Source organism: Brevundimonas naejangsanensis DSM 23858, assembly GCF_000421705.1.
GTDB lineage: Bacteria > Pseudomonadota > Alphaproteobacteria > Caulobacterales > Caulobacteraceae > Brevundimonas > Brevundimonas naejangsanensis.
The window spans coordinates 167,043-389,751 of sequence record NZ_ATXN01000002.1; the positions used below are offsets into that span (position 1 = coordinate 167,043).

A 222,709-nucleotide genomic window follows, 5' to 3' on the forward strand; every position below is an offset into this window, starting at 1 on the left:
CACGTCGACCTATCCGACCGCGCGCTTTGAGGCGACGGCGTTCAAGGCGCTGGGCGGAAACCGCTATGAGGCGACGGGAACCCTGCGGATCAAGACGACGACGGTTCCGGTCGTCCTGCCCTTCACCTTCGACGAGGCGAACGGGACGGCCACGGTCGCTGGCAAGCTGGAGCTGGACCGCACGGCGCTGAACATGGGCATGTTGTCCGATGCGGGCGGCGACTGGGTGTCCAAGGCCATCGGCGTCGAGATCAAGGTGAAGGCGACGCAGGCGGGGTAGGCCTCTTTGACGTTCAGCCTACCTGCGCCCGGTGCCGCAGCATGGCGTCGGCCAGGACGATTGCGGCCATCGCCTCGACCACCGGCACGCCGCGCAAAGCGACGCACGGGTCGTGACGGCCCTTGGTGCGCAGATCGACTTCGGCGCCGTCGCGGTTGATCGACTGGCGCAGGGTCAGGATGGAGGAGGTCGGCTTGAACGCCACCCGCGCGGTAAGGGGCTGGCCCGAAGAAATGCCGCCCAGTACGCCGCCCGCCTTGTTCGACAGGAAAACCGGCCGGCCGTCCGCGCCCAGGCGCATTTCGTCGGCGTTGTCCTCGCCCGACAGCTCGGCTGCGCCGAAACCGGCGCCGATCTCGACGCCCTTGACCGCGTTGATGGACATCAGGCCCGCAGCCAGTTCAGCGTCCAGCTTGCCGTAGAGGGGCGCGCCCCATCCGGCAGGCGCGCCCGTGACCTCCAGCGCCACGACGGCGCCGATGGACGAGCCGGCCTTGCGCACGCCGTCCAGATACTCTTCCCAGGCGGGCACGACCTCGGCCGAGGCAGCGAACAGGGGGTTGTCGTAGACGGCGCCAAAGTCGATGGCGTCGTCGGCGATGCGGTGCGGGCCGAGCTGGACCACGCCCGCGCGGATGCCGATGCTCTCTCCCAGCACCTTGCGGGCGACGGCGCCGGCCGCCACGCGGCTGGCCGTTTCGCGCGCCGAGGACCGGCCGCCGCCGCGATGATCGCGCACGCCGTATTTGCTTTGATAAACGTAGTCGGCGTGGCCGGGGCGGAAGGCGCGGGCGATCTCGCCATAGTCCTTGGACCGCTGATCGGTGTTCTCGATCATCAGGCTGATCGGCGTGCCGGTCGTGACTGGACCGTTTCCGTCATCAAAGACGCCGGACAGGATGCGGACCTGGTCGGCCTCCTGCCTCTGGGTGACGAAGCGGCTGCCGCCCGGCTTTCTCAGGTCCAGCCAGGGCTGAACGTCGGCTTCGGTCAGCGGGATCAGCGGCGGGCAGCCGTCGACGACGCAGCCGATGGCCGGGCCGTGGCTTTCGCCCCAGGTGGTGATGCGGAACAGATGGCCGAAGGTGTTGTGCGACATGACGGCGAGGCTTAAGCCGCCATGCGCTGCGGCGTCCAGACCCGAGTGAAACGAAGCAGCATATCCTCGGCCGCTGAGGGCAGTTCGTCAGACGGAATCAGCTTCACGAACAGGTCGCCTACGGGACGCCGGCCACGCGCGGGCAGGCCCAGGCCCGGCATGCGCAGGCGAACCGGCGCGGTCATGTCCGGCACCAGCCATGCCGGTTGCGGCCCGGCGTGGGTGTCGATCTCGATTCGTCCGCCGTCTCGCATCAGCCGCGAGGCGATCGGCCAGTCCATGAACAGGTCCGCGCCCAGCACCGACAGGCCATCGGCAGGGCGGATCAGGACCGGGATCAGTCCCTTGACGCCTTTCAGGCGAATACGATCCGCCGTTCGTACGCCGGGCGGGACATGCACTAGCAACCGGCGGCCCGACGCCCTGACGCAGACGGTTCCGCCGCTCAGCGCCTGCATGGGGGTCAGCACGATCAGTGGCGGGACGACCTGGCGCGCCGGAGGGGGCGTCTCGGCTCGGCTTTCGACGCGGACAGGCGCGGGCAGGGCGGGGGGTTGCGCCTGCAGCAGGCGGTAGGCGGCGACTGTTCTTCTGAACCGCTCGGCGTCGCCATCGGGATGGTCGGGGTGAACGGCCTTCACAGCGGCGCGAAACGCCGCCGTCAGCCCATCGGCGTCCGCGGGGCCGCGCAGCCGCAACAGCATCCGTGCCTCGGCCATGGAAAGAAACGGCTGCGCGTTCATGGCGACACCGTGCGGGACTATGGTCAAGACGAGGTTAACCGTCTTTCGATGCGCCGGCGCGGAACAGGGTGCGCGGCGACGCTTTGGGCTATTGACACAGGAGCCGTGTCAGCCAGGGATGGCCCGCGCCTTTATGCGGCCTCAGGAAGCCTTGTTAGTGACTATGTCGGTTATCCCGCCCAGCCCATCCGCAGACGATTACGCCGCCCAGTTGGCGGCCAACGCCGATGACACGATCTTTGATCGTGATGAGCCGATCGGCCTGTTCGTCGAATGGCTGGAAGAGGCCAAGCGCAGCGAGCCGAACGACGCCAACGCCATGGCGCTGGCCACTGTCGATGCAGAGGGCATGCCTGACGTCCGCATGGTGTTGTTGAAGGACGTCGATGTGCGGGGCTTCACCTTCTTCTCCAACCAGGAGAGCGCCAAGGGAGAGCAGCTTTGGGCCCATCCGGCGGCCGCCCTGCTGTTTCACTGGAAGAGCCTGCGACGCCAGGTCCGCGTACGCGGCGCGGTCGAGCGCGTCAGCGCCGAGGAGGCCAGCGCCTATTTCGCCAGTCGGGCGCGGGAAAGCCGCATCGGCGCCTGGGCCTCAGACCAGTCTCGCCCTCTCAGCAGCCGCGATGCGCTGGAGGCGAGGGTCGCCGAACAGACGGCGAGGTTCGAAGGCGAGGAGGTGCCGCGTCCGGACCGCTGGACCGGCTGGCGCGTCCTTCCCGAACAGATCGAGTTCTGGCGGGACCGTCCGTTCCGCCTGCATGATCGGCTGCGGTTCGATCGCGTGGCGGAGACCTGGTCGACCAGCCGCCTGTGGCCGTAAAACCGGCCTCTCAGGTCTGATAGCGTGACAGGAAGGTCCGCACTGCGTCGGCGGCGATCTCGGCCGTTGCGCGTTGGGCGCGGACCTGGCCGCCCGTGACCATGGGCACGAAAAAGACGGGATGCTCGATCATTCCCATCAGTTGCCCTGCCGCCCAGGAGGCCTTTTCCAGCTTCAGATCGCCGCTGGCCTCCATCTCGTTCAGCGCGACGATCAGCGGCCCGCCGAAATCGTTCTTCGCCTTGTCGAAAAAGGCGATGGCCAAGGCTTCAAATCGCGACCGTTCCGTGATGACCAGGCGGAAAATGGCCTGGACGAAGGCGTCGCTCATGAAGTCGGCATAGGTTGTGAGGAAGCCCAGCAGACGCTCTTGCGGCGACCCGGTGCAGTTCTGGACCGCTGACATTCTGACCGTGAAGTCGGCCGCCGCCTCTTCTATCACCGCGGCAAAGAGGGCGGCCTTGTTCTCGAACATCGCATAAAGGGTGGCGGTCGAGACGCCGGCCTCTCGTGCGATCGGCTCCATCCGCGTGCCGACATAGCCTTCGGTGATAAAATGCTGCCGCGCCTGCCGGACCAGCGCCGTGCGCCGAGGGTCGTCGATAGCGTTGATAGGGGCCGTCATGGCGTTCACCAGCCTTTCGCCGGAGATTGCCTTTAAGTCGCCGCAATTGCAACGGGATCGTAAAACGTCACGCCGGACCGTCGTTACGCCAGCCAGGCCTCGAGCAGGGGGTGGGCGAGGACGGGCGCGGCCAGCCGCACGACGGCCTGGGGGTCTTCCAGACGCACGGCCGCCGTGGCGTCGGCGACGATGAAGTCAGCGTGGACTCGCGACGGCTCGGTCAGCCGTTCATGGCCGGGCCGGACGGTGCCGAGGTACTGTTGAATGACTGATTCCGCCGTGCGGCCGCGTTCTGTCTGATCACGCAGCAGCCGTCGGATGAAGCGGATGTCTGCAGGCGTATCGACGAACACCTTGATATCGAACAGCGCCGCCAGGGCGGGTGTGCATAGCAGATGCGTGCCTTCGACCACGATCACGTCGGTGGCGCTGACCGGTTCGCCCTGCGCCTCTCGCCCGTGATGGATGAAGGAATAGACGGGCGCCGTTATGGCCTGTCCGCTCTTGAGCGCCGCCAGGTCGGCGATCAGCAGATTGTGATCGCGCGCCGTCACGTCGTCGAAATCATGCGTCGCGGCGTCGAATCCGGGAACGGACGCGGCGTCCAGATAGTAGGAATCTTCCCGCAACAGCGTGGCTATGCCGTCGGGCAGGGAGGAAACAAGGGCTTCGGCCAGGGTGCTCTTGCCCGAGCCCGAACCGCCGGTGATTGCGATCAAGATGGTCATGGGCGCTCTACTTCCTCCGGACGCATTGTAAGGCAAGCCCGGCGTGGGCGGTTTTAAGGCGATCTGTCGCGGGCAGGCTTCCCTTGCGTCACGTTGCCTGTGGCGGTTCACCTGTCTTAGCGTGGCGACAAGCGCTGCTTTCAATCAGGCGCACATACGAGGGAAATGCCGAATGCTGGGTATGATGCAGGACTGGCCGTTGACGGTCGACAAGATCCTGGACCACGCGAAGAACTGGCACGGGGGACGCGAGGTCGTGACCCGCTCGGTCGAAGGGCCGATCGTCCGCACCACCTACGCCGCCATCCATGATCGCGCGCGCCGGGTCTCGAACGCCTTGCTGGCCTGGGGGATCAAGCCGGGAGACCGTGTGGCCACCCTGGCCTGGAACACCGGCAACCACATGGAGACCTGGTACGGGATCATGGGGATCGGCGCCGTCTGCCACACCCTGAACCCCCGCCTGTTTCCCGAGCAACTGGCCTACATCATCAACCACGCCGAAGACCGGGTCATCTTCACCGACCTGACCTTCGTGCCGCTGCTCGAAGCCGTCCTGCCGCACTGTCCGACGGTCGAACGGGTCATCATCATGACCGACGCCGCTCACATGCCTCAGGCCAAGGTGCCGAAAGCCGAGGCCTATGAGACCGTTCAGGAGCAGGTCAGCAGCGACGTGGTCTGGGGCGGCTTTGACGAGCAGACCGCCTGCGGCCTCTGCTACACCTCGGGCACGACCGGCAATCCGAAGGGCGTGCTGTATTCGCACCGTTCGAACTTCATCCATACCCTGCTGGGACTGCAGTCGACGGTCATGGGGGCGACGCCGAACGAGGTCATCCTGCCCATCGTGCCGATGTTTCACGCCAATGCCTGGGGGATAGCCTTCGGCGGGCCGGCGGCCGGATCCAAGCTGGTCATGCCGGGCGCCAAGATGGACGGCGCTTCTGTCTATGAACTGATCGAGACCGAAAGCGTGACTTTCTCGGCCGCCGTGCCGACGGTTTGGCAGGGGCTGTATGGTCATATGGTCGAGAACGGGCTGAAGTTCTCGACCCTGCGCAAGGTTCTGATCGGCGGGTCCGCCTGTCCCGAGGCCCTGATCCGAGGCTTTCAGGACCAGTTCGGCGTCGAGGTGGTTCACGCCTGGGGCATGACCGAGACGTCGCCGATCGGCACCATCGCCAATCTGACGCGCGAGCTGAAGGCCAAGACCTATGACGAGCAGATGGCCTGGCGCCTGAAGCAGGGCACGCCGCCGCTGGGCGTCGAGCTGAAGATCAAGAATTACGGCGGGCAGGAAATGCCCCATGACGGCAAGACATTCGGCCGGGTCATGGTCAAGGGACCGACCATCGCCGGCGCCTATTTCAAGGGCGAGGGCGGGGACATCCTGGACCACGAGGGCTTCTTCGACACGGGCGACATCGCCAGCGTGGACGCCTACGGCTTCATGCAGATCACCGACCGCGCCAAGGATGTGATCAAGTCCGGCGGCGAATGGATCAGCTCTATCGACATCGAAAACATCGCCGTGGGCCACCCGAAGGTCGCCCTGGCCGCCGTCATCGGCGCGGCGCACCCGAAGTGGGACGAGCGGCCCGTGCTGTTAATCAAGCTCAAGGAGGGCGAGGCCGAGGACAAGCAGGAGCATCTGGACTTCCTGCAGGGCAAGATCGCCAAATGGTGGATGCCTGACGATGTCGTCTTCGTGGACGACATTCCGCTGGGCGCCACGGGCAAGATTGATAAGAAGACCCTGAGAGAGCGGATGAAGGACTATCAATTGCCCGCCGCTGGCTGACTGCTAGGGAGGACCCCATGTCGACGCCCCGCCCCAAGGGAAACACGCTCGCCAAGCTGCTTCTTGCAACGACGCTGCTGGCGCCGGGCCTGCTGTTGGTTGCGTCCGCAGGAACCCGAGGCGAGCTGTGGAGCACGGACTTCGGCATGGGTGTCCTGGCGCTCACGGTCGGACGCATTCTGGCCTACCTCGGTCTGGCGGCGGCTCTGGTCGCCTGCCTGCTGGCGTTTCGCGAGCGTCGTCTCATGGGCATCGCCGGCGCCGCCCTGCTGATCGCGGGCGCGACGATCGCAGGCTATGTGCTTCAGGAGCGTCGTTTCACCGACGCGCCGCGCGATGTAACCACGGATGTGAATGAGCCGCCCGCGTTCGCTCGGGGCCTTGCGGCTGAAAGGCGCCTCGCCGGCACAGACGACAGCCATCCTCGGGCCTGTGCGGGACTTGAGCCTGCATCGACGCAGGTTGCGCCTGAAACGGCCGCCTGGGCGCTTGAAAAGGCAGGCTTCACCGTGTTCGGCACGTCGCCGTTCCGGGTTGATGGGCGTAAGCAGAGCGCTTGGTTCGGCGTCACCCACGACGTCACCGTTCGCATCCGCCCTGGCCGGACAGATGTGCGCGTCGCCGGACGAGACAGGCTGAAAATTGGTGATGAAGCCTGCCGCCTCGCCAAGGCGGTGGCGGCTGAACTGACGCCCTAAACGCCCTCGGTCAGTCGCCAGTCGGCGCCAAGCTGGGCTTCAGGCTCGGCATGAACGCGTCCCTCCTTCAGCAGCTTGATCAGGTGGCCCAGCACCGACAGGCTGGCGGCGGGCCAAAGGCGTGCATCCACGGCGGCGTAGAGGATCGGCACCATTTGCGCGATGGTCCGGTCGCCTGCCGCCAGTCGGGCCATGATCTGGGCTTCCCGCTCCAATCGGTGCGCGCGATAGGCCTTCAGGAAGGGCGCGACCTGGGTTATCGCTGGGCCATGTGTGGGCCAGATGGTCGAAAAGCCGCGCGCCAGCACGGCGTCAAGGCTTTGCATATAGGCCGTCATGTCACCGTCAGGCGGCGCCACGACGCTCGTCGACCAACCCATGATATGGTCGCCGCTGAACAGAGCGTTCTCCTCTCTCAGGACGAAGGCCATGTGGTTCGAGGCATGGCCGGGCGTCGCCATCGCCTCAAGGGTCCAGCCGTCGCCCTCGATCCGTTCTGCGCCGGTCAGGACGATATCGGGACGGAAATCCTCGTCGTCATCCTCATCCAGACCGCTGTCCGAGGCGTGAATGGTGCGCGCGGGCGGCTGCATGGCCAGGATCGGCGCGTCGCCGACCGCTTCTGCGAACGGGCGGGCGAGGGGGGCGTGGTCGCGGTGCGTATGAGTGACCAGCACATGACTGACCGTGCGTCCGGCCACCGCGCGCAGCAGGGCGTCCAAGTGAACGTCATCCAGCGGGCCAGGGTCAATGACCGCCACGCCCGCGCCGGGCCTATCCCGGCCGATGATATAGGTCCCCGTGCCTGTGAAGGTGAAAGGCCCGGGGTTGTCCGCAATGACGCGCTGGATCAACGGCGAGACCTGATCGCGCCGTCCATAGGCGAAGTCGAACTGGCGAACGTAAGGGATCATGGCCAGCTTCTCTGCGCGCCGTCAGCCTTAAGTTCAACCTACTGCCGCTTCACCCGTACGGCGCGGCTCTTTCCCGCAGTCAGCAGAAAGCTGCCCAGAGCGGCGCGACGGACGCGCACTTCTGTGCCGTTTCGATTCTGGAAACGAACCGGGGCGGAATCGATTTGTCGCCATTCGCTGCCATCGGCCAACCGGAAGGTCCATTTCCCTTCATGATCCTGGCCCGCGCCCAGCAAGGTCGTTTCCACCGAATCGAGATCGGATTCGCCCTGCTCTCCATCGCTGCCTCTGCTGAAAAGAGCGGGCAGAGCCGGAGCGCTGAAGCCGAATAGCTGACGACGCGCTTCGCGAATCTGCTGGCGCTCCATCACCACCAGTTCGCCCTGGCGTTCAGCCGTATCCAAAGCGTCCGCCGTTCGATCAAAGCAGGCCAAGCGCGCTGCTGCATCCGGCATCGCCCGGCACTCCGACAGCGCACTCAGCATGGCGGAGCGTTCAGTGGTGTGAACTTGCGCCACGGCGTCGCTGCTGAGGCCGAACGCGCTGATTGTGGCGGCGCAAAGGGTCAATATTAGTCGCATTTTAGCCCCATTCGAAATTTCAGTTTTGACAAGGAAATGTCCGTTATGCCCGAAGCGCGTTCAAATTCATGCTCGTCATAGCGTGGCGAAATTACGACATATGAGAGGCGCAATCGTAACTGTCATGTAATTTGCGTGGCCTATATTCGATCAGCATGCCTAACCTGCTGTCTGGATATCGGCGGAACGTCCAGTCAGGATGCCGTCCGAGGTTATCCGTGGTCGACGGGTGGAGGGGGACTTCACCGGAGTCGATCACCACTTAGGAGGATGAACCTTGAAGCTTCAGATCAAACGCGAGCGTCTGTTGGCGTCGACGATGATCGCGGGTCTCGCCTTGGCCGGCTTCGCCGCGCCGGCGATGGCTCAGACCACGGCGGCTGCTCAGGCCGATCAACCCAGCCAAGTCAGCGACATCGTGGTCACGGGGTCGCGCCTGCGTCAACCAAACCTCACCACCACCAGCCCGGTGACGCAGGTGACGGGCGAGGATATCGACGTTCAAGGCGTGACGCGCGTCGAGGACCTGGTGTCGCAACTACCGCAGGCCTTCGCCGCGCAGAACTCGACCGTCGCTAACGGCGCCTCGGGCACGGCGACCGTCTCGCTACGGAACCTGGGCTCGTCGCGCACCCTGGTGCTGATCGACGGCAAGCGCATGGGCTATGGCTCGCCTCAGGACGATGCCGCCGACTTGAACCAGATTCCTGGTCAGATGGTCGAGCGAGTTGAAGTTCTGACCGGCGGGGCTTCAGCCGTCTATGGCTCGGACGCCGTCGCTGGCGTGGTGAACTTCATCATGCGCCGTAATTTCGAAGGTATCGAAATCGACGCGCAGTACGGTTTCAATCAGCATAATAATAATTATGACGGCGTAGGTAACGTTCGAGACGTTTTAGCCGATAGAGCTGCTGGAAATCCGTCACAATACATGATGCCAGACGATAACGTCTATACAGGCTTCAGCCGCGAGATAAATATCTTGATGGGCGTCAATGCCCCTGATGATCGCGGCAACATCACGCTGTATGCGGGCTACCGGAAGAACAATAAGGTTCTTGGGCGGGATTACGATTATTCGGCCTGCTCCCTTGGCGCCCCCGCAGCAGGTACGCCAGACTCTTTCCAGTGCGCGGGTTCAGGCACGTCTTATCCAGGTTTGTTCTCCGATTTTGGGAGCAATGAGTTCAAGATTGGCGGCGTTGATGTAAACCCGATGCCTAGCTTCGACTTGACGCTTGGTAACGGTGGATTCCGAGACTACTCGGGTGCGGATGCCTATAACTTCGGGCCGTTGAACTATTTTCAGCGACCAGATGAGCGCTACACCTTGGGTGCGTTCGGACATTATGACGTTACTGACAAGATTGAAGTTTATACGCAATTGATGTTCAGCGACTATTCTACAGTCGCCCAGATTGCGCCGTCCGGGAATTTCTTTGGCGAATTTAAAGGTGGATTCCGCACTACGGATGGATCTTCATATGTGAACTGCGATAATCCGCTTCTGAATGCTGTCCAGGCGGCGGCTATCGGTTGTGGTGCGGCGGCTCAAGCCGCCTACGATACCTTCGTCTGGATCAATCCGGCGACTGATCTGCCCGAGTTGTCGGACGCAACAAACCCTGATGCTTTCCGTCTGCTCGACGATCCGAACTATGTGCCGATGTTTATCGGTCGTCGTAACGTTGAGGGCGGCGGGCGCCAGTCTGATATTCGCTATCAAGCCTATCGAGGTGTGGTGGGCGCTCGCGGTGATCTCAATGATGCGTGGAGTTACGATGTTGCAATTCAGTATTCTCGCTCGCAGTTTACCAACATCTATCGCAACGAGTTCTCAAATACGCGCCTAGCACGGGCTCTGGATGTTGTAGCAGATCCGGTTACCGGTAATCCGGTGTGTTCGTCTGTGTTGGCCGGCATCGATGCCGAGTGCGTCCCGTATAACATCTTCCAAGAAGGTGGCGTGACCCAAGAGGCGTTGAACTATCTGCAGGTCCCCTTGGTTGCGACGGGGTGGACCACCCAGCAGGTTGTGACGGGTTCTATGACGGCGGATCTCGGTGCTTACGGTTTGAAGACGCCGTGGGCCTCGCGAGGCGTCCAGGCGGCGTTTGGTGCTGAGTATCGCCGTGACGCCCTGGATCTGACCCCTGACGTTTCGTTCACGTCGGGTGATGGGGCTGGCCAAGGCGGCCCGACCTTGGGTCTAAACGGCGCCAATCAGGTGTATGACGTCTTTGTCGAAGCCCAGGTGCCGATCGCGGAAGGGATGGCTTTTGCTGATCAGTTGTCGGTCGACTTGGCGTATCGTCACTCAGAGTATGAGCTAGGCGGCGGTACTGATTCCTGGAAGTTCGGCGCGGATTGGGCGCCGGTTTCGTCGGTCCGCTTCCGTGCCAGCATGCAGCGTGCTGTTCGGGCGCCAAATGTCATTGAGTTGTTCACCGCGCAGGGCTTCAACCTGTTCGATATGGACAACGACCCTTGTGATGACCTGAATGACGATGCAGGCGGCGTTAATGGAAGTATTCCCGCATCTTGTATCGGTAACAATCCTTGGCAGGTCTCAGACTCTCAGTCGCAAAGTGGTGCGTTGAGCAGCCCTGCGGGTCAGTATAATGTTCTTCAAGGTGGGTCGGCTGATCTGAATCCGGAGGAGTCGGATACTCTGACCCTAGGCGTTGTTTTTACGCCTGTATTCCTGCCAGGGTTCAATCTGACTGTTGATTATTTCAACATTAAGGTCGATAACCTGATCTCCTCTATCGGCGAGCAAAACTCGCTTGATGCGTGCTATACGGCTGGTCTACAGGCCGCTTGCGATAACATTCAAAGAAACGCAAATGGTCAGTTGTGGATCGGGTCGGGTAATGTGCGCGACCTCAATACCAACATTGGCGGCTTGAAGACGTCTGGCGTCGATATCGCAGCCAACTATAATGTCGATCTGGCCGACTTCGGTTGGGAGCGGGCAGGTACGCTTGGCTTCTCCATGGTCGGCACCTGGATCGAGAAGCTCGAAACCGATACTGGCTTAGGCTTCGACAACTCGGTGTATGATTGTGCGGGCTTCTACGCCAACCAGTGCGGCGTGCCGAACCCGGAATGGCGCCATCGTATGCGCGTTGACTGGGGAACTCCGATCGATGGCCTGAATATCAACGGCACCTGGCGTTATTATGGCCCGGCTGAAATTGCTGTTCTGGGTGCAGACGGGAGCTTGAACAACGCTGCTGCAGGCCGCCTGGATCGAGAACTGGATGCTCAGAACTATTTCGATCTGGCTGGAACCTGGCAGATGCGGGATAATATCTCGGTGCGCATGGGCGTGAATAACGTCTTTGACTCCGATCCGCCGCTGTCTTACTCGGTTGGCACGACGGGTAACAACAACACTTATCCGCAACTCTACAACGCCATGGGCCGTTACTTCTTCTTCGGCGTTACGGCTAACTTCTAAGTCTCCACGGAGATTTGAAGCGAGGCGGCGAGCTTTCGGGCTCGCCGCCTTTTTTCTTTGAGCGTTGAAAACCGGGAAGAGCCTAGGAACTGGCGCTCATGGACGAGGAACAGGGAGAATGCCGCACACGAAATCGCCAAGCGGCCGTTATGCGCGCCTCCGGTGTACCGTTTCGATTTTCAGGAGAAGAGGGAAGGGCGGTGCGCCACTCCCTCAAAGCCTTTGAGAGGAGTGGCGCGAGTGACGGGGCTCGAACCCGCGACCTCCGGCGTGACAGGCCGGCACTCTAACCAACTGAGCTACACCCGCGTTGCTCTCCCCGCGAGGAGGAGAGGAAGGAGCGGATACGGGGCGTCATCGCTTCGGTCAAGCGCATTGTCGCGCTTTTTGATAAAAATCTGCGAATTCAGTTGTTAGCGACGTTTTTCCGAGGCTCGCTGCTTTGGTGGAGGCGGGGGCGTCGCGCGCGCCGACGTCCCCCGCATTGATGCAGCGCGCCTGCCTGGCTCAGGCCTTCTCCCAGCCCTTTTCGACAGCCCAGACGGCGAAGGCGTAATCGTGGGCGATGTCCTTCAGGTAGTCGAACCGGCCTGACGAGGCGAAGTGGCCCGCTTCCATGTTGATCTTCAGCAGCACCGGCTTGCCGGAAGTCGAGGCGGGACGCAGTTTCGCCACCCACTTCTCAGGCTCCCAATAGGTCACGCGCGGATCGGACAGGCCGCCCGTCGCCAGCAGGGCGGGGTAGGGCTTGGCATCGATCTGGTCGTAGGGGCTGTAGGACAGGATGTAGTCATAGGCCGCTGCGTCCTCCAGCGGGTTGCCCCATTCAGGCCATTCCGGCGGCGTCAGAGGCAGGCTGGTGTCGCTCATGGTGTTGATGACGTCGACGAAGGGCACGCCGCCGATCACGCCGGCCCAGAGTTCGGGCCGCATATTAGTGATGGCGCCCATCAGCAGCCCCCCCGCAGAGCGGCCCTCGGCGACGATGTTTCCGGCCCTGGTGTAGTTCTGCGCGATCAGGTGCTCGGCGGCGGCGATGAAGTCGGTGAAGGTGTTCTTCTTGGTGAAGCGGCGCGCTGTCAGGAACCAGTTCCAGCCCTTGTCCGAGCCGCCGCGAATATGGGCGATGGCGTAGATGAAGCCGCGATCCACTAGCGACAGACGGTTGGTCGAGAAGCTCGCCGCCATCGGAATGCCGTAGGAGCCGTACCCGTAGAGCAGCAGCGGCGCCGACCCGTCGACCGGAGTGTCCTTGCGACGCAGCACCGTCACCGGCACCAGTTCGCCGTCCGAGGCCGGGGCGTTCAGCCGTTCGACCACATAGTCGGCCGGGTTGTGGCCCGAGGGGATTTCCTGAACCTTGCGCAGGGTGCGCTCGCGCGTCTTCAGATCGTAGTCATAGGTCGAGGTCGGCGTCGACGGTGAGTTGTAGCCATAGCGCATGACCGTGGTGTCGAACTCCGAGGCCCCGCCCAGCGACAGGGCGTAGGCGGGCTCGTCCACGGCGATCTCATGTTCGGCGCTGCTGCGGTCGCGGATGACGATCTTCGTATTGGCGTCGGCGCGTTCCTGGCGGGCCAGATAGTCCTTCACCAGGGCCACGCCCTCGATGAAGCGGCCGGGCGTGTGCGGGATCAGATCCTTCCAGTTGGCTTTTCCGGGCGAGGCGGTCGGGGCCTCCATGACCTTGAAGTCGATGGCGTCGTCGGCGTTGGTGCGGATGACCCAGCGGTCGCTCCAGTGGTCCAGGTCATACAGGCGGCCGACGTGGCGCGGCTCGGCCACCACAGGCGTCGCCGTGGGGTTGGCGGCCGGGATGATGCGGCTTTCCGAGGTCTCCTGGTTGCCGATGGTGATGACGATAAAGGCGTCGTCGGCGGTGCGGCCGATGCCCTGGAACATGCCCTCGTCGGTTTCCTCGTTGACCAGGGCGGTCTCGCCGCCGCGCGCCGGGCGCCGGAAGATCTTGTCCGGGCGACCGTTATCGTCGCGGTTGGTCCAGAAGATCCACTGGCTGTCGGGCGAGAAGGTGAAGTTGGCGCTGGCCGATTCGATCGGGTCGGGCAGCACTTCGCCGGTGGCCAGATCCTTCACATAGATCTTGTAGACTTCGGACCCCTGCGCGTCCTCGGCATAGCCGAACAAAGCGTGGTCGGGGCTGTGCTCGGTCGCCGAGACTTCGGAATAGGCCTTGCCCTCGGCCAGCTTGTTGCAGTCGAGCAGGATGATCTCGCCATCCTTCTGGCCGCGCGGGCGGCGGCAATAAAGAGGGTGCTGGTCGCCGGTGTTGTAGCGGACATAGTACTCCCAGGCGCCGTCGGCGGCGGGGACGGAACTGTCGTCCTCCTTGATGCGGCCCTTCATCTCTTCGAACATCGTGGCCTGCAGCGGCAGGGTCGAGGCCATCATGGCTTCGCGATAAGCGTTCTCGGCGGTCAGGTGCTCCTTGACGTCGGCCTTGATCAGCGACGGGTCGCGCAGCACGGCCTGCCAGTTGTCGTCCTTCATCCACTGATAGTCATCGACGCGGACGCGGCCCAGCTGCTCGATGCGGACAGGGACCTTCTTGGCGACGGGCGGCGTGGGTTTGGACATCGAGGCTCCGGTACTCTGGCGGGCAAGGGCGGGGGAGGCGGCGACCAAGCCGACGGCGGCGGTCGAGGCGATCAGTTCACGGCGGTTCATGGCGTGGGCTTCCCCCTGAATATGATTTGAGCCGGACCTTGTGCCCGGCGAAGCTCGGCGTCAAATGGCGTCATGGTCATTCAGGATCTTCCGCCCGAACAACCGGCCGTCGTCGCCGCTGCGCCGCCCGAATGGGATCTGACCGTCGGGGTCATCAACGCCACCGTGCAACTGGATCAGTCCATCGACGGCGGGCAGCGAAAGGTCGGCACGGGCTTCCTGATTTCGGCGCCGCGCCCGGATGGGACGCCGCGCGTCCTGTTGGTCACCGCGCGCCATGTGCTGGACGTCATGCCGGGGCGTGAGGCGCGGATAGGCTGGCGGACGGCCGAGGCGGACGGCGTCTGGAAATTCACGCCGGAAACCCTGACCATCCGCGATACGGCGGGCGAACCAGTCTGGACCTCTCATCCCGAACGGGACGTGGCGGTGATGCAGATCTCGGCGCCGCCCGCCTTTGCGCAGGCGGCGATCCCGTCGGGCTGGCTGGCCGATGCGGGGGCGTTTGACCGCTGGCGCATGGGGCCTGGGGATGAGCTGATGGCGTTGGGCTATCCGCATGGGCTGTCGGCCAACCGGGCTGGTTTCCCGATCCTGCGGCTGGGACGGATCAGTTCATGGCCGTTGACGCCGATCCGGCATTTCCCGACCTTCCTGCTCGATTTCGTTGTGGCGCAGGGCAATTCCGGCGGACCCGTCTTCTGGACTCCGGCGGCGCGGCGCGTGCCGGGCGCGCTGGCTCCCGACCACCCCTTCATCGCCGGAGTGCTGGTGCAGGAGGTCCAGAGCGGCGGCCAGGGCATCGACCTGGGCGTTGTGGTCCATGCCGACTATGTGCGCGAGACGATCGCCCTTCTGGATCAGTCGGGGGATTGAGGCGGCGTGAATGGCGCGTCGTCGCGTAGCCGCCAATGATCGGGGGCTGCAGGTTCTTCAGGGTATTCCACAGAGCAGTCGAAACGTTCGCAGTATGCCGTTCGGATGCGCCAGGTCGATGCGAGAACGCCTTCGCCGGCTTCGGCATCACGCATCATTTCCTGTATCTCCGGCTCGTCAGAATAATAAGCAAACTCGATAGGCCTTGGCGTTTCGGTCAGGGCGATCATCCGAGCCATCATGCGGATGTTCAGGGCATGGGCCTCTCGCGAGGAGAGGCCATAACGTTGATAGAGGCTGCGGATGAAGGCGGCCTGTTCGGGCGCCACTTCCGTTCTGAGCGCCTCGTCCAGCGCTAAGGGAATGATGTCGTCGCTCAACGGCTCATTATGTATCGCGCGAATCTCGTCGGAGGTTCGGGTCGCCAGTTCGATTTGTTCCGAGGTTGGGGAAGGTCCTGTCCAGCGATCTGTCGGAGGTAGAGGCGGCGGCATGTCCGAGCCGAAAGGCAGCCTCACCGAGAAACTCAGGTTCTCAGGCGTATCACCGGGCCAATTGGCTTTGATGCGGCCGCGCTTGACGACCTCGACCGCGTGTTGTTCCAGACCAAGGCCGGACGGGCGGGCGTTCACAACGCATTCGCGCGCATAGCCGTCGGCATCAGCTACGCACATCACCACCGCTTTTCCTGCCAGATTAAGGGCCAGCAGAGCTTCGGGGAAATCCTCTTCGGTCGGCGCTGGAGGAATAGACCAGGCCACACGGGGCGTTTCGGGCTGCTCCGCTTTGTCGGGAGACTGAGCAAGAGCAAGGCCGGATGCGAGTGCTATAGTTGGCAAGATCATCTGTAAAAAAGCCTCCTGCGCAGCACGATGCAGGAGGCTTTGCCGTTTGAACAGTCTTCGACGATCGGATCAGCCCGCGAGCGCGTCCACCGTCATCCGTTGCAGTAGTTCCCCGCCTTGGCCGACTGCGGCCAGACGGCTGGAGACGTGGCCCAGGACGTTGGCGGCATAGACTTCGTAGAGGTCCAGCTTGCCCTGCAGCCAGGCGGCGTCGCCGTCATTGGCGTCCAGTTTCGCCTTGGCGACACGCGCGCCCTTGGCCAGCATCCAGCCACCGACCACATCGCCCATCAGCTTCAGATAGGCGTCGGCGCCCGCCAGCACGTCGGCAGCGCGGGCTGCGTCCGACTTGGCGTCAAGCAGCCACAAGGTGGCGTCCTCGACCGCCTCGATGGCGGTGGCGAAGCGTTCGACTGGCTTGCCGGTATAGAGGCGGTCGATCTGGGCCAGCGTCGTCTTCATCTCGGCGATCAGAGCCTTGGCGGATTCGCCGCCGTCCATCGACAGCTTGCGGCCGACCAGATCCATCGCCTGGATCCCGTTGGTGCCTTCGTAGATCGGGGTGATGCGGGCGTCGCGATAGTATTGGGCCGCGCCGGTTTCCTCGATGAAGCCCATGCCGCCGTGGACCTGAACGCCCATGGAGGCGACCTCGCAGCCGATGTCGGTGGACCAGGCCTTGGCGATGGGTGTGAACAGGTCCTCGCGTCCCTTCCAGGCCTTGCGCTCTTCCTCGGTGCTGGCGTGGCGGGCCAGGTCGGCGGCGACGCCGGTCGACAGGCAGATGGCGCGGGCGGCGGCGACCTTGGCCTTCATCACCGACAGCATCCGACGCACGTCAGGGTGGTCGAAGATCGGCGCGTCCTTTTCGCCGGTCCAGACGCTGCGGCCCTGACGGCGCTCCAGCGCATAGGCCAGGGCGTGCTGATAGGCGCGCTCGGCGATGCCGACGCCTTCGACGCCGACGGCCAGACGGGCCGCGTTCATCATGACGAACATATGGGCCAGACCCTGGTTCGGCTGACCGACCAGTTCAGCGCGGGCGCCTTCATAGCTCATGACGCAGGTGGGCGAGGCGTGGATGCCCAGCTTGTGCTCGACGCCGACCGGGCGGAAGGCGTTGCGCTCGCCCAGCGAACCGTCGGCGTTGACGGCGAACTTGGGCGTCAGGAACAGGCTGATGCCCTTCGGTCCGGCAGGCGCGTCGGGCAGGCGGGCCAGCACCAGGTGGACGATGTTGTCCGTGGCGTCGTGGTCGCCCCAGGTGATGAAAATCTTCTGGCCGGTCAGGACGTAGGTGCCGTCGCCGTTGGGGACCGCCGTCGCCGTCAGGGCGCCCAGGTCCGAGCCCGCGTGCGGCTCGGTCAGCACCATGGCGCCGGTCCATTCGCCGCTGACCAGCTTGGGCAGATAGGTCGTCTTCTGATGCTCGTTGCCGACCTGCTCCAGCGCTTCGATGGACGCTAGCGACAGCATGGGGCACAGGCCGAAGGCCATGTTGGCGGCGTGGACCGTCTCATAGGCCGCCAGTTCCAGCGCCTTGGGCAGGGCCTGTCCGCCGGCCTCGACCGAGGCGGTCAGGCTGGTCCAGCCGCCCGCAGCGAACTGCTGATAGGCGTCGGCGAAGCCGGGGGCGGCCGTGACGGCGCCGTTGGCGTATTTGGCGCCCGCCAGGTCGCCGGGGCGGTTCAGCGGAGCCAGAACCTCTTCGGAAAACTGACCGGCGGCGTCCAGCACGGCCGAGGCGACATCGGCGTCGTAATCGGGAAAGGCGCCGGTCGCCGCCACCTGGCCGATCCCGGCCACGGCGTCGAGGGCGAAGGCGATGTCACGGACGGGGGCGCGGTAGCTCATCGGTTATCCTCAGAAAGACGTAGCGCTTCTGTCGGCCCCTGCGCTGTTGGGCGCAAGCCTGCTTGGACTTTGGTCGAGTTTCCGCGCACTGTACGCGCCTGTTTGAACGGCTGACGCCGCGTAAGGAAAGAGCGACCGTGCCCGCCGACCGACCCGCCAGGGGCGACAGCCCAGAAATCGCCGCTGAGGCGCTGAAGACGGGACGTCTGGTGATCCTGCCGACCGAGACGGTCTATGGGCTGGCGGCCGACGCCTCCAACCCTCAGGCGGTGGCGCGTATCTTCGAGGCCAAGGGGCGGCCGCGCTTTAATCCCCTGATCGCCCATGTCGCCAACGCCGTGGACGCCGAAGACATCGCCGTGTTCGACGCCAAGGCGCGGGCGCTGGCCGAAGCCTTCTGGCCGGGGCCGCTGACGATCGTCGCGCCCGTGCGGGACCGTGATCGGGTGTGCGATCTGGCGCGGGCCGGGCTGGACAGCGTCGCGGTGCGCGTGCCGGCTCATCCGCGCGCCCGCGCGGTCATCGGCGCCTTCGGCGGGCCGGTTGTCGCGCCCTCGGCCAACCGTTCCGGGCGGCCCAGCCCGACGACTTTTGCTGACGCCTTGGAGGAGACGGGTCAGGCCGTGGGCGCCGCTGTCGATGGGGGCGCTTGCGCCGTGGGGGTGGAAAGCACCGTCGTCTCTGTGCTGGACGGCAAGGTGTCCCTGTTGCGTCCGGGCTCTGTCACCCGCGAAGAACTTCAGGCCGTGGTCGGGCCTCTGGATGAAGGCGGGCAGGGGCATCGCTCGCCCGGTCGGCTGACTCTGCATTACGCGCCCGACGCCCCGGTGCGGATCGAGGCGGAAGGCGTCGAGGACGGCGAAATCCTTCTGGGGTTCGGTCCAGACGTCGGCGATCCGCGTTGGAACCTCAGCCCGACTGGCGACCTGCGTGAGGCAGCCGCCAATCTGTTCCGCCTGCTGCGGGAGGCGGATCGCATGAAGCCTTCAGGGATCGCGGTGTCGCCCATTCCGGCCAAGGGACTGGGCGAGGCGATCAATGATCGCCTGCGTCGCGCGGCGGGTTTCGTCGGCTAGAGAAAGCGCGCCTTAACATCCACGCTGGAGGCCTTGCCGACCTTAGGCAGACAGTTGTCGAGCCAGGCTTCGGCCGCCGTCCGGCCGTGCTGCTTCAGCTTGTTCAGATAGGTCCACTCGGTGTCGAATTTGGAATGCAGGGACTCGCCGCCCAGCCATTCGTCCGCCTCGATGACGTGGATGCGGATGCCGCGCCGACGGTCTTCTCCAGGCTTCAGCTTGCCCTCGGCGATCAGGTCCTGAACGAAGGCGACGGCGCGCAGTTCGGCGACCAGCGGGGCGTTGAAGACGATCTCGTTCAGCCGGTCGTTGATCTCGCCCGCCTCGCGCGGCGCCTCGTCGCGTTGGAACGGATTGAGCGGCAGCAGCAGCAGATCGTCCGGCGTGTCGGTGTAGAACAGCGGCCACAGCGCCGGATTGGCCAGATAGCCGCCGTCCCAATAGGGTTCGCCTTCGATCTCGACCGCCTGAAACAGTTGCGGCAGGCAGGCTGAGGCCAGCAGCACCTCAGGCGCCATTTCATCGGACTTGAAGATGCGCGAGCGGCCCGCGCGCACCGCTGTCGTCGACACGAACATCTGGATGGAGGAGGCGCGCAGGGCCTCGAAGTCCACCGCCGTCTCCAGCACCCGGCGTAGCGGGTTCAGGTTGAAGGGGTTGAAGGAGTAGGGGCTCATCGACAGGGCCAGCGTCTGTCCCGCCTGCCACATCGGCGTGCCCTTCAGCCAGTCGGGCGTCAGGGCCTTGGACCAGACAGAGCTGTCGCCGAAGACGTTGCGGCCGCCGGACTGGTTCACCTCACGCCACAGCAGGTCCAGCGCCTCACGTCCGCCCTCGGCGCCGCCGCGTTCCAGTCCGGTGATCAGGGCGGCGGCGTTCATCGCCCCTGCCGAGGCCGCGGTGACGGCGCGCACGTCCAGCGCATCGGCCTCAAGCAGCCGGTCCAGCACGCCCCATTGAAAGGCGCCGTGAGCGCCGCCGCCCTGCAGGGCCAGACAGACGGGTTTGCGCTTGGTCGCCATCAAACTCTCCGCCTTGCGGCCCTTGTGGCCGAACGAAACCTATTGGGCCGTCCAGCCGCCGTCGACGGAGAAGTGGGCGCCGTTGGCCGAAGCGCCGAGGTCCGACGCCAGATAGAGGAAGATTCCGGCCAGTTCGTCGGTCGTGACGAACCGCTTGGTCGGCTGCGAGCCCAGGATGACGTTCTTCATCACGTCTTCTTCGCTCATGTTGCGGGTGCGGGCCTGATCCTGGATCTGCTTGGCGACGATCGGCGTCTCGACGAAGCCGGGGCAGATGGCGTTGCAGGTGATGTTGTCCCGCGCCAGCTCCAGCGCCACTGTCTTGGTGAAGCCGATCACGCCGTGCTTGGCGGCGACATAGGCGGACTTGAACGGGCTGGCTACCAGGCCGTGAGCCGAGGCGACGTTGATGATCCGGCCGCGGCCCTGCGCCTTCATGATCGGGATCGCCGCCTTGGTGGCGTAGAAGGCCGAGGACAGGTTGATGGCGATGATCTTCTCCCATGCATCGGCGGGGAAGTTCTCCACGGCCTCGACGTGCTGGATGCCGGCGTTGTTGACCAGGATGTCGAGGCTGCCCAGTTCGCGATGGGCCGTGGCGATCATGTCCTCGATCTGATCCGGCTGGGTCATGTCCGCGGGGTGATAGAGGACGCGCACGCCGGTCTCGGCGGCCAGATCGGCGCGGGTCTTCTCAATGGCGTCGGCGTCGCCCAGGCCGTTCAGCATCACGTCGCCGCCGCACTGGGCGACAGCCCGCGCAAACGCCAGCCCGATGCCCGAGGTCGAGCCGGTGACGACCGCGACGCGGCCTTTGAGATCGTTCATCGCGAACATGACAGAAGGAACCCGTGGAAGATGATGCTGCAACGCAACCTAACCGCAGTCGTTCAATCTGGCGATCAGGAATTTCCTTCCCTGATGAATATCCAGTCCGTGTCCGTCGATAGAGTCTTGTCGAAGCGATAGCCGTCGCGGTCGAAGGCTTTCAGGTCCTCGACCTTCTCGAGCCGGTTCTCGATGGCGAAGCGGGCCATGCCGCCGCGCGCCTTCTTAGCGTAGAAGGAGATGATGCGGGCCTCGCCGTCCTTCTTCTCCTTGAAGTGGGGCGTCACGACCGGAAGCTTCAGCGCCCGCGCATCGACTGCGCCGAAATATTCGTGACTGGCCAGGTTCACCAGCGTCTGCTCGGGCAGTTTTCCGGCGTCTTCGTTGAGGCGCAGAGAAATCCGCTCGCCCCAGAAATCATAGAGGGTGGCGCCGCGCTTGGTCTTCAGCCGTACGCCCATCTCCAGCCGATAGGGCTGGATCGCGTCCAGCGGCCGCAACAGGCCATAGAACCCCGACAGGATGCGCAGATGATCCTGCGCCCAGTTCAGATCCTCGACCGACAATGTGCGGGCCGACAGCCCGTCATAGACATCGCCCGCAAAGGCGAAAACGGCCTGAAGCGCGCCCTCGGACGTCTCATTGTCGAAGGTCTGAAAGCGTTGATAGTTCAACTCGGCCAGGGCATCGGAAATGGACATCAGGCGGCGCAGGTCCGCGCGGCTGAGTTCGCGCGTCACCTTGGCCAGTTCGGCCGTCTCATCGGCGCATCGCCTTGGCGTCACGGGGGCGTCGATGGCGGGCGGGTTGAAGTCCAGCTTTTTGGCTGGGGACAGGACGATCAGCAAGACGATCGACTCCGTATGCGTCTCAAGAGCGGGCCTCATAGGCCGCTTCCATGAGGTTTTGAACCGCCTGAAACGTCACATACGGTCGCAACTCATCAGAAGAGGACCGCCGGATTCATGATCCGCTGGGGGTCGATGGCTTGCCGGATCGCCTGCATGGTCGCGATTTCGAGCGGCGATTTGTAACGTCGCGCCTCGTCGGTTTTCAGCCGCCCCAGGCCGTGTTCAGCCGAAATGGAGCCGTCGTAACGGGCCACGACATCGTGCACGACCTGCGATCCCTCCATCCAGCGGGCGATGAAGGCGGCGACGTCCTCGCCCACGCCGGGGATCACGTCATAGTGAAGATTGCCGTCGCCGACGTGGCCGAAGACCGACACGCGGCAACCCGCATGGAACTGCTCGACCGCCGCCGTGGCCTCGTCGATGAAATCCGCGATTCGGGAGACGGGAACCGAGACGTCGTGTTTCCAGCCGCCGCCTTCGGGCTTGAGGGCGGCCGAATGCTCTTCGCGCAGACGCCAGAACTCGGCTTTCTGAGCGTCGTTCTGGGCGATGGCGGCGTCGACGATCAGCCCTTCTTCGAAGGCGGCGGTCAGCAGGCGCTCCATCGCAGCCTCGGCGCCGTTCGGTTCGCCTGAGGCCAGTTCGATCAGCACATACCAGGGCGGCGTCGATTCCAGCGGTTCGCGCGTGTCGGGAATGTTCTTGAGCACCAGGCTCATGCCCAGCCGCTTCATCAGCTCGAAGGCCTCGACGCCGCCGCCGGTCTCGGCCTTGGCGCGGGCCAGCAGTTCGACGGCGTCGTGGTGGCTCTCCAGCCCGACGATGGCCGTGGCGCGGCTGCGCATGATGGGGAACAGCTTCAGCGTGGCCGCCGTGATGACGCCCAGCGTGCCCTCGGCGCCGATGAACATCTGCTTCAGGTCATAGCCGGTGTTGTCCTTGCGCAGGCGCTTCAGGCCGTTGAACACCTGACCGTCGGGCATGACGGCCTCGATGCCGAGCACCAGATCGCGCATCATGCCGTAGCGCAGGACCGCCGTGCCGCCCGCATTGGTCGAGATCACGCCGCCGATGGTGGCCGAACCCTCGGCCGCGAGGCTGAGGGGGAAGAAGCGGTCCTTCTCCTTGGCCAGTTCCTGCGCCTCCAGCAGGGTCACGCCCGCCTCGAGCGTCATGGCGTCGTCCAGCGGGGTCACGTCGCGCACCGTCCGCAGCTTGCGCGTGGACAGCAGCACCTCGCCATAGGGAATCTGACCGCCGACCAGTCCGGTGCCGCCGCCCTGGGTCACAATGGCGGTGCCATGACGGGCGCAGATCTCGACGGCGCGGGCGACGTCCTCGGTCGTGCGCGGCTGCAGCAGCAGCGGCGTCTCGCCGGTCCAGCGGCCGCGCCATTCGGTCAGCCACGGCGCCATCTCGGCGGCGTCCTGCGTCCAGGCGCCGGGCAGGGCGGCCTTGAGTTCAGCGAGGGATTCTGGCGTGGGGAGGGTCATATCGGCCTTGTGGCAAAAGGCGCGACGTGGTGGAAGCGCAAAACCATGCCTTCTGGCGGTCAATTTGGGGGCAAAACATGATTCCGACGCCGGCTGTGGGCGTGGTGTGCCTGAAAGGCGACGAAGTCCTGCTGATCCGGCGCGGCACGCCGCCGCGCGTGGGCGAGTGGAGCCTGCCGGGCGGACGGCTGGAGCCGGGCGAGCGCCTGGCAGACGCCGCCCTGCGCGAACTGCATGAGGAAACCGGCGTCGACGCCGAGCTGATCGGTCTGGTCGACGTGGTGGACGGCCTGTTTCCAGAGGCAGGGCGTCATTATGTCCTGATCGACTACGCCGCGCGCTGGATCGCGGGCGAGCCCGTGGCGGCCGATGACGCGGCTGAAGCGGCCTTTTTCCCGTTCGAGGCCGCGCTGGCCAAGGTGGATTGGGACGAAACGCGGCGGATCATTCGCATGGCGCGCCGGATGGCTGACGGTGATGTCATGTTGAGGGAACCGGATTCGATGGCGCAGCAGGCGTCTGGCGGATAAGCTGGTCTCCACATCGGAGGGCCTAATGAATTTTTCGCTGATTTTCTTCGTGATGTTCGCGATCTTCGCGCTCATCTTCCTGTTCAGCGTGATCAAGATCGTGCCCCAGGGCCGTGAGTTCACGGTGGAGCGGTTCGGCAAGTACACGAAGACCCTGACGCCGGGCATCCACATCCTGACCCCGTTCGTAGAACGCATCGGCCGCCGCATGAACATGATGGAGCAGGTGCTGGACGTCCCGACGCAGGAGGTCATCACCAAGGACAACGCCATGGTGAAGGTCGACGCCATCGTCTTCATTCAGGTCATGGACGCTTCGGCCGCCGCCTATCGCGTCGAGAATCTGCCATACGCCATCACCCAGTTGTGCTCGACCAATCTGCGGACCGTGGTCGGCTCCATGGATCTGGACGAAGTCCTGTTCCAGCGCGACAACATCAATTCACGCCTGCTGACCGTCATCGATGCGGCGACCGAGCCGTGGGGCGTCAAGGTCAATCGGATCGAGATCAAGGATCTGACCCCGCCCGTCGACATCACCAACGCCATGGCCCGCCAGATGAAGGCGGAGCGAGAGCGCCGCGCCATCATCACCGAGGCGGAAGGCGAAAAGCAGGCCGCCATCGCCCGCGCCGAGGGCGCCAAACAGTCCGCCATCCTGCAGTCGGAGGGCCGCAAGGAAGCTGCGTTCCGCGATGCTGAAGCCCGTGAACGTGAGGCGGAAGCAGAGGCCAAGGCGACGGCCATGGTGTCGGAAGCCATCGCGCGCGGCGACGTCAACGCCATCAACTACTTCGTGGCCCAGAAATATGTCGAGGCGTTCGGTGAATTGGCCCGCAACCCGACGGCCAAGACGGTCATCGTACCCGCCGAAATGGGCGGCCTGGTAGGCACCATCGCGGGCCTGGGCGAACTGGTAGGCTTGGCCAAGGAACAGCAACAGAGTCGGTCGGACATCCGTCGCGAACCGTCTCGCGCCGCGGCGGCTTCCTCGGCTTCGACGCCCCCCAGCCGCACTGTTTCGCCGCGTCGATCCGGCGGCGCCGTGCCGACGACGGAGTAGGTCATGGACTGGATCGTTTCGCTTCATGCGTCGCAGCCGTTCTGGCTATGGCTGGCGATCGGGGTCGTCCTGCTGGGGATCGAGGCGACGGCCTCGACCGAGTGGCTGTTGTGGCCGGCGGTCTCGGCGGGGCTGACCGCCTTGCTGACCGCCCTGGCGCCTCAGTTGGGACTCCCGATCGAAATCGGCGTCTTTGCGGCGTTGACGGTCGCATCGACGGTGATGTCGCGCCGCTTGATCAAGCGCGTGAATCCCAAGGATCAGCCGGACATCAACGACCGCAACGTGCGTCTGATCGGCGAGCGCGCTCGGGTCGTCGAAGCCTTTGTCGATGGACGCGGGCGCGTATTCGTGTCGGGGTCGGAATGGCCGGCTGAGATCGAGGGCGCCGCGCCTCTGGCAGGCGAGAGCGTCATCGTCGAATCGGTGTCCGGTCCGCGTTTGAAGGTGCGGACGGCCTAACGCCCCCGCAACTCGTCTACGCCGCGATTGGCCAGTCCGTCGGCCCGCTCATTCAGGGCGTGGCCGGCGTGGCCCTTGACCCAGTGCCATTTGACCTCGTGGCGGTTGCGGGCCTCGTCCAGGCGCCGCCACAGGTCTTCATTCTTGACCGGCTTCTTATCGGCGGTCTTCCAGCCCCGAGCCTTCCAGCCGCGAATCCATTCGGTCACGCCCTGCATGACGTATTTGCTGTCCGTGTGCAGATCGACGCGGCAGGGGCGCTTCAGCGCCTCCAGCGCCATGATGGCCGCCATCAACTCCATGCGGTTGTTGGTGGTCAGGGCCTCGCCGCCCCAGAGTTCCTTTTCATGGCCGCCGCCGGTTTGCAGAATGGCGCCCCAGCCGCCGGGGCCGGGGTTGCCCTTGCAGGCGCCGTCGGTGTGGATGATGACGTGATCGTTAGGATTCATGGTCGCGATGCCTACAGCCTCCCTTGGCGCATCGCCATCACTCAGCCTATATGACGCACAACAATCAGTCGGTGGGGCGCGTGTGGGCGCGGCCGCCCCTTGAGGAGGTATCGCCATGGGCTCCATGAGCATCTGGCACTGGGCCATTGTCGTCGTTGTCGTGCTGGTCCTGTTCGGCGGACGCGGCAAGCTGTCCGGCATCATGGGCGACGCGGCCAAGGGCATCCGGGCCTTCAAGGACGGCCTGAAGGACGACACGGACGCCAAGGGCAAGGACGCCCCGGGCGCCTTGCCGCGCACCGAGGCCGAAAAAGAAGAACTGAACCGCTGATTTTCGCCGAAAGACGCTGAACCATGGGTGGTCTTGGCCCCGGAATCGGCGGGTTCGAAATCCTTGTCATCGGTCTGGTGGCCCTGCTTGTCGTGGGGCCAAAGGACCTGCCTGTGCTGATGCGCAAGGTCGGCCAGTTCGTCGGCAAGGCGCGGGGTATGGCCAATGAGTTCCGCGCCAGCTTCGATGAAATGGCGCGTCAGTCCGAACTTGACGACCTGCGCAAGGAGGTCGAGGCGCTTCGGTCGGGGCAGGGCATGTACGCCCTCGGCGCCGATGCGGACGAGGCCTTCAAGGACATCCGCAAGGAGCTTGAAGCGCCGCTTGAGACCTCGGCGGCCGCTGAAACTTTCATGCAGGAAGAGGCTCAGATTGAAGCCACGGGCGTCGACGAATGGCCTGATAGCGCCACGCCGGTCGCGGCTTCCCAGACTGTAGCCAAGGCACCAGCGAAGCCCAGAGCGAAGAAGGCCGCCTCTGCCGGGGCCGCGCCCAAGGCCAAGGCTCGCAAGCCGGCGCCGAAATCTGGCGCCCCGTCGCCATCGCTGAAACCGCCTGCCTCGCGCCCCAAGGTCAAGCGTACCAAGAAGGTCGATCTATGAGCCGCGCCGAACACGACGAAGCTGATATCGAGGCTTCGCGCGCGCCTCTGATGGATCACCTGATCGAGCTGCGGTCGCGGCTGATGATCTGCGTGGTCGCTTTCATCATCGCCTTCATCGGCTGTTTCGCTTTTTCAGAGACGCTCTATCTGTTCCTGGTGAAACCCTATGTGGTCTCGGCCGCCTTCCACCAGACGGTGGGCGCGCATGGCCATGTGTCGCCGTTCAACCTGATTCTTGGTACGGCTGGATTGATCCCGGTGCCCGAGGTTGATCAGCACAGCGTGCGGCTGATCTATACGGCGCCGCTGGAAATCCTGTTCACCAAGATGAAGCTGGCGGGCCTGGGCGCGGTCATCGTCGCCTTCCCGATCCTAGCTTGGCAACTGTACCGCTTCGTCGCGCCGGGCCTGTACCGCAATGAGAAGGGCGCCTTCCTGCCGTTCCTGATCGCGGCTCCGGTGCTGTTCCTGCTGGGTGCGGCGCTGGTCTATTATGTCATGCTGCCCTTCGTGATGTGGTTCTCGCTGAGTCAGCAGATCATCGGGGAGAATGTGGCGGCGGAACTGCTGCCCAAGGTGTCAGATTACCTCAATCTCGTGACGGCGCTGATCCTCGCCTTCGGCCTGTGCTTCCAGTTGCCGGTCGTGATGACCCTGCTGGGCCTTGCGGGCCTGATCAACAGCCAGATGATGGCCAAGGGCCGTCGCTACGCCATCGTCGCCGTGGTCGTGGTCGCCGCCGTGGTGACGCCGCCCGATCCGATCAGCCAACTGATGCTGGCCGTGCCGATGGTCCTGCTCTACGAGGTGTCCATCTGGTGCGTCCGGATCATCGAGCTGCGCCGCAAGAAGGCCGATCAGGCCGAGGGACTGGTGGCCTGATCCGTGGGGCGGTGAGGCGATTCAGACGCTGACAAGCATCTTGAGGTCGCTTCATGTCCCATACCGCGCCGGACCGGCACTGGTCCAAGGTTGAACTGCTCCACGAGACAGTCGCCAACCCGAACATCCATATCAGGGGCCGGCGCAGTTATTACAGCAACGCCTGGACCGGTTCGTTCGAGGAAAGCGTCGTCCGCTATCTCTATGGCGACGCGTACAGCCTGAAGACGTGGACTCCGCAGTGGCCGATCGACCAACTGTTCATCGGGGATTGCGTCTGCATCGGCGCAGAGGCGGTAATCCTGCTGGGCGGCAACCATACGCATCGAACGGACTGGTTCAGCCTTTATCCCTTCGCCGAGGTCATTGTGGACGCCTATCAGGGCAAGGGCGACACGGTCATTAAGGACGGCGTCTGGATTGGTATGCGCGCCATGATCATGCCCGGCCTGACGGTCGGCGAGGGCGCAGTGATCGCCTCTGGCGCCATCGTCACCAAGGATGTGGCGCCTTATTCCATCGTGGCGGGCAATCCGGCGACGCTGATCCGCAAGCGGTTTCCGGACGCTGTGATCGAGGCCGTGATCGCACTCGACATCTACGGCTGGCCTGAGGAGAAGTTCGAGGCGCTCCGGCCGCTATTGTGCGCGGACGACACTGATGCGTTGATCCGAGCGGTCGAACGCTACGATCGCGCGTGAACAAGAAAAGCCCCGGACGATGCTCCGCCCGGGGCTTTCCGTATCAAGCCGATCCCGTGATCAGCAGCTGTAGTACATGTCGAACTCGACCGGGTGCGGGTGCAATTGCAGCCGGGCGACTTCTTCCTGCTTCAGGGTGATGTAGCTGTCGATGAAGTCGTCATCCATGACGCCGCCCTTCTTGAGGAAGGCGCGGTCGGCGTCCAGCGCATCCAGAGCCTCGCGCAGCGAACCGGCGACCTCGGGGATCGAGTGACGCTCTTCAGGCGGCAGGTCGTACAGGTTCTTGTCGGCAGCCGCGCCCGGGTCGATGCGGTTCTCGATCCCGTCCAGCCCCGCCATCAGCAGGGCCACGAACGTCAGATAGGGGTTGCCCATCGGGTCGGGGAAACGCGCTTCCAGACGCTTGGCCTTGGCCGAGGTGACGTGCGGGATGCGGATGGAGGCCGAGCGGTTGCTGGCCGAATAGGCCAGCTTCACCGGCGCCTCATAGCCCGGCACCAGGCGCTTGTAGGAGTTGGTGGTCGAGTTGGCGAAGGCGTTGATGGCCTTGGCGTGTTTGATGATGCCGCCGATATACCACAGGCATTCCTGCGACAGGCCGGCGTATTTGTCGCCCGCGAACTGAGGCTTGCCGTCCTTCCAGATCGACATGTGGACGTGCATGCCCGAGCCGTTGTCGCCGAACATCGGCTTGGCCATGAAGGTGGCCGACTTGCCGTAGGCGTGCGCCACGTTGTGGATCACGTACTTATACAGCTGCAGCCGGTCGGCCATGGTCAGCAGGTCGCTGAACTTCAGGCCCAGTTCGTGCTGCGCGGGGGCCACTTCGTGGTGGTGCTTTTCAGGATTGAGCCCCAGATCCTTCATGACCGCCAGCATTTCGCCACGCAGGTCCTGACCTGAGTCGACCGGATTGACCGGGAAGTAGCCGCCCTTGGGCCCCGGGCGGTGGCCCAGGTTGCCCTCGGCGTATTCGGCGCCGGTGTTGGCGGGCAGTTCGGTAGAGTCGAAGCTGTAGCGGGTGTCGTGCGGCGCGGTGTTCCAGCGCACGTCGTCGAACACGAAGAACTCGGCTTCAGGACCGAAGAAGACGGTGTCGCCCACGCCCGACGACTGGACATAGGCCAGCGCTTTCTTGGCCATCGAGCGGCTGTCGCGATTATAGGGCTCGGCCGTGTCCGGGTTCAGCACGTCGCAGAACATGAACAGGGTGGTCTGCTGGTAGAAGGGGTCGATGAAGGCGCTCGACAGGTCCGGCTTCAGCAGCATGTCGGACTCGTTGATGGTCTTCCATCCGGCGATCGAGGAGCCGTCGAACATGGTGCCGTCTTCGAGGAATTCCTCGTCGACCATGCCGATGTCGAAGGTGACGTGATGGACGCGCCCGCGCGTGTCGGTGAAACGGAGATCGACGTACTGGACGTCCTTATCCTTGATCTCCTGCAGGATCTTTTCGGCGGCGCTCATGGGGGAGGAGGTCCTGTACTGGGAATTGAAATCGGCCGCCCCGAGAGGCGGCCGTTGGTCTAGATGGCCTGGGCGCCGGTTTCGCCCGTGCGGATACGGATCACGTCTTCGAGGTTGGTGATGAAGATTTTGCCGTCCCCGATCTTGCCGGTGCGGGCCGCGTTTTGAATCGTCTCAACCACGGCCGGGGCCAGGTCATCGGCCACAACCACCTCGATCTTGATCTTGGGCAGGAAGTCGATGACGTACTCGGCGCCGCGATAGAGTTCCGAATGACCCTTCTGGCGACCATATCCCTTGGCCTCCAGCACAGTCATGCCCTGCACCCCGATGTCCTGGAGCGCATCCTTCACTTCATCCAGCTTGAATGGCTTGATGACGGCTTCGATCTTCTTCATGGCAAGTCCCGAGCCGGCTCCTTGTTTGGTCCGACGCTCGGGCGGTAAAGGGACATTGCATCGCACAATTTGGCAAGTGTTTTTCGTGCTCAAAGGCCATCCGTGAACGGAAATCCACATGAAGTTCGGTAACAGTCCCTCTGAGTGGCGCCATCTGCTGCCCCGACCGGGCGCTGACAGCCACAAACACATGCGCGGCAGACTGGGCGTGGTGTCGGGCGGAGCCTTGTCCACCGGGGCGGCGCGGCTGGCGGCGCGCGCCGGTCTCAGGATCGGCGCGGGGCTGGTCAAGGTCTTCTGCCCGCCGGACGCGGCGCCGGTTCTGGCCCCGTCGCTGGAGGCGGTCATGCTGGCCAGCTTCGCGACGCCCGAGCAGCTTCAGGCCCTGGCCGATCCGATGGACGCGATCGTGATCGGCCCCGCCGCCGGATTGATCGAAAGCACGGCGCTGAACCTGGCGGCTCTGGCCCGCACGGGCGCGGCGCTGGTGGTCGATGCGGACGCCCTGACCCTGTTCCGCGATCGACCTGAGCAGTTGTTCGCCTGGCTGGACCGTGACGACGTCCTGACCCCGCACGAAGGCGAGTTCGAGCGGCTGTTTCCCGGCCTGCTGGAGGCTCAGGGCCGAGAGGGCGCGGCGCAGGAGGCTGCGCGCCTGGCCGGAGCTATCGTCGTGCTGAAGGGCGCGGCGACGGTCATAGCGGCGCCGGACGGGCGCCTGGCGGTCAACGGCGACGGTTCACCCTGGCTGGCGACGGCGGGCACTGGGGACGTGCTGGCGGGCCTGATCGGCGGCCTGATCGCCCAACACATGGACAGCTTCGATGCGGCGCGCGCAGCGGTGTGGATGCATTCGGAAGCCGCGCGGCGCTTCGGGCCGGGCCTGATCTCAGAGGATCTGCCGCAACAGCTGCCGGCGGTGCTGGCTGATTTGCTGAACGGCTGAAAGCCTGGTGCGGATGAGAGGACTCGAACCTCCACGCCTCTCGGCGCCAGAACCTAAATCTGGTGCGTCTACCAGTTCCGCCACATCCGCATAGGTTCGCTCGAGGCTGTAGGCGAGGGCGGCCGTTTCGGCAATCCCATCCGAACATGAAAAAGGCCCCGGATCGCTCCGGGGCCTTTCTGTTTTTTTGGCCTACCGCGCTTCGCGCTGCTTGAGGCCGTTTGGCCGCCGCAACTTGTAGACGCGGTGTGCGGAACGACTGATCGGGATCAGTCGTCCTTCTTGTTGTCGACGCCGTGACCGAAGGCGTCAACCGCCGATTCCAGTTTGACGTCTTCGGTGATGTCGATGCCCTTGGCCAGCTTCGAGTGGGCGAAGCCGTACAGGCCGTAGATCAGGGCGCCGACCACGGCGTAGACGCCCAGGATGGTCAGCGGCAGCGGGTTGTCGTTCATGGCGTGCTGAACCATCGGCACGAAGTTGAACGACGCCAGCGTCAGACAGGCCAGGATGCCCAGCACGGCCGTGACCATGCCGCCCGGAACGCGGAACGGACGTTCCATCTCCGGGTGTTTGATGCGCAGCACGATGACCGACAGGCAGACGATGGCGAAGGCCGTCGCCGTGCCCAGCGACACCAGGTCGCCCAGGATCGAGATGGGCAGGAAGGACGCCGCGATGGCGATGACGATGCCCAGCAGGATGGTGCCGATCCACGGGGTGCGGAACTTCGGGTGCACCACGGCGAACGCCTTGGGCAGCAGGCCGTCGCGCGCCATCGTATAGAAGATGCGCGTCTGGCCGTAGCACAGCACCAGCATGACCGAGGACAGGCCGGTGATAGCGCCGATCTTGATCAGGAAGGCGATCATGTTCAGCTTGCCGCCCGGCGCGCCGGCCAGCGGAATATCAGCCCAGGTCAGCGCCATGCGGTCGATAGCGACGGCGATCGGGGCGGGCGAGGCCAACTCCAGGTAGGGAACGACGCCGGTCATGACGGCGGCCACGACCATGTAGATCAGGGTGCAGACGAACAGTGCGCCCAGGATGCCGATCGGCACGTCCTTCGACGGGTTCTTGGCCTCGGCTGCGGCGGTCGAAACCGCTTCAAAACCGACATAGGCGAAGAAGATGATCGAGGCGCCGCGGAAGATGCCGCCCACGCCGAACTGGTCCCAGGTTTCGCCTTGCGGCGGGATGAAGGGGTCCCAGTTGGCCGGGTTGATGTACTGCAGGCCGACGGCGATGAAGGTCAGCAGGACGATGATCTTGATGACGACGATGGCGTTGTTGATGTTCGCCGATTCCGACACGCCCAGCACCAGCAGGCCGCAGACGGCGGCGATGCCGACGGCCGCCACAAGGTTGAAGGTGCCCGTCAGCGGGAAGCCCGCGTCAGCGCCCGAGGCGACGTATTGGATCAGTGGGGTGGCCCACTGGGGTCCTTCGCCGCCTGGGTAACTTATTGTCGGGAACAGACTGGCGCTGATCCCGAAGTCATTCAGGATCGACACCACATAGCCGGACCAGCCGACGGCGACGGTTGAGGCCGCGACGCCGTATTCCAGCACCAGCAGCCAGCCCATGATCCAGGCGAAGATCTCGCCCAGAGTGCCATAGGCATAGGTGTAGGCCGAGCCCGAGACCGGCATGGTCGACGCCAGTTCGGCGTAGCACAGACCCGCGAGGCCGCAGGCGATGCCGGCGATGACGAAGGAGAACATGATGGCCGGACCGGCGTGGGCCGAAGCCACCTGACCGGTCAGCACGAAGATGCCCGCGCCGATGATGGCGCCGATGCCCAGACTCATCAGGTTCAGCGGGCCAAGCGTCCGCTTCAGCTCGCTCTTGGCGGCTTCCTTCTGAATTTGGGCGATGGATTTTTTAAGGAATAGCCGATTACCGGCAGGCTTTACGCCGTCTGCAGACATGCAGTTGCGCCCCCAACATATGCGACGACCCCTCCCGGGTCGCCTTCTTGGGCGGGGACGCTAGCCATCTGAGGCCGTGCGCGCAACGCGGTTTACGAGGGATGACGCGCCGACGACGCTTTCGTGAACCCCTTCGAAGGCGCTACAGGCGCTTTATGTTGCCGATTCACGCCGTTCTGGAGCCGCTGAAGGCCGCCCTGGCCCAGACCTCTGCGGTGGTCCTTGCGGCCCCGCCGGGCGCGGGCAAGACCACGGTCGTGCCTCTGGTCCTGCTGGATCAGCCGTGGCTGGCGGGCGGCAGGATTCTGGTCCTGGAGCCACGACGACTGGCCGCGCGCGCCGCCGCCGATCGCATGGCCGCCAGTCTTGGCCAAAAGGCCGGAGAAACCGTCGGTTATCGCACGCGCCTGCAGAGTCGGATCGGTCCGGACACCCGAATCGAGGTCGTGACCGAGGGCGTCTTCACCCGGATGATTCTCGACGACCCGGGACTGGAGGGCGTCGGCGCCGTCCTGTTCGATGAATTCCACGAACGCAGTCTGGACGCTGATCTGGGCCTGGCGCTGGCGCGAGACAGTCAGGCGGTGCTGCGCGACGACCTGCGCCTGCTGGTCATGTCTGCGACGCTCGATATCGCGGGGGTGTCGCGCCTGCTGGATGGCGCGCCGGTGATTGAGGCCGAGGGAAGAATGTTCCCGGTCGAGACCCGCTATCTGGGCCGCAACCCGGTGGAGCGGTTCGAGGACGCCATGGCCAAGGCCGTGGTTCAGGCCCTGCACGACCAGACCGGTTCGATCCTGGCCTTCCTGCCGGGGCAGGGCGAGATTCACCGCACCGTCCAACGCCTGAACGAGCGGTTGCGTGATCCGTCGGTCGATGTCGTCGCCCTCTATGGCGCGCTGGACAAGGCCGAGCAGGACCGCGCCATCGAGCCCGCCGCGCCGGGTCGCCGCAAGGTCGTGCTGGCGACCTCCGTGGCCGAAACAAGCCTGACCATCGAGGGGGTGCGCGTGGTCATCGACGGCGGCCTGTCGCGCGTGCCGCGCTTCGAGCCGTCCAGCGGCCTGACCCGGCTGGCGACAGTCAAGGTCAGCCGCTCTTCGGCCGAACAGAGGCGAGGCCGCGCGGGCCGTGTGGAGCCGGGCGTCTGTTACCGTCTGTGGGACGAGGAACAGACCCGCGGTCTGGTCGCGCATCAACGGCCCGAGATTCAGGAGGCGGACCTGACCGCCTTCGCCCTCGATCTGGCGCGCTGGGGGGCGAAGTCGGTCGAGGGGCTGGCTCTGCTCGACCCGCCGCCGGCCGGAGCGATGACGGAGGCGCGCAAAGTGTTGACCCGACTGGGCGCGCTGGACGCCAAGGGCGATCTGACGCCGCATGGGCGGAGGCTGACCCGCATCCCACTAGCGCCGCGCCTGGCGCACATGGTGGCCGTGGCATCGGATCAGGGCGATGCGCTCGGCGGGGCGAAGATCGCGGCGGTGCTCAGCGAGCCGGGCCTCGGCGGAAACGGCGTCGACCTGCACGACCGGCTGAAGGGGCTGGCGCGGGACCGTTCGCCGCGTGGCCGCGACGCCATGAAGCTGGCCGAGCGCTGGGCGCGGGCGGCGGGCGGCGGCCGGGACGGCGAGGCGGACGCGGGCCTGTTGCTGGCCGAAGCCTTTCCCGAACGCATCGCGCGCGCCAAGGGCAAGCCGGGCGAGGTGCTGCTGGCCTCCGGGCGCGGCGCCTTCATCGAGCCGACGGAGCATCTGGCGCGCGAGCCGTGGCTGGCCGTGGCGGAACTGGGCGGCGGCGACGCCCGCGACCGCATCCGTCTGGCGGCGGCTTTGGATGCGACGACGCTGGAGGCTGATCTGGCGCATCTGATTGAGGTCGAGGACCGGCTGGCGCGTGAGCCTTCCGGCAAGCCGGTGATTCGCCGCATCCGACGGATCGGGGCGCTGGTGCTGGATGAAAAGGTGGTCGGTGCGCCGGACCGAACCACAATGACGGCGGCGCTGAAGTCCGAGATCATGGCGGGCGGCCTCAGCGCCCTCAAATGGGGCGAGCAGGCGGGCGCGTTGCGGGCGCGGCTGGCCTTCCTGCACGGGCTGGATGCGACGTGGCCGGATGTTTCGGATGAGGGGCTGCTGGCGGAGCGCGAGAATTGGCTGTGGCCGTTGCTCGACGGAGCGCGATCACTGGCCGACATCAGCGACGGCAGGCTGGCCGAAGGCCTGCGCGGCCTGATCCCCTGGGATTTGCAGCGCAAACTGGATGAACTGGCGCAGACGCGCCTGACCACGCCGCTGGGCAGCGCGGGCATCGACTACGGGGCCGAGGGCGGACCGCGTGTCGAAATCCGGGTGCAGGAACTGTTCGGGGTGACGACCCATCCGACAGTCGGCGGCGGGCGCGTTCCCCTGACGCTCAGCCTGCTGTCGCCCGCGCGACGGCCGGTTCAGGTGACGAAGGATCTGCCGGGTTTCTGGGCTGGGTCATGGGCGGCGGTCCGCAGCGAGATGCGCGGTCGATATCCACGCCATCCCTGGCCTGAAGACCCGGCCAATGCGACTGCGACCACCCGCGCCAAGCCGCGCGGAACCTGATCGCGTCCGCTTGACGCCTGACGGCGGCGCGCCGCAATGATCGTGCGTCAACCGTAAGGATTTCGCGTGACCGACGCCGCTGTTTCACCGCCGTCCGCCTCCAAGCGACGCGTTCTGTTCGCCAGCCTGATCGGCACGACGATCGAATTCTACGACTTCTACATCTACGCCACGGCGGCGGTGCTGGTCTTTCCCGACCTGTTCTTCCCCGGCGGCGACCGGATGACCGCCATGCTGGCCTCGTTCGCCACCTTCTCAATCGCCTTCTTCGCCCGACCGATCGGAGCGGTCATCTTCGGCCATTTCGGCGACCGCGTAGGGCGCAAGGCGACGCTGGTGGCGGCCCTGATGACCATGGGGCTGTCGACCATCGCCATCGGGCTGTTGCCGACCTGGCATTCGGTCGGCGTGATCGCGCCCCTGCTGCTGGCGCTGTGCCGGTTCGGGCAGGGGCTGGGCCTGGGCGGCGAGTGGGGCGGGGCTGTGCTGCTGGCGACCGAGAACGCCCCACCGGGCAAGAAGGCCTGGTTCGGCATGTTCCCGCAGCTAGGCGCGCCGATCGGCTTCATCCTGTCGACCCTGAGCTTCATCGTTCTGGGCCAGGTGATGAGCGAGGGCCAGTTCATGACCTGGGGTTGGCGCATTCCCTTCATCGCCAGCGCCTTGCTGGTCATCGTCGGCCTGTGGATGCGGCTGAAGATCACCGAGACGCCCGAGTTCAAGCGGGCCATCGACCGGGCCGAACGGGTCCAGGCGCCGGCTTTGACGCTCGTGGCGCACCACAAGTTCGCCTTGCTGACCGGGACGCTGGCGGGACTGGCGACCTTTGTCCTCTTTTATCTGATGACCGTCTTCGCTTTGGGCTGGGGCACGACCAGCATGGGCTATACGCGTGATCAGTTCCTGCCGATCCAGCTTCTGGGCGTCTGCTTCTTCGGCCTGTTCATTCCGCTGGCGGCCTTGGCGGCGGATAGATGGGGGCAGGGGCGGACGCTGCTGGCGACGTCCGTCGCGATCGCCCTGTTCGGTCTTGTGCTGGCGCGTCTGTTCGGCAGCGGCGGCATGGTCGGTGTTGTCGCCTTCTTCATCATCGGCTTCAGCCTGATGGGCTGCACCTATGGGCCGCTGGGCGCGGCGCTGGCGCGACCGTTCCCGACGACGGTGCGTTATACGGGCGCGTCCATGACCTTCAACCTGGCGGGCATCCTGGGCGCATCGCTGGCGCCCTATGCCGCAACCTGGCTGGCGGGCCATTACGGGCTTCAGGCCGTCGGCGTCTATCTGACGGTCGCCGCTCTGCTGACGGTTCTGGCCCTGATCGGCATGGGCCGGATCAGGACCGAAGGCGAGGCCTAGAGGCTGGAGCCGTAGGCCGCATCCGTCACCGCATAGACCATGATGCCCGTGGCGATGGCCAGGTTCAGGCTGTCGGCGCGGCCGCGCATGGGGATCTTGACGTTCAGGTCGCAGGCGGCGGCCAGTTCGTCGGTCAGACCCGCCTGTTCGTTACCCATCATGATCAGAGCCGGGTGGCGCACCGGGCTGTCGCGATAGCCGTGCGTGGCGTCCAGCCGGGTGCCGATGACGCTGCCGGGCCAAGAGGCGCGCCAGGCCAGGAATTCCTCGCGCGAGGCCCTGCTGATGCTGACCGCGAAGACCGAGCCCATGGTCGCGCGCACGGCCTCGACCGAGAAGGGATCGACGCAGTCCCCGATCAGGATGACCCCGCCGCACCCGGCCGAATCCGCCGTGCGGATGATGGTGCCCAGATTGCCGGGATCGCGCACCTGCTCCAGCGCCACCCAGCAGGGCCTGGCGTCGGGCCGGATGGCGTCCAGCGGCGTATAGACCTGTTCGAACACGCCCAGCACCGTCTGCGGATTGTCGCGACGACTGATCTTTTCGAGGATGGCGTGGGTGACGACGATGATCTGGCCCCCGGCTTTGATCGTCTCGGCCTTGGCGCGGTCCAGCAGGGGGTGGGGCCGGGCGTCCTGGCCGACCAGCAGCATGACCGGGGCGCGGCCCTGGTCCAGCGCCTCGCCGATGAATTTCAGCCCCTCGGCCAGAAAGCGGCCCGTCGCCTCGCGCTCCTTGCGCATGTGCAGGGCGCGCACAGCCTTGATCGTGTCGTTGGTCAGGGAAGTGATGAGGCGTTCGGACATCAGGCGCGACCCCCGTCGTTGCTCCACCGCGCGAAGAAGGACAGGCCGATGGCGCGGGCGCGCTCGCCGTCCTCCGACAGAGCCAGTTCGCCCCAATCGATGCGGCCTCCGCGATCGTGCGTCGCCTCAGCCATCATATGCGCCAGCGACAGGCCGGAAATCCGCGCCGCATAGGCGTTCAGCAGCAGGAAGGAGGCGTCGTCGGACAGCAGGGCGGCGCAGTCTTTCAACAGTTCCGGCATGTCCTCGAACAGACGCCAGACCTCGCCATTGGCGCCGCGTCCGTATTTCGGAGGGTCGAGGATGATGCCGTCATATTTGCTGCCGCGACGGACCTCGCGCGCCACGAATTTGCGGGCGTCCTCGACGATCCAGCGAATCGGGCGGTCGGCCAGGCCCGACAGTTCGGCGTTCTCGCGGGCGTAGGTCACGGACTTCTTGGAGGCGTCGACGTGGGTGACGTGCGCGCCCGCCGCCGAACAGGCCAGGCTGGCCACGCCGGTATAGCCGAACAGGTTGAGGATTTTCGGCTGGTTCAGTGTGCGGACGCGGGCGTCCAGCCATTCCCAGTTGGCCGCCTGTTCGGGGAAGAAGGCCAGGTGCCGGAATGGGGTGAACCGCCCCATGAAACGCACGTCGCGCCACTTTAGCGGAAAGGCGTCGATCGGGCCGTGGGCGTCGAAGCGCCAGCGGCCGGAATCCTCTTCTTCCTGCTGGGGGTCGAACATGGCGTTGGCCCGCTCGAATGCGGCCTCGTCATGAGCTTTCCAGAAGCATTGGGGTTCCGGACGCACGACGGTGTAGCGGCCGTAACGCTCCAGCTTGCGGCCATCGCCGCTGTCCAGAAGGGCGTAGTCCGACCACCCGTGCGTGACGAGGGTTTCGGGCGAGGAGGAAAGAACCGGAGCCATGCGCGCTGATAGTCGTTCAGGCCGCTGCTCGTCCAGCGTCGGGATAGGGGTCAGGAACGCTGATCGGCTCGACATCGTCCTGATGCGGGGTCTTGTCCCAGCGGTGCGGTTCCAGCGCTAACCGGACGGCGGCGTGCATGAAGGCGAGGCTCAGCAGGAACCAATAGGGCAGCGAAGCCGCCATATCGAGCGGGCCATAGGGCGTCCCGGCGATCCGTGCGCCGCGGTGTTTGGTGATCCAGGCGGCGGCCACTCCAACGATCAGCACCGTCCACCCCATAACTGAAAGGGACGGCAATTGCCGGTCCATCGCCGACATCAGGCAGACCACGGCGACCCAGGCCATGCAGCCGGCGTGAACCGCCGCCGACCCCAGTCCGGCGCCGATGGTCAGGATCAGCGCCGTCCACCCGCGCCAGCCCATGCCCTCGGTCCAGCGCGTATGCACCGCCAGCGTCTGCAGATAGCCTTTCAGCCAGCGCGTACGCTGCGGCAGCCATAGACGCACCGGACCGGGCGGCGTCTCATAGGTGGGGCGGCTGATGACGCTCAGCCGAAGCCCCGAGCGCCAGATCCTGAAGCCCAAATCGGCGTCTTCAGTCACGTTCCAGGCGTCCCATCCGCCCAGCGCTTTCAGCACCGAAACGCGGAAATGATTGCTTGTGCCGCCCAGCGGAAAGGGCAGGCCGAGTTGGACCATGGCGGGCAGGGTGATCTCGAACAGGGCGGCGTATTCGGCGGCGAACTGGCGATCGAGCAGGGGGTGAGGGCTGTTCTTCTGGCGACTGCGGATGCGTAAGGGAGCCTGAACGCAGGCCAGGCCTTCGCCCTCGGCGCGAAACTTCATCGCCGCTTCTTTCAACTGCAGCGGATCGGGGTCGTCCTCGGCGTCGTAGATCGTCAGGAAGTCGCCGGTTGCGCGCGCCAGGGCGTAGTTCAGGGCGCGCGGTTTGGTTTTCGGCGCGCCGGGCGGAACCACCAGCACGCTCAACCAGTCGGGCAGGCTCAACTGCGACGCCGCTGCGATAGTGGCGTGATCGTCGGCTTCCAGCGCGAGGAAGCCTTGTAGACGGTCTCTGGGATAATCGATCTCATCAAGTCGCTCGACCAGATGGGGCAGTATCTGCGCCTCGTGATAGAGGGCGGCCACTATGGTGTAATGCGGCCATTCATCATGCGACCAACTGCCGGGCGGATTTGGACGGGGCGCCTCGGCCTGAACCACGATCAAACTGAGGCGCCATATCGCGAGCGCTAGAAAGCCGACCTGGACCGATATCAGGTAGAAGGAGGCGAGGCGTGGAAGAAGACATGCGCCCGCCAAGCTTAAAGTCGAGAAGACGCCGATGGCTATAGCCTGTGAACGCGTCAGGGTGATGCGCGCCGTCCCAGCCAATCGCTGTTCAGAACCCGCCACGCACGCCCCCTAGTTTTACCAATGTTAATATCATTGATATCCCAAAGCTTGGGTTTGGCTAGAGGGGCCGGTCGAGTTAACCTCGCGTCGGGACTCAGGTCCCTCGTTCAGGGAGCCAGTTGATTGTCGGTTTCTACGACTTCCGCGTCGCGATCCAACCGCAAGGCCAAGGGAGACGGGCACGAGCGTCGCGCCGAGATCCTGACGGCGGCCGAGCGCATTTTTGTCGAAAGTGGTTATGACGGCGCCACCATCCGCAAGATCGCTGATGAGGTCGGGCTGTCGTCGACCGCGCTTTACATGCATTTCTCCGACAAGGGCGAGATCCTCAACGAGATCTGCCGCAATACCTTTGAGAGGTTGGCGGAACGCAATCGGGGCATTCTGGCGGATACGGCCCCGGCGCTGACGCGTCTGCGGCGTATTGCGGAAGGCTATGTGGCCTTCGGCTTTGAACACCCCAACGCCTATCGTCTGGCCTATCTGACCCCGGCGATTGAGACGCGCCACGGCGTCGAGACCATCGCGCAGAAGGCGGGAGGCGAACTGTTCGCCGCTGTCGTGGAGGTGGTCGAGGATGCTGTGGCGCAGGGCGTGCTTCGCGGGGATGCGCGGGTCCTGGCCCAGGTGATTTGGGCCAGCGTTCACGGACTGGTCTCCCTGATGATCACCAAGCCCTATTTCGACTGGGCCGAGCGGGACGTGTTGATCCGCACCCAGCTGGACGTGCTGTTCAACGGATTGACCGCCCTGTGAGGCGGCGTCTGTGCGGGCTGGTCCTCCTGATCACAGCCGCCTTGGCTACCGCCGCACAGGCGCGGCCGCTGCGGGTGATGGCGTTGGATCAGTGCGCCGATCAGTTCGTCCTGGCCCTCGCGCCTGACGCGGAGCTCGCCCTGTCGCCGCGCGCCGACGATCCCGACGCCTGGATGCGACAGGCGACGAAAGGGCGACGGATGGTTCGTCCGACGCTGGAGGCCGCGACAGGTTTCCAGCCCGATGTGGCGGTTCGGTACTGGGGCGGCGACGCCCGGCTTTTGAACGCGCTCGACCGGCGCGGGGTCCGCACGGTCGGCATCGACGATGCGTCGGACATGGAGGGGATCAAGGCCAATATCCGCAAGGTGGCGGCGGCCCTGGATCGCCGCGCGCGCGGCGAGGCCCTGATCCGCCAAATGGAGGCGCGGCTGGAACAGGCGTCGGGCGCCGGGCGAGGGCGGTCGGCTGTCTATGTGACGGCCAGCGGCTTCACCAGCGGGCCCGGCTCATTGATGGACGCCATCCTGCGCGCGGCCGGGTTCCGCAACGGGGTGATACAGCCCGGCTATCAGCCGCTGGGGCTTGAGCGGGTGCTGCTGACGCCGCCGGCGCTCTATGTGAAGGGGTTCTTCGACCTGGCGCGGTCGGACTGGCGCGGCGCAGGGCGCCATCCGGTCATGCGCCGGGCGACGGCGCAGCGCACGGCGGCCAGCCTGCCCGGCGCGGCGCTGACCTGTCCCGCCTGGTTCGCGGCGGATGCGGCGGTTCTGCTGGCGGAGCAGGCGAAATGACCGGCGCGACGAGACTGAATATCGCTCTGGGGCTGGCCCTTGCGGCTGCGCTTGGAGTGGCGACGACCCTGGGAGAAACAGCTTTCAGCGCGGCGCAGTACGCCCAGGCGCTGTCTGACCCCGCTTCGGGGCCGGGCGAGGTGCTGTGGCTGGTGCGCGCCCCGCGTGCGGTCTGCGCCCTGCTGGTCGGCGCGGCGCTCGGCCTGGCCGGGGCGGTGATGCAGGGACTGCTGCGTAATCCGCTGGCCGAGCCGGGGGTGCTGGGGGTGCTGGGGGTGTCTGCGACATCGGCCCTGGCCGCCGCGACCGCCATTGTGCTGGGGCTGGCGGCGATCCCCGGCGCTGTGGAAAGCGCGGCTCTGTTCGGCGCGGCGGTCGGGGGAGGCCTGCTGATCGTCCTGGCTGCGCGGGTGCGGGCGCCCGAGGCGCTGATCCTGTTCGGCGTGGCCCTGTCCAGTTTCGCAGGCGCGCTCACGGCCTTGATCTTCAACCTGTCGCCGTCGCCGATCGCCTCGGCCGAGGTGATGAACTGGCTGCTGGGATCGGTCGAGAACCGCAGTTGGAACGATGTCGCCTGGGTGGCGCCTGCGCTTCTGATCGCAGCCTTTCTAGCGCGCGAGGCGTCGCCGGGGCTGAGGATGCTGACGCTGGGCGAGGAGGCGGCGCGGGCGTCCGGCCTGTCGATGGGGCGGATGCGGGTGCTGGCCCTGGCGGCATCGGCGCTGGCGGCGGGCTCCGCAGTAGCCGTGGCGGGCGTCATTGGTTTTGTCGGACTGGCCGCGCCGCATCTGGTGCGAGCGGCGGTGCGCGGCGATCCAGGGCGGCTGCTGGCGCCCTCGGCCCTGGCGGGCGGACTGATGCTGGTGGTGGCCGATCTTATGGCGCGGATGCTGCCGACGGATCAGGAACTGAAGCTGGGGGTCTTCACCGCTCTTGTGGGCGCGCCGCTATTCGCCCTGATCGCCTGGCGCGCGGCGCGGGAGTGGCGGCTGTGACTGTTTTGCTTGAGCTTGAAAACGCCCACGCCCGCATCGGCGGCGCCGAGGTGCTGAACGGCGCGTTCTTCTCTGTGCGGGCAGGCGAACTCGTGGCCCTTTGCGGTCCCAACGGGGCGGGCAAGTCGACGGCCTTGCGCGCCGCCCTCGGGCTGGCGCCGCTGACGCAAGGGGTGGCCCGGCTGGGCGGCGATGAGGCCCGGCGCCTGTCGGAACGCCAGCGGGGCGAACGCGCGGCCTATCTGCCGCAGGACCGCTCTATCGCCTGGAATCTCCCGGCGGTGGAGGTGGCGGCGTTGGGCGCGCCCTTCCTGACGGGACAGGCGGCTGTGGAGCGCGCCCGCGCCGCGCTGGACGAGGTCGGCGTCGGCCATCTGGCCGATCGCGGCGTGGCCGAGATGTCGGGCGGCGAGCGGGCGCGCGTGCTTTTGGCGCGCGCCCTGACGGTTCCCGCGCCTTTGCTGGCGGCTGATGAGCCGATCGCCGGTCTGGACCCGGACGCCCAGCTTCTGGTGCTGGAGCGGTTGCGCGCGCGCGCCGACGCAGGGCGCGCGGTCCTGGTCAGCCTGCACGACCTCAGTCTGGCGGCGCGTTTCGCCGACCGTGTCGTGGTGCTGGATCAGGGGCGCACGGCGGCGGAAGGCGCGCCGACCGCGGCCCTGTCGCCGCGCATTCTGAAAACCGTCTTCAACCTCGACGCCGTCTGGCTGGAGGCGTTGGACGGGCCGTGGCTGGCGGCCCGTCGTCTGTCACCTCACGGCTGATAGGGGCGCGGTCCGGCGTTCGGCGGGGTGCCGCGCGCCAGGTCCGCCGACGGCGTCAGAGGGGCCGAGCCGCCGTTCAGCCGGGCGCGATAGACCTGCATGTTCTCCATCACCCGCATCATGTAGTTGCGCGTCTCCGTGAAAGGGGCGCATTCGATGAAGTCGATGGGATCGACCTGGGCCTGACGCGGGTCGCCGCAACGGGCGGTCCATTGCGGCGGCCGCGCCGGTCCCGCGTTGTAGCCGACGGCCGCCAGCAGCGGCGATCCGCCGAAGTTGTTCATCAGTTCGCCGAGGTGATAGCTGCCCAGCGTCATGTTGATCTCCGGGTCCCACAGCTGTTCAGCGCTGAACGAGCGGCCCATGCGGCGCGCCACGCCCTGCGCCGTCGCGGGCAGAAGCTGCATCATGCCGCGCGCGTCCGCGTGGGAGCGGACCAAGGGGTCGAAGCTGGATTCCTGACGGGTGATGGCCAGGGCGAACTCGTTCGGCGCCATGCCCGCGACCTGTTGCGGCAGCTGGATCGGATACATTCGCTCGGGCATGACGAAGCCGCGCTGGCTGGCCGCTCGCCCGACCATCATCGAGCCGAACTGGTCGCCATAGCCCTGCATCAGGTCGAACAGCTGCGACAGATCGTAGGGGGAAGGGAGCTCGTCATCCAGATGATAGGCGAAGACCCGCATCAGGGTCTTTTCACCGATCTGGCCCAGGATGCGGGTCGCCCGCACCACCTCATTGCCCTCGAAGCGGTTGACGTCTTCCGGCGACGGCGCCGGCTCGCCAGGCAGGGTCAGGGTCGTCGCCCCGGCCTTTTCCGCCGCCAGTTGGCCGTAGAAGGTCTGCCAGTGCTCGGCGCCGGCCTGATACCAGCGCTGGGCGCCTTCGCGGTCGCCGCGCGCCTCGGCCGCCCGACCCAGCCAGTACAGGGCGCGGCCTTGGGTGATCGGGGTGGAGGAAGCGTTGCGCAGAGCCTCGAAATGCTGGGCCGCCGTGGCCGGATCGTTGAGTTTGGTCAGGGCAACCCAACCGGCGAAGAACTCGGCGTCGACCTTGCGCTCGCCCGAGGGGAAGCCGTGGCCGTTCATGGCGGCGTAGGCGGCGCGCGCATTGCCCTGTTGCAGGGCGTCCAGGAAGTAGTTGCGGCGTTCGCTCCACAGGGTGTTCTGACCGTCCGTATGCGACGGCGCGGCGGGCAGGGCGGATAGCAGCGGGAAGGCCTCCGACTGGCGCCCGGCCGAGCGCAGCAGGCGCACGCGCTCCAGCACCACGGCCGGATCGTTGGCCTGCGAGGGCAACAGACCGCCGACGATCGCGTCGGGAGCGTAGGCGGTGCGCAGCGCCATCACCGTATTGGCGATGGTCTGACGGTCGGCCGGAACCAGAGCGACCATCGCTCGCGTCGCCGGGCCGTGCGGGCCCAGCAGAAGCATGTTCAGCCGCGCTGTATGATCGTCGCTGGTCAGCCAGCCGCTCCAGCGCGAATAGATTCGGCTTTGCTGGGCCTCTTCAAAGCTCTGTGTGCGCCACCAGTCGCGAATCAGCGCCTGGGCTTCCTGGCGGCGACCCGTCTGTTCCAGCGCGCCAGCCAGGGCGATGGCGCCCTGGGCCGTGGTCGGGGCGGTTCCGTTGAAGAAGGCGATGACGGCGTCCGGCGACTGGCCGGCCATGTCCAGCGCCCGTTCGCCCGCCGCCCTGCGCGATCCGCCGCGCGGCCAGTTCGCCAGGTCGGTCTGCGCCAGCGCCAGATCGCTGTAGGACATCTGCCGGTCTGAGGTGTCGACCAGCGCCCATTCGACCAGTTTGCGCGCCGAGGGGTCGGAAATCCGGGCCATGATGGCCTGCGTGCCGACCACGTCGCGCGCCCGCGCGGCCGTCAGCCCCTGCTGAACCAGGGCGGCGTCCTGACTGCTGATGATTCCGCCCTGGCTGGCGGAGTAGGGGACCGGCGTGCTGTTCAGGACGTCCTGAGCTGGTGGAGTCAGTATCGCCAGGGCGGCGGCCACGGTCGTCGCGATCATTAGATATCTGATCCTCATTCATCTTTGGTTGCGGCCAGGCGGCGGGCAACCTACCCTTTGCCGATTAGTGACGGGCGGACCGCCGCCCATTCTCCGCGCAGGTATGTTGTTCCCATGACCGTCCCCTTGTTCAAGGGCGTGATCACCGCCCTGATCACACCTCTTCGTGACGGAAACGTGGACGAGGCCGCTTTCGAGCGCCTGTTGGAACGCCAGATCGCCGCTGGGGTTCACGGCGTCGTGCCGATGGGCACCACAGGTGAGAGCGCCACCCTGCATCTGGATGAGCACAAGCGCGTGGTCGAACAGTGCATCAGGATCGCCGCCGGGCGCATCCGCGTCATCGCTGGCGCAGGCTCTCCTGCCACGGACAAGGCGATCGAACTGACCCGTTTCGCCAAGACGGTGGGCGCCGACGGCGCCCTGGTCGTGACCCCCTATTACAACCGTCCGTCGCAGGCCGGGATGCAGGCGCATTTCGAGGCGGTGGCCGACGCCGTTCAACTGCCGATCCTGCTCTATAACGTGCCGGGTCGCACCGGAGTGGACCTGGCCAATGAGACGGTGGCGGCCCTGGCGGCGCACCCAAACATCGTCGGCATCAAGGACGCCAGCGCCGATGTGGCGCGGGCCAGCTGGATGCGCGCCAATATCGACGGCGCCTTCGACCTGATCTCGGGTGATGATTCCAGCTATCTGGGCTATGCCGCGCACGGCGGCGTCGGCGTCATCTCCGTGACCTCGAACGTGGCGCCTGAGGCGATGGTCGCCCTGCATGACGCCATTCAGGCCGGCGACTTCGCCGCCGCACGGTCGTGGCAGGATCGGCTGATCGGCCTGCACAAGGCGCTGTTCCTCGACAACTCGCCGTCCCCCGCCAAATACGCCTTGGCCAGGATGGGCCTGTGCACGGAAGAGGTCCGCCTGCCGCTGTCGCAGACGGCTGAGGCCGTCAAGCCCGCCATCGACAAGGCGCTGGCCGCCGCCGGAGTCGCCTGATGGCCGCCGACGCGCCCAAACAGAAGACGATCGCCGAGAACCGCCGCGCGCGCTTCGATTATTTCCTCGAAGATCATATCGAGGCCGGGCTCCAGCTGCGGGGCACCGAGATCAAGGCCCTGCGCGACGGCCGGGCCAATATCGCCGAGAGCTATGTCTCGCCCGAGGGGCGCGAGATGGTGCTGATCAACGCCGACATCCCGCCCTATAAGATGGCGAACCGCTTCAACCATGAACCGCGCCGTCACCGTAAGCTGCTGCTGCACCGCAAGCAGATCGACAGGCTGATCGGCGCCGTTCAGCGCGAGGGGCGCACCATCGTCCCTGTGCGCCTCTATCTGAATGAGGCGGGCAAGGCGAAGCTGGAGATCGCCCTGGCCAAAGGCAAGAAACTGCACGACAAACGCGAGACGGCGGCCGAGCGCGACTGGCAGCGCGACAAGGCGCGTCTGCTGCGCGACAAGGGATAAGTGCGGTTCCGCTTTGCGCGCCGCGCGACGCGCGATAAACGAGCGATGATGGGGTGCGTCTTGCGGAGTTCGTGGTGAAGATAGCCGAACGCTGGTTCGTCATGGCGGGCGTGGCCCTGCTGGGCGCCATCGCCCTGGCCGGGGTGGTGGTGGCCATCTACGCCGCCTGGGTCCTGCACGACATGCCGGACGCGTCTGAACTGGCGGACTATCGCCCCGCGACGGCGACGCGCGTTTATGCCGGCGACGGGACCCTGATCGGCGAGTTCTCGGACCAGCGGCGCATCTATGTCACCTATGACCAGGTGCCGCAGACGGTCGTTCACGCCTTCCTGGCGGCCGAGGATCAGAATTTCTTCAATCACGGCGGCATCGACGTGTCCGGCATCGGCCGGGCGATGTTCAAGAACGTGTTTAACGTCATGTCGGGCAAGCGGCTGGAGGGCGGCTCGACCATCACCCAGCAGGTGGCCAAGAACGTCCTGCTGACCAGCGAGACCAGCCTGAACCGCAAGCTTAAGGAGGCCGTCCTCTCCAGCCGTCTGGAAGCGACGCTGACCAAGGAGCAGATCCTCGAACTGTATCTGAACGAGATCTACCTGGGCTATCGCTCCTATGGCGTGGCCTCGGCCGCCTATAACTATTTCGGCAAGTCGCTGGATCAGCTGACGCCGGACGAGGCGGCCTTCCTGGCGGCCCTGCCCAAGGGGCCGACCAACTACCACCCGAAACGCTATCCGGCGGCTGCGTTGGGTCGACGGAACTGGGTGCTGGGCGAGATGGCCGACAACAAATGGCTGTCGGAAGAGCAGTTGAAGACGGCGCTGGCCCGACCGCTGAACACCCGCTCTGCGCCGCGTCGGGCGGAATACGCCGACGCCGACTTCTTTGTGGAAGAGGCGCGTCGTCGCGCCATCGCCCTGTTCGGTCAGGAAGAGGTCAATCGCGGCGGCTATTACCTGCGCACGACGCTTGATCCGCAGCTGCAGTCGGCGGCGCGCGACGCCCTGATGCGGGGTCTTGAGGATTACGACCGTCGTCACGGCTGGCGAGGCGCCTGGGGCACGACCGACTTCGCCGAGGGCTGGCAGGCCGAGGCCCAGAAGCGCACGACCCCGCCCGAGCGCCGCTCGTGGCAGGCGGCCGCCGTCGAAAGCGTCAGCGGAGGCTCAATCCGCGTCCGCACGGCCAAGGACGATCAGGCGGGCGCGCTTCGCGCCGCCGATGTCAGCTGGTCCAACGCCGGGCGTCGTCCGCTGAAGCGCGGCGACCTGATCTTCGTCGAACGCCAGAACGGCCAGTTCGCCCTGAAGCAGGTTCCGGCCGTCAACGGCGCCCTGGTCGCGATCGAGCCGCAGTCGGGCCGCGTCCTGGCGATGGTCGGCGGCTATTCCTACGCCCTGTCCAGCTTCAACCGCGCCACCCAGGCGCGTCGACAGCCGGGGTCGGCCTACAAGCCCTTCGTCTATGCGGCCGCGCTGGAAGGCGACTTCACCCCGGCTTCGATCGTGCTGGATGCGCCGATCAGCTTCCCCGGCGGCCCCGGCGGCCGCGCCTGGACGCCCCAGAACTACAGCCGCCAGTTCTATGGCCCGCAGACGCTGCGGCGCGGGCTGGAGCTGTCGCGCAACGTCATGACTGTGCGTCTGGCGCAGGCGGTGGGCATGAAGAACGTCGTCGATCTGTCCAAGAAGATGGGCGTCGTGGACGACATGTCGCCGAACCTGGCCATGTCGCTGGGGGCAGGGGAAACCACGCCTTACCGCATCACCGCCGCCTATGCCGCCTTCGTCAACGGCGGTCGCCGGATCGACCCCTATCTGATCGAACTGGCGCAGGACCGGAACGGCCAGACCATCCACCGCGCCGACCGTCGCCAGTGCCGGGACTGCGGCCGTGGCTTCAGCGGCCAGGAATCGCCCCGCCTTCAGGATCGCGGAACCCAGGTGATTGACCCCATCACCGCCTATCAGATGACTTCCATGCTGGAAGGCGTGATCCAGCGCGGCACCGGCGCCCGTGCTCGCAGCCTGGGCCCGTGGGTCGGCGGTAAGACGGGCACCACCAATGAATATCGTTCGGCCTGGTTTGTCGGATTCTCGGCGGACATCGTGGTCGGCGTCTTCGTCGGCTTTGACGACAACCGTTCGCTGGGCGGCGGTGAAGCCGGGGCCTCGACGGCCGTGCCGATCTTCATCGACTTCATGGAAGACGCTCTGAAAGAGCGGCCTGCGCGGCCGTTCGTGAAGCCGAAAAACGCCATCTTCCGCACCGTCAACGGCATCGAAGAGGCCTTCCGCCCCGGCACCGAGCGTCAGCTGCGCGAAGAAGCGCCGCCGCCGGCCCAGCCCGAAGGGCCGCAGAACTACTACGACGTCATCCGTCGCGAGCAGGAGGTTCGCTCCCAGACCCCGACACCGACCGCGCCGCCTCCGGTTGCGCCGCCGCCGCCGAAGAAGGAGCCGGCCGAGGACTTGAGCGGCCTTTACTGACGCTTTAGGTAAGCCCACCACCCGGCGCGCCTGCTTTCAGGCGCGCCGTTTCACCTGTCCTTCCCCCATCGGACGCGCGCTGCGCGGTCCTGTTTGCGGGGGGACTTCCGTTCGCAGGAGTTTGCGATGAGATCGGATGTCGAGGCCATGAAGGCCGACATCGAGCAGAGCGTCGCTCTGCTCAGGAGGCGACTTTGACTGGGATGTCGCTCTAAGAAAGCTCGATGAGCTGAACGCGCGGGTCGAGGATCCGACGCTGTGGGACAATCCCGAACAGGCCCAGGCCGTCAGCCGTGAACGCTCGCGGCTGGAAGTGCAGGTCAACGCCGTCAAGGAAATGGAGCAGGGTCTCGAAGACGGGATCATGCTGGCCGAAATGGCGGACGAAGAGGGCGACGAAGGCACCCTCGAAGAAGCGCGTGAACAGCTGAAGTCCATCAAGGACCGGGCCGCCCGCGCCGAACTGGAAGCCCTGCTGTCCGGCGAGGCGGACGGCAACGATGCCTATCTGGAGGTCAACTCCGGCGCCGGCGGCACCGAGTCCAACGACTGGGCGGGCATTCTGCTGCGGATGTACAGCCGCTGGGCGCGCTCGCACGGCTATGAGGTCGAGCTTCAGGAAGAAGAGTCCGGCGAACAGGTCGGCATCAAATCGGCGACCCTGCTGATCACCGGCCCCAACGCCTATGGCTGGCTGAAGTCGGAATCGGGCGTCCACCGTCTGGTGCGCATCAGCCCCTATGATGCGGCGGCCAAGCGGCACACGTCGTTCGCCTCGGTCGGGGTCTCGCCCGTCGTGGATGACAGCATCGAGATCGAGATCAACCCGTCGGACGTGCGCACGGACACCTATCGCGCTTCGGGCGCAGGCGGTCAGCACGTCAACAAGACGGACTCGGCCGTGCGCCTGACCCACATTCCGACCAACACCGTGGTCGCCTGTCAGGCGGGCCGTTCGCAGCACCAGAACCGCGACCAGGCCTGGAAGATGCTGCGCGCGCGTCTGTATGAGCTGGAACTTCAGAAGCGTGAGGCTGCGGCCCAGGCTCTGGCTGACGCCAAGACGGACATCGGCTGGGGCCACCAGATCCGATCCTACGTCCTGCAGCCGTATCAGATGGTGAAGGACCTGCGGACCGAGGTCGAAACCTCGGACACGCAAGGCGTTCTGGACGGCGACCTGGACGCCTTCATGGGCGCGGCTCTGGCGGCGCGCGTGGGCGAAACCCGCGAGGGCTGACCCGCCTGACCGGTGCATAAAAAAAGGGCGGCCTTTGCGGGCCGCCCTTTCTCGTTGTCAGCACTCGCGCCGATCAGGCTGCGGGCTTGGCCTCGACCTTGGCGTCCGTCTTGGCGGGCGCAGGCTTTTCGGCCGGAGCAGGGGTCTCCAGCATATTGGCGCCCGGCGTGTCGCGCTTGGCCTGGGTGCAGCGGCCCTGGAACCAGGCGCCCTGTTCGATCGACAACTGCTCCTGGGTGATGTCGCCCTCGACGCGCGAGGTGGCGAACAGCTTGACCTGCTTGGCGACGATGGCGCCCGAGACGCGGCCGCGCACCTCAAGGATGTCGGCGTGAACCGTGCCCTCGACCGCGCCGCCTTCGCCGATCACCACGCGCACCACGCGGATGTCGCCTTTCAGCGAGCCGTCGACCTGAAGTTCGCCTGCGCCGGAGATGTTGCCCTCATACTTCACGCCCGCCGACAGAGTCGAAAGGCTGGAGGAACGGGCGGCGGGACGCGCCGCCTCCGGCGCGCGCGCAGGCGCAGCGGCGATCGGCGCTGCGGGCTCCGGCTTGGGCTGGACCGGCTCTGGCGGCTTGGGAATGCCCATTCCGCTAGAGGGGTTGTTGTCGAACGGTTTGTTCTTATTGAACATTCATGCTCTCCGCGTCACGCCGCGATTATCGGCGTCTGGTCAATGTCAGCCCCTGAGGATGCAATCCCTGGCGACACTTAGTGCGGGCTGAGGCGGAGAGGTCAAGCGGGGCCTTCCGAACCCCGCTCGCCGATCAAAGCGCTTCGACGGCGGCCAGAACCTCTTCGGCGTGGCCCTTGACCTTGACGTTGCGCCAGGCGCGGCGGACCACGCCCTGGCCGTCGATCAGGAAGGTGGCGCGCTCAATGCCCATATATTCGCGGCCGTAGAGCTTCTTCAGCACCCAGACGCCCCAGCTTTCCGTGACCGCGCCGTCCTCGTCCGAGCCGAGCGCGACCTTGAGATCATGCTTGGCCTTGAAGCGGTCCAGCTTCTTCACCGTGTCGCGCGATACGCCGATCACTACCGCGTTCGCCGCCGCGAACCGGTCGATCAGGGCCGAGAAGTCCTGTCCCTCGGTCGTGCAGCCCGGCGTGTCGGCCTTGGGGTAGAAGTAGAGCACGATATTCTTGCCCTTCAGCCCGTCCAGCGACACCCGTCCGTCGCCGTCTGTCGCCAGATCGAATGCGGGGGCGGGGGTGTTTTCGGTGATGTCGACCATCAATCTCTCCGTTCATGCCGGCGGACGCCGGGATCCAGTAAGGACCCCCGCCTAGCCGGTTGAAAGTTGCAGCAACAAAATCTCGCTGCGCTTGAAGCCAAAGCACTGGGTCCCGGCGTCCGCCGGGATGAGCGGTTCAGGTTTAAACCGGCCGCACCAGCACCAGCTTTTTCTTGCCGGCGCCGAGCTTCAGCACGCCGTCAGCGTTCAGGTCGGCTTCTTTGATCAGACGGGCGCCGTCGTTGACGACCTCGTCGTTCAGGCGCAGGCCGCCGCCCTGGGCCAGACGGCGCGCCTCGCCGTTGGAGGCGCTGAGACCCGCCTTGGTCGTGACGGCGGCGATCATGGCGCCGATCACCTCGTCACGCGGCAGTTCGACGGTTGGCAGGTCGGCCGACATCTGGCCCTTCTCGAAGGCGGCCTCGGCGGCGGCGCGGGCGGCCTGTGCGGCCTCGGCGCCGTGCAGCATGGAGGTGGTGGCGTCGGCCAGCGCCTTCTTGGCGTCGTTGATCTCGGCGCCTTGAAGCGCCTCATAGCGCTCGATCTGATCCAGCGGCAGGTCGGTGAACAGACGCATGAAGCGGCCTACGTCGCCGTCTTCGGTGTTGCGCCAGTACTGCCAGTAGTCGAACGGCGACAGGGCGTCGGCGTTCAGCCACACGGCGCCGCCGACCGTCTTGCCCATCTTCTGGCCCGAGGCGGTGGACAGCAGCGGCGTGGTCAGGCCGAACGCGGCCTTGTGGTCCACCTTACGGGTCAGTTCGACGCCGTTGATGATGTTGCCCCACTGGTCCGACCCGCCCATCTGCAGTGAACAGCCATAGCGACGGTTCAACTCCAGGAAGTCGGTCGCCTGCATCAGCATGTAGTTGAACTCGAGGAAGGTCAGCGGCTGCTCGCGATCCAGGCGCAGCTTGACCGAGTCGAAGCTCAGCATCCGATTGATGGTGAAGTGGGTCCCGTAATCGCGCAGGAACTGCAGGTAGCCCAGCTGCGACAGCCACTCGTCGTTATCCAGCATGATGGCGTCGGTCGGGCCGTCGCCGAAGGTCAGGAATTTCTCGAACACGCCTTTGATGCCAGCGATGTTCTCGGCGATCTTTTCCTCGGTCAGCAGGGGGCGTTGGGTGTCCTTGAACGACGGGTCGCCGACCTTGGTCGTGCCGCCGCCCATCAGGACGATCGGCTTGTGTCCGGCCTGCTGCAGACGGCGCAGCAGCATGATCTGGATCAGGTGGCCGACGTGCAAGCTGGGCGCCGTCGCGTCGAAGCCGATATAGCCGGTGACCACGCCAGACGCCGCCGCCTCGTCCAGTTCGACCGGGTGGGTGATCTGGTGGATATAGCCGCGCGCTTTCATCAGGCGCAGGAAGTCCGACTTGAAGGCGGTTTCGGAAACGGTTTGGGTCGTGGGCTCGGTCATGGTCGGGTCCGTAGCATCAGAACCGGCGGCCGTCTTCCGAGGAATAATGCCGCCGAGGGAAGGGCGGCAAGGATCGCGGCCGCTCTCTAGTAGAGGCCGTAGTAATAGGCGGCGAAAAGGGCCGGTTGCGCGATCATGGGCGCTAGCTACGTCGCCCCTGACGTGGCAGTCAAGCCGCCATGACGACCTCCCCGAAAAAGACCCTGCGCGTGCTCGGCTTCATGACCGGCACCTCGCTCGACGCCGTGGACATGGCGGTGATCGAAACGGACGGCCACGACATCCTGTCCTTCGGCCCCGCCGGCGAAATGAAGCTCGACAGCGAAACACGCGCCGTCATTGAGGACGCCATCGAGGACGCCTTCGACTGGGAACGCGACGAGGAAGAGCCTGACAGCTTTGAGGACGCCCGCATGGCGGTGGCCGACGCGCATCTGGCTGCCGCGCTCGGTTTCATGGCGGTGAACGGAGTCAAGTCCAGCGCGCTGGATCTGGTCGGCGTCCACGGCCAGACAGTGCTGCACGAGGCGCCGACGCCGGATCTGCCGGGTCGCACCGTCCAGCTTATCGACGCCGCCAGCGTGGCCGAGGGGCTGGGAGCGCCCGTCGCCTTTGACTTCCGCAGCGCCGACGTGGCGGCGGGCGGGCAGGGCGCGCCGCTGGCGCCTGTCTATCACGCAGCGCTGGTCCGCAAGGCGGGGATGGAGGGGCCGGTCGCCGTGCTGAACCTCGGCGGGGTCGGTAACATCACCCTGATCCGCGCCGACGGCGAGTTGGAGGCCTTCGACACCGGCCCGGCCAACGGCATGGTCGATCTGCTGGTCCAGTCGCGCATGAAGAAGCGGATGGACGAGGGCGGTCGTCTGGCGGCGGCGGGAACGGTCGATCAGGCCATGCTGGGCGCCTATCTGGCCCACCCCTATTTCGCGGCGAGCGGCCCGAAGTCGCTGGACCGTTTCGACTTCTCGCTGGACCCGGTGGCGGATCTGTCGCTGGAAGACGCCGCCGCCACCCTGACCGCCTTTGCCGCTCAGGCTGTGGCGCTGGGCGTCGCCCGCTGCTCCGAGCAGCCGAAGGAGATCGTCGTCTGCGGCGGCGGTCGTCACAACCCCGTGCTGCTGGCCGCCATTCGCGAGCGTGTCGGCCTCCCCGTCTCGACGGCGGAGGACAAGGGCTGGCGCGGCGACTCCATCGAAGCCGAGGCCTTCGCCTTTCTGGCCGCCCGCTGTCGTCTGGGCCTGCCGATCAGCTTCCCTGGTACGACAGGCGTTTCGGCGCCCATGACCGGCGGTCGGATCGTCGAGCCGGGAGCGGAATAATGGCGGCGTCATCGCGTTTCTGGGGCGTCGCCAGCGGTCTGGCGGCGGGCGCTCTGTGGGGGCTGGTCTTTCTGGCCCCCAAGGTCGTGCCCGAGGCCTCGCCTCTGCTGCTGACGGCGGGACGTTACCTCGCCTATGGCCTGATCGCGGTCATGCTGATCGCGCCGCGCTGGCGGCGGGTGACGGCAGCCCTGACGCGCAAGGCGTGGGGCGCGCTGGTCTGGCTCAGTCTGGCGGGCAATCTGGTCTATTTCGCCTTTCTGGTGGTCGGCGTGCATTACGCTGGCGTCGCGGCCTCGGCCCTGATCGTCGGCATGGTGCCCGTGGTGGTGGCCCTGTGGGGGCTGCGGGACAAGGATTCGCCGCCGCTGTCGCGCGTCGCGCCGCCCATCGCTGTGGCGGCGCTCGCGGTCGGTCTGATCGGGTGGCAGTCGCTCAGTCAGGGCGGTGGCGCGGCGGCGCAGAGCGGCGCGGCCACGCTGATCGGTCTGGGATGCGCCCTCGCGGCCCTGCTGTCCTGGACTGCCTTCGCCGTCGGCAACAGCCGCTGGATGGGCCGCCTGCCCGACGTCACCCCGCATGAGTGGTCGCTGCTGACCGGCGTGGTCACCGGCGCGCTTGCGCTGGTGCTGGTGATCCCGTCCCTGTTCATGCTGGGCGGCATGACGGACGACGCCTGGCTGCGTCTGATCGGCGTCAGCGCGGGCGTGGCGATCTTCGCCTCCGTCATCGGCAACGCGTTCTGGAATCAGGCCAGCCGCCTGCTGCCCCTGACCATGCTGGGCCAGATGATCGTGTCCGAGACCCTGTTCGCCTTCATCTACGGCTTCATCTGGGAACAGCGCGGCCCGACCGTGATCGAGATAGTCGCCATGATCCTGATGATCGTCAGCGTCGTCTGGTGCGTTCGCGCCCATCGCCCTGCCGCCGTGGTCGCTGCGGAAGGCGATCACTGACGATCGGCGCAATTAGAAACGGCGCCCCGAAGATCAGGGCGCCGCTTCAATCAGGATATCGCTATGCGGATCAGGCGGGCTTTTCTTCCAGCCGCTTGTCCAGGTAGGCGCCGACGCGGCGCTCGACCGCGCCGATGTGGTCCTGCCAGAAGTGGGTCGCGCCTTCTTCCAACTCGTAGTCGATGACGATGCCCTTCTGGGTGCGCAGCTTGTTCACCACGCGCTCGACATCGGCGGGCGGCACCACGGTGTCGGCCGTGCCGTGCAGGAACAGGCCCGAGGCCGGGCAGGGGGCCAGGAAGCTGAAATCATAGATGTTCGACGGCGGCGACACGGAGATGAAGCCGTCGGTCTCGGGGCGACGCATCAGCAGTTGCATCCCGATATAGGCGCCGAACTGATAGCCGGCGACCCAGGTCTGGGTGGCGGCGGGATTGTTGGCCTGAAGCCAGTCCAGGGCCGTCGCTGCGTCGGCCAGTTCGCCGATGCCGCTGTCGAACTCGCCCTGCGACTTGCCCACGCCGCGGCTGTTGTAGCGCAGGGTGGCGAAGCCGCGCTGGACGAACAACTGGTGCATCGTCAGGGCGACGGGGTTGTTCATGTGCCCGCCCGCCTTGGGGTGGGGGTGCAGGATCAGGGCGATCGGCGCGTCGGGACGCTTGCCAGGAGAATAACGGCCTTCGATGCGGCCGGAGGCGCCAGGCAGGATAACTTCAGGCATGGATGGCGGTCCCTACGATCAACAGTGGTTTCGCGAGCGGATAATACTTGACCACACAGGTAGGACTTTCTAAGTCCCCCCTGCACGATGCGCTCGCCAGCAAGGCCGGGGGTCTTAGCACAGCGAGCCTGAAAAGCGGTAGAATTTTGAGGTATTGGGATGCGTCTGTCGACCAAGGGACGTTACGCCGTCATGGCGATGGCCGATCTGGCGAAAAACGGGACCGATCGGGCCGTCTCCCTGGCTGAAATCGCGGCGCGTCAGGAAATCTCGCTCAGCTATCTGGAGCAGCTTTTCGCGCGCCTGCGCAAGGGCGGTCTGGTCAAGAGCGTGCGTGGACCGGGCGGCGGCTATCGGCTGGCCCGAGAGGCGGACGAGATGGTCGTGGCGGACATTGTCCTGGCGGTCGATGAGCCGATCCGCGCCACGCGCTGCGCCGCCCATGGCACGCCGCGGGGCTGTATGACGGGCGGCGCCCGCTGCATCACCCATGACCTGTGGGAAGATCTGGGCGCCGAGATCCATCGCTATCTGGCGGGGGTCAGCCTCGCGGACGTGATCGAGAAGCGGACAGGGCGGGCTCGCATGGGCTCGGGTTCGATGGAGGCCGCAGCGTGAGCATTTATCTCGACTACAACGCCTCGGGTCTGGTTCGTCCTGAGGTTCAGGAGATCATGGCCAAGGCTCTGGCCGATAACGGCAATCCATCGGCCGTGCATGCCGCCGGGCGGCGGGCGCGGGCGCGCGTCGAGACCGCTCGCGCTCAGGTGGCCGATCTGGTCGGGGCTGATCCGACGGCGATCATCTTCTCTTCGGGCGGCACTGAGTCCAACGCTCAGGCGATCCACAGCGCTCTGGCGGCAGGCTGCAAGCGGCTGATCGTCGGCGCGACCGAGCACCCGTGCGTGGCCGAAGCCGCCGCCGTCAGCGGCGTTCCGGTCGAGGTGCTGCCCGTGGATACGGACGGCGTGGTTGATCTGAACTGGCTGGCCGAGGCGCTGGCTCGTCCGGGGCGCGCGGTCGTCGCCATCCATCACGCCAACAACGAAAGCGGCGTGATTCAGCCGATCGCCGAGGCGGCGAAGCTGGTCCATGCAGCGGGCGGCTGGCTGCACGTCGACGCCATTCAGTCGGCGGGCAAGGTCCCGGTGACCATGAAGGCGCTGGGCGCCGATAGCCTGACCCTCTCGGCGCACAAGCTGGGCGGGCCGCAGGGCGTGGGCGCACTGGTGCTCAAGGACGGCGTATCGGCCGTCCGCATCCTGCACGGCGCCGGTCAGGAACGCGGCCTGCGCGCCGGCACCGAGAACGTGCCGGGCATCGCCGGTTTCGGCCTCGCCGCTGATTGCGCCGCGCGCGATCTGGACGCCGCCATGGCGCACGTCGGCTGGCGCGATGCGGCTGAAGCCAAGGTCAAGGCTGCGGGCGCAACGATCATCGGCGGCGCGGTCGAGCGTCTGCCCAACACCCTGTTCATGGCGGTTGAGGGCTGGGACAGCCCGCAGCAGCTGATCACCCTCGATTTGGTCGGGGTCATGGTCTCGGCCGGTTCCGCCTGTTCGTCGGGCAAGGTCAAGCCGTCCAAGGCGATCAGCGCCATGGGCCTGCATCATCTGGCGACCGGGGGCGTGCGCGTCTCCGGCGGCTGGGGCACGACCGAGGCCGACTGGACCCGCTTCGCGGACGCCTGGGTCGCAGCCTGGGACAAGCATAAGGCACGCCTGCAAGAACGCGTGAAGGAAGTCGCGTAAACTATGGCTATCGTTCAGGAAACAATCGATACGGTCGCGGAACTGGAGCGGTACAAATACGGCTTCACCACCGACGTTGAGCAGGAGTTCGCCCCCAAGGGTCTGAACGCCGACATCGTCCGCTTCATCTCCGAAAAGAAGGGTGAGCCGGAGTGGATGCTGGAATGGCGCCTCGCCGCCTATGAGCGCTGGCTGGCGATGGAAGAGCCGACCTGGGCGGCGGTGAAATACGAACCCGTCGACTATCAGGACCTCTACTACTACGCCGCGCCGGTGAAGAAGGAAGGGCCCAAGTCGCTGGACGAGGTCGATCCCGAACTGCTCGCGGTCTATGAAAAGCTGGGCATTCCGCTGAAGGAGCAGGAGGTCCTGGCCGGGGTCGAAGGCGCGCCGCGCTACGCCGTGGACGCCGTGTTCGACAGCGTCAGCGTGGTCACCACCTTCAAGGAGGAACTGGCCAAGCACGGCGTGATTTTCATGCCGATTTCTGAGGCCTTGCGCGAATATCCTGATCTGGTGCGTCAGTACCTCGGCACCGTCGTGCCGGTCAGCGACAACTATTTCGCGGCCCTGAACAGCGCGGTCTTTTCCGACGGCTCTTTCGTCTACATCCCGCCGGGCGTGCGCTGCCCGATGGAGCTGTCGACCTATTTCCGCATCAACGCCAGCCAGACCGGCCAGTTCGAGCGCACCCTGATCATCGCCGACAAGGGCAGCTACGTCTCCTATCTGGAGGGCTGTACCGCGCCGATGCGCGATGAAAACCAGCTCCACGCAGCGGTCGTGGAGATCATCGCTCTGGACGACGCCGAGGTGAAATACTCGACCGTCCAGAACTGGTACCCCGGCGACGCCGAGGGCAAGGGCGGCATCTACAACTTCGTGACCAAGCGCGCCGACTGCCGCGGCGACCGCTCCAAGGTCAGCTGGACGCAGGTTGAAACGGGCTCGGCCATCACCTGGAAATATCCGTCCTGCATCCTGAAGGGTGAGGAAAGCTCGGGCGAATTCTATTCCATCGCCATCACCAACGGCCATCAGCAGGCCGACACCGGCACAAAGATGATGCACCTGGGCAAGAACAGCCGCAGCCGCATCATCGCCAAGACGGTCTCGGCGGGTAAGTCGGACTCCACCTATCGCGGCCTGGTGTCGATCCACCCCAAGGCGACCGGGGTGCGCAACTTCACCCAGTGCGACAGCCTGCTGATCGGCAAGGAATGCGGCGCCCACACCATCCCCTACATCGAGGTCCGCAACGGCTCGGCCCAACTTGAGCACGAGGCGACCACGACCCGCCTGTCGGAGGCCCAGCTCTTCTACGCCCAGCAGCGCGGCCTGTCGGAAGAAGAAGCGGTGGCGCTGCTGGTCAACGGCTTCGTTCGCGACGTCCTGCAGGAACTGCCGATGGAGTTCGCCGTCGAGGCCCAGAAGCTGGTGGCGATCAGCCTTGAGGGGAGCGTGGGGTGAGGACGTTTCGTCAGTTCGCTCCAATCTTGGCGATCGGTATGATGTCGGCCTGCTCTGAGGTCGGTTCGGTTCCTAAAAGTTCGCAGCCCGAGCCTGCCGGTCGTGATCTCTTCATGGGCTCTTTGCTTAAGATCAGCGGCACGCCCGTTCGGGCAGAGGGATCATCTTCTGAGCCCCGTGATGCGCAGCTAGCGGGTCGGATCAGTATTTGGGTGACGACGGGTGGCGTCGAAGTTCAGTCGGGTTGTGGTTTTTGGGCCGTTCAGACTGATGGCGTGATCAAGCAAATTGCCGACGCATCACCCTCGAGCCGAACGTGTTCAATTAAAGACATAGAATACTTGGCCCAGCTCCGTGCGATGGTTGCCGATGGCGGCAAGTTGACCGGGCTTGATGGCCCTATCCTCACGCTAACAAGCGCTTCCGGGCAAACAGCTACGTTTGAACGGGATCCATTTGCAATCGTTGATTGATGAATATGCTCTCCATTGACAATCTCCACGTCTCCGTCGCCGAAAAGCCGATCCTCAAGGGTCTGACGCTCGATGTGCCTGCGGGCGAAGTTCATGCGATTATGGGGCCGAACGGGGCGGGCAAGTCGACGCTGGGCTACAGCCTGTCCGGGCGTCCCGGCTATGAGGTGACGGACGGTTCCGCCTCGTGGAACGGCCAGGACCTGTTGGACCTTGATCCGGCCGAGCGCGCGGCGGCGGGCCTGTTCCTGTCGTTCCAGTATCCGATCGAGATTCCCGGCGTTCCGGCAATGACCTTCATCCGCACGGCGCTGAACGCCCAGAAGCGCGCGCGCGGCGAGGATGAAGTTTCGGCCCCGGCCTTCCTGAAGCTGGTCAAGGCGGCGTCGCAGTCGCTGAAGATGGACTTCGACATGCTGAAGCGGCCGCTGAACGTCGGCTTCTCCGGCGGTGAGAAGAAGCGGATGGAGATCCTGCAGATGGCCCTGCTGGAGCCGTCGCTGCTGATCCTCGACGAAACGGACTCCGGCCTCGACATCGACGCCCTGCGCATTGTCGCCGACGGCGTGAACGCCATGCGCAGCCCGGAACGGTCGATGCTGGTGATCACCCACTATCAGCGCCTGCTGGACTATATCAAACCGGACCGCGTGCACGTTCTGGCGGGCGGCCGCATCGTCGCCTCGGGCGGGCCTGAGCTGGCGCATGAGCTGGAGGCGGAAGGCTACGACAAGTTCCTGCCGGAGGCGGCATGAAGGCGCTCGCCCGGCTGGACCTGACCGACGCCGCGACCTTTCCCTCGCGGCGGGTCGAGGAATGGAAATACAGTGATCTGAAGCGCTTTCTTCGTGAAGCGCCCGAACCGTCTGGCACGGCCGTCGTCGGCGCGCCGGGACCCTTCTATGATCTGGGCGGCGACGCCATCGTCTTCGCCAACGGCCGCCCGGTCGGGGTGAAGGACTACATCGCCTCGGGCGATCAGACGCTGCGCCTGCGCTTCATCTCGGATGCGACGGGCACCGGTCATACGGCGGCGGCGCGCATCGTCGCCCGCCCCGGCGCGCGCCTGCTGCTTCTGGAGACGCATGAGGGCAAGGGCTCGACCTATGTCGCCCACAACAAGGTCGAGATCGACGTCGCCGCCGACGCCGAGGTGACCCGCATCGTCCTGACCGACGAACCGGATGACGCCATTTCGGTGGCCGAGGCTGAGGTCAAGCTGGAGGCCGGCGGCCGCTATCGCCAGACCGTCGTCGCCACGGGCGCCAAGCTGCAACGTCATGAGACCCGCCTGCGTCACGGCGCCGAGGGCGCCGATGCTCGTGTGGACGGCCTCTATTTGCTCGGCGGCGCACGTCATTCCGACCTGACCACGGTGATCGACCACATCGCGCCGAACGGCACGACCAGCCAGCTGATCAAGGGCGTCGTCCGCGACGAGGCGCGTGGCGTCTTCCAGGGCAAGATTCTGGTCCAGAAGGGCGCTGACGACACCGACGCCCGCATGGGGCACCACGGCCTGATCACATCCGAGCGCGGCGAGATCGACGTGAAGCCCGAGCTGATCATCTACGCCGACGAGGTTCAGTGCGCCCACGGCGCCACCGTCGGGACGCTGGATGAAAGCGCCCTGTTCTATATGCAGCAGCGCGGCATTTCGGCTGACGAGGCCCGCGCCCTGCTGACCCAGGCCTTCCTGATCGAGGTCGTCGACCGCATCGAGCATGAAGGCGCCAGAGAGGTGGTGCGGGAATGGCTGACGGCTCGCCTGTGATCAACGCATCTGTGACGGGGTTCGACCCCTATGCCGCCCGTGCGCAATTCCCCATCCTGTCGCGTCAGGTGAACGGCAAGCCGCTGGTCTATCTGGACAGCGCCGCCTCGGCTCAGAAGCCGCGCGCAGTGATCGACGCCCTGGTCGCGTCGATGGAGGGCAGCTACGCCAACGTTCACCGGGGTCTGCACACCCTGTCGAACGAAGCGACGGAAGCCTATGAGCACGCGCGCGAGATCGTCGCCCGTTTCCTGAACGCGCCTTCGGCCGAGACCATCGTCTGGACCAAGGGCGGCACCGAGGCGATCAACCTGGTCGCCAATGGCGTCGGCCTGTCGATCCAGCCGGGCGACGAGATCATCATCACCGAGATGGAGCACCACTCCAATATCGTGCCCTGGCACATCCTGCGCGAGCGGCGCGGGGCGGTGCTGAAATGGGCGCCGATCAAGGACGACGGCTCGCTGGACATGGAAGCCTTCGCCGCCCTGCTGGGGCCGAAGACCAGGCTGGTCGCCGTCACCCACATGTCTAACGTGCTGGGCACCATCAACCCGGTCGCCGAGATCACCCGTCTGGCCCATGCGGCCGGGGCGCGGGTGCTGATCGACGGCTGCCAGGGCGCGGTTCACGCGGCGTCGGACGTTCAGGCCATCGGCTGCGACTACTACGTCCTGACCGGCCACAAGCTGTTCGGTCCCACCGGCATCGGCGTCCTGTACGGCACGGCCGAGGCGCTGGATGCCCTGCCGCCGTATCAGGGCGGCGGCGAGATGATCGAAACGGTCGAGAAGGACCGGGTGACCTACGCCAAACCGCCGCATCGGTTCGAAGCCGGGACGCCGCCGATCCTGGAAGCCATTGGCCTGGGGGCGGCGATCGATTGGCTGTCGCAGTATGACCCGGCCGCTGTTCAGGCGCACGAGGAAGCCCTGTATCGCCACGCGGTCGAGCGTCTGGCCGATCATGACTGGTTGCGGATTCTGGGGCAGGCGGAAGGGAAGGGCGCTTTGCTGACCTTCGCCGTTGAGGGCGCCCATGCTCATGACGTGGCTCAGATCATGGACCGCTACGGCGTCGCCGTCCGGGCCGGACTGCACTGCGCCGAGCCGCTGGCGAAAAGACTGGGCGTGAGCGCAAGCACGCGCGCCTCCTTCGCCCTATATAACACCATGGAGGATACAGACGCCTTCGTGGACGCGCTGATCAAGGCGCGCAATTTCTTCGTGTGACGAGTATGGACGACGCCAAGACCGACAACGCGATCAGCGACAGCGACGCCTTCGCCGCCAGCTGGGACGAGCCGCAGAAAAGCGCCCTGTCTCAGGCCGAGCTGGACCGGCTGACGGACGACCTGATCGAGGCGCTGAAGAGCGTCTATGACCCGGAAATCCCGGTCGACATCTATGAACTGGGCCTGATCTACAAGGTCGACGTCTCCGACGACCGCGACGTGCTGGTCGAGATGACGCTGACGGCGCCGGGCTGCCCGGTCGCCGGCGAAATGCCCGGCTGGGTCGAGGATGCGGTGAAGAAGGTCGATGGCGTGCGCAGCGCCAAGGCCAATCTGGTGTTCGATCCGCCGTGGGACGCCTCCAAGATGAGCGACGAGGCCAAGCTGGCCCTGAACATGTTCTGAGGAGTCCCTGATGACCGAGCTTCAGACCACGACCCGGCCCCGACGCCCCCGGCCCAAGGCGGTTACCCTGACGGACGCCGCCGCCGCGCGCGTGCGCGAGATCATGGACAACGCTGAGAAAGACTATGTCGGCCTTCGCGTCGGCGTGAAGAACAGCGGCTGCGCGGGGCAGGAATACACCTTCGCCTATGCCGAAGAGATCCAGCCGCTGGACGAGGTGATCGAGGATAAGGGCGTCACCATCCTGATCGAGCCCAAGGCCGTTCTGTTCCTGATCGGCACCGAGATCGATTATGAGGTGACGAAGCTGGCCTCGAAATTCATCTTCCGCAATCCGAACGAGACGGATGCCTGCGGCTGCGGCGAGAGCGTCACCATCATCCCCGCCGCAACTCTGGACGCCGACTGATATGATCCGACTGGAGGGGGTGACCCGGCGCTATCGCAGCGTGGCGGGCGACCGCACGGCGCTGGACGCCGTCGACCTGCACGTCGCGCGCGGCGAGGTGTTCGGCGTCGTGGGGCGTTCGGGGGCTGGCAAGTCCACCCTTATCCGCGCCATCAACCGACTGGAGACGCCGGACGCCGGCAAGGTCTTCGTTGACGGGCAGGAGATCACCGCCCTGAACCCGACCGAACTGCGCGCAGCGCGGCGCGGCATCGGCATGATCTTCCAGCACTTCAACCTGCTGAACGCCAAGACGATCGAGGACAACGTCGCCTTCCCCTTGCGGCTGGAAGGGCGGCCCGAAACCGAGGTGAAGGCGCGCACGGCGCAGCTGCTGGCCCAACTGGGTCTGGCCGATCATGCGAAGAAGCATCCGGCCCAGCTTTCAGGCGGCCAGAAGCAGCGCGTCGGCATCGCCCGCGCCCTGGCCTGCGGCCCCAGCGTCCTGCTGTGCGACGAGGCGACCAGCGCGCTGGACCCAGAAACGACCGAGGACATCCTGACCCTGCTGGACGGGCTGAACCGCGACCTTGGCCTTACCATCGTCCTGATCACACACCAGATGGAGGTGGTGCGCCGCGTCTGCGACCGGGTGGCGGTGCTGAAGGACGGCAGGATCGTGGAGCAGGGCGCGACGGCCGACGTCTTCCTGCATCCCCAGCACGCCGTGACCCGCGCCATGCTGGCCGAGGGCGAGGAGGCGGTCGACGCCTCGGTCGCGCCCGCAGGGGCGCGCATGGCCCGCCTGACCTTCCGCGGCCCCTCGACCTATGAGCCGGAATTGAGCTGCGTCGCGCGCACGGCGGGCGTGGACTATTCGATCCTGTCGGGCCGCATCAGCCGCATCCGGGGCGAGCCCTATGGCCAGATGACGGTGGCCTTTACCGGCGGCGACGCCGAGGCGGCCCTGGCGCAACTGGCCGCGCGCGGCGTCGTGGTGGAGGCGGTCTGATGTTCGCCAATGTGGACTGGGCCGATATCGGCAAGGCGACGATCGACACCCTGCTGATGCTGGGCGGATCAATGGTCCTGACCGTGATCCTGGGCGTCCCGCTGGGCGTGCTGCTCTATCTGTCGGGCAAGGGGCGGCTGGCGGCCAATCCGGTGCTGAACGCCGTCCTGTCTTTCGTCGTCAATGTGCTGCGTTCGGTGCCCTTCATCATCCTGCTGATCGTCATGCTGCCGGTGACGGTGCTGCTGGTCGGCACCTCGCTGGGCGTGGCGGGGGCCATTCCGCCGCTGGTGGTCGGGGCCGCGCCCTTCTATGCGCGTCTGGTCGAGACGGCGCTGCGCGAGGTGGACAAAGGCGTGGTCGAGGCGACCCAGGCCATGGGCGGTTCGACCTTCCAGATCGTGACGCGCGCCCTGTTGCCTGAGGCGATGCCGGGCATCATCGCCGGCGCGACCGTCACTGCCATCGCCCTGGTCAGCTATACGGCCATGGCCGGCGTGGTAGGGGCGGGCGGTCTGGGCGACCTGGCCATCCGCTTCGGCTACCAGCGCTTCCAGACCGACGTCATGGCCGTGACCGTAGTTCTGCTGCTGATCCTCGTACAAATTCTGCAGATGATCGGCGACCGTCTGGTCGCTAAGGTCTCGCACCGCTGATTTTACGAAAGCCTGCCCCATGACCCGCCGTTCGCTGCTGCTGTCCGCCGCTGCTGTCCTGACGCTCGCCGCCTGCGGTCAGGGCGCGGGCAAGAAGGCGGGGGCCGAGGGCGTCCCCCTGCTGGTCGGCGCCACCGCCGTGCCGCACGCTGAAATCCTGGAGCAGGTGAAGCCGATCCTCGCCGCCGAGGGCGTGCCGATCGAGATCAAGGTCTTCAACGACTACGTTCAGCCCAACGTGCAACTGGCTGAAAAACGGCTGGATGTGAACTATTTCCAGACCAAGCCTTATCTGGACGAGTTCAACACCGCGCGCGGCACCACCCTGATCACCGTGGCGGGCGTTCACGTCGAGCCGCTGGGCCTCTATTCGCGCAAGCACAAGGCGTTGACCGATCTGCCCAACGGCGCCCAGGTGGTGCTTCCCAACGATGCGTCGAACACCGGTCGCGCCCTGCTGCTGTTGCAGGCGGCGGGCCTGATCACGCTCAAGCATCCGCAGAACCCGCTGCAGACAGTGCGCGACATCGCGACCAATCCGAAGGGGTTGAAGTTCCAGGAGGTCGAGGCCGCGACCATTCCACGCATCCTGCCTCAAGTGGACGGCGCGGTGATCAACACCAACTACGCCCTCGACGCCGGTCTGAAGCCCAAGACCGACGCGCTGCAACTGGAAGGCGCCGACAGTCCCTATGTGAACTATCTGGTCGCCCGCACGGACAATCAGGACGACCCGCGCATCCAGGCCCTGGCCAACGCCCTGCGCGGTCAGGCGATCAAGGACTTCATCGCCACGAAATATGAAGGCGCAGTGATCCCGGCGGCCTAGGCTGCAGCGCTGACCGCCTTGGCCGCTACGGCGGCCTTGGCGGATTCTTCCTTGGATTCGATCAGCACGGCGGCGGTGACCGGCTGACCCGTCGCCTCGGCGATAAGTTCGGCCGTCTTGCCTTCCACGGCGGCTTCCAGCCGTTCCAGAAACTCGGCCTTCGGCAAGCCGGTCGGGATGGGTCCGAGGAATTCAAGCGTCGCCGTGCCGGGGTTCTTGCGGAACTCCTCCAGCGGCCAGAACAAGCCCAGATTGGTCGCCAGCGGCACGACCGGCATGTCGAAATCGCGGTACATGTGCCAGACGCCCGAGCGGTAACGGAACTTCTCGCCGACCTTCGCCAGATGGCCTTCCGGATAGATCAGTATCTTGCGGCCTTCGCGATTGGCGTCGGCGGCCCGCTCCTTCAGGGCGGCGCGGGCGGCGTGGCCGCCGCAGTTGTTCACGACGATGGCGCCCAGCTTCTTGAGCACCGTTCCCAGCAGAGGGAACTTCTCCAGATGGTCGCCGGTGACGAAGGCCACGTCGTCGAACTGGTCATAGGTGGCGAAGCCGTCGCCCCAGCTCTGGTGTTTTGAAGCGATGATGAAGGCGCCCTGCGGCAGGCGTTCTTTGCCACGCGTCTCGATGCGAATGCCCGCAAACAGGCTCATGGCCTGCACCATGCGCCGGACATAACGGCGGATGATCCAACTGGTGGCCTTTCGGCCCGGAGCCAGAGCCGCAAAGGCGGCGGCCAGGCCATAGGTGATGGAAAGCGCCCAATAGGCGATGTTGAACAGCAGGCTTCGCATCAGGCGACTATGCCAGCCTGCCGTTCAGAGGCGAGCTTAAAGTGAAGCCTCAGGCGGCGTCGGATACGGCCTCGACGGCGGCGGTCACCTTGTTGCGCCCGCTGCGCTTGGAGGCATAGAGCGCCTCGTCCGCCCGCGTCAGCAGTTGGCTAGCGGTTTCGCCAGGGCGGCGCAGACCAAAGCCGACGGAGATGGTCACGGCGCCCAGATCGTCGTTGGTCGAGCGACGGCGCAGGGCGCGGGAGGCGATTTCCTCACGAATGGCGTTCAGCGCGGCCTCGATGGCGCCTGCCGTTTCGCCGGGGAAGATCAGGGCGAACTCCTCGCCCCCATAGCGGGCGGCGATGCGCGGCGCTCGCGACACCCGGCCCAGGACGCTGGCGACATAGCGCAGCACCTGATCGCCCGTCTGGTGCCCCCAGGTATCGTTGAAGCGCTTGAAATGGTCGATGTCGATGATCGCGAGCCCGATCGAGCCGCCCACGCTTTCAGCTTCATCGCACATCCGCAGCAGGTGTTCGTCGAACGCCTTGCGGTTGGCCAGATTGGTCAAGGCGTCCGTCATCGCGTCGCGTCGCACCTGCTCCATGTGATCGCGCAGCTTGGTCACTTCGCGGTTTGAGGATTCCAGGCGTCGTTCCAGCGCGGCCGTATGGCGTCGGATGCGGCGGGTCGCATCCGCTAGTGAGGACACGATGTCTCCAAGGCTGTTGGCGTCGCCTGCGCTGGCCATCCGATCGACGGCGTCAGCCAAGGTGTGCCCGTAGCTGGCCTGACTTTCGCGCGCCTTGTCGATGGCGCCTGCCACGGCTGCCAGTTCCCTGTTCAGCATGGCCCCGGCGTCGCGGATTTCTTCGGACAGACGGCCACGCGGCAGGAATTCGGCGGCCAGCATTTCCGCCGTCGAATCGGTGAAGGGCGCCCCTGTCGCCAGAAGGCGCGAAATTTCCTGCCCCAGCGTTCCGTCCGGGTCGCCCAGGTAGTGCAGCCACAGTTCGAAGTTCAACGGCGTCGGCCACACGGCGGCGGCTTGCATGGCGTCCACGGCGCGGTGCGCCAGAGCATAGGCTTCCGGACTGCGAACCGTGGTTTCCACCTGGGTGGTCATGCCTGAACTGCCCCTGCGCTGCGTGATCCGGAAAGCTATACCGGTCTTCTGTAACGCAGGGTTAAGTTCGCAGACCGGCCTTATCCGGCCAGGACCACCGGGCGACGCAGGAAGGCCGGGACGTCATCGCCGAAAGGATTTCCGGCGAGAGACGCGGGCTGGCGGCCTTCAGCCTGGTTAGCCTTCTGAGGCGTTTTCTGGGCTGCTGGCGTCGTTTTGGCTTCGGTTTTATTGCGGCTGCGTGCGCGTTGAGGCGCCGCTTCGGCTTCGGGCGCGGGCGTCGGCGCTGTTTCGATCAGGGCTTCGGCTTCGACGGGCGCTTCTTCGACCGAACGGCGCGAACGGCTGCCGCGCTCGCTGCGTTCGCCGCGTCCACGGCCGCGGCTTGAGCGGCTGTCGTCGCGCGGGCGGTCCTTGATGGAGGCGAAGTCGATGCCGTCCAGCGGCAGTTCGACCGGCTCCTTCTTGATCAGCTTCAGCACCTTGTCCAACGACTTGTCGTCGGCGGGCGTCACGATCATGAAGGCCTCGCCCAGACGCCCGGCGCGGCCGGTGCGGCCGATGCGGTGGACGTAGTCGTCGGCGTGGTGCGGAACGTCATAGTTGAAGACGTGGCTGACGGCCGGGATGTCCAGGCCGCGCGCGGCGACGTCCGAGGCGACCAGCAGCTTGAGTGCGCCGCTGCGGAAATCGGCCAGGGTCTTCATCCGCAGCGACTGGTCTAGATCGCCGTGAATCGGCGCGGCGTCGAAGCCGTGGACCTGCAGAGACTTGGCGACGATGTCGACTTCCGACTTGCGGTTGCAGAAGACGATGCCGTTCTGCACGTCGCCGCGCTCGACCAGGGCGCGCAGGGCGGTGCGCTTGGCCTTGGGGTCCGAGGTCGGCAGGCGGGTGATGTGCTGGGTGATGGTGTCGGCGGTTGTGGCCGGGCGCGACGCCTCGATCCGGGTCGGATCCTTGAGGAACTGCTGCGTCAGGCGGGTGATCTCCGGCGGCATGGTGGCCGAGAAGAACAGGGTCTGGCGACGCGGCGGCGTCAGCTTGAAGATGCGCTCGATGTCCGGGATGAAGCCCATGTCCAGCATCCGGTCGGCCTCGTCGACCACCATCAGCTCGACGCCGGTCAGCAGCATCTTGCCGCGGTCGAACAGGTCCAGCAGGCGCCCCGGCGTGGCGATCAGCACGTCCACGCCCTTGTTCAGGGCGGCGACCTGGTCGCCCATGGAGACGCCGCCGATCAGCAGCACCCAGTTCAACTTGGTGCCTTTGGCGTATTTGGCGAAGCTTTCGGCGACCTGATCGGCCAGTTCGCGGGTCGGCGCCAGCACCAGGGCGCGCGGCATCCGGGCGCGGGCGCGGCCCGAGGCCAGGCGGTCGACCATAGGCAGGGTGAAGGCGGCCGTCTTGCCAGTGCCGGTTTGGGCGATGCCGAGGACATCGCGTCCGGCCAGGGCCACTGGAATGGCCTGTTCCTGAATGGGGGTGGCGGTCGTGTAGCCGGTATCGGCGACCGCTTGTAGGGTCGTGGGCGAAAGGCCCAGCTTGGAAAACTCAGTCATGCAGTCCTGAAGGGACGGAGGATAACGTTCGCAAACGCCGTTAGCTGACGGAACCGCCCCTCGTGGGCGAGCGGGCGGCGCGCATCGCCAGTCCTGTTCCGAGCTTGGGGCGGTATATGGAAAGCCCTACGCCTCAGTCAAGTATTTCCGTTCTAACGGCCTCGCTTGGCAACGGCGCCGCGGGCTGTATGGTCGCCTCGGGGACCGGGAGAAGGATGTCGAATGCGCGCTGCCGTATTGATCGCGCTGATGCTTGCCGCGCCGCTTGGCGCCCAGGCGTCGGATCGCGGACGGGGTGTCGACGCCATGCAGGCGGCCTTTGGAAATACTGTCGTTTCCCACTATCCCGACGGCGATTGGGTCAAGCACTGGTTCGACCGCGACGGCGCCTATCGCGCCCTGTTTTCTGACGGACGCCGCCTGACCGCCCGGTGGGCGCGCGAAGGCGACAAGGTCTGCCTGAACGAGATTCGCCCGCGCATGATCATCTCGCGCTTCTGCACCCCCTATATCGAAGCCTCAGTGGGCGAGAGCTGGCCGGGTCGCGACCCTTTGGGGCGCCGCGTCCGTAATGAACTAGTCGCGGGGCGCTGAGCCGGAAAACCGCTCAGAATGTTCGGCGGCATGAGAGGTATTGGGGCGGCATCAAGAAAAACGCCCCCGTTCATGAGAACGAGGGCGCTTGATCTTAATCGGCGTCCGCAGCCTTGGCCTTCTTGGCGGGGGCCTTTTTAGCGGCCGGTTTCTTGGCCGCGGGCTCCTTCTTCGCAGCAGGCTTTTTCGCCGCCGCCTTCTTGGCGGGCGCCTTCTTCTTGGGCGCGGCGCCGGCCTTGGCGGCCAGCAGGGGCAGGGCGGCCTCCATCGTCATGTCTTCGGGCGCCGTGCCCTTGGGCAGGGTGGCGTTGATCTTGCCCGACTTGACGTAGGGGCCGTAGCGACCGGCCATGACCTGAACGGCCTCGCCCGTTTCCGGGTGGGCGCCCAGTTCCTTCAGCGGCGCGGCGGCCGAGGCGCGGCCTGCACGACCTGCGCGCTTTTCAGCCAGCAGGGCCACGGCGCGGTTCAGACCGACGTCGAACACTTCCTCGATGTCCGCGACGTTGGCGTAGGTGCCGGCGTGCGCCACGAACGGGCCATAGCGGCCCAGGCTGGCGGTGATCATCTTGCCGTCTTCGGGGTGCGGGCCCACGTCGCGCGGCAGGCTGAGCAGACGCAAAGCCTTCTCAAGATCCATCGACGTAGGGGTCCAGCCCTTGGGCAGGGACGAGCGCTTGGGCTTTTCCGCATCCGGCGGCGTGGTTTCGACATAGGGGCCGAAACGGCCGATCTTCAGGTGCACGGGCTGGCCGGTCGCCGGATCGACGCCCAGTTCGCGATCGCCGCTCTCGGCGCCGCCGTCGGCTGCGTCGGGCGAAGCCACGGGGCGGGTGTATTTGCACTCCGGATAGCGCGAGCAGCCGATGAAGGCGCCGAAGCGGCTGGTCTTCAGGCTTAGTTGGCCTTCATGGCAGACCGGGCACTGGCGCGGGTCGGAGCCATCGCCCTTGTCGGGGAAGATGTGCGGGCCCAACGCTTCGTTCAGGTGATCAAGAATCGCCGTGGTGCGCAGCTCGCCTGCGGCCTGGGTCGCGGCGTGGAAATCCTGCCAGAAGCGGCGCAGCAGGGTTTTCCAGTCCAGATCGCCCGCCGACACCTCGTCCAGCTGGGTCTCCAGCGCGGCGGTGAAGTCGTACTCGACCCACTTGGCGAAGAACTGCTCAAGGAAGGCTGTGACCAGCCGTCCCTTGTCCTCGGGATAGAAGCGGTTCTTGTCCATGCGGACGTATTCGCGGTCCCGCAGCGTCGTCAAGATCGAGGCGTAGGTCGACGGACGGCCGATCCCCAGCTCTTCCAGCTTCTTGACCAGGGTGGCTTCGGAGAAGCGCGGCGGCGGCTCGGTGAAGTGTTGATCGGTGCGGATAGCCTCGACCTTGGCCTTGGCGCCTTCCTTCAGCGCAGGCAGGCGGCCGCCTTCGTCCTCGTCTTCCTCGGCGCCTTTCTGCTTTTCGTCGCGGCCTTCTTCATAGGCGGCGATAAAGCCGTCGAAGACCACGACCTGGCCGGTGGCGCGCAGGCCCGTCTGGCCGTCCGGCGTCTCGATCTCGACCGTGGTGCGGTCCAGACGCGCCGATTCCATCTGCGACGCGATCATCCGCTTCCAGATCAGCTCATACAACCGCTGCAGATCGCTATCGAGCCGCAGGGTGTCGGGGCTGCGCAGGATGTTGGTCGGACGAATGGCTTCGTGCGCTTCCTGGGCGTTCTTGGCCTTGGTCTTGTAGTAGCGCGGCTCGGCCGGGACGTAGGCGGGGCCGAAGCGCTGGCCGATGGCCTCGCGGGCCTGGGCGATGCCTTCGGGCGTCACATAGACGCCGTCCGTACGCATATAGGTGATCAGGCCGCCGGTGTCGTCGACGCCTTCATACAGCTTCTGCGCCGCCTGCATGGTGCGCTGGGCGGTGAAGCCCAGCTTGCGCGCGGCTTCCTGTTGCAGGGTCGAGGTGGTGAAGGGCGGGGCGGGGGACCGCTTGGCCGGCTTCTTCTCGACCGATCTGATGGTGAAGTCGCCGCTGTGGACGGCCTCACGCGCGGCCATGGCCATGGCCTCGGACACGATGTCCAGACGCTGGATCCGCTTGCCTTCGTGCTTGACCAGGCGGGCGGTGAAGGGCGGGCTGTCCGCGATCAGGTCGGCCTCGACCGACCAGTATTCCTGCGCCTTGAACCGCTCGATCTCCATCTCGCGGTCGACGACGATGCGCAGGGCGACCGACTGGACGCGCCCGGCCGAGCGAGCGCCTGGCAGCTTGCGCCACAGCACCGGCGACAGGTTGAAGCCCACCAGATAGTCCAGCGCCCGGCGCGCCAGATAGGCGTCCACCAGCTCCATATCCAGCTGGCGCGGGTTGGCCATCGCCTCGAGCACCGCCGACTTGGTGATGGCGTTGAAGGTGACGCGCTGGACGTCCGTGTCCTTCAGCGCCTTCTTCTTGTTCAGGATTTCCAGAACGTGCCAGCTGATCGCCTCTCCCTCGCGGTCGGGGTCGGTGGCCAGGATGACGCGGTCGGCGGCCTTGGCGGCCTCGGCGATCTCGGACAGGCGCTTGGAGGCCTTGGCGTCGACTTCCCAATGCATGGCGAAGTCATCGTCAGGCAGAACCGAGCCGTCCTTCGACGGCAGGTCGCGGACGTGGCCGTATGAAGCCAGAACCTTATAGTCCGAGCCCAGGTACTTATTGATGGTCTTGGCCTTGGCGGGGCTCTCGACGATGACGAGATTCATGGCGCTCTATCGGGGAAAAGGGGGCGCGAACGTGGTTGCGGCGCGGCCGGAAGTCAATCGGCGCATTTCAAGTGAGCAACCTTTCCGGGTAACGCGAGTTTGCAAACTATTGTAAGTTGTGTTCCTCTGAGGCGTTCTCGGGAGGGTTGACGATGAGCAAGACAGCACAGCGACGCCGCCAGGCGCCAAGCCCTGATCTTACGGACTATCCGGTTCGTGAATATGTGGCCGCCATGGCTATGGAACTGGCCGGAATGGCCCGCTGGGACGGGGATGAGAGGTTGGCCGGCATTCTTGAGAATGCGGCGGATATGGCTCGCCGCACCGCCCCTGCCTAGGTCGAGGCCATACCGCCGGGCAGCAAGGTCGCCCGCCCTGCGAGATCAAGCTCCAGCAGGGCGGCGGCTGTTTCCGCAATCGACAATCTGGCGGCGCGCGCCAGTTCGTCGCGGCTGACCGGCGAAGGGGACAGCAGGGCTTCTATCCGATCCAGCACCTCGTCATCGATCTTTTCAGGACGTCCGCCGTCGAACGGCGAATCAGCGGGCGGCTCTCGCAGAGTTTGCAGAGAGGCGAAGGATCGCTCTATATCCTCGATCCCTTCACACAGGATGGCGCCTTGGCGCAGCAGTTCGTTCGGCCCTTTGGAGCGCGGGTCCAGCGGCGAGCCGGGGACGGCGAACACGTCGCGGCCCTGTTCGCCCGCCAGCCGGGCGGTGATGAGAGAGCCGGACCGGATTTCAGCCTCCACGACGACCACGCCGCGCGACAGGCCTGAAATAATGCGGTTGCGGCGCGGGAAGTCGCGCGCCTGCGCCCGCGCGCCGACAGGGCTTTCCGAGACGATGCAGCCTCGTTCGGCGATCTGGCGATACAGGTCGGCGTTGTCCGCCGGATAGATGTCGTCCACGCCGCCGCCCAGAACGGCCACCGTGCCGGTCCCCAGCGCGCCGAGATGCGCCGCCGCATCGACCCCGCGCGCCAGACCCGAGACGACGACATGGCCGCTTTCGCCCAGTTGTTGCGCCAGTCCGCGGGCTATGCGCTGGCCGCCCACCGAGGCGATGCGCGCGCCGACGATGGCCATGCAGGGGCGCTGCATCAACGCCGCGTCGCCGAGGATCCACAGCAGAGGCGGGGGTGGATCGACGGCCGCCAGGGCTTCGGGATAGGCGGCCTCGCCCCATAGGATCAGTCGCGCGCCGATGCGGGCGCCTGCTTCCAGTTCGGTTTCGACGGTTTCGGGCGCGGGGACGGAATAGCTAGTGCGTCCCCGATTACGGATCAGATCGGGCAGGGCGTCCAGAGCGCGCTGGGCTGAACCGAACCGCTGCAACAGCTGGGAAAAGGCCACAGGGCCGACGCGGTCGGTCCGGGCGAGCCGGAGACGGGCGAAACGCTCGGCCTCCGACAGCGGCGTCACGCCTTCTTCGTCCCGATCTTGGGCTCGGCGCCTTTCAGCAGGCGGCCGATGTTCTCATGGTGGCGGATGAAGATCAGGACGGCTGTGAAGACCGCCATGATGAATATGGGCTGGGGCGTGGGCAGGCCCAGCGCGGGCAGGGGCAGCAGGGCGTAGAGCGGGGTCAGCGCCGCCGCCACCAGGGCCGACAGGGAGGAATAGCGCAGGGCGAAGGCCATGATCAGCCAAGTCGCCGCCGCCAGCAGGCCCAGCGGCCAGCACGCGGCCAGGATCAGGCCGAAGAAGGTCGCTACCCCCTTGCCGCCCTTGAAACCCAGCCAGACGGGGAACAGGTGGCCCAGGAAGGCCGCGCCGCCGGCGATGGCGCCCGCGACGTCGGTTCCCAGCAGATGCCGCGCGATCAGCAGGGCGACCGCGCCCTTGCCCGCATCAAGGATCAGGGTGGCGATGGCCAGATCCTTGCGCCCGGTGCGCAGGACGTTGGTCGCGCCGATATTGCCCGAGCCGATGTTGCGCACGTCGCCCGCACCCGCCGCGCGGGTCAGGACCACGCCGAACGGAATGGAGCCCAGCAGGTACCCGCCGACAGCCACAAGCCCGAGCGTAAGGAGCGCCGGCCCCGTCAGATCGTGCAAGTGATTCGCTCCCCTTAACGTGCGTCGTGGACGATGCGGCCCGAAACGACGGTGAGCAAGACCTTGCCTTGCAGCCGCCGCCCGTCAAAAGGCGAATTTTTCGACTTGGAGCGCAGCGTCGCGGCGTCGATCACCACCGGCGCCCCGGCGTCGAACAGCACCAGATCGGCGGGCGACCCTTGCGACAGCTCCCCAGCCTCCAGACCCAGCAAGGCCGCCGGGCCCTGCGTCAGCGGCCGCAGCACGTCCAGCAGGTCCACGCCGTATTCGTGGTGCAGCGTCAGGGCGGCGGGCAGCAGGGTTTCCAGACCCACCGCGCCCGGCTCGGCCTCGGCGAAGGGACGGCGCTTGTTCTCGGCCGGTTCGGGGCAGTGGGCTGAGGTGATGACGTCGATCAGGCCGTCGCGCGCCGCCTCGACCAGAGCCTGCCGGTCGCTCTCGGCGCGTAGCGGCGGGTCCAGCCGGTAGAAGGTGCGGTAGTCGCCGATGTCGATCTCGTTGAAGCACAGGTGGTTGATCGAGGCCGAGGCCGCAACCTCCAGCCCGCGCGCACGGGCGCGGGCCAGCGTCTCCAGCGCCCCTTCGGTCGAGATCTGGTCGATCAGGAAGCGTGCGCCGGTCTGCTCGACCAGGGCCAGGTCGCGCTCCAGCTGGATGCGCTCGGCGATGGCGGGCGCGCCCGACAGGCCCAGACGGGTCGCCAGTTCGCCCGAGGTCGCCACGGCGCCTTCCGACAGCCACGGCTCGGTTGGGCGGCAGGCGATCAGGGCGTTGAACGAGGCGGCGTAGCTCATCACCCGTTGCAGGGTGCGGGTGTTGCGGATCACCCGGTCGCCGTCGGTGAAATACAGGGCGCCCGCCTCGTGCATCAGGCCGATCTCGGCCATGCGCTCGCCGTCGCGCGCTTGCGTGGCCGCGCCCGCCGCGCGGACGTGGACCAGATCAAGCGCGGCGCCGCGCCGCTGGATGTGGTCGATCATGGCCGGGTCGTCGATGGCCGGATCGGTGTCCGGCTGGACGATGATGGTGGTGACGCCGCCCGCCGCCGCCGACAGGCTGGCCGACTTCAGCGTCTCCTTGGGTTCGTTGCCCGGCTCGCCGGTCTTGACCCGAATGTCGATCAGGCCGGGCGCCAGGCAGCGGCCTTCGGCGTCGATGATCTGCACGCCCTCGGGGCGTTGGGTCGCCTGTCCGTGGATGACCTCGACGATGCGGCCATTCTCGATCAGGACTGCGCCGGGGCCGTCATAGTCGCTGGCCGGGTCCAGCAGGCGGGCGTTGATGATAGCGATGGGCTGTTGAGCGGCGGTCATGCGGCGCCTCCCGCGCGGCGGTGGGCGAGGGCGGCCAGAACGGCCATGCGGGCGGCGACGCCCATCTCGACCTGATCCTGGATCAGGGAGACGCTCAGATCGTCGGCCACGTCGGAATCGATCTCCACGCCCCGGTTCATCGGGCCGGGGTGCATGACTTTGGCGTTCGGCGCGGCCCAGGCCAGTTTTTCGCGGTCCAGACCCCAGAAACGGAAATACTCCCGCGTCGAGGGGATCAGGGCGCCCGCCATCCGCTCCAGCTGAAGGCGCAGCATCATGACCACGTCACAACCGGCCAGACCCTCCTTCATGTCGTGGAAGACCTCGCAGCCCCAGCGGTCGGCGTCGCCGGGCACCAGCGTCGGCGGCCCGATCAGCCGCACCCGCGCGCCCATCATCTGCAGCAGGGCGACGTTCGAGCGCGCCACGCGGCTGTGGGCGATGTCGCCGCAGATGGCGACGCTCAACCCGCCCACATCGCCGAAGGCGCGGCGGATGGACAGCAGGTCCAACAGGGCCTGCGTCGGGTGTTCGTGCCGCCCGTCGCCCGCGTTGACCACGGCGCAACCGACCTTCTGCGACAGCAGGTCCACCGCGCCGGAAGAGGCGTGGCGCACCACCAGAATCTCCGGCTTCATGGCGTTCAGCGTCACGGCGGTGTCGATCAGCGTCTCGCCCTTCTTCACCGAGGAAGAGGCGACCGGCATGGTCACGACGTCGGCGCCCAGACGCTTGGCCGCGATCTCGAAGGAGGAACTGGTCCGCGTCGAGTTCTCGAAGAACAGGTTTACGACCGTCTGGCCGCGCATCAGGTCCACGCCCTTGGCTGACTGCCTGTTAAAGTCGACGAAGGCGTCGGCCAGGTCCAGCAAGGCCAAGGCGGCCGGCGGATGAAGGTCTCCGGCGGCGAGGAAGTGGTCGCGAGGAAACGGCGTCAGCCGTTCCTTGATGAGATCGGTGACAGGCGCTGCGTGGGTCATTGAGACGCCGCTATAGGCGGGACTCAGGCCAGATGGAATAGCAGCAGGGCCGCAGGGATGCCGATGACCGAGAATACCGTCGTCGCCGCGATGATCCCGGCCATCAGCGGCGCGTCGCCGCCCATCTGACGCGCCAGCACATAGGCCGAGGCGGCGCCGGGCGCGGCGCCGCACAGCAGGGCGATTCCCTGCGCAGTTTCATCGCCGCCGTACAGGCGCGCCAGCTGCCACATGGCCAGCGGCGTCACGATCATCTTGACCACCACCACGGCGCCGACCGTGACGCGGGTGCGCGCCAGTTCGCGGAAGCTGAGACCTGCGCCCGCCACGATCAGGCCCAGCGGCAGGGCGGCTGATCCGAGCAGTTGCAGCGTCTCGGCCACGCCCGGCGGCTGCGGCGCGCCTGAGACGTTCAGCGCCAGCCCCAGCAGACAGGCCAGCAGGATGGGGTTGGACATCATCGCCCGGAACAGGGCCTTGGGCGAGGCGCCGCGCTGGTCCGCCCCCCACTTGGCCAGGACGATGACGCTCAGGATGTTGCTGACCGGGATCATGGCGGCGATGACCACGGCGGCCAGGCCTACGCCTTCCGGCCCGAAGGTCGCCTGCACGACGGGCAGGAAAACGAAACTGTTCCAGCGGATCATGCCCTGAAAGACGCTGGTGTAGGCCGGGCCGCTGAGGGGCAGCAGGGGCTTTGACAGCAGGGTCAGGGTCGAGACGATGATGGATACGGTGACGGCGGCGGCGCCCGCCGCGCCCGCGGCCGATCCCGAGAGGTCCGCATTCCAGATCGCCGGGATCAGGAAGCCGGGATAAAGGACATTGATGGCCAGCTTCTCGATCGGCCGCCAGGCGGCGTCGGGCAGATAGTCCGACTTTTTCAGGCCATAGCCGAGCGCCAGCAGCAGGAAGACCGGCAGGACGCCGGCTAGAATGGCCGCCATCTCAGGGGCGCAGCCGGTCCAGCGCGCCTTGCAGAATCCAGGCGGCGGCGGTGCGGTCCACCACATCGGCGCGGCGCTTGCGGGTCAGGTCCAGCTCGTCGATCAGGAACCGCTCGACCGCCGTGGTCGACAGCCGCTCGTCCTGAAAGGCGACGTTGACCGGCCGGAACCGCTCCAGATTGCGGGCGAAGGCGCGGCACGACTGGGCGCGCGGCCCCTCGGTCCCGTCCATGTTCAACGGCAAGCCGATGATCAGGGCCGACACGTTGCGGCCGTCCACGATCTTGAACAGCTGTTCGGCGTCCTGGCTGAACTTGGTCTTGCGGATCAGCTCCAGCGGGCTGGCGATGATGCGCCCGGTGTCAGACACGCTGACGCCGATGGTGTTCTCGCCCAGATCCAGACCCAGCCACGGGGTGTTGGGCGGGCAGGCGGCGGACAGTTCGGAAAGGTCAAGGACAGGCACGAGGGCGCGTTAGGCCCTGCGGGCGCGCGTGTCAAAGCGCCTGTCCTCTAACGGCCGGCCTCACACGTCGTCATCCCCGACCGGCCCGCCTTCATTCTCCATGCTGCGGATCGAGCGGACTTCCTTGCGGGTGAACTTCAGCCGCACGCCCAGACCGCCGTCCTCTTCGTTCAGAAACACGGCGCCGCCTTCCTCCAGCGCGGCCTGCAGGCGGCTGCGGGCCTCATCGCCCGGATCGACGTTCTCGCGCTCGAAGTCGGCCAGGATGTCGACCGCCAGCCCCGAAAGGCGGGCCACATGGTCGCGCGGCCATTGCACCAGGGCGCGTGCGGCGCGGGCTTGGGGGCCGGTGATCTTCATGGCTTTGGTCTCCTTGAGGCGGGTCTTCATACTCGCGCCGGGCGCGCTGTCAGGATAGGGGGCCTTTGGTCGCCGTGGTCAAGCTGGACAAAGGGCGGCGCCCGATCCTTGTCGAAGCGGCGTTGAAACGCTAATCCCGCCCCCTCAGACTTTCATGCTTTGGAGGGCCGCATGGCCATCGACGCCGCGACGGTGCGCAAGGTTGCGCATCTCGCCCGCATCAAGACCCCCGAGGACCGCCTGGAGCCGCTGGCCCAGGAGCTGAACGGCATCCTGCAGTGGATCGAACAGCTGGACGAGGTGGACGTGCAGGGCGTCGAGCCGATGACCTCCAACGTGTCTCAACCGCTTCGCCTGCGCGATGACGTGGTGACGGACGGCGACAAGGTCGCCGACGTCCTGTCCAACGCGCCCAAGTCCGCCGACGGCTTCTTCGTCGTGCCCAAGGTCGTGGAGTAAGTCATGACCGATCTGACCAAGCTGACGCTGGCCGACGCCGTCGACGGCCTGAAGGCCAAGACCTTCTCGTCGGAAGAGCTGACCCAGGCCTTCCTGACCAATATCGAGGCCGCGAACCCGACGCTGAACGCCTATATCGAACTGACGGCGGACAAGGCGCTGGGACAGGCGCGCGCGTCTGACGCCCGTCTGGCCAAGGGCGAGGGCGGGGCGCTGGAAGGCGCGCCGCTGGGCGTCAAGGATCTGTTCTGCACTGAAGGCGTTCAGACGACGGCCGCCTCCAACATGCTGCGCGGTTTCGTGCCACCGTATGAATCGACCGTCACCGCCAATCTGTGGCGCGACGGGGCGGTCATGCTGGGCAAGCTGAACATGGACGAGTTCGCGATGGGCTCGGCCAATGAAACCTCGGCCTTCGGTCCGGTGAAGAACCCGTGGAAGGCCAAGGGTTCGAACGCCGAGCTGACGCCGGGCGGTTCGTCGGGCGGCTCGGCCTCGGCCGTGGCTTCTGACCTGTGTCTGGCCGCGACGGCCTCGGATACCGGCGGCTCGATCCGCCAGCCCGCCGCCTTCACCGGCACGGTCGGCATCAAGCCGACCTACGGCCGCGCCAGCCGCTTCGGCATGGTGGCCTTCGCCTCCTCGCTGGATCAGGCCGGGCCGATCACCAAGACGGTGAAGGACGCGGCCCTGCTGCTGAAGTCCATGTGCTCGTTTGATGCCAAGGACTCGACCAGCCTCGACGTCCCGACCCCCGACTGGACTCAGTCCGTCGGCCAGTCGGTCAAGGGCCTGCGCATCGGCGTGCCGGCGGAATATCTGATCGACGGCATGTCCGAAGAGATCAAGGCGCTGTGGGAACAGGGCGTCGCCTGGCTGAAGGCCGCCGGTTGCGAGATCGTCGAGATCAGCCTGCCGCACACCAAATACGCGCTGCCGACCTACTACATCGTGGCCCCGGCCGAGGCGTCGTCGAACCTGGCGCGCTATGACGGCATGCGCTTCGGCCATCGCGCCGAGGACTTCTCGTCGCTGGACGACCTCTACGCCGCCTCGCGCGCCGAGGGCTTCGGCAAGGAGGTCCAGCGCCGCCTGACCATCGGCGCCTATGTGCTGTCGGCGGGCTTCTACGACGCCTATTACGTCAAGGCGCTGAAGGTGCGTCGCCGCATCGCCGAGGACTTCGACAATGTCTGGGGCAAGGTGGACGCCATCCTGACGCCGTCCACCCCGTCGGCCGCCTTCGCCATCGGCGACAAGCAGATCGACCCGCTGACGATGTATCTGAACGACGTCTTCACGGTGACGACCAACCTGGCCGGTCTGCCGGGCATCTCTGTGCCCGCGGGGCTGAACAGCGAGGGCCTGCCGCTGGGCCTGCAGGTCATCGGCAAGGCCCTGGACGAAGCGACCGTCTTCCAGGTCGCGGGCGCCCTCGAAGACGCGGCGGGCTACGTCGCCAAGCCGGACCGTTGGTGGTGAGCATGACTGAGAACACCAAACTGATCCAGGGCCGCACGGGCGCTTGGGAAATCGTCATGGGTCTGGAGATCCACGCCCAGGTCGCCTCGAACGCCAAGCTGTTCTCGGGCGCGGCGGTCGGCTTCGGCGCCGGGCCGAACGAGCAGGTGTCGCTGATCGACGCCGGCTTCCCCGGCATGCTGCCGACACTGAACAAGTATTGCGTCGAGCAGGCGGTGAAGTCGGGCCTGGGCCTGCGCGCCCAGATCAACCTGAAGAGCCAGTTCGACCGCAAGAACTACTTCTATCCCGACCTGCCGACCGGCTATCAGATCAGCCAGCTCTATCACCCCATCGTCGGCGAGGGCGTGGTCGAGGTGGAGGCCGAGGACGGCAGCTTCTTCAACGTCGGCATCGAACGCCTGCACCTGGAGCAGGACGCGGGCAAGCTGATCCACGACCTGTCGCCGACTGAATCCTACGTCGACCTGAACCGGGCTGGCACGGCGCTGATGGAGATCGTCTCGCGCCCCGACATCCGCACGCCGGAAGAGGCGGTCGCCTACGTCAAGAAGATCCGGACCATCCTGATCTACCTCGGCACCTGTGACGGCGACATGGAGAAGGGCAATCTGCGCGCCGACGTGAACGTGTCGGTCTGCCGCGAAGGCAACTACGACAGGTTCAAGGAAACGGGCGACTTCAGCTTCCTGGGCACGCGCTGCGAGATCAAGAACGTCAACAGCTTCCGCTTCATTTCTCAGGCGATCCAGTATGAGGCGCGCCGCCAGATCGAGATCCTCGAAGACGGCGGTTCGATCATTCAGGAAACGCGCCTGTATGACGCGACGGTGGGTGAGACCCGTTCCATGCGCTCCAAGGAAGAGGCGCAGGACTATCGCTACTTCCCGGACCCTGACCTGCTGCCGCTGGTGCTGGAACAGGCCTGGATCAATGAAATCAAGGCCAGCCTGCCGGAACTGCCGGACGACAAGCGCCGCCGCTTCATGAGCGAATACGGCCTTTCGCAATACGACGCGGGCGTGCTGATTTCGGAACAGGCCAAGGCCGAATATTTCGAGGCCGCCGCGAAAGGCCGCGACGCCAAGCTGGTGTCCAACTGGGTGACGAACGAGGTCTCGGCGCGTCTGGCTGCGGATAGCAAGGATTTCAGCGACAACCCGCTGCCCGCCGCCCATGTGGCCCAGCTGGTCGAACTGATCGAGACGAACGTCATCTCGTCCAAGATCGCCAAGGAGGTCTTCGATCACGTCTGGAACGGCGAAGGCTCTCCCGCCGAGGTGGTCGAGAAGCACGGCCTGAAGCAGGTCACGGACACCGGCGCCATCGAGAAGGCGGTGGACGAGATCATCGCCGCCAACCCCGACAAGGCCGCCGCCGTCGCCGAGAAGCCCCAGGCCATCGGCTGGTTCGTCGGTCAGGTCATGAAGGCCACCGGCGGCAAGGCCAACCCGGCCGCCGTCAACGACATCCTGAAGGCCAAGCTGGGGCTTTGATCCAGCGGCTGATCCTGGGGGCCTTCGCTCCCAGGATCAGCGTGCTCGACAGGATTACAGACTGTCGACCATCACCAGTTCGGCGTCTTCCTTGGCCGTGATGGTGATCGTCGGTTCGTCCATGATGCCCGCGCCGTCGCGCGCGTTCAGCGTCGTGCCGTTGACGTCCACCTGGCCCACGGCGGGCACCAGATAGGCGCGGCGGCCGCTGGCCAGATCATAGGACAGGCTTTCGCCCGCCTTTAGCGTGGCGGCCAGCACCCTGGCGTCGGCGTTGATCGTCAGCGCCTCGTCCGCCGGATCGCCTGAGGCGACGACGGTGAAACGGCCCGAACGGTCGCTCTTGGGGAACTCGCGCTGACCCCACGACGGCTGGGCGCCCGGTCGATCGGTCTCGATCCAGATCTGGAACAGCGTCGTGAGCGCGTGCTCCATATTGTATTCGGCGTGACGCACGCCGGTCCCGGCGCTCATCACCTGAACGTCGCCCGCTCCCGTGCGGCCGGTATTGCCCATCGAGTCCTGGTGCGTGATCGCTCCGGTGCGGACATAGGTGATGATTTCCATGTCGGCGTGCGGGTGGGGCGGAAAGCCCGATTGCGCGGCGATCTCATCGTCGTTCCAGACGCGCAGACGCCCCCAGCCCATGCGCTTGGGATCATAGTAGTTGGCGAACGAGAAGTGATGCTTGGCGTTCAGCCAGCCGTGGTTGGCGCCGCCGAGGGTGTTGAAGGGTCTGACGTCGATCATTGTGCGCTCTCCTAGTATGCGCAGCCTGCGCCGCGCCGTTGGAAAACCATATAGGCAACCATAACTGTTACGAAAAGGGGGCGTCGAAACCCGCCTCAGCATTTGCCCGACTCCGCGCGGGGCGCTACAGCCTTCGGCTCTCCCTCCCTTGAGCGCCGAAAGAGCGACGCCATGCACGATATCCGAGCCATTCGCGACAATCCCGAAGCCTTCGTTGCGGGCTGGTCGTCGCGCGGCGTGGATGACGCCGCAGAGGTCGTCGCGCGCATTCTGACGCTGGACGTCGACCTGCGCGCCGCCCAGACGCGCGGTCAGGACGCCCTGGCCAAGCGCAACGCCGCCTCCAAGGCCATCGGCGCCGCCATGGGCAAGAAGGACATGGCCGAGGCCGATCGCCTGAAGGCCGAGGTCGAGGCCCTCAAGGGCGAGATCGCCGAGGCGGGCGAGGCCGAAACCGCCAAGGGCGCCGAACTGCGCGACCTGCTGGCCGGGCTGAAGAATCTGGCCGCCGCCGATGTACCGGACGGCGAGGACGAGAACGACAACGTCGAGATCCTGAAGTGGGGCGAACCCCGCACGACCGGCCTCGCCAAAGATCACGCCGATCTGGGCGAGGCTTTGGGCCTGCTGGACTTCGAGGCCGCCGCCAAGATGTCCGGCTCGCGCTTCGCCGTGCTGAAAGGCCAACTGGCGCGTCTGGAACGCGCCATCGGCCAGTTCATGCTGGACATGCAGACGGATAAGCACGGGTATCAGGAAGTGAATCCGCCGCTACTCGTGCGCGACGAGGCGATGTTTGGCACGGGGCAGTTGCCGAAGTTCGAAGAAGACCTGTTTTTCGCTTCCAGCTTTATTAATTTTGATGATTTCGATTTTTCGAATCCGGGCGGGGTGTTCGCGCCGAGCCTTTCGAAAATCGTCAACGATGACGACGGCAAGCACATCACCGTACCCAGCGTTTCTGCGCTGACTCGTCACCGCTGGCTCATCCCCACCGCCGAAGTCTCCCTGACCAACCTCGTGCGCGAGCAGATCCTGTCCGAAGACGAGGTCGTCCAGCCCATGCGCATGACCGCGCTGACGCCGTGCTTCCGCGCCGAGGCCGGGTCGGCGGGGCGCGATACGCGTGGCCTGATCCGCCAGCACCAGTTCTCCAAGGTCGAGATGGTCTCCATCTGCCGCCCGGAGGATTCCGAAGCCGAGCATGAGCGCATGACTGGTTGCGCCGAGGCGGTGCTGCAGGCGCTGGAACTGCCCTATCGCAAGGTGCTGCTGTGCAAGGGCGACATGGGCTTCTCGGCGCAGAAGACCTACGACCTCGAGGTCTGGCTGCCTTCGCAGAACACCTATCGCGAGATCAGCTCCTGCTCGAACTGCGGCGACTTCCAGGCCCGGCGCATGGACGCCAGGTTCAAGCGCGCAGGTGAGAAGAAGACCGAGTATCTGCACACCCTGAACGGCTCGGGTCTGGCTGTCGGCCGCACCCTGGTCGCGGTGATGGAAAACTATCAGCAGGAGGACGGGACCATCGCGGTTCCGGCTGCCCTGCAGCCTTATATGGGCGGACTCAAGACTGTAGGCGTGGCGTCCAACTGATGCGTATCCTTCTGACCAACGACGACGGCATCGAGGCCGAGGGCCTGGCCTGCCTCGAGAAGATCGCCCGCACCCTGTCGGACGATGTCTGGGTCGTTGCGCCCCAGACCGAGCAGTCGGCCAAGGGGCGGGGCATCACCCTGACCGAGCCGCTGCGCGTCAACAAGCTGGGCGACAAGCGGTTCGCCGTCACCGGCACGCCGACCGACTGCGTCATACTGGCCGTCAACGACATCATGCCCGAACGGCCTGATCTGGTGCTGTCGGGCGTCAACCGCGGCCACAATGTAGGCGAGGACGTCAGCTATTCCGGCACGGTGGCGGGCGCGCTTCAGGGCATGGCCTTCGGCATCCGCTCCATTGCCCTGTCGCAGTCGCTGGAGCGTTTCCACGATGACGTGGTGGCGCACTGGGAAACGGCCGAAGCCTTTGGTCCCGGCATCGTCGCCCGCCTGCTGGAGCAGAAATGGGGGGAGGGCGTGGTCATGAACGTCAACTTCCCGCGCCTGCCGCCCGAACTGGTCAAGTCGGTGGAGGTGACGCGCCAGGGCTTCCGCGATATCGGCGAGATGCACGCCATCCGCCGCACCGATCTGCGCGGCCGCGACTACTACTGGATGGCCTTCCGCGGCGCGCCGCAGGAGCACGCCGACGGCACCGATCTGCGCGCGATGGACGAGGGCCGCATCTCGGTCACGCCGCTGCACATCGACCTGACGCACATGCAGTCGGTCAACGACCTGAAGAAGGTTCTGGGCGGCGCGCCGCCCAAGGGGCCGCAGGAAAAATGAGTCTCAGGGACGACCGCGCGGGCCGCTTGATCCTGTCGCTGCGGCGTCAGGGGGTGACGGATGCGCGAGTGCTCAAGGCGATGGAATCCATCGACCGCGCCGTCTTCGTCCACGAGAAATTCCTCGATCAGGCGTGGGAGGATCAGGCCCTGCCGATCGACTGCGCCCAGACGATCAGCCAGCCCTATATCGTCGGCCTGATGACCCAGGCGCTGGACGTCCAGCCGCGCCACCGCGTGCTCGAGATCGGCACCGGCAGCGGCTATCAGTGCGCGGTGCTCAGCCGCATGGCGCGCTTCGTCTACTCGGTCGAGCGTTACAAGAGCCTCTTAACCGAGGCCGAGAACCGATTGAAAATCCTCGGCATCGACAACGTCTTCACCCGCCACGGAGACGGCGGGCAGGGCTGGCCGGAACAGGCGCCGTTCGACCGCATCATGGTGACGGCGGCCTCGCCGCACGAGCCGACGGAACTGCTGAAACAGCTCAAGCCGGGCGGCGTTCTGGTCGCGCCGGTCGGCCGCACCTCGGTGCAGATGCTGAACCGCTACACCGGCCAACCGGACGGCAGCTTTCAGCGCGAAAGCCTGTGCGAAGTCCGCTTCGTTCCCCTGGTCGAAGGGACGGCGAAAGAGGGCTAGGGGCGAAATCTCACCGCTCCATTAACCTTTCCGCCCCACTTTTGCGCGGGTTAGCGGGTTGGATTCTCCGACGGGTCGGGGCAAACCGGCGAGCATGGTTAATACGGAGAGACGCATGAGCGGCTTTACAGGCTGGATCAGGGCGGCGGCGGTCGTCGGCGGGGCGCTGGCGTTCACGGCGTGTTCGACCTATCCGAGCGAGCCGCGCTATTCGACCCGGCCGACGACGCCGGGCGGCTATCCGCAACAGCCGGGCCAGCAGCCGGGCGCCTATCCGAACAATCCCTATTATCAGGGCCAACCGGCTCAGCCGCAGCAGCCCGCACAGCCGCCGATCGAGGAAGGCCCTCGCGCTCCGGCGGGCAGCATCGAGGGCGGCGGCCTGCCGCCTCCGGGCGGTCCGGCCTATCCGTCGACGGGCGCGCCGATCACGGTGACGACGCCGCCGACAGCCGGCAATCCGGGGATGCCCGGCGCCACCTATGTCATCCAGCCGGGCGATACGATTTCAGGCGTGGGCCGCCGTTTCCGCACGCCGGTGCAGATTCTGATCGACCTCAACGGCCTGGGGCCGCGCGGCGCCATCAGCTCAGGTCAACGCATCATCCTGCCGGACAGCGCTGTGGACGGGGGCTCCGACCCCTACGCCACCGGACCGTCGCCGGTCGGGGTCAGGACGCCGAACAACGGCATGGCTCCGCCGCCGCCTCCACCGCCCAGCGGGAACGCACCCCTGCCGCCGCCGACCCGCGCGCCTGCCGCCACGGCGCCGGTCGCGCCTTCGGCTCCAGTCGGCCAGCCGTTGGCCCTGCAGTGGCCGGTGCGCGGCGACATCCTGCGTCGCTTCGGCCCGGTCGGCATGGGCGAGCGCAATAACGGCATCAACATCGGCGCCTCGGCGGGAACCGAGGTCAAGGCTTCGGCCGACGGAACCGTGGCCTATGTCGGCGATGATATCGTGGGGCAGGGGCTGACGGTCCTGATCGTTCACCGCGACGGCTGGCGCACGGTCTACGGCCATCTGGGCTCGGCCACCGTGCGCGACGGAGCGCAGGTGCGGGCGGGACAGGCGATCGGCACCGTGGGCCTGACAGCCGGCGACGGCCGCCCATCCATCCACTATGAAGTGCGTCAGATGCGCGGCGATGATCCGGTCGCGCTGGACCCGTTGACGGTCCTGCCGCGCTGATGACGTGAAAAGAGGCGTCCGGGCGGCTGCGTCCGGACGTTCTTGTCATCAGGTCGCGTTGCAAAACGGCCCGGCGCACCCTAGTTTCCGCGCCTTGATTTCGAAGGGCCCCCAATGAAGGCGCGGCCCGCGTCGGGGAGTTTCCTAATGACTGCAGCCCAAGACGGCGGCCTGATGGCCCTGTTTATCAACATCGCCCCGATCCTGGCGATCTTCGTCCTGTTCTACTTCCTGATGATCCGTCCGCAACAAAAGCGGATGAAGGCCCATCAGGCCCTGATCGCCGGCGTGAAGCGCGGCGATGAAGTCGTCCTGTCCAACGGCATGGTCGGCAAGGTCACCCGCGTCGAGGACGCCGAGGCCATGGTCGAGATCTCGCAGGGCGTGAATGTCCGCGTGGTCAAGGCGATGATCGCCGAGGTGCGCAACCGCACCGCCATCGCCGCCAACGACAAGGGCTGATAGCCTCGCCTCGGCGCGGCGCGCGCCGGCCCTGAAGAGAACCGAGACATGATTCAGCTTTCACGCTGGAAGATCACCCTGGTCGCGCTATCGCTCGTCCTCGGGTTGTTCCTGGCCTATCCAAGCGTGCTGTCGCCGGCGCAGCGCGAGGCTCTGCCGAGCTGGCTGCCGAGCAACGGCCTGAACCTGGGCCTGGACCTGCAGGGGGGCTCATACCTCCTGCTGGAGGTCGATGTGCCCGAGATGCGCGAAAAGCGCGTCTCCAACCTGATGGAAGACGTTCGCGTTTCCCTGCGCGAAGACCAGGTCAATATCGTCGGCATGCAGCGCGAACCGGGCGGGGTCGTCGTCACCGTCGCCGAGGGCGCCGCCTATGACACGGCCTTCAACACCCTGCGGACCATGGCTCAACAGGGCATGGGCGCGACCGGTCAGCCCGACCGCGTGGCGACCAAGCTGGGCGGGGGCCGTATCCGTTACGCCTTCACCGAGGCCGCGCTGAACAGCATGGGCGCCACCGCAGTCGATCAGTCGATCGAAGTGGTGCGGCGTCGTCTGGACAGCTCGGGCACCAAGGAAATCGCCATCACACGTCAGGGCGCCGACCGCATCGTCGTCCAGGCGCCGGGTCAGAGCGATCCGGCCGAGCTGGAGCGTCTGGTTGGCCGCACGGCCCAGTTGACCTTCCAGATGGTGGACACCTCGCCTACGGGTCTGAACGACGCCATGGCTGGCCGCGTGCCGCCGGACGCAGAACTTCTGACAGACGATCAGGGCACGCCTTATCTGGTCAAGAAGCGCATCCTGGTGTCGGGTGAAAACCTGACCCGCGCGGGCGTCGGCTCGGATCAGAACCAGCGTCCCGCCATCGACTTCCAGTTCGACGGCCAGGGCGCCCGCCGCTTCGCCGAAGCGACCGCCCAGAACCTGGGCAAGCCCTTCGCCATCATCCTGGACGGCAAGGTGATCTCGGCCCCGACCATCCAATCGGCCATCACTGGCGGCAGCGGCCAGATCACCGGCAGCTTCACGATCGCCTCGGCGTCGGAACTGGTGAACCTGCTGAACGGCGGCGCCCTTCCGGCCCCGCTGAACGTCGAGGAACGCCGCGTCGTCACCGCCGAACTGGGCGCCGACGCCGTGGCCGCAGGCGCCCTGTCGACCGCGCTGGGCTTCGTCGTCATCGTGGTCTTCATGATCCTGGCATACGGCTTCCTGTTCGGCGGAATCTCGGTGATCGGTCTAATCCTGAACGGGATCCTGATCGTCGCGGCCATGTCGCTGACCCAGGCGACGCTGACCCTGCCGGGAATCGCCGGTCTGATCCTGACCTTCGCCGTGGCGGTCGACGCCAACGTGCTGATCTATGAGCGGATGCGTGACGAGGCGCGTCAGGGGCGGTCGGTCGTGGCCTCGATGGATGCAGGCTTCAGCCGCGCCATGGGCACCATCATCGACGCCAACCTGACCACTCTTGTGGCGGCCATCATCATGTTCATGTTCGGCGCAGGCCCCGTTCGGGGCTTTGCCTGGACCCTGACCATCGGCGTCTTCACCTCCGTCTTCTCTTCGGTGCTGACGGCCCAAGTCCTGCTCGGCTACTGGCTCAAGATCGCCAAGCCGAAGAAACTGCCGATCGCGGAGTAATGACGATGAACGGTTGGCCTCTTATCAAACTGCTGCCGCACAAGACGAACTTCCATTTCGTCAAATACGCCAAGGGTTTCGCCATCCTGTCGGCGATCCTGACAGTGGCGGCGATCATCGGCTGCTTTTATCCGGGTCTGAATCTGGGCATCGACTTCCGGGGCGGCGCCTCGATGGAAGTCGCCAAGCCCGCCGGTCAGGTGCTGGAACTGGACAAGCTGCGCGGCGCGGTCAGCGGACTGGATCTGGGCGACGTCCAGGTGCAGGGCATCGCGCGTCGTGACACCAATGTGGACGACGGCTCGACCGCCATCGTGCGCTTCCAGGTGCCCTCGGACCAGGACCAGTCTGCTGTCGTCGAGAAGGTGGAAACCGCCATCAGCGACGCTGTCGGCCAGGTCGGCTATTCCGGCGTCAGCGTGGTCGGCTCCAAGGTCTCGGGCGAACTGCTGACCAACGGCGTCCTGGCCCTCGTCGTGGCAGTGGTGCTGATGTTCCTCTACATCGCCTTCCGCTTCCCGTGGCAGTTCGGCATCGGCGCCGTGGCGGGGTTGCTGCACGACGTGGCCCTGACCTTCGGCCTGATCGTCGCCTTGCGCATGGAGTTCAGCCTGAACCTGGTCGCGGCCCTGCTGACGGTCATCGGCTATTCGATGAACGACACCGTCGTCGTCTTCGACCGCCTGCGCGAAAATCTGCGGAAGTATAAGGTCATGCCGCTGCGTGAAGTCATCGACCTGTCGATCAACGAGACCCTGTCGCGGACCATCATCACCGGCGTGACGACCGTGATCGTTCTGATCGTCCTGGCCGTTTTCGGTGGCGAGGCCCTGCGCGGTTTCTCCATCACCCTGGCCTTCGGCGTGATCATCGGCACCTTCTCGTCCATCTATGTGGGCGCGCCGATCATCCTGCTGTGGGGCGTGGACCGCAGCGGCGGCGGCAAGGCCGACGCCACGCCGGTGAAGCTGGGCATGGCCAGCAGGCCCTAATCAGCGTCGACGGCTCCAGATCACGGCCCGTCTTCCGCAGGGAAGGCGGGCCGTGTGCATTCCGGACTTGATGCCGCCGCCTCAATGGCCGAAGGGCGGTCGCCATGACTGTTGATCTTGACGCCCAGGTTCGCGCCGCCGACCTCGACCGCTGGCTGACCAGCCGCTTCGTGGCGGACGAACAGGCGCGCGCCGACCTGATCGCCTTGTACGCCTTCGAGGCGGAGCTGATGGCCATTCCCACGCGCGTGACCCAGCCGCTGTTGGCCGAGATGCGCTACGCCTGGTGGTCCGAACAGATGGACGGCGTCTTCTCCGACACGCCGCGTCTGGGCCATCCCGTGCTGGAGGCGCTGACGGCGGCGGTTGCGCGTCACGGTCTGGAGCGCGCTGCGTTCGACGCCCTGATCGAGGCCCACATCGGCCGGGTGCACGGCGAGCCGCACGATCTGGAGGCCTTCTACGTCGGGCCGATGCAGGCGGCGGTGCGGATTCTGGCAGGGGAGGGGCATGAAGCTGCGGCCGCCGCCGCTGGTCGCGTGCGCGCACTGGCCCAGACCGGACAGGTCGATCAGGCGAGTGCGGCCCGTCCCGAAGCCAATAAAGCCCTGCGAACTCTGCCTGCCGCCGCTTTCCCGGCCGTGGCTTCCGCCGCCCTGATCAAGCCGGACGTACCAGAGCCCTTCAAGCGACTGCGCCTGTTCTGGGCGGTGCTGAGGGGCCGGATCTGAACGGCGCTTTAGGCGTGCCCATATATTAGTTATTGCTAATTTAGAATCATGGCATATATCCGTGCCATGATTGATCTTGAACGTGTCGGATTGGAGCGGTTTCAGGCCAGCGCGGGCGACGCCTCGCGACTGCTGAAGGCCCTGTCCAATGAGCACCGCCTGATGATCCTGTGCCAGATCGGCGACGGCGAACGCCAGGTCGCCGACCTTCAGGTCGGCCTGTCGCAATCGGCCCTTTCCCAACATCTGGCGCGGCTTCGCAAGGACGGTCTGGTCAGCGCGCGCAAGAGCGGCGCCGCCGTCTTCTATCGGATCGCCGACCCTGTCGCCCTGAAGGTGATCGCCGTCCTGGCCGAGATTTTCTGCCCGCCTGAGGCGCATTGAGCGTCGCGGCTTCCTGAAAGATTTTCTGATGAACCCGCTGGTTTCCCTTTCCCCCGCCGATGTCGCCGCTCGCCTGAAGGCGGGCGCGGCCGTGCTGATCGACGTGCGCGAGCCTGATGAACATGCGCGCGAACACATCGCGGGCGCCGTGACGGCGCCCCTGTCCGCTTTTGAAAGCGCTGATCTCAACCTCAAGCCCGGCAAAGACGTCATCTTCATGTGCCGCAGCGGCAACCGCACGGCCGGCAACTGCGATAGACTGGCCGCCCGCATCGATGGGCCGTCCCACGTTCTGGCGGGCGGTCTGGACGCCTGGAAGAAGGCGGGCCTGCCGGTCGCGGCCGACCGCAAACAGCCGCTGGAGTTGATGCGTCAGGTGCAGATGGCGGCGGGCGGACTGATCCTGCTGGGCGTGGCGCTGGGCGTCATGGTCCATCCCGGCTTCTGGGGCGTCAGCGCCTTTGTCGGGGCGGGCCTGTTCGTGGCCGGCGCGACCGGCTTCTGCGGCATGGCGCGGCTGCTGGCGGTCATGCCCTGGAACCGTCGGATGAAGCGGGCCTAGAGCGAAATCGGTTTAGTTGGACACAAGTCCAACTAAACTCAGATGTTCGCTCCAGATATTTCTGGACCATTGTTCTGGGTTCAGTCGATTCCGACTGAACCGAAAATGGTTTAAGCCTCGACCGTTGCGATCAGGCGGGCGAGCAGGGCGCCCAGCACGGCTTGCTCCTCGCGCGACAGGTCGGCCAGCATGGCCTGACTTTCCGCCATGTGCAGCGGCATCATGGCCTCGATCAGATCGAAGCCCTTGGGCGTCAGCTTGACCAGTGAGGCGCGGCGGTCGTTGGGGTGCGGCGTGCGCTCGATCAGGCCGGACTTCTGCAACCGGTCCAGCCGCGCCGTCATGCCGCCGGACGACATCATCGTCGCCTCATAAAGCGCGGTGGGCGTTAGCCCCTCGGACGAGGGCGCACGGCGCAGCGTCGCCAGAACATCGAACTCGCCATGCTGCAGACCATAGCGCGCATACAGCGGCGCCTGCCGCTCGCGCGTGACCAGAATCGACGCCTCATGCAGACGGCCCAGCGTCTCCATCGCCAGCAGGTCGAGGTCGGGGCGCGCAACGGCCCATTGGGCGGCGGCGCGGGCGGCGCGATCGGTCATTGTCTTGACATCAAGATACTCGATGCAGAGATACTATCGTCTCTCGCAGCCGGAGTCACCTCGGATGGATCAGTCGAACGCCTCGCCGCCGTCGCGCGGCGCGGGCCTGTTGTTGATCGCGGCCATCTTCGCCCTGGCCCTGAACCTGCGTCCGGCGATGGCGGCGGTCGGGCCGCTGCTCGACCTGATCGAGGCGACGACGGGCATGGATTCGACCACGGCCAGCCTGCTGACGACCCTGCCGGTGGCGATGATCGGCGTCGGAGCCCTGTCGATCCGGCCGTTGCGGCGCCGTCTTGGCGAGCGGATGGGCATTCTGTTGGGCGCCGTTCTCATCGCTCTGGCCTGTCTGGCCCGCTGGCCGTTCAGCAGCACCGGCGGCCTGATTCTTAGCGCCGTGGTGGTCGGCGTCGGCGTAGCCCTCATTCAGGCCCTGGCGCCCGTCGTCATCAAGCGCGCATTTCCGGCGCGGTTCGGCACGGTGATGGGCGTCTATACGACCGGCATCATGGGCGGCGCGGCCGTGGCGGCGGCGACGGCGGCGGGCTTCGCCGAGGCGTTCGGCTGGGCCGTGGCGCTGGCGCTCTGGTCGGTTCCGGCCCTTGTGGCGGCCGTTGTCTGGATCATGGCTTCGCGCACCCCGGCCGCCGAAGAGCCGAACCGCCTCGCCGTAGCCGAAGGGACCGACCCCGAGCACCCGTTCTGGAAACAGCCCCGCGCCTGGGCGCTGGTCCCTATTCTGGGGCTGGGCACCTCGGCCTACACGCTCGTGCTGGCCTGGCTGCCGCCCTACTATGTCGACATGGGGCAGGCGAGGGCGACGGCGGGCTTCCTGCTTAGCGGCATGACGGGCGCCGAGGTGCTGGCGGGCGTGCTGGTGTCGCTGTTCATCGCGCGATTTCCCGACCGGCGCGGGCCGATGCTGCTGGCCGTGGCCCTGGCCCTGATCGGTCTGGCCGGACTGGTGCTGACGCCGGTCAGTCTGGCGATCCCGGTCATGCTGCTGCTGGGTCTGGGGATCGGCGCCGTCTTTCCCCTGACCCTGATCCTGGCGATGGACCAGATCGACGACCCGGTGCGCTCCGGCGACCTGCTCGCCTTCGTTCAGGGCGGCGGCTACATCATCGCCAGCCTGTCGCCGCTGGCGGCCGGGCTGCTGCGCGACCGCCTGTCGGATCTCAGTCACGCGTGGATGTTGATGGGGCTAGGCCTTCTGGTCATGGCCGCGATGACCCTGACCTTCCGCCCCGGCGGCGCCAAGCTGAGTTAGACGGCCGCGTCGCGCCAGGCTTTCAGCGCCTCGATGGCGCGGAGGCTCTGCAGGCGCTTCTTGGCGCGACCGCGCTCCTTGGGATGGATGCGATTGCCGTCCTCATCGACCTTGGGCGCCTCCAGCGGCGGCAGCAGGCCGTAGTTGATGTTCATCGGCTGGAACTTCGAGCCTTCCATGTGCCCGCCGGTGATATGTTCGACCAGGGCGCCCATCGCCGTTTCCGGCGGCGGCGTCGCCAGATCGCGGCCCAGCGCCTGCGCCGCCGCCAGACGGCCCGTCAGCAGACCCATCGACGCGCTCTCGACGTAGCCCTCGACCCCCGTCACCTGACCGGCGAAGCGCAGGCGCGGCAGGGCCTTCAGCCGCATCTGCTTGTCTAGCAACTTGGGACTGTTCAGGAAGGTGTTGCGGTGCAGACCGCCCAGACGCGCGAACTGGGCGTTCTCAAGCCCGGGAATCATGCGGAAGACGTCGGTCTGGGCGCCGTATTTCAGCTTGGTCTGGAAGCCGACCATGTTGAACAGGGTCCCCAGCGCATTGTCCTGACGCAGTTGCACGATGGCGTAGGGCTTGACCGTCGGGTTGTGCTGGTTGGTCAGGCCGACCGGCTTCATCGGACCGTGGCGCAGGGTCTCGCGGCCGCGCTCGGCCATGACTTCGATCGGCAGGCAGCCGTCGAAATAGGGCACGTCCTCCCATTCTTTGAAGTCAGCCTTGGGGCCGTCCAGCAGGGCGTCGATGAAGGCCTCGTACTGGGCCTTGTCCATCGGACAGTTCACATAGGCCGCCTTGTCGCCGCTGGGGCCTTCCTTGTCATAGCGCGACTGGCGCCAGGCCACGTCGAAATCGATGCTGTCGGTGTGAATGATAGGGGCGATGGCGTCGAAGAAGCTGAGGCTCTCCTCGCCCGTTGCCTTTAGGATCGCCTCAGCCAAGGCGGGCGAGGTTAGCGGCCCGGTGGCGACGATCACATTGTCCCAGCCTTCCGGCGGAATGCCCGCGATCTCTTCGCGCACGATGGTCACCAGCGGGTGCGCTTCCAGCTTGGCCGTCACCGCGTCCGAAAAGGCGACGCGATCAACCGCCAGAGCGCCGCCCGCCGGCACCTGATTGGCGTCGCCGCAGGCCATGATCAGGCTGTCCAGCGCCCGCATCTCGGCATGCAGCAGGCCAACAGCGTTGAACTCCCAGTCGTCCGAGCGGAAGGAGTTTGAGCAGACCAGTTCGGCCAGACCCGTGGTGTGGTGGGCGTCGGTGCGCACCTCTTCCGGCTCGTTCCGGCGCATTTCGTGCAGGATGACGGGCACGCCCGCCTGGGCGATCTGCCAGGTCGCTTCGGAACCGGCGAGACCTCCGCCAATGACATGCACAGGAGCGGGGGCGGGGCGGGGAGCGGGAGACGCGTTCGACATGGCGGCCTTCTAGCCGCGCGACGCGGTCCTGTCATGCGGCGCCTGTCGTGGTCGGTGCTGTCGCACGGGCGGCGGCTGCGTTAAGCTGATCGGGAATCGAGGAGCCAGCATGAGTTTCAACGCCACCGAATCCGCCTTCGAGGGCTTCCGTCTGGCCCGGCGGGCGCCGCTCGCCATCCTGGCCTGGGCGGGCGCCTATGTCGCCTTCTTCGTGGTGTTCTTCGCTGTAGCGGGTGGAAACCTCATCAACATCATCAGCCTGGCCGAACAGGTCGAGCAGAACCCGTCGCCGTCGATGAGCGACCTGTCCACGCTGGGTCAGGCCTACGGCGCCATGATGGGGCTGGCCTTGCCTCTGTCTCTGTTGTTCAGCGCCGTGCTCGCTACGGCGGTCGCGCGCTCGGTCATCCGGCCGCAGGACAAGCGTTTCGGCTATCTGCGTCTCGGCCGGGATGAACTGCGCGTCCTTGGGGCCACCCTGTTGGTCGCGGTGCTGATGTTTTTCGTCACCATGGGCGGCGCCTTGATCGTCGGTCTTTTCGCGGGTCTCGCTGCCGGTACAGGTGCGTCCTGGCTGGTTCTCCCGGCTGTGCTGGGCGGTCTGGCGCTTGTGGCGGTCGCCATCTGGCTGGCCGTGCGCCTCAGCCTGGTCGTGCCGATGACCTTCGCCGAGGAGAAGATCGCCATCAAGGAAAGCTGGGCCATGACCAAGGGCCGTTTCTGGCCTCTGTTGGGCATGGCGATCCTGGCTGGGGTCATGTCTATTCTGGTGGGGCTTCTGGGCTCCATCATCATCGCCCCGCTGAATATGATCTTCGGCGGCCTGAACAGTCTGATCGGAGCCGAGACGACCAATGTCGTCGCGCTTCTGGCGCGGTTCTGGCCGGCCCTGCTGATCTGGGGCGTGGTCAACGCCCTGCTGTCGGCGGCGCAGGCGGCCATCATCTACGCCCCGTTCTCGTCGGCCTATCTGGGTCTCAAGGGCGCGCCGCGCGTCTGATTCAGCGGCATTGCCGAAATAAAACGCCGCGCTCCGGCAAGGGGCGCGGCGTTTCTCGTCGGGCTCAGGCGCTCTTGCGGGCCCTGGTGCGTTTGGCGGGCGCAGGCTCAGCTGTCATGGCGGCGACGCGGCCCTTGCGACGCTTCTCGTGCCGGTCCAGCACTTCCCTCAGATAGCGGCCGGTCCAGCTCGCGGGGTTCTCGGCGACCTGTTCCGGCGTGCCGACGGCGACGATCTCGCCCCCGCCGTCGCCGCCCTCGGGACCAAAGTCCAGCAGGTGGTCGGCGACCTTGATGACGTCGAGATTGTGCTCGATCACCACGATGGTGTTGCCGTTCTCGACAAGCTCCTGCAGCACCTCCAGCAGCTTGCGCGTATCCTCGAAGTGCAGCCCGGTCGTCGGCTCGTCGAGGATATAGAGCGTCTTGCCCGTCGCCCGCTTGGACAGTTCCTTCGACAGCTTGACCCGCTGGGCTTCGCCGCCGGACAGAGTGGTGGCGGGCTGGCCGACCTTGACGTAGCCCAGACCCACGCGCTCCAGCGTCAGCATCTTGTCGCGGATCGACGGCACGGCGGTGAAGAAGCGCGCAGCCTCTTCAACCGTCATATCCAGAACATCCGATATGCTCTTGCCTTTGAAGACGATTTCCAGCGTCTCGCGGTTGTAACGCTTGCCCTTGCAGACGTCGCAGGTGACGTAGACGTCGGGCAGGAAGTGCATCTCGATCTTGATGACGCCGTCGCCCTGACAGGCCTCGCAGCGGCCGCCCTTGACGTTGAAGCTGAAGCGGCCGGGACCATAGCCGCGCGCCTTGGCCTCGGGGAGGCCCGCATACCAGTCGCGGATCGGGCCGAAGGCGCCGGTGTAGGTCGCCGGGTTCGAGCGCGGGGTGCGGCCGATCGGCGACTGGTCGATGTCGATGACCTTGTCGAAATGCTCCAGCCCCTCGATGCGATCGAAGGGAGCGGGGGCGTCGGACGCATTGTTCAGGCGCCGCGCGGCCGCCTTGTAGAGCGTCTCGATGGTGAAGGTCGACTTGCCGCCGCCCGAGACGCCGGTAATGCAGGTGAAGACGCCGACCGGGATCTCGCCCGTGACGTTCTTCAGGTTGTTGCCGGTGGCGCCCGAAACCTTGAGCATCCGCTTGCGGTCGATCGGACGGCGACCTTCGGGCGGCAGCTCGATCTCGCGCGCGCCGGTCAGATATTGACCGGTCAGGGAGTTGGGGTTGGCCATGACCTCAGCGGGGGTGCCCTCGGCGCAGACCGTGCCGCCGTGGACGCCGGCGGCCGGCCCCATGTCGATGACGTAGTCGGCCGTCAGGATGGCCTCCTCATCGTGCTCGACCACCAGCACCGAGTTGCCGAGATCACGCAGCCCCTTCAGGCTGTCCAGCAGGCGGGTGTTGTCCCGCTGGTGCAGGCCAATGGACGGTTCGTCCAGAACATAGAGGACGCCGGTCAGGCCCGATCCGATCTGCGACGCCAGGCGGATGCGCTGGCTCTCGCCGCCCGACAGGGTGCCGGATGAGCGCGACAGATTCAGATAGTCCAGCCCGACATTGTTCAGAAAGCGCAGCCGGTCGGTAATTTCCTTGAGGATGCGCCGGGCGATCTCGATCTGCTTTTCGGTCAGGGCGTCTTCCAGCGTCGAAAACCACAGGAAGGCCTTCGAGATCGACAGGTTGGAGATGTCGGCGATGTCCTCGCCGCCGACCTTGACCGCCAGAGCCTCAGGCTTCAGGCGCTTGCCGCCGCAGACCTCGCACGGCGTTTCGGACTGATAGCGGCCCAGTTCCTCGCGCACCCAGGCGCTGTCGGTCTCGCGCCAGCGTCGTTCAAGGTTCGGCAGCACGCCCTCGAACGGCTTGGAGACCTCGTATTTGCGGGCGTTGTCGTCATAGACGAACTTGATCTTGTCCCCACCCGAGCCGCGCAGAATGACGGCCTGCGCCTTCTCCGGCAGGTCGCGCCAAGCCTTGTCCATCGAGAAGCCGTAGTGCAGGGCCAGCGATTGCAGCGTCTGCGTATAGAGCGGCGAGGGACCCCGCGCCCACGGCGCCACTGCCCCCTTGTGCAGGGTCTTGTCGCGGTCAGGGATCACCAAGTCGGCGTCGAAGGCCAGCTTGACCCCCAGGCCGTCACAGGCCGGGCAGGCGCCGAAGGGGTTGTTGAACGAGAACAGCCTCGGCTCGATCTCGCTGATGGTGAAACCCGAGACAGGGCAGGCGAACTTCTCGGAAAAAACGATCCGACGCGGCTCTTCGCCTTCGGGCGAATTCGCCCATTCCGCCGTGGCGATGCCGTCGGCCAGACCCAGGGCTGTCTGGATGCTGTCGGCGTAGCGGCCCTCAAGACCTTCTTTGGTTACAATGCGGTCCACGACGATATCGATGTCGTGCTTGAACTTCTTGTCGAGCGCGGGCGCGTCCTCGATGGCGTAGAACTCGCCGTCGATCTTCAGCCGCTGGAAGCCCTGACGCTGCCACTCGGCCATTTCCCTCTTGTACTCGCCCTTGCGGCCGCGAACGACCGGCGCCAACAGCAGGATGCGCTCGCCGTCGGGCAGGGCGGTCAGCTTGTCGACCATCTGGCTGATGGTCTGGCTCTCGATCGGCAGGCCGGTGGCCGGCGAATAGGGAATGCCCACGCGCGCCCAGAGCAGACGCATGTAGTCGTGGATTTCGGTGACGGTGCCGACCGTCGAGCGCGGGTTCTTCGACGTGGTCTTCTGTTCGATGGAGATGGCCGGGGACAGGCCCTCGATCAGGTCCACGTCCGGCTTGCCCATCAGCTCCAGGAACTGGCGCGCATAGGCCGACAGGCTCTCGACATAGCGACGCTGGCCCTCGGCATAGATGGTGTCGAACGCCAGCGAGGATTTGCCCGACCCCGACAGGCCGGTCATGACCACCAGCTGCTCGCGCGGAATGTCGAGATCGACGCCCTTAAGGTTATGCTCGCGGGCGCCGCGAACGCGAATGAAGTTATGCTTTTCGGTCATGGAATCCGGGAACGCGGAAGACCCCGGAACGGTCCGGGGCGACGACGCTATATGGGGATCAATTCGCCGAAAACAGCAAGAACAATATGAGAACTTCTAGTCTGCTGCGGGCGCCCACGACGTTTCCGGTCGCCGATAGCGTTCGCCGGGGCCGACCATCACGCCGTTGGCGTCGGCGACGCCCAGTTCCAGACTTTCGGCTATGCGGCGGGCGCGGACGATGAAGTGTTCGGCGGCGACGGGCGGGCACAGTTCATGCGCGGTCGCCTCGAACAGTTTCAGCCATTGGTCGAAGTGGCGGGCGTCGATCGGCAGGGGCAGGTGTTTGGGCATTGGCCGCCCCTGATAGACGCCGGTCGACAGGGCGACAGACGACCAGAACAGCTTCATCTGCGCCAGGTGCGGGCCCCAGTCGTCAATGCGCTCGGCGAAGATGGGGCCGATGAAGTCATCCTCGCGCACCCTGGCGTAGAAGCCTTCGACCAGAGCGTCGATCATGGCCTCGTCGATACCGGTCTCGGCGCGAATGCGGGCCACGGCGGCGTCGCGGCGGGCGGCGGCCTCGGCCCGGTTCGGCGCGGGACGGTCGATGCGGAAGGCGAGGGTGCGCTCGGGCGTGTCCATGCCGAGCAACATAGGAACCGAGGCCTGCAAAGGCCATGATGCGGATTGCCCAAGGCGGCGTCTCGCATCAGCACATGAAAGCGGAGCCGCAGTTTTAGGGTTGCGTTATGAAACGTCCGTCCCCATCCTTCACTCAGCCAACGCATCAGTGAGGAGGCACGACGATCATGATCAGCACCCTGGAAATCGGTTTCGCCCTTTCCATGCCGCTGCTCGCGCTCGCCTATGTCCTTACTCAACCCAAGCCCAAACCGGTCCGCATCCGCACTCGTGACGCTCAACGGCGTCGCGGCCCGCACGCCTGACGGCAGAGGCCTCTTCGACAATCTGACGCTCGCCTTCGGGCGCGAACGCACGGCCGTCGTGGGTCGTAACGGCGTGGGCAAGACCACGCTGCTGCGCCTGATCGCCGGTCTGGCTGAGCCCGCCGAGGGCGCGATCACGCGCGTCGGAACCATCGGCTGGCTGGCGCAGGCCCCGACCCCTGCCGACGGCGAGACCGTCGCCGATACGCTGGGCGTCAGAGAGCCTCTGGCGATTCTGCATCGCGTACTGGCGGGCGATGGCTCGCTGGACGACATGGCCGAGGCGGACTGGACGCTGGAAGAGCGGATGCAGATGGCTCTGGCCGAGGTCGGTCTGGCTGACCTGGCGCTGGACCGGCGCACGGCGGACCTGAGCGGCGGAGAGCAGACGCGCCTGCGGCTGGCGGGGCTGAAACTGGCGGCGCCGGACCTCCTGGTGCTTGACGAGCCGACCAATCATCTGGACGCCGAGGCTCGCGCCATGATCGCCGATGTCGTGGCCGACTGGCCGGGCGGGGTTGTGCTGGTCAGTCACGACCGCGCCCTGTTGCGCCGCGTGGATCGCATCGTGGAACTGTCCAGTCTGGGCGCGCGGGTGCATGGCGGCGGCTGGGATCTCTATGTCGAGCGCCGCGACGCCGAACTGTCCGCCGCTGAACGAGACCTGGAACAGGCCGAGCGCGCCGTCGGCCGGGTGCAACGCGAAACCCAGATGGCGCAGGAGCGTCAGGCCCGGCGCGATCGTGCAGGCAAGGCGGCGCGCGCCAACAGCTCCGATCCCAAGATCCTGCTCGACGCCCAGGCCCAACGCGCCGAGGAATCCGGCGCCCGCGGCCAGCGGCTGGCCGAACGCAAGCTTCAGGCGGTCGAGGCTGACCTGGCTCAGGCGCGTGAGCGCGTCGAGCGGGTGCGACAACTGGCGCTGGCCATGCCCGCGACAGGTCTGCCTGCAGGCCGGCTGGTGCTGAATCTGAATGAGGCGGTTGTATCGACCGAGGACGACCGTCGCCTGCTCGGACCGATCTCACTGCGTCTGACGGGGCCTGAGCGCCTCGCCGTCGTCGGCCCCAATGGCGCAGGCAAGACGACCCTGTTGAAGCTGATCGCGGGGCTGATTCAGCCATCAGCAGGGGCGATTGAACGGCCAGTGCGCGCCGCCCTGCTGGACCAGCAGGCGGCGATGCTGAGGCCTGATGAAACGCTCGTCGAAGGCTGGCTGCGGCTGAACCCGCAAGGGACGCCCAATGCGGCGCGGGCGGCGCTGGCGCGTTTTCTGTTCCGCAATGTACAGGCGGATCGGCGCGTCGGCGAACTGTCAGGCGGAGAGCGGCTGCCCGCGGCTCTGGCCTGCGTCCTGACGGGCGCCCAGCCGCCGCAACTGCTGGTGCTGGACGAGCCCACCAACCATCTGGACATAGAGTCCGTCGAGGCGATGGAGGCGGCGCTGTCGGCCTATGACGGCGCTCTGGTGGTGGTCAGCCACGACGCGGACTTCGTTCAGAGCCTGCGCGTTGACCGGACCATCGTGCTGAAGTCAGGTCAGCTCCAGCCTTCGACCACGCCCTGACGGCGTCCGCGGATCGAGGGAGCATTCAGGATGGTGCGCGGCTCGGCCTCGGCGCGGCCGAACAGCCAGCCCTGACCGTGGGTGACGCCCAGATCGCGCAGGGCGTCGGCCACCTGATCCGTCTCGATCATCTCGGCGATGGTCTCCAGATCCAGCGAGCCGCACAGCTCGACCAGATGGGCGACGAGGGTGCGGGTGCGGGCGTCGATGTCGATATCGCGCACTAGGCCCCCGTCAATCTTCACCGCATCGACCGACAGGCCGCGCAGATAATCGAAGGAGGCCGACCCGGCGCCGAAGTCGTCGATGCAGACCTTGATCCCCGCCTTGCGCAGGGCGCCCAGACGGCGGTCGGCGGCGGCCAGATCGGCCAGTGCGGCGGTTTCCGTCACCTCGACCATGAGGCGCCGACGATCCTCGGGCGCCGAGGCGGTCATCTTCATCAGGGCGGCGACATAGGCGTCGCTCGCCAGTGAGGCGCCCGACACATTGACGGCGATCTTCAACAGGCCCCCGCCCGGTTCGCGCAGCCGTCGGACGGCCTTTTCCGCCACGACCAGATCGAAGCCGTCGATCAGGGCCAGTTCCTCGGCCATGCGGATGGCGGCGGCGGGCCCCGATCCCTTGCCGAACCGCGCCAGGGCCTCGAAATGGTGCACGGCCCGCGTCTTCAGGTCGACGATCGGCTGATAGTAGAGGGCGAACTCCCGGTCGCGCACGATGCTGCGGAAGCGGTCAGCATCCTTCAGCGTCCGTTGCAGGGAATCGGCGAAGGACAGTTCCGGCTGATCCAGGCCGCCTTCCTTCAGACAACCCTCAATGGCGAAACGCATGGCCCGCAGGGCCGAGGCGGCGTCTTCGCCCAGATTGGCCTGGCTGGCGACGGCGGACAGGACCAGACCTTCGGCCTGCCCGGCCATACGCATCTCATCGGCCAGGTCGCGTTGATCGTCAGCCTTGCGGATCAGGGCGTAGCGATCCGGGGTCAGCCGACCCGCGCTGGTGCCGTCGTGCGAGGCGGCGCTGAGGGTGGCCCCTATGCGGTTATGGACACGTTCCAGCGTGGTCGCATCGACGCCCTGCAGGCCGTTCACATCAATGAAGGCCAGGGCCAGCCGCTGCAGGGCGCCTGCGTCGCCGCCCGACAGGCTGGCGCGAGCATGGTTCAGAAACCCTTCGGCGTCCGGCGGCGCAGCCCCGATCTGAACAGGCTCCACGCCGACCGCGAAAGGCTCGCCCTCATAGGACAGGGCGCACGACCGCGCCGGGGCGATGTCGGGCAAGGCGAAGGCGCGCAGGGTCGCCCGACGCATCCGGCCGTCGCCGCAATCCACCAGAACCTCAGTCGCAGGGCTGCGCTGTCCGGGGTTCAAACCATCCAGCAGGGCTTGCAGCGCGGCGGCGCTATTGATGGACAGGCGCTCGCTGAATGGCTGCCCGACCCATGCGGCCGTCTGCTGTCCCGCCACTGGGCCGGACCCCAGCGCAAAGCGCACCACCCCCTGCTGATCCACTTCGATCAGGGCGTCGGCGGCGGCGAAGGCCAGCCCGAGCAGGCGAGGGGTCAGGGTCATGCCGAAGCCATAGGACGCGGGCTGTTAAGGAAAGGCGACGTACGAGCGTCAGGCCGTGCGGTTCAGGGCCACCGCGCGGCCGTCGCCCTGCATGGCCTGGCCCGAGGCGCCATAGCCGACGCCCTGCGCGCGGGCGCCCGCCACCTCGGCGGCGATGGTGCGCACCAGTCCCTCAGAAATCTGACGGGCCGCCTCCACGGTCACGGCGTGTTCGGCCAGGACCGTTTCAAAGGCCTCGGTTGCCTCGATCAGGGCGTGCCGGTCAGCCTCAGGCGCGGCGGCGATGGCGGCCGGATTGGCTTTCACCTGCGCCGACTCGCGCCGATAGAGGTTAGCCATCTCCTGAGTCTGGGCCATGCCTTCGTTCAGGTCCTGGGCGCGGTGGGCGCGTAAGGCGTCCATTTCCAGCGACAGTCGATCCGTCAGGTCGCGGGTCAGACGCGTCAGATGCTGTACGCGCAGGGCGGCGGTCTCGACATCGGCGGTCATGCGCCTTGCTCCTGCATCTTGATCATCTGGGCCAGAACGCTGTCGGCCAGGCCGACGCCGCCGGCCTTGACGGTCTGCTGCGCCATCGCGTCCACCAGAAAGCCGCGCCATGCGGCCTCGCCGGCGCCGCCGCCGAAGGGCGCTTCGGTGCTCAGCCCCTCGAACATCGGCTTCATCATCTGCGACAGGAAGCTAGCCTCGAAGGCTTCGGCGGTGCGTCGCAGGGATTCAAGGTTTTTCGGTTGGCCAGGAAGGGCCGAGGCGGGATCGCGCAAAAGGTCTGGAGAGGCGGCGAGGGGGCTCATCAGATCACCTCGATTTCGGCCTGGAGGGCGCCGGCGGCCTTGATGGCCTGTAGGATGCTGATCATGTCGCGCGGGCTGACGCCCAGCGCATTCAGGCCGTTGACCAGGGTCGACAGCGAGGTGGAACCGCCCACCAGCCGCATTTCACGACCTGAATCTTCGCTGATGCTGACATCCGACTGCGGCACCACCACGGTCTGGCCGCCCCGGCTGAACGGCTCGGGCTGGCTGACCATCGGCGTTTCCTGCACCGACACGGTCAGATTCCCCTGCGCCACGGCGACGGTGGAGATACGCACGGCCTCGCCCATGACGATGACGCCGTTGACCTCGTCGATGATGACCCTGGCCGGGGAATCGATCTGGACTGGCAGATTCTCGACCCGGCTCAGAAAGCCCGCCATGCCGAAGTTCTGGGGCGCCCGAATGGCGACGACCGTGCCGTTCTCGGCGAAGGCGGTCTGGGGGTAGGTCTGGTTGATGGCGGCGGCGATGCGCTGGGCCGTGGTGAAATCCGGGTTGCGCAGGGTCAGCCGCACCGAGGGCATGGACGCCAGGTCAAAGCCGGTCTCGCGCTCGACCACCCCGCCCGAGGCGATGCGGCCCGCCGTGGGCACGCCGCGCGTGATCGACGACCCGGACGAACCCGAGGCCGAAACCGCGCCGGTCTGCACCGCCCCCTGCGACACTGCGTAGACCTCGCCGTCGGCGCCTTGCAGGGCCGTGACCAGCAGGGTGCCGCCCAACAGGCTCTTGGCGTCGCCCATCGCCGAGACGCTGACGTCCAGTCGCGAGCCCGGCGTGGCGAAGGGCGGCAGTTCGGCCGTAACCATGACGGCCGCCACATTCTTGGTGTTCAGGTTGGCGCCCCGGATGTTGACGCCCTGGCGCTCCATCATCCCCTCCAGCGACTGGCGGGTGAAGGGCGAGTTGCGGACGCTGTCGCCGGTGCCGTTCAGCCCGACCACCAGTCCATAGCCGACCAGCTGGTTAGACCGGACGCCCTCGATCGAGACGATGTCCTTGATGCGCGACTGGGCCTCCGCCTCGCCGGGCGCAACGGTGAGGGCGACGGCCGCAACGGCCGGGGCGATAAGGGCGGTAAGCAACTTCTGCATGCGACGGACGTCCCTGCGTGAGCGTTCGCCATTAACCATGCGAGGATCGTGCCGCTTGAAAACATGAGTAATTACAATGATTGTCGGCTTTCTCTCCGGCGCCTGCGGGCAGGATTTGCCTAGCCGTTAACCAAGAGTTCAGCCCCTGCCGTCAAGGTGGAGGCGTAGAAGGAGACGTCTTGCATGAAGGTCACCGGACCCTTGGGCGCCGCTTCAACGCCGACCGCCCGACCTGCGGCGCGCGCCGCAGGCGGTTTCGCCCTGCCGAGCACGGGCGGCGCGGCCGCCTCAGCACAGGCCGGCGCGACATCTTCCGCCTCGGGCGTGGCGGGCGCCGCAGCCCTGATGGCCCTGCAGGGCGTTGAGGATCCGATCGAGCGTCGGCGCCGCGCCATCCGTCGCGGTTCTGGCCTGCTGGACCGTCTGGACGAACTGAAGCTGGCCCTGCTGGGCGGTCAGGACGGCGGGGCGGCTCTGAGCCGTCTGGCCCGCGATATCCGTGAGCAGCGTGACGAAGAGGCCGAACCCGGCCTGACCGCCGTGCTGGACCAGATCGACCTGCGCGCCTCGGTGGAGCTGGCGAAAGCGGAAATGAGCCGCATTCGCGCCTAAAGGCGACGAAACTTCAGTCTACTATCCGGCAAAGAGCGCTCTGTGAGGATAATTCGCCACACTTCCCCAGCGTCAATGCAGCTTAGCCATATCACGGACTCGCGAACGCCATTGCCGCGACTCTTGCCCTTGCCTATACGGCCCATGCGCCGCAGGGGGGCGCGATAGAGAAACGAGTGTGAGTGCGATGACCGCATTGGCCTCTGTAGTGTCTGGGGACACGGCCGTTTATCGGCCGACGGACGACGAACCGTTCATGAACGAGCGGCAGGTCGCCTATTTCAAGAACAAGCTCCTGGCCTGGAAGGACGATATCCTTCGCGAATCGAAGGGTACGGTCACCAATCTGAAAGCCGAGACCGAAAACCACCCCGACCTGGTGGACCGGGCCTCGTCGGAATCGGATCGCGCGCTGGAACTTCGGACCCGTGACCGTCAGCGCAAGCTGATTTCCAAGATCGACGAGGCTCTGCGCCGGATCGAAGACGGCTCCTACGGCTATTGCGAAGACACCGGCGAACCGATCGGCCTGGGTCGCCTTGAGGCCCGCCCGACGGCCACCCTGTCGGTCGAGGCTCAGGAACGGCACGAGCGCCGCGAGCGCGTCCACCGCGACGACTGACGTCTTTACGGGCGGTTCGGCTTGACTTGAGCGGACGGCGGCGCGACCAAGCCGCCTTCCTATCGAGGTCGTTGATCCCCCATGTCCGTCAAGGTTCGTTTCGCTCCGTCTCCCACGGGTAAGCTGCACGTCGGCAATGTCCGCACGGCTCTGGTGAACTGGCTGTTCGCCCAGAACGCCAAGATTGGGGGGCAGGGCGGCTTCTTCGTGCTGCGCATCGACGACACCGACCTGGTTCGTTCGACCCAGGAGTCGGAAGATAATATCGAGATCGACCTGAAGTGGCTCGGCCTGACCTGGGACGAACGCTATAATCAGTCCAAGCGGTTCGACCGTTATGAAGAGGCCGCCGCCAGGCTGAAGGCCGCGGGCCGCCTCTACCCCTGCTATGAAACGGCCGATGAACTGGACCGCCGCCGCAAGGTGCAGCTGTCGCGCGGCCAGCCGCCGATCTATGATCGCGCATCCCTGTCGCTGACCGATGCTGAGAAGGCCGCCTTTGAGGCCGAGGGACGCCGTCCGCACTGGCGCTTCAAGCTGGAAGGCAAGCGCGTCGCCTGGGAGGACCTGGCGCGCGGCCACGCCGAGGTGGACACCGCCTCCATGTCCGACCCGGTGCTGATCCGCGAGGACGGCCTGTTCCTCTATACGCTGCCGTCGGTCGTCGACGACATCGACATGGAGATCACCCACATCATCCGGGGCGAGGACCACGTCACCAACACCGGCGCCCAGATCGAGATCTTCGAGGCGCTGGGGGCCAAGGTTCCCGGCTTCGCCCACATGCCGCTGCTGGTCGGCGCCGACGGCTCGGCCCTGTCAAAGCGTTTGGGTTCGCTGGCCATCATGGACATGCGCGCCGACGGCTATGAGCCGATCGCCATCACCAGCCACCTGGGCAAGATCGGCACCTCCGACAATCTGGAAGTCGCCACCTCGCTGGAAGACCTCGGCGCCGCCTTCGCCTTCTCCAAGATGGGCCGCTCGCCCGCGCGCTACGACACGGCCGATCTGGACCGTCTGAACGCCCAGGCGGTTCACGCCATCGACTACGCCGAGGCCAAGCCGCGCCTGGAGGCTCTGGGCGTCGATCTGGGCGAGATCTTCTGGAACACGGTGAAGGGCAACCTCAACAGGTTCGGCGATGTCGTCGATATGGCGAAGATCGTCACGGGGCCGATCACGCCGGTGATCGAAGACGCCGCCTTCGCCGCCGCCGCTCTTGAACTACTGCCGGACACCATCGACGCCGACGCCTGGTCGGCCTGGACCTCGGCGGTGAAGGACAAGACCGGCGCCAAGGGCAAGGGCCTGTTCATGCCGCTGCGTCTGGCCCTGACCGGGCAGGCGCATGGGCCCGACATGGCCGCCATGATCCCGCTGATCGGCCGAGACCGCTTGGTTCAACGGCTCAAGGGCGAGGCCGCCTGAGGCTTCGCCTCACGGAAACAAGAAAGGCCGCCTTCGTCGTGAAGGCGGCCCTTTTCGTTCAGGATTGAAGCTGGATCAGCCCGCGTTGCAGGCGGCGATCTCGTCTTCGTTCAGGCTCTGGCCCTTGTAGGTGAAGCTGGTCACCGGGCCGAGCTTGGCGACTGCGCGGCGGCAGGCGCGCGTCGCCGGCTGGCTGGCGCCGCCCGTGGCGGTGCAGGCGTCGCCTTCACAACGCCAGGTCGCGCCGTCGACAATGACGCGGCCCGAAGGCGCGCTGGCGGCGTCGGCCAGGGTGGCGCTGGTAACCGGCGCCTGAGCGAAGGCGGGAGCGGCCGCGAACAGGACGGCGGCGGCGAGAAGAGCACGCATGGACAGTCTCCGATAAGGGTAGGGCGCACGCCCAGCAACGCCATAGACCGTTGTTCAAGAAAACTGTCAATCCAGCTTCTCGCCCGATGGACCGGCGTTACTGACGCACGTTTACTTACCGGCGATCATGTTGCAAGTGGGGCGTGTCCTGCGCTGATTTCATGGCCTCGATCGCGCCCTCTACCGAATCCACGCTGACATAGGCGTCGAGGAAGCTGCGCGGCGTCATGCCCTTTTCGACCGTGTGTTCGATCAGGGTGAAGAAGCCGTCCCAAAAGCCGTCCAGATTCAGGAAGATGACCGGTTTGGCGTGCAGGTCCAGCCGCTTCCACGATAGCAGCTCCACCACTTCCTCCAGCGTGCCGACGCCGCCGGGCGCGACGACGAAGACGTCGGACTCGTCATACATCAGCTGTTTGCGCTCATGCATGGAGGTGACGACGATCGTCTCCACATCGTCGAACAGGCGCTCGCGGCTGCGCAGGAAGGCGGGCATGATGCCCACGACGCGACCACCTGCCGCATGGGCGGCGCGGGCCGAGGCGCCCATCAGCCCCACGCCGCCGCCGCCATAAACGAAGCGCCAGCCCGCCTCGGCCGTCGCCTTGCCGAAGGCCGCAGCGGCCTCAACGTATTTGGGGTCCGTACCGTCGGACGAGCCGCAGAACAGGCAGACGGAGCGACCCTCGAAGGGGGCGATGTTGACGGGGGGCAGGGACATGGAGTGTCTGACGACCTTTACGGTTTAAGCTCCAGCACGAACCGGCTGGCCCGGATGAGGCTGCAACCTATAGTGATGCGGGGCGGGATGGAACGAGCGAAGGACGACAGGATGAGGGCGAGAGCTATGGCGGCGTGGCGACGAGGCGGACAGAAGCTGACTCTGGCGGCGTTTCTTAGCCTGACTGTCGCCGGTTGCGGCTCTCCGCCTCAGCCCCCTGAAGAGCCCAAACAGGCGGATCAGGAAAACTGGGCCGCCGCGCCGCACATCGACAAGGTGACTTTGCAAGGCTCGAGGCAAGGCTCCGGCGTGGTGGTCAGCGGTCAGGCGCCCCCGGGCGCGCGCGTCATTCTCAGCAACGCCCTGGGCGAGGCGATGGCTGCGGGCGCAGATTCGCACGGGCGCTTTGAACTGCCGGTCGGCAGGGAAGCGCTCGGCCATGTCCTGACGCCGGAAATCCAGATCGGTCAGACGCCGACGCCTGGGCCGGAACGGCTTTTTCTGGCCGGAGACGGCGCCATCGTAGCGGCCTTGCTGATTGACGGCGGCCCCAGCCGTCGACTGACGGACGGTCCTGCTCTGGACGCCGTGGACGGCGATGGTCGCGCCTTGCTGGCATCCGGCCGCGCCAAGCCCGGCCAGCGCATCGAGGTGAAGAGCGAAGGCGAAACAGCCGTCGCCGTGGCGGACGAAACGGGCTTATGGACCACGCCCCTGTCTCGAGTCAGCGATCGGGCGGTGCAGATCGAGGTCGCGGGCGAGCGTTACGCCTATCCCGGACCGGGCCCCGCGACGGGACGGGCGGAACGCGCAGGACAGGGATGGAGGGTCACGCGCGCCCTGTCGGACGCCGCGCGCCAGACCAGCTGGTTCCCCGATATTCCTGGCTCCACGGCATCGCCCGAAACGTCGTTAACGCCACATTAACCAAACCGGTTGATCTACGGATTGTCTTCTTTTTCGGAGGACACCCACCATCACCGAATGACTTCAAGCCCGGCGCCTGGCGTCGGGCTCTCTTTTTGACGTCATGAGGCCGAGTAATCGACCAACAGCCGCGCCAGCAGCCGAGCGACGACCTGGCGTCCGGCGTCGTCGTCCTGTCCCAGCATATCGCGCAGAGGATCGCCGATCAGGGCGTCGCCGAATGCGCTCAGGGCGATGAAGAGGACGGCCGAGCCGATAATATCATCCGCCTGTCCGCCGCTTGCCCCGATCTTTTCCTTGATGGCCGCGACCAGGTTCTGCACCGCCGCCCGCACAGGTTCGAGATGAGACAGATCCCCCGACATGGCGATCCAGGCGGCGAGGCGTCCGGCGCCGCCGGTCGAGAAGGCGGCGAATACGGCGTTGACCACCTCAAGCGGCGCGCCGTCATCGGTTCTCAACCGGATGATCGCCGCATCCAGGGCATCGCTCAGATCAGCGGTCATCGAGGCCATCAACGCCGATTGCAGCCCGGCCGCAGATCCGAAATGGTGGATCAGATTAGCATGGGTGACGCCGATCTCGCCTGCGACAGAAGTCAAGGTAACGGCGTTCGGCCCGCGAGCCAGCAACAGATCGCGCGCCGAGGCCAGGGCCTCGCGACGTGCTTCTTCGGGCGAACGGCGACGGCGCCTAGGCTTGTCTGCGACGGAAGGGGGCATCGGTGAAAATATGGTTTATGCGATGTTTTGTCTTACGGGCCGCCTGATCAGACTGCAAGGTTCGCGAATCGCCGCTCCGGCCCGGCTTTAGTCCCTCCGCGCGGGTTGCGGTGCGCCTTCTGGGCGGCCTAACTAAGGGCGGGACGAGTAAGAGGCGATGAACGGCATGAAGGCGCAGTGGATCGGACCGGGACTGGCGGCGGCGCTTGTGCTTCTGGGCGCCTGCGGGCGACAGGACGAACCGCAGGCCGACGCCGTGCGCGAACCGACTCCGCGCGTTCCGACCGCCCTGCCTGACGTCAAGGAAAGTCCGACTCTGGCGGCGATCCGCCAGCGCGGCCGCCTGAACTGCGGCGTGCACGAAGGCCTGGTGGGGTTCGCCTATACCGACAACCGGGGCGCCTGGCGGGGCTTCGATGTCGATTTCTGCCGGGCTACGGCGGCGGCCATCTTCGGCGACCCGGACGCGGTGCGCTTCGTGCCGCTGACGACGGAACAGCGATTTGAGGCTGTCCGCGCCGGTCGCGTGGACGTGTTGTGGCGCAACACCTCCTGGACCATGAGCCGTGACACGGCAGCGGGCCTCAGCTTCGCCGGTGTCAACTACTACGACGGGCAGGGCTTCATGGTCCGCCGCTCGCTCAACCTGACCAGCGCGGCCGAGTTGAACGGTGCGCGTATCTGCGTCCAGTCCGGCTCAACGACCGAGTTGAACGTCGAAGACTATTTCCGTCGTCGGGGTATCGAATACCGTCCGGTCGTCGTCGCCACCGAAGGGGAGGCGCGTCAGGCCTATGCGCGCGAGGCGTGCGACGCCTTCACCGCCGACATCTCGGCCCTGGCCGCCGCCCGCACGACCCTGCCCAATCCGCAGCAGCACATGATCCTGCCCGACGTGATCTCCAAGGAGCCGCTGGGTCCGGTCGTGCGCAATGGCGACGATCGGTGGCTGGCGGTGATCCGCTGGACGCTGAACGCTCTGATCCTGGCCGAGGAACTGGGCGTAACCCGCGACAATGCGGCTGATCTGGCCAAGAATTCTGCAGACCCCAGGGTCCGACGCCTGCTTGGCGTAGAAGGTGATTTCGGGCCCAGCGTCGATCTGCCGCGCACATGGGCGCTGGATGCGATCACAGTGAGCGGAAATTACGGCGAGATATTCAATCGAAACCTGGGCGAACAGTCATCGCTTGATCTCGATCGGGGACTGAATGCTCAATGGTCCTCTCGACCTAGCGGGTTGATCTACGGCCTTCCTGTCCGCTAGTCCAAGCAGGGGGGATCAGGGAAGGGACCGGATGGAGACTACAGCCAAGCGCGGACTGCCGCTTCACATGCTGATGCTGATCGGATTTCTGGTCGGCCTCATCGGCGGCCTCATCGTCAATCTGACCGTCGGCGGCGACGTCGGCTGGGTTCAGTGGCTGACCTCCAACATTACAGGACCGGCAGGCCAGATATTCCTTCGCCTGCTGTTTATGCTGGTGCTGCCCCTGCTGTTCTCGGCCCTGGTCATCGGCGTGGCCGAGATGGGCGATCTGAAGGCCTTGGGGCGCGCGGGATCGCGCAGCCTGATCTACACCGTCGTGATTTCGGCAATGGCCGTGCTGATCGGCATGGTCATGGTCAATATCTTCAGGCCGGGCGATGGCGTTGATCCGGTCCTGGCCCAGCAGCTTCTGGATCAGGGGCGCGCCGGGGCGGCCTCCATCATCGGCAATGCGCCAACCCCGGTTCAGGCGGGCGACTTCTTCCTCGATCTGATCCCGTCGAATGTCTTCACGGCGGCGGCCGAGAACCAGATCCTGCCGGTCATGGTCTTCGCCCTCTTCTTCGGCGTGGGCCTGGTCATGGCCAAGAGCCCGGCCACAGATCGCCTGCAACAGACGATCGAAGGCCTGTTCGAGGTGATGATGAAGCTCATCAACCTCGTCATCCGCATCGCCCCCTTCGCCATCGCCTGCCTGATGTTCAATCTGGCGGCCCTGTTCGGGTGGGACCTGCTGATCCGGCTCGGCGCCTTCGTGGCCGTCGCCGTGGGCGCGATGGCGATCCATATGTTCGTCGTCTATCCGCTGGTGGTCTGGCTGATCGGCGGCATGTCGCCGGTGAAGTTTTTCCGCTCCATCCGTGAGGCGATGGTGGTGTCCTTCTCCACCGCCTCCTCGAACGCCAGCCTGCCGGTGTCGCTGCGCGTCGCCGAGCAGGAGCTGGGCCTGCCGCGCAAGATCGCCCGCTTCGTCCTGACCGTCGGCGCCACCGCCAATCAGAACGGCACCGCCCTGTTCGAGGGCGTGACGGTGCTGTTCCTGGCCCAGTTCTTCGGCGTCGACCTGACGCTGGGCCAGCAGGTTATCGTCATGCTGGTCTGTATTCTGGGCGGGGTCGGCACGGCAGGGGTTCCGGCGGGCAGTCTGCCGGTCATCGCCATGATCCTGGCGATGGTGGGCGTGCCGCCGGAGGGCATCGGCCTGATCCTGGGCGTCGACCGCTTCCTGGATATGTGCCGGACGTCGCTGAACGTCACCGGAGACCTGGTCATCGCCACGGTCGTCTCTCGCGGCGAAAAGGACGAAGACGAGCCGGACGCGCCGCCGCTGGCGACCGGCGCGGCCTAACCGACGGCGAGGGGCGCGTCCGGCCGCGCGCCCCATTCAGCCCACGACCCGTCGTAGAGCCGCGACGGCCGCCCCAGCACGGCCAGCCCTAGCGTCAGGATCGCGGCCGTCACGCCCGAGCCGCAACTGGTGATGACAGGCCGCTTCAGATCGACGCCGCCCGCGCGAAAGGCGTCTTCCAGCGCCTGACCGTGTTTCAGCGTCCCGTCCGCATTCAGCAGATTGGCGAATGGCAGGTTCAACGCCCCCGGCATATGGCCAGCGCGCACGCCGGGACGCGGTTCGGCCGCCTCGCCCCGAAAGCGGGCGGCCCCGCGCGCATCGACAACCTGAAGGCCCTCAGCCAGCGCAGCGCCGACCTGATCGAAGTCCGCTACGGCGTCGGCGTCGAACTGCGCCTCAAACCGCGCAGGAACAGGTCCTTCCGCTTCACCGCCTTCCAGCGGTCGCCCCTCGGCCTTCCATTTCGGCAGGCCGCCATCCAGCACGCGCACACGCTGAGCGCCCATCGTCCGCAGCGTCCACCAGACGCGCGCCGCCGAAAACAGCCCTTGGGCGTCATAGACCACGATGTCGTCGCTCTCCGACACGCCCATCGCCCCCATCGCCTCCGCGAAGGCGTCCGGCGAGGGCAGCATGTGCGGATAGGGGCTTTCCCGATCCGACACCGCGTCGAGGTCGAAGAAGATCGCGCCCGGCAGCCGCTCGCGCTCGAAATCCGCGCGCGCGTCACGTCCGTCCAGCCACCAGCTGGCGTCGATGATGCGCAGGTCCGGCTTGGTCATCTGCGCGGCGAGAGCTTCGGTCGAGATCAGAGGCGTGTTCATGGCGCCAGATTATCATGATCGCCCAAACAATCATGCTTTCAGGGGCGATGGTCAGGACCTGAGTCGCCGGATAAGTTGCGCAAACGCATCCGCGACGCCACCTGTCCGACTCAAAGTCGCGGCATAGGCCCGCGAACCGCCGTTGAAATCAGTCGAAAGCGCCGCCGTGACCTCTCCCAACGCCGTCATCACCCTGTCCGAAGGCCTCAAAAAACCCGTCGTCATCGGCGGCGGCGCCCGCATCGTCTTCATCGCCGGCCCCTGCCAGATGGAAAGCCGTCAGCACGCGCTGGAGACGGCCCATCAGCTGAAGGAGATCGGCGAGCGCCTGAACTTCGGCATCATCTACAAGACCAGCTTCGACAAGGCGAACCGCACCAGCGCCAGCGCAGCGCGCGGCATCGGCCTGAAGGACGCCCTGCCGATCTTCGCAGAAATCCGTGAAGTCACCGGCCTGCCGACCCTGACCGACGTCCACTCCGAGGCCCAGTGCGCGGGCGTGGCCGAGGCCGTGGACGTGCTGCAGATCCCCGCCTTCCTGTCGCGCCAGACCGACCTGCTGCTGGCCGCCGCCGCCACGGGCAAGGCGATCAACATCAAGAAGGGTCAGTTTCTGGCCCCCTGGGACATGAAGAACGTCATCGCCAAGGTCACGGGCGCGGGCAACCCGAACGTCATGGCCTGCGAGCGGGGCGCCAGCTTCGGCTACAACACCCTGGTCAGTGATATGCGCGCCCTGCCGATCCTGCGCGAGATCGGCTGCCCCGTCGTCTTCGACGCGACCCACAGCGTGCAGCAGCCGGGCGGGCAGGGCACCTCCTCGGGCGGCCAGCGTGAGTTCGTGCCGGTGCTGGCGCGCGCCGCCGTCTCGGTCGGCGTCGACGCCGTCTTCATGGAGACGCACGAAGACCCGGACAACGCCCCCTCGGACGGCCCCAACATGGTGCCGTTGAGCCAGTTCGAGGCCCTGGCCGCCGAACTGATCGCCTTCGACGACCTGGCCATCAAGCTCGGCCACAAGGGGCCGATGGCGAAGACGGCGTGAATCCGCTAGTTCGGCGTCATGGCTGAACGTTCTCTTGATCTCGGCGCCCTGCAGTCCCTGCTGGAGCGCGTGCGCGACCTGAAGGTCGCCTGCGTCGGCGATCTGATGCTGGATCGCTATGTCTATGGCGAGGTCAGCCGCATCTCGCCCGAGGCGCCGATCCCTGTCCTGCGCGCGCGCCGCACCGTGGCCATGCCCGGCGGCGTGGGCAATGTCGCCCGCAACGTCGCGGCTCTGGGCGGTCAGGCCCGTCTGGGCGCCGTGGCGGGCGATGACGCGGCGGGCGCCGAGCTGGCCGAGCTGATCGCCGTCGAGGACAGGATCGAGGACGCCCTGATCCGCCCCGAAGGCGCCGCCACCATCGTAAAGACGCGCTTCGTCGCGGCGGGGCAGCAGCTTCTGCGTCTGGACGACGAGGCCGCCCTCCATTCCGGCTATGCCGACAAGGCCGTGTTCCACGGCGCGGGCGCCATCCTGCTGTCCGACTACGCCAAGGGCGTGGTGGACGACGGCGCCATTCAGGCGGCGTTGTGGGCCGGGGCCGAATACGGCGCGCCGGTCATCGTCGATCCCAAGGGCCGCGACTTCGCCCGCTATGGCGCGGTGGACGTCATCAAGCCGAACGCCAGCGAACTGGCGGGCGCCACCGGCCTGCCGACCGAGACGGATGAACAGGTCGAGGCGGCGCTGGCCGCCTTGCTGGACACCACCACGGCCAAGGCCGTCATCGTCACCCGCGCGGGCAAGGGCATGACGCTGGCGAAACGGGACGGCGGGGTCACTCACTTCCCCGGTCGGGCGCGTGAAGTGTTCGACGTCTCGGGCGCGGGCGACACCTGCCTCGCCGCCCTCGGGTTGGCGCTGGGCGCAGGCGCGACGCTGGAACAGGCGGTGCAGTTCGCCATACTCGCCTCGGGCGTGGTGGTAGGCAAAAGCGGCACCGCCGTCGTCACCCCGGCCGAACTGATCGAGGCCGAGATGAGCCAGCACGCAGCGCTGGCCCAATCCAAGGTCACGCCGCTGGACGAACTGGCCGATCAGGTCGAGGCATGGAAGCGTCAGGGCCTGAAAGTCGGCTTCACCAACGGCTGCTTCGACATCCTGCACCGCGGCCACGTCGCCTATCTGGCGCAGGCGCGCAGCTGGTGCGACCGGCTGGTGGTGGCGCTGAACACTGACGCCTCGGTGCGGCGCCTGAAGGGGGAGGGACGCCCCGTCAATGATCTGGACAGTCGCGCCGCCGTCATCGGCGGTCTGGCCAGCGTGGATCGTGTGACGGCCTTCGACGACCCGACGCCCATCGCCCTGATCGAGCGGCTGAAGCCCGACGTGCTGATCAAGGGCTCGGACTACACCAAGGACAAGGTGGTCGGCGCCGCCGAGGTCGAAAGCTGGGGCGGGGAAGTTCGTCTGGCCGACTTCGCCAATGGCTACTCCACGACGAAGACCATCGAGAAGATGACTGGAGACAAGGCATGACGCCCAGAATAATCGTCGTCACGGGCGGCGCGGGCTTCATCGGCTCCAACATCGTCGCCCGCCTGTGCGAGAGCAGCGCCTGGGATGTGGTCGTCTGCGACCGGCTGGAGACGGCCGACCTCGCCAAGTGGAAGAACATCGCCAAACACCCCATCGCCGACCTCTGGGCGCCCGAGGAGTTGTTCGAGCAGCTGGAACGCCACGCCGACCGCATCGAGGCGGTGATCCACATGGGCGCCATCTCCTCGACGACGGAGCCGGACGCCGACCTGATCCTGCGCACCAACTTCAGCCTGTCGCGCGACATCTGGGACTGGTGCGCGGTGCGCAATGTGCGGATGATCTACGCCTCCTCGGCCGCCACCTACGGTGACGGCGAGGCGGGTTTTGAGGATCGCGACGATCCTGAGAACCTGAATGCGCTTCGCCCGCTAAACGCCTATGGCTACTCGAAATACTTGTTCGACCAGTACGCGGTTCGCCAGGCTGATCGCGACGAGGCGCCGCCTCAGTGGGCCGGGCTGAAGTTCTTCAACGTCTATGGTCCGAACGAGGGCCACAAGGGCGGGATGAAGTCGGTCGTCGCCCAGATCTGGCCCAAGGTGCAGGCGGGCGAGACGGTCAGCCTGTTCCGCTCGCACAATCCCAACTATCCCGACGGCGGTCAGCTACGCGACTTCGTCTTCGTCGACGACGTGGTCAACATCATCCTGTGGCTGCTTGAGAACGAAGCTGTCTCGGGCGTGTTCAACGCCGGATCAGGCCAGGCCCGCTCTTTCGCCGATCTGGCGCGCGCGACCTTCGCGGCGGCGGGCAAGAAGCCGTCCATCGCCTATGTGGACATGCCCGAGGCGATCCGCGACCGCTATCAGTACTTCACCGAGGCCAACATGGATCGCATCCGCGCCCTCGGCTACGGCGGCCAGTCGACGCCGCTGGAGGAAGGCGTGCGCCGCTATGTCCAGGACTTCCTGGCCCAGTCGGACCCGTACCGCTGATGCTGCCCCGGCTGACTGCGCGCCAGTGGGTCGGCTACACGGGCTTTGCGCTCGTCTTCATTCTGACGGCGGCGGTCGCCGTCTGGCGCGGCGATATCCTGCGATCCGGCCTCGATCCCCAGGTGCCATTCCAGACCTATCAGCCGCCGGCCAAGCCCGACTATGCGCAGGCTGACGCCTGGGCCCTGCTGGACGCCCGCACGCCGGCGGCCGGGCCCGCCCACGTCTTCTTCGTCCATTCCACCACCTATAACGGCGGCAAGGAGTGGAACGGGGCCATTGACGACGCCCGCGCCCTGGCCGGGCTGCGCGGCGCGGTCCTGCCCAACTACGCCGGACCTCTGGCCCTGGCTGGAGACGTCAGCGCGCCCCTGTATCGCCAGGCCAGCCTCTACACCCGCCTGACCCTGCGTGAAGACGCCCGAGAGGCGCGCGCCTTCGCCTATCACGACATATCCGCTGCATTTGACGCCTGGCTGAAGCGTCATCCCGACGGCCCCATCATCCTGGCCGGGGTAGAGCAGGGGGCCGAACTGGCCGACCGCCTGCTGCATGAACGGATCGCGCCCGATCCCGCCCTGCGGTCGCGTCTGGCCGCCGCCTATCTGATGGAGCACCTGGCTCCGACATCTCGTTTCACCGCCATTCCCCTGTGCAGCAGCCGCGAGCAGGCTGGCTGTGTCGTGACCTGGCGCTCGCTCGAGGAGAACAACGAGAGCGAGGCTCGACGCGCGCTGCGTCGCGCCCTGACGTGGGACGACCGGGGGGCTCTGGTGACGTTCGACGGCCTGGCCTCGGCCTGCGTCAATCCGGTCACGGGATCGGCAGGCGCCCCGCGCTCTGAAATGCGCGAAAGCCGCGGCGCCACCAACGCCACCAATCTAGAGTGGGGCGTACGTCCCGCCCTGCAACGCCGTATCGTGGCGGCAGAGTGCCGCGACGGCGTCCTGTGGCGATCACGGCTGAGTTCAGAGTCCTTCCGACCGACCGGCGCCTGGGCCGAACAGCGCAAGATCCCGCCCTACAACCCCTTCTATGCCGACATTGAGGCGGATGCGCTGGCCCGTCTGTCGGCATGGTCAGCGCTGCATCCGTCGTAAGCGAGCGTCAGGATAAGGCGCTCAGGCCCTCTGCATGTTCAGGGCGGTCATCAGGGCGTCGCGGATGGCGCCTTCGGTGAAGGGCTTCTGCACCGTGGGGTTGCCGCGCCAGTGTTCCGGCAGGCCCGCCTCACCATATCCGGTCGAGAACACGAACGGCACGCCCCTGGCCTTCAACGCCTCAGCGACCGGAAATATCTCCTGCCCCGCGACATTGACGTCCAGCAGGGCGGCGTCGAGCGGCGCGGTCCCTGACGCGACGTTCAGCCCGTCCTCGATGTTGGATTCCGGCCCCACCACATCGCAACCAAGATCGGCCAGAATGGTCTCAAGCAGCATGGCCACCAGGGACTCGTCCTCCACGATCAGCACGCGTCTACCGGAAAAGATATCGGTCATCAGGCGTCTGTCTCCAGCGGCAGGGTGAATCGGGCGCTCAGGCCGTGGCCTGTGTAACTCATATCAACAGCGCCGCGCAGGTCATGCCGAACATTGCGCTCGATCAAGCGAGTGCCGAAACCGCGCCGCTCTGGTTTCTGCACGGTCTGACCGGCGGTTTCACTCCAGATGATCTCCAACTGGGGGGAAGAATGATTGGTCACGCGCCAGTCGACCGTCACCCGCCCATCGCCATGCGCCAGGGCGCCGTATTTGGCGGCATTGGTGGCCAGCTCATGGAAAATCATGCCCAGCGACAGAGCTCTGGCTGGCGAAAGAGCGACAAGCGGCCCGTTCAGACTCAGCCGTCCTGCCCCGTGCGCGCGCGTCTCATGTTCCAGCACCGAGCGCAGATCGGCGCCCTCCCAGTGGCTCTTCGTGAGAAGATCGTGGGTGTGCGACAGGGCCATAAGCCGCGCTTCGAAGGCCTCGGCGAACGAGCGGGGGTCCTGGTGGGTGCGGGCCGTCTGCATGGCGATGGATTGAACGGTGGCCAGGGTGTTCTTTACGCGATGATTGAGCTCGTCGATCATCAGCTTCTGCCGTTCAGCGGCCATGACGACATCCGTCACGTCATGCCCCTGAACAAAGACGCCGATCACGCGCGCATTCTCGTCCCGGATGGGCTGATAGGCGAAGTCGATGTAGCGATTGTCCGCCGGACCGTCCGGTGAATGCTGCAGGCTGAACGCCCGCTGCCTGCCCATGACCGGTTCCCCGGTCTCATAGACGTCGTTGAGAAAGTCGAGATGGCCCTGTTCGCCCAGCTCAGGCAGGGCCTGTTTGACCGTCTGGCCCAGAATGTCTCTATGATTGACAAGGCGATAGCAGGCTTCGTTGCAGAACTGGATGACATGATCCGGTCCGTTCAGAACCGCAACAAAGCCCGGCGCGTTCAACAGAACATCCGAGAGCTGGCGCCGCTCGGCCTCCAGCCTTTGATTGTCCGCCTCTACCTCCATCGCCCGACGAAAGACGCCACCGCCCAGCATCTGTTCCAGGGCGTCGCGGGGGGCCTCATCTGATGTCCGAGCCTTGACCAGCTCGGTGACGTCGCTGGTGTGCTGCAGGATATGGGTGACCTCGTCGTGATCATTCTTGATCGGCGTGTGGGTGCAACTCCAGTAGCGATCATCGAACACGGCTTCGCCGTGGGGGCTCCGCGTGCGGATCGGATAATGCAGCAGCGCCAGATGATCGGCTTCGCCCGTTTCCAGTACTTTCTTGAAGGATGTTTCGAGCCGTTGGCTGGCGTCGTGGCTTGGCCCTTGGGGCGCGGCGCCGAATACATCCATCACATGCACGCCGATCAGTTCCTCCCGCCTGCGGAGCGTAACGTCCAGATAGGCTTGGTTCATTCCTGCAAATCGCAGGTCGCGGTCCAGCAGCATATAGGGGTTAGGCGAGGCGTCGAAGGCCGCGACCAGGTCAATCGTTTTGGCCAGTGTCTTCAACACGCCCCCCGTCCTGTTGCGTCCCTAACGCAACGCGCGCGGAAAGGGTGCACGGCCCGCTGTTGAAACAGGGAAACAGTAAACCAGCGTCCTTAAGCGTCAAGTTGACAGCGGCTGGCGTGGGGAAAAGGATGAACACGGACACCGATTCATCAAACCGATTTTTCTCCACTTTGAGCGCTTGGGGGACTGCCTCCGCCGGATTTTCCAGTGAATGATCACAAGGGCGCGGGCTTAGGCCACCGGACTGCTTGGACAAGCCCGCATCACCATCTGGCTCGCGCCGCCATACGACTTCATGCTGCGGCTCTCAGGCAACGGAGAATCAGCGACAGAAATGTCGCTGATCTGATTGCTCGCGACTCGCCCGACCCGATTTCCCTGAGGAGCGGTCGAAGGGACTGGCTCATTGTGCGCTCAATCGATCCGCTCGTGAACGAATACTTCGCGAACCGGAATCGCATAGGGTTTGCGAACACGCGCAGCTAGCTCTGTCGGCGAGACCGAGCGGCCATCGAAAAGGGACGGGTGTCATGCATTCAGCATCCCTCAAGTCCCCGCAGCACAGCTAGTGGCGCGCTGCAGGATTGGTGATGGCCGGATCAGAGGGATGCCAGCCGGGCGGTTACTTGCTTAGCCAATCATAGCACGGTGCGAAAGGTGACTCTTGATGGGCGCTGGGGCCTACGGGACAGCGTCCGGCATTGCCAGGCCGAGGGGACCCAACCAGCGATCAGAGCCCTGCTGAACCTCAATCTTGGTGCTGGTGTGGCTCACCTCGAAGCGAATTGGGGAGGATTCGAGCTTCGACCAGATCGCCAACGGCTCGATGTTGCCCTGACTGAGAAAAAGGGCCGCCGCTGACATACGTTCGGCCGATCTCACCAGCATCTGCCTAGCCGCCCGGATTTCTTTCAGCTTCTCCCGCCTCACGGTTGGGGCCAGAGCTTCCGCCCAGGCTTGAGGATCTGGACCGGCTTCAGCTGTGGCCTTCCGGATACTCGCGGCCGCCTCGGACAGTTCGCGGCTCATCGACCAGGAGCCGGTTAAGAAGGTGGGACCACGGACCGTGGCAAGCGCTCGGCCGCTGGAGGATCTGAGAGTAGGCCCCTTAGTCTTGATGTCACGGGACAACGCGAGGCGTAGGGTTCTCATCGACCGCGCAAACTCGCGGTGGGCCAGCTCGGCGGCCGAGGCGCGCCCTTGGTGATCTGCGATCCACTGCAAAAAGGCATCAGCCCGCCGGACATGATGAAAAAGCGCGGCGGTCTCCTCTCGCTCCTTCTGGGAGCGGCGGAAGACGTTCTTAGCTGTCTGCAGTCGGTTGTCGGTCCAAATGCTGAGGCTGCATTTGGGCCCGATGGCGTAGATCGCCTCGGTATGCGCGCACCAGATCAACGTCCCGTCGGACAGGTACTTGGGAGAAGTTGGGCTACAGATCGGGCACGGGGCACCGTTCCCGTTCGGGCGCAGCTTCTTATTGATGCTGATTTTTTCGAGAAGCACCTCGACGTCGCCATCCACTGGCGGCTTGGTGGTGCTGATCGCATGGAAGGTCTCCGGCTGACCGGTTGTCCTCACGTGGTCTTCAAACGCGGCGATGAGCGACTGGGCAGGAGGCTCAGGGAAATGGCTTCGAAGGACGAGGGTCACGACCGGTCTCCTACCACTGGCCACCCGCTGCGCGGGTGCAGCCGCGTAGCCAATGGTAAGGTGTTCTTGTTTTGTGCGAAATCCTCTCCCAAGCGGCAGACAGAGTGAAAATCGCTAAACCTAGTACTGTGTCGCCTCAGCAACACCATATCTGGACTTTAACTCCGAATCACGCGAATCTGGCTACCTTCCGTTAACTGCGCTTTTCATCTACGCTCGGCGCCCCATACTGATGGTGCGTATCGGCGATTCGTGTGCGCGGGTGGCTGGCTCGAACCAGCGAGATGCTCTCGGGAGGGGGCGAACGGGAGGCTTAGGCCAACCAGCCACGGCCAGCTGGCCGGGGTCCACGGGGAGAGGCGACCACCAGACTTGGCCGTCGCAGGAAGTCGTCTCTCACCCGCTTTTCTTTCAACCGATCGCAGATCGGCTCCGGATATAAGCGCGCTTCTCCTCGGCTTACAACAGCCATGCGAGCGTCCCGGCGGCTGCCTGCGGCAAGCATATCCGGACAACATGACCGCCAAGGTTAGCTTTTTCCGCGTCGGCAACGGCGACATGACTCTGATCACCCTGCAAAGCGGCAGGACGATCCTCATTGACTGCAACATTCGCGCGGCGGCGGATGACCCCAACGACGAGACCGCTGACGTGGCCTCACAGCTTCGGGCTCGCCTTCGCCGCGACGACGCCGACCGGCTCTACGTTGATGCGATGATCCTCTCCCACCCCGACGCGGATCACTGCCGTGGGCTGGAGAAGCATTTCCATCTTGGGCCGATCGCGGACTACGACGCCGACGGCGACAAGATCATCATCCGGGAGATGTGGTCTTCGCCGATGGTGTTCCGCCGCGCCTGTCGCAGCCACACCCTCTGCAACGACGCCAAGGCCTGGAATCGTGAAGCCAAGCGTCGGGTGAAGGTCTTCAAGGACGAAGGCGCGTGCAAGGCGAACGAGCGCGTGCGCATCATGGGCGAAGACGAGGACGGCAAGACCGACGAGCTGGCCGGGATTCTGGTGAAGATCGATGAGGTCACCTGGGAGATCGACGGATCGAGCGAGGATCTGTTCGAGGCCCGCCTGCTCGCGCCGCTTTCCAAAAGTGAGGATGAGGAGGAGGAAGAGGCGCTGTCGAAGAACGACAGCAGCATCATCATCCAATTCAGCCTCGCCAGTGAGCAGGGCAGCGATCCGGTACTGTTTCTCAGCGGCGGAGACGCTGAGGTCGGCATCTGGGAGCGTCTCTGGAACAGGAAATCGTCGACGCCGAAGCACCTCGCCTACGACCTGCTGCAGACGCCCCACCACTGCAGCTGGCATAGCCTGTCATGGGACAGCTGGAGCGACTATGGCGAAGACGCCGAAGTCAGCGAGGATGCGCGCAACGCCTTGGGACAGGCTCGGTCGGGGGCGAAGATCGTTGCCAGTTGCAAGCCGATCCAGGACGATGACTGCGATCCGCCCTGCGTGCGCGCGAAGCGCGAGTACGAAGACATCCTCGACGAGGTCAACGGCGAGTTTGTCTGCGTTGGGGACGACGGGCCGGAACCACTCGAGTACGAGATCGGTCGCGGCGGCCTTACGCTCCTGAAGGCGGCTGCCACCCGCCGCGGCCCCACGCTGATTGGCGTTACCCCCCAAGGGCACGGGTGACCGACCTCCTGATCGAGTACGCCTGCCGGCAGATCGGCCGACACCCATCGGTTCGCAGCATGGAGGCGCCAGTAGCGGTGTCGGACGTGACGATCGTTGAGTTCGACGTCGACTTGTCCCTGGGCCACCGATGGGTGGCCCAGGGAGCCAGCCCGTTCGGTGTTCGGCCGGTCGAGCGGGTCCGCCTCGACTTCGGCCCCCTGTACCCCACCAAGGCACCCGGGCCCTCCTACCGTGCCGACCTCGGCCGAGGATTTCCCCACGTTCAGCCATGGCTGACCGCAGATGGGCGCCCAGTGCCCTGCCTGACAGAGGCGCCAATCGATGATTTTCATGCGGTTTACGGCATCCACGGCCTGATCGATCAGTTTGTCGCCTGGCTCAAACGTGCGGCGTCCGGCGCTCTGATCGATCCGCATCAGGGCTGGGAGGTGTCTCGCCGTGACGGCTACATCGACAGCGTGCTCGTCGACGTGGCCGCCATCCGACGGCTGCCCGACGCTCAACCTGGTGGACAGTTCGGCTACGCCTACCTCCAGACCAGCTTTGCCGCTCACCGGCTCGGCGCAGGCGACCCAGGATCCTGGCTTGGGGAGGTGGGGGACGTCGTCAAGCTCGACGATGCGAGCCTTGGTGGGCGCGTGAGGGGCGATGTCGTGTACGGCGAAGGCGTCTGCCTGGCGGTGTGGGCGACTTCGGGAGAGGGCGAACCCGTCCCCGTGTTTGCGGACTATGAGCCTGATGACGTGGAGACCTACGCCGACCTGATGGCGAAGGCTGAACGGCTCAAAGTCAGTCGCCGCTTGGGCATGTATCTCGATATTGTGACCAACAATGCCCCGTACGGCGGAAACGCTGCCAAACTCCCGGTCGTGGTGTTGATGATGGTACGTCGTCCGTTGCCTTTGGCCGGTTCGGAAAGCGACATTGAGGTGTTCGCCTATTCGCTGCCTCTAACCTTCCCGTCCAAGCGAGCGAAATTAGATCCGAGGACCAGGGTGGACCGCCTTGCCGTACGGGATCGGCTATCGCGCCAGCTTCTGCGCCGGGTGAGCGGGGGACCGGAAATTGTGACCCCCTGGGCTCTGATAGGCGCCGGAAGCCTCGGCTCAAAGATTGGGATTCACCTTGCACGGCACGGCGTCACCCCGATCGCCGTTTCTGACAAATCGCAGCTGCTTCCGCACAACGTTGCGCGCCATGGCTTGTTGCCGACAACCGACGGCCTCGGCCTCGAATGGCGAGGCCCTAAGTCCTCTGCTCTGGTCGAGGCGGTCGCCAGCATTGTGCGAGAACCGCTACGTGATCTTCCTGGCGACGCCACGGAGGCCTTGATCCTCATGGAGGCTTGGGCTGACGCGCCTAAGGTGATCGTCAATACGACCGCCTCGTTGGCCCTCAGGGCGGGCGCTGCACAAACGCCGTCCTCAGCCCGTTGGATAGATGCGGAGCTTTTCGATCGAGCGTCGCTAGGGACTCTGCGGGTGGAAGGGCCCGGCCGTAATCCCTCGATCGAGGAACTGGCCGGCGTCGGCTATGCTGCGGCGGCACGAGACGAAAGTCTGGCGCAGCACATCTTTGAGGGCGCCGGTGTATCGCGGCTGGCTCTGGGTGAGGGCTGCGGTTCGTCGACCATGATCGCCGACGACGCCCGCCTTTCGGTCCAGGCCGCGGTGATGGCCGAGGCGATCGGACAACACCTGGCGCAAATGCCGACGACGGGACTGATCCAGACCTGGCGACGCGATGGCGGAGGCCTGAGTCACGAGACCACCCCGATCTCTCCTTTTTTCCGACTGGCCCTCGCGGACGGCTGGACCCTGTCGATCGCACCGACCGTGAGCGCCGCGATCGACGCCGAAGCCGGCAGATGGCCCAAATCCGAGACCGGCGGTGTCCTAGTCGGCAGGGTATCGTTCATCACTCGCACCATCTACGCGCTGGATACGATGCAGGCGCCTAGCGACAGCAAACGCTCGCCGTCCTTCTTTGAACTCGGTGTCGTCGGATTGGCAGGCGCGATCTCTGACCTAACGGCCCGGACGGGCGGGGCCTTGTACTGCGTCGGGACGTGGCACAGTCATTTGGGTGCCGCCAACCCGTCGCAGGTCGACCGGGCGACGGCGGCGAAGCTGGCCAAGGATGCGCCTTATCCGCTCGCACTGCTTATCCGCGGCACGGATGGGTTTCAGTGTATTTTCGCAGGCTACCGGGAGGGGGACAGGTGAGCCAGAATTTCGATCCGTGCGAATATATCGCGATCATCACGCCGGGATCGGTCGTGGCCGCTGGCGTGATCTTGCTCTGGCCGGAAGCGAGGGCGCTGGTTGAGGTCGATGGCTTGTCCGTCGGGGACCTCGGCATGTTCCTGATCTGCGCCTTCGTCGCGGGGCACCTCGTTCAAGGACTGGGCAATCTGGTCGAATGGATAGCCTGGGCGCCGTTCGGCGGCCTTCCCTCCCGTTGGCTTCGCCGATCGAACGGGCTGGTTGCCCCAGCTCAGCGAGAAGCGTTTCTTGCCAAGCTCGCAGGGCTTTCCGGCGTCGAGGCTCCGGCGGATCTGGGCGGGCGGCAATTCGACGGGCTGGTTCGCCAGGTTTATGCACGGCTCGCGTCCGTCGGCAGGACCAGTCGCGTCGACCTCTTTAACCGCACTTATGGCCTGATGCGTGGCCTGACAGCGGCTTTCCTGTTGTTGGGCGCCTGGTTCCTGATCGTTCGATGGCCAGATGTCCGCTACGCCCTGGTCGCCGGCGTTGCGGGGATACTCGCGTCCCTCCGAGCATGGCGCTTTGCGCGATATTACACCCGCGAACTGGTCGCGGAGTTCCTGATTCACGAGGAACGTTCGCAGTGACGGGAGATCAATCGGAGGAGAGCCCGTCCAAGACCGGAAGGCCTTGGGTCAAGCTGTTGTTTCGCTTCTTGGGACCAGGGCGAGGAGGTCCGAAGAAGCGCGAGGGGAGGGCGGTCTCCCGCGTGAATCTGTTCTGGCCCTTGCTGGGAGTAGGAACAGTGACCGGGATGTCGATCCTGCTCATCGGCCTCGACGGCGGATGCAAACTTGTCCCGAGCGAGACCTGCCGGTCGGTCATTGTCCCGGTGACGACGATCGCGTGGTCGTGGCAATCGCTCGTTGGAGCCATCTTCACCCTGCTGGCGGCGGTGTACGGTGCCTGGTTCGTTTTGCGCCAGATCCAGCAAAATGATCGGCAGGAACAGGACAGAAAGGCCCGCCGTCTCCGGGCCCAGCGCGCCGCCATGCCGTTAGTAATGAGCGAGGTGTGCGAATTCGCGGAGCAGAGCGTTGAGCGGCTGAAGCGGGCGCTGGCTGTCGCGAAACAGCATGGAAGCGTGACGGGAACACGGATGACTCCGCGCGCCCCGAAGCTGGCGCCCGGCGCGGTCAAGGAAATCACCGCGATGGTTGAGGCGGCCGACGGAGCCGAAGCGGATGCCTACATCGACCTGCTGGCCGAACTGCAGGTGCACCTCGCGCGGTGGCGCAGCTTCGAAGCGGATCTGAGGGCCCGCCGCAACGGTCGCGTTCCGCGCGACATTGAGATCGAGATCGTCGACGCAGCAGAGATATACGCGCGGGCTTCAAATCTCCTCGCCGTGGCGCGACCAGGTCGCCGGCCGGATGAGGGCCCCATGAGCCGTCGATCGGCGCTAACAGTCCTCGGGCTGCACGACATCATGTTCGACGACGCGAAAGGGTACGCGGAGCGCACCGACGCGCGGGCGCCGTTGTCGTTGGCGGACAGTGGGAACGCCGCCTTGGCGGGGCCGGCCGTCGGCGCATGACGTCCTCCAATCCGCCTCGCAAGCACCACTTCGCCCCCGTGTTCTATCTTAACCGTTGGACCGGCCCTGATGGACGCCTTGAGCAATATGATCGCCCTTTCGGCAATGCCGTGAAACGGCGGCGGGTCTTCCCCGTAGGCACGGGATACGAAGACAGTCTGTACAGCATGCCCGGCCTGTCGCCCGACCTCGCACAGCAGGTGGAAGAGCGCTTCATGCAGCAGGTCGATCATAAGGCCGCAGGAGTGCTCGCATTGCTCGAGAGCGGTCAGATGCCGCGGACGTCTAACGACAGGAGTTCATGGTCACGCTTCATGCAGTCTCTGCAGCTGCGCACGCCTGCGGATATCGCCGGGATCAAGGCGCGCACCCGAGCGGATTGGGTTATCAATCAGCCGGAAATTCAGGCGGCGTATGAGGAGATGGTCCGGCGGGAGGGTGATCCAGAGACCTTCGAGGAATATATGACCGCGCGTGATCCGGAGATCGTCGAACAGATAGCCATGCAGATCGCGGCGGTGCTCATCGACAACCCCACCATGGGCGAGTTCTTCAACAATATGCGTTGGGGCGTGGTCGATGTGGCGGCTTCCAACCTGTCCCTGTTGGTTTCCGACTGGTGCGTCGATCAGGTCTCAGGCCTAAGGGACCCACAGGCCTTCATCCATTTGCCGATCGGACCCAAACGGTTGTTCGTTGCGGCGAACGACCCTGGGACGATCGACACGCTTCGCCAAGCTCCCGCACGAGAGCTGGTGATGCGCCGCAATCTGACGACCGTCGCTTTGGCCCGCAGATATGTCTGGGCGACGGATCGGCGGCAAGAAGCGTTCATTCATGCGAACTTCGGGTCCGTCGCGAGGCCGACTCTCGGGGAGCGCTTAGCGGATCTCGGTACGACCGTAGCCTAGCGCTCAAATCGTGATGATCACGACCCGCGAGTATCCGACGCCACCGTCGCTGGTTGGCAGGGCGACAAAATCTTTGCCTGCGTTCTCCAGAGCCTCGCGTGCGAGCTCATCGAATGCCTCGCCAGAACCTGAAAGCACGAAGCCGTCGTTGGTCACCTCCACGCCGGAGGCGCGGGGATCATTCCTCAACGCGTCTAGTAACCGTCCCATATCGACGACCTGAACAATGTGTTCGAGCGCGCTCTATCGCACCGCGCCGATATTGAAGCGTCAGACGCTTAGTATAGTCAATCGCGAGCGTCATCCTCGCCGAGCGGCAGGAACCTTAGGAGCCACAAGCTCAGCCAGAAGAAGACGATAGCTCCCAGCGCGCCAAGCGCGAACTGGTGGGACATGATCCGCGGCCAGCCGAGGACTGAGACGAAGGCGAGGGCGAAGAATCCCACAGCGACATAGCTGAGGGAGCGGGCCCACATCACGATGGCAGTCTTCTTATGACGGGAAGCCAAGGCTATAATGTCCTCCTAGAAGGTACGCTCAGTATCGCGCCCTAGGCTCATCTGTTCCAGTCCCCGTGCCGACGACCAAGCGTCGCTGGGAGAAACGCCATTGGGCCTGATGGTCGCCTGTTAACGGGCAAGAGTCTCACCGATCTATTCGGGCCTGCGCGGCCGCTGAGTAACGCTCGCCCTGCACATCGACGTCACCGAGCGACTGGCTGATCGAGACCATGTCCTCGGGCGAAAGTCTTAGTTCGGCCGCCCCGAGATTTTCCTCGAGGCGATGCTTTTTGGTCGTGCCCGGAATGGGCACGATCCAAGGCTTCTGCGCCATCAACCAGGCCAGCGCGATCTGGGCCTTGGTGGCGCCCTTCGCCGCCGCGATCGCATCGAGCCGGTCGATCAAGGTCTGGTTGGCTCGGCGGTTCTCTTCGCTGAAGCGGGGAACCGAGCGGCGAAAATCGGTATCGGCGAATTCGGTCCGATCAGTGATCGCTCCGGTCAGGAAACCCTTCCCAAGGGGGCTGAATGGGACGAACCCGATGCCCAGTTGTTCCAGGACGGGCAGGATCTGAGCCTCCGGCTCCCGCCACCACAATGAATACTCGCTCTGCAGGGCGGCGACCGGCTGGATGGCATGAGCACGTCGGATCGTGTCCACGCCCGCTTCCGACAAGCCGAAATGCTTCACCTTGCCGGCCTCGATGAGCTCCTTCACCGCGCCGGCCACCTCTTCGATGGGCACCTGCGGATCGACCCGGTGCTGATAGAAGAGATCGATGCGATCGGTCCTGAGCCGCTTCAGCGAGGCCTCGGCGACCGCGCGGATACGCTCGGGACGGCTGTCCGGCGGCCGCGTGGAATCGCCGTCCTGGAATCCGAACTTGGTGGCCAGCACCACCTGGTCCCGGAATGGCTCGACCGCCTCCCCGAGCAGCGCCTCGTTGGAGAATGGCCCATAGCACTCGGCCGTGTCGAAGAGGGTGACGCCCCTGTCGAAGGCCGCGCGGATCAGGGCCACGCCGTCCGCGGTCGAAACTCCGGACCCGTAGCCGTAGCTCAAGCCCATGCAGCCCAGGCCGATGGCGGACACCTCAAGGGCGCCGAGATGACGCTTCTGCATTCTGCCCTCCTAGGCGCCCGCTCTCGGCGGCGCCTCGACTTCGGAGAACACCAGGACGCTTTCGGGCAGGCGGGCCCCCCGCACATCGATGGCGGCGACGGCGGCGTTGAGCTCGGCGATCTCCTCAGGCGTGAAGCGGATCGCCGCGGCGCCGGTGTTTTCCAGCATGTGCGCCATCTGGGTCGTGCCCGGGATGGGCACGATCCAGGGCTTCTGCTCCAGCAGCCAGGCCAGGGCGATCTGCCCGGGCGCAGCATTCTTACGCTCGCCCCACTGCCTCACCAGCTCAACGAGCGCGAGGTTGTGCGGCAGGTTCTCCGGCGAGAAGCGAGACTCTCCGGCGCGAATGTCGCCCTGTGCGAAGCGGGTGTTGGCGTCGATGGCGCCGTTCAGGAAGCCGATGCCCAAGGGGCTCCAGGGGACGAAGCCGATGCCGAGCTCCTCGCACACGCCCAGCACCCAAGTTTCCGGGCCGCGCCATAGCATCGAGTATTCGTTCTGAACGGCGGTCACCGGTTGTTCGGCGTGGGCGCGGCGCAGGGTGTTCTGCCCCATCTCGCTCAGGCCCCAGTGCAGCACCTTGCCCTGGGCCATCAGGTCCTTCATCAGGCCGGCGACGTCCTCAATCGGCACCTCCGGGTCGACGCGGTGCTGATAGAGCAGGTCGATCCGGTCCGTCCGCAGGCGTTGCAGCATGCCGTCGACGACGCGCCGGACATGGTCCGGTCGACTGTTGCGCCCGGGACGGCGCTGCCCGGTCTCCTGGTCGATGTTCCAGCCGAACTTGGAGGTGATGACGACCTGGTCGCGGATCGGGGCGACGGCCTCGCCGAGAAGCCGCTCCACCTCGTGCGGGCCATAGGCCTCGGCCGCGTCGAAGAAGGTGACCCCGTTGTCGTGGGCGGCGCGGATGATGTTGATCATCTCGGGTCGCGTCGGGATGGTGGTCTGATAGGTGCGGGTCATATTCTGCACCCCCAGTCCGATGCTGGACACCTCCAGCGCGCCGAGCCGGCGGCGGTCGGGCCGCGCCGGCTGCGGGGCTTGTCGCGCTCCGCCCGGAGCGGCGGCGACGGCGGATGTCGCCGTCATCGCGGGCAGGGCCAGGCCGGCTCCGAGGAGCTCCCGGCGTCCGACGCCCCGTGTGGTGTTCGTCTCTCGCATGGTTTGCGCTCCTTGCCGCAGCATCGTCGTTTCGTCTTCGGGGCCTGGTTGTTCCGACCCCGTCACCGGTTCCCGCCTTGCCCCAGCCAGGCCTTGACCTGGTCGAGGGTTCGTCGCTCCTGGTCGGCCTCCATGACGAAGGGCGGCTCGATCCGGGCCCTTGGCGAGTGGTCCGACAGGACCACCCGGCTGGAGCCGAGGCCGTATCCGCCGTGGGTGATGAAGGGCCGAACCGTTCGGTTCGTCAGATCATGCGCCCGCAAAAAGGAGCGGATCACTGGCGGCGCGGTCTGTCCCCAGATCGGAAAGCCGAGAAAGACGGTGTCGTAGGCCGCGATATCCGGAACGGTCGCCGCGAGCGGAGGTTCATGGCCGCTGTCGCGTTCCTGACGGGCCTGCGCCACGGTCGCCTCGTAGTCTTCCGGATAGGGCTGGGCGGGCCGAATCTCGAACAGGTCAGCCCCCAGCAGCCGCTGGATGGTCCCGGCGATCACCCGGGTGTTTCCCGATCGGGAGAAGTAGGCGACCAGGACGTTCGAGGTCGCGCGACGGGGCGAATCGACCGTTTCCGCGCAGGCCGCCGCCCCGGCCGAAAGGGAGAGTATGGCGGGCGCGGTCAGCATGGTGCGGCGTGAAAGGTCGGTCATGGCGTTGGCCTTCAGCGGTCCGCTTAGCCTTTCGGTCAGCGGATTGGCTCGATCATCAGGATACGCCGCACGACAGATCGTGATTAGGCGCTATAATCGGCATTCCCCAATAAGCCGGCCTAATGAATGTCGACCGAGAATTTCAACGTCCTCGCAGCCTTCGCCGTCGTCGCCCGGGAGCGCAGCTTCACCCGTGCAGCCGCCCAGCTGGGCATCTCCCAGTCGGCGCTGAGCCAGACGGTGAAAGCCCTGGAGGCGCGCCTGGGACTGCGATTGCTGACCCGTACCACCCGGAGCGTCTCCCCGACCGAGGCGGGCGAGCGGCTGATGCGCACGGTGGCGCCGCGGCTGGAGGAGATCGAACACGAGCTCGCCGCCCTGACAGAACTGCGCGACAAACCGGCCGGGACGATCAGGATCACGGCGGGAGAGCACGCGGCGATAACGGTTCTGCAGACCGGCCTGGCGCGCCTTCTGCCGGACTACCCGGACATCCACGTGGAGGTGATCGTCGACTACGGCCTCACCGACATCGTCGCCGAGGGGTATGACGCGGGCGTGCGCTTGGGCGAACAGGTGGCCAAGGACATGATCGCGGTGCGCATCGGTCCCGAGATGCGCATGGCCGTGGTGGGATCGCCCGACTATCTCGCGGCCCATGGCCGGCCGGAGATCCCACAGGACCTGATGCACCACAACTGCATCAACATCCGCCTGCCCACCTATGGCGGCCTGTTCCCGTGGGAGTTCGAGAAAGATGGCCGCGAGATCAAGGTCAGGGTCGAGGGCCAGCTGGTGTTCAACAACATCGGCCTGAGGCTTCGATCCGCGCTCGCGGGGCTGGGGCTGGCCTACATGCCCGAAGACCACGCGCAAGATCACATCGCGGCCGGCCGGTTGGTCCGGGTGCTCGAGGACTGGTGCGGGTCGTTCCCGGGCTACCACCTCTACTACCCGAGCCGGCGCCATGCCTCGCCGGCCTTCTCATTGCTGGTCGATGCCCTGCGCTATCGCAGTCCCCGATGAACATCGGTTCGCCCTGAGCGGGCCGTCGGATCCAACCTCCGTGCGGCCGGAGGCCGCGCACTGCCGCTAGCCGAGGCTTTCGCCTTAGAGCTTGCGGGTGCCGAGCCACTTCACCATCGCGGGGTCGCGGTGATCGAAGAAGCTGCTGGTCTTCCGGTCGAGGGTCGCGATCTTGGCGAGGTCCTCGTCATCGAGCTGAAAGTCGAAGATCGCGAAGTTCTCGGCCATGCGCTGCTTGCGCACCGACTTCGGGATCGCGACGATTCCGCGCTGGTTCAGCCAGCGCAGGACGACCTGCGCGATGCTCTTGCCGTGTTTCCTGGCGATCGACTGGAGCACCTCGTCGGAGAAGAGCCCGTTCTTCCCCTCGGCGAACGGCCCCCACGCCTCTGGCTGGACGTTGTATTCCTCCAGGACCTTTTGCGCATCGTCCTGCTGGTGGAAGGGATGAATCTCGACCTGGTTCACGGCGGGGCTGACCGCGTTGTGGAGTACGAAATCCACCAGCCGGTCCGGGTAGAAGTTGCTGACGCCGATCGCGCGAATGCGCCCGTCACGGTGCAACTCCTCCATGGCCCGCCAGGCTCCGTACACGTCGCCATAGGGTTGATGGATCAACCAGAGATCCAGATAGTCGAGCTGCAGCTTGTTGATCGAACGCTCGAAGGCCGCTTTCGCGCCCTCGTAGCTCGCGTCTTCGACCCACAGCTTGGTCGTGACGAACAGTTCTCCGCGGTCGATCCCGTGAGCTTTGATCGCGGCGCCAACGGCCTCTTCATTACCGTAGGAGGTCGCCGTGTCGAGAAGCCGATAGCCGACGTCGATGGCGTCCCGAACGCTGCGCTCGCATTCCGCGGGATCGTCGACCTGGAAAACGCCAAAGCCCAGGCTGGGCATCTGAACACCGTTGTTCAGGGTCACGGCGGGAATGCTGCTGGTCATAGCGTCTCTTTCCATGTGGCGATTGATGGTGCGCTCAGGGCGGCGTGGGCGCTCGCCGAGCGCTTCATTCGCGAATGTTGAGCATGTCGAGCGCCTGGGTCAGCGCCGTGCGGGCCCGCTCGGCGGCGGCGGCGTCGCTTTCCTCCAGTCCCTCGATCAACTGGCGAAGCTGCGCGGGGGAGAGGCCCACCCGGAGGCTGGCGGCCATGTGCGAGCGCAACTGCGCCTCCACGCCCGGAGTCGCGGCCAGAGCGCCGACGGTCGCGAGTTCGCGGCTCTGCCAGTCGAGATTGTCGCGTTCGAAGATGGCGCCGAAGAGATGGCTCTGAAGGTATTCGTTGATGACCGGGGCGAATCCGAACACCGGCCCCGCGACCGGCCCGCCCGAGATCGTCGTCTGGTTGGCCGCGCCGACCGCGCGCAGTTCGTCGCCGACGGCGATGGGCTGGGTAGGCTCGCGGCCGGGCGCGTCCTGTACGCCGCGCTGCCGACGCTCCTCCACGACGCTCATCAGTTCACCCAGGGCGTTGAGGCTGCGCGGGAAGCCGACATAGGCGTAGAGCTGGACGAGGATCTCCTTGGCCTCACTGATGGTCAGGTCCGCGTCCAGCCCGCGGTTCAGCGCGGCGTTGAGCCCGGGCATATCGCTCGTCGCCATGGAGGCGGCGATGAGCGGGATGGCCTGCTGTCTGGCGGACAGGGTTTGTGAAGCGGTTTGATGTTGCGGCATGGCGTACGCCTCCGAAGCGTTCTGCTGCGCGTGGGCTGGGGTGAACGCCAGCCCGAGGGCCAGCGCCAGCATGGTCGTTCCGAGGCCTGCCCGGCGATACTCAGCGCGCATTGTATTGGTCCTCTGTCACCTGCTCCATCCACTCGACAGTCTTTCCGTCGAGCGCTTCGGAGAAGGCGATATGGCTCATCCCGACCAAGGGGCCGGCGCCGTGCCAGTGCTTCACACCGGGTGGAATCCAGACGGTGTCGCCCGGTCGGATCTCCTGGATCGGCCCACCCCAGTGCTGGACCCGGCCGGCGCCGGCCGTGACGATCAGCGTCTGGCCGAGCGGATGGGTGTGCCAGGCCGTACGGGCGCCCGGTTCGAAGGTGACCGTCGCGCCGCTGATCCGCGACTCGCCGCTGCCCTGGAACCGGTCCTCGACCCGGACGGCGCCGGTGAAATTATCGGGCGACCCCGCAGAGGACGGCTGTGAACCCGTGCGGGTGACGACGACCTGGGAGTTTGCATAAGCGGGCATGGCGATGACGATCCCGGCCAAGGTTGCAAGAACAAGGCTCACGCGCGGCGTCGTCGGGCCGGGCGGTGCAGGCGGCCTCGGACGGAGCGGGGTCCTCATCGCGACAGGGTTCGGGCGAAGAACGGCGTCAGCTTGCCCATGGCGGCGTCGACATACTCGGGAACCCAATAGGTCTCGATGTGCGTGGCACCGTCGATCTTGAACAGCTCCTTGTCCGTCGTGCCACTGGCCTTGGCGAAGGCGTCGTCGGTCATGTAGCCGCTGTCCGCCCGGCTGCCCGCGATCATCAGCAGCGGCTGGTCGATCAGGTCGATCTGATCCGTGGCGTCCCAGCGCATCAGGTCCAGCAGGCTGCTCGTCGTATATCGGAAGGTCGAGCCGGCGTGAGCGTGCGTCCGCCAGTAATATTCGTAACCCTGACGATACATCTCGAAGGGCAGGGCGGCGATCTGCTCATCCGTCATGTTCGCGTCGCCGGAATAGAGAATTTCCCCGCCAGCAGCCTCCTGCGCTCGCGCGGCCGAGGCCTGCCGCAGCCGCTCCTGAATGGTGTCGAGCTGTGAATCCGCGAAGCCGTTGCGGCGGACCCGCCCGGAGTTGAACATGCTCAGCGTCGCGATCGACTTGAAGCGCTTGTCGCTTTTCGCCGCCGCCAGCGAATAGCCGCCGCCGCCGCAGATGCCGAACAGCCCCAGGCGCGAGACGTCGACCCCCGGATACCCGGCGATGAAGTCGGCCGCCCCATGGATGTCTTCGATGCGGTTCGTGGGCTTGTCCACGCTGCGCGGCTCGCCGCCGCTCGCCCCCTGGTAGGCGGCGTCCATGGTGATTGTGATGTAGCCCTGTTCCGCCAGGTGCTGGGCATACAGACCCGCGACCTGCTCCTTTACGCCGCCGTTCGGGTGGGCAACGACGATGGTCGGATACTTGCGCGCCCGATCATAGTTCGCCGGGGTGTAGACGTTGGCGGCGATGTCCAGACCGTTCAGGTTGTAGGTGACGGGGTGGACGTTCACCTTGCCGGGCTCGTTCGCCGTGATGGCGCCGCGATAGACCGGGGTGAAGCCATTGATCCGGGTTTGGGCCGGGTTGGCCATGGCTGGGGCTCCTATGACTGCAAATGAGAGGGCGAGCGCGGAGCCTGCGAGGAACTCGCGTCGCTTCGGATTGACGGCTTCATTGCTCATTCGAGCTCCTTTCTAAGGATCCCAGGGGAGGGGCTCATCGCGAGCCCGCGAAAGACGCCCGGGAACTAGTCGAGGTTCTTCTCCGCGAGGAATCGCGCGACCAGGTCGGCGATTTCGAGGTTGTTCAGATCGGACATCAGGAAGTGGGTGTTGCCCCGGATGCCGATCTCCGGGAGATGGATCAGCCGGGCCTCGCCGCCGTGCCTGTTGACGGCGTCGACCCAGAGCCGGGCCATGGCCAGCCTGACGCGCCAGTTGTCCTGGCCGCGCTCCGTGGTCGGCTCCGTGGGAAAGTTGTCGCCGTAATAGATGACGATCGGGATGCGGGTCAGCTTCTCGAAATCGGAAAGCGGAACCGCCTCGGGCTCCAGGGTCCCCGCCGCGCTCGGCATCGCGTCGGGCAGTTCGCCTTCGGGGAAGATGAAGCCGCTGCCCGGCTCAAGGGCGACGATCGCCTTGACGTTGGGGTTCTTGATCGCCGTCAGCCATCCGGGACCGCCACCCTGCGAATGAGTGAACAGGATGCCGGGCCCGGTCCTGTCGAACAGCGCCGATATGGCGTCCGAAATCACGCCGGCGTCGTAGGGGCCGGTGTTGGGCGTGACCGAGCGGAAGAATTGATCCAGCGTCTCGGGGCTGCGATCAAACTGGACGTTGTCGAAATAGTCCGGCCACTTGCCGATCCGAAACTGGTCGAAGAAGAGCTGATCGTTGGGCGTCGGCTCGATGGTCGCCGCCACGGTGCTGTTCCCCGCGCGGCCGCGCCGGGGCTGGTCGACCAGATAGACCGGAAATCCGCGGCGCAGGAAAAGCGTCTGGAAGCCTTCCCGGCCGTCGGAGGTGGTTTCCCAACTGCGCGCCGACTGGAAGGCGCCGTGCAGCATGACGATCGGCAGCGCCCTGGCGTTCTGCGGGACCTGGTAGAAGGCGTAGAGGTGGTCGCCGTGGAAGCTTTGCCCTTCCGCCGTCGGCTGGTTGTTGTCGTACGCGCCGGGTGTCGTCGCCACGGTTCCGCCGACCGCGAAGCTGCCCTGATCCTGAATGGTCAGGGGTGCGAAGCCGGCGGCCGATTGAGCGCAGGCCGAGGAAGCGGCGAGGCCGAGGGCCAGAGGCAGCGACAGGAAGCGGGCGAGGCGAGGCCAGGTCATGAAGGTCATGCAATCCCTCTCTTGGCGGGTGCACGGAACATAGCCCTTGGGCGAATCTTCTATTAGCCGGGGCAATTCGATAGGGCTTATTTGCTCACCTAATGAATTGGTGCCTTCGATAACTACGTCCCGGGATGCCGCGCCAGGGCCCGGTACAGGGTGCTTCGGGACACGCCGAGCGAGGACGCAACACCCGCCATCGTCTGGTCAGGATGTTCCAGGAGCAGTCGCGCCTGAGCGACCTGGCGCTCGGTGAGGGATTGGCGGCGACCGCCTTTGCGCCCCCGAGACCGCGCGGCGGACAGTCCGGCCATCGTCCGTTCGCGGATCAGGTCACGTTCCATCTCGGCGAGCGCCGCCATCATGTGAAAGAAGAAGCGGCCGGCCGGGGTCGTCGTGTCGATGCCGTCCGTCAGGCTGCGAAACTCCACACCCCGTGCACGCAGGCCTGCGACGAACTCGACCAGTTGTCCGACGGTCCGACCCAGACGATCCAGCTTCCACACCACGAAGATGTCGTCCGTTCGGGCGTGGGACAGCGCCTCGCTCAGGGCGGCCCGCTCTGTCCTGACGCCCGATGCGACTTCGGAAAAGGTGCGTTCGCACCCGGCCTTCTCCAAGGCGTCGATCTGAAGCGCGAGGTTCTGGTCCGCGGTCGAAACCCGAGCGTAGCCGATCAGCATGTCGCAAAACCCGTCAGAGCGTCCGGAAGCGACGCATAGAATCAGCGACAGGGTTTCGACACAAGCCCGGCCTTGCCGTGACGCGAACTCGGGTCGGCGGGGGAGGGGTGTGTCAGAAACGACCGTTTGTGACACGGCGATCATCTACCGATCAGGCGATATGCGACATCGCTGAGGACTCTCACGCGAAGTTGATACATGCCGAAATCCGTGCTATTTAAGTTGAGTCCTTGCATGGCGCGTAGGTTATTTCGCGCGCGCCAATAGCTCGCCGGACGGCATACCGCCAGATTGCGGCCTGCCATCTTTGGAGTCCGAGATGTCCTTCCATTCACTGGAGGACATGACCGTGACCCGACTGCCGTCTTCTCAAGAATCTGAAGCTTCGCGTTCCCATGACCCTTTGGCCGGTCTTCCGGAGTGCGTCCTCGTCGCTACCGAGCAGTTGATCTGCGAGCTCCTTGAGGCCGCCGAGGAAGAGGTGGACCTGGACGACTGGCATGTGGTTGCCGCCGAGCTTGATGTCTCCGTCGAAGGCGCTCGTACCGGGTGGCTCGTCACCGTCGGCCATCAGCCTACTCAGAGGATCCTGGGCTCAACCACGGTGTTTGAGCCCGTCCGGCCAGAGGCGGCCGCGGCATGAGCGACCCAGCCTTGACCGGTGGCGACCTGGAGATGCTGTCCGAGGAGCAGTTCGCGCAGCTGGCGGCCCGGGCCCGCGGCATCGCCGACCTGGCGACGCGTGACCACACAGTTTTCGAGGTCGAATTGGCGGCCGAACGCGCGGGCGTCAGCCGCGCGACGGTCTACCGGGATCTTCAACGCGCGCGCGGGGAGGGGAGGACCACCATCCGGGACCTGGTCGGCCGGAAGGGCGGCTTTCCCAAGGGCCGCAGCCGCCTGCATCCCCATGTTGAGGCGGTCATCGCCGAAGCGTTGACCAGTCACTACCTGTCGCCAAACAAGCCGCCCCTAACGGATACGACCAGGGTGATCGGTGCGGCCTGCGCCAAGCTGGACCTGCCCGAGCCGAGATACCCGACAATCCGCCGCCGTTTGCTGAAGATGAAGCGGGCGACGGTCGAGGGTCGGCGCAATGGGCGCAAAGCACGCGAGGCCGCAACCGCCCGGCCAGGAAGCTACCAGATTGAGACCCCCTGGGACTGCTGGCAGATCGATCACACGCGAGCCGACGTCATCATCGTTCACAAAGAAAGTCGCAAACCCGTCGGCCGGCCGTGGCTGACAGTCATCATTGATGTTGCGACCCGGATGGTCGTCGGCTTCTACGTGTCGCTCGAACCGCCCTCAATACTGAGAGCCGGTACGGCCCTGGACCAGGCGGTGCAGCACAAGGGACCTTGGCTGAAACAGCTGGGGCTCGACTATCGCTGGCCTGTCGAGGGCTTGCCCAAGCTTGTCCATTCCGACCGCGCCGGTGAGTTCCAGTCGCGCGCCTTCGAAAGGGCGCTGGCCAACCAGGGCGTCGAAACGTTCCTGCGTGCGGCCGGGAAGGCCCACTGGGGCGGCCACATCGAGCGACTGATCGGCACCATGATGGGCAAGTGCAAGATGTTGCCAGGGGCGACGCAGGGGAACCCGAAGGCTCGCGGCGACTACGACGCCAGCAAGGGAGCGGCGCTGGATATCGATCAGCTCGAGCTCTGGTTCGCCCACCAGATCCTCGGCGTCTACCATAACACCGTGCACAGCGCCTTGGGCTGTACGCCCTTGGAGGCGTGGGATCGGAAGACGGCCGGGCTCCATCCGCGCCGACCTGAGGATCCAGAGGGCTTCCGGATCGATCTCTTCCCGGAAATCACCCGCACCCTTACTCGCACCGGCCTGAAGGCTTTTGGCGAGGAGTATGCCTCGGAGGACGCCACGCTCGCCTACGCGGAAGGGCGTGGCAAGGCGCGCCTGAAATACGATCCGCGAAACTTGAGCGTTCTCCATCTGGAGACGGCGAAGGGGCGCTGGACGCCGGTTCGCTATCGGTTACCCGACTATTCCGGGCGCCATCCGACGCTCTGGTTCTACAAGTATGCACGCCGGCTTGCCCGGGTTCTGGGCGCGCCGGTTGAAGGCATTCTTGCGCGCGCCGCCAGGGAGAAGGCGGAGGAGCTTCTTCATGGCGAAGCCATCAGCTCCCGCATCGCCCGTCAGGCGGTGGAGCGGCTCCGCCATGCCCGCAGCGCTACCGAGGCCCCGCCGGCACAAGACGAGGATGACAGCTGGGGAGGCGTGCTGTGACCGACCAGGCAACTGATCCGTTCGCCCACCTGGACGATCGAGTTAAGGCGAGCGCTCTCAGCGCCGATGAAGCTCGCCTCTCCCTAATTTCGAGCGATTGGTGGATCACCTACCCGCCGGGCGAGGATGTCATCACCCGTTTGTTCGAACTGATCGATCTGCCGCAACGCCAACGGCCGCCATCAATCGTGGTCCATGCTCCGCCGAACTACGGAAAGACCGCGATCATCGCCCGATTCATGGCCCTGTATGCCGGCAGAGTGTCGCGATCCGAAGCCGAGCGGGACGGCGTCGTCGTCATCCAGGCGCCGCCGACCGTCGATGAGAAACGGCTCTATCTGGAGATCCTCGCCTCGATCGGAGCGAGCGCTCCGAACACGACGACGGCGAAGTTGCGCGCCATGGTCGTCAACCAGCTGCGCCAGCGCCGCACCCGCCTTTTGATCATCGATGAGCTCCAGCACGCGCTGATCCAGCGTGCCAGCGCCCAGCAGGTCGTGCTGAACACACTCAAATACCTGTCCAATGAGCTGAGCCTTTCGATCGCTGGCTTTGGCTCTCGCGAGTCCAAGGCGCTCGTGTACTCGGATGAACACCTTGCCCAGCGGTTCGAAGTGGTCGCCCTGCCGGCGTGGGACAAGAAGCACAGCTGGGTCGTGGACGTCGTTCGACAGCGCATCGCGCTCTTCCCGCTGCGCCGCCCAACGGTCGTCGACCGGGCCTTCATGAAGTTGCTCCTGCAGCTCTGCGGCCCGACCGGCGGCAGGATGCTGACGATGTTGGAGCGCTGCGCGCGGGCCGCGATCCGGGATGGGAGCGAACACCTCTCCACCAACCTGCTGGAGGCGGTCGCGCTCAGGGGCGAGCGGCTTGAAAATGGGATTTGATCGTCCTCACGCCGCGACCCTGTCCTTTCCGCGGGTCGCGCCAGAGAAGGGGGAGGCGCTATCGTCCTGGCTAGCCCGCATCGCCAGAGCGCATCTCCTCGACCTTGATCACGTAGGGGACGAGATCGGCTGCGCTGTCCAGCTGGTCGACCACGCGCCGTCCGATTCAACTGTCACCCAGATCGGCCGGCGAACCGCCGTTGATTTCGATCGCGTCCGCGCAGCGGTGCACCCGCTGTTGACCAGCCTGGACAGGCCGGTGCGTGGTGAGTTGGACTGGCGCGTATGTCCAGCGTGCCTGACGGAGGACGTCGAGGCGGGGAGGGCACCCCATCTGCGTGTCGCGTGGGTTCACCCGCTCTCTACCGTCTGCCTCAAGCACCGATCGCCGCTGCAGATACCGACCGACCTGCAAGCGATGGCCATGCTTCCCATGGACGTCGCCTTGCCCCGACAGGACCATGGGCTGACGTGCGTGCGCAAAGAGCCCCTCGACAGCTTCCTGCTGGCCGCCTCGTTGGTCGATCCCGCGAAACCGGCTTCGCCGGACCTGGAGACTCTGGTCGGTGAAATCCGCGATCTGGTCGACGCCCTGTCGGTGCAGATGAACTTCGCACTGGGCCGGGGAGCGGCGCTCACCCTCTTCGAACAGCCGCGCAGAGACCGGCACATCGCGCCAATGGCGCTGACCTTGCCTGACGGGCTCATGACAGGGCTAGATCCGGCCGACCGTCTTCTGTTCGCCCGGGCGGCCATTGCTTTGCGCTGGCCGTCGCCCGGGTATCATCAAGAGCGGGAAGTGCTGGGCGACTGGTTCTCTCGTGTCGTCGCAGTGGTGGTGCCCAAGGGCCGCCGTCGAGTGATCGCCGATTGCGGCATGGATCCGCTTGGCTTGCTCGCTGTCGCCTTGCCAGCGCAGCCGTTTCACCAGCTGCGCCGGCGAGCCAAAGACTGGTCCGAGGACATGCGCGCTCGATGGTCGAGAGCGGAGCAACTCGCAGCCTTGGCCGGCCTAAATTAGATCTGGAGGCCGGTCGGACGTTGGGACGACGCCGACATTCGCTGATATCCGAGATCATCGCGGCCTGAACCGAGCACTTGGAAGAAGACCCGCAAGGGCAGTATCGCACATCCCACGAGCCCGACCTGGCCGCCCGGCAAATGCTGCGAGCGGAGATGCAGCACACTGACGAATGCTGAAAGCGTATTGACGGGCGCGACTAGACGCGGAGTCCCCAATCAGCGATTCTCTCGACAAAGCAGGGAGTTTGCCGATGACTGAACCAGAATCGACCCGAGCTGAACAGGCCGCCGATTGGGAGGTGCCGCGCACGAACCTTTCGATGCGCATCCCGCGATGGGCCCACAAGCGAATGAAGGCCAAGGCCCGAGACGAGGGCAGGACGGCCGCTGACCTCTATACGGATGTCGTGGGTGAGTTCGTGGAGAACGAGATCGATCGATGGAAGAACGGGTTGATCGCGGGCCCGACGTCGTCGCCGTCGACCTCGCTGGTCGTGCCGAGGCCACTAGCGAAGCGCGTTCGGGCCATCGCCGAAGACCGCGACGTCATCATCAGCGACATCATTTACACCGCAGTGCTGCTGCACTTGGGCGAAGCGCCTCCCAGCGCCGCCGCCGCCTGAGCTCTATGCCAGGCTGGCCACCGAAACTGCGCCCACAACGAGTCGCAGCATTTCGTTCAACGCTCGCAAATCGGAACGCAAACCCTGTGAGAAGGGACCGCGGCGGTGAGAATCTCAAGGAATGAATTCAGCGACAAGAAAACCGACACACTAATGAGAAGCATCTATTACGTCTAAGATATATTATGCGAAATATGGCTTCAGGAATGAGCTTGAAGCTACAGCCCTGTTCCGACGCCACCTAGGCTGCTACCTAGATTACGGTGAAATTCGGACAGGAAGAACGCTTTGAGAAACAGGTGGATTCTAGCTGGTGCGGCTTGGCTGTTAAGCTCTTCCGCCATGGCGGGCGAAGTCATTCTTCGAGGGCCTGCGCCCGACTGGATACCCAGCATTTCGCCGCATCTGTCGAACCAGGCGGACAATCCATCTCAACACATCCGCTACGAAGTGGTCGAAAGCCATGTGCGGGCCTTTGGCGACCATAGCGAAACCTATGTCCGTATGCGGCTGAAGGTGCTGGCGCCATTGGGGTTGCAGCAGGCTTCGCAACTGGCGCTGGAATGGAACCCGGCCCTGCAGACGCCGACCGTTCACCACGCGCGCATTATCCGCGCGGGTGAAACCCATGATATCCTGGACAAGGCTGATTTCACCATTCTGCGTCGCGAGGCGGCGCTTGAGCAATCGCTGCAGATCAATGGCGTTCTAACCGGCGTTCTGGTGAATCCTGACATCCGCGTCGGCGACACCATAGACTTCGCCTACTCCTTCCAAACACAGTTCGATATTTTCGACAACCCGCTGGAAAATCTGATCTATCCCCTTTCGCAGCTTCCCGTTGATCTAGCCGAGACCACCGTCAGTTGGCCGGCGTCCATGAAGGTTCAGACACGCGCCGGGCGTCATGCCGCCGTTCCAGCGATGACTGAGCGGAATGGATTCAAGTTTCTTGCCCATCGCATCACCGACGTCGAGGGAGAAGCCTATCCAGACGCCATCGCGCCTCGCTCTCTTCCAAACTATGCATGGCAGATCAGCAGCACTCCGCAGTGGAGCGCTATCACGGATCATATCCGCACTGCATATGATCAGGCCAGCGCCCTGCCCGACGCGGCCGATCTGGCCGCGCATCTGGCGCGGATAAGGTCCGAGGACGCCACTCCGGAAGCTCGCGCCTTGGCTGCCCTGCGGCTGGTGCAGGATGAAGTCCGCTATATGGCCCTGACGCTTGGCGAAGGCGGCTGGCTGCCGAACTCGGCGAGTGATGTATGGGCAAGGCGTCAGGGCGACTGCAAAGGTAAAACGGTTCTGCTGGTCGCCTTGCTGAGAGAGTTGGGCGTGGATGCGGTCCCAGTGCTCGTTTCCTCACAGAATCTGCCGCTCGATCAGTATCTGCCGATGGTCAGCGCATTCGATCATGTGATCGTAAAGGCGCGCATCGGCGGCGAGACCTATTTGATGGACGGAGCGCGTATAGGCGACCGTAGCCTGACGCCGGATGCTCCGCTGGTTTACGAGTACGTCCTGCCCATCGTGGAACAGGCTCGCCTGGAGCAAATCCCGCTCAGACTACCGCCGCGCCCGATCAACGCCCTCCATGTCGAGATTGATCTCACCGCCGGCGTTCATAGTCCCGCGCACGTTACGATGACTAATATCAGTCGCAGCGACAGAGCGACGGAAATGCAGGCCGGGATTGCACAATTGCCTGCCGCCGAGGTGACCCGTCTGTATGACGAGCGCTGGACCAATCTGTTCAAGGATTATGGGCAGGTTTCCGATCTCGAAAGCCAATGGCGGTATCTTGAAGACACCCATGAATTTGTGGCCAGCGCCACGGCGCGCGTCGCCTTTGACTGGACGGACGGCCCGGTCGACATCCCTCTGGCCCATGTCACCTGGAAAGGCTTTGAGCCGCATAAGAATACGAGGTTCAAGGACGCCGATTACCATAAGTCCTTCCCGAGTTCGTCCTCATTCCGCACGACCGTCATCCTGCCTGAAGGCCGAGACGATGTTGATCTGTCGGTCGAGCCCTATGAAGTCGAGGCTGGCGCCACCCGATATTTCCGCACCGTTCAACGCAACGGCAACCGACTGGAGACGGATCGGGGCTCGATCACCTTGCGCCCCTATGCCACTGCGGCGGAAATCGCGGCTGAACAGGCCGGTATGGACAGCTTCAAGGACTTGAAGGCCACCATGCGGGTGAAGCGGAGCTACACCCTAACGGCGTCGGACAGGGAAACCCTGACTGCAGCGCCGGAGGGCGACCCGGAGACGGCCCTGCGTCGCGGCTACGCTCTTCTTGACGAGGGGGACCATGTCGCCGCCATCGCCCAGTTCGATGTGGCCATTGCGGGCTTTCCGACACCCCATGCCAACGCCCTGGCCAATCGCGCCCTCGCCTATCTGGCGTTGAACGATCTGGACAAAGCCCGCGCCGATATCGCGGCGAGCGATGCCGCCGATCCTAATGAGACCATCCTGTTTCATGCGAAGGGTCGCCTGGCCGAGCTAGAAGAGGACGACCTGGAAGCGGTGTTGGCCTTTACGGGCGCCTTACGCTCGTGGTCCGAAAACACGCATGCCCTCTACCGTCGCGCCGCCGCTTACGAACGGATGGGACAGTCGTCACGCGCCTTGGCTGATCTGGAGCGGATCGTCGCTATGAAGCCGGAGGATCATAGCGCCAAGGTCGCTCTGGCGAACCAACTGCTCAGGATGGGGCGGGCCGCAGAGGCCTACCAACAGGCCGGCTTGATGGCCGAAGCTGTCGGCCATCCAGACGCCAAGGCTCAGATGTTCATCGGCATGGCGCAGGTTGCGGCGTCCAGTCTCAAGGGCTCCGATCCTGCCAAGGCCGAGGCCATCCTTACCGACGTCCTGGCGATCGAAAACGACTTCCCTGCCCTGCTGATTGATCGCGCCGTTGTTCGTGAACAGCAGGGGGATAGCAAGGGCGCGGCGACCGATATGGCTCGCTTCAAACAATTGACCCGCATCAACCTTGATGACCCCGCTCAAGCCTGCGTGTCGCAGTCCCTGATGCGGCATAGCCGCGATTTCGCACTGGAAATGTGTGATCGGGCCATTGAGCGGAAGGGAGACGACGCCCCTCTTCACATGAGGCGCGGATATCTGCTCTTCCTCCAGGATCGCAATGGCGAGGCCTTGGACGCCTATCGTACGGCGACGGAACTGGATCCTTCGAGTTCGAAGGCCAAATACGGTCTGGGCAAGATGCTCAAGACTACAGGGCGATCCTCTGAAGGAGAGGCGCTTATGGCTGCGGCGTCGGCCTCGGACTCGAAAGCGAGCGAGGACTACGACAGCCTCATGATGAGCGTTCGCCTGGACGATTAGGGCGCCGATGGATCACGGTCATCAGATACGGAACGGGCGGCCCCGCTGATGCGAAGCCGCCCGTCAAACCATAGATCAGGCCAAAGCCTGAAATGGTCGGAGCGACAGGATTCGAACCTGCGACCCCTTGACCCCCAGTCAAGTGCGCTACCAGGCTGCGCCACGCTCCGAAGGCGCTCCGTATAGACGGGGGTTTGTCGCTCCGCAAACCCTAAAACGCATTATCGACAACAACTTCCGCCCTATCGGCGCAGAACCGCCTCAAGCCGCGCATGCGCCGCTTCCAACTCGGCTAAAACCCGCGTCAATCGCTCATGATCAGGTGCTGACGAGACCGTTGGGGCGTCCGGCGCAGGTGAAAGGCCCGAATCAATTTCCAGCGTTGCGCCCGGGTCGCCATAGGCGGCCACGCGCGCCAAGCCCTGATCCTTGACCAGGCGCTGGACGCCGCGAATGGTCAGGCCCTCGTCATGCAGCAAACGTCGAACGGCCTTCAGCACCATCACATCATCCGGGCGATAGAAACGCCGTCCGCCCGCCCGCTTCACCGGGACAATGAAATCGAACTTCGTCTCCCAGAAGCGCAGAACATGCTGAGGCGCGCCGACTTCTTCGGCGGCTTCGGAGATCGTGCGGAAGGCGCTGGGGCTTTTGGCCAATGAACTCAGGTCTCTACGACGGCGTCGTGCACCCGGCCCTTCATGATCTGAGAGGCCCGGAAGCTGATGACGCGACGGGGGTTGATGGCGGCGGGTTCGCCGGTCTTGGGGTTGCGCCCCATGCGAGCGCGCTTTTCGCGCACCTGGAAGACGCCGAAGCCGGACAGTTTAACCGTCTCGCCGCTTTCAAGCGACTCAACGATCAGTTCAAGCGTCCGTTCGACCATGCCGGAACATTCCTGGCGCGACAGGCCGACCTCTTCGTGAACGGCCTCGCACAGATCAGCCCGAGTAAGGGTCTGGGACACTGGCATCTCCCCGCTTTCCAATGGCGGGGCATTGAAGGGCAAAATGAATGAAAATCAAAGCCCTCAATGAGAATCTAGAATCGGAAGGCGCATGCGCCCCACGTCAGGCCGCCGCCCATGGCCTCGACCAGCACCAGATCGCCCTTCTTGATGCGTCCGTCCTTGATGGCGACGTCCATCGCCAGAGGGATGGAGGCGGCCGAGGTGTTGGCGTGCATGGCGACGGTCGAGATGACCTTGTCTTCGTCCAGGCCCAGGCGATCGCCGACGCCCTTGATGATGCGCTGGTTGGCCTGGTGCGGCACGAACCAGTCGATTTCGGGGATGTCCACGCCCGCCACCTCGGCGGCGGCGGTGATGGCCTCGGCGATGTTAACCACGGCGTGACGGAAGACCTGGTTGCCCAGCATCCGGAGATGGCCGACCGTGCCTGTCGTGGCCGGGCCGCCGTCGACATAGAGCATGTCGGACTTGGCGCCCTCGCAGCGCAGGGCGAAGCCCAGCACGCCGCGATCGTCCTTGGTCCCCTGCCCTTCGCCCGGTTCCAGCACGAAGGCGCCGGCGCCATCGCCGAACAGGACGCAGGTGGTGCGGTCCGTCCAGTCCATCAGCTTGGTCATTTCCTCGGCGCCGATGACCAGGGCGCATTTGGCCTGACCGCGCGCGACGAAGCCGTCGGCCACGCTCATGGCGTAGACGAAACCCGAGCAGACCGCCTGAATGTCGAAGGCGATGCCGACCGGCGCGCCCAGCTTGCGCTGGACGATGGCGGCGGTCGCGGGGAAGGTCTGGTCCGGCGTGGTGGTGGCGACGATGATCAGGTCGACGTCCGCCGCCGTCTTGCCGGCGTCGGCCAGGGCGCGCTCGGCGGCCTTGACGGCCAGGTCGCTGGTCGGTTCGTCGTCGCGAGCCTTGTGGCGCTGACGGATGCCGGTGCGCTCGACGATCCACTCGTCGGAGGTTTCGACGATTTTGGTCAGGTCGGCGTTAGTGACCACCTGTTCGGGCAGGAAGGAGCCGACTCCGGTGACGACGCTGCGGATAACGCTCACGACTGGATCTCTCCTGTTTGCTCTTCGTCGGGCGCAGCCTCAGCCGTATCCAGCACGGCCGACAGACGCGCGAAATTGGCGCTGACCTTCGTCAGATAGTCGCTGCGGGCCAGATCGACAGCTACGCGGATGGCGTTTCCATAACCCTCGGCTGTGGCGCCGCCGTGGCTCTTCACCACGATGCCGTTCAGGCCCAGCAGGGGGCCGCCGTTGACGCTGCTGGGATCGATGCGGCGCGCCATTCTCTTCAGGGCCGGCATGGCGATCAGGGCGCCCATCTTGGCCATGGGGCCGGAGGTCAGAGCCTCCTTGAGCAGGCCGGAAATGAAGCGCGCCGTACCCTCGGCCGTCTTCAACGCGACATTGCCGGTAAAGCCGTCGGTGACCACCACGTCCACCGTGCCTGCGGCGATGTCGTGGCCTTCGACGAAGCCGGTATAGTTCACGGGCACCGCATCTGTGCGCAGGACGGCGTGAGCCTCGCGCACCTCATCATGGCCCTTCATTTCCTCAGAGCCGACGTTCAGAATCCCGACCGTGGGCTTGGCGACGCCGTGGACGGCCGATTGGAAAGCCTCGCCCATGATGGCGAACTCAACCAGTTGGCGCGCATCGCTGCCGATGTTGGCGCCGACGTCCAGAACGGCGGTGAAGCCTCTTTTCGTCGGCCAACTGGCGACGATGGCAGGCCGCTCCAGCCCATCCACGGCCATGCGCAGCAACAGTTTGGAGATGGCCATCAGGGCGCCAGTGTTCCCGGCCGATACGGCGGCCTGCGCCTCCCCGAGCTTGACCGCCTCAATGGCGTTCCACAGGCTGGAGCCCTTGCCCCGGCGCATGGCCTGGGCGGGCTTTTCGTCCATGCCCACGACCTTGTCCGTGTGGCGGATTTCGCAGACATCAGCCGGAAGGCCGTTGCGGGCGACCTCCGCGCGAATGGCCGCCTCATCGCCATGCAGTTGAAAACGAACGCCTTCGCCGCCGTAACGGGCGATGTAGTCCTTCACGCCTCCGACGACGACGGATGGTCCATGGTCCCCGCCCATGGCGTCGAGCGAGATCAGTATCGGTGATGCCAAGTGAAAATCGACTCCGTCGCCGTCTTGCCGCGGCGCTTCAGTTTAGGGCGATCGGACGAAAATGTCGCACCGTGGATGAGGCTTGAGCGACCTTAGGTCAACTCTTGTCGGTTTGCCCGCCAGGCTTCAGCGTTTTCAACACGCCGAAGGGCGAGATTTCACCGGGCTCCGGCGGCTGTTCGAACACCGCGCCTTCCTTGCGAGGATAGGGATCCAGGTGCAGGGCCAACTGTTCGACAGCGTATTGGCCCAGGTCGATCTGGCCATTTTCCACCAGGTCAGCGGAGTCGTCGTCCAGTTCCAGATCGATCTCGCCTTCCTCGTTCGCCTGAACCTCAGGCGCCGTTTCAGTCAGATTGATCGAGAATCGTTCGTCGATGGCGACAGGCAGCGGCTCCAGCGTCAGAACGCAGGCCTGAACGGCCTCGGCCTGGACCCGGCCATCCATGCGCCACCCCGACACCGTGGGCACGAGCTCCATCTCGGCGACGAATCGGTCGAGCGACTTCAGGTCCAGCGCGCGCGCGATGCGTTGCCGCGCAGCGTCATCAGGCTCCAGCCGCCGTGTCAGGGAGACGCCGACCTGATGCAGGCGGATGGGATCGCTATAGGGAAGAGCCGGAAGGGTCATGCCACGATCTTCGCCCAGTCCGGCGCCTTTTCCACGGCGGCCGACGACTGTCGGGCCAGCTGTTCGTACGAATCAATCGTGTAGCGCGCTAGGGCGGCGCCTGCAGCGGCGTCTTCGCTCTCAAAGACATTGCGGGCGATCGAGGCCTGAAGCCCCTCGTGATCCCCTGCCCTCAGCGCCTTTTCATAGGCGCTCATGCGGCCATAGAGGGCCTCGCCCAGCTTGCGCATCTTCTTGCCCACCGAGACATCGCCCACGCCCAGTTCGCGCAACACGTTGTCCAACGCCGACACATAGGCGTCGAACAGCTTCTGGGACAGGTCCGCGCCGCGCTCGCCATCTTGCTTCAGCCGCACGAACAGCAGCAGCACATGCAGGGTGTAGAGCTCGAAACGCGCGTCGATGCGGTCCGCGACGCCCAGCCGCGTGTAGAAATCAGGCTGGCGGGCCTGTTCGACGGCCAGGGCGTACAGGGCCTGGACATGGCGATCTTGCGTCTGGCGCTTGAAGAGTGTCTTGAACATAGGATTTCACGGCCCCTTTTCCGCCGCGCCGTTGCACTAGGACGCAGCGACGGTTAGGTCAAAGACCTTATTTCTTGAGGCCCATCGCCGATGCCCCGTTTTACGTCGCTCATCATCGCCGCCTCGCTCGCCGCCGCCGCCGGCGCCTGCGCGCCGGTTGTCGCCACCCAGGGCTTTCAGGCCGTGGACGTCAAACCCCAGGATATCGAGTCTGGCGTCGACACGCGCGAAACCGTGCTGACCAAGCTGGGCACGCCCTCCACCACCTCGACCTTCGAGTCGGAGAACGTCTGGTACTACCTGACCCAGACGACGCAGCGCTACACCTACAACAAGCCGCAGGTGTCGCAGCGGACGGTGACGGAGATCACCTTCAACGAAGCCGACGGCAAGGTCGCTTCGGTGCGTAATCTGGGACTGGATGACGGCCGCCAGATCGCGATGGAACGCCGCGAGACCCCGACGCGGGGACGCCAACTGACCATCCTCGAACAACTGCTCGGCAACGTCGGCCGCGGCCAACTGCCGCGCACCGAGGACGACGTTCCCGGCCAGCGCCGCCCGGATTAACGCCCGCAGCATACAGTCGCCCTCAAGCCGCAAGCGACCGCGTCGCGAGCATAGGGCGCAAAAAAGATAACGCCCCGGAGATCGCTCTCCGGGGCGTCTTCAGTTGCAGTAGAGCGCCGTCAGACGATCTTGCCGCTCGCCAGCACAGCCAACAGCAGAAGCGCGACGATGTTGGTGATCTTGATCATCGGGTTCACCGCCGGGCCGGAGGTGTCCTTATAGGGATCGCCCACCGTGTCGCCGGTGACTGCGGCCTTGTGCGCTTCCGAGCCCTTCCCGTGGACCACGCCGTTCTTGTCGGTGAAGCCTTCCTCGATCACCTTCTTGGCGTTGTCCCAGGCGCCGCCGCCCGAGGTCATGGAGATGGCGACGAACAGGCCCGTCACGATCACCCCCATGAGCATCGCTCCCAGCGCGGCGAAGGCGTTGGCCTTGTCCGGCTGGATGAACAGGATGACCACGAACAGGACGATCGGCGACAGCACCGGCAGCAGCGACGGCACGATCATCTCGCGGATAGCCGCGCTGGTCAGGATGTCGACCGCCCGGCCGTATTCCGGCTTGGTCTCGAACGTCATGATGCCGGGGTTCTCGCGGAACTGACGCCGGACCTCGGCCACCACGGCCTCGGCGGCGCGCCCCACAGCCGTCATCGCCAGCCCTCCAAACAGGAAGGGCAACAGCCCCCCGAACAGCAGGCCGACCACGACATAGGGGTTGGACAGGTCGAACGCGACCGCGCCCAGACCGTAGAAGAAGCTGCCCGGCGCCGCCTCGGCTGCGAAGAACTTGAGGTCCTCCACATAGGCGGCGAACAGGACCAACGCCCCCAGACCCGCAGACCCGATGGCGTAGCCCTTGGTCACGGCCTTGGTGGTGTTGCCCACGGCGTCCAGAGCGTCGGTCGAGACGCGGACTTCCGGCGGCAGGCCGGCCATCTCAGCGATGCCGCCCGCATTGTCCGTAACCGGGCCGAAAGCGTCCAGCGCAACGATCATCCCCGCCACGCCCAGCATGGTTGTGGTGGCGATGGCGATGCCGAACAGGCCCGCCAACTGGAAGGCCGCGACAATGCCGACGATGATGGTCAGGGCTGGCAACGCGGTAGATTCCAGCGACATGGCCAGGCCCTGGATCACGTTGGTGCCGTGCCCCGAGACCGAGGCGTTGGCCACCGACTTCACCGGACGGAAGCCCGTGCCGGTATAGTATTCGGTGATCACCACGATGGCCGCAGTGACCAGCAGGCCGACGACGCCCGCCCAGAACAGATTCATCGGCTGGATCAGCAGGCCTCCTGAGGTTTCGACCGCCCCCGGCAGAAGCTGGTTGATCACCCACCAGACCGCGCCCAACGACAGGACGCCTGTGACGATCAGCCCCTGATACAGGGCCCCCATGATGTTGCCGCTCTTGCCCAGACGGACGAAGAAGGTGCCGATGATCGAGGTCACGATGCAGACGCCGCAGATCGCCAGCGGCAACAGCATCAGCACGTCGACATAGGGCTGGTTGCGGAAAAAGATGGCCGCCAGCACCATAGTCGCCACCGTGGTGACGGCATAGGTCTCGAACAGGTCGGCGGCCATGCCGGCGCAGTCGCCGACGTTGTCGCCCACATTGTCCGCGATGGTGGCGGCGTTGCGGGGGTCGTCCTCAGGGATGCCGGCCTCGACCTTGCCCACCATATCGCCGCCGACGTCAGCCCCCTTAGTGAAGATGCCCCCGCCCAGTCGCGCGAAGATGGAGATCAGAGAGGCGCCGAAGCCCAGAGCCACCAGTCCGTCGATGACCTCACGGCTGGTCGAGGCGTGGCCCAGCCCCTGCGTCATGAAGGCGTAGTAGCCGGACACGCCCAGAAGCGCGCCGCCCGCCACGAACATGCCGGTGATGGCGCCCGAGCGAAAGGCCAGGTCCAGCCCCTTGGACAGGCTCTGCGACGCCGCCTGGGCCGTGCGGACGTTGGCGCGCACGGAGATGAGCATCCCCGCATAGCCCGCCGCGCCCGACAGGACCGCGCCGATCAGGAAGCCGAGCGCCGCCCAGATTCCGATAAGAAAAAAGGCCGCGACCAAGATCACGACCCCTACAATGCCAATCGTTGTGTACTGACGCTTCAGATAGGCGGATGCCCCTTCCTGGATCGCCGCGGCGATCTCACGCATCCGTTCATTACCACTGTCGGCCTTCATCAAGGCGGCGGTCTGGACGGCGCCGTAAAGCACCCCCAAAGCGCCGGCCGCAATGACCAGCCAAAGATATGACGTCATGGCGTTTCCAAGCCTTATGCAACTAGACGCGCGGTTCCATGGGCTGCGCTACGGGCGTTGTCGCCTCTCGGCCGCCTTCCGGTCCCCCCGTGCGCTTACGGACGCAAATTCACGCCCCTCGGGAATTGCGGCTAAATCGTGCCAAAAGCAGAGGCGTGGCGCAACAGCGCTCTTTTAGGGCGTTCAGAGAGGGCGAACGGTCGTGCGGCGGCGCGCGGCCTGGCTGACGACCTCGACGCGGGTGATCGCGCCTTTGCCGATCAGGCTGTCAGCCGAGCGGATCAGGATGGCGCTCAGCGCTGCCGCGTCCAACTGATTCCAGTCGTCTGCGAGGACGAAGGGGGTCCGGTGCCCGGCGCGGACAAGGGCGTCGCGCAGGTAGGGCTCCTTGGCCCTTACCGCGTCCAAGGTTTGGCCTTCACCCAGATGCAGTCTCAGTTCTGCAAAGACGTAGTTGCGGACGCGGCCGCCCACGATGATCGGCAGGCCCACGCCGGTCAGATTGAAGCTCGCGGGCTGGGCGGGCGTTTCTGCTGAAGGCGAGGCGAGCGCTCGTCCCGACAGGGCGGCGCCAGCGAGGGCGAGGATCAGGGCGCGGCGGTTCATGAACTCAGTCTGGCCCTGCCCGGTTAGGATTCCGTTGCGCTCAGCCGTGGGTCCAGCCGGTGCGGGTCGGGGTGATGGCCTGGCCCAGATAGCGCGGGGACAGCCCCCTGCCCTCGGTTACGCGGCCGACGCAGGTCAGGCGCAGGTGGCGGCGTTCGGCTTCGCGGCGCAGGGCGTTCTCGGCGCCCGCCGGGATGGTCAGCAGGATCTCGTAATCGTCGCCGCCGCTGGCCAGCAGCTCCAGCGCCGCCTGCGGGTCGACGCGGCCTTCGAACCAGGCCTGGGCCGCCGCCGACATCGGCAGGACCTCCAGATCGATCTCAAGACAGACGCCGCTGGCCTCGGCGATGTGGGCGGCGTCGGCCAGAAGGCCGTCGGAGACGTCGGCGCTGGCCGTCGCGAGGCCCAGAACGACGGGCGCGAACTCCACGCGCGGCATGGGGGTGCGATAGGCGGCCTCCAGCGCGTCCATGCGCTCAGGCTCCAGCGTCAGGGTCGCCTGGGCGGCCTGAAGGCCCAGCCAGCCGTCGCCGATCGTGCCGGTGACGAAGACCAGATCGCCGGGCCGCGCCCCGGCCCGGCTGACCGCCGCACCTGATGGCGCCCAACCCATCATCGTCGCCGAGAAACTGGCCGGTCCTGGCGTCTTCACCGTGTCGCCGCCCAGCAGGGAAATGTCGAAAATGGCCTGATCGCGCCGCAGCCCGGCGACGAAGGCCTCGCGCTCGGGCCAGCCGCAGCGTTCGGACCAGCAGCAGGCCAGCAGATAGCCGAACGGCTCGGCGCCCTTGGCGGCCAGATCGGACAGGTTCACGCGCAGCAGCTTCTGCGCCACCGTGTCCAACGGATCGTCGGGCAGGAAGTGGACGCCTTCGATGATGGCGTCCTTGGTCAGGATCAGGTCGTGTCCCGGACGCGAGGGCAGCGCGGCCACGTCGTCGGCCAGCCCCCTCGCCCATTCCGGGTGAGCCAGCGGCTTCAGCAGCCGCTGGATGGTCTCGAATTCACCCGCGACGTCAATCGCGGGCATCGCGCGCCACGCCGTCCAGCGCCGCGTTCACGAACTTCGCCTCCGCATCGTCGAAGAAGGCCTTGGCCAGTTCGACGTATTCGTCGATCACGATCTCACGCGGGACGTCCGGCTTGTGCTTCAACTCCCACGCGCCGCAGCGCAGCAGGGCGCGCAGGGTGGCGTCCAGACGCTCCATACGCCAGTTGGAGGCCAGACGCGCCTTGATCGCTTCGTCAATGCCGCGCTGATCCTCGACCACGCCGTGGACGATGTCGGCGAACCAGTCCTCGTCCGCCTCAGCCAGAGGCGCGCCGTCGATGTCGGCGTCGAATCGGTGATTGCGGAACTCGCGCACGACGCTGTCGACGCCCTCCCCCGCCAGCTCCATCTGATACAGGGCCTGAACGGCGGCCAGACGGGCGACCGTGCGGGCGCGGCGCTGGCGGCTGGTCAGTTGCGGCTCGGCGCGGGCTTTTTCAGCCTCGGCCAGTTGAGCCATGACTTCGGCGACGGTCGCCGGGGCGCTGGTCGGTTCGGTCACGAGGCCAGCCCCCCGCGCAGGCGCTTGCGGATGGCGATCAGGTCCAGGCAGGCGCGAGCCGCGAAGCCGCCCTTGTCGCCCTCACTGAGGCGGGCGCGGGTCCAGGCCTGCTCCTCGTCCTCGGTCGTCAGGATGCCGTTGCCGATGGCCAGCCCCTTGAGGCCCAGATTGCGGATACCGGCGGCCGACTGATCCGAAACGATCTCGAAGTGATAGGTCTCGCCGCGAATGATGCAGCCCAGGGCGACATAGCCGTCATAGCGCGGCGCCGTCGGATAGCGGCCGGCCTCTTCGGCCATGGCGATCACGGTGGGAACTTCCAGCGCGCCGGGCACGGTCACGACGTCGTATTGAACGCCTTGCGCGCGCAGGGCGTCCTTCGCCCCTTCCAGAAGGGCGTCGGCCAGTTCGTCGTAGAAGCGCGCCTCAACGATGAGGACGCGAGTGGGGTCGTTCAAGATTGGTCTTCTCCGTCCATGTCGCGCCAACCGACGATGCGCAGGCCATAGCCCTCAAGCGCCGTCGGATTGGGCCGCGTCGAACTCATCACGATCATATCCTTGACGCCGAGGTCGAGCAGAATCTGCGCCCCGACGCCATAGGCTTTCAGCGAGCGATCCGCCGCCGCGGGCTTGGGCACGCCGCCCAGCCGTTCGGCGAGACCATGCAGGTCCGGATCGCGAAGGAAGACGACGACGCCCGGCCCATTCTGAGCCGCAAGCGCCTGCATCGCCTTCGGAATATAGTCCTGGCGAGCCTCGACGTGGCCCAGCAGGTCGGCGGCGAAGTCAACCTGGTGCATCCGCACGACGGTCGGCTTGGCGGGGTCGATATCGCCGCGCACCAGGGCGACGTGCTCGGCACCTTCGATGGTGTTGCGGTAGAGGATCAGCTTGAACTCGCCGCCGTGAACGCTCTGGAAGGGCGTCTCCATCACGCGCTCGACAAAGCGCTCGGTGCGGCGGCGATAGGCGATCAGGTCGGCGATGGTGCCGATCTTCAGCCCGTGCAACTGGGCGAAGGCGATCAGGTCGGGCATCCGCGCCATCTCGCCGTCGTCCTTGATGATCTCGCAGATCACCCCGGCGGGAATCAGGCCGGCCATACGGCTGATGTCCACGGCCGCCTCGGTGTGGCCGGTGCGGACCAGGACGCCGCCGTCGCGCGCGACCAGCGGGAAGATATGGCCCGGCGAGACGATGTCGTCGGCGGTGCGCGAAGGGTCGGCGGCCACCTGAACCGTATGGGCGCGGTCAGCGGCCGAAATGCCGGTCGTGACGCCTTCCTTGGCTTCGATCGAGATGGTGAAGGCCGTTCCCATGCTCTCGCGGTTCTCGGCGGCCATCGGCGGCAGGCGCAACTGCTTGGCGCGCTCGGCCGTCATGGCAAGGCAGACTAGGCCGCGCGCATAGCGGATCATGAAGTTGATCTGGTCCGGCGTGGCGAACTGGGCCGGAATGACGATGTCGCCCTCGTTCTCGCGGTCCTCGGCATCCACCAGGATGTAGGGGCGGCCGTTGCGGGCGTCCTCGATAATGTCCTCGATCGAGCTGATCGGGCTGTCGGTATTGTAGACGGCCAGTTTCATCATGCGGTCTCCTGCCACCGCGCGAGGTAACGCGCCAGCATGTCGATCTCCAGATTGACCTTTTCGCCGACCTTCAGGCCGCCGAGGGTGGTCGCATCCCACGTGTGCGGGATAATATTCACGTCGAAGCGGCGCTCATGCACCCCATTCACCGTCAGGGAAACCCCATCGACCGTGATTGAGCCCTTTGGAGCGATGAATCTGTGCAGGGGCGCGGGCGCCTCGATCACGATGCGGTGCGATCCGCCCTCGGGCGTGATGGAGATCACCTCGCCCAGACCGTCGACATGGCCCGAGACGATATGGCCGCCCAGTTCGTCGCCCAGCTTGGCGGCGCGCTCCAGATTGATGCGGCTGCCCTCGCTCCAGTCGCCCAGCTTGGTCTTGGACAGGGTCTCGCCAGAGACCTCGACGGCGAACCAACCCTCGCCCTTTTCCGTGACGGTCAGGCAGCAGCCCGCATGGCTGATGGAGGCGCCCAGGTCGATGCCCGCCGTGTCCCACACGGTCTCGACCTCATAGCGACGGTCGCGGTTGGTTTCACGGACGCTGCGGACGCGGCCGATGTCGGTGACGATGCCGGTGAACATGAAAGCTCCGGTCCCTCCGGACCCAAAAAAACAGAGTCTAACTAGTCTAATTCGTCTGAAATCGCGCCTGGGGAGGCGTCAGGCGCGGGCGTAGCGTTCCCACAGATCGTCTCCGACAGGCTCGACGCCCAGACGACGGAACTTGGGGGCGTCGGCCAGCTTTGCAAGCGCCAGGGAGGCGACGCAGGACCGCCCCTCCCCGCCCAGCAGGATCGGTGCGCGGAACCACTCGATGGCGTCCACCGCCCCCGCCTGGATGAAGGAGGCGGCGACGCGGCCACCGCCCTCGATCAGGATGGAGCGGATATTGCGGGCGGCGAGCGCGTCGAGGACAGCGGGGATGGCTGGGCGGCGGTCGATGGCGGCGACGGTGACGACTTCGGCGTGGCCGATGGCGTGGCGCGCGGCGGTCGTGATGATCAGGGTGTTGCCGCTGGCGACCTTGGCCGTCGCAGGAGTCCGCAGACGACTGTCGAGGACGACACGAAGAGGATGCCCCCCGTCGTAGTCCTGGAGACGCACCGTCAGTTCCGGATCATCGGCCAGCACCGTCTCGACGCCGACCAGAATGGCGTCATGTGTCGCGCGCAGGCGGTGGCCCTGAAGGCGCGCTTCCGGGCCGGTGATCCACTGGCTTTCGCCCGTGGCCGTGGCGATGCGACCGTCCAGCGACGTGGCCAGCTTCAGTGTGACGCGCGAGCGCATCAGTCCTGGCCAGACTTGGTCTCGTCGAAACCCTCGTCTCCGAGGAATTTGGCGAAATCGCTGGTGTGGCGGAAGTCCTTGTAGACCGAGGCGTAACGGACGTAGGCGACCTCATCTACCGACTTCAGCGCCTTCATGATGAAGTCGCCGACGATGCTGGACGGGATCTCCGTCTCGCCCAGACTTTCCAGCTGGCGCACGATGCGGCTGACCAGCAGCTCGACCTGATCGGGCTGCACCGGACGTTTGCGCAGAGCGATGCCCAGCGAGCGTTCCAGCTTGTCCCGATCGAAGGGGGTGCGGCGGCCGTTCCGTTTCAGGATGACCAGTTCGCGCAGCTGCACCCGCTCGAAGGTGGTGAAGCGCCCATTGCACTGCGGGCACGACCGACGGCGCCGGATGGCCGCGCCGTCGTCAGACGGGCGGCTGTCCTTCACCTGGGTGTCGGCGTTTCCGCAGAAGGGGCACTTCATCCGATGGACCTCTTAGCGATAGATCGGGAAGCGCGCGGTCAGTTCGCGCACCTGGGCGGCGACGCCCGCGACCACGGCCGGATCGGCTTCGTCGCCGCCGTTCATCGAGGAGACGACGTCGGCGATCCAGTGGCCGATCTGCTTGAACTCTTCCTCGCCAAAGCCGCGCGTGGTGCCCACCGGGGTGCCCAGGCGAACGCCCGAGGTGACGGTGAAGGGGGCGGTGTCGAACGGCACGCCGTTCTTGTTGCAGGTCATCAGCGCCTTCTCGAGCTCATGCTCGGTGGCCTTGCCGGTCACGCCCTTGGGACGCAGGTCGACCAGCATCAGGTGGCTGTCCGTGCCGCCCGAGACAATGGCCAGGCCGCGTTCGACCAGGACGCCGGCCAGGGCCTGGGCGTTCTTGACGACCTGCTGGGCGTAGAGCTTGAACTCGGGCTTCAGCGCCTCGCCGAAGGCCACGGCCTTGGCGGCGATGACGTGCTCCAGCGGGCCGCCCTGCAGACCGGGGAAGACGGCCGAGTTGATCTTCTTGCCCAGATCCAGGTCGTTGGACAGGATCATGCCGCCGCGCGGGCCGCGCAGGGTCTTGTGGGTCGTGGTGGTGACGACGTGGGCGTGGGGCATCGGGTCGGGATAGGCCCCGCCCGCGATCAGGCCTGCATAGTGAGCCATGTCGACCATCAGATAGGCGCCGACCGAATCGGCGATCTCGCGGAAGCGCTTGAAGTCGATGTGGCGGCTGTAGGCCGAGGCCCCGGCCAGGATCAGCTTGGGCTTCTCCTTCTGGGCCATTTCGGCGACGTGATCATAATCAATGAGATGGTCGTCTTCGTTCACCTTATAGGTGACGGGACGGAACCACTTGCCCGACTGGTTGGCGGGCGAACCGTGGGTCAGGTGGCCGCCGCAGGCCAGGTCCATGCCCAGGAAGGTGTCGCCCGGCTGCAGCAGGGAGAAGAAGACGGCCTGGTTGGCTTGAGCGCCCGAGTGGGGCTGGACGTTCACATAGGCGGCGCCGAATAGTTCCTTGGCGCGCTCGCGGGCCAGGTCCTCGGTGACGTCGACGAACTCACAGCCGCCGTAATAGCGACGACCCGGATAGCCCTCGGCGTATTTGTTGGTCAGGACCGAGCCCTGCGCGTCCAGCACCGCCTGAGAGACAATGTTCTCGGAAGCGATCAGCTCGATCTGCTCCTTCTGGCGGCCAAGCTCGCCCTGGATGCCCTTGAAGATCGCCGGATCAGCATCGGCGAGGCTCTTGGTGAAATAGGAATCGTGCGTGAAGGCGGTCACTGGAGGCATCCCGGAGGCTGAAGGCTGAAACGGCGCTCCCTTCTAGGCCGCGCCGCCGAACACCACAACATCTAGGGGGTCACCGCTGTGACAACGCTCGTTTCAGTTTGGCGATAGCCACCCGTTCGACCGCGCGCGGTTCAGCGGCCGGGCCCATCGCGGAGACCTCCACGCCCGTCGCCGTGTGGACGGCGGAGCATTTCACATAGGGGCCGTTGCGGACGAACTCGACGATGACTTCGCCGAGTTCAGCGTCGGTCCTCATGCCGCGACTGGACGACGCGCCACGTTACAGTGGGACCACAGCTTATCCATCGCATCGACCAGCTTGTCGATCATGGCGTCGTCATGGTCAGGCGAAGGGGTGAAGCGCAGACGCTCGGTCCCTTTGGGTACGGTCGGATAGTTGATCGGCTGGACGTAGATGCCGTGTTCTTCCAGCAGCATGTCCGAGATCAGCTTGCAGTGCACCGGGTTGCCGACATGGACCGGCACGATGTGGCTGACGCTGGGCAAGACGGGGATGCCCGCCTCAGACAGACGGCGCTTCAGAGTGGCGGCGCGCTCCTGATGGGCGTCGCGCAGTTCGGGGTGCGCCTTCAGGTGGCGGACCGAAGCCAGGGCCCCCGCCGTCAGGGCCGGCGGCAGGCTGGTGGTGAAGATGAAGCCCGAGGCCCAGCTGCGCACCGCATCCACGATCACGGCGTCGGCGGCAATGTAGCCGCCCATGACGCCGATGGCCTTGCCCAGGGTGCATTCGACGATGTCGATGCCGTCCAGCACGCCGTCGCGCTCGGCCACGCCTGCGCCGGTCGCGCCGTACAGACCCACGGCGTGGACTTCGTCCAGATAGGTCAGGGCGCCGTATTTTTTGGCCAGGGCGATGGTGCCCGCCAGATCAGCGATGTCGCCGTCCATCGAATAGACGCTCTCGAAGGCGATCAGCTTGGGCGCATTGACGGGCGCGGCGGCCAGCAGTTCTTCGAGGTGTTCGAGGTCGTTGTGGCGGAAGATGTGACGCTCGCCGCCGCCGTTGCGGATGCCCGCAATCATCGAGGCGTGGTTCAGGGCGTCCGAAAAGATGATCAGGCCGGGCAGGATCTTCTGCAGGGTCGACAGCGTCGCCTCATTGGCCACATAGCCCGAGGTGAACAGCAGGGCGGCTTCCTTCTGGTGCCAGCTGGCCAGCTCGGCTTCCAGATCAACCGCCGAGCGTGTGGTGCCCGAGATGTTGCGGGTGCCCCCTGCCCCGGCGCCGCTGAGATCGATCGCGGTCTTCATCGCCTCGACCACGGCCGGATGCTGTCCCATGCCGAGGTAGTCGTTGGAGCACCAGACCACCACCTCCTGCTGCGTGCCGTCCGCACGGCGACGGCGAGCAAGAGGAAATTGCCCGCGCACCCGCTTCAGATCGGCGAAGACACGGTAACGGCCTTCGCTGCGGACCTGATCCACAGAGTTCTGAAAGGCGGACTTATAGTCGAACAAGGCGGCGCTTCTTTCGCTTATGCAGCTTTGCGGCCTAATTGCGCGCGCCGCCCTGTCTTGTCCATGTCAGGAGCCGGACAAAACGTCCCAACCCCTTAATTGATAACGGTTCTCAGCTTCAGCTATTCCCGCGGTCCTCGGCTCTGCGGGACCTCCCCACCCGATGCGGGCTTGGCTCAGCTCAGCGTATCGATGCGGCCGCGCAGCATCTGCACCATGGCGGAGAAGTCCTTGCCGCCGTAGCCAAGGCCGTTGAACAGGGCGTAGAGAGCCTCGGCCTGGGCGCCCAGCGGGGTCGTGGCGCCCGCCTTGGCGGCGGCGTCCTGCGCCAGCTTGAGGTCCTTCAGCATCATGGCCGTAGCGAAGCCGCCTTCATACTCGCGGTTCGACGGGGCAGTCGGCACCGGGCCGGCCCAGGGGTAGTAGCTGGTCACGCTCCAGCACTGGCCCGAGGACTTGGAGGCGATCTCGAAGAAGCGTTCCGGCTCCAGGCCCAGCTTTTCGGCCAGGGCGATGGCTTCGCAGGTGCCGATCATCGAAATGCCCAGCAGCATGTTGTTGCAGATCTTGGCGGCCTGACCGGCGCCATGATCGCCCGCGCGGATGGTGATGCGGCTCATCGGCTCCAGCGCCGGTTCGACGCGGGCGAAGTCGGCCTCGTCGCAGCCGACCATGAAGGCCAGAGAACCCGCATCGGCCGCCGCCGTGCCGCCCGAAACAGGCGCGTCGGCGAAGGCGTAGCCCGCCTCCTTGGCCAGACCCGCGACCTTGCGCGCGGTTTCTACGTCGATGGTCGAGCAGTCCAGCAGAAGCGCGCTGGAGGGCGCCGCGCCGATGATCTGTTCGGAATAGACGCTGAGGACGTGCGGCCCGGCGGGCAGCATGGTGATGACGACCTCGGCGTCCTTCACGGCCTCGGCGACCGAACTGACGGTGCGGCATCCGGCCTCGGCCGCGCGTTCCAGCGCGGCGGGCGACAGGTCAAAGGCGGCGACGTCATGCCCGGCCTTGGCCTGATTGGCGGCCATGCCGCCGCCCATGTTGCCCAGACCGATGAAGGCGATGCGAGTCATCTGTGCGTTTCCCTTATGGATTTTGGCCGAGGGTTAGCGCCGCACGACCCGCTTCGCCAGTCACCAATTTGAGACGAGACGCCTCAGTTCGGCTTGCGGAAGCGATAGACGAACTGGTCGGTCTTGCCCCGGATCGCCTCGTCGAAGACGTTCAGGCTGTGGTCGTCGGCCGGGTTGGCGACGGCCGTGCTTTCGCCGTCGAAGACGAAGCCGGCCGCCTCGACCTCTTTGCGCAGCTGGGCGCCTTCGATGCGGTGCAGGGTTTCGACGACGGTGTTGGCGGCGCCGGGCGCGGCCTGATGGTCGATAACGACATAGAGCCCGCCGGGCTTCAAAGCCTTGAAGATGTCGGCGTTCATCTTGGCCACATCCACGCCAAAACGAGGGATGTGGAAGTCGTGATATTCCTGGCTCATGAAGACCAGATCCAGCGGCTGGTCGAAGCTCATGGCGTCCAGGTCGCCGTTGACGCGGCTGATGTTGGGATAGGCGGCGACCAGGGCGTCGGCGCGCGGGTTCTCGCGCTCGGCCGTGCGGTTCGGCACGAAGGCGTAGACGTGGCCGCTCTCGCCCACGACGCGCGCGAACAGGCGGCTGAAATAGCCCGCGCCGGGGCGGATGTCGGCAATGCGCCAGCCCGGCTTCACCTGGGCGAAGGCCAGCATCTCGGCAGGATGACGCAGGGCGTCGCGCTCGACCTCATCGGCGGGACGCAGAGTGTCGGAGACGGCGGCCTGATAGGCAGGCGCGGCGGCGTCCTGAGCCAGAACAGGCGCGGCGCTCAGAAAGGCGGCGGCGACGGCGGCGGCGAGCAGATGCGGTTTCATGACGAACTCCTTGATCTTGCGGCTGCCCCGGTCGGGGCCTTCGGACGGCATAAGGCGCGCGGATGGGACGGCTGGCAAGCCGTCCCGGCGCACGATCAACCGGCGGTCATGGCCGCCGGGGCTTGCTTTTCTCTCAGAGTGACGAGTTCCTCAGCCATCGTCGGGTGGACGGCGCAGGTGGCGTCCCACTGGGCCTTGGTCAGGCCCGCCTTGACGGCGATGGCGGCCAACTGGATCATCTCGGGGCTGTCGGGGCCGACGATGTGGCAGCCGACGACGCGCTGGGTTTCGGCCTCGACCACCAGCTTCATCAGCACCCGCTCGTCCGAGCCGGTGAAGGCGTATTTCATCGGGCGGAAACGGGTGACGTAGACATCGACCTCGCCCGGGCAGGCGTGGCGGGCCTCGGCCTCGGTCAGGCCGACGGTGCCGACGGGGGGCTGGCTGAAGACGGCGGTGGCGACGGCTTCATAGTCGAAGCTCTGCGGGTTGTTCCTGAACACCGTCTCGTGGAAGGCCACGCCCTCGCGGATGGCGACGGGGGTCAGGTTCATTCGGTCGGTGACGTCGCCGACCGCCCAGATGTTGTCGGCCGTGGTCTGGGAATACTGATCGACCTTGATGGCGCCGTTCTCGTTCAGCTCGACCCCGGCGGTTTCCAGTCCCAGACCCTCGACATACGGCACGCGGCCGGTGGCGAACATGACCACGTCGGTCTCGATCTTCATGCCGTTTTCGAGGTGGTTGATCAGACCCGTGTCTGTCTTCTCAATCGATTCATGCTGACAGCCGAGGATGACCTTGATGCCGCGCTTCTCGATCTCGCCCGCCAGATGGGCGCGCACGTCGTCGTCGAAGCCGCGCAGAATGTTGGGGCCGCGATAGATCAGGGTCGTCTCGACCCCCAGCCCGGCGAAGATGCCCGCGAACTCCACCGCGATATAGCCGCCGCCGACCACCAGGACGCGCTTGGGCAGTTCGGGCAGGTGAAAGGCTTCTTCGGAGGTGATGGCGTGCTCGATGCCAGGCAGGCTGTCCGGCTTCCACGGACGGCCGCCGGTGGCGATCAGGATCTTCTCGGCCGTGATCGTCTGGTTTTCAGCGCCGTCCTTGCCGATGACCTCGACGGTGTGGGCGTCCTTCAGCACGGCGCGGCCGTGCAGCAGGTCGACGCCCGCCTTGCCCAGATTGGCGGCGTAGATGCCGGACAGGCGGGCGATCTCGACATCCTTGGCCTGCAGGAAGGTCGGCCAGTCGAACCTGGCGTCAGCGAACGACCAACCGTAGCCCTCGGCGATCTCAAGCGCATGGCTGACCTCTGCGGCCATGACCATGAACTTCTTGGGCACGCAGCCGCGAATGACGCAGGTCCCGCCGACCCGATACTCTTCAGCGATGGCGACCTTCTTGCCGCCCAACGCCGTCAGCCGCGCCGCCCGCACGCCTCCCGAACCGGCGCCGATGACGAAGAGATCGTAGTCGTATTGGCTCATCGGGGGCTCCGGCTGGATCGGACTCGAAAAAACAGAGTCCAATTCGTCTGAATCGTCTGAAATCCGCGCGGCAGAACCGCAGCGCTGACCCGACTTAGGCGCCCGGATGCGAGGGGGCAAGGCGTGAGGATCAAGCACGCCCGTTTGCCGCATCTCCCTTCCGTCATCCTCCGGCGAGCGGAGAGAGATCGGGGGACCCAGCGGCGCCGAAGTCGATCTTTACGGCAAGCGTGACGCGTGGAGCTTTCGCCCTGACGGGGGCCGCTGGGTCCCCCGGTCAGCGCCTCTGCGCGGCTTGCCGGAGGACGACGAAGAAAGGGTAAGGGTCAGGGATTGATCGTCTCGACGCCCTCGTCCGTGCCGATGATCGCCAGGTCGGTGAGGTCGAGGAACAGGCCGTGTTCAACCACGCCGGTCAGGCTTTTCAGATCGGCGGCGAGGCGGGCCGGGTCGGCGATCAGCTTGCAGGCGGCGTCGTAGATCAGGTTGCCGCCGTCGGTGCGGATCAGGCCGCGTTCAGCCTCGCGCACACGGGCGGGCGCGGCGATGTCGTGGTCAGCCAGGACGTCGGCGATGCGGTTGGCGGTCGTCTTGTGGCCGAAGGCGACGACCTCGATCGGCAGGGGGAAGGTTCCCAGCGCCGGAACCACCTTGGCCGCGTCGGCGATGCAGATGCAGCGGGCGGACGCCTCCCACACCAGTTTCTCGCGCAGCAGGGCCGCGCCGCCGCCCTTGATGAGGGCGAGGCCAGGGCCGATCTCGTCGGCGCCGTCGACGGTCAGGTCGATGCGGGGGGTGTCTTCCAGCGTCGACAGGGTCAGGCCCAGTTCGCGCGCCAGATCGGCGGTGCGCTCGGACGTCGGGACGCAGCGCAGGTCCGGCAGGTTGCGCGCCGCCAGGGCTTTCACGAACCAGGCGGCGGTGGAGCCGGTGCCCAGGCCGACGACCATGCCGGCCTCGACATAGGCGGCGGCGGCTTCGCCGGCGTTCTTCTTCTGCAGGTCGCTCATTTGGTCTTCGCCGCCTTCTTCGCGCGCATGGTTTCCATGAAGCGGGCCGCCCAGCCCGGCTTCGTTGTCTGTTCGGCGCGGCCGAGAGCCAGGTCGCCGGGCGCGACATCCTTCGTCACGACCGAGCCGGAGCCGACCATGGCGCCCGCACCGATGGTCACGGGAGCGACCAGCGAAGAGTTCGAGCCGACGAAGGCCCCCTCGCCCACTGTGGTGCGGTGTTTGAAGAAGCCGTCGTAGTTGCAGAAGATGGTCCCTGCGCCGATGTTGGCTTTCGCCCCCACCTCGCCGTCGCCGAGATAGGCCAGATGATTGGCCTTGGCGCCCGCGTCCATGCGGACGTTCTTGACCTCGACGAAGTTGCCGACCTTGACCCCCTCGCCCAGGTCCGCGCCGGGGCGCAGGCGGGCGTAGGGACCGACCTCGGCGCCGGTGGCGATCCTGGCGCCTTCGATGTGGCTGAAGCTGCGGATGCGCGCGCCCTCGGCCACCTTGGCGCCGGGGCCGAAGACGACGAAGGGCTCGATGGTCGTGCCTGCGCCGATGTCTGTGTCCCATGCGAAGTAGACCGTGTCGGGGGCGCTCATGGTCACGCCCTGCGCCAGGAAATGCTCGCGCTGGGTCTTCTGGAACAGGGCCTCGGCCTGAGCCAGTTCGGACTGGGCGTTGACGCCCATGACGGAGTCTTCAGCGGCGAAGACAGCACGGGTCGGGGCGCCGCGCCTGCGGGCCAGCTCGACCACGTCGGTCAGATAGTATTCGCCCTTGGCGTTGTCGTTCGTGACCTCGGCCAGCAGGTCGAACAGCAGGCCGACCGGCGCTGCCATGACGCCGGAGTTGCAGGCGGTGACGGCCAGAACCTCGGCGGAGGCTTCCTTGGCCTCGGTGATGGCCAGCAGGCTGTCGCCCTGAAGGATCAGACGGCCGTATGCGCCGGGGTCGCGGGCCTCGAAACCGATGACGGTGACGCCTTCATGAGCGTCGGCGAAGACCGGCTCGATGTCGGCGGCCTTCAGAAGGGGGACATCGCCATAGGTGACGACCACGTGGCCGACGAAATCGCCCAGCACGGCCTCGGCGGCGCGCACCGCGTGGCCGGTGCCGAGCGGAGGATCCTGAACGGCGATGCTGTCGGCGCCGAGGCGTTTCTCGACGTGGGCGCGGACTTCCGGAGAGTGAGAGCCGACCACGACCACGATGCGCTCGCAGCCCAAGGCCTCAGCCGCGTCGATGGCGTGGTCCAGCATGGCGCGCGCGCCAACCGGGTGCAGCACCTTGGGCAGGGGCGACTTCATGCGCGTGCCCTGACCGGCGGCGAGAATGATGGCGGCTCTCGGATGAGGCTTGCTGGTCATGAATCGATCCGGCGGCTTGTCGTTGTCTGCGATCTAGCCCATTGCCGGGGTCTTCGCGAGCCGGGAGACAGATGAGTGAGCATTGAGCGCGACCTGGAAGGCTGGACCATCGCCTTCGATCTGGACGGGACCCTGGTGGATTCGGCGCCGGACCTGATCGGCACGCTGAACCGGATGCTGGCGGAGTATGAACTGCCGCCCGTGCCCATGTCCTCGACCCGGCATCTGGTCGGGCACGGCGCAATGGCCATGCTGCGTCACGGCTTCATGGAAGCGGGCGCCGTCTGGGACGAGGCCCACGCACCCGGCCTGTTCGAGCGCTTCATCGAGGTCTACCTCGCTCACATCGCCGATGAGAGCCGCCCGTTCGACGGTTGTGTGGCTGCGCTGGACCGGCTGAGCGCGCGCGGAGCGATCCTGTGCGTGGCGACCAACAAGCGCACCGACCTGTCGGTCGCGCTGATCGAGGCGCTGGGACTGACGCGCCATTTCGCCTTCATCGCTGGCCCCGACGTGGTGTCGGCTCGCAAGCCCAGCGGCGCCCACATCATCGAAGCGGTGCGCAAGGCGGGCGGCGATCCGGCGCGCTGCGTCATGGTCGGCGACAGCACGACCGACACCAAGGCGGCCAGGGACGCGGGCGTGCCCTGCATCACCGTCAGCTTCGGCTACAACGACGCGCCGCATGCGGAGTTGGGCGGCGACGTGATGATCGACCACTACGACGGGTTCGATGAGGCGCTCGCGGGGGTGATGGGCTGAACCCATCTCCTCTTGCGGGAGAAGGAAAACTCCTGCTGCCTTTAGAACTTCTACCCCCTATCCGCCCCTGAGGCTGTTGCCGTCTTCGCGTCTGCGAAACACATAGGTCGACCTGTTCCTCCCCAAGGGTCGTCATGCTTCGTCGCTTCTTCGCCATTCCCCTGTGGCAGCGCACCGCCGCCGGTTTCGCCCTGGGCATTATCGCCGGCCTGATCCTGCGCGAGCAGGCCGTGGTCTGGATTCAGCCCATCGGCGACGTCTATCTGAACCTGATCCGCATGGTGGTGGCGCCGCTGGTGTTGTTCACCATCGCCAGTTCGATCGCCAAGCTGGGCGAAGGGGTCGGCGCCGTGCGGCTGGGCGTGCGGACCATCGTGTGGTTCGCCGTCACCTCCCTGCTGGCCGTGCTGGTCGGCTTTGCGTTCGGTCACATCATCAATCCGGGCGTCGGCTTGTCCGACCTGCCGCTGGGCGAGGTGAAGGCGCGCGAGATCCCCTCGCCGTTGCAGGTTCTGCTGGGCGTCGTGCCGACCAATCCCTTCGCCTCGCTGGCCGAGGGCAAGGTGCTGCAGATCATCTTCTTCTCGGCGCTGCTTGGCGCGGCTCTGGTGGCGCTGGGCGACCGGGCGCAGAACGCGCGCAGGCTGGTGGATGAGGGCGCGGCCCTGGTCTTCCGCATCACTCGCTGGGTGATCCAGTTGACGCCGTTCGGGGTGTTCGGCCTGATCGGCTCGGTCGTCGGCGGCTATGGCTGGGAGGCGCTGCTGCCGCTGGGCAAGTTCATCTTCGCCATCTATGCGGCCTGCCTGTTCCACATCTTCGTCGTCTATTCGGGCCTGCTGAAGCTGCATGGACTGAAGGTCGTCAGCTTCTTCCGCGGCGCAGGCGCGGCCATGCAGACGGCCTTCGCCACTTCGTCGTCGCTGGGCACCCTGCCCGTCACCCTGCGCCAGACGGTCGAGCGGCTGGGCGTGCCGCAGGCCTACGCCTCCTTCGCCGTGCCTCTGGGCGCCAATGTGAAGATGGATGGGTGCGGCGCCATCTATCCGGCCATCGCCTCCATCTTCATCGCCCAGTATTTCCAGATCGACCTGACGCTGACGCAGTACATCCTGATCGGCCTGACGGCGGTGTTGGGGTCGCTGGGTACGGCTGGCGTGCCCGGCACCAGCATCGTCATGCTGACCCTGACGCTGTCCACGGCGGGGCTGCCGCTGGAAGGCGTCGGCTACATCATCGCCATCGACCGCATCATCGACATGATGCGCACGGCCACCAATGTGACCGGCCAGATGGTCGTGCCGGTCCTGGTTGCAAAGGAAGAAGGCATCCTCAATCAGGACATCTACAACGGCCACGTGGCCTGGCTGCCCGGCGATCCGGAAGATGAAACGCCCGACGGCGTGCGAGCGGCGGGAATCTGAGCAAGCGACGCAGCTATTTGATGATTTGAGGCTTGCCGTCGTCGGAATCGCGGGCTATGTCCCCGCCTCCCGACGGCGCAGTCACTGACCGCCCCGTTCCAGGCGGACGCGTAGCTCAGCGGGAGAGCACCTCGTTCACACCGAGGGGGTCACAGGTTCAATCCCTGTCGCGTCCACCATTTTTCACCTAATGAAATCAACTACCGCGCGGCGAGTGCGCCTTGGTTCGGTTGAACCGTGGCGGAAGGCGCGCTGGACGAGGTTTCGGCGCTTGTAGCGACAGCTACAGATCGTCCACCCCGGCCTCGGCCGCCGCACGCACTTCTTCCTTCAGCCAGGCGACGAAGGTGCGGGCGGCCGTGGTGGCGCCGCTGCGTTTGATCAGGAGGTGGTAAGCGAAGTCGGTCGTCAAGGCCCCGTCGGCGAACGGCGCGACCAGTCGGCCAGCCGCCAGGTCGTCAGCGACGAAGGCATAAGGCGCCAAGGCTACGCCCTGGCCGTGAGCCGCCGCTTCGATCGCCAAGGCTGTCTGATCGAAACGCGGACCGGCCTGATCGTCGATGTCGGTCAAGCCGCGCGCTTTCAGCCAGGCGCGCCAGTCCGGGCGCGGCTCTTCCAGTTCGCTGGGCCTCAGGTGGATCAACACATGCTGCGCCAGATCGGCCGCTTTCCGCAGCGGCTTTGGACCCGCCATCAGGCCCGGCGCGCAGACGGGCGTGACGTCGGCGTTCAACAGATATTCGGATCGCACGCCGGCATAGTCGCCCCGGCCATAGCGCACGGCGACATCCACCCGGCCGCCGCTGACGTCAGCCAGCCGCATGTCGGCCGACATCCAGACCTCGATCTCGGGATGGGCCGCCGAGAAGCGCGCGATACGCGGCGCCAGCCATTTGGCTGCGAAAGACGGCGGGACGGAGATCGACAGGGCGTGACGACGTTCCGGCCGGTAGAGCAGGTCCCCTGCCCGTTTCAGATAGTCGAAGCCGTCGCGCAGCAGAGGATAGAGCTCGGCGCCCAGCTCGGTCAGCGCGATCTGACGGCCCTCGCGGTGAAACAGAGGCGCTCCGGCGTGTTCCTCGAGGATGCGGATCTGCTGGCTGATGGCGCCGGGCGTGACGGACAGTTCCTCGGCCGCGCGCGTGATGTTCAGGCGTCTGGCGGCCGCCTCGAACGCCTTCAGCGCGTTCAGCGGCGGGATGCGGCTTTCGGGGGCCGACGGGGTCTTGCGGCGCGTCATCAGCTCATCCACTGGGGCTTAGGCAGGTTTCGAGCGGCCAGGAAGGCCGGGTCATAGATCTTGCTGCCGTAGCGCTGGCCGGAATCGCACAGCACCGTCACGATGGTGTGGCCTGGGCCAAGATCGCGGGCCAGTCGGATGGCGCCGGCGATGTTGACGCCGCTGGATGGGCCAAGCGACAGGCCTTCTTCTCTCACCAGGTCGAACAGGATCGGGAGGAACTCAGCGTCCTCGATACGATAGGCGTGATCCACCGACAGCCCTTGTAGATTGCCCGTGATGCGGTTGACGCCGATGCCCTCGGCGATGGAGGTCCCCTCGCCTTTCAACACGCCATCGGTGAACCAGCTATAGAGCGAGGCGCCCGGCACGTCGGCCAGCCCGATCCGCACATCGGCCTTGCGTTCGCGCAGATAGGCGGCCGTGCCCGCAAGGGTTCCGCCCGAACCGACGGCGCAGATGAAGGCGTCGACGCGACCGTCGGTCTGTTTCCAGATTTCCGGACCGGTGGCCTCATAGTGGGCCAGGCGGTTGGCCTGATTGTCGAACTGGTCCGCATAGAAGGCGCCGTTCGGTTCGCTTTCGTTCAGTTCTTCTGCAAGACGCCGCGAAAAGTGGACGAAATGATTGGGGCTGGCGAAGGGCGCCGGATCGACCTCGATCAGGCGCGCGCCATGAAGGCGGACGGCGCGCTTCTTTTCCTCGGTCTGGGTGCGCGGCATGACGATGACGACGGGGTGGCCCAGGGCCGCGCCCACAAGCGCTAGGCCCACGCCCGTGTTGCCGGCCGTGCCTTCGACAATTGTCCCGCCTGGCCTGAGAGCGCCGGACGCCCGCGCGGCCCGGATAATGCTGAGCGCGGCGCGATCCTTGATCGAGCCGCCGACGTTCAGAAACTCGGCCTTGCCCAGAATTTCACAGCCCGTCGCCTCCGAGGCGCGCTTGAGACGCACCAGAGGCGTGTTGCCGATCAGGCCGAGGACGTCAGGCGCGACAATCATGGAAAATCCGAACCGCAGGGAGGAACGCCCCTCTTAGCCACAGTTCAGATTTTCTAACAACCGGCCTTAGATATGGATGACGCGTCCATAGGCGTCGAGCGCGGCCTCATGCATGGCCTCTGACATGGTCGGGTGCGGATAGACGATGCCGTGGATGTCTTCCTCGGTCGCTTCCATCGTGATGGCGGTGACGTAGCCCTGGATCATCTCGGTGACGTCGGCGCCGATCATGTGGGCGCCGATCAGGGCGCCGGTCTTGGCGTCGAAGATGACCTTGACGAAGCCTTCGGTTTCGCCCGCCGCGATGGCCTTGCCGTTCACCTTGAACGGGAAGCGGCCGATCTTGACCTCGCGCTTCTCGGCCTTGGCCCCCTGCTCAGTCACCCCGACCGAGGCGACCTGCGGCTGGGCGTAGGTGCAGCCCGCGATGGGCGAGTTGACGTTCGGCGTCTTGTAACCGGCGATGTGTTCGGCGGCATGGATGCCTTCGTGGCTGGCCTTGTGCGCCAGCCAGGGCGCGCCGGCGCAGTCGCCGATGGCGTACAGGCCCTTCACATTGGTCTGGCAGTGGCTGTCGGTCTTGATGTGGCCGCGGTCCAGTTCGACGCCCAGCGCCTCCAGACCGATGCCGTCGGTGTTGGCGGTGATGCCGACGGCCGAGATGCAGACCTCGGCCGCCAGGCTTTCAGCCTTGCCGTTGACCTCAAGATCGACCTTCACACCCTTGGAATCCTTGGAGACCTTCGTCACCTTGGCGCCGAGCTTGAACTTGATGCCCCGTTTTTCGAAGCCCTTCTGAGCGGCTTTAGAGACCTCCTCGTCCTCTACCGGCATGATGCGGTCGACGGCTTCGACGACCGTCACCTCGGCGCCCAGAGCGCGGTAGAAGCTGGCGAACTCGATGCCGATGGCGCCTGAGCCGATGACCACGAAGGTCTTGGGCAATTTCTTCGGCGCCAGGGCGTCGCGATAGGCCCAGATCCTGTCGCCGTCGGCCTCAAGCCCGATCTGCGGCAGGGCGCGGGCGCGGGCGCCGACGGCCAGCATGACGGTCTTGGCCTCGATGGCGCGCGTGCCGCCGGCCTTCAGGGCCACGACGACCTTGGGGGCGGCGGCGCCTTTCTCGAGCTTGGCTTCGCCCTCGATGACCTCGATCTTGTTCTTCTTCATCAGGAAGCCGACGCCCTGATTCAGTTGCTTGGCCACGCCACGCGAACGCTGGATGATGGCGTCGAAGTCGAACGACGCGCCCGAGGCGGACAGGCCGTAGTCCTTCAGGTGCGACAGGCTTTCGAACTTCTCGCCCGATTTCAGCAGGGCCTTGGTGGGGATGCAGCCCCAGTTCAGGCAGATGCCGCCCAGGTTTTCGCGCTCGACGATGGCGACCTTCTGGCCCAGTTGGCTGGCGCGGATGGCCGCGACGTAACCGCCGGGGCCCGAGCCGATGACGACGAGATCAAATTCAGCAGCCATGATCAGATCAACTTTTCGATGTCGGCCTTGATGGCCTCAGGTTCAGTCTGGGGCGAATAACGCGCGACAACGCGGCCTTCGCGGTCGGTCAGGAACTTGGTGAAGTTCCACTTGATGGCGCGCGAGCCGAGGAAGCCCCTCTTCTGCTCCGTCAGCCAGGCGTACAGGGGGTGGCGTTCCGGCCCGTTGACCTCGACCTTGTCGAACAAGGGGAAGGTCACGTCGAAACTGCTGGCGCAGAAGGCGGCGATTTCCGCCGCCCGGCCCGGCTCCTGCTGGCCGAACTGATTGCAGGGAAAGCCCAGGACTTCGAACGGCGCGTCAATCAGATCGCGATGCAGCTTCTCCAACCCGGCGTATTGGCCGGTAAAGCCGCATTTCGACGCCGTATTGACGATCAGCAGCGCCTGACCGCGAAAGCGGTCCAGCGACACGTCCGCGCCATCGATGGCCCGGGCGGAGAAGTCATAGACGGATGCCATGACCTCTCGGCTCCCTTAAGCCAGCATCGCCACGGGATCTTCGATCAGCGGCTTGAACGCCTGCAGGAAGCGAGCGCCCGTCGCGCCATCGACCACGCGGTGATCGCAGGTCAGGGTGACGGTCATGACCGTAGCCACGGCCAGTTGGCCGTCCTTGACGACCGGGCGTTGTTCGCCGGCGCCCACGCTCATGATGCAGCCCTGGGGCTCATTGATGATCGAAGTGAACTGCTTGATGCCGAACATGCCCAGGTTGGACACTGAGAAGGTGCCGCCCTGGAACTCTTCCGGCTTCAGCTTGCGCTCACGCGCCCGCTTGGCCAGATCCTTGGACTCGGTCGCGATCTGGGCCAGGCCCTTGGTTTCGGCCTTGCGGATGATCGGCGTGATCAGGCCGCCGTCGATCGCCACCGCCATCGAAACGTCGGCGTTGTGGTGCATGGCGATGCCTTCGGGCGTGTAGGAGGCGTTGGCCTCCGGCACCATCTTCAGGGCAAGCGCAGCGGCCTTGATGACGAAGTCGTTGACGGAGACCTTGATCCCCTGCGGCTCCAGCATCTTGTTGACCTTGGCGCGGACGGCCATCAGCTGGTCGATCTCGACGTCGATGAACAGCGGGAAGTGCGGCACGTTCTGAACGCTGTCCACCATGCGGCGGGCGACGGCCTTCTTCATGCCGTCCAGCGGGATCAGGTCGTAGGTTCCGTCCGCGATGCCCATCTGAGCGAGCGACAGAGCCTTGCGCGGTTCAGCCGAAGCCGCGGCCGTAGCGGCGGCGGCCGGTTGAGCGCCGCCCTTGCCCGCGGCTTCCACGTCGCGCTTGACGATACGGCCGTGCGGGCCGGTGCCCTTGACGGTCTTCAGGTCCAGACCGGCCTGGGCGGCCAGACGGCGCGCCAGCGGCGAGGCGAAGATGCGTCCGCCGTCGTCGGACTTCGGCGCGGCCGGAGCAGCTTCAGCCTTGGGAGCCTCAGCCTTAGGAACTTCCGTCTTCGGCGCTTCAGCCTTGGGGGCCTCGGCCGCAGCGTCAGCCTTCTTGGGCGCGGGCGCCACGGCGTCGCCGGACAGGCGGGCGATCGGCGTATTGACCTTCACGCCCTCCGAGCCTTCCGGCACCAGGATTTCGAGCACTTCGCCTTCATCGACGGCTTCGACTTCCATCGTCGCCTTGTCGGTCTCGATTTCAGCGATCACATCGCCGGCAGAGACGGTGTCGCCGACCTTGACGTGCCACTTGGCCAGCACGCCCTCTTCCATCGTCGGAGACAGGGCGGGCATCAGGATATCGGTCATTGAGCGGTCTCCGTCTTGACGGTGGAGGCGGCTTGGGCATGCGCCCTGTCCCAGCTGTCGGAGATGGCCTTGAACGCCGTCAGCTGATCAAAGCCATGATGCTCCGCATAGGCGTGGGAGTAGTGCCACGCCAGTTCGGCCAAGACGACGCCGATGTTGCCGGGCTCCGCCAGCGCGGGCCGAATGTTCATGATGGGGCCCGTGCCGTTCCACCAAACGCGAGCCAATTCGATGACCAGATCTTCGGGCGCGTTCAGACCTTCAGGGATCGGCAGAGCGCGTTGTTCCAGGGCGGCGGCGTCCATCAGGCGCTCCCCTTCGGCTGCAGGATTGGCTCGGCGACAGTGCGCACATTATCGGCCTTCACTACGTCCGACAGGCCTTGCAGGATGCGATTATAGGCTTCGCGTTCGTTATGACCGTGCCTCACGGCATAACCATGCGCCATATGTCGCGCGGCATAGGCCAGCAGTTCCCCGAATTTGATCGGGTCGTTGAAGGCCGGCTTCACCGACATGACCGGCTCGTTCTTCGACCACCACATCCGCAGGATTTCGATAGCCTCCGGATCAGCAGCGACGCTCTCCGGCATGGTCAATTGAAATTCAGGGTTCTCGCTCACGCCATCACCTTCTTTACGGCGGCGACGATCTTGTCGACGCCCGGCAGAGACAAGGCTTCGAGGTTGGCGGCGTAGGGCAGCGGCACGTCTTCCTGGTGCACGCGCAGCGGCGGGGCGTCCAGATAATCGAAGGCGTGCTCGATCACGCGGGCGACCACTTCGGCGCCGACGCCCATCGGGCCCCAGCCCTCTTCGGCCGAGACCAGACGATTGGTCTTCTTGACGCTCTCAACGATGGTCTCGTGATCCAGCGGCCGCAGGGTGCGCAGGTCCACCACCTCGACCGACACGCCTTCCTCGGCCAGCTTTTCAGCCGCCTGCAGGGCGAAGCCGACCATGCGGCTGTGTGCCGTGATGGTGACGTCCGTACCTTCGCGGCGGACCTTAGCCTTGCCGATCGGCACGACGTAGTCCTCGACGTCCGGAACGTCGAACTCCAGGCCGTACATCATCTCGTGTTCAAGGAAGACGATCGGGTTCGGGTCGCGGATCGCAGCCTTCAGCAGGCCCTTGGCGTCGGCGGCGTCATAGGGCGCCACGACCTTCAGGCCCGGGATCTGGGCGTACCAGGCCGAATAGTCCTGGCTGTGCTGGGCGGCCACGCGGGCGGCGGCGCCGTTGGGGCCGCGGAACACGATCGGACAGCCCATCTGGCCGCCGGACATGTACAGGGTCTTGGCCGCCGAGTTGATGATGTGATCGATCGCCTGCATGGCGAAGTTCCATGTCATGAACTCCACGATCGGCTTCAGGCCCGAGAAGGCCGCGCCGACGCCCAGGCCGGCGAAGCCGTGCTCGGTGATCGGGGTGTCGACCACGCGGCGGTCGCCGAACTCCTGCAGCAGATCGCGGCTGACCTTATAGGCTCCCTGATACTGGGCGACTTCCTCGCCCATCAGGAAGACGTTCTCGTCGCGGCGCATTTCTTCGGCCATGGCGTCGCGCAGGGCGTCGCGGATGGTCGTCTTCACCAGCTTGGCGTCAGCCGGAATTTCAGGATCGCGCAGTTCGACCTTCGGTTTCACGGGGGCGTCGGCAGGCGCGCCCTCAGCCTTGACCTCGGGGGCGGCGGCCGCAGCAGCCTCGGCCTTGGGCGCGGGCGCGGCAGCGCCGTCTTCGCCGGCCAGACGCGCGATCGGCGTATTGACCTTCACGCCTTCGGAGCCCTCGGCCACCAGGATTTCGAGGACTTCGCCCTCATCGACGGCTTCGACTTCCATCGTCGCCTTGTCGGTTTCGATCTCGGCGATCACCTGACCGGCTGACACGACGTCGCCAGCCTTGATGTGCCACTTCGTCAGCGTGCCCTCTTCCATCGTGGGGGACAGCGCCGGCATCAGAATGTCCGTCACGTATCAGGCCTCCACGTAGACGTCGGTGTAGAGCTCGGACGGATCCGGCTCAGGGCTCTCTTGAGCGAACTGCACAGCTTCGGCCACGATGGCCTTCACTTCGTTGTCGATCGCCTTCAGCTCATCCTCAGTCGCCTTGGCGGCGGCCAGAAGCATCTTGATATGGTCGATCGGGTCGCGGGTCTTCTTGACCTCGTCCACCTCTTCCTTGGTCCGGTATTTGGCCGGATCGGACATGGAGTGGCCGCGATAGCGGTAGGTCTTCACCTCAAGGATGTAGGGGCCTTCTCCGGCGCGGGCGCGAGCCACGGCGCGGGCGGCGGCGTCGCGAACAGCCAGCACGTCCATGCCGTCGACCTGTTCGCCCGGAATGCCGAAGCTGGCGCCGCGCTGATACAGTTCCGTCGTCGAGGACGAGCGTTCAATGCTCGTGCCCATGGCGTACTGGTTGTTCTCGATGATGTAGATGGCCGGCAGCTTCCACAGCTGGGCCATATTGAAGCTCTCGTAGACCTGACCCTGGTTGGCCGCGCCGTCGCCGAAGTAGACGAAGCTGACCGAGTCGTCGCCGCGATACTTGCCCGCGAAGGCCAGGCCGGTGCCCAGCGCCACCTGAGCGCCGACGATGCCGTGGCCGCCGTAGAAGCCGGTCGGCACGTCGAACATGTGCATCGACCCGCCCTTGCCGCGCGCCGAGCCGCCGATGCGGCCGGTCAGTTCGGCCATGACCTCATTGGGATCCATGCCCGCAGCCAGCATGTGGCCATGGTCGCGATAGCCGGTGATGATCTTGTCGTAGCCCTGCTTGACGCTCTCCTGAACGCCGACGGCCACGGCTTCCTGACCGATGTACAGGTGGCAGAAGCCCCCGATCAGGCCCATGCCGTAGAGTTGGCCCGCGCGCTCTTCAAAGCGTCGGATCAGGACCATCTCGCGATAGAAACGCAGCAGGTCTTCCTTGGAAGCCTGAGGCGTGTTCGGAATCTTGTCGCCCGCGCTGGGCGAGTTTTTCTGAGCGGCGGCTTTCGCCATCCGGCATCTCCCGGCTTACACCCCTGTATCAGGGACTCTTATCGTTACGGAAAGGGGCTTTAGCAGCCTTCGTTCCCGAAACGCAAAGCGACCGGCTACGCTGTAACAATAGTTCAGGAGGCGCGGGTCGCCTCAGGAGCGCGTCCTGCGGGACCGTTCAGCCGAACAACGTAGTCGCGCGGGTCGGCGAAGCCGATCACCGCCCTCGCCCGCTCTTCCAGCAGATCCCTGGAAAGGCTCTCGGTGCGCAGATAGCGGACCCGCACTTCCAGATCCTGACGCTGCTCATTAAGGCGCGTGAGCTGAGACTGGCGCTTGGACAATAAAGCATCGCGTTCTGAGCCGCTTAGCAGGCCGCGCTCACCCGTCAGGGCCTGGACGCCCAGATAGGCGATCAGCAGCAGCAACAGTACGGTCGGCAGGTATGGCTTCATCTGCTCGGGCACAACGGACGCTCCTTCTGAGCGCGCACAAACACGGTGGCCCATCAGTGACCGAAAATGCCTAACGAACCGTAGCTTGGCCGTAATTGCGAACGCCGCCCCCGAGGTTCGGAAGCGGCGCCCGGCACATCTTCGTGATGAAGCTTATTTCAGCAGCATGCCGTCGCCGAAATAGGCGGCCTGGTCGCCCAGCATCTCTTCGATGCGCAGCAGCTGGTTGTACTTGGCCGTCCGGTCCGAGCGGGCCAGCGAGCCGGTCTTGATCTGACCGCAGTTGGTGGCCACGGCCAGGTCGGCGATGGTCGAATCCTCGGTCTCGCCCGAACGGTGCGACATGACGGCGGTGTAGCCCGCGCGGTGGGCCATATCGACGGCGTCCAGCGTTTCGGACAGGGTGCCGATCTGGTTGACCTTGATCAGGATGGAGTTGGCCAAGCCTTCGCCAATGCCAGCGGCCAGACGGCGCGGGTTGGTCACGAACAGGTCGTCGCCGACCAGCTGCACCCGGTCGCCCAGACGGTCCGTCAGCAGCTTCCAGCCGTCGAAGTCGTCTTCGGCGCAGCCGTCCTCGATCGAGACGATCGGGAAGCGCTCGACCAGGTCGGCCAGGTAGTTGACCATGCCCTCGGCGTCGAAAGACTTGCCCTCGCCGGTCAACTCATACTTGCCGTTCTTGAAGAACTCGGTCGAGGCGACGTCGAGCGCCAGGTGGAAGTCCTCGCCCGCCAGATAGCCGGCCGCCTGACCCGCCTTGGTGATGAAGGTCAGGGCTTCGTCGGCCGAGGCTAGGTTCGGGGCGAAGCCGCCCTCGTCGCCGACATTGGTGTTGTGACCGGCATCCTTCAGCGCCTTCTTCAGCGCGTGGAAGATTTCGGCGCCCATGCGCAGGCCTTCCGAGAAGCTCTCGGCGCCCGTCGGCATGATCATGAACTCCTGGATGTCGATCGGGTTGTCGGCGTGGGCGCCGCCGTTGATGATGTTCATCATCGGCGTCGGCAGGATGCGGGCCGAGACGCCGCCGATGTAGCGGTGCAGCGGCAGACCGGCCGAGATGGCGCTGGCCTTGGCCACGGCCAGCGAGACGCCCAGCATGGCGTTGGCGCCCAGACGGGACTTGTTCTCGGTGCCGTCCAGCTCGATCAGAGCCTCGTCGATGCGGCGCTGGTCCTCGGCGTCCATGCCGGACAGGGCGTCGAAGATTTCGCCGTTGACGGCGTCGACCGCCTTCTCGACGCCCTTGCCGCTCCAGACGTCCATGTCGCCGTCGCGCAGCTCAACGGCTTCGTGCGCGCCGGTCGAAGCGCCCGACGGCACCGCCGCGCGGCCGAAGCTGCCGTCTTCCAGCATCACGTCCACTTCAACCGTCGGATTGCCCCGGCTGTCGAGAATCTGGCGGGCGACGATGTCGACGATGTCGGTCATGAAAGACACTCTGTAGTGAATGGTGGGAGTTGTTCGAGGCGTTTAGCCCGACCGTGCGGAATCTCCAACCGCCGCTCCGCGATCAGGAACATCCCTCGACATACTGGATGCTGGGGCCGCCCGCGTGGATGAAGGCGACCTTGCCGTCCTGACCGATCTCGAAGTTGAAGCCGCGCGCGGCGGGGTCCGTGACATAGCCGCTCGACGGGGAGGTCTTGCCTGACCAGATCGTGACGTAGGCAGCCGGCGCATCCTGATATTTGTGAGGCGTCACCTCAGCGACGGAGCCGTAGCGAGCCTTCAACTGCTCGCCGTCAAAGCCCACGCCGACGCCGTCCTCGGTCAGCACGTCCGACCCTCTGATGGCGGTCAGCCGTGTGAGCACGCCCTTCTCAAGCATCACAAGAACACCCTTGGGACCACGAGGCGGCTGATACTGGCGGCATTCGGAAGGCTCGGCGTCCGCGACGTTGGCGGGAGGCGGGCCGACAGCGGCGTCCACCTCGGCCTGGGTCATGCCGATTCGCAGCGGCCCATAGCCCTGAGGCGTCAGAACATCCGCTGCGGCTGTCGGAGCCGCAGGTGCAGAAACAGGAGGCTCGGCTTCAGGTGTTTTGGCGGTTTCCGGAGCGTTGCAGGCGGCCAGGGCCAACAGGGCGACGGAACTGAGAACGGCGTTGCGGATCATGAAAGGCGCTCCTGTCTTGCACACGCCGTCCATAACGCACGAAAACGGCGCGCGATGACATCGCGCGCCGTCAAAACTTTCGTCCGGCCGAAGCCGGTCAGACCCGAAAGACTTAGTCTTCCTGCTGGGTCAGGACCTGACGGCCTTTGTACATGCCGGTCTTCAGGTCGATGTGGTGCGGACGACGCAGTTCGCCGGTGTCCTTGTCTTCGACATAGGTGTTGGCGCCCAGGGCGTCATGAGCGCGACGCATGTTGCGACGCGAGGGGGAGGTTTTGCGCTTCGGAACGGCCATGTCCGTCTCAATCTCTAAGTCGGTGCGCCGGTGAAGACGCGAAAACAACAGCGGCGGCCCCCCGATAAGAGCCGCCACGCGAGGGCGGGCTTATGCATGAAGACGCAACCGATTTCAAGGGCCTCGACGCCGTCAGGCCTACCGACCGTCAAACCCTTGCCGTCAGGCTTTGCGCCACGGCCTCGCCGATGGCCAGCGAACTGGTCAAGCCGGGGCTTTCGATGCCGAAAAGCGCCATCAGCCCTTCCAGCCCGTGATTCGCCGCGCCATGAAGCTGGAAGTCCGGCTGCGGCTCACCCGGCCCGTGCAGCTTGGGCCGGATGCCTGCGTAGTCAGGCGTCAGCCGCTCGACCGTCACGCCCGGCCAGAACCGGCGGATGTAGCGGGCGAACTCTTCCGCCTTGGCCGGATCGACGGAATAGTCCTCGGTCTCGACATAGGCCAAGTCGGGCCCGAACACGCCCTGCCCGCCCAGATCCGTGCGGTAGTGGGTGCCCAGCGCGCCGGGAATCGGCGGCGGATAGATCAGACGGTTGAACGGCGCCGCCCCCGTCAGGCGGAAGTAGATTCCCTTGCCCAAATGACGCGCAGGAATATCCGCTGCCGGATAGCCCTCGATCCGCACGGCGACTTCCTGAGCCGACAGGCCGGGCGCGGTGACCAGAAGGCGGCTGGTCACGGTCATCGCCCCCTCCCCGCCCACACGGATCGAGAAGCCGCCGCCCGGCAGGCTTTCGGCGCCCTCGAACGGCGCCGAGATCACGACCGCGCCGCCCGCGTCCTCGATCTCGCCCTGAAGGGCCAGCATGTAGCCGTGGCTGTCGAACACGCCGCTCTCGGGCGACAGGATGGCGGCGTGGGCGTTTAGTTCCGACTCCAGCGCCCGCGCCTGCGCGCCGGTCAGGTGCTCCAGGTTTTCGACGCCATTGACCACGGCCTGCTGGAAGATAGCCTCGATGCGCTCGACCTCGGCTTCCTCGGTCGCCACGACCAGCTTGCCGCATTTCCAGTGATCGACCTTGCGGCTCTCCAGGAAGTCATAGAGGGCGCGCCGCCCTTCGACGCAGAACTGCGCCTTCAGCGAGCTGGTCGGGTAGTACAGCCCGCCGTGGATCACCTCGGAATTGCGCGAGGAGACGCCCTGGCCGATGTGCGGCTCCTTCTCCAGCACCAGCACCGTCAGGCCGCGTCGCGACAGCGCCCGCCCGCACGCCAGCCCCACAGCCCCCGCGCCCACGACCGTCGCATCGAAGTCGAAAGGCGCGCCCATGGTCTTACCTCTTGCCGTAGAGGGCCTTGGCGCGGCCCTCGAAACACTGGATTAGCTTGTCGACCGCCCGGTCGAAGTTCGCCTGAAGCATCATGTCCAGCATGCGCGACTTGAAGGCGAAGTCGATAAAGAATTCCAGTCGTGTCCCCTGCGGGTGCGGATGGAACTCCCAGCGGTTCTTCAGGTGTTTGAACGGGCCACGGATCAGGCCGACCTCGACCTTGGGCGCATGGACGTCATGGCGCACCCAGGTCGAGAACTTCTCGGTCAGGAAGGCGAAGCCGACGCCGGCCTCTGCGTCCAGCAGATGCATGCCCGGCGCCTCGTCGCGCACGTTCCAGGCGCGCATGGAGGTAATCCACGGAACGAAGTCGGGATAGGCGCGCACGTCCGCCACCAGGGCGGCGAGCTGTTCCGGCGCATAGGGCAGAATGCGCGTTACGCGATGGACGGCCAAAGGATCAGCGGCCGTTCCGGGACGACAGCTGAGCCTCGCGCGCCGCCTTCAGCCGGGCGAAGTCGTCGCCCGCGTGGTGCGACGAGCGCGTCAGCGGCGAGGACGACACCATCAGGAAGCCCTTGGCCCGCGCGATCGCCTCATAGGCCTTGAACTCTTCGGGCGTGACGAAGCGGTCGATCGGGGCGTGCTTGCGCGTCGGCTGCAGGTACTGGCCGATCGTGATGAAGTCGACGCCGGCGGACCGCATGTCGTCCATCACCTGCATGACCTCTTCCTTGGTCTCGCCCAGACCGACCATGATGCCGGACTTGGTGAACTGGTTCGGGTCGCGCTCCTTGACCATCTGCAGCAGGCGCAGGGAGTGGAAGTAGCGGGCGCCCGGCCGGATCTTCAGATAAAGGCGCGGAACCGTCTCAAGGTTGTGGTTGAAGACGTCGGGCGTGGCGTCGATCATCACCTCGGCCGCGCCGTCCTTGCGCAGGAAGTCAGGCGTCAGGATTTCGACCGTGGTGTTCGGCGCCTGCAGGCGGATCTGGCGCACCACCTCGGCGAAGTGGGCGGCGCCGCCGTCCGACACGTCATCGCGGTCCACTGAGGTGATGACGACGTGGTTCAGGCCCATCTGGGCCACAGCCAGACCGACCTTGGCGGGCTCTTCCGGGTCCAGCGGCTGCGGCAGGCCGGTCTTGACGTTGCAGAAGGCGCAGGCCCGCGTGCAGGTGTCGCCCATGATCATCAGGGTGGCGTGCTTCTGGCTCCAGCACTCGCCGATGTTCGGGCAGGCGGCCTCTTCACAGACCGTCACCAGCCCCTTGGAGCGAACGATGTCCTTGGTCGCGTTGTACTGGCCCGAACCGGGCGCCTTTACGCGCAGCCAGTCCGGTTTTTTCAGCACGACCGAATCCGGCCGGTTCTGCTTTTCCGGGTGACGAAGCTCGGACGGCTTCTTCTGCAAGGTGTCGATCAGCGTGACCATTGTCGGTGGTCTGAATCCTGTTTTCGAGGGCGGCCGGATTTCCGATGCTATGTCGGCTTTCCGTAGTGCAAACGCAAGGCACACTGCGTTTCAGTCCGACGCCGGAACAGCCTCACGCAGCGTTACGCATCTTTTCAAGCCGACCTTACGTCACTAGGTTCCGGCCTCTTGTAACCGAGAGGGCCGTCTGAGAGCCCTCCGAAGGAGGACGTGCTTGCTGCGGGCAGCCCTGGACCCCAAGGTCTATGAAGAGACCCTGTTCGACGCGCTGGTCGATGCGCGCGCCCGCTACGGCGACAAGGAGATTCTGGAGGACCAGGATCGCCACCCCCTGACCTATACGGGCCTGATCCGCGCCGCCTTCGTGCTGGGCCGCAAGATCGCCAGACTGACCCAGCCGGGCGAGCGCGTCGGCGTGCTGCTGCCGTCCAGCGCAGGCCTGGTGGTGACCTTCTTCGCCCTGCACGCCTTCGGCCGGGTGCCGGTCATGCTGAACTTCACCTCGGGCGAGGCCAATCTGAAGGCGGCCCTGAAGACGGCAGGCGTAAAGAAGATCCTGTCGGCCAAACGCTTCGTCACACAGGCCAAGCTGGACGACCTGATGGAGGCCCTCGGCGAGGTTTCCGAGATTGTCTGGCTGGACGACATTCGCAAGACCATCGGCCTGGCCGACAAGCTGTACGGCCTCAGCGCGGGCATGGCGCCCAAGCGCTTCCGCGTGAAGACCGACCCGGATTCGGCGGGTGTCGTGCTGTTCACCTCGGGCAGCTTCGGCGCGCCCAAGGGGGTAGTGCTGAGCCAGCAAAATCTGGTCGCCAACGCGCGCCAGGTGGCGGCCCACATCGACCTGGATCCCGACTGGGTGATGTTCAACCCGCTGCCGACCTTCCACTGCTTCGGCCTGACGGGCGGGGTCATCCTACCGCTGCTGCAGGGGCTTAAAGCGTTTGAATACCCCTCGCCGCTGCACGCCAAGCAGATCACCGACCTGCTGCCCCAGGTGAAGGCGTCGATCCTGTTCGCCACCGACACCTTCCTGAACCAGTACGCCCGCGTGGCCGAGCCCGGCGACTTCGCCACCCTCAAGTTCGCCGTGGCGGGCGCCGAAAAGGTCCGCGAAGAAACCCGCGCCGCCTTCGACGCCAAGTTCGGCGGCCTGACCCTGCTGGAAGGTTACGGCGCCACCGAAGCGGCGCCGGTCGTGGCCGTGAACCATCCCGACCGCAACCGGCCGGGCACGGTGGGTCAGATCCTGCCGGGCATGGAATACCGGATCGAGCCGGTCGAGGGCATTGCGGTCGGCGGCCGCCTGTTCCTGCGCGGCCCGAACGTGATGGAAGGCTATATCTCGCCGAACGATCCGGACAATCTGGAGCCTCTGGCCGACGGCTGGCACGACACCGGCGACATCGTCGACATCGACGCCGAGGGTTACATCACCATCCTTGGACGGGTGAAGCGCTTCGCCAAGATCGGCGGCGAGATGGTGTCCCTGACGGCTGTTGAAGGCATGGCGGGCGCCGTCTGGCCGACCGGCCACCACGCCGTCGTCGCCGTCCCTGACAGCAAGAAGGGCGAGCGCCTGGTCCTGGTCACCGACGTTGCAGGAGCCGAGACCGCTCAGTTGACGGAGTGGGCCCGAGAAAACGGTGCGCCCGAACTGGCCGTGCCGAAACGGATCATCAAGGTCGACAGCATTCCCGTCCTGGGCACCGGCAAAACCGATTATGTGACGATCCAGAAGCGGGTCGAGGATGAATTGAAGGGCGCCTGACAAGGCGCTTGCCGTTCTCGGCCAGTGTCATAACCTCGACGGTTCGGTCCCGCTCTCGGGACGCCACGACCGAGGAGACTTCATGGCTCGACGTTCGACATCCCTGGCCGGCTGGGAACCGCATTTCCTCAGCCTTCTCAGAATTGTCTCCGGCCTGCTGCTGCTTCAGCACGGCGCGCAGAAGATTCTCGGCTTCCCGCCGGGCGGAGGAGGCCAGGGCATTAACCTGTCGACGCTGGCGGGCTGGTCCGGACCGATCGAACTGGTCGGCGGCGTGCTGATGGTGCTGGGCCTGTTCAGCCGCCCGACGGCCTTCATCCTGTCCGGCTTCACCGCCGTGGCCTATTGGATGGTTCACGCGCCGCAAAGCCCCTACCCCATCAACAACGGCGGGGAGCTGGCGGCCCTCTACTGCTTCGTCTTCCTGTATCTGGTCTTCGCCGGACCGGGGCCGTGGTCTCTGGACAGCGCCCTGCGCGGCGGCCGCCGCTGACACCCGCGACGCGGCGTCCGGTCAGCCGATCCGGACGCCCGTCATCGAGATCGAGCCGCCGTCGATCACATCATTGAAGAAGCTCAAGGGCTCGCCCGGCGCCTGCTGAGCGGCGACATAGAGCAACGGCAGATAGTGCTCGTCCGTCGGGACGCTGAGCTGCGCCTGCTCGGCCAGATGGACCCAGTCGATCAGGGCGTCATGGTCGCCCGCCATGAAGGCGCGTTTCACCGCCTCGTTGAAGTCGACCGCCCAGTCATAAGGCTCGCCGCCCGCGCGCTTCCACGTCCGCAGATTGTGCACGAAGTCGCCCGAACCGGCGACGATCACGCCTTCATCCCGCAAGGGGCGCAGGCGCTTCGCCAGTTCATAGTGTGCGCGGGCGTCAATGGTTCGGTCCAACGACAGTTGCACCACGGGCACGTCGGCGTCGGGCCAGACGTGCGCCAGCACGGACCAGGTTCCGTGGTCGAGCCCCCACTGGGTCGTGGGCGCGGCCCCGGTCAGCTCCGCCACGCGGCTCGCTAGCGTAGGCGAGCCTGGCGCCGGATACTGCATGGCGTGAAGTTCAGCCGGAAAACCTCCGAAATCATGGATGGTTTCCGGTTGTTCCTGCGCCGTCACGCCCAGCCCGCGCGTCTCCCAGTGAGCCGAAACCATGACAACGCCTTTCGGTTTGCCGACGTCCTGCCCCAAGGTTCGCCAGGCCTCTGCGAAAGGACCGCCAAGGGCGTTCATGGGCGAACCATGACCAAAAAAGAGTGCGGGTTGGCGCATGACCTTAACCGTGCCGCTTCTTGGGCGTCACGGCTCCGATGAGAATGAAGTACGATGCCTATTCGGCAACAGTGTTGGTGACTGATTTAGGCTTCTCACGCAGGTCCGCAAGACTCTCGCCTCAAAAATCCGACAGTCCGATCGGACAGACACGCTGATAAAAGGCTGGATCGGCGGGAACCCGAGCGCCTCGTGACAGCAGGAAGCGGTGCTCGACCACCATGGCCTGCTGTTCGATGTTCAGGCCGATCCATTCACAGCGATCATCGACAGGATAGGCGTAGGCGCCCGGCCCGTCGCCCGCCTTCAGCTTGCCGGTCAGCAGGTTGACGCCGTTCTGCGCCTGCCAGACGTGAACCAGCTCGTGGATAAAGACCGCCTGCGTCCTCAACAGCGCCTGCGACAGGTCCGGCGCCAGCGTCGCACTGGGCCAGACGATCCAGTCACGTCCGAACCAGCGCCCCGGCACGAAGGCGCGATCAAACGGCCAGGGCGAGCCCAGAAAGCGGATATCGTCCAGCCGCAGGTCGCGCCCGAACACCTCGCGCGCCAGCGCCGCTTCGCCGTGCGCCAAGGGGCGGATCATCTACCGACCCACTCCCAATGCCAGGGCTCATAGACATAGGGGACGAAGCCGAACCGCCCCGCATTCTTGACCAGCCAGCGATAGGTCGGGGTCTGGCTCATGTGGCGGCGGCTGTGAACGTCGGTGGAATCCACGCCCATGCCCTGCAGGTGGCCGACATACAGATCGACCGCCGTGCCGGTGCGGTGCGGCGAGCAGACGGCGCGGCGCAGGCCGTCGCAATTGCCGTCACGTGCACATCGGGCGGCGTCGGCCTCCGGATCGCGGAAGGAAGAAAAAACGCGCAACAGTTCCGGCTCAGCGGCGATCTCAGGAACTTCGGCGCGGGCAGCCGCCGCCATCGCGCGATAGGCCTCCAGCACGTCGCGGCGCAGCAGGCGCGTCAGACGTTCAGCATGTTCCTCGCCCGTCGTCAGATAGGCCAGGTCGGCGACGGGGGGCGGATCAGGGCATTCCCCCCTCACCCGCGCCATGACGAAGGGCCGCCGCTCCTGCCACAGGCCCCGCAAGACCTGAAAGGTCGCCTGGTCGAACCGTCCGCTGGCCGTCAGCCCATAGCGCGCCTGGAACGCCGCCAGGGCTTCAGCGAACCCCGCCGATGTCGGATCGCAGGGCGAGCCGACCTCATGCTGGATCAGCGGCACATAGGCTTCCCAGCCCAGTTCCGACGGCCCGAACGGAACCCATTCCAGCGCATATAAGGAGATGGCGTTCGCCTCGGCCGTATCGTCCCAGGCGCCGGGCGCCCGATCGCAGATCTGGGCGGTCGGTGCAGGTTCCGGCGCCTCGGCGTGAGCCTGTCCTGCGAAGGCGGCGGCCAAGGCGGCGATAACGAAGGCGGACGCTTTCCACATGCCCGCAGCAGGCCTCAGGATGAGAGTCGCCGCAAGCCCTCGCGGTCTTCGCGCCTGCGTCGAAAACCTGCATGGTGACGATTGCGGCCGACTCGCGCCGCGATCGGGCCGTGACCGCATGACCGCAACCGCCGCGCCTTCGTCCGCCACAGCTGCGCCCGACGCGCCGCGTCGCTCCAACGCCATCCTGGCCGCCTTCTCAGGGCCCTGCCTGCCGCTGGCGGCTTTCGGCGTCGCCCTGCCCGTCACCCTGCCGGAGTTCTACGCCACCCATGTCGGCATCGAGATGGGCATGGTGGCCGCCGTCTTCATGGCGGTGCGGCTGATCGACATCCTGTTCGACCCCTTTATCGGCTGGGGGATGGACCGGACGCGCACGCGCCTGGGCCGCTATCGCCCATGGATGGCCGTGGCGACGCCGATCCTGATGCTGGCGGCGCTGATGATGTTCGTGACGGTCCAGCCGGGCGCCGGGCCCGTCTACCTGTTCGCCTGGCTGCTTGTACTCTACCTCGGCTTCTCGATGGGAACGCTGGGGCAGTTGGGCTGGGCCGCCGTTCTCGCGCCGCAATACGACCAGCGCAGCCGCGTCTATGGCTGGTGGCAGGTGTTCAACATCATCGGCGTGATCCTGATCCTGATCCTGCCGACCATCGTGGTGAAGACAGGCCTGGGGAACTACGTCGACGGCGTACGCATCATGGGCTGGGCCATCATCATCGCCCTGCCCCTGACCATCGGTCTGGCGATGGTGGCCGTGCCCGAGCCGGTCAACGCGGGCGCCGCGCCGCACGGCGGGCCGCGCGCCTATCTGGCCCTGTTCAGGATGAAGACGGTGCGCAAGCTGCTGATCGCCGACCTGCTGCTGGGCATTGCGCCGGGAATCACCGGGTCGCTGCTGTTCTTCTTCTTCGGCCAGATCAAGGGTTACGATCACACCCAGGCGTCGCTGTTCATGCTCATCTACTTCATGGCGGGCCTGGTCGGGGCGCCCATCTGGGCCTGGCTGGCGACCCGGATCGGCAAGGACCGCGCCCTGGCCGTGGCCAGCCTGATCTTCGCCGTCTTCTACGTTGGCGCGACCCTGGTGCCGGGCGGGAACTTCGCCCTGACGGCGGTCGCCATGTTCATCGCCGGCCTGCCCTATGCGGCGGGCCTGTTCCTTCTGCGGGCGATGATGGCGGATGCGGGCGACGAGGTGCGGCTGGAGACGGGCGTGGACCGCACCGGCCTGATGTTCTCCATCCTGTCGGCCACGACCAAGATGGGTCACGTCTTCGCCCTGCTTCCTTACGCCATTCTGCCGCTGGTCGGGTTCAAGGCTTTGCCGGGGCCGGAAGGGAACAGCGACTTCTCGCTGTTGATCCTGCAGATCCTGTTCATCGCCGTGCCGGGCCTGCTATTGGCGGCCACCGCCTGGGTGCTGAAGGGCTATCCCCTGACTGCGAGCAGGCACGATGAAATCCGCGCCGCCCTGGCGCAAAGAGACGCCGGACACGCCTGAATGACCCACCCCGTCGACCGCCTGAAGGACATCATGGTTCGCCTGCGCGATCCGAACGGCGGATGTCCCTGGGACGTGGAGCAGACCTTTCAGACCATCGCCCCCTATACGATCGAGGAAGCCTATGAGGTCGCCGACGCCATCGAGCGCGGCGACATGGACGAGCTGAGGGTCGAGCTGGGCGATCTGCTGTTCCAGGTCGTCTTCCACTCGCGCATGGCCGAGGAATCCGGGCATTTCCGGCTGGAAGACGTGGCCGAGGCCATGGCCGACAAGCTGATCCGCCGCCACCCGCACGTCTTCGGCGACGAGGCGGCCAAGGCCACCGGCCCGGCCCAGAAGGCCCGCTGGGAAGACATCAAGGCCGCCGAGCGCAGGGCCAAGGAACAGCATGGCGTGCTGGACGACGTGCCGGTCGGCCTGCCCGCCCTGACCCGCGCCGCCAAACTGACCAAGCGCGCAGGCCGTGTCGGCTTCGACTGGCCCTCGACCGACGAGGTCTTCGACAAACTGGCTGAGGAGGTCGAGGAACTGCGCGCCGAAATCGCGGCGGGCGACAAGGACAAGGCGCGCGAGGAGTTGGGCGACCTGCTGTTCGTCGTCGCCAATCTGGCCCGCAAGCTGGAGGTCGAGCCCGAAGACGCCCTGCGCGCCGCCAACGCCAAATTCGTGCGTCGTTTCGAGTTCATCGAAGCCGAGTTGAAGAAGGATGGCCGCGCGCCGGAACAGTCCGACCTGCCCGAAATGGACGCCCTGTGGGACGCGGCGAAGGCGGCCGAGCGAGCCTAAGCTAGATGTAGCGCAATTCCTGCAGGTCGATCTCGCGGATCAGCTTGCGGGCCGTCTCTTCGTCGATCAGCCGCTGACGGCCCAGGCGGACCAGTTCCTCTCGCTCTGCGGCAAGGCCCGTCAGACGCAGGCGGCGCTCGATCTCGTCGGAGCGGCGGGCCTGGACGACGGCGTCGGCCTCCATGCTGGCGCGCATGTCGATGCGGTGGCGATAGACTTCCATCACTCGTGTGGCGGTTTCGGTGTAGAAGTCGGGGTCCGCCTTGCCCTCGGCCATCGCGTGCTGGGCGTCCTCGATGGCGCGGATAGCGGCCCAGGCGGCTGCGACGCGAGAGCGGTTTTCCTCGGCCTGATGATCATCCTCGGGCGGCAGTTGGACGCCCTTCAACAGGCGCGGCAGGGCGATAGTCGCCAGCACCAGCGAGACGATGATCACGCCCGCCGCCAGAAAGATGGCCAGGTTCCGCGCCGGCATCGGCGACCCGTCGCCCAGATAGAAAGGCAAGGTGAGAATGCCGGCCAGGGTGATGGCGCCGCGCACGCCCGCCAGAGACATGACCGCCACGAGCCTCAAACCGACCTTGGGCGGGGCGCCGCGACCCTTGCGGCGGAACAGGGTCAGCTTCAGCGAGGTCCACACCCAGACGAAGCGCAACACCGCCAGCGCCGCGACGATGGCGAAGACATAGACCGCCAGCCACCATAACTCGCTGTGCTGGGTTGTGCGTGTCACCTCGGCGGCGCGCGCCATGATGGACGGCATCTGCTCGCCCAGGATGACGAAGATCAGGCCGTTGGCGACGAACTGCACCGTGTCCCAGACCACGGCGCGGCGAATGCGGGTCGCGGCCAGGGCCGAGCCCTGACGTTCGGTGAAGCTCATCGTCACGCCCGCCGCCACCGCCGCCAGAATGCCGGAAGCATGGATGGTTTCGGCCGCCAGATAGGCCGCGAAGGGCATCAGCAGGCTGATCAGGATCTGGCCGCCGACATCCTCGCCCCAGCGACGGCTGATGAAGGCCTTCACCAGCCCTATGGCGAGGGTGACGCCGACGCCGATAGCCACGCCCGCCAGAGCCAGCCAGGCGAAGGTTCCAAAGGCGCTGGTCAGTGAAAAGGCGCCGGTCGTCGCCGCCAGCACGGCGATCCGCATGCAGGTCAGGCCGCTGGCGTCGTTCAGCAGCGACTCGCCTTCGAGAATATGCATCAGCCGCTTGGGGATCGGCGCCCGCCCGGCGATGGCCTGGACCGCAATCGGGTCCGTCGGCGACAGGATGGCCGCCAGGGCGAAGGCCACGGCCAGCGGCATGGCCGGGATCATCCAGTGGATGAGAAAGCCCAACCCCAGAACGGTGAAGACCACCAGCCCCAAGGCCAGCTCCAGGATCACCACCCGGTCCCGGAACAACGCCTCCTTGGGGATGCGCCAACCGTCCACGAACAGCAGCGGCGGAAGGAACAGCAGGAAGAAGACATCCGGCTTCAGATCGACCGACTCGCCGGTGATCAGCACCACCCCCGCGCCCAGCGCGATCTGCACCAGAGGCAGGGCGATGCGCGTGATGCGAGCCACCCATCCCGACAGCACCACGGCCAGCAACAGGAAGAGGATGGTCTCGATCAGATGCATGACGGGATCAGTCGATCACATCCGGATACAGCCGTTCAAGTCGCCCCAGCGCGGCGGGATGCAGACGGACCGTCAGATGAACCCGGCCGCCCTCGTCGGTCTCGCGCCCCGTTACGCGGCCGTTGGCGTAGAGCCACGCCAGCAGGTCGCCGCGATGCGGTTCGACCGTAAGCTGCGTCTCGGGGTCATCGTCGATCAGGGCGGCGATTGTTTCGCGGAGCGCCTCGATCCCCTCGCCTGTCCAGGCAGACACAGCCACGGCCGTTCCCTCGCGCGCAAGACGTTCGGCCTGACCGACCACGGCTTCCCGCGTTTCGGGTTCCAGCAGGTCGATCTTGTTCCAGACCTCAAGGATGCGGCGCGTCTTTCCTTCCGGCGTCGGTATCTGCTCGAGCACCGTCTCGACGTCCTTGGCCTGGGCGGCGCTGTCGGGCGAGGCGATGTCGCGCACATGCAGGATCAGATCGGCCTCGCCGACCTCCTCCAGCGTGGCGCGGAAGCTCTCGACCAGTTCGTGCGGCAGATCGGAGACGAAACCCACGGTATCGGCGATGATGGCCGGGCGCCCCTGCGGCAGGCGGATGGTGCGCTGGGTCGTGTCCAGGGTGGCGAATAGCAGGTCCTTGGCCATCACCTCAGCCCCGGTCAGCCGGTTGAACAGCGTCGACTTGCCCGCATTGGTGTAACCGACGAGAGCGACAGACGGGAACGGAACCTGTTTGCGCGCCTTGCGGTGCAGGCCGCGCGTGCGGCGCACCTCTTCCAGTTCGGCCTTCAGCCGGACGATGCGGTCGGCGATCATCCGCCGGTCCAGTTCGATCTGGGTTTCGCCGGGGCCGCCGACGCCGCCCGTGCCGCCGCGCTGGCGCTCGAGGTGAGTCCAGGTGCGGACAAGACGCGAGCGCTCATATTCCAGCCGCGCCAGCTCGACCTGAAGACGGCCTTCGCGCGTGCGGGCGCGGCGGCCGAAGATTTCGAGGATCAGCCCGGTTCGATCGATGACCTTGATGTCCCAGAAGCGTTCAAGGTTGCGCTGCTGCACCGGGGTCAGTTGGTCGTCGACGACAACCGCCTCGGCGTCGGCCGCAAGGATCAGGGCTGAAATCTCTTCCAGCTTGCCCCGACCAATCAGGGTGGCGGGCGTGACGGATCGCAGGCGCACGATCTCCTGCGCGCGAACGTCAAGGTCCAGCGCCTGGGCCAGGCCCACGGCTTCTTCCAGGCGTTCGGAAGCATGGCGCGCATTGTCGCCGCGACGGTCGGGATGGATGACGACGGCCCGGATCAGCGGGACGGCGTGGTCAATGAGTTTGGAGGTCAATCAGTCTTCTTCGGCGTCGGGCTCGTACAGTTGCACGGGCGCGGACGGCATGATGGTCGAGATGGCGTGCTTGTAGACCAGCTGCGATTGGCCATCGCGACGCAGCAGCACACAGAAGTTATCGAACCAGGTGACGATGCCCTGAAGCTTGACGCCGTTCACCAGGAAGATGGTCAGCGGCGTTTTCGTCTTGCGGACGCTGTTCAGGAAGGTGTCCTGGAGGTTCTGTCGTTTGTCTTGCGACATGGCAGGTTGATCCTGTTCTTGGTCTTTTTCATCGACGGCGGAATGGCCGCGAGGCGGGACGTCGCCCGCATTCGCGACCTTAGCCACGCCCCCGCCGGTGCGGCAACGGCTTAAATGGCCTCGCGGCGCGCCTGTTCCAGATAAATCTCGCGCAAACGGGCCGCCACCGGGCCGGGCTTGCCCTCGCCGATGCGGGTTCCGTCCAGCGACACGATCGGCATGACGAAGGAACTGGCCGCCGTGACGAAGATTTCACGCGCGCGCTTGGCCTCTTCGACGCTGAAGGCGCGCTCTTCCAGTTCGATGCCTTCCGCCTCCACCAGTTTCAGGATCGCCGCGCGGGTGATGCCGCGCAGGATGTTGGCCTGGGTGTCGCGGGTCCTCAGCTTGCCGTTCTCGTCAACGATCCAGGCGTTGGTCGATGAGCCCTCGGTCACCATGCCCATTTCGTCGAACAGGATGGCTTCGTAAGCGCCGCGTTCACGGGCCGCCTGCTTGGCCAGGGCGTTGGGCAGAAGGCCGACCGTCTTGATGTCGCAGCGTCCCCAGCGCATGTCTGGGTGGGTGACCCCGGCGGCGCCCCTGGCGGCAAGGGCCTCGCCCTTCTTCAGGTCGACAGACTTCGCGGTGACGATGACGCTGGGCGCCACATCCTTTGGGAAGGCGTGATCGCGCGGGGCGGTGCCGCGCGTGATCTGGATATAGACCAGGCCGTTGCGCACCCGATTGCGGCGGATGGTTTCACGCAGGACGATGCCCAGCGACTGGGCCGACATGGGAATGTCGATGCGCAGCTCGGTCAGGCTGCGCGCCAACCGGCTCAGGTGACCCTGATAGTCAGCCAGCCTGCCGTCAAACACCGACCAGACCTCATAGACGCCGTCGGCGAACTGAAACCCGCGATCCTCGATGTGGACAACGGCCTGACCGTGCGGCTGATAAACGCCGTTTACATAGGCGACCCTGGACATCAGGCGCCCTCTCCTTCTTCGTCTCCGCCGCGTGCGGGCGACACGCCCAGCGACTTAAGCTTGCGATGCAGCGCCGACCGCTCCATGCCGATGAAGGCGGCCGTGCGCGAGATATTGCCGCCGAAGCGCATGATCTGCGCCGACAGATATTCCCGCTCGAACACCTCCCTGGCTTCACGCAGCGGCAGGGCGATGATGCGATCGGCGCTGAGCGAGGCGGGGCTGGCGGACGACGCCACCTCCTGCGGCAGCATGTCCGCCGTTATCGGCTCGTCCGCCGTCCCGGTCGCCAGGATCAGCAGGCGTTCGACATTGTTGCGCAGTTGCCGAACGTTGCCGGGCCACGGGTGGACCTGCAGCACAGCCAGGGCGTCATCGGCGATGCGGCGATGCGGCAGTCCCTGCGACGACGACAGGCTATCGACGAAATACTCGACCAGTTCGCTGATATCCTCGCGACGTTCGGACAGCGGCGGAACGCGGATCGGCACCACGTTCAGACGGTGGAACAGGTCCTCGCGGAAGCGCCCTTCGCTGATCTCCAGACGCAGATCGCGCGAGGTCGAACTGATGACCCGCACGTCGACCTGAACATCCTGTTCGCCGCCGACGCGGCGGAACCGCTGCTCAACCAGAACACGCAGGATGCGGCTCTGGCTCTCGCGGGGCATGTCGGCCACGTCGTCGAGGAACAGGGTGCCGTTATGCGCCTGTTCAAAGACGCCGATCTTGCGCGGGCGACCGTCGCCGCCTTCTTCCCCGAACAGTTCGACGTCGAGGCGCTCGGGCGTCATGCCGGCGGCCGAGATCGCCACGAACTCGGCCCGGGCGCGCGGGCTGGCGTCGTGGATCTGGCGCGCGACCAGTTCCTTGCCCGAGCCCGGAGGCCCGGCGATCAGAATTCGGCTGTTGGCGGGCGCCACCTTGGAGATGGTGCTGCGCAGCGCCTGCGCCGCCACAGACTTGCCGATCAGGCCGCTGGGCGTCAGCGTCTGGGCGCGCAGGCGACGGTTCTCGCGCTTCAGAGAAGCCGCTTCCAGCGCCCGCTCGACCACCACCACCAGCCGGTCGGACTTGAACGGCTTTTCGATGAAGTCATAGGCGCCGCGCTTCAGGGCGCTGACCGCCGTTTCAATATTGCCGTGGCCCGAGATCATGACGACCGGCAGGTCCTCATCCAGCTCGCGCACGACATCCAGTAGTTCCAGGCCGTCCAGCCCGCCGCCCTGCATCCATATATCCAGGACCGCCAGCGATGGCTTGCGCGCCTTGATGGCGGCCAGGGCCTCGTCCGAGTTTGCGGCCGTGCGGACCGCGTGGCCTTCGTCCTCCAGCAGGCCGGAAACCAGCTCGCGGATATCGGCTTCGTCGTCGACGACCAGAATGTCGGCACCGGTGCTTTTCATGACGCCTCTCTTACTCCGCCGTCCGCATCGCGCTGGAAGCGCGGGCGGCGGCCTTATGATCCTGGCTCAGGGGGAAGGTCAGGCACACGCGCGCGCCTGACAAGGTTTCGGCGTCGGCCAGCCTCAGCTCTCCGCCATGGTCTTCACAGATGCGCTTGACGATGGCCAGGCCCAGGCCCGTCCCCTTCTCGCGCGTCGTTACATAGGGTTCGGTCAGCCGGTCTCGGTCCTTGGCCGGCAGGCCGACACCGTCGTCCTCGATGATGAAGGAAGCGAAACCGTCCTCGACCGTCAGACGGGCGATGATCCCCAGACCGGGCTCCGTCACCCCGTCCCGCTCGCGTCGACCGGCCACCGCCTCGCCTGCGTTCTTCAGGATATTGGCGAGGGCCTGACGAACCATGCGACCGTCAGCCTGCATCGCGACGTCCGGCAGGGGCTCGATCAGATCGACTCCGATATCCCCCGCCGCAACGCGCTGTGCGAACACCGCCTCGCGCAGCATTTCAGCCGGGTTCTCGCGTGAGAAACGAGGCGCGGGCATCCGCGCGAAGGACGAGAATTCGTCCACCATCCGTCCGATATCGCCAACCTGACGGATGATGGTCTCGGTGCAGCGGTCGAAAACTTCGACATCATCGCCGACCTGCTCGCGATAACGGCGACGCAAGCGTTCGGCCGACAGCTGGATCGGGGTCAGCGGGTTCTTGATCTCATGGGCGATGCGCCGCGCCACATCGCGCCAGGCGGCGTTACGCTGGGCCGTGACCAGACGCGTGATGTCGTCGAAGGTCAGCACCATCTCGCCGCCCTGCCCGCCTTCGATACGGACCCGCAGGCGCAGGGCATCGCCGTTGCGGTCGATGTCGATGTCTTCTTCGATATGGGCCTCGCCACGCTCGGACAGTTCGCCCAATTCCGGCGCCACCTCGGCCAGCCGCCGTCCCTGCACATGCTCGGCGTCCAGCCCCAACAGATAGCTGGCGCTGTCGTTGATGGCCGAGATGCGGCGCTTGCGATCCAGGCCGATGACGCCCGCGCTGACGCCCGACAGCACGGTTTCAATGAACAGGCTTCGGGCCTGAGCCTCGTCGGACGCGGTCTTCAAGGCGGCCTGCTGGGTCTTGATGTCCTGCGTCATGCGGTTGAACGCTTCGGACAGGACGATCAGCTCTGCCGGCGCCTCGGCATTATCGACCCTTGCGTCCAGATCGCCGCCGGCCACCTGGTCGGCCGCCTTCACCAGACGACCTATGGGCGCCGAGATCGAACTGGCCGCCGACATGGCCAGCCACACCGCGCCAACCAGCACCAGCAGGGCCGTCTCGAGATAGCTGAGGGCGAAAGCCGCCTGGATGCGGGCGCGGCTTTCCTCCGCCTCGCGATAGGCGGTGATGGATTCCTCGCCGTTGCGCATCCGCTGGATCAGGCCCGGCGCCAGCGGGCGCACGACGTAGAGATAGGCGTCGCCATAGTCAGGCAGCGGATAGAGGGCGCGAACCGTGTCGGGATTCTCCGTCACCGTGGTGGGCGCCACCTCGCCGCCCGCAACCGTCTCCAGGGCTTCGCGGGGCGGCGCGACATAGGGCGGCGCGCCGGGCCGCTCGCCGCTGGCCAGCACCCGGCCGTTCTCGTCGAGGATATAAAGCGCCGGATAGCCGAAGAAGTCGCCGATCTGAGCCAGGGCGCGGGAAAACTGGATACGGTTGTCGAACAGGCCGCGCACCCCGCCCAGTTCAGTGGACATGGTCTCCATGTCGGCCTCAAGCCCGCTGCCAACATCGGCGACATAGGCCCGACCGATCTCAGCGCCGTTCCTGACAGCCGATTGCACATTCGCGCTGAACCACTGATCGACGCCGCGGTTGACCAGAACGCCGAACACCAGGGCGATCAGCACTGCGGGCACGACCGAAACCAGCGAGAACAGGGTCACAAAGCGCAGATGCAGCCGCGCCCCAGGGTCGTAGCGGTTGCGGAACAGGCGCAACACGCGAACGCCGATCACAAAGGCCAGTCCGAAAATCAGGACCAGATTGGCCAGCAGGATGAACAGCACGGCCTGACTGGCCGCTGAGCGGGCATCGCCTCCGCCGGTCGCGCCGGGCGCGATGGCGACAAGCCAGATCGCCGCCGCCGTGACGATGAAGGCGACCGCATAGGCTGTGCCGAACAGGGCGCGCGCCCGACCGCCAGCCAATCGCCCCCAGAGCGAAAGCTCCGAGTTATGGTGATCAGCCGGGGCGGCGGGGTTCGACATCAAGCGATAGCTTCAACCACCTGTGGCTTAATTTCAACATCGAAGTTGCGAGAATGCTTCACATCGAGCCACAACGCCGTCAGCGCCTCCTCGACCTCCTCTGGCGTCTCCAGCCTACACAGGCGCGCCTTGGCGGCCCGTCGCTCGGTCGGATCGGCCGGCCAGGGCGCCTGTTCGATGTACCAGCCCAGATGTTTGCGGAACATCTTCAGCCCCAGCGGCAGGCCGTAGAAGTCAGCCGACGCCCGCAGATGCCGGATGACGATCGCGAGCCGCTCTTCCCGATCCGGCTCGCGCAGTTGCGTCCCGTCGATCAGGGCGCGCTCCAGGTGTGCGGCCAGCCACGGCCGGCCATAGACACCTCGCCCCAGCATCAGGGCGTCGGCGCCGGATCGTTCCAGGGCCTCGCGCGCCTGTTCGGCAGTGATGATGTCGCCGTTGACGATGACGGGAATGGCCACCGCCTGTTTCACCTCGGCCACCGCTTCCCAGTCGGCGATCCCAGTGTAGAACTGCTTGCGAGTGCGGCCGTGCACCGTCACAGCCGCCACGCCCAGCGCCTCGGCCCGGCGCGCCAGATCGGCGGCGTTGAGACTGTTGTCGTCCCATCCCAGCCGCATCTTGACCGTCACCGGCCGACTGACGGCCTGAACGACCGCCTCCATGATCCGCGCCGCCTGATCCGGCGTCCGCATCAGGGCCGAGCCGCAGGCGGCGCCGGTGACTTCCTTGGCGGGACAGCCGAAGTTCAGGTCGATAATGTCGGCGCCGGCCTTCTGCGCCATACGCGCGCCCTCGGCCATGGCCTCGGCGTCGCCGCCGACCAGTTGAATCACCGTCAGCGGCAAGCCCGCGCCCACTGCGGCGCGGCGCACCACGTCCGGCCGCGCGCGCGCCAACTCTGCCGCCGCCACCATTTCAGTCGCCACGTAAGAGGCGCCCAACTGTGAGGCCAGCACCCGGAACGGCAGGTCGGTGATCCCGGTCATGGGCGCCATCAGCACCCGTCCGTCGATCCTTACGTCCCCAATTTGCAGGCCAGTCGTCATAAGTCTCCTTAGCACTGAAGGCGCCCCCTCTCGTCAAGCGGAACCGGGACGCCTAGAAGGCCGTCATGGGATTCTCAGCGATTGTCGTCGCCGCCGGTTCGGGTTCGCGGGCCGGGGGCGCCAAGCAGTGGCGCTTCGTCGCCGGACGCCCGGTCATCGCCTGGTCGGTCGAGGCTTTGCTGAAGGCTGGCGCGCGTGAGGTTGTGGTGGTGATCGCCGCCGACGCCGAAGCGACGGCGCAGGCGGCTCTGGCCGGACTGTCCGGCTGGCGCGTCGTGCCCGGCGGCGCGACCCGGGCCGCCTCGGTTCAGGCCGGTCTGGCGGCGCTGACGGCGGATGACGCAGAGCCTGTGCTGATCCACGACGCCGCCCGGCCGTTCCTGAGCGCTGACATCATAGAGGCCCTGCTGCAGGGGCTTGAAGGCGCTGACGGCGCCCTGCCCGCGCTCGCCGTCGCCGACAGCCTGCGTCGAGCCGAGGGCGATTTCATTGTCGGGGGCGTCGATCGCGACCACCTCTGGCGCGCCCAGACGCCTCAGGCCTTCCGCCTGAAGACCATTCGCGACGCCTATGCCGCATGGCCGAACGATGAGACGGCGACCGACGAAGCCGCCGTCGTCGAGCGCGCCGGCGGCCGCGTCCGGTTGGTACCCGGCGATCCCCGCCTTCTGAAACTGACCTATCCTGAGGATTTCGCCATGGCCGAGGCGCTCGCCCCCCCCCGCACTGTCGTTCGCATCGGACAGGGCTTCGATGTCCATCGCTGGGGCCCCGGTTCGTCGGTCTGGCTGTGCGGGGTCGAGATACCGCACGACCAGACCCTGATCGGCCATTCGGACGCCGATGCGGGGCTGCACGCCCTGACCGACGCCATTCTGGGCGCGATCGCCGACGGCGACATCGGCGACCATTTCCCGCCCAGCGATCCGCAATGGAAGGGCGCCGCCTCGGACCGTTTCCTGGTCTATGCGGCTGAGCGGGTGGCGGCGCGCGGGGGGTGCATCGTCAACGTGGACGTCACCCTGATCTGCGAGCAGCCCAAGGTGAAGCCGCATCGACAGGCTATGCGCGAGCGTCTGGCGGAACTGTTGAACCTGCCGCTGGACGCGGTCAGCGTAAAGGCGACCACCAGCGAAGGCCTCGGCTTCACGGGGCGCGGCGAAGGTCTGGCCGCCCAGGCCGCTGTCTCGGTCGAACTGCCCGGCTGATCGAGGTCAGGCCCGGGTCAGTCCGGCGGCGGCCCTTTCCAGCAAGGTCAACGCCGTATCTTCGGCGCTCAACTGCGCCACCCCGACGTCCAGCTCCACCACGAACGGGGAGCGATCCTTGCCCGCGTCAAAGGCCGTGCAGGCGATGACGGCCGCGATCCGCTCGGCTGTGAGGCGGGCCGAGGCTTCGTCGGTAGCGGGCAAGGCAAGGGCGAAGGTCTCGCTGGACAGGCGGGCGGCGGTGTCTTCGACACGAACCAGACGGGACACCATGGCCCCGACCTGAGGCATGGCCTTCTCCAGCCAGCCTCCCGCTCTCAACGCTTCCAGAGCCTCGCGCCCCGCCACGCGCAGCACGCCGACAGACAAGGGCCGCGAGCGAACTCGAGCCCCGTCCACCAGCCGGCTCAAATGCGAGGCGAACAGGTCGCGGCTGAACAGCCCTGTCGCCTCATCCATCAGGTCGCTGCCCCGCACCGCGTCGAGCGCACGGCGAAGCCCCTGCTGGCGGCGATGATTGCGCGCCAGGGCCACCACTCGGGCGGCGGCGTCCTCTTCCGGCGTCGTCGGGTCGGCGACGTCGGCGAACCCTCGCCGGTACAGGTCGCCCAAGGCCTCGCCCGCCTCCTCGTCCCGCAGATAGAGGGTCAGCGGAATATGGTACAGGCGCGTGTTCCGGCGCATTCCCGCCGCGATCGCCAGGGCGGGCGCATGCGATCGATCGCCCCAGAGGACGGCGCCGTCGAACGCACGCTCATGCAGATAGTCGAAGGCCGTATAGGGCGTCGGTGCCGCCACCACCTCGGCCCCCAGTTCCACCAGGGCGTTCGAAAGCGCAAGGAATCGACGGTCCGCCGCCCCGGCGGTCAGAATGTTCAGCGGCGCCGCTTCCATGTCCGGCGCCGCCAGGGGCACGCCATGCTGGCCGAACGTGGCCTGACGCAGAACGAACTCTTCCTCCGCCACCGCCGCGCGGGTCATCTGTTCCAGCCGCATGGCGGCCTGCGCCGGATGCGGGGCCCTGGAAAGCGTCAGATCGCAGCCATTGAGACCGGCGCCTATCGGCGCCCCGACGCCCAGTATCGTCAGGTAACGCGCATCCGTCGACGATCGCAGCCGCGCAATCGCCGAAGCGTCCAACAGGGCCGTATCCACGACGGCGGCGTCGATCGTCAGGTCTTCCAACGCGAGGATGGCCGCATCCAGATCGCGCGCGGTCAGGGTTCGCCATCCCAGCCGATCCAGCCCCTCGCACAGGGAATCCAGGGAGTCGTCAGCGTCGGCGACAACCAGCACGCGCGGGTTCGGATGCAAGCAGAATCTCCTGGCTTCGGCCGGCCGCCCCCGCTGCCTTTTCCGAGCCTTGAGACATGATACCGGCGCAGCCGCGACCCGCAATGGGCAAGATCGCGTACCGCCGGACCGCCGATCAGGGGTTCCCACTTCACGCCGAATGGGGTTAATCCCCCCGCTTGTTCGACGACGAGGCCTTGGATTGACCCAGCCCTTACCGCTCGCGGACCTGCCCATGCACACGGCGCGCCTCGCAGGCCGCGCCTTCGCCAGAAGCTGGGGCCGGGACGTCATGCTCTATACCGGCGGGGTTTCCTTTTTCGCCCTGCTGGCCCTGTTCCCGGCCATCGCCATCCTGATCGGCTTCTACAAGGCCGTCCTGACGATAGGACAGGTCAGCGAACAGGCGGCCGCCCTGGCGGACGTCATTCCCTCGGCCGCGCGCACCCTGTTCCTGAATGAGATCGACCGCCTGGCCAATACTTCGGCGCGGACCGTATCGCTGCAGAGCGCAATCGCCCTGGTCATCGGCGCCTATGCCGCGCATCGGGGCTTCAAGGCCTTACTGGCGGGGCTGAATCTGATCCACGACGAAACCAAGCCGCTCGGCTTTTTCAAATTCAACCTGCTGGCCTTCCTGGTCGCGCTTGCGGCTTTCGTGCTGTTCACCGTGGTGTCGGGCGCCGTCGTCACCTCGCGCCTGATGGAGCACGCCTATGTCGACCAACCGGGCGGCTGGATGACGATGCCGCTCGACGGCCTGTGGCCTGCTCTCGGCCTGTGGCTGGGGCTGACCATGCTCTATCGCTACGCCATGGCGCACGCCAAGCGCGTCGCGTGGAAGGCGGCGGTCATCGGCGGTCTGGTCGCCACGGTCATGTCCAGCTTCTTCTCGTGGCTATGCACAATCTACGTCGAGCAGATCGTGCATCTGGGCGCGACCTACGGCTCGGTCGGCGCCGTGGTGGTGTTGCTGATCTGGCTGTCGTGGAACGTCAACGCCGTCTTCTATGGCGGCGCCTTCGCCACGGAACTGGAGATCGACTGGGAAAAGCGCGCCGCCCTGCCCCCGCCCGAGGCCTATTCCGACACGGTCGTCAGCCTGTCCGAGCGTCGCCGCTCTCGACAGTGATCTGAAGCACGCCGTCCGACTCTTCGATCCCAATGACCTGACCGCCCATTTCCTGCATCAGGAAAGGCACGTCGATACGCGCCATCGGATCGGTCGCCAACAACGTCCATTGCGCGCCCGCACAGGCGCCCTCCATCGCCTTGCGCAGTCGCAGGCTGGGGACCGGACATCTGTGACCCCGCGCGTCGATGACGACAGGCTCGCTCATCGAGCCGCCGCGTCCAGCAACAGGCCCAGGGCGACGCGCACGCTTTCCAGACGCACCTGATCGCGCCCGATGGCGCCGAAGCGCTTTTCGACATGGGCCACGGCTCCTTCAGGCCCTGCGATGGCGAAGTGAACCAAGCCGACCGGCTTGTCGTCCGAGCCGCCGCCTGGCCCGGCGATGCCGGTGACCGACACCGCGACCTGGGCCCGCGAGCGCGCCTTCGCTCCCTCGGCCATGGCCCGCGCCGTCGGTTCCGACACCGCTCCGAAACGCGCCAGCACGTCCTGCGGCACGCCCAGCATCTCCATCTTGGCCTCGTTGCTATAGGTGACGAAGCCTCGATCCACGACGGCCGAAGACCCGGCGATCGCCGTCAGGGCGCCCGCCACCAGTCCGCCGGTGCAGCTTTCGGCCGTAGCGATCATCAGACCGGCCTTGATCGCATGGCCGATCACGCCTTCAGCGGTCGCCTCGATATCCTGCGGCAACATGGGAATTCGCTCCATCCTCGAGTCGTCCTAGCCTCGACCTGCGGAATCACCCGCTCGAGGTCGAAAGCAGCGCATGACCGAACACGTCCTGTCCCCGGCGCATCGCAGGATCGACGCGATAACACCTGCCGCCTTCGCCGTCGCCATCTTCACCTCGGCCAGTCTGGTTTTCCTGGTTCAGCCGATGGCGACCAAGCTGGTGCTGCCGCTGCTGGGCGGATCGCCATCGGTGTGGAACACCGCCATGGTCTTCTTCCAGGCGGCGCTGCTGGCGGGCTATCTCTACGCCCACCTGCTGCAACGGATTCCGTCGGTGCGGTGGCAGGCCGTGACGCATTTGACGCTGTTGGCGGCGGCGGCGGTCTTCCTGCCGCTGAGCATTACTGAGGCGTTGGGGGATCCCGATCCGGCCGCGCCGATCGGCTGGCTTCTGGGGGCTCTGTTTCTATCCGTCGGCGCGCCTTTCGCCGTTCTTTCAGCCACGGCGCCCCTGCTTCAGGCCTGGTATGCGCGCGCCCGCGTCGGCCACCCCGATGGAGCCAACCCCTATGTGCTTTACGCCGCCTCCAACCTGGGCAGCTTCCTGGCGCTTCTGGCCTATCCGGTCCTGATCGAGCCGCTGGCGTCCCTGTCGGGGCAGAGACTTGGCTGGACAGTCGGGTACGGCGCCTTCGCCGCCATGATCGTCCTGCTGACGATCATCCTGCCGCGCGGTCTCGGCGCCGCCCGCACCGCCGCCTCGGACCATCGCAGTCCGCCGATCCCGTGGACGCGCAAGATTATCCTGATCCTGCTGGCGGCCGCGCCGTCCAGCCTGATGCTGGGGGTGACCGCTCACCTTTCGACAGACGTGGCCTCGGCCCCCTTTCTGTGGGTCGCGCCGCTGGCCCTCTATCTGCTGACCTTCATCATCGCCTTCCAGACCCGGCCGTGGATATCGCTGCCCGTCACCCTGATCCTGCAGGCGACCTTCACCGTCATGATCGCCGCCCTGGTCGGCATGACGACCGGGCATTGGCTGATGCTGCTGGGCGTGCACCTGGCCGCCTTCTTCTTCACGACCCTGATGTGCCACCAGCAGTTGGCCGCCCGACGCCCGGCGCCGGACCGGCTGACCGAGTTCTACCTGCTGATGTCGCTGGGCGGCGTGCTGGGCGGGGCCTTCACAGCCTTGCTGGCGCCGACCCTGTTCGAGACCGTGCTCGAATATCCGCTGGTCATGGTGCTGGTCTGTCTGGCGCGACCGTGGCTGGGCGCGCGCCCCGCCAGGCATGAAGTCTGGCTGATGACAGCGGGCCTGACGATCGCCTTGTCGGCGCCGCTGCTGTTCGAGATGATGCGCTATGATGCATCGCTGCGCACGGCGTTCAGCGACTTCGGCCTGACCGCGACGGCGCAGATCATCCTCGGCGCCGCCGCCATCTGCGCCTTTCTGATCCGCGATCGCGTGCTGATGTTCACCGCTGTCGTCGCCGCCATGACGGTGTCGGCCCACTACATCGGCCGAGGTTACGATTGGAGCCTGTCTGAGCGCAGCTTCTTCGGCGTCATGCGTGTGGCGGTCACGCCGGACCCCAAGATGGGCGGCGACGTTCATGTGCTGATGCACGGCACGACCCTGCACGGCGCCCAGGCGCGCAACCCCGACTTCGCCTGCGCCCCGACCATGTACTATGCCGAGACCACGCCTCTCGGGCAGGCGGCCGAATTGATCCAGGCCCGCGGCCCCGGCGCCGTTATCGGCGTGGTGGGTCAGGGTTCGGGCGCAATGGCAGCCTATAAGCGCGCCTCGGATCAGATGACCTTCTTCGAGATCGATCCGATGGTCGACCGGCTGTCGCGCGACCCGAAGTGGTTCACCTTCATCTCGAACTGCGCCGCTGGTTCGATCCGCACTGTCCTGGGCGATGCGCGGTTGACGCTGAACAAGGAGGCTCCCGGCTCCTACGATCTGCTGGTGATCGACGCCTTTTCATCCGACGCGGTGCCGACCCATCTGCTGACCCGCGAGGCGATCGAGGGCTACCTCAGGCTGCTGAGGCCGAAAGGCGTCGTGGTGCTGCATCTGTCGAACCGCAATCTGGAGATCACCCTGCCCGCCGTCGCCGCCGCGCGCGAACTCGGCGCAGCCGAACTGCACCAGATCTACATCGAGCACCCCGACGCCGCCCTGATGGCCGAGGCCTCGACCGAAGCCCTGGCCATCTCGCCCACGCCCGAAGGTCTGGCCGACTTCAAGGCCGACGGCCGCTGGCGCAAGCTGGAGCCGACCGAGGTCCGCCCCTGGACCGACGACTACGTCAACCTGTTCGGCGCCCTGGTCCGCAGCATGAAGGCGCGTGCGGGCTAGGCCGCGCCGGCAACCCGCGCCAGATCGGCGGTGATGCGCTCGGCGACCTTCAGGCGATCGTCGGGCGTGGGCCAGTCGCCCTTCACCACGATCTTCTGATCGGGGCGAATCTTCCAGAAGGCGTGGTTCTTCTGGATCAGGCCCACCAGACCCATCGGATTGGGGAAGGTGTTGTTGCGCAGGGTCAGCACCGCCCCCTTGGGCCCGATGTCGATCTTCTCGATGCAGGCCGTGCGGCAGTTGGCCTTGACGCCGACGATCCGCAGAAGCTGCTGCGCCTCGTCCGGCAGCGGGCCGAACCGGTCGATCAGTTCGGCGGCCATGGCCTCGCGATCCTCCATCTTCTCGGCGTCCGACAAACGGCGATACAGGCTCAGGCGTACGTTCAGGTCCGGGACGTAATCCTCTGGAATCAATACGGCCGCGCCGACGTTGATCGACGGCGACCAGCCGCGATCCGGGGCCGTCTCGCCCTGTTCCCGCAGCTCGGCGACGGCGTCTTCCAGCATCTGCTGATACAGTTCGACGCCGACCTCGCGGATATGGCCCGACTGTTCGTCGCCCAGCAGATTGCCGCCGCCGCGCTGGTCCAGATCGTGGCTGGCCAGTTGGAAGCCTGCGCCCAGATTATCCAGAGACTGCAGCACCTGCAGCCGCCGCTCGGCCGACAGGCTCAGCGGTTTGGTCGGATCGGTCGTCAGATAGGCGAAGGCCCGCGCCTTGGAGCGACCGATGCGGCCCCTGATCTGGTGAAGCTGAGCCAGACCGAACATATCGGCGCGATGCACGACCAGGGTGTTGGCCGTCGGAATGTCGATGCCGCTCTCGACAATGGTGGTCGAGACCAGAACGTCATATTCGCCGTCATAGAAGGCGCTCATGACCGCTTCCAGCTGGGTCGGGCTCATCTGGCCGTGGCCGACGACGAACTTCACCTCTGGAACCTGTTCGCGCAGGAACCGCTCGATGTCGGGCAGGTCCTTCAGGCGCGGCGCGACGTAATAGGCCTGACCGCCGCGATATTTCTCGCGCAGCAGGGCCTCGCGCACCAGCACCGGATCCCACGGCGTCACATAGGTCCGCACCGCCAAGCGATCGACCGGCGGGGTGGCGATGATCGACATCTCGCGGATGCCCGACAGCGCCATCTGCAGGGTGCGCGGGATCGGCGTCGCCGTCAGCGTCAGCAGGTGAACATCGGCCCGCAGGGACTTCAACTTCTCCTTGTGCTTGACGCCGAAGTGCTGCTCCTCGTCGACGATGACGAGGCCCAGATCCTTGAAGCCGACCTGATCGGCCAGCACGGCGTGGGTGCCGACGACGATCTCGAAACTGCCGTCCTTCAGACCCGCGCGGGTTTCGTTTGCGTCCTTGGCCGTGACCATGCGCGACAGGTGGCGCACCTTGATCGGCCAGCCGGCGAAGCGCTCGCTGAAGGTCTTGAAGTGCTGACGCGCCAGCAGGGTCGTCGGACAGACGATGGCGACCTGCTGGCCCGTCATGGCCACGACGAAGGCGGCGCGCAGGGCGACTTCCGTCTTGCCGAAGCCGACGTCGCCGCAGATCAGACGATCCATCGGCGTGCCCTTGCCCAGGTCCTCCAGCACGTCGCCGATGGCGTTCAGCTGATCGTCCGTTTCCTCATAGGGGAAGCGGGCGCAGAACTCGTCGAACAGGCCCGCGGGCGGCACGATGGCGTCGGACACCCGCAGCGCCCGCTTGGCGGCCAGGGCGATCAGCCCTTCGGCCATGGCCCGCAGACGCTCCTTGGCCTTGGCCTTGCGCGCCTGCCAGCCCGCGCCGCCCAGACGGTCCAGCTGAACCCCTTCGGCGTCCGTGCCGTAGCGCGTCAGAAGGTCAATGTTTTCAACTGGAAGGTAGAGCTTGCTCTCACCTGCATAGAGGAGTTCGAGGCAGTCGTGCGGGGCCTCCTGAATCTCCAACGTCCGCAGGCCCTCATAGCGGCCGATGCCGTGATCCAGGTGGACGACCAGATCACCTGCCGTCAGGGCCGAGGCCTCGGCCAGGAAGTTCGACGCCCGCCGCTTGCGCCGTGGCCGCGCCAGCCGGTCGCCCAGTATGTCGGTCTCGGAGATGACGGCCAGATCGTCGGTGACGAAACCATGCTCGACCGGCAGCACCGCGCGCAGATAGACGCCCTCGGGCGCGGCCCGCACATCGTCCCAGTCGCGCACCGCCACGACGTGCGTCAGGCCATGATCGCCAAGCATGGCGGCCAGACGCTCGGCCGAACCTTCGGACCAAGAGGCGAACAGCACACGCTTGCCCTGCGCCTTCAGCGCCTCGGCGTGCTGGGCCACGGCGGCGAACAGGTTCACGCTGTCCTGCGACCGTTCGGCGGCGAAGCTGCGGCCCAGACGGCCGCCGGCGTCCTCGCCCGAACCGGCGGCCAGCGGCGACAGGCGGCGCACGGCGCGACCAGCCAGGGCGCTGTTCCAGTCGCTGTCGTCCAGATAGAGCCGAGCGGGCGGCAGGGCGCGGTAGGCGGCCCCGCCCTTGCCGCGCGCCGCCTCCTTGCGCGCCTCATAGGCGTCGACGGTCAGATTCCAGCGCTCGCCCCGCGCCTGCTCCGTCTGGCTGTCGAGGAAGACCGGCGACGCGTCCGGCAGATAGTCGAACAGCGTGTCCAGTCGGTCGTAGAACAACGGCAACCAGTGCTCGACGCCTTGGCGACGCGCGCCCTCGCTGACGGCGGCGTACATGGGTTCGTCGCTAGGCGCGCCGAACAGGTTCAGATAGCCGCTGCGGAAACGCGAGATGGCGTCGGCGTCCAGCAGCACCTCCGACACCGGCGACAGCGAAACCGCCTTCAGCTGGCGCGTCGAGCGCTGGGTCTCGGGATCGAAGGCGCGGATCGATTCCAGCTCAGACCCGAACATATCGAGCCGCACCGGCTCATCAAATCCCGGCGGGAAGACGTCGATCACCCCGCCGCGAATGGCGTACTCGCCGCGCTCCGACACGGTTGAGGCGCGCACATAGCCGTTGGCCGTGACGTAGCGTTCCAGAGCCGCCGTATCGAGATCCGCGCCGACCTTGGCCGCGAAACCAGCGCCGGTCACGGCGCTGCGCGGCGGCGTGCGCTGGGCGGCGGCGGCGACAGTGGCGACCACCAGCAGCGGCGTCCTGTCCGCCGGATCGCGCGTCGCCAGCCGGGTCAGCGTCGCCATGCGCTGGGCCGCGACCGAAGCCGTAGGGCTCAACCGGTCATAGGGCAGGCAGTCCCACGACGGATATTCAAGAACTTCAACATCCTTGGCGAAGAAACGAAACTCCTGAATGAAGTTTCCCGTACGTTGATAATCGCGCGCCACGAACAGGGCGGTCCCGCCCTGCGCCTTGATGCGATCAGCGACGATCAGGGCGTCCAGTCCCTCAGGCGCGCCGCCCAACTCCATGTCGGCCCGCGCCGGCGCGCCGTCCATCAGCCGATGCCCTTGGCGACTTCGGCCGCAACATGCTCGCGCATGAAGGCGCGGATGCGGGCGATCATCGGCCCGTCGAACTCAGGCGGGGTCGGCTCGCGCTCGATGATCCAGGCGTAGAGGTATTGATCCTCTTCATCCAGCAGGGTCTCGAGTTCGGTCAGTTCGTCGTCGTTCAGAGTCGGCGCGACCTGATCGGTGAACGGCCCCAGCACCATGTCGGCCTCGCGAAAGCCCCGGCGCCAGGCGCGGAAGGACAGGCGCCCCAGGCGCGTCTTGCGGTCGTCGGTGTTCTGGGCGTCCTCAGGACGTGCGTCGATATCGGCCACGCTGTTTCCTTGCCTGTCCGTTCACTTCGGTAAGAGGCGGATCAGATAGCGTTCCAGACGCCGCTGCGCCAGCTATGCTGCATCATCATGAGGCCCGAGATTCTCTTTCCCCTGTTCGCGGACATCACCACGCTGAAAGGCGTGGGGCCGCGCAGCGCGCCCCTGGTGCAGAAGGTGGCGGGTCCACTGGTGCGCGACGTGCTGTTCCTGTCGCCCAGCGGCGTGATCCAGCGGCGCCGCACCACGGCGATGGAGGCCGTCGACGGCGAGATCGGCGTCTTCGAGGTGACGATCGACCGCCTGATTCCGCCGCACAAACACGGCGCGCCGATCAAGGTGCGCGCCATCGACGATACCGGCTTCATCCATCTGATCTGGTTCGCGGGTTCGCCGCGCCATATCGAGAGTCTCGCCCCGCGCGGCTCGCGTCGTCTGGTGACCGGCAAGGTCGAGCGCTTCAACAGCGAAGTCCAGATCGCCCACCCCGACTACATTCTCCCGCTCGAGAAAGCCGATGAAATTCCGCTGTCCGAACCCGTCTATCCGGCGACGCAGGGGCTGACCTCGCGCCAGATCCGCAAGCTGGCGCAGGGCGCGCTGGCCCTCGCGCCCGAGCTTACCGAGTGGCAGGAACCGAACTGGCTGGCGGCGCGGCGCTGGGCCGGCTGGCGTCCGGCGCTGGAGGCCCTGCACGCCCCGGCGAACGAGGCTGACTTGCTACCGGACGCCCCGGTGCGCCAGCGTCTGGCCTATGACGAACTGTTCGCGCACCAGTTGGCCTTGGCGCGCCGCCGTCGCGCCCGCCAGATCACGCCCGCCGCCCGCATCACGCCGGGCGAAGCTTCCGCCCGCCTGCTGGCCGCCCTGCCCTTTAGCCTGACCGGCGCGCAGGAACAGGCCGTCGTCGAAATCCGCGCAGATCTGAGTTCCGGCGAGCAGATGGGGCGGCTGCTGCAGGGCGACGTCGGTTCCGGCAAGACGGCCGTCGCGGCGCTGGCTCTGGCCGATGCCGCCAGCAGCGGCTTTCAGGCCGCCCTGATGGCGCCGACCGAGATTTTGGCGCGCCAGCATTACGACAAGCTGTCGCCCCTGCTGGATCAGGCGGGCGTGTCCAGCCTGTTGCTGACCGGCCGCGACACCCCGGCCGAACGGCGCGTCAAGCTGGCCGCGCTCGCCTCCGGCGAGGCTCAGGTCGCCATCGGCACCCACGCCCTGTTCCAGGACGCGGTGCAATTTCACCGGCTGGCGCTGGCTGTCATCGACGAGCAGCACCGCTTCGGGGTGCGCGAGCGTCAGCGCTTGCAGGCCAAGGGTGATCCAGTTCTGGGCGGCGTTCACCTGCTGACCATGTCGGCCACGCCGATCCCACGCACGCTGGAGCTGACGCAATACGGCGAACTGGAAGTCAGCCGCCTGATGGAGAAGCCGCCGGGCCGCACGCCCGTGACCACGGCCGTCCTGCCGCTGGCGCGCATCGGCGAGGTGGCGAAGCGGCTGAAGGCGGCCGTCGAAGCCGGCGCCCAGGCCTACTGGATCTGCCCTTTGGTGGCCGAATCCGAAGCCATCGACCTGGCCGCCGCCGAGGATCGGGCCAAAGACCTGCGCAAGCTTCTGGGAACCGAGGTCGGCCTCGCCCACGGCCAGATGCCGGGCGCCGAGCGCGAGGCCGTGATGGCGCAGTTCGCGGCGGGCCGCCTGCCCGTTCTGGTCGCCACGACCGTGGTCGAGGTCGGCGTCGACGTGCCCAACGCCTCCATCATGGTGATCGAACATGCCGACCGCTTCGGTCTGGCCCAGCTTCACCAGTTGCGCGGGCGCGTGGGACGCGGGGCCAAGGCCAGTTCCTGCATCCTGCTGTACGGCGGCGAGGACGGCGCCCTGGGCGAAACGGCGAAGGAGCGGCTGGAGACCCTGCGCCGCACCGAGGACGGCTTCGTCATCGCCGAGGAAGACTTCCGCCTGCGCGGCGGCGGCGACCCGCTGGGCCTGAAACAGAGCGGTTTCCCGGCCTATAGCTTCGCCGATCCGATCCGACATCGGTCGCTGCTGCTGGCGGCGGCGGACGATGCGCGCCTGCTGCTGGGCCGCGATCCCGACCTGACCAGCGAGCGCGGTCAGGCCGTGCGTCTGCTGGAAGCCCTGTTCGACTGGAAAAACGAACGCCCCTCAGCGGACTGAGGGGCGTCGTAAAACTCAGCGAGACTTTAAAGCGATCAGCCTGCGTTGCGGGCGATGCGTTCGACTTCCTTGCGGACCTGCGCCTCGACGATGGCGGGCAGGTTGGCGTCCAGCCAGTCCTTCAGCATCGGGCGCAGCATCTCGCGGACCATGGCCTCGACCGTATTGCCGCTCATGAAGTTCATGTCAGCGGCCGAGGCGACCGGCGCAGGCTCGGGCTTCTGGAAGCTGGCGGCCAGACCGGCGAAGGCCGAAGCGGCGCTGGCGGCGGCGGTTTCGCCGACCAGGGCGTCCGTCTCAGGCGCGACGGCGACCGGCGCAGGCTCGGGTGCGACAGCGGGCGCCTCGACCGGGAAGGGTGCTGCGTCGGCGACGTCCAGATCGCCAATGGCCTCGGCGGCCGGGGCCTCATAAGGCTCGGTCAGCTCAAGAACATCTTCCTCAGCGGCGGCGATAGCCGGGGGCGCTTCAGGTTCGGGTTCGGGCGCAGGTTCCGGCTCGGGCGCTGCGGCGGTTTCAGCCGGGGCGTCGTCTTCAGAAATAATCCGGCGAATCGACGCCAGGATTTCTTCCATCGTGGGTTCCTGAGCGGACTGGTCGGTCATGTCGGAGCCTTCAACCTCGGTGCTCGATCTCGGTCATCACCCGTTGAGCCGGAAACGGCGCAGGGCGAACGGGCGCGGCCGGTACAGACTCGCCTCGCCCCTGCCCTGTCGTCGCATCAACCTCGGCCGGAATCAACGGACGTTTTCATGCGCCGGCTTCGACGAAGCGTCAGCCTTGCGGCGCTGTGCGGACGACTTCGCCCTTCAACTGGCGGTCCACTGGGGCGTCTTCGGCGTCCGCAGCGGGCGTCACAGCCGGCGCGGCGACGCGATCCAGCGTCTCCAGCAGGCCGTCCCACGGCAGGGCGCCGCGATTGCGGATGGCGTTGTAGTTGTCAGCCGGATCATAGGCGTCGATGGCCGGATCCAGATTGGGGCCGCCCAACCGCCCCATCGCCGCCAGCAACTGAGCCTGAGCCACGTATTCATTGCGGCGCGCGCTGGCCAGGGCGACCTCTGCGCTACGCAGTTCCAGTTCGGCGTTCAGCACGTCCAGCGTGGTGCGCAGGCCGACCTGCGCTTCCTGACGGACGCCCTCGGCGGCGACCGAGGCGGCGCGTACGCCTTCCTGGCCAGCGGCGACGCTGGACTTGGCCGAAGCGCTCTGAGCGTAGGCTGAGCTGACCGATTGCAGCACGGTGCGGCGCTGGCCCTCGACGTTGATCTGGGCGGCGTTGGCGCGCTCCAGAGCCTGTGCGACGCGCGACCGGTTCAGCCCGCCCGTGAACAGGGGCACCGAGACCGAAGCCCCTGCGGTGAAGCTGGTGCGATCCGACAGGTCAAAGCCGGACAGGTCGTTGGCGGTCCCGCCGTAAGAGGCCGTCAGCCGCGCCGAAGGCAGATACTCCGAGCGCGCAGCCGCCACGTTCGCCTCGGCCGCCTGCTGGGCGTAGAGGGCGGCCAGGACGCCGGGGTTTTCAGCCAGGCCGACATCCATCGCCGCGTCGAAATCTGACGGCAGACCCGGCAGGACCGGCAAGGCCTGAAGGTTGGACGGCGCCTGCCCCACCACGGCGGCGTAGGCCGCGCGCGAGACCGACAACTGCGCCTGAGCCCCGGCCAGATCCGATTCGGATTGCGCCAGACGGGCTTCTGACTGGGCCACGTCGGTGCGGGTGATCTCGCCCACTTCAAAACGGGCGTTCGATTCGTCCAGCTGGCGGCGCAGGACCTGCAGGTTCTCCTGGCGGATACGCAGGATCTCCAGATCGCGCACGACATCAGCGTAGGCCTGGACGACCGAAGTCATCACCTGCTGCTCGACCTGACGCAGGTTTTCACGGCCCGCCATGACGTTGGCCTCAGCAGCCGAAATGCCGTGCGATACCCGGCCCGCCGTCCAGATGTTCTGGCTCAGGCTGACGCTGGCGCTGGCGCCGTCGCTTTCGATCGTGCCGCCGCTGGTGGTGGTGCTGCCCGGCAGCGTGCCCGTGGCGTCCGGCACGCCGTCGCCGTTCGTATCGATCGGGATGGTCTGGCCGGGAATGGTCGTGGTCACGCGATCCGTGCGCGTGCGGCTGTAATCAACGCCCGCAGAGGCGTTGATGGTCGGCCGCAGCCCGGCGCGCGCCTGAACAATGGATTCGTCCAGGGCGCGTTGATTGGCGCGCTGGGCCAGCAGGGACGGATTCGTCCGATAGGCCAGACCGATCGCTTCCTGAAGCGACTCGGCCAGAACCGGCGTCGCCCCCATCGTCAATGCGACCAGTGCGACCGAAGCGAGCGCGCGCGAGCGTTTCAACATGAACCTGTCCCTGCCTGACGCCCCCGTTCGGCGCGCCTGTAGTGCCTTCTAACGGCGTAGTTGGCGGCTAGCCTCGCCCGACGCCAGTTAAGTTTTTTTCACGCAGCGCAACGTCTGTTCCGTCGCACAAGAGGCGCTAGAGCGCAAAAGCAGGCGCCGGCGTCATTTCCGGCAGCAGGTCAGGCGCCGCATCGAACAGTTCGCGGCGCGACACGCCTTCACGGCCGCGCACATAAAGAACCGCCGCGCCGCTGGCGCCGTCGCGCTCCACCACGGCCAGACGGCCGCCGGGACGCAGGGCCGCGATCCAGGATTCGGGACGCTCGATCACCGCGCCTTCGCTGACGATCAGGTCATAGCCTTCGCCTTGCGGCTGGTTCAGCGGCGCGACCGCCGTCTCGACTCCAGCCTCGGCCAGAGCGGCGCCGACCACCTCGAACACGGCCGCGTCCGATTCCTGCGCTGTCACCTTCAGGCCCATGTCCGCCAGCACAGCGGCGGCGTAGGGCGCCGCGATCGCCAGCGCCTTCTCGCCCGCACGGGCGTCCAGTCCCTGCAACAGCTTGGCCACATCGCGCGGCAACATCAGACGGCGACCATTCGCGATCTCAGGCTCGACATCGGCATAGGCCGAGAAGGCGCGGTCAGGGGCGCAGAATCGCTCGCGCTGCACAGCGCCGATGGCGGCGTGCAGTTGGCGGTCGGTGACGTCGTTTACGCGGACCTGCGAGTCCAGCATCACCTTGCGGGCGGCGGCGAAATCCATAATCCGAAGTCCTTCAGGTCGGCTTAGGCGAAGAAATGTGACGCGCTTATAGGTCCGTGCGTTGCAGCGGACAATCCGATCTGATAGCTGACGGCCCTCGCGATGGCGGGGCCCTTGGAAACGGGGGCCACGGCCTGATGGCGGAGTGGTGACGCAGAGGACTGCAAATCCTTGCACCCGGGTTCGATTCCCGGTCAGGCCTCCATCGCGATGAACATCGAGAAAGCCGCCCTCCGGGGCGGCTTTCTTGCTTTCAGCCGTGCGCCAACCTCGCCGTCGTCACGTGATGCAGGGCCACGGCGCTGGTCGCCGCCACGTTCAGCGAATCGAATCCGCCCGCCATGCGGATGCCGACGGGGCGGCAGCGCGCGATGATCTCCCCCGGCAGACCCGGCCCCTCGCTGCCCAACAGAATCGCTGTGCGCGGCGCGGGTTTCAGTTCGGCCAGCGTCTGACCCGCCGACGGCGTCAGCGCCAGCACTTCGAATCCCCTACCTTGCAACAAGTCGATCATGCTCCCTGCCTCCAGCCCCGTCGCCATGGGCGTACGCAGGACCGCGCCGACCGACACCCGGATCGCCTTGCGGTAAAACGGATCGCAGCAGGTCCGATCCAGCAGCACCGCCCCTGCGCCAAAGGCGGCGGCGTTGCGAAACAGGCCGCCCATGTTGTCGTGATTGCCGATCCCGCAGGCCATCACGACGACGGCCCGATCCGGCAGGCTGTCCAGCAGAGCGTCCGGGTCGACCGGATTCGGCTTGCGCCCCAGGGCGAGGATGCCCCGATGCAGATCAAACCCCGCCACAGCGTTCAGAACCGCTTGGGGCGCTACATGGACGGCCACGTCCGCTGGAAGGCGCTCCAGCACGTCTCTCAACCCCTCCAGCCGCTTCTCGGCGATCAGAACCGATACCGGCGCGCAAAGAGAGGCCCCGGACGCCAGGACGCGCAGAACCACCTCTCCCTCGGCGACGAACAGCCCCTGCCGCCCGGTCAGGTCGCGTTCCTTCACATCGCGAAAGGCGGCGACGCGGGGATCATCAGGATCGAAAACAGTGATCGGAGTCATGCCGCCCCTTGTAGCGCAGGGCTTTGCGAAAAAATTTGGCGATTTCTGCGTTTTACCCGTTGCATGAATCGAAAAGGCGCTGCTATACGCCGGCCTCCCCCGAGGGGATGTTCCGCGGTAGCTCAGTGGTAGAGCAGCCGACTGTTAATCGGCTGGTCGTAGGTTCGAATCCTACCCGCGGAGCCACTCGGGGGATTGAAATCCCTAGACAATGCGATGATGAGATCCGAGCTGCGTGACAGCTTGCTTGTTTAGAACGGCGCCTTTGAACGAAATTGTTCGAGATCGCTGCTCGCTTCACATTGGCTTGAGCGCGAAGCCCAACCACAGCGTCATAGTGGTGAAGTAGCGGGGCGGCCCCGCCTCCATGGATCGACCGGGGATCCATTTCGGTCCTCACCCTGCAAGGCCGCTTGCGGTGCGAAATCGCCCTTGGCGCCCGTGCTATAGATGACCCTCGGACGACCCCGCTCATCCCAAAGGACGTCATGGCGCGACAACCCAGGATCTCGACCAGGCTTTCCGCGGCCAACCTCGTCCATCTCGGGGCGCCTCGCCTCGCGGACCTGCTGATCGAGGCCGGCGCCGGGAACGCCAACCTCAAGCGCCGCCTTCGTCTTGAACTGGCGGCTGAAGCCAGCCCCGACCTCCTCGCTCTTGAGATCGACAAGCGCATCACCGCCGTCTCCGTCGCCCGCACACGTGTATCCTGGCGCAAGCGCGGCGAACTGATCGACGATCTGAACACGCACCGCGACATGATCGTGGGGCGCCTGGCGCCCGAGGCTCCCGGCGAGGCGCTCGCCGTCCTCATTCGCTGGCTCGACCTCTATCCGGGTCTGGCTTCCCGCGTAAAGGACACCAAGGGGGAACTGCCCGCCGCTTTCGAGGCCGCCGCGCCGGATCTCTTCACTCTGGCCGAAACCGTCGACGATCAAGCGTTGCGCGACCTGATCGACGCTCTGCGCCGACGTCCGCAGGATTACGCGCGCTGGGTCTTCGCCGCCGGCGAGGCCCTCGGCCCGCTTACGGCGCGCCGGCTGCTGGACAACCTGGACCCTTCAGCCAGGAAGACCCCGGCAGGCCGCAACCTCTTGCGCCGTCTGGCGGACCGGGCCGGGGATCTCGACCTCTGGCTTTCCCTCATCACGCCCGAGCAGGCCGGCTCGCCCGACATCGCCGCCGACATCGCCCGCCGCTTCCTCGCCGCGGGACGCGTCGGGGAGGCCCGCGCCGCCCTTGAAGCCGCTTTAAGCCCTTCGCCGCTCAACCGCCGCTGGACCTTCGGCCACAACCCGGGAGACGATGCCCCGCGCCTGACCCCTGCCTGGGAAGCCGCCTGCATCGACGTGCTCGACACCGAAGGACACCGCCAGGAAGCCCAGGATCTGCGCTGGAGCCTGTTCGAGCGCGACCTATCGGCGCCCGTTCTTCGCGACTACCTCTCGCGACTGCCCGACTTCGATGATGTCGAGGCCCTGGACCTGGCGTTCGCTCACGCCTCGACTCATCCGGACTTCGAGGCGGCCATGCGGCTGCTGATGGACTGGCCCGCCCACAGGGAGGCGGCGGCGCTCGTCCTGGCGCGTCCCCGTGAAGCCCGGCAACCCCGACCCCAGTCGGGTGACTGGACGTCGCGCTTGGCCCAGCGCTATCCCGAAGCCGCCGACATCCTTACAAATTAGGTTCGTTTTTCAGTATAATGCCCCGAAAATAATAGAGTATCGCAGGGCTGTCATCGGCGAGATCGAATGCCGTCAACCCGCCGCGCCTCGTCGGAAAGCCGATAGACAGAGCCGGAAGGTGGCGTCGCGCCAGCGCGACGCCACCTTCCGGCGAAACCGCATGACGCCGGGCGCGATAAAGGAGACGCCTATGATCTCCCATAGACCGGCCCGTCGCGATGCCAGGCTCAAGTTGCAGGGTCGTGATCTGGCCGACCTTTATCTTGTGACTGGAATCTATCGCGCTGGAAAGATTCCGGCCGGAGCGACACGCCACACCGTGTTGGACAGATCGTCGGCCACCAGCAGAATCCGGCGCTGGGGATCAAACCAAACGCCCACGGGGCGGCCGCGGGCCTCGCCATTGTCCGTCAGAAACCCGGTCAGAAAATCGACGGGCTCGCCGGCTGGTCGGCCTCCCGAGAACGGAACCCACGCAACCTTGTACCCCGCCAGATCCTGGCGGTTCCAGCTCCCGTGCTGTCCGATGAAGGCCCCTTCGATGAAGACCCCGCCGAAGCCGCCGTCCCGGGCGAAGGACAGTCCCAGGGCGGCCACATGGGCTCCCAGGGCGTAATCCGGCTTTACCGCCGTCGCGACCAGTTCGGGCTTCTGGGGCCGCACGCGCGGGTCGAGATTTTGTCCCCAGTAGCTGTATGGCCAGCCGTAGAAGGCGCCGTCGCGAACCGAGGTCAGATAGTCTGGAACGAGTTGCGGCCCGATTTCATCCCTTTCGTTCACCACGGCCCAAAGGGCGGCGCTCGACGGCTCAATCGCCAGAGCGGTGGGATTGCGAATGCCGCGGGCGATGGTTCGGCGCGCACCTGTGGAGCGGTCGACAGCCCAAACGACCGCCCGCTCCTCCTCCACGGCCATGCCCCGCTCGCCGGCGTTGCTGTTGGAGCCGATGCCGACATAGAGTGTCGAACCGTCTGCGCTGGCGGTCAGAGCCTTGGTCCAGTGATGGTTGAGCGCGGACGGTAGACGCGTCACCTCTTCAGGCGGCGCCGTGATCCGGGTCTGCCCTTCGACATAGGGGAAGCTGACCAGAGCATCCTGCTCGGCCACGTAGATGCGGCCATCAACATAGGCCAGGCCATAAGGGGCGTTAAGACCGTCTATGAAGACTGTGCGGACTTCGGCGCGGCCGTCGTTATCGGCGTCGCGCAGCAAGGTGATGCGGTCGCCGCCGTTCACCTTGGTGTTGCCCTGCTTCTTGATGACCCCGGCGATGACGTCCTTGGGCCTCAAGGCCGGCGCGCCGCCGCCCCGCCCCTCGGCCACGAGGATGTCCCCGTTAGGCAATACGAGCATCTGACGTGGAATACGCAGGTCCGTAGCCAGGGCCGTCACCACGAAGCCCTCGGGCGCGCGCGGCGTTTCATCGCCCCACCCGACAGGCTTGGCGATACGCATCGGCGGCAGCAGGGTTTCCCGAATCTCCGGCAAGTCAGGCTTCGGCCCGACTTCATTGATGCCTTTTTCGCTTTGACCGCAGGCGGCCAGAGCCACGACGCCTCCCAAGACGCCGTACAGAAGGACGTTTCTGCGGATCATCGGCTCGCCTCCTCGTCCAGCATTCCGGAATAGCGCAGCCATCCCGCGATCAGGGCCAGCCCGCAGCATAAAGCGGACAGGGTGAATCCAAGGGCGCCGACGGAACTCCAACCGTCCTGGCTATGCTTGAAGGCGTTCGCCAAGCCGACAAGACAAAGGGCCCCAAGAGCGCCGCTGTACAGAAGACGCAAGACGCCGCGACGGCCCCAGGCCAGGTCGATCAGGCTCCACACGAAAGCGGCTCCGCCAAACATCAGGCCGCCGACAATCGCCCAGGAAGAGAAGTTGCTCCACTGCATCTCCGCGGTCCGAAGATAGGCCGCATCCGTCGCCGTCCCGAGACTGAACAGGGCCACCGGAAAGCTCAGAATCAGCCCCTGCACGGCCCGGCCCAGGCCAGCCGTCCCGGTCACGGCCGGCTCTCGGCGAATTCGATGCGACCGATCGCGCGGGATCCACGCGCCCTCATCCGCCGTCTCAGTTGCTCACGGATGCTCCAGCCTTCCAGATGCATCAGGTCGCTGATCGTATAGCCTTCCCGCGCAAGCGCTTCACGCACGTCGCTGACCTTGAGACAGGCATGGTCTCGCTCGGCGATTTCAAAAGCGCGTTCGATGACATGGGTCTGGTTCATGGCTCCTCCTCCGTCTGATCCAATCGGCCTGGAGCCATGCGGTTCCGAGCCCGAGCGATATGACGCAGGTTAACGATAGGCCGCAGATTAGACTTTTCAGAACGCCAGCGGCGTCGTCTGCCACGTCACCCCGACGGCGGCGACGAAAGCGCCAGTCAGGGCCACGCGCCGCTCCCACAGGCCCGGCCCATCCGGGACAGGACGCCGCGCTATGACGATAGCCGCCACGGCGATCAGCGCCAGACACAGAAGACTGAAGCCCAGCCCGACCCAGCGACCGGCGGCCGCCTCGGTAGAGGACCAGACATCTGCAGCGCTCGCCAGCAGATAGAGCCCCACGAAGTGCGCGGCCCAGATCAGCAGACCCGCCGTCATGGCCAGCCAGCGCCTCACGGCCCGGCGCCCGGAAACAGCCGGATCAGCAGCAAGACCATCGCCGCCTGCCCCGCCGTATAAGCGAGGAAGAGGCCGATCAGATCGACCGTGGACGGGCGGTCGGCCGACAGCCGTCCGAACGCTCGACGCAACAGGATGTAGAGGCCCATCAAGACCCCGATCCCCGCAAAAGCGCCCGCCCAGCCCAGAAGAGCGAAGACAGCGGCGCCCTGACTGGTAGCGTCGGGCTTCAAACCAGCGGACCACCAGGCCCGAAGCTCCAACCCGACCGCCGTCGCGGCTCCGACGGCGCTGACGACCAGAAGAGCCGTCGCGAGCGTCTCAGCTCCCGTTCTCGCCCGGCGCAACATGCGCGGCGCGACTGCGGCGCACAGGCCTGCCAACGCCAGAACTCCAAGATGCAGCATCAGGGACGCCATCGCCGGCGACGCCTGCCACAGGTCAGGTCGTCGGCTCCACAGGAAGACATAGGAGAAGCCCGCCAGCAGGCAGACCATCCCGCCGACGATCAACACGATCACCATGGCCCACCAGCCGTGGCTGGACGGGCCCGAGACATAGTTAGGCATGCGAATGCCCGCCCCGATATCGGTCGTCTTGCGATTGTGCGGCGCGTCCAGGAACCAGCACCAGCGCATGATGCAGTAGATCGCCAGCACCCCGCTGACTACGGCGACAGCATAGGCCTGGATCGTCAAAATGAGGAAAAAGCCCGCCGTAAACACGGCGCCGAAGACGTGCCAGGGCGACGGGCGCGGAAGACGCAAGACATACTGCGGCTCGGCGTTCAGAGGGCTGGTGACGAGGGTCTGACGCTCGCCTCCAGCCGCGCCGGGCAGGAACCAGCGCCCTTCCTCCACCTCCTTCGCCAACCCCTTCTGCTCCCACAGCGGATAGAGACTTTTCACCACCGGGACGGATCGCACGGAATAATAGCCGCTGGGCAGCCATTCCAAGCCGGGGCCGTCGTGGATGTTGCCCGCCTCGCGCGGGCCGAAGGGGCGGAAGTTGCGGATCATGTCGATGACCCACAGCAGGACCGCCAGACCGAACAGGAAGGCCCCTATGGTCGAGATGAAGTTGGGCAGGTCCCAGCCGCGTCCCGGCAGATAGGTGTAGACCCGGCGCGGCATTCCCATCAGCCCCGTCAGGTGCATCGGCATGAAAGCGATGTTGTGGCCCGCGAACATCAGCCAGAAGATCCATTTTCCCATGCGCTCGCTCAGCGGCCGGACGCTGGACATGGGCAGCCAGTAGTAGATGGCCGCGAACATGGGAAACACCATGCCGCCGATCAGGACATAGTGCAGGTGGGCGACGATGAAGTAGCTGTCATGGGCCTGCCAGTCGAAGGGCACCATGGCGACCATGACCCCGGTCAGCCCCCCCATGACGAAGATGATCAGGCCGCCGACGGCGAACAGGCCGGGCGTGGAGAAGCGCATCTTTCCGGCCGCTATGGTGGCGATCCAGGCGAAGACCTGCACCCCAGCGGGCACGCTGACCGCCATGGAGGCGGCGCTGAAGTAGTTGATGCTGATCTGCGGCATGCCGGTGGTGAACATGTGGTGCGCCCACACGCCGAAACTGATGAAGCCGGTCGCCAGCATGGCCATGACCACCAGAGGTTGG

General features: G+C 66.0%; 217 protein-coding genes and 6 tRNA genes (2 of these 223 only partly in view). 94 read left to right on the plus strand and 129 right to left on the minus strand.

The window, feature by feature from the left end; genetic code table 11:
• Positions 1–280, plus strand: the end of a protein-coding gene (locus H556_RS0101010) for a YceI family protein (protein ID WP_024352669.1). Its footprint begins 1,025 nt before the window's first position; 280 of the gene's 1,305 nt are visible here — the last part of the coding sequence; the start codon falls outside the window, past its left edge; it ends in the stop codon at positions 278–280.
• 13 nt (positions 281–293) lie between these two features.
• On the opposite strand, the gene aroC is transcribed toward H556_RS0101010, so the two are convergent.
• Positions 294–1,379, minus strand: coding sequence for a chorismate synthase (gene aroC / locus H556_RS0101015; RefSeq protein WP_024352670.1), 1,086 nt, complete (start codon positions 1,377–1,379; stop codon positions 294–296).
• 11 nt (positions 1,380–1,390) lie between these two features.
• Positions 1,391–2,122, minus strand: a complete 732-nt coding sequence (locus H556_RS0101020) for a molecular chaperone DnaJ (RefSeq protein ID WP_024352671.1) — start codon at positions 2,120–2,122, stop codon at positions 1,391–1,393.
• 163 nt (positions 2,123–2,285) lie between these two features.
• On the opposite strand from H556_RS0101020, the gene pdxH reads away from it, so the two are divergent.
• On the plus strand, positions 2,286–2,942 hold the full coding sequence (gene pdxH, locus H556_RS0101025; RefSeq protein ID WP_029673107.1) for a pyridoxamine 5'-phosphate oxidase: 657 nt from the start codon (positions 2,286–2,288) through the stop codon (positions 2,940–2,942).
• Positions 2,943–2,952: 10 nt separating this feature from the next.
• Here pdxH and H556_RS0101030 read toward each other — a convergent pair whose 3' ends face one another.
• Positions 2,953–3,567: a TetR/AcrR family transcriptional regulator C-terminal domain-containing protein gene (locus H556_RS0101030; RefSeq protein ID WP_024352673.1), complete on the minus strand. Its 615-nt coding sequence runs from the start codon at positions 3,565–3,567 to the stop codon at positions 2,953–2,955.
• 83 nt (positions 3,568–3,650) lie between these two features.
• Positions 3,651–4,295 carry a uridine kinase gene (udk, locus tag H556_RS0101035; RefSeq protein WP_024352674.1) on the minus strand — a complete coding sequence of 215 codons (645 nt, stop codon included), beginning with the start codon at positions 4,293–4,295 and terminating at the stop codon, positions 3,651–3,653.
• 172 nt (positions 4,296–4,467) lie between these two features.
• On the opposite strand from udk, the gene H556_RS0101040 reads away from it, so the two are divergent.
• A complete protein-coding gene (locus H556_RS0101040; protein WP_024352675.1) occupies positions 4,468–6,099 on the plus strand; it encodes a long-chain-fatty-acid--CoA ligase in 1,632 nt (543 codons plus the stop codon).
• Positions 6,100–6,116: 17 nt separating this feature from the next.
• Positions 6,117–6,797 (plus strand): DUF1499 domain-containing protein, encoded by a 681-nt coding sequence (locus tag H556_RS0101045; RefSeq protein WP_024352676.1) that lies wholly within the window; start codon positions 6,117–6,119, stop codon positions 6,795–6,797.
• Here the strand turns inward: H556_RS0101045 and H556_RS0101050 are convergent.
• The gene (locus tag H556_RS0101050; protein WP_024352677.1) at positions 6,794–7,711 is read right to left on the minus strand and encodes an MBL fold metallo-hydrolase; all 918 of its coding nucleotides are present in this window, start codon (positions 7,709–7,711) and stop codon (positions 6,794–6,796) included. The genes H556_RS0101045 and H556_RS0101050 overlap by 4 nt on opposite strands.
• Before the next feature lie 38 nt (positions 7,712–7,749).
• The gene (locus H556_RS0101055; RefSeq protein ID WP_155802383.1) at positions 7,750–8,280 is read right to left on the minus strand and encodes a hypothetical protein; all 531 of its coding nucleotides are present in this window, start codon (positions 8,278–8,280) and stop codon (positions 7,750–7,752) included.
• A 289-nt stretch (positions 8,281–8,569) separates the two neighbouring features.
• Between H556_RS0101055 and H556_RS0101060 the strand changes: the two genes are divergently transcribed.
• The gene (locus H556_RS0101060) at positions 8,570–11,755 is read left to right on the plus strand and encodes a TonB-dependent receptor domain-containing protein (RefSeq protein WP_024352679.1); all 3,186 of its coding nucleotides are present in this window, start codon (positions 8,570–8,572) and stop codon (positions 11,753–11,755) included.
• Between the two features lie 232 nt (positions 11,756–11,987).
• Here the strand turns inward: H556_RS0101060 and H556_RS0101065 are convergent.
• Positions 11,988–12,064, minus strand: a tRNA-Asp gene (locus tag H556_RS0101065).
• A 198-nt stretch (positions 12,065–12,262) separates the two neighbouring features.
• On the minus strand, positions 12,263–14,440 hold the full coding sequence (locus H556_RS0101070) for a S9 family peptidase (protein WP_024352680.1): 2,178 nt from the start codon (positions 14,438–14,440) through the stop codon (positions 12,263–12,265).
• A gap of 72 nt (positions 14,441–14,512) precedes the next feature.
• Between H556_RS0101070 and H556_RS0101075 the strand changes: the two genes are divergently transcribed.
• Positions 14,513–15,316, plus strand: a complete 804-nt coding sequence (locus tag H556_RS0101075; RefSeq protein WP_024352681.1) for a S1 family peptidase — start codon at positions 14,513–14,515, stop codon at positions 15,314–15,316.
• Here H556_RS0101075 and H556_RS0101080 read toward each other — a convergent pair.
• A complete protein-coding gene (locus H556_RS0101080) occupies positions 15,301–16,161 on the minus strand; it encodes a hypothetical protein (protein WP_155802385.1) in 861 nt (286 codons plus the stop codon). The two genes, H556_RS0101075 and H556_RS0101080, sit on opposite strands and share 16 nt — an antisense overlap.
• A 69-nt stretch (positions 16,162–16,230) precedes the next feature.
• Positions 16,231–18,015 (minus strand): acyl-CoA dehydrogenase, encoded by a 1,785-nt coding sequence (locus H556_RS0101085; protein ID WP_024352683.1) that lies wholly within the window; start codon positions 18,013–18,015, stop codon positions 16,231–16,233.
• Between the two features lie 137 nt (positions 18,016–18,152).
• On the opposite strand from H556_RS0101085, the gene H556_RS0101090 reads away from it, so the two are divergent.
• A complete protein-coding gene (locus tag H556_RS0101090; protein WP_024352684.1) occupies positions 18,153–19,091 on the plus strand; it encodes an L-threonylcarbamoyladenylate synthase in 939 nt (312 codons plus the stop codon).
• On the opposite strand, the gene H556_RS0101095 is transcribed toward H556_RS0101090, so the two are convergent.
• From H556_RS0101095 to H556_RS0101110, 4 genes are all read right to left on the minus strand, one after another.
• Positions 19,088–20,113, minus strand: coding sequence for a patatin-like phospholipase family protein (locus H556_RS0101095; RefSeq protein ID WP_024352685.1), 1,026 nt, complete (start codon positions 20,111–20,113; stop codon positions 19,088–19,090). The genes H556_RS0101090 and H556_RS0101095 overlap by 4 nt on opposite strands.
• A 39-nt stretch (positions 20,114–20,152) precedes the next feature.
• Positions 20,153–20,950, minus strand: a complete 798-nt coding sequence (locus H556_RS0101100) for a 3-hydroxybutyrate dehydrogenase (RefSeq protein WP_024352686.1) — start codon at positions 20,948–20,950, stop codon at positions 20,153–20,155.
• Positions 20,951–21,015: 65 nt separating this feature from the next.
• Positions 21,016–21,789 carry a peroxide stress protein YaaA gene (gene yaaA, locus H556_RS0101105; RefSeq protein ID WP_024352687.1) on the minus strand — a complete coding sequence of 258 codons (774 nt, stop codon included), beginning with the start codon at positions 21,787–21,789 and terminating at the stop codon, positions 21,016–21,018.
• Between the two features lie 95 nt (positions 21,790–21,884).
• Entirely contained in the window at positions 21,885–23,288 is a 1,404-nt protein-coding gene (locus H556_RS0101110) for an FAD-binding oxidoreductase (RefSeq protein ID WP_024352688.1), read from the minus strand.
• 77 nt (positions 23,289–23,365) lie between these two features.
• Here H556_RS0101110 and H556_RS0101115 point away from each other — a divergent pair, with 77 nt between their 5' ends.
• The 3 genes from H556_RS0101115 to H556_RS0101125 are packed head-to-tail and all read left to right on the plus strand — an operon-like array spanning position 23,366 to position 25,343.
• On the plus strand, positions 23,366–23,818 hold the full coding sequence (locus H556_RS0101115; RefSeq protein WP_024352689.1) for an NUDIX hydrolase: 453 nt from the start codon (positions 23,366–23,368) through the stop codon (positions 23,816–23,818).
• 52 nt (positions 23,819–23,870) lie between these two features.
• Positions 23,871–24,881: an SPFH domain-containing protein gene (locus tag H556_RS0101120; protein ID WP_373561207.1), complete on the plus strand. Its 1,011-nt coding sequence runs from the start codon at positions 23,871–23,873 to the stop codon at positions 24,879–24,881.
• 3 nt (positions 24,882–24,884) lie between these two features.
• The gene (locus H556_RS0101125) at positions 24,885–25,343 is read left to right on the plus strand and encodes an NfeD family protein (RefSeq protein ID WP_024352691.1); all 459 of its coding nucleotides are present in this window, start codon (positions 24,885–24,887) and stop codon (positions 25,341–25,343) included.
• Here H556_RS0101125 and rnhA read toward each other — a convergent pair.
• Complete coding sequence (rnhA, locus tag H556_RS0101130; RefSeq protein WP_024352692.1) at positions 25,340–25,792, minus strand: ribonuclease HI; 453 nt, start codon at positions 25,790–25,792, stop codon at positions 25,340–25,342. The two genes, H556_RS0101125 and rnhA, sit on opposite strands and share 4 nt — an antisense overlap.
• Before the next feature lie 115 nt (positions 25,793–25,907).
• Here rnhA and H556_RS0101135 point away from each other — a divergent pair, with 115 nt between their 5' ends.
• The 4 genes from H556_RS0101135 to H556_RS0101150 are packed head-to-tail and all read left to right on the plus strand — an operon-like array spanning position 25,908 to position 28,310.
• On the plus strand, positions 25,908–26,123 hold the full coding sequence (locus H556_RS0101135) for a twin-arginine translocase TatA/TatE family subunit (RefSeq protein ID WP_024352693.1): 216 nt from the start codon (positions 25,908–25,910) through the stop codon (positions 26,121–26,123).
• Between the two features lie 23 nt (positions 26,124–26,146).
• Complete coding sequence (gene tatB, locus H556_RS0101140; RefSeq protein WP_024352694.1) at positions 26,147–26,725, plus strand: Sec-independent protein translocase protein TatB; 579 nt, start codon at positions 26,147–26,149, stop codon at positions 26,723–26,725.
• Complete coding sequence (gene tatC / locus H556_RS0101145; RefSeq protein WP_024352695.1) at positions 26,722–27,609, plus strand: twin-arginine translocase subunit TatC; 888 nt, start codon at positions 26,722–26,724, stop codon at positions 27,607–27,609. Before tatB ends, tatC begins: the two co-directional genes overlap by 4 nt.
• A 53-nt stretch (positions 27,610–27,662) precedes the next feature.
• Positions 27,663–28,310, plus strand: coding sequence for a CatB-related O-acetyltransferase (locus tag H556_RS0101150; protein WP_024352696.1), 648 nt, complete (start codon positions 27,663–27,665; stop codon positions 28,308–28,310).
• Positions 28,311–28,370: 60 nt separating this feature from the next.
• Here the strand turns inward: H556_RS0101150 and glnA are convergent, their stop codons facing one another.
• Together glnA and H556_RS0101160 are read right to left on the minus strand one after the other, a co-directional pair.
• Positions 28,371–29,780 carry a type I glutamate--ammonia ligase gene (glnA, locus tag H556_RS0101155; RefSeq protein ID WP_024352697.1) on the minus strand — a complete coding sequence of 470 codons (1,410 nt, stop codon included), beginning with the start codon at positions 29,778–29,780 and terminating at the stop codon, positions 28,371–28,373.
• Between the two features lie 59 nt (positions 29,781–29,839).
• Entirely contained in the window at positions 29,840–30,178 is a 339-nt protein-coding gene (locus H556_RS0101160; RefSeq protein WP_024352698.1) for a P-II family nitrogen regulator, read from the minus strand.
• Positions 30,179–30,296: 118 nt separating this feature from the next.
• On the opposite strand from H556_RS0101160, the gene H556_RS0101165 reads away from it, so the two are divergent.
• Entirely contained in the window at positions 30,297–31,124 is an 828-nt protein-coding gene (locus H556_RS0101165) for an NAD(P)H-hydrate dehydratase (RefSeq protein ID WP_024352699.1), read from the plus strand.
• A gap of 5 nt (positions 31,125–31,129) precedes the next feature.
• On the opposite strand, the gene H556_RS0101170 is transcribed toward H556_RS0101165, so the two are convergent.
• Together H556_RS0101170 and H556_RS0101175 are read right to left on the minus strand one after the other, a co-directional pair.
• A tRNA-Leu gene (locus tag H556_RS0101170) sits at positions 31,130–31,214 on the minus strand.
• 179 nt (positions 31,215–31,393) lie between these two features.
• Entirely contained in the window at positions 31,394–33,055 is a 1,662-nt protein-coding gene (locus H556_RS0101175; protein WP_024352700.1) for an amino acid permease, read from the minus strand.
• A 155-nt stretch (positions 33,056–33,210) separates the two neighbouring features.
• Here H556_RS0101175 and hrpB point away from each other — a divergent pair, with 155 nt between their 5' ends.
• Positions 33,211–35,646 carry an ATP-dependent helicase HrpB gene (hrpB, locus tag H556_RS0101180; RefSeq protein ID WP_024352701.1) on the plus strand — a complete coding sequence of 812 codons (2,436 nt, stop codon included), beginning with the start codon at positions 33,211–33,213 and terminating at the stop codon, positions 35,644–35,646.
• A gap of 66 nt (positions 35,647–35,712) precedes the next feature.
• Positions 35,713–37,002 (plus strand): MFS transporter, encoded by a 1,290-nt coding sequence (locus tag H556_RS0101185; protein ID WP_024352702.1) that lies wholly within the window; start codon positions 35,713–35,715, stop codon positions 37,000–37,002.
• On the opposite strand, the gene H556_RS0101190 is transcribed toward H556_RS0101185, so the two are convergent.
• The 3 genes from H556_RS0101190 to H556_RS0101200 are packed head-to-tail and all read right to left on the minus strand — an operon-like array spanning position 36,999 to position 39,947.
• On the minus strand, positions 36,999–37,811 hold the full coding sequence (locus H556_RS0101190) for a TrmH family RNA methyltransferase (protein ID WP_024352703.1): 813 nt from the start codon (positions 37,809–37,811) through the stop codon (positions 36,999–37,001). The two genes, H556_RS0101185 and H556_RS0101190, sit on opposite strands and share 4 nt — an antisense overlap.
• On the minus strand, positions 37,811–38,722 hold the full coding sequence (locus H556_RS0101195) for an RsmD family RNA methyltransferase (RefSeq protein ID WP_024352704.1): 912 nt from the start codon (positions 38,720–38,722) through the stop codon (positions 37,811–37,813). Before H556_RS0101195 ends, H556_RS0101190 begins: the two co-directional genes overlap by 1 nt.
• Before the next feature lie 16 nt (positions 38,723–38,738).
• Positions 38,739–39,947 carry a glycosyltransferase family 2 protein gene (locus H556_RS0101200; RefSeq protein WP_245559437.1) on the minus strand — a complete coding sequence of 403 codons (1,209 nt, stop codon included), beginning with the start codon at positions 39,945–39,947 and terminating at the stop codon, positions 38,739–38,741.
• Between the two features lie 315 nt (positions 39,948–40,262).
• On the opposite strand from H556_RS0101200, the gene H556_RS0101205 reads away from it, so the two are divergent.
• Genes H556_RS0101205 through H556_RS0101220 form a run of 4 tightly spaced genes read left to right on the plus strand, consistent with a single transcriptional unit; the run spans position 40,263 to position 43,448 of the window.
• Positions 40,263–40,895: a TetR/AcrR family transcriptional regulator gene (locus tag H556_RS0101205; protein ID WP_024352706.1), complete on the plus strand. Its 633-nt coding sequence runs from the start codon at positions 40,263–40,265 to the stop codon at positions 40,893–40,895.
• The gene (locus H556_RS0101210) at positions 40,892–41,689 is read left to right on the plus strand and encodes an ABC transporter substrate-binding protein (RefSeq protein WP_024352707.1); all 798 of its coding nucleotides are present in this window, start codon (positions 40,892–40,894) and stop codon (positions 41,687–41,689) included. The genes H556_RS0101205 and H556_RS0101210 overlap by 4 nt, the downstream gene beginning before the upstream one ends.
• Complete coding sequence (locus tag H556_RS0101215; protein ID WP_024352708.1) at positions 41,686–42,684, plus strand: FecCD family ABC transporter permease; 999 nt, start codon at positions 41,686–41,688, stop codon at positions 42,682–42,684. Before H556_RS0101210 ends, H556_RS0101215 begins: the two co-directional genes overlap by 4 nt.
• Entirely contained in the window at positions 42,681–43,448 is a 768-nt protein-coding gene (locus H556_RS0101220) for an ATP-binding cassette domain-containing protein (RefSeq protein WP_024352709.1), read from the plus strand. The genes H556_RS0101215 and H556_RS0101220 overlap by 4 nt, the downstream gene beginning before the upstream one ends.
• On the opposite strand, the gene H556_RS0101225 is transcribed toward H556_RS0101220, so the two are convergent.
• A complete protein-coding gene (locus H556_RS0101225; protein ID WP_245559389.1) occupies positions 43,439–45,469 on the minus strand; it encodes a lytic transglycosylase domain-containing protein in 2,031 nt (676 codons plus the stop codon). The two genes, H556_RS0101220 and H556_RS0101225, sit on opposite strands and share 10 nt — an antisense overlap.
• Positions 45,470–45,583: 114 nt before the next feature.
• Here H556_RS0101225 and dapA point away from each other — a divergent pair, with 114 nt between their 5' ends.
• The 4 genes from dapA (at position 45,584) to prfB (ending at position 50,670) form a co-directional block, all read left to right on the plus strand.
• Positions 45,584–46,468: a 4-hydroxy-tetrahydrodipicolinate synthase gene (gene dapA, locus H556_RS0101230; protein ID WP_024352711.1), complete on the plus strand. Its 885-nt coding sequence runs from the start codon at positions 45,584–45,586 to the stop codon at positions 46,466–46,468.
• Complete coding sequence (gene smpB, locus H556_RS0101235; RefSeq protein ID WP_024352712.1) at positions 46,468–46,938, plus strand: SsrA-binding protein SmpB; 471 nt, start codon at positions 46,468–46,470, stop codon at positions 46,936–46,938. Before dapA ends, smpB begins: the two co-directional genes overlap by 1 nt.
• Positions 46,939–47,039: 101 nt before the next feature.
• Positions 47,040–49,430 (plus strand): penicillin-binding protein 1A, encoded by a 2,391-nt coding sequence (locus H556_RS0101240; protein WP_029673110.1) that lies wholly within the window; start codon positions 47,040–47,042, stop codon positions 49,428–49,430.
• Positions 49,431–49,556: 126 nt separating this feature from the next.
• Positions 49,557–50,670 (plus strand): peptide chain release factor 2 gene (gene prfB / locus H556_RS0101250; RefSeq protein WP_155802389.1). Its coding sequence is split into 2 segments (ribosomal slippage): positions 49,557–49,625 and positions 49,627–50,670, totalling 1,113 coding nucleotides; the frame shifts between segments, so codons are not numbered across the junction.
• Between the two features lie 73 nt (positions 50,671–50,743).
• On the opposite strand, the gene H556_RS0101255 is transcribed toward prfB, so the two are convergent.
• The 3 genes from H556_RS0101255 to tyrS form a co-directional block, all read right to left on the minus strand.
• Complete coding sequence (locus H556_RS0101255; protein WP_024352715.1) at positions 50,744–51,307, minus strand: bactofilin family protein; 564 nt, start codon at positions 51,305–51,307, stop codon at positions 50,744–50,746.
• A 133-nt stretch (positions 51,308–51,440) separates the two neighbouring features.
• On the minus strand, positions 51,441–51,908 hold the full coding sequence (locus H556_RS0101260; RefSeq protein WP_024352716.1) for a peroxiredoxin: 468 nt from the start codon (positions 51,906–51,908) through the stop codon (positions 51,441–51,443).
• A gap of 142 nt (positions 51,909–52,050) precedes the next feature.
• Positions 52,051–53,331: a tyrosine--tRNA ligase gene (gene tyrS / locus H556_RS0101265; protein WP_024352717.1), complete on the minus strand. Its 1,281-nt coding sequence runs from the start codon at positions 53,329–53,331 to the stop codon at positions 52,051–52,053.
• A gap of 179 nt (positions 53,332–53,510) precedes the next feature.
• Here tyrS and H556_RS0101270 point away from each other — a divergent pair, with 179 nt between their 5' ends.
• Together H556_RS0101270 and H556_RS0101275 are read left to right on the plus strand one after the other, a co-directional pair.
• Positions 53,511–54,650 (plus strand): anhydro-N-acetylmuramic acid kinase, encoded by a 1,140-nt coding sequence (locus H556_RS0101270; RefSeq protein WP_029673112.1) that lies wholly within the window; start codon positions 53,511–53,513, stop codon positions 54,648–54,650.
• On the plus strand, positions 54,650–55,606 hold the full coding sequence (locus H556_RS0101275) for a DMT family transporter (protein WP_024352719.1): 957 nt from the start codon (positions 54,650–54,652) through the stop codon (positions 55,604–55,606). The genes H556_RS0101270 and H556_RS0101275 overlap by 1 nt, the downstream gene beginning before the upstream one ends.
• Before the next feature lie 70 nt (positions 55,607–55,676).
• Here the strand turns inward: H556_RS0101275 and H556_RS0101280 are convergent, their stop codons facing one another.
• Complete coding sequence (locus H556_RS0101280; RefSeq protein WP_003167032.1) at positions 55,677–56,327, minus strand: alpha/beta hydrolase; 651 nt, start codon at positions 56,325–56,327, stop codon at positions 55,677–55,679.
• A gap of 159 nt (positions 56,328–56,486) precedes the next feature.
• Between H556_RS0101280 and H556_RS0101285 the strand changes: the two genes are divergently transcribed.
• From H556_RS0101285 to H556_RS0101335, 11 genes are all read left to right on the plus strand, one after another.
• Entirely contained in the window at positions 56,487–56,945 is a 459-nt protein-coding gene (locus H556_RS0101285; RefSeq protein ID WP_024352720.1) for an Rrf2 family transcriptional regulator, read from the plus strand.
• Positions 56,942–58,078 (plus strand): cysteine desulfurase family protein, encoded by a 1,137-nt coding sequence (locus tag H556_RS0101290; RefSeq protein ID WP_024352721.1) that lies wholly within the window; start codon positions 56,942–56,944, stop codon positions 58,076–58,078. Before H556_RS0101285 ends, H556_RS0101290 begins: the two co-directional genes overlap by 4 nt.
• Before the next feature lie 3 nt (positions 58,079–58,081).
• Positions 58,082–59,548: a Fe-S cluster assembly protein SufB gene (sufB, locus tag H556_RS0101295; protein WP_024352722.1), complete on the plus strand. Its 1,467-nt coding sequence runs from the start codon at positions 58,082–58,084 to the stop codon at positions 59,546–59,548.
• Between the two features lie 478 nt (positions 59,549–60,026).
• Positions 60,027–60,776 (plus strand): Fe-S cluster assembly ATPase SufC, encoded by a 750-nt coding sequence (gene sufC, locus H556_RS0101300; RefSeq protein WP_024352723.1) that lies wholly within the window; start codon positions 60,027–60,029, stop codon positions 60,774–60,776.
• The gene (gene sufD, locus H556_RS0101305; RefSeq protein ID WP_024352724.1) at positions 60,773–61,795 is read left to right on the plus strand and encodes a Fe-S cluster assembly protein SufD; all 1,023 of its coding nucleotides are present in this window, start codon (positions 60,773–60,775) and stop codon (positions 61,793–61,795) included. The genes sufC and sufD overlap by 4 nt, the downstream gene beginning before the upstream one ends.
• Positions 61,774–63,027 carry an aminotransferase class V-fold PLP-dependent enzyme gene (locus H556_RS0101310; protein WP_051130198.1) on the plus strand — a complete coding sequence of 418 codons (1,254 nt, stop codon included), beginning with the start codon at positions 61,774–61,776 and terminating at the stop codon, positions 63,025–63,027. The genes sufD and H556_RS0101310 overlap by 22 nt, the downstream gene beginning before the upstream one ends.
• 5 nt (positions 63,028–63,032) lie before the next feature.
• Positions 63,033–63,434, plus strand: coding sequence for an SUF system Fe-S cluster assembly protein (locus H556_RS0101315; protein ID WP_024352726.1), 402 nt, complete (start codon positions 63,033–63,035; stop codon positions 63,432–63,434).
• A gap of 10 nt (positions 63,435–63,444) precedes the next feature.
• Positions 63,445–63,843: a HesB/IscA family protein gene (locus H556_RS0101320; protein ID WP_024352727.1), complete on the plus strand. Its 399-nt coding sequence runs from the start codon at positions 63,445–63,447 to the stop codon at positions 63,841–63,843.
• Between the two features lies 1 nt (position 63,844).
• Positions 63,845–64,834 (plus strand): methionine ABC transporter ATP-binding protein, encoded by a 990-nt coding sequence (locus H556_RS0101325; protein WP_024352728.1) that lies wholly within the window; start codon positions 63,845–63,847, stop codon positions 64,832–64,834.
• Positions 64,834–65,490, plus strand: a complete 657-nt coding sequence (locus H556_RS0101330) for a methionine ABC transporter permease (protein ID WP_024352729.1) — start codon at positions 64,834–64,836, stop codon at positions 65,488–65,490. Before H556_RS0101325 ends, H556_RS0101330 begins: the two co-directional genes overlap by 1 nt.
• Positions 65,491–65,509: 19 nt before the next feature.
• Entirely contained in the window at positions 65,510–66,319 is an 810-nt protein-coding gene (locus tag H556_RS0101335; RefSeq protein WP_024352730.1) for a MetQ/NlpA family ABC transporter substrate-binding protein, read from the plus strand.
• Here H556_RS0101335 and H556_RS0101340 read toward each other — a convergent pair.
• From H556_RS0101340 to H556_RS0101350, 3 genes are all read right to left on the minus strand, one after another.
• The gene (locus tag H556_RS0101340) at positions 66,316–67,113 is read right to left on the minus strand and encodes a lysophospholipid acyltransferase family protein (RefSeq protein ID WP_024352731.1); all 798 of its coding nucleotides are present in this window, start codon (positions 67,111–67,113) and stop codon (positions 66,316–66,318) included. The two genes, H556_RS0101335 and H556_RS0101340, sit on opposite strands and share 4 nt — an antisense overlap.
• A 49-nt stretch (positions 67,114–67,162) precedes the next feature.
• A complete protein-coding gene (locus H556_RS0101345; RefSeq protein WP_024352732.1) occupies positions 67,163–68,221 on the minus strand; it encodes a GGDEF domain-containing protein in 1,059 nt (352 codons plus the stop codon).
• A gap of 80 nt (positions 68,222–68,301) precedes the next feature.
• A complete protein-coding gene (locus H556_RS0101350; protein WP_024352733.1) occupies positions 68,302–69,783 on the minus strand; it encodes a DEAD/DEAH box helicase in 1,482 nt (493 codons plus the stop codon).
• Positions 69,784–70,005: 222 nt separating this feature from the next.
• On the opposite strand from H556_RS0101350, the gene H556_RS0101355 reads away from it, so the two are divergent.
• Entirely contained in the window at positions 70,006–70,377 is a 372-nt protein-coding gene (locus H556_RS0101355; RefSeq protein ID WP_024352734.1) for a hypothetical protein, read from the plus strand.
• Between the two features lie 94 nt (positions 70,378–70,471).
• On the opposite strand, the gene topA is transcribed toward H556_RS0101355, so the two are convergent.
• Positions 70,472–73,105: a type I DNA topoisomerase gene (topA, locus tag H556_RS0101360; protein ID WP_024352735.1), complete on the minus strand. Its 2,634-nt coding sequence runs from the start codon at positions 73,103–73,105 to the stop codon at positions 70,472–70,474.
• Positions 73,106–73,257: 152 nt separating this feature from the next.
• Here topA and H556_RS16235 point away from each other — a divergent pair, with 152 nt between their 5' ends.
• A complete protein-coding gene (locus tag H556_RS16235) occupies positions 73,258–73,443 on the plus strand; it encodes a hypothetical protein (protein WP_155802391.1) in 186 nt (61 codons plus the stop codon).
• On the opposite strand, the gene dprA is transcribed toward H556_RS16235, so the two are convergent.
• From dprA to H556_RS0101400, 7 genes are read right to left on the minus strand one after another with little or no spacing between them, the layout of a single operon-like run.
• On the minus strand, positions 73,440–74,528 hold the full coding sequence (gene dprA / locus H556_RS0101370; protein ID WP_024352736.1) for a DNA-processing protein DprA: 1,089 nt from the start codon (positions 74,526–74,528) through the stop codon (positions 73,440–73,442). The genes H556_RS16235 and dprA overlap by 4 nt on opposite strands.
• Complete coding sequence (plsY, locus tag H556_RS0101375) at positions 74,525–75,163, minus strand: glycerol-3-phosphate 1-O-acyltransferase PlsY (RefSeq protein WP_024352737.1); 639 nt, start codon at positions 75,161–75,163, stop codon at positions 74,525–74,527. Before plsY ends, dprA begins: the two co-directional genes overlap by 4 nt.
• A gap of 14 nt (positions 75,164–75,177) precedes the next feature.
• Positions 75,178–76,476, minus strand: a complete 1,299-nt coding sequence (pyrC, locus tag H556_RS0101380; protein WP_024352738.1) for a dihydroorotase — start codon at positions 76,474–76,476, stop codon at positions 75,178–75,180.
• Positions 76,473–77,456 (minus strand): aspartate carbamoyltransferase catalytic subunit, encoded by a 984-nt coding sequence (locus H556_RS0101385; protein ID WP_024352739.1) that lies wholly within the window; start codon positions 77,454–77,456, stop codon positions 76,473–76,475. Before H556_RS0101385 ends, pyrC begins: the two co-directional genes overlap by 4 nt.
• Before the next feature lie 23 nt (positions 77,457–77,479).
• Entirely contained in the window at positions 77,480–78,403 is a 924-nt protein-coding gene (locus H556_RS0101390; protein ID WP_024352740.1) for an AEC family transporter, read from the minus strand.
• A gap of 1 nt (position 78,404) precedes the next feature.
• Positions 78,405–78,869, minus strand: a complete 465-nt coding sequence (ruvX, locus tag H556_RS0101395; protein WP_024352741.1) for a Holliday junction resolvase RuvX — start codon at positions 78,867–78,869, stop codon at positions 78,405–78,407.
• 60 nt (positions 78,870–78,929) lie between these two features.
• Positions 78,930–79,259 carry a DNA-binding protein gene (locus H556_RS0101400; protein ID WP_245559390.1) on the minus strand — a complete coding sequence of 110 codons (330 nt, stop codon included), beginning with the start codon at positions 79,257–79,259 and terminating at the stop codon, positions 78,930–78,932.
• Between the two features lie 141 nt (positions 79,260–79,400).
• On the opposite strand from H556_RS0101400, the gene gatC reads away from it, so the two are divergent.
• From gatC to gatB, 3 genes are read left to right on the plus strand one after another with little or no spacing between them, the layout of a single operon-like run.
• A complete protein-coding gene (gene gatC / locus H556_RS0101405; RefSeq protein WP_003167060.1) occupies positions 79,401–79,688 on the plus strand; it encodes an Asp-tRNA(Asn)/Glu-tRNA(Gln) amidotransferase subunit GatC in 288 nt (95 codons plus the stop codon).
• 3 nt (positions 79,689–79,691) lie between these two features.
• On the plus strand, positions 79,692–81,170 hold the full coding sequence (gene gatA, locus H556_RS0101410) for an Asp-tRNA(Asn)/Glu-tRNA(Gln) amidotransferase subunit GatA (protein ID WP_024352743.1): 1,479 nt from the start codon (positions 79,692–79,694) through the stop codon (positions 81,168–81,170).
• Between the two features lie 2 nt (positions 81,171–81,172).
• Positions 81,173–82,666, plus strand: a complete 1,494-nt coding sequence (gatB, locus tag H556_RS0101415; protein ID WP_024352744.1) for an Asp-tRNA(Asn)/Glu-tRNA(Gln) amidotransferase subunit GatB — start codon at positions 81,173–81,175, stop codon at positions 82,664–82,666.
• 54 nt (positions 82,667–82,720) lie between these two features.
• On the opposite strand, the gene H556_RS0101420 is transcribed toward gatB, so the two are convergent.
• Positions 82,721–83,416: a pirin family protein gene (locus H556_RS0101420; protein ID WP_024352745.1), complete on the minus strand. Its 696-nt coding sequence runs from the start codon at positions 83,414–83,416 to the stop codon at positions 82,721–82,723.
• Positions 83,417–83,587: 171 nt separating this feature from the next.
• On the opposite strand from H556_RS0101420, the gene serS reads away from it, so the two are divergent.
• The 10 genes from serS to H556_RS0101470 all read left to right on the plus strand — a co-directional run bounded on the left by serS (position 83,588) and on the right by H556_RS0101470 (position 92,411).
• Entirely contained in the window at positions 83,588–85,012 is a 1,425-nt protein-coding gene (gene serS, locus H556_RS0101425; protein ID WP_024352746.1) for a serine--tRNA ligase, read from the plus strand.
• A complete protein-coding gene (gene surE / locus H556_RS0101430) occupies positions 85,012–85,803 on the plus strand; it encodes a 5'/3'-nucleotidase SurE (RefSeq protein ID WP_024352747.1) in 792 nt (263 codons plus the stop codon). The genes serS and surE overlap by 1 nt, the downstream gene beginning before the upstream one ends.
• Entirely contained in the window at positions 85,800–86,444 is a 645-nt protein-coding gene (locus H556_RS0101435) for a protein-L-isoaspartate(D-aspartate) O-methyltransferase (protein WP_003167066.1), read from the plus strand. The genes surE and H556_RS0101435 overlap by 4 nt, the downstream gene beginning before the upstream one ends.
• Positions 86,445–86,559: 115 nt before the next feature.
• Complete coding sequence (locus H556_RS0101440) at positions 86,560–87,633, plus strand: peptidoglycan DD-metalloendopeptidase family protein (RefSeq protein WP_024352748.1); 1,074 nt, start codon at positions 86,560–86,562, stop codon at positions 87,631–87,633.
• Between the two features lie 147 nt (positions 87,634–87,780).
• Positions 87,781–88,095 carry a preprotein translocase subunit YajC gene (gene yajC / locus H556_RS0101445; RefSeq protein WP_029673113.1) on the plus strand — a complete coding sequence of 105 codons (315 nt, stop codon included), beginning with the start codon at positions 87,781–87,783 and terminating at the stop codon, positions 88,093–88,095.
• A 48-nt stretch (positions 88,096–88,143) separates the two neighbouring features.
• Positions 88,144–89,742 carry a protein translocase subunit SecD gene (gene secD / locus H556_RS0101450; RefSeq protein WP_024352750.1) on the plus strand — a complete coding sequence of 533 codons (1,599 nt, stop codon included), beginning with the start codon at positions 88,144–88,146 and terminating at the stop codon, positions 89,740–89,742.
• A complete protein-coding gene (gene secF, locus H556_RS0101455) occupies positions 89,742–90,734 on the plus strand; it encodes a protein translocase subunit SecF (protein WP_024352751.1) in 993 nt (330 codons plus the stop codon). Before secD ends, secF begins: the two co-directional genes overlap by 1 nt.
• Before the next feature lie 104 nt (positions 90,735–90,838).
• A complete protein-coding gene (locus tag H556_RS0101460) occupies positions 90,839–91,465 on the plus strand; it encodes a squalene/phytoene synthase family protein (RefSeq protein WP_024352752.1) in 627 nt (208 codons plus the stop codon).
• Positions 91,466–91,531: 66 nt separating this feature from the next.
• Complete coding sequence (locus H556_RS0101465; protein ID WP_024352753.1) at positions 91,532–91,849, plus strand: ArsR/SmtB family transcription factor; 318 nt, start codon at positions 91,532–91,534, stop codon at positions 91,847–91,849.
• Positions 91,850–91,877: 28 nt separating this feature from the next.
• The gene (locus tag H556_RS0101470) at positions 91,878–92,411 is read left to right on the plus strand and encodes a rhodanese family protein (protein WP_024352754.1); all 534 of its coding nucleotides are present in this window, start codon (positions 91,878–91,880) and stop codon (positions 92,409–92,411) included.
• 110 nt (positions 92,412–92,521) lie between these two features.
• Here H556_RS0101470 and H556_RS0101475 read toward each other — a convergent pair whose 3' ends face one another.
• Entirely contained in the window at positions 92,522–93,013 is a 492-nt protein-coding gene (locus tag H556_RS0101475) for a MarR family winged helix-turn-helix transcriptional regulator (protein WP_024352755.1), read from the minus strand.
• A 64-nt stretch (positions 93,014–93,077) separates the two neighbouring features.
• Here H556_RS0101475 and H556_RS0101480 point away from each other — a divergent pair, with 64 nt between their 5' ends.
• Positions 93,078–94,283 (plus strand): MFS transporter, encoded by a 1,206-nt coding sequence (locus H556_RS0101480; RefSeq protein ID WP_024352756.1) that lies wholly within the window; start codon positions 93,078–93,080, stop codon positions 94,281–94,283.
• Here H556_RS0101480 and trmFO read toward each other — a convergent pair.
• On the minus strand, positions 94,280–95,698 hold the full coding sequence (gene trmFO, locus H556_RS0101485) for a methylenetetrahydrofolate--tRNA-(uracil(54)-C(5))-methyltransferase (FADH(2)-oxidizing) TrmFO (RefSeq protein ID WP_024352757.1): 1,419 nt from the start codon (positions 95,696–95,698) through the stop codon (positions 94,280–94,282). The two genes, H556_RS0101480 and trmFO, sit on opposite strands and share 4 nt — an antisense overlap.
• Before the next feature lie 109 nt (positions 95,699–95,807).
• Here trmFO and H556_RS0101490 point away from each other — a divergent pair, with 109 nt between their 5' ends.
• The gene (locus H556_RS0101490; protein WP_024352758.1) at positions 95,808–96,698 is read left to right on the plus strand and encodes a glycerophosphoryl diester phosphodiesterase membrane domain-containing protein; all 891 of its coding nucleotides are present in this window, start codon (positions 95,808–95,810) and stop codon (positions 96,696–96,698) included.
• A 64-nt stretch (positions 96,699–96,762) separates the two neighbouring features.
• On the opposite strand, the gene uvrA is transcribed toward H556_RS0101490, so the two are convergent.
• Both uvrA and H556_RS0101500 read right to left on the minus strand, forming a co-directional pair.
• On the minus strand, positions 96,763–99,702 hold the full coding sequence (gene uvrA, locus H556_RS0101495; protein WP_024352759.1) for an excinuclease ABC subunit UvrA: 2,940 nt from the start codon (positions 99,700–99,702) through the stop codon (positions 96,763–96,765).
• 96 nt (positions 99,703–99,798) lie between these two features.
• Positions 99,799–100,338 (minus strand): group III truncated hemoglobin, encoded by a 540-nt coding sequence (locus tag H556_RS0101500; RefSeq protein WP_081650904.1) that lies wholly within the window; start codon positions 100,336–100,338, stop codon positions 99,799–99,801.
• Positions 100,339–100,493: 155 nt separating this feature from the next.
• Between H556_RS0101500 and H556_RS16240 the strand changes: the two genes are divergently transcribed.
• A complete protein-coding gene (locus tag H556_RS16240) occupies positions 100,494–100,631 on the plus strand; it encodes a hypothetical protein (RefSeq protein ID WP_155802393.1) in 138 nt (45 codons plus the stop codon).
• The gene (locus tag H556_RS0101505; RefSeq protein ID WP_024352761.1) at positions 100,597–102,198 is read left to right on the plus strand and encodes an ABC-F family ATP-binding cassette domain-containing protein; all 1,602 of its coding nucleotides are present in this window, start codon (positions 100,597–100,599) and stop codon (positions 102,196–102,198) included. Before H556_RS16240 ends, H556_RS0101505 begins: the two co-directional genes overlap by 35 nt.
• Here H556_RS0101505 and H556_RS0101510 read toward each other — a convergent pair.
• From H556_RS0101510 to H556_RS0101525, 4 genes are read right to left on the minus strand one after another with little or no spacing between them, the layout of a single operon-like run.
• Complete coding sequence (locus tag H556_RS0101510; protein ID WP_024352762.1) at positions 102,171–103,772, minus strand: EAL domain-containing protein; 1,602 nt, start codon at positions 103,770–103,772, stop codon at positions 102,171–102,173. The genes H556_RS0101505 and H556_RS0101510 overlap by 28 nt on opposite strands.
• Positions 103,773–103,820: 48 nt before the next feature.
• Positions 103,821–104,261: a hypothetical protein gene (locus H556_RS0101515; RefSeq protein ID WP_024352763.1), complete on the minus strand. Its 441-nt coding sequence runs from the start codon at positions 104,259–104,261 to the stop codon at positions 103,821–103,823.
• A complete protein-coding gene (locus H556_RS0101520) occupies positions 104,258–104,566 on the minus strand; it encodes a rod-binding protein (protein WP_024352764.1) in 309 nt (102 codons plus the stop codon). The genes H556_RS0101515 and H556_RS0101520 overlap by 4 nt, the downstream gene beginning before the upstream one ends.
• Positions 104,566–105,684 carry a flagellar basal body P-ring protein FlgI gene (locus tag H556_RS0101525; RefSeq protein WP_024352765.1) on the minus strand — a complete coding sequence of 373 codons (1,119 nt, stop codon included), beginning with the start codon at positions 105,682–105,684 and terminating at the stop codon, positions 104,566–104,568. The genes H556_RS0101520 and H556_RS0101525 overlap by 1 nt, the downstream gene beginning before the upstream one ends.
• A gap of 183 nt (positions 105,685–105,867) precedes the next feature.
• Here H556_RS0101525 and H556_RS0101530 point away from each other — a divergent pair, with 183 nt between their 5' ends.
• The 3 genes from H556_RS0101530 (at position 105,868) to gltX (ending at position 108,349) form a co-directional block, all read left to right on the plus strand.
• Positions 105,868–106,296: a flagellar assembly protein FliX gene (locus H556_RS0101530; RefSeq protein WP_024352766.1), complete on the plus strand. Its 429-nt coding sequence runs from the start codon at positions 105,868–105,870 to the stop codon at positions 106,294–106,296.
• Between the two features lie 187 nt (positions 106,297–106,483).
• A complete protein-coding gene (gene dksA, locus H556_RS0101535; RefSeq protein WP_081650853.1) occupies positions 106,484–106,918 on the plus strand; it encodes an RNA polymerase-binding protein DksA in 435 nt (144 codons plus the stop codon).
• Positions 106,919–106,999: 81 nt separating this feature from the next.
• Positions 107,000–108,349 (plus strand): glutamate--tRNA ligase, encoded by a 1,350-nt coding sequence (gene gltX, locus H556_RS0101540; protein ID WP_024352768.1) that lies wholly within the window; start codon positions 107,000–107,002, stop codon positions 108,347–108,349.
• Between the two features lie 75 nt (positions 108,350–108,424).
• Here gltX and H556_RS0101545 read toward each other — a convergent pair whose 3' ends face one another.
• Both H556_RS0101545 and H556_RS0101550 read right to left on the minus strand, forming a co-directional pair.
• Positions 108,425–108,718, minus strand: coding sequence for a DUF8200 family protein (locus H556_RS0101545; protein WP_024352769.1), 294 nt, complete (start codon positions 108,716–108,718; stop codon positions 108,425–108,427).
• A gap of 115 nt (positions 108,719–108,833) precedes the next feature.
• The gene (locus H556_RS0101550) at positions 108,834–109,439 is read right to left on the minus strand and encodes an LOG family protein (protein WP_024352770.1); all 606 of its coding nucleotides are present in this window, start codon (positions 109,437–109,439) and stop codon (positions 108,834–108,836) included.
• Between the two features lie 111 nt (positions 109,440–109,550).
• On the opposite strand from H556_RS0101550, the gene H556_RS0101555 reads away from it, so the two are divergent.
• Positions 109,551–110,366, plus strand: a complete 816-nt coding sequence (locus tag H556_RS0101555; protein ID WP_245559391.1) for a hypothetical protein — start codon at positions 109,551–109,553, stop codon at positions 110,364–110,366.
• 101 nt (positions 110,367–110,467) lie between these two features.
• Here H556_RS0101555 and H556_RS0101560 read toward each other — a convergent pair whose 3' ends face one another.
• The gene (locus H556_RS0101560) at positions 110,468–111,088 is read right to left on the minus strand and encodes a TetR/AcrR family transcriptional regulator (RefSeq protein WP_024352772.1); all 621 of its coding nucleotides are present in this window, start codon (positions 111,086–111,088) and stop codon (positions 110,468–110,470) included.
• A gap of 157 nt (positions 111,089–111,245) precedes the next feature.
• On the opposite strand from H556_RS0101560, the gene H556_RS0101565 reads away from it, so the two are divergent.
• Complete coding sequence (locus tag H556_RS0101565) at positions 111,246–112,355, plus strand: amino acid ABC transporter substrate-binding protein (protein ID WP_024352773.1); 1,110 nt, start codon at positions 111,246–111,248, stop codon at positions 112,353–112,355.
• 31 nt (positions 112,356–112,386) lie between these two features.
• Positions 112,387–113,706, plus strand: coding sequence for a dicarboxylate/amino acid:cation symporter (locus H556_RS0101570; RefSeq protein WP_024352774.1), 1,320 nt, complete (start codon positions 112,387–112,389; stop codon positions 113,704–113,706).
• Here H556_RS0101570 and sseA read toward each other — a convergent pair.
• The gene (gene sseA, locus H556_RS0101575) at positions 113,703–114,533 is read right to left on the minus strand and encodes a 3-mercaptopyruvate sulfurtransferase (protein ID WP_024352775.1); all 831 of its coding nucleotides are present in this window, start codon (positions 114,531–114,533) and stop codon (positions 113,703–113,705) included. The genes H556_RS0101570 and sseA overlap by 4 nt on opposite strands.
• 142 nt (positions 114,534–114,675) lie before the next feature.
• On the opposite strand from sseA, the gene kdsA reads away from it, so the two are divergent.
• From kdsA to H556_RS0101595, 4 genes are read left to right on the plus strand one after another with little or no spacing between them, the layout of a single operon-like run.
• On the plus strand, positions 114,676–115,578 hold the full coding sequence (gene kdsA / locus H556_RS0101580) for a 3-deoxy-8-phosphooctulonate synthase (protein ID WP_029673117.1): 903 nt from the start codon (positions 114,676–114,678) through the stop codon (positions 115,576–115,578).
• Between the two features lie 18 nt (positions 115,579–115,596).
• The gene (gene rfaE2 / locus H556_RS0101585; protein WP_024352777.1) at positions 115,597–117,057 is read left to right on the plus strand and encodes a D-glycero-beta-D-manno-heptose 1-phosphate adenylyltransferase; all 1,461 of its coding nucleotides are present in this window, start codon (positions 115,597–115,599) and stop codon (positions 117,055–117,057) included.
• Entirely contained in the window at positions 117,054–118,055 is a 1,002-nt protein-coding gene (gene rfaD, locus H556_RS0101590) for an ADP-glyceromanno-heptose 6-epimerase (protein ID WP_029673118.1), read from the plus strand. The genes rfaE2 and rfaD overlap by 4 nt, the downstream gene beginning before the upstream one ends.
• Entirely contained in the window at positions 118,055–119,155 is a 1,101-nt protein-coding gene (locus tag H556_RS0101595) for a DUF3089 domain-containing protein (RefSeq protein ID WP_024352779.1), read from the plus strand. Before rfaD ends, H556_RS0101595 begins: the two co-directional genes overlap by 1 nt.
• Before the next feature lie 21 nt (positions 119,156–119,176).
• Here the strand turns inward: H556_RS0101595 and H556_RS0101600 are convergent, their stop codons facing one another.
• From H556_RS0101600 to H556_RS0101610, 3 genes are all read right to left on the minus strand, one after another.
• Entirely contained in the window at positions 119,177–119,554 is a 378-nt protein-coding gene (locus H556_RS0101600) for a response regulator (RefSeq protein WP_024352780.1), read from the minus strand.
• On the minus strand, positions 119,554–121,050 hold the full coding sequence (locus tag H556_RS0101605; RefSeq protein WP_245559392.1) for a sensor histidine kinase: 1,497 nt from the start codon (positions 121,048–121,050) through the stop codon (positions 119,554–119,556). The genes H556_RS0101600 and H556_RS0101605 overlap by 1 nt, the downstream gene beginning before the upstream one ends.
• 681 nt (positions 121,051–121,731) lie before the next feature.
• Positions 121,732–122,700, minus strand: coding sequence for a hypothetical protein (locus H556_RS0101610; protein WP_024352782.1), 969 nt, complete (start codon positions 122,698–122,700; stop codon positions 121,732–121,734).
• A 516-nt stretch (positions 122,701–123,216) separates the two neighbouring features.
• Between H556_RS0101610 and H556_RS0101615 the strand changes: the two genes are divergently transcribed.
• The 5 genes from H556_RS0101615 to H556_RS0101635 all read left to right on the plus strand — a co-directional run bounded on the left by H556_RS0101615 (position 123,217) and on the right by H556_RS0101635 (position 129,074).
• On the plus strand, positions 123,217–124,356 hold the full coding sequence (locus tag H556_RS0101615) for a ComEC/Rec2 family competence protein (RefSeq protein ID WP_024352783.1): 1,140 nt from the start codon (positions 123,217–123,219) through the stop codon (positions 124,354–124,356).
• Positions 124,353–126,584: a Mov34/MPN/PAD-1 family protein gene (locus H556_RS0101620; protein WP_024352784.1), complete on the plus strand. Its 2,232-nt coding sequence runs from the start codon at positions 124,353–124,355 to the stop codon at positions 126,582–126,584. Before H556_RS0101615 ends, H556_RS0101620 begins: the two co-directional genes overlap by 4 nt.
• Entirely contained in the window at positions 126,581–127,213 is a 633-nt protein-coding gene (locus H556_RS0101625) for a hypothetical protein (protein ID WP_024352785.1), read from the plus strand. The genes H556_RS0101620 and H556_RS0101625 overlap by 4 nt, the downstream gene beginning before the upstream one ends.
• 167 nt (positions 127,214–127,380) lie before the next feature.
• A complete protein-coding gene (locus tag H556_RS0101630; RefSeq protein WP_024352786.1) occupies positions 127,381–128,163 on the plus strand; it encodes a hypothetical protein in 783 nt (260 codons plus the stop codon).
• Positions 128,160–129,074, plus strand: a complete 915-nt coding sequence (locus tag H556_RS0101635; protein ID WP_081650854.1) for a DUF4238 domain-containing protein — start codon at positions 128,160–128,162, stop codon at positions 129,072–129,074. Before H556_RS0101630 ends, H556_RS0101635 begins: the two co-directional genes overlap by 4 nt.
• Before the next feature lie 3 nt (positions 129,075–129,077).
• Here the strand turns inward: H556_RS0101635 and H556_RS16245 are convergent, their stop codons facing one another.
• From H556_RS16245 to H556_RS0101660, 5 genes are all read right to left on the minus strand, one after another.
• Positions 129,078–129,230 (minus strand): hypothetical protein, encoded by a 153-nt coding sequence (locus tag H556_RS16245; RefSeq protein WP_155802395.1) that lies wholly within the window; start codon positions 129,228–129,230, stop codon positions 129,078–129,080.
• 131 nt (positions 129,231–129,361) lie between these two features.
• Positions 129,362–129,583 carry a hypothetical protein gene (locus tag H556_RS0101645; RefSeq protein ID WP_155802397.1) on the minus strand — a complete coding sequence of 74 codons (222 nt, stop codon included), beginning with the start codon at positions 129,581–129,583 and terminating at the stop codon, positions 129,362–129,364.
• Between the two features lie 136 nt (positions 129,584–129,719).
• Positions 129,720–130,697, minus strand: coding sequence for an aldo/keto reductase (locus H556_RS0101650; protein WP_024352789.1), 978 nt, complete (start codon positions 130,695–130,697; stop codon positions 129,720–129,722).
• Positions 130,698–130,706: 9 nt separating this feature from the next.
• The gene (locus H556_RS0101655) at positions 130,707–131,861 is read right to left on the minus strand and encodes an aldo/keto reductase (RefSeq protein ID WP_024352790.1); all 1,155 of its coding nucleotides are present in this window, start codon (positions 131,859–131,861) and stop codon (positions 130,707–130,709) included.
• Between the two features lie 62 nt (positions 131,862–131,923).
• A complete protein-coding gene (locus H556_RS0101660; RefSeq protein ID WP_024352791.1) occupies positions 131,924–132,508 on the minus strand; it encodes a flavodoxin in 585 nt (194 codons plus the stop codon).
• Between the two features lie 126 nt (positions 132,509–132,634).
• Between H556_RS0101660 and H556_RS0101665 the strand changes: the two genes are divergently transcribed.
• Positions 132,635–133,534, plus strand: a complete 900-nt coding sequence (locus H556_RS0101665; RefSeq protein WP_024352792.1) for a LysR family transcriptional regulator — start codon at positions 132,635–132,637, stop codon at positions 133,532–133,534.
• A gap of 84 nt (positions 133,535–133,618) precedes the next feature.
• Here H556_RS0101665 and H556_RS0101670 read toward each other — a convergent pair whose 3' ends face one another.
• The 6 genes from H556_RS0101670 to H556_RS0101695 all read right to left on the minus strand — a co-directional run bounded on the left by H556_RS0101670 (position 133,619) and on the right by H556_RS0101695 (position 138,747).
• The gene (locus H556_RS0101670; protein WP_024352793.1) at positions 133,619–134,476 is read right to left on the minus strand and encodes an aldo/keto reductase; all 858 of its coding nucleotides are present in this window, start codon (positions 134,474–134,476) and stop codon (positions 133,619–133,621) included.
• Positions 134,477–134,540: 64 nt separating this feature from the next.
• Entirely contained in the window at positions 134,541–135,278 is a 738-nt protein-coding gene (locus tag H556_RS0101675; RefSeq protein WP_051130224.1) for a carboxymuconolactone decarboxylase family protein, read from the minus strand.
• 28 nt (positions 135,279–135,306) lie between these two features.
• Positions 135,307–135,771: a (R)-mandelonitrile lyase gene (locus H556_RS0101680; RefSeq protein ID WP_024352795.1), complete on the minus strand. Its 465-nt coding sequence runs from the start codon at positions 135,769–135,771 to the stop codon at positions 135,307–135,309.
• A gap of 53 nt (positions 135,772–135,824) precedes the next feature.
• On the minus strand, positions 135,825–136,826 hold the full coding sequence (locus H556_RS0101685; RefSeq protein ID WP_051130199.1) for an alpha/beta hydrolase: 1,002 nt from the start codon (positions 136,824–136,826) through the stop codon (positions 135,825–135,827).
• Between the two features lie 155 nt (positions 136,827–136,981).
• Positions 136,982–138,073 (minus strand): alpha/beta hydrolase, encoded by a 1,092-nt coding sequence (locus H556_RS0101690; RefSeq protein ID WP_081650856.1) that lies wholly within the window; start codon positions 138,071–138,073, stop codon positions 136,982–136,984.
• Positions 138,074–138,186: 113 nt separating this feature from the next.
• On the minus strand, positions 138,187–138,747 hold the full coding sequence (locus tag H556_RS0101695) for a recombinase family protein (RefSeq protein ID WP_024352798.1): 561 nt from the start codon (positions 138,745–138,747) through the stop codon (positions 138,187–138,189).
• Positions 138,748–139,066: 319 nt separating this feature from the next.
• Between H556_RS0101695 and H556_RS0101700 the strand changes: the two genes are divergently transcribed.
• From H556_RS0101700 to H556_RS0101725, 6 genes are all read left to right on the plus strand, one after another.
• Positions 139,067–139,390, plus strand: coding sequence for a hypothetical protein (locus H556_RS0101700; protein ID WP_155802398.1), 324 nt, complete (start codon positions 139,067–139,069; stop codon positions 139,388–139,390).
• Positions 139,387–141,000 carry a DDE-type integrase/transposase/recombinase gene (locus H556_RS15530; RefSeq protein ID WP_024352800.1) on the plus strand — a complete coding sequence of 538 codons (1,614 nt, stop codon included), beginning with the start codon at positions 139,387–139,389 and terminating at the stop codon, positions 140,998–141,000. Before H556_RS0101700 ends, H556_RS15530 begins: the two co-directional genes overlap by 4 nt.
• Positions 140,997–141,887 carry a TniB family NTP-binding protein gene (locus H556_RS0101710; RefSeq protein ID WP_024352801.1) on the plus strand — a complete coding sequence of 297 codons (891 nt, stop codon included), beginning with the start codon at positions 140,997–140,999 and terminating at the stop codon, positions 141,885–141,887. The genes H556_RS15530 and H556_RS0101710 overlap by 4 nt, the downstream gene beginning before the upstream one ends.
• Positions 141,877–142,908: a TniQ family protein gene (locus tag H556_RS0101715; protein WP_024352802.1), complete on the plus strand. Its 1,032-nt coding sequence runs from the start codon at positions 141,877–141,879 to the stop codon at positions 142,906–142,908. Before H556_RS0101710 ends, H556_RS0101715 begins: the two co-directional genes overlap by 11 nt.
• A gap of 253 nt (positions 142,909–143,161) precedes the next feature.
• A complete protein-coding gene (locus tag H556_RS0101720) occupies positions 143,162–143,533 on the plus strand; it encodes a hypothetical protein (RefSeq protein WP_024352803.1) in 372 nt (123 codons plus the stop codon).
• Positions 143,534–143,875: 342 nt separating this feature from the next.
• Positions 143,876–146,902, plus strand: a complete 3,027-nt coding sequence (locus H556_RS0101725) for a DUF3857 domain-containing protein (RefSeq protein ID WP_024352804.1) — start codon at positions 143,876–143,878, stop codon at positions 146,900–146,902.
• A gap of 93 nt (positions 146,903–146,995) precedes the next feature.
• On the opposite strand, the gene H556_RS0101730 is transcribed toward H556_RS0101725, so the two are convergent.
• From H556_RS0101730 to H556_RS0101760, 7 genes are all read right to left on the minus strand, one after another.
• Positions 146,996–147,072 (minus strand) — tRNA-Pro (locus H556_RS0101730).
• Positions 147,073–147,144: 72 nt separating this feature from the next.
• Positions 147,145–147,561 (minus strand): MerR family transcriptional regulator, encoded by a 417-nt coding sequence (locus tag H556_RS0101735; protein WP_024352805.1) that lies wholly within the window; start codon positions 147,559–147,561, stop codon positions 147,145–147,147.
• Positions 147,562–147,566: 5 nt separating this feature from the next.
• Positions 147,567–147,875 carry an integration host factor subunit alpha gene (locus H556_RS0101740; RefSeq protein WP_003169453.1) on the minus strand — a complete coding sequence of 103 codons (309 nt, stop codon included), beginning with the start codon at positions 147,873–147,875 and terminating at the stop codon, positions 147,567–147,569.
• A gap of 68 nt (positions 147,876–147,943) precedes the next feature.
• Positions 147,944–148,921 carry a beta-ketoacyl-ACP synthase III gene (locus tag H556_RS0101745; protein ID WP_024352806.1) on the minus strand — a complete coding sequence of 326 codons (978 nt, stop codon included), beginning with the start codon at positions 148,919–148,921 and terminating at the stop codon, positions 147,944–147,946.
• Positions 148,918–150,000 carry a phosphate acyltransferase PlsX gene (gene plsX / locus H556_RS0101750; protein ID WP_272866960.1) on the minus strand — a complete coding sequence of 361 codons (1,083 nt, stop codon included), beginning with the start codon at positions 149,998–150,000 and terminating at the stop codon, positions 148,918–148,920. The genes H556_RS0101745 and plsX overlap by 4 nt, the downstream gene beginning before the upstream one ends.
• Before the next feature lie 97 nt (positions 150,001–150,097).
• Entirely contained in the window at positions 150,098–150,631 is a 534-nt protein-coding gene (locus H556_RS0101755) for a YceD family protein (protein ID WP_024352808.1), read from the minus strand.
• The gene (locus tag H556_RS0101760) at positions 150,628–151,155 is read right to left on the minus strand and encodes a ubiquinol-cytochrome C chaperone family protein (protein WP_024352809.1); all 528 of its coding nucleotides are present in this window, start codon (positions 151,153–151,155) and stop codon (positions 150,628–150,630) included. The genes H556_RS0101755 and H556_RS0101760 overlap by 4 nt, the downstream gene beginning before the upstream one ends.
• Positions 151,156–151,245: 90 nt before the next feature.
• On the opposite strand from H556_RS0101760, the gene bamE reads away from it, so the two are divergent.
• Complete coding sequence (gene bamE, locus H556_RS0101765) at positions 151,246–151,725, plus strand: outer membrane protein assembly factor BamE domain-containing protein (protein WP_003169448.1); 480 nt, start codon at positions 151,246–151,248, stop codon at positions 151,723–151,725.
• A 119-nt stretch (positions 151,726–151,844) separates the two neighbouring features.
• Here the strand turns inward: bamE and H556_RS0101770 are convergent, their stop codons facing one another.
• The 17 genes from H556_RS0101770 to glmU form a co-directional block, all read right to left on the minus strand.
• Positions 151,845–153,995, minus strand: coding sequence for a sodium-translocating pyrophosphatase (locus H556_RS0101770; RefSeq protein WP_024352810.1), 2,151 nt, complete (start codon positions 153,993–153,995; stop codon positions 151,845–151,847).
• 183 nt (positions 153,996–154,178) lie between these two features.
• Entirely contained in the window at positions 154,179–154,601 is a 423-nt protein-coding gene (locus H556_RS0101775) for a hypothetical protein (protein WP_024352811.1), read from the minus strand.
• A gap of 40 nt (positions 154,602–154,641) precedes the next feature.
• On the minus strand, positions 154,642–155,631 hold the full coding sequence (thiL, locus tag H556_RS0101780) for a thiamine-phosphate kinase (protein ID WP_024352812.1): 990 nt from the start codon (positions 155,629–155,631) through the stop codon (positions 154,642–154,644).
• Complete coding sequence (nusB, locus tag H556_RS0101785) at positions 155,618–156,154, minus strand: transcription antitermination factor NusB (RefSeq protein WP_035302733.1); 537 nt, start codon at positions 156,152–156,154, stop codon at positions 155,618–155,620. The genes thiL and nusB overlap by 14 nt, the downstream gene beginning before the upstream one ends.
• Positions 156,151–156,612, minus strand: a complete 462-nt coding sequence (gene ribH, locus H556_RS0101790; RefSeq protein ID WP_024352814.1) for a 6,7-dimethyl-8-ribityllumazine synthase — start codon at positions 156,610–156,612, stop codon at positions 156,151–156,153. The genes nusB and ribH overlap by 4 nt, the downstream gene beginning before the upstream one ends.
• Positions 156,609–157,745: a 3,4-dihydroxy-2-butanone-4-phosphate synthase gene (gene ribB / locus H556_RS0101795; RefSeq protein ID WP_024352815.1), complete on the minus strand. Its 1,137-nt coding sequence runs from the start codon at positions 157,743–157,745 to the stop codon at positions 156,609–156,611. Before ribB ends, ribH begins: the two co-directional genes overlap by 4 nt.
• The gene (locus H556_RS0101800; RefSeq protein ID WP_003169440.1) at positions 157,742–158,332 is read right to left on the minus strand and encodes a riboflavin synthase; all 591 of its coding nucleotides are present in this window, start codon (positions 158,330–158,332) and stop codon (positions 157,742–157,744) included. Before H556_RS0101800 ends, ribB begins: the two co-directional genes overlap by 4 nt.
• Before the next feature lie 78 nt (positions 158,333–158,410).
• Positions 158,411–159,037, minus strand: coding sequence for a bifunctional diaminohydroxyphosphoribosylaminopyrimidine deaminase/5-amino-6-(5-phosphoribosylamino)uracil reductase RibD (ribD, locus tag H556_RS0101805; RefSeq protein ID WP_024352816.1), 627 nt, complete (start codon positions 159,035–159,037; stop codon positions 158,411–158,413).
• On the minus strand, positions 159,037–159,510 hold the full coding sequence (gene nrdR, locus H556_RS0101810) for a transcriptional regulator NrdR (RefSeq protein WP_024352817.1): 474 nt from the start codon (positions 159,508–159,510) through the stop codon (positions 159,037–159,039). The genes ribD and nrdR overlap by 1 nt, the downstream gene beginning before the upstream one ends.
• Positions 159,511–159,522: 12 nt before the next feature.
• On the minus strand, positions 159,523–160,806 hold the full coding sequence (gene glyA, locus H556_RS0101815; RefSeq protein WP_024352818.1) for a serine hydroxymethyltransferase: 1,284 nt from the start codon (positions 160,804–160,806) through the stop codon (positions 159,523–159,525).
• Positions 160,807–160,885: 79 nt separating this feature from the next.
• The gene (locus H556_RS0101820; protein WP_024352819.1) at positions 160,886–161,071 is read right to left on the minus strand and encodes a DUF6898 family protein; all 186 of its coding nucleotides are present in this window, start codon (positions 161,069–161,071) and stop codon (positions 160,886–160,888) included.
• A complete protein-coding gene (gene hemA / locus H556_RS0101825; protein WP_024352820.1) occupies positions 161,068–162,294 on the minus strand; it encodes a 5-aminolevulinate synthase in 1,227 nt (408 codons plus the stop codon). Before hemA ends, H556_RS0101820 begins: the two co-directional genes overlap by 4 nt.
• A 176-nt stretch (positions 162,295–162,470) precedes the next feature.
• Positions 162,471–163,367, minus strand: a complete 897-nt coding sequence (mmsB, locus tag H556_RS0101830) for a 3-hydroxyisobutyrate dehydrogenase (RefSeq protein ID WP_024352821.1) — start codon at positions 163,365–163,367, stop codon at positions 162,471–162,473.
• An 83-nt stretch (positions 163,368–163,450) separates the two neighbouring features.
• Positions 163,451–164,194: a class I SAM-dependent methyltransferase gene (locus H556_RS0101835; RefSeq protein WP_024352822.1), complete on the minus strand. Its 744-nt coding sequence runs from the start codon at positions 164,192–164,194 to the stop codon at positions 163,451–163,453.
• Between the two features lie 95 nt (positions 164,195–164,289).
• On the minus strand, positions 164,290–165,687 hold the full coding sequence (gor, locus tag H556_RS0101840) for a glutathione-disulfide reductase (protein ID WP_024352823.1): 1,398 nt from the start codon (positions 165,685–165,687) through the stop codon (positions 164,290–164,292).
• A gap of 326 nt (positions 165,688–166,013) precedes the next feature.
• On the minus strand, positions 166,014–166,697 hold the full coding sequence (rpiA, locus tag H556_RS0101845; protein WP_024352824.1) for a ribose-5-phosphate isomerase RpiA: 684 nt from the start codon (positions 166,695–166,697) through the stop codon (positions 166,014–166,016).
• Positions 166,694–168,052, minus strand: coding sequence for a bifunctional UDP-N-acetylglucosamine diphosphorylase/glucosamine-1-phosphate N-acetyltransferase GlmU (gene glmU / locus H556_RS0101850; protein ID WP_024352825.1), 1,359 nt, complete (start codon positions 168,050–168,052; stop codon positions 166,694–166,696). The genes rpiA and glmU overlap by 4 nt, the downstream gene beginning before the upstream one ends.
• A 75-nt stretch (positions 168,053–168,127) precedes the next feature.
• On the opposite strand from glmU, the gene H556_RS0101855 reads away from it, so the two are divergent.
• The 3 genes from H556_RS0101855 (at position 168,128) to H556_RS0101865 (ending at position 170,417) form a co-directional block, all read left to right on the plus strand.
• Positions 168,128–168,814, plus strand: a complete 687-nt coding sequence (locus H556_RS0101855) for an HAD-IA family hydrolase (RefSeq protein ID WP_024352826.1) — start codon at positions 168,128–168,130, stop codon at positions 168,812–168,814.
• A 134-nt stretch (positions 168,815–168,948) separates the two neighbouring features.
• Positions 168,949–170,238, plus strand: a complete 1,290-nt coding sequence (locus H556_RS0101860; RefSeq protein ID WP_024352827.1) for a dicarboxylate/amino acid:cation symporter — start codon at positions 168,949–168,951, stop codon at positions 170,236–170,238.
• 104 nt (positions 170,239–170,342) lie between these two features.
• Positions 170,343–170,417, plus strand: a tRNA-Val gene (locus H556_RS0101865).
• Positions 170,418–170,521: 104 nt separating this feature from the next.
• On the opposite strand, the gene gcvA is transcribed toward H556_RS0101865, so the two are convergent.
• The 16 genes from gcvA to lipA all read right to left on the minus strand — a co-directional run bounded on the left by gcvA (position 170,522) and on the right by lipA (position 184,287).
• Positions 170,522–171,478: a transcriptional regulator GcvA gene (gene gcvA / locus H556_RS0101870; protein WP_024352828.1), complete on the minus strand. Its 957-nt coding sequence runs from the start codon at positions 171,476–171,478 to the stop codon at positions 170,522–170,524.
• The gene (locus tag H556_RS0101875; protein WP_024352829.1) at positions 171,478–172,479 is read right to left on the minus strand and encodes a cysteine synthase A; all 1,002 of its coding nucleotides are present in this window, start codon (positions 172,477–172,479) and stop codon (positions 171,478–171,480) included. The genes gcvA and H556_RS0101875 overlap by 1 nt, the downstream gene beginning before the upstream one ends.
• Positions 172,480–172,545: 66 nt before the next feature.
• Positions 172,546–173,952, minus strand: coding sequence for a dihydrolipoyl dehydrogenase (gene lpdA / locus H556_RS0101880; RefSeq protein ID WP_024352830.1), 1,407 nt, complete (start codon positions 173,950–173,952; stop codon positions 172,546–172,548).
• 2 nt (positions 173,953–173,954) lie between these two features.
• Positions 173,955–174,434 carry a glutathione peroxidase gene (locus H556_RS0101885; protein WP_024352831.1) on the minus strand — a complete coding sequence of 160 codons (480 nt, stop codon included), beginning with the start codon at positions 174,432–174,434 and terminating at the stop codon, positions 173,955–173,957.
• Positions 174,435–174,449: 15 nt separating this feature from the next.
• Positions 174,450–175,727, minus strand: coding sequence for a pyruvate dehydrogenase complex dihydrolipoamide acetyltransferase (locus tag H556_RS0101890; RefSeq protein WP_024352832.1), 1,278 nt, complete (start codon positions 175,725–175,727; stop codon positions 174,450–174,452).
• On the minus strand, positions 175,724–176,032 hold the full coding sequence (locus H556_RS0101895) for a DUF5076 domain-containing protein (RefSeq protein ID WP_024352833.1): 309 nt from the start codon (positions 176,030–176,032) through the stop codon (positions 175,724–175,726). The genes H556_RS0101890 and H556_RS0101895 overlap by 4 nt, the downstream gene beginning before the upstream one ends.
• Positions 176,032–176,349 carry a DUF5076 domain-containing protein gene (locus H556_RS0101900; RefSeq protein ID WP_024352834.1) on the minus strand — a complete coding sequence of 106 codons (318 nt, stop codon included), beginning with the start codon at positions 176,347–176,349 and terminating at the stop codon, positions 176,032–176,034. Before H556_RS0101900 ends, H556_RS0101895 begins: the two co-directional genes overlap by 1 nt.
• Entirely contained in the window at positions 176,346–177,701 is a 1,356-nt protein-coding gene (locus H556_RS0101905; RefSeq protein WP_024352835.1) for a pyruvate dehydrogenase complex E1 component subunit beta, read from the minus strand. The genes H556_RS0101900 and H556_RS0101905 overlap by 4 nt, the downstream gene beginning before the upstream one ends.
• 3 nt (positions 177,702–177,704) lie before the next feature.
• The gene (pdhA, locus tag H556_RS0101910; RefSeq protein WP_024352836.1) at positions 177,705–178,733 is read right to left on the minus strand and encodes a pyruvate dehydrogenase (acetyl-transferring) E1 component subunit alpha; all 1,029 of its coding nucleotides are present in this window, start codon (positions 178,731–178,733) and stop codon (positions 177,705–177,707) included.
• Positions 178,734–178,846: 113 nt separating this feature from the next.
• Entirely contained in the window at positions 178,847–179,167 is a 321-nt protein-coding gene (locus tag H556_RS0101915) for an FtsB family cell division protein (RefSeq protein WP_029673127.1), read from the minus strand.
• Between the two features lie 153 nt (positions 179,168–179,320).
• The gene (gene eno, locus H556_RS0101920) at positions 179,321–180,598 is read right to left on the minus strand and encodes a phosphopyruvate hydratase (RefSeq protein WP_024352838.1); all 1,278 of its coding nucleotides are present in this window, start codon (positions 180,596–180,598) and stop codon (positions 179,321–179,323) included.
• Positions 180,599–180,680: 82 nt separating this feature from the next.
• Positions 180,681–181,286, minus strand: a complete 606-nt coding sequence (locus H556_RS0101925; RefSeq protein WP_024352839.1) for a hypothetical protein — start codon at positions 181,284–181,286, stop codon at positions 180,681–180,683.
• A gap of 112 nt (positions 181,287–181,398) precedes the next feature.
• Positions 181,399–181,581 (minus strand): 50S ribosomal protein L32, encoded by a 183-nt coding sequence (rpmF, locus tag H556_RS0101930; protein WP_024352840.1) that lies wholly within the window; start codon positions 181,579–181,581, stop codon positions 181,399–181,401.
• A gap of 148 nt (positions 181,582–181,729) precedes the next feature.
• Positions 181,730–182,851 carry an NAD(P)/FAD-dependent oxidoreductase gene (locus H556_RS0101935; RefSeq protein ID WP_024352841.1) on the minus strand — a complete coding sequence of 374 codons (1,122 nt, stop codon included), beginning with the start codon at positions 182,849–182,851 and terminating at the stop codon, positions 181,730–181,732.
• Positions 182,852–182,855: 4 nt separating this feature from the next.
• Positions 182,856–183,308: a type II toxin-antitoxin system RatA family toxin gene (locus H556_RS0101940; protein ID WP_024352842.1), complete on the minus strand. Its 453-nt coding sequence runs from the start codon at positions 183,306–183,308 to the stop codon at positions 182,856–182,858.
• 4 nt (positions 183,309–183,312) lie between these two features.
• Complete coding sequence (gene lipA / locus H556_RS0101945; protein ID WP_024352843.1) at positions 183,313–184,287, minus strand: lipoyl synthase; 975 nt, start codon at positions 184,285–184,287, stop codon at positions 183,313–183,315.
• A gap of 217 nt (positions 184,288–184,504) precedes the next feature.
• On the opposite strand from lipA, the gene H556_RS0101950 reads away from it, so the two are divergent.
• Positions 184,505–186,061, plus strand: coding sequence for an AMP-binding protein (locus H556_RS0101950; RefSeq protein WP_419185423.1), 1,557 nt, complete (start codon positions 184,505–184,507; stop codon positions 186,059–186,061).
• Positions 186,062–186,143: 82 nt separating this feature from the next.
• Positions 186,144–186,554, plus strand: a complete 411-nt coding sequence (locus tag H556_RS0101955) for a DoxX family protein (protein WP_024352845.1) — start codon at positions 186,144–186,146, stop codon at positions 186,552–186,554.
• Positions 186,555–186,575: 21 nt separating this feature from the next.
• Here the strand turns inward: H556_RS0101955 and ygiD are convergent, their stop codons facing one another.
• From ygiD to H556_RS0101970, 3 genes are all read right to left on the minus strand, one after another.
• Positions 186,576–187,331, minus strand: a complete 756-nt coding sequence (ygiD, locus tag H556_RS0101960) for a 4,5-DOPA-extradiol-dioxygenase (protein WP_024352846.1) — start codon at positions 187,329–187,331, stop codon at positions 186,576–186,578.
• Positions 187,332–187,452: 121 nt separating this feature from the next.
• Complete coding sequence (locus H556_RS0101965; RefSeq protein ID WP_024352847.1) at positions 187,453–187,917, minus strand: NUDIX hydrolase; 465 nt, start codon at positions 187,915–187,917, stop codon at positions 187,453–187,455.
• A complete protein-coding gene (locus H556_RS0101970) occupies positions 187,914–188,771 on the minus strand; it encodes a M15 family metallopeptidase (protein ID WP_024352848.1) in 858 nt (285 codons plus the stop codon). The genes H556_RS0101965 and H556_RS0101970 overlap by 4 nt, the downstream gene beginning before the upstream one ends.
• A gap of 118 nt (positions 188,772–188,889) precedes the next feature.
• Here H556_RS0101970 and H556_RS0101975 point away from each other — a divergent pair, with 118 nt between their 5' ends.
• Both H556_RS0101975 and mazG read left to right on the plus strand, forming a co-directional pair.
• On the plus strand, positions 188,890–190,275 hold the full coding sequence (locus H556_RS0101975; protein WP_024352849.1) for an MFS transporter: 1,386 nt from the start codon (positions 188,890–188,892) through the stop codon (positions 190,273–190,275).
• Complete coding sequence (gene mazG / locus H556_RS0101980) at positions 190,276–191,064, plus strand: nucleoside triphosphate pyrophosphohydrolase (protein WP_024352850.1); 789 nt, start codon at positions 190,276–190,278, stop codon at positions 191,062–191,064. It abuts the gene before it with no gap.
• A gap of 1 nt (position 191,065) precedes the next feature.
• Here mazG and H556_RS0101985 read toward each other — a convergent pair whose 3' ends face one another.
• The 7 genes from H556_RS0101985 to dusB form a co-directional block, all read right to left on the minus strand.
• On the minus strand, positions 191,066–192,694 hold the full coding sequence (locus H556_RS0101985; protein WP_024352851.1) for a Na+/H+ antiporter: 1,629 nt from the start codon (positions 192,692–192,694) through the stop codon (positions 191,066–191,068).
• 7 nt (positions 192,695–192,701) lie between these two features.
• A complete protein-coding gene (gene hflX, locus H556_RS0101990; RefSeq protein ID WP_024352852.1) occupies positions 192,702–194,015 on the minus strand; it encodes a GTPase HflX in 1,314 nt (437 codons plus the stop codon).
• Complete coding sequence (hfq, locus tag H556_RS0101995) at positions 194,016–194,261, minus strand: RNA chaperone Hfq (RefSeq protein WP_003164861.1); 246 nt, start codon at positions 194,259–194,261, stop codon at positions 194,016–194,018. It abuts the gene before it with no gap.
• A gap of 110 nt (positions 194,262–194,371) precedes the next feature.
• Positions 194,372–195,232 (minus strand): D-amino-acid transaminase, encoded by an 861-nt coding sequence (locus H556_RS0102000; RefSeq protein ID WP_024352853.1) that lies wholly within the window; start codon positions 195,230–195,232, stop codon positions 194,372–194,374.
• Positions 195,232–196,638, minus strand: a complete 1,407-nt coding sequence (gene ntrX, locus H556_RS0102005) for a nitrogen assimilation response regulator NtrX (protein ID WP_024352854.1) — start codon at positions 196,636–196,638, stop codon at positions 195,232–195,234. The genes H556_RS0102000 and ntrX overlap by 1 nt, the downstream gene beginning before the upstream one ends.
• A 10-nt stretch (positions 196,639–196,648) precedes the next feature.
• Entirely contained in the window at positions 196,649–198,898 is a 2,250-nt protein-coding gene (locus tag H556_RS0102010; protein WP_024352855.1) for a sensor histidine kinase NtrY-like, read from the minus strand.
• The gene (gene dusB / locus H556_RS0102015; RefSeq protein WP_024352856.1) at positions 198,898–199,947 is read right to left on the minus strand and encodes a tRNA dihydrouridine synthase DusB; all 1,050 of its coding nucleotides are present in this window, start codon (positions 199,945–199,947) and stop codon (positions 198,898–198,900) included. Before dusB ends, H556_RS0102010 begins: the two co-directional genes overlap by 1 nt.
• 65 nt (positions 199,948–200,012) lie before the next feature.
• On the opposite strand from dusB, the gene H556_RS0102020 reads away from it, so the two are divergent.
• A complete protein-coding gene (locus H556_RS0102020; protein WP_024352857.1) occupies positions 200,013–201,155 on the plus strand; it encodes a bifunctional 2-C-methyl-D-erythritol 4-phosphate cytidylyltransferase/2-C-methyl-D-erythritol 2,4-cyclodiphosphate synthase in 1,143 nt (380 codons plus the stop codon).
• A gap of 6 nt (positions 201,156–201,161) precedes the next feature.
• Here H556_RS0102020 and H556_RS0102025 read toward each other — a convergent pair whose 3' ends face one another.
• The gene (locus H556_RS0102025; RefSeq protein ID WP_024352858.1) at positions 201,162–202,469 is read right to left on the minus strand and encodes a diguanylate cyclase domain-containing protein; all 1,308 of its coding nucleotides are present in this window, start codon (positions 202,467–202,469) and stop codon (positions 201,162–201,164) included.
• 181 nt (positions 202,470–202,650) lie between these two features.
• Here H556_RS0102025 and H556_RS0102030 point away from each other — a divergent pair, with 181 nt between their 5' ends.
• Positions 202,651–203,580 carry a YihY/virulence factor BrkB family protein gene (locus H556_RS0102030; protein ID WP_024352859.1) on the plus strand — a complete coding sequence of 310 codons (930 nt, stop codon included), beginning with the start codon at positions 202,651–202,653 and terminating at the stop codon, positions 203,578–203,580.
• On the opposite strand, the gene H556_RS0102035 is transcribed toward H556_RS0102030, so the two are convergent.
• On the minus strand, positions 203,546–203,788 hold the full coding sequence (locus H556_RS0102035; RefSeq protein ID WP_024352860.1) for a sulfurtransferase TusA family protein: 243 nt from the start codon (positions 203,786–203,788) through the stop codon (positions 203,546–203,548). The genes H556_RS0102030 and H556_RS0102035 overlap by 35 nt on opposite strands.
• Entirely contained in the window at positions 203,785–204,279 is a 495-nt protein-coding gene (locus H556_RS0102040; protein ID WP_029673131.1) for a CinA family protein, read from the minus strand. The genes H556_RS0102035 and H556_RS0102040 overlap by 4 nt, the downstream gene beginning before the upstream one ends.
• A gap of 73 nt (positions 204,280–204,352) precedes the next feature.
• On the opposite strand from H556_RS0102040, the gene H556_RS0102045 reads away from it, so the two are divergent.
• Complete coding sequence (locus H556_RS0102045; RefSeq protein WP_024352862.1) at positions 204,353–206,629, plus strand: fused MFS/spermidine synthase; 2,277 nt, start codon at positions 204,353–204,355, stop codon at positions 206,627–206,629.
• On the opposite strand, the gene mfd is transcribed toward H556_RS0102045, so the two are convergent.
• The gene (gene mfd, locus H556_RS0102050; RefSeq protein WP_024352863.1) at positions 206,626–210,075 is read right to left on the minus strand and encodes a transcription-repair coupling factor; all 3,450 of its coding nucleotides are present in this window, start codon (positions 210,073–210,075) and stop codon (positions 206,626–206,628) included. The genes H556_RS0102045 and mfd overlap by 4 nt on opposite strands.
• Entirely contained in the window at positions 210,075–210,404 is a 330-nt protein-coding gene (locus H556_RS0102055) for an FAD assembly factor SdhE (protein WP_024352864.1), read from the minus strand. The genes mfd and H556_RS0102055 overlap by 1 nt, the downstream gene beginning before the upstream one ends.
• Before the next feature lie 87 nt (positions 210,405–210,491).
• Between H556_RS0102055 and recG the strand changes: the two genes are divergently transcribed.
• Entirely contained in the window at positions 210,492–212,582 is a 2,091-nt protein-coding gene (gene recG, locus H556_RS0102060; RefSeq protein ID WP_024352865.1) for an ATP-dependent DNA helicase RecG, read from the plus strand.
• A gap of 35 nt (positions 212,583–212,617) precedes the next feature.
• Here the strand turns inward: recG and H556_RS0102065 are convergent, their stop codons facing one another.
• The 3 genes from H556_RS0102065 to H556_RS0102075 form a co-directional block, all read right to left on the minus strand.
• The gene (locus H556_RS0102065; RefSeq protein ID WP_024352866.1) at positions 212,618–213,187 is read right to left on the minus strand and encodes a DUF2497 domain-containing protein; all 570 of its coding nucleotides are present in this window, start codon (positions 213,185–213,187) and stop codon (positions 212,618–212,620) included.
• A 169-nt stretch (positions 213,188–213,356) separates the two neighbouring features.
• Positions 213,357–214,931, minus strand: a complete 1,575-nt coding sequence (locus H556_RS0102070) for a TolC family outer membrane protein (RefSeq protein WP_024352867.1) — start codon at positions 214,929–214,931, stop codon at positions 213,357–213,359.
• A gap of 136 nt (positions 214,932–215,067) precedes the next feature.
• Positions 215,068–215,697, minus strand: a complete 630-nt coding sequence (locus H556_RS0102075; RefSeq protein ID WP_024352868.1) for a protein-L-isoaspartate O-methyltransferase family protein — start codon at positions 215,695–215,697, stop codon at positions 215,068–215,070.
• A gap of 131 nt (positions 215,698–215,828) precedes the next feature.
• Between H556_RS0102075 and H556_RS0102080 the strand changes: the two genes are divergently transcribed.
• Positions 215,829–215,902, plus strand: a tRNA-Cys gene (locus H556_RS0102080).
• Between the two features lie 48 nt (positions 215,903–215,950).
• Here the strand turns inward: H556_RS0102080 and H556_RS0102085 are convergent.
• Positions 215,951–216,766: a TrmH family RNA methyltransferase gene (locus H556_RS0102085; RefSeq protein WP_024352869.1), complete on the minus strand. Its 816-nt coding sequence runs from the start codon at positions 216,764–216,766 to the stop codon at positions 215,951–215,953.
• 111 nt (positions 216,767–216,877) lie between these two features.
• On the opposite strand from H556_RS0102085, the gene H556_RS0102090 reads away from it, so the two are divergent.
• Positions 216,878–216,952: transfer RNA gene (locus tag H556_RS0102090), tRNA-Asn, on the plus strand.
• 302 nt (positions 216,953–217,254) lie between these two features.
• Positions 217,255–218,451 carry a DUF6880 family protein gene (locus H556_RS0102095; protein WP_024352870.1) on the plus strand — a complete coding sequence of 399 codons (1,197 nt, stop codon included), beginning with the start codon at positions 217,255–217,257 and terminating at the stop codon, positions 218,449–218,451.
• A gap of 276 nt (positions 218,452–218,727) precedes the next feature.
• Here H556_RS0102095 and H556_RS0102100 read toward each other — a convergent pair whose 3' ends face one another.
• The 5 genes from H556_RS0102100 to H556_RS0102120 form a co-directional block, all read right to left on the minus strand.
• Positions 218,728–220,047 (minus strand): PQQ-dependent sugar dehydrogenase, encoded by a 1,320-nt coding sequence (locus tag H556_RS0102100; protein WP_024352871.1) that lies wholly within the window; start codon positions 220,045–220,047, stop codon positions 218,728–218,730.
• A complete protein-coding gene (locus H556_RS0102105; protein ID WP_024352872.1) occupies positions 220,044–220,460 on the minus strand; it encodes a DUF2231 domain-containing protein in 417 nt (138 codons plus the stop codon). The genes H556_RS0102100 and H556_RS0102105 overlap by 4 nt, the downstream gene beginning before the upstream one ends.
• Positions 220,457–220,681, minus strand: coding sequence for a hypothetical protein (locus H556_RS15535; RefSeq protein WP_024352873.1), 225 nt, complete (start codon positions 220,679–220,681; stop codon positions 220,457–220,459). Before H556_RS15535 ends, H556_RS0102105 begins: the two co-directional genes overlap by 4 nt.
• A gap of 96 nt (positions 220,682–220,777) precedes the next feature.
• Positions 220,778–221,074: a hypothetical protein gene (locus tag H556_RS0102115; protein ID WP_245559393.1), complete on the minus strand. Its 297-nt coding sequence runs from the start codon at positions 221,072–221,074 to the stop codon at positions 220,778–220,780.
• A protein-coding gene (locus tag H556_RS0102120) for a cbb3-type cytochrome c oxidase subunit I (RefSeq protein ID WP_024352875.1) crosses the window boundary here: on the minus strand, positions 221,071–222,709 show its 3' portion. 908 nt of this gene lie beyond the right edge of the window; 1,639 of the gene's 2,547 nt are visible here — the last part of the coding sequence; its start codon lies off the right edge, out of view — the gene reads right to left on this strand; the stop codon is at positions 221,071–221,073. The genes H556_RS0102115 and H556_RS0102120 overlap by 4 nt, the downstream gene beginning before the upstream one ends.

Excerpts from the sequence above, each read along its gene's own strand:
- dapA (WP_024352711.1), top strand. The coding sequence starts at position 45,584 with ATGACCGTCCCCTTGTTCAAGGGCGTGATCACCGCCCTGATCACACCT.
- H556_RS0101315 (WP_024352726.1), top strand. The coding sequence starts at position 63,033 with ATGGACGACGCCAAGACCGACAACGCGATCAGCGACAGCGACGCCTTC.
- rpmF (WP_024352840.1), bottom strand. The coding sequence starts at position 181,581 with ATGGCCGTTCCGAAGCGCAAAACCTCCCCCTCGCGTCGCAACATGCGT.
- H556_RS0101195 (WP_024352704.1), bottom strand. The coding sequence starts at position 38,722 with ATGGCTCCGGTTCTTTCCTCCTCGCCCGAAACCCTCGTCACGCACGGG.
- H556_RS0101835 (WP_024352822.1), bottom strand. The coding sequence starts at position 164,194 with ATGAAACCGCATCTGCTCGCCGCCGCCGTCGCCGCCGCCTTTCTGAGC.
- H556_RS0101115 (WP_024352689.1), top strand. The coding sequence starts at position 23,366 with ATGATTCCGACGCCGGCTGTGGGCGTGGTGTGCCTGAAAGGCGACGAA.
- H556_RS0101690 (WP_081650856.1), bottom strand. The coding sequence starts at position 138,073 with ATGACCTTCATGACCTGGCCTCGCCTCGCCCGCTTCCTGTCGCTGCCT.
- H556_RS0101725 (WP_024352804.1), top strand. The coding sequence starts at position 143,876 with ATGGCGGGCGAAGTCATTCTTCGAGGGCCTGCGCCCGACTGGATACCC.
- dksA (WP_081650853.1), top strand. The coding sequence starts at position 106,484 with ATGACCGCATTGGCCTCTGTAGTGTCTGGGGACACGGCCGTTTATCGG.
- H556_RS0101525 (WP_024352765.1), bottom strand. The coding sequence starts at position 105,684 with ATGCAGAAGTTGCTTACCGCCCTTATCGCCCCGGCCGTTGCGGCCGTC.
- H556_RS0101600 (WP_024352780.1), bottom strand. The coding sequence starts at position 119,554 with ATGACCGATATCTTTTCCGGTAGACGCGTGCTGATCGTGGAGGACGAG.
- H556_RS0101975 (WP_024352849.1), top strand. The coding sequence starts at position 188,890 with ATGACCGCAACCGCCGCGCCTTCGTCCGCCACAGCTGCGCCCGACGCG.
- nrdR (WP_024352817.1), bottom strand. The coding sequence starts at position 159,510 with ATGAAGTGCCCCTTCTGCGGAAACGCCGACACCCAGGTGAAGGACAGC.
- H556_RS0101915 (WP_029673127.1), bottom strand. The coding sequence starts at position 179,167 with ATGAAGCCATACCTGCCGACCGTACTGTTGCTGCTGCTGATCGCCTAT.
- H556_RS0101570 (WP_024352774.1), top strand. The coding sequence starts at position 112,387 with ATGGAGACTACAGCCAAGCGCGGACTGCCGCTTCACATGCTGATGCTG.
- H556_RS0101875 (WP_024352829.1), bottom strand. The coding sequence starts at position 172,479 with ATGATTGTCGCGCCTGACGTCCTCGGCCTGATCGGCAACACGCCTCTG.
- H556_RS0101160 (WP_024352698.1), bottom strand. The coding sequence starts at position 30,178 with ATGAAGAAGATCGAAGCCGTCATCAAGCCATTCAAGCTGGATGAAGTG.
- H556_RS0102100 (WP_024352871.1), bottom strand. The coding sequence starts at position 220,047 with ATGATCCGCAGAAACGTCCTTCTGTACGGCGTCTTGGGAGGCGTCGTG.
- H556_RS0101770 (WP_024352810.1), bottom strand. The coding sequence starts at position 153,995 with ATGACGTCATATCTTTGGCTGGTCATTGCGGCCGGCGCTTTGGGGGTG.
- H556_RS0102010 (WP_024352855.1), bottom strand. The coding sequence starts at position 198,898 with ATGTCGAACCCCGCCGCCCCGGCTGATCACCATAACTCGGAGCTTTCG.
- H556_RS0102040 (WP_029673131.1), bottom strand. The coding sequence starts at position 204,279 with ATGTTGCCGCAGGATATCGAGGCGACCGCTGAAGGCGTGATCGGCCAT.
- H556_RS0101175 (WP_024352700.1), bottom strand. The coding sequence starts at position 33,055 with ATGTCTGCAGACGGCGTAAAGCCTGCCGGTAATCGGCTATTCCTTAAA.
- H556_RS0101465 (WP_024352753.1), top strand. The coding sequence starts at position 91,532 with ATGATTGATCTTGAACGTGTCGGATTGGAGCGGTTTCAGGCCAGCGCG.
- H556_RS0101720 (WP_024352803.1), top strand. The coding sequence starts at position 143,162 with ATGACTGAACCAGAATCGACCCGAGCTGAACAGGCCGCCGATTGGGAG.
- H556_RS0101225 (WP_245559389.1), bottom strand. The coding sequence starts at position 45,469 with ATGATCGCGACGACCGTGGCCGCCGCCCTGGCGATACTGACTCCACCA.
- H556_RS0101100 (WP_024352686.1), bottom strand. The coding sequence starts at position 20,950 with ATGTTCGCGATGAACGATCTCAAAGGCCGCGTCGCGGTCGTCACCGGC.
- H556_RS0101475 (WP_024352755.1), bottom strand. The coding sequence starts at position 93,013 with ATGACCGATCGCGCCGCCCGCGCCGCCGCCCAATGGGCCGTTGCGCGC.
- H556_RS0101560 (WP_024352772.1), bottom strand. The coding sequence starts at position 111,088 with ATGCCCCCTTCCGTCGCAGACAAGCCTAGGCGCCGTCGCCGTTCGCCC.
- H556_RS0101740 (WP_003169453.1), bottom strand. The coding sequence starts at position 147,875 with ATGCCAGTGTCCCAGACCCTTACTCGGGCTGATCTGTGCGAGGCCGTT.
- H556_RS0101760 (WP_024352809.1), bottom strand. The coding sequence starts at position 151,155 with ATGTTCAAGACACTCTTCAAGCGCCAGACGCAAGATCGCCATGTCCAG.
- H556_RS0101970 (WP_024352848.1), bottom strand. The coding sequence starts at position 188,771 with ATGTGGAAAGCGTCCGCCTTCGTTATCGCCGCCTTGGCCGCCGCCTTC.
- H556_RS0101390 (WP_024352740.1), bottom strand. The coding sequence starts at position 78,403 with ATGGCGGCCATTCTAGCCGGCGTCCTGCCGGTCTTCCTGCTGCTGGCG.
- rfaE2 (WP_024352777.1), top strand. The coding sequence starts at position 115,597 with ATGGCTGAACGTTCTCTTGATCTCGGCGCCCTGCAGTCCCTGCTGGAG.
- sufD (WP_024352724.1), top strand. The coding sequence starts at position 60,773 with ATGAAGGCGCTCGCCCGGCTGGACCTGACCGACGCCGCGACCTTTCCC.
- eno (WP_024352838.1), bottom strand. The coding sequence starts at position 180,598 with ATGACCGACATCGTCGACATCGTCGCCCGCCAGATTCTCGACAGCCGG.
- H556_RS0101045 (WP_024352676.1), top strand. The coding sequence starts at position 6,117 with ATGTCGACGCCCCGCCCCAAGGGAAACACGCTCGCCAAGCTGCTTCTT.
- H556_RS0101420 (WP_024352745.1), bottom strand. The coding sequence starts at position 83,416 with ATGATCGACGTCAGACCCTTCAACACCCTCGGCGGCGCCAACCACGGC.
- H556_RS0101655 (WP_024352790.1), bottom strand. The coding sequence starts at position 131,861 with ATGCGAGAGACGAACACCACACGGGGCGTCGGACGCCGGGAGCTCCTC.
- H556_RS0101285 (WP_024352720.1), top strand. The coding sequence starts at position 56,487 with ATGCGTCTGTCGACCAAGGGACGTTACGCCGTCATGGCGATGGCCGAT.
- H556_RS0101660 (WP_024352791.1), bottom strand. The coding sequence starts at position 132,508 with ATGACCGACCTTTCACGCCGCACCATGCTGACCGCGCCCGCCATACTC.
- H556_RS0101890 (WP_024352832.1), bottom strand. The coding sequence starts at position 175,727 with ATGACCGATATCCTGATGCCCGCCCTGTCTCCGACGATGGAAGAGGGC.
- H556_RS0101325 (WP_024352728.1), top strand. The coding sequence starts at position 63,845 with ATGATCCGACTGGAGGGGGTGACCCGGCGCTATCGCAGCGTGGCGGGC.
- ribB (WP_024352815.1), bottom strand. The coding sequence starts at position 157,745 with ATGATGAAACTGGCCGTCTACAATACCGACAGCCCGATCAGCTCGATC.
- H556_RS0101545 (WP_024352769.1), bottom strand. The coding sequence starts at position 108,718 with ATGCGTGCTCTTCTCGCCGCCGCCGTCCTGTTCGCGGCCGCTCCCGCC.
- pyrC (WP_024352738.1), bottom strand. The coding sequence starts at position 76,476 with ATGACCGCCGCTCAACAGCCCATCGCTATCATCAACGCCCGCCTGCTG.
- H556_RS0101820 (WP_024352819.1), bottom strand. The coding sequence starts at position 161,071 with ATGAGGACCGACGCTGAACTCGGCGAAGTCATCGTCGAGTTCGTCCGC.
- H556_RS0101715 (WP_024352802.1), top strand. The coding sequence starts at position 141,877 with ATGGGATTTGATCGTCCTCACGCCGCGACCCTGTCCTTTCCGCGGGTC.
- gor (WP_024352823.1), bottom strand. The coding sequence starts at position 165,687 with ATGAGCCAATACGACTACGATCTCTTCGTCATCGGCGCCGGTTCGGGA.
- H556_RS0101435 (WP_003167066.1), top strand. The coding sequence starts at position 85,800 with ATGAGTCTCAGGGACGACCGCGCGGGCCGCTTGATCCTGTCGCTGCGG.
- H556_RS0101520 (WP_024352764.1), bottom strand. The coding sequence starts at position 104,566 with ATGAGCCCCCTCGCCGCCTCTCCAGACCTTTTGCGCGATCCCGCCTCG.
- gatB (WP_024352744.1), top strand. The coding sequence starts at position 81,173 with ATGACTGAGAACACCAAACTGATCCAGGGCCGCACGGGCGCTTGGGAA.
- H556_RS0101070 (WP_024352680.1), bottom strand. The coding sequence starts at position 14,440 with ATGAACCGCCGTGAACTGATCGCCTCGACCGCCGCCGTCGGCTTGGTC.
- H556_RS0101695 (WP_024352798.1), bottom strand. The coding sequence starts at position 138,747 with ATGCTGATCGGCTACGCTCGGGTTTCGACCGCGGACCAGAACCTCGCG.
- H556_RS0101385 (WP_024352739.1), bottom strand. The coding sequence starts at position 77,456 with ATGACCCACGCAGCGCCTGTCACCGATCTCATCAAGGAACGGCTGACG.
- mazG (WP_024352850.1), top strand. The coding sequence starts at position 190,276 with ATGACCCACCCCGTCGACCGCCTGAAGGACATCATGGTTCGCCTGCGC.
- H556_RS0101965 (WP_024352847.1), bottom strand. The coding sequence starts at position 187,917 with ATGATCCGCCCCTTGGCGCACGGCGAAGCGGCGCTGGCGCGCGAGGTG.
- H556_RS0101400 (WP_245559390.1), bottom strand. The coding sequence starts at position 79,259 with ATGAAGACCCGCCTCAAGGAGACCAAAGCCATGAAGATCACCGGCCCC.
- aroC (WP_024352670.1), bottom strand. The coding sequence starts at position 1,379 with ATGTCGCACAACACCTTCGGCCATCTGTTCCGCATCACCACCTGGGGC.
- H556_RS0102045 (WP_024352862.1), top strand. The coding sequence starts at position 204,353 with ATGACCGAACACGTCCTGTCCCCGGCGCATCGCAGGATCGACGCGATA.
- tyrS (WP_024352717.1), bottom strand. The coding sequence starts at position 53,331 with ATGACCGAGCCCACGACCCAAACCGTTTCCGAAACCGCCTTCAAGTCG.
- sseA (WP_024352775.1), bottom strand. The coding sequence starts at position 114,533 with ATGAACACGCCTCTGATCTCGACCGAAGCTCTCGCCGCGCAGATGACC.
- mmsB (WP_024352821.1), bottom strand. The coding sequence starts at position 163,367 with ATGACTCGCATCGCCTTCATCGGTCTGGGCAACATGGGCGGCGGCATG.
- H556_RS0102000 (WP_024352853.1), bottom strand. The coding sequence starts at position 195,232 with ATGTCCAGGGTCGCCTATGTAAACGGCGTTTATCAGCCGCACGGTCAG.
- trmFO (WP_024352757.1), bottom strand. The coding sequence starts at position 95,698 with ATGTCGAACGCGTCTCCCGCTCCCCGCCCCGCCCCCGCTCCTGTGCAT.
- H556_RS0101555 (WP_245559391.1), top strand. The coding sequence starts at position 109,551 with ATGAGGGCGAGAGCTATGGCGGCGTGGCGACGAGGCGGACAGAAGCTG.
- H556_RS15535 (WP_024352873.1), bottom strand. The coding sequence starts at position 220,681 with ATGAACCAGACCCATGTCATCGAACGCGCTTTTGAAATCGCCGAGCGA.
- H556_RS0101050 (WP_024352677.1), bottom strand. The coding sequence starts at position 7,711 with ATGATCCCTTACGTTCGCCAGTTCGACTTCGCCTATGGACGGCGCGAT.
- H556_RS0101925 (WP_024352839.1), bottom strand. The coding sequence starts at position 181,286 with ATGATCCGCAACGCCGTTCTCAGTTCCGTCGCCCTGTTGGCCCTGGCC.
- rnhA (WP_024352692.1), bottom strand. The coding sequence starts at position 25,792 with ATGAATCCTAACGATCACGTCATCATCCACACCGACGGCGCCTGCAAG.
- H556_RS0101135 (WP_024352693.1), top strand. The coding sequence starts at position 25,908 with ATGGGCTCCATGAGCATCTGGCACTGGGCCATTGTCGTCGTTGTCGTG.
- yajC (WP_029673113.1), top strand. The coding sequence starts at position 87,781 with ATGACTGCAGCCCAAGACGGCGGCCTGATGGCCCTGTTTATCAACATC.
- hfq (WP_003164861.1), bottom strand. The coding sequence starts at position 194,261 with ATGTCGCAAGACAAACGACAGAACCTCCAGGACACCTTCCTGAACAGC.
- topA (WP_024352735.1), bottom strand. The coding sequence starts at position 73,105 with ATGAATCTCGTCATCGTCGAGAGCCCCGCCAAGGCCAAGACCATCAAT.
- smpB (WP_024352712.1), top strand. The coding sequence starts at position 46,468 with ATGGCCGCCGACGCGCCCAAACAGAAGACGATCGCCGAGAACCGCCGC.
- pdxH (WP_029673107.1), top strand. The coding sequence starts at position 2,286 with ATGTCGGTTATCCCGCCCAGCCCATCCGCAGACGATTACGCCGCCCAG.
- H556_RS0101685 (WP_051130199.1), bottom strand. The coding sequence starts at position 136,826 with ATGGCCAACCCGGCCCAAACCCGGATCAATGGCTTCACCCCGGTCTAT.
- H556_RS0101215 (WP_024352708.1), top strand. The coding sequence starts at position 41,686 with ATGACCGGCGCGACGAGACTGAATATCGCTCTGGGGCTGGCCCTTGCG.
- H556_RS0101080 (WP_155802385.1), bottom strand. The coding sequence starts at position 16,161 with ATGATCTTGCCAACTATAGCACTCGCATCCGGCCTTGCTCTTGCTCAG.
- sufB (WP_024352722.1), top strand. The coding sequence starts at position 58,082 with ATGGCTATCGTTCAGGAAACAATCGATACGGTCGCGGAACTGGAGCGG.
- H556_RS0102035 (WP_024352860.1), bottom strand. The coding sequence starts at position 203,788 with ATGAGCGAGCCTGTCGTCATCGACGCGCGGGGTCACAGATGTCCGGTC.
- rpiA (WP_024352824.1), bottom strand. The coding sequence starts at position 166,697 with ATGAGCGACCTGCAGAAGAAGAACGCCGGCGAAGCCGCCGCCGCCTAT.
- H556_RS0101110 (WP_024352688.1), bottom strand. The coding sequence starts at position 23,288 with ATGACCCTCCCCACGCCAGAATCCCTCGCTGAACTCAAGGCCGCCCTG.
- H556_RS16235 (WP_155802391.1), top strand. The coding sequence starts at position 73,258 with ATGAGCAAGACAGCACAGCGACGCCGCCAGGCGCCAAGCCCTGATCTT.
- H556_RS0101490 (WP_024352758.1), top strand. The coding sequence starts at position 95,808 with ATGAGTTTCAACGCCACCGAATCCGCCTTCGAGGGCTTCCGTCTGGCC.
- H556_RS0101255 (WP_024352715.1), bottom strand. The coding sequence starts at position 51,307 with ATGTTCAATAAGAACAAACCGTTCGACAACAACCCCTCTAGCGGAATG.
- H556_RS0101860 (WP_024352827.1), top strand. The coding sequence starts at position 168,949 with ATGCTTCGTCGCTTCTTCGCCATTCCCCTGTGGCAGCGCACCGCCGCC.
- H556_RS0101350 (WP_024352733.1), bottom strand. The coding sequence starts at position 69,783 with ATGACTGAGTTTTCCAAGCTGGGCCTTTCGCCCACGACCCTACAAGCG.
- H556_RS0101565 (WP_024352773.1), top strand. The coding sequence starts at position 111,246 with ATGAACGGCATGAAGGCGCAGTGGATCGGACCGGGACTGGCGGCGGCG.
- H556_RS0101190 (WP_024352703.1), bottom strand. The coding sequence starts at position 37,811 with ATGTCCGAACGCCTCATCACTTCCCTGACCAACGACACGATCAAGGCT.
- H556_RS0101470 (WP_024352754.1), top strand. The coding sequence starts at position 91,878 with ATGAACCCGCTGGTTTCCCTTTCCCCCGCCGATGTCGCCGCTCGCCTG.
- H556_RS0101040 (WP_024352675.1), top strand. The coding sequence starts at position 4,468 with ATGCTGGGTATGATGCAGGACTGGCCGTTGACGGTCGACAAGATCCTG.
- H556_RS0101675 (WP_051130224.1), bottom strand. The coding sequence starts at position 135,278 with ATGCTGGCGCTGGCCCTCGGGCTGGCGTTCACCCCAGCCCACGCGCAG.
- H556_RS0101165 (WP_024352699.1), top strand. The coding sequence starts at position 30,297 with ATGAAGTTCGGTAACAGTCCCTCTGAGTGGCGCCATCTGCTGCCCCGA.
- tatB (WP_024352694.1), top strand. The coding sequence starts at position 26,147 with ATGGGTGGTCTTGGCCCCGGAATCGGCGGGTTCGAAATCCTTGTCATC.
- H556_RS0101345 (WP_024352732.1), bottom strand. The coding sequence starts at position 68,221 with ATGACCACCCAGGTGGAAACCACGGTTCGCAGTCCGGAAGCCTATGCT.
- rfaD (WP_029673118.1), top strand. The coding sequence starts at position 117,054 with ATGACGCCCAGAATAATCGTCGTCACGGGCGGCGCGGGCTTCATCGGC.
- ygiD (WP_024352846.1), bottom strand. The coding sequence starts at position 187,331 with ATGCGCCAACCCGCACTCTTTTTTGGTCATGGTTCGCCCATGAACGCC.
- lpdA (WP_024352830.1), bottom strand. The coding sequence starts at position 173,952 with ATGGCTGCTGAATTTGATCTCGTCGTCATCGGCTCGGGCCCCGGCGGT.
- H556_RS0101150 (WP_024352696.1), top strand. The coding sequence starts at position 27,663 with ATGTCCCATACCGCGCCGGACCGGCACTGGTCCAAGGTTGAACTGCTC.
- uvrA (WP_024352759.1), bottom strand. The coding sequence starts at position 99,702 with ATGACCGAAAAGCATAACTTCATTCGCGTTCGCGGCGCCCGCGAGCAT.
- H556_RS0102020 (WP_024352857.1), top strand. The coding sequence starts at position 200,013 with ATGGGATTCTCAGCGATTGTCGTCGCCGCCGGTTCGGGTTCGCGGGCC.
- H556_RS0101800 (WP_003169440.1), bottom strand. The coding sequence starts at position 158,332 with ATGTTCACCGGCATCGTCACCGACATCGGCCGCGTCCGCAGCGTCCGT.
- H556_RS0101595 (WP_024352779.1), top strand. The coding sequence starts at position 118,055 with ATGCTGCCCCGGCTGACTGCGCGCCAGTGGGTCGGCTACACGGGCTTT.
- H556_RS0101985 (WP_024352851.1), bottom strand. The coding sequence starts at position 192,694 with ATGCATCTGATCGAGACCATCCTCTTCCTGTTGCTGGCCGTGGTGCTG.
- H556_RS0101895 (WP_024352833.1), bottom strand. The coding sequence starts at position 176,032 with ATGGACGCCGCCGCCCTGGAACAACGCGCTCTGCCGATCCCTGAAGGT.
- tatC (WP_024352695.1), top strand. The coding sequence starts at position 26,722 with ATGAGCCGCGCCGAACACGACGAAGCTGATATCGAGGCTTCGCGCGCG.
- H556_RS0102095 (WP_024352870.1), top strand. The coding sequence starts at position 217,255 with ATGGCGCGACAACCCAGGATCTCGACCAGGCTTTCCGCGGCCAACCTC.
- H556_RS15530 (WP_024352800.1), top strand. The coding sequence starts at position 139,387 with ATGAGCGACCCAGCCTTGACCGGTGGCGACCTGGAGATGCTGTCCGAG.
- secF (WP_024352751.1), top strand. The coding sequence starts at position 89,742 with ATGACGATGAACGGTTGGCCTCTTATCAAACTGCTGCCGCACAAGACG.
- H556_RS0101120 (WP_373561207.1), top strand. The coding sequence starts at position 23,871 with ATGTTCGCGATCTTCGCGCTCATCTTCCTGTTCAGCGTGATCAAGATC.
- H556_RS0101755 (WP_024352808.1), bottom strand. The coding sequence starts at position 150,631 with ATGACCCTTCCGGCTCTTCCCTATAGCGATCCCATCCGCCTGCATCAG.
- H556_RS0101335 (WP_024352730.1), top strand. The coding sequence starts at position 65,510 with ATGACCCGCCGTTCGCTGCTGCTGTCCGCCGCTGCTGTCCTGACGCTC.
- gltX (WP_024352768.1), top strand. The coding sequence starts at position 107,000 with ATGTCCGTCAAGGTTCGTTTCGCTCCGTCTCCCACGGGTAAGCTGCAC.
- H556_RS0101320 (WP_024352727.1), top strand. The coding sequence starts at position 63,445 with ATGACCGAGCTTCAGACCACGACCCGGCCCCGACGCCCCCGGCCCAAG.
- H556_RS0101240 (WP_029673110.1), top strand. The coding sequence starts at position 47,040 with ATGGCGGGCGTGGCCCTGCTGGGCGCCATCGCCCTGGCCGGGGTGGTG.
- recG (WP_024352865.1), top strand. The coding sequence starts at position 210,492 with ATGAGGCCCGAGATTCTCTTTCCCCTGTTCGCGGACATCACCACGCTG.
- H556_RS0101775 (WP_024352811.1), bottom strand. The coding sequence starts at position 154,601 with ATGAACCGCCGCGCCCTGATCCTCGCCCTCGCTGGCGCCGCCCTGTCG.
- H556_RS0101670 (WP_024352793.1), bottom strand. The coding sequence starts at position 134,476 with ATGACCAGCAGCATTCCCGCCGTGACCCTGAACAACGGTGTTCAGATG.
- sufC (WP_024352723.1), top strand. The coding sequence starts at position 60,027 with ATGCTCTCCATTGACAATCTCCACGTCTCCGTCGCCGAAAAGCCGATC.
- H556_RS0101515 (WP_024352763.1), bottom strand. The coding sequence starts at position 104,261 with ATGACCGCCGATGTCGAGACCGCCGCCCTGCGCGTACAGCATCTGACG.
- thiL (WP_024352812.1), bottom strand. The coding sequence starts at position 155,631 with ATGCCCGCGATTGACGTCGCGGGTGAATTCGAGACCATCCAGCGGCTG.
- udk (WP_024352674.1), bottom strand. The coding sequence starts at position 4,295 with ATGACCATCTTGATCGCAATCACCGGCGGTTCGGGCTCGGGCAAGAGC.
- H556_RS0101955 (WP_024352845.1), top strand. The coding sequence starts at position 186,144 with ATGGCTCGACGTTCGACATCCCTGGCCGGCTGGGAACCGCATTTCCTC.
- hrpB (WP_024352701.1), top strand. The coding sequence starts at position 33,211 with ATGTTGCCGATTCACGCCGTTCTGGAGCCGCTGAAGGCCGCCCTGGCC.
- H556_RS0101700 (WP_155802398.1), top strand. The coding sequence starts at position 139,067 with ATGTCCTTCCATTCACTGGAGGACATGACCGTGACCCGACTGCCGTCT.
- H556_RS0101260 (WP_024352716.1), bottom strand. The coding sequence starts at position 51,908 with ATGGTCGACATCACCGAAAACACCCCCGCCCCCGCATTCGATCTGGCG.
- H556_RS0101355 (WP_024352734.1), top strand. The coding sequence starts at position 70,006 with ATGCGCGCTGCCGTATTGATCGCGCTGATGCTTGCCGCGCCGCTTGGC.
- H556_RS0101085 (WP_024352683.1), bottom strand. The coding sequence starts at position 18,015 with ATGAGCTACCGCGCCCCCGTCCGTGACATCGCCTTCGCCCTCGACGCC.
- H556_RS0101075 (WP_024352681.1), top strand. The coding sequence starts at position 14,513 with ATGGTCATTCAGGATCTTCCGCCCGAACAACCGGCCGTCGTCGCCGCT.
- serS (WP_024352746.1), top strand. The coding sequence starts at position 83,588 with ATGCACGATATCCGAGCCATTCGCGACAATCCCGAAGCCTTCGTTGCG.
- H556_RS0101480 (WP_024352756.1), top strand. The coding sequence starts at position 93,078 with ATGGATCAGTCGAACGCCTCGCCGCCGTCGCGCGGCGCGGGCCTGTTG.
- H556_RS0101280 (WP_003167032.1), bottom strand. The coding sequence starts at position 56,327 with ATGCCTGAAGTTATCCTGCCTGGCGCCTCCGGCCGCATCGAAGGCCGT.
- pdhA (WP_024352836.1), bottom strand. The coding sequence starts at position 178,733 with ATGGCGAAAGCCGCCGCTCAGAAAAACTCGCCCAGCGCGGGCGACAAG.
- H556_RS16240 (WP_155802393.1), top strand. The coding sequence starts at position 100,494 with ATGATCAGCACCCTGGAAATCGGTTTCGCCCTTTCCATGCCGCTGCTC.
- ntrX (WP_024352854.1), bottom strand. The coding sequence starts at position 196,638 with ATGAAAAGCACCGGTGCCGACATTCTGGTCGTCGACGACGAAGCCGAT.
- H556_RS0101635 (WP_081650854.1), top strand. The coding sequence starts at position 128,160 with ATGACGTCCTCCAATCCGCCTCGCAAGCACCACTTCGCCCCCGTGTTC.
- H556_RS0102075 (WP_024352868.1), bottom strand. The coding sequence starts at position 215,697 with ATGGATTTCGCCGCCGCCCGCAAGGTGATGCTGGACTCGCAGGTCCGC.
- H556_RS0101665 (WP_024352792.1), top strand. The coding sequence starts at position 132,635 with ATGTCGACCGAGAATTTCAACGTCCTCGCAGCCTTCGCCGTCGTCGCC.
- secD (WP_024352750.1), top strand. The coding sequence starts at position 88,144 with ATGATTCAGCTTTCACGCTGGAAGATCACCCTGGTCGCGCTATCGCTC.
- glmU (WP_024352825.1), bottom strand. The coding sequence starts at position 168,052 with ATGACCAGCAAGCCTCATCCGAGAGCCGCCATCATTCTCGCCGCCGGT.
- H556_RS0101935 (WP_024352841.1), bottom strand. The coding sequence starts at position 182,851 with ATGGGCGCGCCTTTCGACTTCGATGCGACGGTCGTGGGCGCGGGGGCT.
- H556_RS0102070 (WP_024352867.1), bottom strand. The coding sequence starts at position 214,931 with ATGTTGAAACGCTCGCGCGCGCTCGCTTCGGTCGCACTGGTCGCATTG.
- H556_RS0101310 (WP_051130198.1), top strand. The coding sequence starts at position 61,774 with ATGGCTGACGGCTCGCCTGTGATCAACGCATCTGTGACGGGGTTCGAC.
- H556_RS0101020 (WP_024352671.1), bottom strand. The coding sequence starts at position 2,122 with ATGAACGCGCAGCCGTTTCTTTCCATGGCCGAGGCACGGATGCTGTTG.
- H556_RS0101440 (WP_024352748.1), top strand. The coding sequence starts at position 86,560 with ATGAGCGGCTTTACAGGCTGGATCAGGGCGGCGGCGGTCGTCGGCGGG.
- gcvA (WP_024352828.1), bottom strand. The coding sequence starts at position 171,478 with ATGACGCGCCGCAAGACCCCGTCGGCCCCCGAAAGCCGCATCCCGCCG.
- H556_RS0101500 (WP_081650904.1), bottom strand. The coding sequence starts at position 100,338 with ATGTTGCTCGGCATGGACACGCCCGAGCGCACCCTCGCCTTCCGCATC.
- H556_RS0101275 (WP_024352719.1), top strand. The coding sequence starts at position 54,650 with ATGGCGGCGTCATCGCGTTTCTGGGGCGTCGCCAGCGGTCTGGCGGCG.
- H556_RS0101630 (WP_024352786.1), top strand. The coding sequence starts at position 127,381 with ATGTCGATCCTGCTCATCGGCCTCGACGGCGGATGCAAACTTGTCCCG.
- H556_RS0101615 (WP_024352783.1), top strand. The coding sequence starts at position 123,217 with ATGACCGCCAAGGTTAGCTTTTTCCGCGTCGGCAACGGCGACATGACT.
- dusB (WP_024352856.1), bottom strand. The coding sequence starts at position 199,947 with ATGACGACTGGCCTGCAAATTGGGGACGTAAGGATCGACGGACGGGTG.
- H556_RS0102085 (WP_024352869.1), bottom strand. The coding sequence starts at position 216,766 with ATGACTCCGATCACTGTTTTCGATCCTGATGATCCCCGCGTCGCCGCC.
- H556_RS0101340 (WP_024352731.1), bottom strand. The coding sequence starts at position 67,113 with ATGCGAAGCCTGCTGTTCAACATCGCCTATTGGGCGCTTTCCATCACC.
- H556_RS0101885 (WP_024352831.1), bottom strand. The coding sequence starts at position 174,434 with ATGGCATCCGTCTATGACTTCTCCGCCCGGGCCATCGATGGCGCGGAC.
- H556_RS0101330 (WP_024352729.1), top strand. The coding sequence starts at position 64,834 with ATGTTCGCCAATGTGGACTGGGCCGATATCGGCAAGGCGACGATCGAC.
- H556_RS0101125 (WP_024352691.1), top strand. The coding sequence starts at position 24,885 with ATGGACTGGATCGTTTCGCTTCATGCGTCGCAGCCGTTCTGGCTATGG.
- H556_RS0101510 (WP_024352762.1), bottom strand. The coding sequence starts at position 103,772 with ATGACCCTGACCCCTCGCCTGCTCGGGCTGGCCTTCGCCGCCGCCGAC.
- surE (WP_024352747.1), top strand. The coding sequence starts at position 85,012 with ATGCGTATCCTTCTGACCAACGACGACGGCATCGAGGCCGAGGGCCTG.
- H556_RS0101270 (WP_029673112.1), top strand. The coding sequence starts at position 53,511 with ATGACGACCTCCCCGAAAAAGACCCTGCGCGTGCTCGGCTTCATGACC.
- gatA (WP_024352743.1), top strand. The coding sequence starts at position 79,692 with ATGACCGATCTGACCAAGCTGACGCTGGCCGACGCCGTCGACGGCCTG.
- bamE (WP_003169448.1), top strand. The coding sequence starts at position 151,246 with ATGCCCCGTTTTACGTCGCTCATCATCGCCGCCTCGCTCGCCGCCGCC.
- lipA (WP_024352843.1), bottom strand. The coding sequence starts at position 184,287 with ATGGTCACGCTGATCGACACCTTGCAGAAGAAGCCGTCCGAGCTTCGT.
- ribD (WP_024352816.1), bottom strand. The coding sequence starts at position 159,037 with ATGCGCTCGCGCGTCACACTGAAGCTGGCCACGTCGCTGGACGGTCGC.
- glnA (WP_024352697.1), bottom strand. The coding sequence starts at position 29,780 with ATGAGCGCCGCCGAAAAGATCCTGCAGGAGATCAAGGATAAGGACGTC.
- H556_RS0101650 (WP_024352789.1), bottom strand. The coding sequence starts at position 130,697 with ATGCAGAAGCGTCATCTCGGCGCCCTTGAGGTGTCCGCCATCGGCCTG.
- gatC (WP_003167060.1), top strand. The coding sequence starts at position 79,401 with ATGGCCATCGACGCCGCGACGGTGCGCAAGGTTGCGCATCTCGCCCGC.
- H556_RS0101095 (WP_024352685.1), bottom strand. The coding sequence starts at position 20,113 with ATGGCGACCAAGCGCAAACCCGTCTGTCTGGCCCTGCAGGGCGGCGGC.
- H556_RS0101550 (WP_024352770.1), bottom strand. The coding sequence starts at position 109,439 with ATGTCCCTGCCCCCCGTCAACATCGCCCCCTTCGAGGGTCGCTCCGTC.
- H556_RS0101030 (WP_024352673.1), bottom strand. The coding sequence starts at position 3,567 with ATGACGGCCCCTATCAACGCTATCGACGACCCTCGGCGCACGGCGCTG.
- mfd (WP_024352863.1), bottom strand. The coding sequence starts at position 210,075 with ATGGACGGCGCGCCGGCGCGGGCCGACATGGAGTTGGGCGGCGCGCCT.
- H556_RS0101530 (WP_024352766.1), top strand. The coding sequence starts at position 105,868 with ATGAAGGTCACCGGACCCTTGGGCGCCGCTTCAACGCCGACCGCCCGA.
- H556_RS0101460 (WP_024352752.1), top strand. The coding sequence starts at position 90,839 with ATGACTGTTGATCTTGACGCCCAGGTTCGCGCCGCCGACCTCGACCGC.
- H556_RS0102065 (WP_024352866.1), bottom strand. The coding sequence starts at position 213,187 with ATGACCGACCAGTCCGCTCAGGAACCCACGATGGAAGAAATCCTGGCG.